The sequence below is a fragment of the Shewanella vesiculosa genome (genome assembly GCF_009994065.1).
Classification (GTDB): Bacteria; Pseudomonadota; Gammaproteobacteria; order Enterobacterales; family Shewanellaceae; genus Shewanella; species Shewanella vesiculosa.
The window spans coordinates 1-230,686 of record NZ_JAACSD010000006.1 but is presented as its reverse complement, the minus strand read 5'-3'; the positions used below and the strand labels follow the sequence as shown (position 1 = coordinate 230,686).

191 protein-coding genes, 2 pseudogenes and 2 riboswitches (1 of these 195 cut by a window edge) are annotated in these 230,686 nt (G+C 40.8%); of the genes and pseudogenes, 85 read left to right on the top strand and 108 right to left on the bottom strand.

The window, feature by feature from the left end:
- From nqrF to GW828_RS06990, 9 genes are all read right to left on the bottom strand, one after another.
- Nucleotides 1–777, bottom strand: the 5' portion of a protein-coding gene (nqrF, locus tag GW828_RS07030) for an NADH:ubiquinone reductase (Na(+)-transporting) subunit F (RefSeq protein ID WP_124015415.1). Its footprint begins 441 nt before the window's first position; only the first 777 of its 1,218 coding nucleotides appear in the window; its start codon is at nucleotides 775–777; its stop codon lies off the left edge, out of view.
- 24 nt (nucleotides 778–801) lie between these two features.
- Nucleotides 802–1,410, bottom strand: coding sequence for an NADH:ubiquinone reductase (Na(+)-transporting) subunit E (nqrE, locus tag GW828_RS07025; protein ID WP_124015414.1), 609 nt, complete (start codon nucleotides 1,408–1,410; stop codon nucleotides 802–804).
- A gap of 9 nt (nucleotides 1,411–1,419) precedes the next feature.
- Nucleotides 1,420–2,040, bottom strand: a complete 621-nt coding sequence (locus tag GW828_RS07020; RefSeq protein WP_124015413.1) for an NADH:ubiquinone reductase (Na(+)-transporting) subunit D — start codon at nucleotides 2,038–2,040, stop codon at nucleotides 1,420–1,422.
- Complete coding sequence (locus tag GW828_RS07015; RefSeq protein ID WP_182697599.1) at nucleotides 2,041–2,808, bottom strand: Na(+)-translocating NADH-quinone reductase subunit C; 768 nt, start codon at nucleotides 2,806–2,808, stop codon at nucleotides 2,041–2,043.
- Nucleotides 2,798–4,012 carry an NADH:ubiquinone reductase (Na(+)-transporting) subunit B gene (locus GW828_RS07010; RefSeq protein ID WP_182697600.1) on the bottom strand — a complete coding sequence of 405 codons (1,215 nt, stop codon included), beginning with the start codon at nucleotides 4,010–4,012 and terminating at the stop codon, nucleotides 2,798–2,800. Before GW828_RS07010 ends, GW828_RS07015 begins: the two co-directional genes overlap by 11 nt.
- Complete coding sequence (locus tag GW828_RS07005) at nucleotides 4,012–5,391, bottom strand: Na(+)-translocating NADH-quinone reductase subunit A (protein ID WP_124015410.1); 1,380 nt, start codon at nucleotides 5,389–5,391, stop codon at nucleotides 4,012–4,014. The genes GW828_RS07010 and GW828_RS07005 overlap by 1 nt, the downstream gene beginning before the upstream one ends.
- A 364-nt stretch (nucleotides 5,392–5,755) precedes the next feature.
- Nucleotides 5,756–7,450, bottom strand: a complete 1,695-nt coding sequence (gene cydC, locus GW828_RS07000; protein WP_273058393.1) for a heme ABC transporter ATP-binding protein/permease CydC — start codon at nucleotides 7,448–7,450, stop codon at nucleotides 5,756–5,758.
- Between the two features lie 35 nt (nucleotides 7,451–7,485).
- The gene (gene cydD / locus GW828_RS06995; RefSeq protein ID WP_273058230.1) at nucleotides 7,486–9,264 is read right to left on the bottom strand and encodes a heme ABC transporter permease/ATP-binding protein CydD; all 1,779 of its coding nucleotides are present in this window, start codon (nucleotides 9,262–9,264) and stop codon (nucleotides 7,486–7,488) included.
- A 325-nt stretch (nucleotides 9,265–9,589) separates the two neighbouring features.
- Complete coding sequence (locus GW828_RS06990; RefSeq protein ID WP_182697603.1) at nucleotides 9,590–10,648, bottom strand: DUF3626 domain-containing protein; 1,059 nt, start codon at nucleotides 10,646–10,648, stop codon at nucleotides 9,590–9,592.
- A 337-nt stretch (nucleotides 10,649–10,985) separates the two neighbouring features.
- Between GW828_RS06990 and GW828_RS06985 the strand changes: the two genes are divergently transcribed.
- Nucleotides 10,986–12,416 (top strand): DEAD/DEAH box helicase, encoded by a 1,431-nt coding sequence (locus GW828_RS06985; RefSeq protein ID WP_124015407.1) that lies wholly within the window; start codon nucleotides 10,986–10,988, stop codon nucleotides 12,414–12,416.
- Between the two features lie 161 nt (nucleotides 12,417–12,577).
- On the opposite strand, the gene dbpA is transcribed toward GW828_RS06985, so the two are convergent.
- The 4 genes from dbpA to GW828_RS06965 form a co-directional block, all read right to left on the bottom strand.
- A complete protein-coding gene (gene dbpA, locus GW828_RS06980; protein ID WP_182697604.1) occupies nucleotides 12,578–13,981 on the bottom strand; it encodes an ATP-dependent RNA helicase DbpA in 1,404 nt (467 codons plus the stop codon).
- Between the two features lie 324 nt (nucleotides 13,982–14,305).
- Complete coding sequence (locus GW828_RS06975) at nucleotides 14,306–15,172, bottom strand: pirin family protein (RefSeq protein ID WP_273058232.1); 867 nt, start codon at nucleotides 15,170–15,172, stop codon at nucleotides 14,306–14,308.
- A 393-nt stretch (nucleotides 15,173–15,565) separates the two neighbouring features.
- Complete coding sequence (locus GW828_RS06970; protein WP_273058234.1) at nucleotides 15,566–16,363, bottom strand: hypothetical protein; 798 nt, start codon at nucleotides 16,361–16,363, stop codon at nucleotides 15,566–15,568.
- A gap of 184 nt (nucleotides 16,364–16,547) precedes the next feature.
- On the bottom strand, nucleotides 16,548–16,763 hold the full coding sequence (locus GW828_RS06965; RefSeq protein ID WP_182722602.1) for a hypothetical protein: 216 nt from the start codon (nucleotides 16,761–16,763) through the stop codon (nucleotides 16,548–16,550).
- 589 nt (nucleotides 16,764–17,352) lie between these two features.
- Here GW828_RS06965 and GW828_RS06960 point away from each other — a divergent pair.
- On the top strand, nucleotides 17,353–18,183 hold the full coding sequence (locus tag GW828_RS06960; RefSeq protein ID WP_273058237.1) for a hypothetical protein: 831 nt from the start codon (nucleotides 17,353–17,355) through the stop codon (nucleotides 18,181–18,183).
- Between the two features lie 47 nt (nucleotides 18,184–18,230).
- On the opposite strand, the gene GW828_RS06955 is transcribed toward GW828_RS06960, so the two are convergent.
- From GW828_RS06955 to GW828_RS06940, 4 genes are all read right to left on the bottom strand, one after another.
- On the bottom strand, nucleotides 18,231–19,730 hold the full coding sequence (locus tag GW828_RS06955; RefSeq protein WP_273058239.1) for a methyl-accepting chemotaxis protein: 1,500 nt from the start codon (nucleotides 19,728–19,730) through the stop codon (nucleotides 18,231–18,233).
- Nucleotides 19,731–20,296: 566 nt separating this feature from the next.
- Nucleotides 20,297–20,539, bottom strand: a complete 243-nt coding sequence (locus GW828_RS06950; protein WP_182741114.1) for a hypothetical protein — start codon at nucleotides 20,537–20,539, stop codon at nucleotides 20,297–20,299.
- Nucleotides 20,505–20,987 carry a hypothetical protein gene (locus GW828_RS06945; RefSeq protein WP_182741115.1) on the bottom strand — a complete coding sequence of 161 codons (483 nt, stop codon included), beginning with the start codon at nucleotides 20,985–20,987 and terminating at the stop codon, nucleotides 20,505–20,507. The genes GW828_RS06950 and GW828_RS06945 overlap by 35 nt, the downstream gene beginning before the upstream one ends.
- Nucleotides 20,988–21,011: 24 nt before the next feature.
- Complete coding sequence (locus GW828_RS06940; protein WP_182697610.1) at nucleotides 21,012–21,260, bottom strand: hypothetical protein; 249 nt, start codon at nucleotides 21,258–21,260, stop codon at nucleotides 21,012–21,014.
- A 665-nt stretch (nucleotides 21,261–21,925) separates the two neighbouring features.
- On the opposite strand from GW828_RS06940, the gene GW828_RS06935 reads away from it, so the two are divergent.
- From GW828_RS06935 to GW828_RS06890, 10 genes are all read left to right on the top strand, one after another.
- On the top strand, nucleotides 21,926–22,300 hold the full coding sequence (locus GW828_RS06935; RefSeq protein WP_124015399.1) for a hypothetical protein: 375 nt from the start codon (nucleotides 21,926–21,928) through the stop codon (nucleotides 22,298–22,300).
- 658 nt (nucleotides 22,301–22,958) lie between these two features.
- Nucleotides 22,959–24,002, top strand: coding sequence for an extracellular solute-binding protein (locus GW828_RS06930; RefSeq protein WP_273058242.1), 1,044 nt, complete (start codon nucleotides 22,959–22,961; stop codon nucleotides 24,000–24,002).
- Nucleotides 24,002–25,942: a GAF domain-containing protein gene (locus GW828_RS06925; RefSeq protein ID WP_273058244.1), complete on the top strand. Its 1,941-nt coding sequence runs from the start codon at nucleotides 24,002–24,004 to the stop codon at nucleotides 25,940–25,942. The genes GW828_RS06930 and GW828_RS06925 overlap by 1 nt, the downstream gene beginning before the upstream one ends.
- Before the next feature lie 8 nt (nucleotides 25,943–25,950).
- Complete coding sequence (locus GW828_RS06920) at nucleotides 25,951–27,090, top strand: putative bifunctional diguanylate cyclase/phosphodiesterase (protein WP_273058246.1); 1,140 nt, start codon at nucleotides 25,951–25,953, stop codon at nucleotides 27,088–27,090.
- A 493-nt stretch (nucleotides 27,091–27,583) separates the two neighbouring features.
- Nucleotides 27,584–28,165, top strand: a complete 582-nt coding sequence (locus tag GW828_RS06915) for a cytochrome b/b6 domain-containing protein (protein WP_273058248.1) — start codon at nucleotides 27,584–27,586, stop codon at nucleotides 28,163–28,165.
- Nucleotides 28,166–28,259: 94 nt separating this feature from the next.
- Nucleotides 28,260–28,757, top strand: a complete 498-nt coding sequence (locus GW828_RS06910) for a DUF1924 domain-containing protein (protein WP_273058249.1) — start codon at nucleotides 28,260–28,262, stop codon at nucleotides 28,755–28,757.
- Between the two features lie 67 nt (nucleotides 28,758–28,824).
- On the top strand, nucleotides 28,825–29,388 hold the full coding sequence (locus GW828_RS06905) for a diheme cytochrome c (protein ID WP_182722594.1): 564 nt from the start codon (nucleotides 28,825–28,827) through the stop codon (nucleotides 29,386–29,388).
- Nucleotides 29,381–29,647: a PepSY domain-containing protein gene (locus tag GW828_RS06900; protein ID WP_124015687.1), complete on the top strand. Its 267-nt coding sequence runs from the start codon at nucleotides 29,381–29,383 to the stop codon at nucleotides 29,645–29,647. Before GW828_RS06905 ends, GW828_RS06900 begins: the two co-directional genes overlap by 8 nt.
- Nucleotides 29,647–30,309, top strand: a complete 663-nt coding sequence (locus GW828_RS06895; RefSeq protein ID WP_182742812.1) for a winged helix-turn-helix domain-containing protein — start codon at nucleotides 29,647–29,649, stop codon at nucleotides 30,307–30,309. The genes GW828_RS06900 and GW828_RS06895 overlap by 1 nt, the downstream gene beginning before the upstream one ends.
- A gap of 2 nt (nucleotides 30,310–30,311) precedes the next feature.
- Nucleotides 30,312–31,628 (top strand): sensor histidine kinase, encoded by a 1,317-nt coding sequence (locus GW828_RS06890; RefSeq protein ID WP_273058252.1) that lies wholly within the window; start codon nucleotides 30,312–30,314, stop codon nucleotides 31,626–31,628.
- 271 nt (nucleotides 31,629–31,899) lie between these two features.
- On the opposite strand, the gene GW828_RS06885 is transcribed toward GW828_RS06890, so the two are convergent.
- Complete coding sequence (locus GW828_RS06885; RefSeq protein ID WP_273058253.1) at nucleotides 31,900–32,961, bottom strand: oxidoreductase; 1,062 nt, start codon at nucleotides 32,959–32,961, stop codon at nucleotides 31,900–31,902.
- Between the two features lie 720 nt (nucleotides 32,962–33,681).
- On the opposite strand from GW828_RS06885, the gene GW828_RS06880 reads away from it, so the two are divergent.
- The 4 genes from GW828_RS06880 to GW828_RS06865 all read left to right on the top strand — a co-directional run bounded on the left by GW828_RS06880 (nucleotide 33,682) and on the right by GW828_RS06865 (nucleotide 37,738).
- Nucleotides 33,682–34,416 (top strand): substrate-binding periplasmic protein, encoded by a 735-nt coding sequence (locus GW828_RS06880; protein WP_124015391.1) that lies wholly within the window; start codon nucleotides 33,682–33,684, stop codon nucleotides 34,414–34,416.
- 139 nt (nucleotides 34,417–34,555) lie between these two features.
- A complete protein-coding gene (locus GW828_RS06875; protein WP_182722591.1) occupies nucleotides 34,556–36,049 on the top strand; it encodes a methyl-accepting chemotaxis protein in 1,494 nt (497 codons plus the stop codon).
- A 480-nt stretch (nucleotides 36,050–36,529) separates the two neighbouring features.
- Complete coding sequence (locus GW828_RS06870; RefSeq protein WP_124015389.1) at nucleotides 36,530–36,781, top strand: hypothetical protein; 252 nt, start codon at nucleotides 36,530–36,532, stop codon at nucleotides 36,779–36,781.
- Nucleotides 36,782–37,246: 465 nt separating this feature from the next.
- Nucleotides 37,247–37,738 carry a DUF1097 domain-containing protein gene (locus GW828_RS06865; RefSeq protein WP_124015388.1) on the top strand — a complete coding sequence of 164 codons (492 nt, stop codon included), beginning with the start codon at nucleotides 37,247–37,249 and terminating at the stop codon, nucleotides 37,736–37,738.
- Between the two features lie 120 nt (nucleotides 37,739–37,858).
- Here the strand turns inward: GW828_RS06865 and GW828_RS06860 are convergent, their stop codons facing one another.
- The 4 genes from GW828_RS06860 to GW828_RS06845 all read right to left on the bottom strand — a co-directional run bounded on the left by GW828_RS06860 (nucleotide 37,859) and on the right by GW828_RS06845 (nucleotide 41,168).
- Nucleotides 37,859–38,323 carry a DUF2846 domain-containing protein gene (locus GW828_RS06860; RefSeq protein ID WP_273058257.1) on the bottom strand — a complete coding sequence of 155 codons (465 nt, stop codon included), beginning with the start codon at nucleotides 38,321–38,323 and terminating at the stop codon, nucleotides 37,859–37,861.
- A 134-nt stretch (nucleotides 38,324–38,457) separates the two neighbouring features.
- Nucleotides 38,458–39,591 (bottom strand): nitroreductase family protein, encoded by a 1,134-nt coding sequence (locus GW828_RS06855; protein WP_273058259.1) that lies wholly within the window; start codon nucleotides 39,589–39,591, stop codon nucleotides 38,458–38,460.
- A 679-nt stretch (nucleotides 39,592–40,270) separates the two neighbouring features.
- On the bottom strand, nucleotides 40,271–40,723 hold the full coding sequence (locus GW828_RS06850) for a DMT family transporter (RefSeq protein WP_124015385.1): 453 nt from the start codon (nucleotides 40,721–40,723) through the stop codon (nucleotides 40,271–40,273).
- Between the two features lie 10 nt (nucleotides 40,724–40,733).
- Nucleotides 40,734–41,168, bottom strand: coding sequence for a DMT family transporter (locus GW828_RS06845; protein ID WP_182697620.1), 435 nt, complete (start codon nucleotides 41,166–41,168; stop codon nucleotides 40,734–40,736).
- 95 nt (nucleotides 41,169–41,263) lie between these two features.
- On the opposite strand from GW828_RS06845, the gene GW828_RS06840 reads away from it, so the two are divergent.
- Nucleotides 41,264–42,202, top strand: coding sequence for a LysR family transcriptional regulator (locus GW828_RS06840; protein ID WP_273058261.1), 939 nt, complete (start codon nucleotides 41,264–41,266; stop codon nucleotides 42,200–42,202).
- Nucleotides 42,168–42,437 (top strand): hypothetical protein, encoded by a 270-nt coding sequence (locus tag GW828_RS06835; protein WP_273693311.1) that lies wholly within the window; start codon nucleotides 42,168–42,170, stop codon nucleotides 42,435–42,437. The genes GW828_RS06840 and GW828_RS06835 overlap by 35 nt, the downstream gene beginning before the upstream one ends.
- 474 nt (nucleotides 42,438–42,911) lie before the next feature.
- On the opposite strand, the gene GW828_RS06830 is transcribed toward GW828_RS06835, so the two are convergent.
- From GW828_RS06830 to GW828_RS06800, 7 genes are all read right to left on the bottom strand, one after another.
- The gene (locus tag GW828_RS06830; RefSeq protein ID WP_124015381.1) at nucleotides 42,912–43,514 is read right to left on the bottom strand and encodes a class I SAM-dependent methyltransferase; all 603 of its coding nucleotides are present in this window, start codon (nucleotides 43,512–43,514) and stop codon (nucleotides 42,912–42,914) included.
- 110 nt (nucleotides 43,515–43,624) lie between these two features.
- Nucleotides 43,625–43,912 carry a hypothetical protein gene (locus GW828_RS06825; protein ID WP_273058263.1) on the bottom strand — a complete coding sequence of 96 codons (288 nt, stop codon included), beginning with the start codon at nucleotides 43,910–43,912 and terminating at the stop codon, nucleotides 43,625–43,627.
- Nucleotides 43,902–44,306 (bottom strand): DUF1801 domain-containing protein, encoded by a 405-nt coding sequence (locus GW828_RS06820; RefSeq protein ID WP_124015380.1) that lies wholly within the window; start codon nucleotides 44,304–44,306, stop codon nucleotides 43,902–43,904. Before GW828_RS06820 ends, GW828_RS06825 begins: the two co-directional genes overlap by 11 nt.
- A gap of 145 nt (nucleotides 44,307–44,451) precedes the next feature.
- Nucleotides 44,452–44,958: a GNAT family N-acetyltransferase gene (locus tag GW828_RS06815; RefSeq protein WP_273058266.1), complete on the bottom strand. Its 507-nt coding sequence runs from the start codon at nucleotides 44,956–44,958 to the stop codon at nucleotides 44,452–44,454.
- A gap of 242 nt (nucleotides 44,959–45,200) precedes the next feature.
- Nucleotides 45,201–46,631, bottom strand: coding sequence for an amidohydrolase family protein (locus tag GW828_RS06810; RefSeq protein ID WP_273058268.1), 1,431 nt, complete (start codon nucleotides 46,629–46,631; stop codon nucleotides 45,201–45,203).
- A 250-nt stretch (nucleotides 46,632–46,881) separates the two neighbouring features.
- On the bottom strand, nucleotides 46,882–47,871 hold the full coding sequence (locus GW828_RS06805; RefSeq protein WP_273058270.1) for an alpha/beta hydrolase: 990 nt from the start codon (nucleotides 47,869–47,871) through the stop codon (nucleotides 46,882–46,884).
- 346 nt (nucleotides 47,872–48,217) lie between these two features.
- Complete coding sequence (locus GW828_RS06800; RefSeq protein WP_273058272.1) at nucleotides 48,218–49,450, bottom strand: pepsin/retropepsin-like aspartic protease family protein; 1,233 nt, start codon at nucleotides 49,448–49,450, stop codon at nucleotides 48,218–48,220.
- Nucleotides 49,451–49,734: 284 nt separating this feature from the next.
- Here GW828_RS06800 and GW828_RS06795 point away from each other — a divergent pair, with 284 nt between their 5' ends.
- A complete protein-coding gene (locus GW828_RS06795; protein WP_273058274.1) occupies nucleotides 49,735–50,037 on the top strand; it encodes a cupin domain-containing protein in 303 nt (100 codons plus the stop codon).
- A 36-nt stretch (nucleotides 50,038–50,073) separates the two neighbouring features.
- On the top strand, nucleotides 50,074–50,883 hold the full coding sequence (locus tag GW828_RS06790) for a helix-turn-helix domain-containing protein (RefSeq protein ID WP_273058276.1): 810 nt from the start codon (nucleotides 50,074–50,076) through the stop codon (nucleotides 50,881–50,883).
- Nucleotides 50,884–51,302: 419 nt separating this feature from the next.
- Here GW828_RS06790 and GW828_RS06785 read toward each other — a convergent pair whose 3' ends face one another.
- The 3 genes from GW828_RS06785 to GW828_RS06775 all read right to left on the bottom strand — a co-directional run bounded on the left by GW828_RS06785 (nucleotide 51,303) and on the right by GW828_RS06775 (nucleotide 52,661).
- A complete protein-coding gene (locus GW828_RS06785) occupies nucleotides 51,303–51,599 on the bottom strand; it encodes a hypothetical protein (RefSeq protein ID WP_182697626.1) in 297 nt (98 codons plus the stop codon).
- Nucleotides 51,600–51,729: 130 nt separating this feature from the next.
- Nucleotides 51,730–52,095: a cupin domain-containing protein gene (locus tag GW828_RS06780; protein ID WP_182697627.1), complete on the bottom strand. Its 366-nt coding sequence runs from the start codon at nucleotides 52,093–52,095 to the stop codon at nucleotides 51,730–51,732.
- Between the two features lie 152 nt (nucleotides 52,096–52,247).
- Nucleotides 52,248–52,661: a DUF1090 domain-containing protein gene (locus tag GW828_RS06775; protein ID WP_220487668.1), complete on the bottom strand. Its 414-nt coding sequence runs from the start codon at nucleotides 52,659–52,661 to the stop codon at nucleotides 52,248–52,250.
- 458 nt (nucleotides 52,662–53,119) lie between these two features.
- Here GW828_RS06775 and GW828_RS06770 point away from each other — a divergent pair.
- Nucleotides 53,120–53,344 (top strand): annotated as a pseudogene (locus tag GW828_RS06770) (tyrosine-type recombinase/integrase); the annotation flags it as partial.
- A gap of 168 nt (nucleotides 53,345–53,512) precedes the next feature.
- On the opposite strand, the gene GW828_RS06765 reads toward GW828_RS06770, so the two are convergent.
- The 8 genes from GW828_RS06765 to GW828_RS06730 all read right to left on the bottom strand — a co-directional run bounded on the left by GW828_RS06765 (nucleotide 53,513) and on the right by GW828_RS06730 (nucleotide 61,206).
- The gene (locus GW828_RS06765) at nucleotides 53,513–54,283 is read right to left on the bottom strand and encodes an ABC transporter permease (RefSeq protein ID WP_124017379.1); all 771 of its coding nucleotides are present in this window, start codon (nucleotides 54,281–54,283) and stop codon (nucleotides 53,513–53,515) included.
- Entirely contained in the window at nucleotides 54,283–55,218 is a 936-nt protein-coding gene (locus GW828_RS06760; RefSeq protein WP_124017378.1) for an ABC transporter ATP-binding protein, read from the bottom strand. The genes GW828_RS06765 and GW828_RS06760 overlap by 1 nt, the downstream gene beginning before the upstream one ends.
- Nucleotides 55,219–55,285: 67 nt before the next feature.
- The gene (hpt, locus tag GW828_RS06755; RefSeq protein ID WP_124017377.1) at nucleotides 55,286–55,816 is read right to left on the bottom strand and encodes a hypoxanthine phosphoribosyltransferase; all 531 of its coding nucleotides are present in this window, start codon (nucleotides 55,814–55,816) and stop codon (nucleotides 55,286–55,288) included.
- A gap of 7 nt (nucleotides 55,817–55,823) precedes the next feature.
- Nucleotides 55,824–56,483, bottom strand: coding sequence for a flavin prenyltransferase UbiX (locus GW828_RS06750; RefSeq protein WP_124017376.1), 660 nt, complete (start codon nucleotides 56,481–56,483; stop codon nucleotides 55,824–55,826).
- A gap of 26 nt (nucleotides 56,484–56,509) precedes the next feature.
- Entirely contained in the window at nucleotides 56,510–57,949 is a 1,440-nt protein-coding gene (gene mpl / locus GW828_RS06745; RefSeq protein WP_273058283.1) for a UDP-N-acetylmuramate:L-alanyl-gamma-D-glutamyl-meso-diaminopimelate ligase, read from the bottom strand.
- A 97-nt stretch (nucleotides 57,950–58,046) separates the two neighbouring features.
- Nucleotides 58,047–58,349 carry an AzlD domain-containing protein gene (locus GW828_RS06740; RefSeq protein ID WP_273058285.1) on the bottom strand — a complete coding sequence of 101 codons (303 nt, stop codon included), beginning with the start codon at nucleotides 58,347–58,349 and terminating at the stop codon, nucleotides 58,047–58,049.
- Nucleotides 58,346–59,185: an AzlC family ABC transporter permease gene (locus GW828_RS06735; RefSeq protein ID WP_273058286.1), complete on the bottom strand. Its 840-nt coding sequence runs from the start codon at nucleotides 59,183–59,185 to the stop codon at nucleotides 58,346–58,348. Before GW828_RS06735 ends, GW828_RS06740 begins: the two co-directional genes overlap by 4 nt.
- A gap of 1,061 nt (nucleotides 59,186–60,246) precedes the next feature.
- Nucleotides 60,247–61,206, bottom strand: coding sequence for a LysR family transcriptional regulator (locus GW828_RS06730; protein WP_182723424.1), 960 nt, complete (start codon nucleotides 61,204–61,206; stop codon nucleotides 60,247–60,249).
- Between the two features lie 489 nt (nucleotides 61,207–61,695).
- Between GW828_RS06730 and GW828_RS06725 the strand changes: the two genes are divergently transcribed.
- The 4 genes from GW828_RS06725 (at nucleotide 61,696) to nrfD (ending at nucleotide 64,327) form a co-directional block, all read left to right on the top strand.
- Nucleotides 61,696–62,160 carry a hypothetical protein gene (locus GW828_RS06725; protein ID WP_182698618.1) on the top strand — a complete coding sequence of 155 codons (465 nt, stop codon included), beginning with the start codon at nucleotides 61,696–61,698 and terminating at the stop codon, nucleotides 62,158–62,160.
- A gap of 75 nt (nucleotides 62,161–62,235) precedes the next feature.
- Entirely contained in the window at nucleotides 62,236–62,700 is a 465-nt protein-coding gene (locus tag GW828_RS06720) for a cytochrome c3 family protein (protein ID WP_273058289.1), read from the top strand.
- Between the two features lie 2 nt (nucleotides 62,701–62,702).
- Nucleotides 62,703–63,389 carry a 4Fe-4S dicluster domain-containing protein gene (locus tag GW828_RS06715; protein WP_182723422.1) on the top strand — a complete coding sequence of 229 codons (687 nt, stop codon included), beginning with the start codon at nucleotides 62,703–62,705 and terminating at the stop codon, nucleotides 63,387–63,389.
- The gene (nrfD, locus tag GW828_RS06710) at nucleotides 63,386–64,327 is read left to right on the top strand and encodes an NrfD/PsrC family molybdoenzyme membrane anchor subunit (protein ID WP_182698616.1); all 942 of its coding nucleotides are present in this window, start codon (nucleotides 63,386–63,388) and stop codon (nucleotides 64,325–64,327) included. Before GW828_RS06715 ends, nrfD begins: the two co-directional genes overlap by 4 nt.
- A 252-nt stretch (nucleotides 64,328–64,579) precedes the next feature.
- Here the strand turns inward: nrfD and GW828_RS06705 are convergent, their stop codons facing one another.
- The 6 genes from GW828_RS06705 to GW828_RS06680 all read right to left on the bottom strand — a co-directional run bounded on the left by GW828_RS06705 (nucleotide 64,580) and on the right by GW828_RS06680 (nucleotide 72,895).
- A complete protein-coding gene (locus tag GW828_RS06705) occupies nucleotides 64,580–65,260 on the bottom strand; it encodes a Fe2+-dependent dioxygenase (protein WP_273058291.1) in 681 nt (226 codons plus the stop codon).
- Nucleotides 65,261–65,274: 14 nt separating this feature from the next.
- Nucleotides 65,275–67,596, bottom strand: a complete 2,322-nt coding sequence (locus GW828_RS06700; protein WP_182723420.1) for a TonB-dependent receptor — start codon at nucleotides 67,594–67,596, stop codon at nucleotides 65,275–65,277.
- 221 nt (nucleotides 67,597–67,817) lie between these two features.
- Nucleotides 67,818–68,204 (bottom strand): SMU1112c/YaeR family gloxylase I-like metalloprotein, encoded by a 387-nt coding sequence (gene gloA2, locus GW828_RS06695; protein ID WP_273058294.1) that lies wholly within the window; start codon nucleotides 68,202–68,204, stop codon nucleotides 67,818–67,820.
- 186 nt (nucleotides 68,205–68,390) lie between these two features.
- Nucleotides 68,391–70,460 carry a PhoX family protein gene (locus tag GW828_RS06690; RefSeq protein ID WP_124017365.1) on the bottom strand — a complete coding sequence of 690 codons (2,070 nt, stop codon included), beginning with the start codon at nucleotides 70,458–70,460 and terminating at the stop codon, nucleotides 68,391–68,393.
- 227 nt (nucleotides 70,461–70,687) lie between these two features.
- Nucleotides 70,688–71,944: a DEAD/DEAH box helicase gene (locus tag GW828_RS06685; RefSeq protein ID WP_182742787.1), complete on the bottom strand. Its 1,257-nt coding sequence runs from the start codon at nucleotides 71,942–71,944 to the stop codon at nucleotides 70,688–70,690.
- A gap of 465 nt (nucleotides 71,945–72,409) precedes the next feature.
- Nucleotides 72,410–72,895 carry a GNAT family N-acetyltransferase gene (locus tag GW828_RS06680; protein WP_182723418.1) on the bottom strand — a complete coding sequence of 162 codons (486 nt, stop codon included), beginning with the start codon at nucleotides 72,893–72,895 and terminating at the stop codon, nucleotides 72,410–72,412.
- A 313-nt stretch (nucleotides 72,896–73,208) separates the two neighbouring features.
- On the opposite strand from GW828_RS06680, the gene GW828_RS06675 reads away from it, so the two are divergent.
- The gene (locus GW828_RS06675; protein WP_273058297.1) at nucleotides 73,209–73,649 is read left to right on the top strand and encodes a DUF3429 domain-containing protein; all 441 of its coding nucleotides are present in this window, start codon (nucleotides 73,209–73,211) and stop codon (nucleotides 73,647–73,649) included.
- An 80-nt stretch (nucleotides 73,650–73,729) separates the two neighbouring features.
- Here the strand turns inward: GW828_RS06675 and GW828_RS06670 are convergent, their stop codons facing one another.
- The gene (locus GW828_RS06670; RefSeq protein ID WP_273058299.1) at nucleotides 73,730–76,777 is read right to left on the bottom strand and encodes a transglycosylase domain-containing protein; all 3,048 of its coding nucleotides are present in this window, start codon (nucleotides 76,775–76,777) and stop codon (nucleotides 73,730–73,732) included.
- A 267-nt stretch (nucleotides 76,778–77,044) separates the two neighbouring features.
- Here GW828_RS06670 and GW828_RS06665 point away from each other — a divergent pair, with 267 nt between their 5' ends.
- The 6 genes from GW828_RS06665 to GW828_RS06640 all read left to right on the top strand — a co-directional run bounded on the left by GW828_RS06665 (nucleotide 77,045) and on the right by GW828_RS06640 (nucleotide 87,203).
- Nucleotides 77,045–77,893: a DUF72 domain-containing protein gene (locus GW828_RS06665; protein WP_273058300.1), complete on the top strand. Its 849-nt coding sequence runs from the start codon at nucleotides 77,045–77,047 to the stop codon at nucleotides 77,891–77,893.
- Between the two features lie 132 nt (nucleotides 77,894–78,025).
- Nucleotides 78,026–78,907, top strand: coding sequence for a 23S rRNA pseudouridine(2604) synthase RluF (gene rluF, locus GW828_RS06660; RefSeq protein ID WP_124017359.1), 882 nt, complete (start codon nucleotides 78,026–78,028; stop codon nucleotides 78,905–78,907).
- Between the two features lie 356 nt (nucleotides 78,908–79,263).
- Nucleotides 79,264–79,896, top strand: coding sequence for a response regulator transcription factor (locus GW828_RS06655; protein WP_124017358.1), 633 nt, complete (start codon nucleotides 79,264–79,266; stop codon nucleotides 79,894–79,896).
- A gap of 148 nt (nucleotides 79,897–80,044) precedes the next feature.
- A complete protein-coding gene (locus GW828_RS06650; RefSeq protein ID WP_273058302.1) occupies nucleotides 80,045–81,859 on the top strand; it encodes a hypothetical protein in 1,815 nt (604 codons plus the stop codon).
- A 237-nt stretch (nucleotides 81,860–82,096) separates the two neighbouring features.
- A complete protein-coding gene (locus GW828_RS06645) occupies nucleotides 82,097–83,545 on the top strand; it encodes an OmpA family protein (RefSeq protein WP_273058304.1) in 1,449 nt (482 codons plus the stop codon).
- Between the two features lie 244 nt (nucleotides 83,546–83,789).
- Nucleotides 83,790–87,203 carry an EAL domain-containing protein gene (locus tag GW828_RS06640; protein ID WP_273058305.1) on the top strand — a complete coding sequence of 1,138 codons (3,414 nt, stop codon included), beginning with the start codon at nucleotides 83,790–83,792 and terminating at the stop codon, nucleotides 87,201–87,203.
- A gap of 139 nt (nucleotides 87,204–87,342) precedes the next feature.
- Here the strand turns inward: GW828_RS06640 and pyrC are convergent, their stop codons facing one another.
- A complete protein-coding gene (pyrC, locus tag GW828_RS06635; protein WP_273058306.1) occupies nucleotides 87,343–88,380 on the bottom strand; it encodes a dihydroorotase in 1,038 nt (345 codons plus the stop codon).
- Nucleotides 88,381–88,669: 289 nt separating this feature from the next.
- Here pyrC and GW828_RS06630 point away from each other — a divergent pair, with 289 nt between their 5' ends.
- The 5 genes from GW828_RS06630 to GW828_RS06610 all read left to right on the top strand — a co-directional run bounded on the left by GW828_RS06630 (nucleotide 88,670) and on the right by GW828_RS06610 (nucleotide 92,786).
- Entirely contained in the window at nucleotides 88,670–89,575 is a 906-nt protein-coding gene (locus GW828_RS06630) for a WD40 repeat domain-containing protein (RefSeq protein WP_259395311.1), read from the top strand.
- Between the two features lie 218 nt (nucleotides 89,576–89,793).
- Entirely contained in the window at nucleotides 89,794–90,078 is a 285-nt protein-coding gene (locus GW828_RS06625) for a DUF134 domain-containing protein (RefSeq protein WP_124017354.1), read from the top strand.
- Between the two features lie 41 nt (nucleotides 90,079–90,119).
- Nucleotides 90,120–90,560, top strand: a complete 441-nt coding sequence (locus GW828_RS06620; RefSeq protein ID WP_273058310.1) for a transcriptional repressor — start codon at nucleotides 90,120–90,122, stop codon at nucleotides 90,558–90,560.
- 45 nt (nucleotides 90,561–90,605) lie between these two features.
- Complete coding sequence (locus GW828_RS06615; RefSeq protein ID WP_273058311.1) at nucleotides 90,606–92,315, top strand: FAD-dependent oxidoreductase; 1,710 nt, start codon at nucleotides 90,606–90,608, stop codon at nucleotides 92,313–92,315.
- A gap of 42 nt (nucleotides 92,316–92,357) precedes the next feature.
- Nucleotides 92,358–92,786 (top strand): PaaI family thioesterase, encoded by a 429-nt coding sequence (locus GW828_RS06610; RefSeq protein WP_273058313.1) that lies wholly within the window; start codon nucleotides 92,358–92,360, stop codon nucleotides 92,784–92,786.
- A 124-nt stretch (nucleotides 92,787–92,910) separates the two neighbouring features.
- Here the strand turns inward: GW828_RS06610 and lysS are convergent, their stop codons facing one another.
- The 6 genes and pseudogenes from lysS to ohrR form a co-directional block, all read right to left on the bottom strand.
- Nucleotides 92,911–94,413, bottom strand: a complete 1,503-nt coding sequence (gene lysS, locus GW828_RS06605; protein WP_124017351.1) for a lysine--tRNA ligase — start codon at nucleotides 94,411–94,413, stop codon at nucleotides 92,911–92,913.
- 54 nt (nucleotides 94,414–94,467) lie between these two features.
- Nucleotides 94,468–95,566 (bottom strand): peptide chain release factor 2 gene (prfB, locus tag GW828_RS06600; protein ID WP_165870142.1). Its coding sequence is split into 2 segments (ribosomal slippage): nucleotides 94,468–95,490 and nucleotides 95,492–95,566, totalling 1,098 coding nucleotides; the frame shifts between segments, so codons are not numbered across the junction.
- Between the two features lie 351 nt (nucleotides 95,567–95,917).
- A pseudogene (locus tag GW828_RS06595) lies at nucleotides 95,918–97,582 on the bottom strand (methyl-accepting chemotaxis protein).
- A 138-nt stretch (nucleotides 97,583–97,720) separates the two neighbouring features.
- On the bottom strand, nucleotides 97,721–98,872 hold the full coding sequence (gene chrA, locus GW828_RS06590) for a chromate efflux transporter (RefSeq protein WP_182741941.1): 1,152 nt from the start codon (nucleotides 98,870–98,872) through the stop codon (nucleotides 97,721–97,723).
- 322 nt (nucleotides 98,873–99,194) lie between these two features.
- Nucleotides 99,195–100,331 carry a 23S rRNA (uracil(747)-C(5))-methyltransferase RlmC gene (gene rlmC / locus GW828_RS06585; RefSeq protein ID WP_273058316.1) on the bottom strand — a complete coding sequence of 379 codons (1,137 nt, stop codon included), beginning with the start codon at nucleotides 100,329–100,331 and terminating at the stop codon, nucleotides 99,195–99,197.
- Nucleotides 100,321–100,812, bottom strand: coding sequence for a transcriptional regulator OhrR (ohrR, locus tag GW828_RS06580; protein WP_273058318.1), 492 nt, complete (start codon nucleotides 100,810–100,812; stop codon nucleotides 100,321–100,323). The genes rlmC and ohrR overlap by 11 nt, the downstream gene beginning before the upstream one ends.
- Nucleotides 100,813–100,976: 164 nt before the next feature.
- Here ohrR and GW828_RS06575 point away from each other — a divergent pair, with 164 nt between their 5' ends.
- Nucleotides 100,977–101,171: a cytoplasmic protein gene (locus tag GW828_RS06575; protein ID WP_124017345.1), complete on the top strand. Its 195-nt coding sequence runs from the start codon at nucleotides 100,977–100,979 to the stop codon at nucleotides 101,169–101,171.
- A 131-nt stretch (nucleotides 101,172–101,302) separates the two neighbouring features.
- Here GW828_RS06575 and GW828_RS06570 read toward each other — a convergent pair whose 3' ends face one another.
- The 3 genes from GW828_RS06570 to GW828_RS06560 all read right to left on the bottom strand — a co-directional run bounded on the left by GW828_RS06570 (nucleotide 101,303) and on the right by GW828_RS06560 (nucleotide 103,949).
- Complete coding sequence (locus GW828_RS06570) at nucleotides 101,303–101,683, bottom strand: SpoIIAA family protein (protein WP_124017344.1); 381 nt, start codon at nucleotides 101,681–101,683, stop codon at nucleotides 101,303–101,305.
- Nucleotides 101,684–101,973: 290 nt separating this feature from the next.
- Nucleotides 101,974–103,383 carry a multidrug transporter subunit MdtD gene (gene mdtD, locus GW828_RS06565; RefSeq protein WP_273058321.1) on the bottom strand — a complete coding sequence of 470 codons (1,410 nt, stop codon included), beginning with the start codon at nucleotides 103,381–103,383 and terminating at the stop codon, nucleotides 101,974–101,976.
- Between the two features lie 11 nt (nucleotides 103,384–103,394).
- Complete coding sequence (locus GW828_RS06560) at nucleotides 103,395–103,949, bottom strand: TMEM165/GDT1 family protein (protein ID WP_124017342.1); 555 nt, start codon at nucleotides 103,947–103,949, stop codon at nucleotides 103,395–103,397.
- Nucleotides 103,950–104,047: 98 nt separating this feature from the next.
- A riboswitch (yybP-ykoY riboswitch) is annotated at nucleotides 104,048–104,157 on the bottom strand.
- A gap of 236 nt (nucleotides 104,158–104,393) precedes the next feature.
- On the opposite strand from GW828_RS06560, the gene GW828_RS06555 reads away from it, so the two are divergent.
- Both GW828_RS06555 and GW828_RS06550 read left to right on the top strand, forming a co-directional pair.
- Nucleotides 104,394–105,596, top strand: coding sequence for an aromatic amino acid transport family protein (locus tag GW828_RS06555; RefSeq protein ID WP_182698603.1), 1,203 nt, complete (start codon nucleotides 104,394–104,396; stop codon nucleotides 105,594–105,596).
- A 204-nt stretch (nucleotides 105,597–105,800) separates the two neighbouring features.
- A complete protein-coding gene (locus GW828_RS06550) occupies nucleotides 105,801–107,957 on the top strand; it encodes a S46 family peptidase (RefSeq protein WP_273058324.1) in 2,157 nt (718 codons plus the stop codon).
- Nucleotides 107,958–107,976: 19 nt separating this feature from the next.
- Here GW828_RS06550 and GW828_RS06545 read toward each other — a convergent pair whose 3' ends face one another.
- The 3 genes from GW828_RS06545 to GW828_RS06535 form a co-directional block, all read right to left on the bottom strand.
- Nucleotides 107,977–108,684 (bottom strand): 23S rRNA pseudouridine(2604) synthase RluF, encoded by a 708-nt coding sequence (locus tag GW828_RS06545; RefSeq protein ID WP_182741948.1) that lies wholly within the window; start codon nucleotides 108,682–108,684, stop codon nucleotides 107,977–107,979.
- Nucleotides 108,685–108,732: 48 nt separating this feature from the next.
- On the bottom strand, nucleotides 108,733–109,416 hold the full coding sequence (locus GW828_RS06540) for a hypothetical protein (RefSeq protein ID WP_182741936.1): 684 nt from the start codon (nucleotides 109,414–109,416) through the stop codon (nucleotides 108,733–108,735).
- A gap of 184 nt (nucleotides 109,417–109,600) precedes the next feature.
- Entirely contained in the window at nucleotides 109,601–110,944 is a 1,344-nt protein-coding gene (locus tag GW828_RS06535; protein WP_182723405.1) for a Na+/H+ antiporter NhaC family protein, read from the bottom strand.
- A 433-nt stretch (nucleotides 110,945–111,377) separates the two neighbouring features.
- Here GW828_RS06535 and GW828_RS06530 point away from each other — a divergent pair, with 433 nt between their 5' ends.
- Entirely contained in the window at nucleotides 111,378–111,662 is a 285-nt protein-coding gene (locus GW828_RS06530) for a hypothetical protein (protein ID WP_182723404.1), read from the top strand.
- Nucleotides 111,663–111,753: 91 nt separating this feature from the next.
- Here the strand turns inward: GW828_RS06530 and putA are convergent, their stop codons facing one another.
- The 4 genes from putA to GW828_RS06510 form a co-directional block, all read right to left on the bottom strand.
- Nucleotides 111,754–114,948: a bifunctional proline dehydrogenase/L-glutamate gamma-semialdehyde dehydrogenase PutA gene (gene putA, locus GW828_RS06525; RefSeq protein ID WP_182698598.1), complete on the bottom strand. Its 3,195-nt coding sequence runs from the start codon at nucleotides 114,946–114,948 to the stop codon at nucleotides 111,754–111,756.
- Nucleotides 114,949–115,340: 392 nt separating this feature from the next.
- Nucleotides 115,341–115,922, bottom strand: a complete 582-nt coding sequence (locus tag GW828_RS06520) for a TIGR04211 family SH3 domain-containing protein (RefSeq protein WP_182741934.1) — start codon at nucleotides 115,920–115,922, stop codon at nucleotides 115,341–115,343.
- 140 nt (nucleotides 115,923–116,062) lie between these two features.
- Nucleotides 116,063–117,331: an inorganic phosphate transporter gene (locus GW828_RS06515; RefSeq protein ID WP_124017334.1), complete on the bottom strand. Its 1,269-nt coding sequence runs from the start codon at nucleotides 117,329–117,331 to the stop codon at nucleotides 116,063–116,065.
- Between the two features lie 25 nt (nucleotides 117,332–117,356).
- A complete protein-coding gene (locus GW828_RS06510; protein WP_124017333.1) occupies nucleotides 117,357–118,037 on the bottom strand; it encodes a TIGR00153 family protein in 681 nt (226 codons plus the stop codon).
- Between the two features lie 236 nt (nucleotides 118,038–118,273).
- Between GW828_RS06510 and GW828_RS06505 the strand changes: the two genes are divergently transcribed.
- Nucleotides 118,274–119,758: a CYTH domain-containing protein gene (locus tag GW828_RS06505; protein ID WP_273058328.1), complete on the top strand. Its 1,485-nt coding sequence runs from the start codon at nucleotides 118,274–118,276 to the stop codon at nucleotides 119,756–119,758.
- A gap of 195 nt (nucleotides 119,759–119,953) precedes the next feature.
- Here GW828_RS06505 and GW828_RS06500 read toward each other — a convergent pair whose 3' ends face one another.
- The 5 genes from GW828_RS06500 to GW828_RS06480 form a co-directional block, all read right to left on the bottom strand.
- Nucleotides 119,954–120,196: a hypothetical protein gene (locus GW828_RS06500; RefSeq protein ID WP_273058330.1), complete on the bottom strand. Its 243-nt coding sequence runs from the start codon at nucleotides 120,194–120,196 to the stop codon at nucleotides 119,954–119,956.
- Nucleotides 120,197–120,380: 184 nt separating this feature from the next.
- Complete coding sequence (locus GW828_RS06495; RefSeq protein WP_124017330.1) at nucleotides 120,381–120,818, bottom strand: PaaI family thioesterase; 438 nt, start codon at nucleotides 120,816–120,818, stop codon at nucleotides 120,381–120,383.
- A 144-nt stretch (nucleotides 120,819–120,962) separates the two neighbouring features.
- On the bottom strand, nucleotides 120,963–121,631 hold the full coding sequence (locus tag GW828_RS06490) for a helix-turn-helix transcriptional regulator (protein WP_124017329.1): 669 nt from the start codon (nucleotides 121,629–121,631) through the stop codon (nucleotides 120,963–120,965).
- A gap of 259 nt (nucleotides 121,632–121,890) precedes the next feature.
- The gene (locus GW828_RS06485) at nucleotides 121,891–122,034 is read right to left on the bottom strand and encodes a hypothetical protein (protein ID WP_273058333.1); all 144 of its coding nucleotides are present in this window, start codon (nucleotides 122,032–122,034) and stop codon (nucleotides 121,891–121,893) included.
- A 79-nt stretch (nucleotides 122,035–122,113) separates the two neighbouring features.
- Nucleotides 122,114–122,734 carry a DUF2238 domain-containing protein gene (locus tag GW828_RS06480; protein WP_182698639.1) on the bottom strand — a complete coding sequence of 207 codons (621 nt, stop codon included), beginning with the start codon at nucleotides 122,732–122,734 and terminating at the stop codon, nucleotides 122,114–122,116.
- A gap of 180 nt (nucleotides 122,735–122,914) precedes the next feature.
- On the opposite strand from GW828_RS06480, the gene serA reads away from it, so the two are divergent.
- From serA to GW828_RS06455, 5 genes are all read left to right on the top strand, one after another.
- The gene (serA, locus tag GW828_RS06475) at nucleotides 122,915–124,144 is read left to right on the top strand and encodes a phosphoglycerate dehydrogenase (protein WP_124017328.1); all 1,230 of its coding nucleotides are present in this window, start codon (nucleotides 122,915–122,917) and stop codon (nucleotides 124,142–124,144) included.
- 165 nt (nucleotides 124,145–124,309) lie between these two features.
- Complete coding sequence (gene ygfZ, locus GW828_RS06470) at nucleotides 124,310–125,272, top strand: tRNA-modifying protein YgfZ (RefSeq protein WP_273058335.1); 963 nt, start codon at nucleotides 124,310–124,312, stop codon at nucleotides 125,270–125,272.
- Between the two features lie 147 nt (nucleotides 125,273–125,419).
- Nucleotides 125,420–126,124: an ABC transporter ATP-binding protein gene (locus GW828_RS06465; RefSeq protein ID WP_273058336.1), complete on the top strand. Its 705-nt coding sequence runs from the start codon at nucleotides 125,420–125,422 to the stop codon at nucleotides 126,122–126,124.
- 3 nt (nucleotides 126,125–126,127) lie between these two features.
- A complete protein-coding gene (locus GW828_RS06460) occupies nucleotides 126,128–128,707 on the top strand; it encodes an ABC transporter permease (protein ID WP_273058338.1) in 2,580 nt (859 codons plus the stop codon).
- Entirely contained in the window at nucleotides 128,704–129,870 is a 1,167-nt protein-coding gene (locus GW828_RS06455) for a lipocalin-like domain-containing protein (RefSeq protein ID WP_259396780.1), read from the top strand. The genes GW828_RS06460 and GW828_RS06455 overlap by 4 nt, the downstream gene beginning before the upstream one ends.
- A gap of 199 nt (nucleotides 129,871–130,069) precedes the next feature.
- Here GW828_RS06455 and GW828_RS06450 read toward each other — a convergent pair whose 3' ends face one another.
- Nucleotides 130,070–130,225 carry a hypothetical protein gene (locus tag GW828_RS06450; RefSeq protein WP_165870140.1) on the bottom strand — a complete coding sequence of 52 codons (156 nt, stop codon included), beginning with the start codon at nucleotides 130,223–130,225 and terminating at the stop codon, nucleotides 130,070–130,072.
- Nucleotides 130,226–130,319: 94 nt separating this feature from the next.
- On the opposite strand from GW828_RS06450, the gene GW828_RS06445 reads away from it, so the two are divergent.
- The gene (locus GW828_RS06445) at nucleotides 130,320–131,204 is read left to right on the top strand and encodes a LysR family transcriptional regulator (RefSeq protein WP_124017324.1); all 885 of its coding nucleotides are present in this window, start codon (nucleotides 130,320–130,322) and stop codon (nucleotides 131,202–131,204) included.
- Between the two features lie 105 nt (nucleotides 131,205–131,309).
- Here GW828_RS06445 and fusA read toward each other — a convergent pair whose 3' ends face one another.
- The 3 genes from fusA to GW828_RS06430 all read right to left on the bottom strand — a co-directional run bounded on the left by fusA (nucleotide 131,310) and on the right by GW828_RS06430 (nucleotide 139,958).
- Nucleotides 131,310–133,403, bottom strand: coding sequence for an elongation factor G (fusA, locus tag GW828_RS06440; RefSeq protein ID WP_124017323.1), 2,094 nt, complete (start codon nucleotides 133,401–133,403; stop codon nucleotides 131,310–131,312).
- A 392-nt stretch (nucleotides 133,404–133,795) separates the two neighbouring features.
- The gene (locus tag GW828_RS06435) at nucleotides 133,796–135,247 is read right to left on the bottom strand and encodes a diguanylate cyclase domain-containing protein (protein ID WP_259395310.1); all 1,452 of its coding nucleotides are present in this window, start codon (nucleotides 135,245–135,247) and stop codon (nucleotides 133,796–133,798) included.
- Between the two features lie 157 nt (nucleotides 135,248–135,404).
- Nucleotides 135,405–139,958, bottom strand: a complete 4,554-nt coding sequence (locus GW828_RS06430; protein WP_124017321.1) for an ATP-binding protein — start codon at nucleotides 139,956–139,958, stop codon at nucleotides 135,405–135,407.
- Between the two features lie 128 nt (nucleotides 139,959–140,086).
- Here GW828_RS06430 and GW828_RS06425 point away from each other — a divergent pair, with 128 nt between their 5' ends.
- The gene (locus GW828_RS06425) at nucleotides 140,087–140,998 is read left to right on the top strand and encodes a LysR family transcriptional regulator (protein ID WP_124017320.1); all 912 of its coding nucleotides are present in this window, start codon (nucleotides 140,087–140,089) and stop codon (nucleotides 140,996–140,998) included.
- A 166-nt stretch (nucleotides 140,999–141,164) separates the two neighbouring features.
- Here the strand turns inward: GW828_RS06425 and GW828_RS06420 are convergent, their stop codons facing one another.
- The 6 genes from GW828_RS06420 to GW828_RS06395 all read right to left on the bottom strand — a co-directional run bounded on the left by GW828_RS06420 (nucleotide 141,165) and on the right by GW828_RS06395 (nucleotide 147,313).
- Nucleotides 141,165–142,493, bottom strand: a complete 1,329-nt coding sequence (locus GW828_RS06420; protein ID WP_273058343.1) for a transporter — start codon at nucleotides 142,491–142,493, stop codon at nucleotides 141,165–141,167.
- Between the two features lie 29 nt (nucleotides 142,494–142,522).
- Nucleotides 142,523–143,236: a hypothetical protein gene (locus GW828_RS06415; protein ID WP_182698589.1), complete on the bottom strand. Its 714-nt coding sequence runs from the start codon at nucleotides 143,234–143,236 to the stop codon at nucleotides 142,523–142,525.
- A 10-nt stretch (nucleotides 143,237–143,246) separates the two neighbouring features.
- Nucleotides 143,247–143,945 carry a C39 family peptidase gene (locus GW828_RS06410; protein ID WP_182698588.1) on the bottom strand — a complete coding sequence of 233 codons (699 nt, stop codon included), beginning with the start codon at nucleotides 143,943–143,945 and terminating at the stop codon, nucleotides 143,247–143,249.
- Nucleotides 143,946–144,000: 55 nt separating this feature from the next.
- On the bottom strand, nucleotides 144,001–145,101 hold the full coding sequence (locus tag GW828_RS06405) for a hypothetical protein (RefSeq protein ID WP_182698587.1): 1,101 nt from the start codon (nucleotides 145,099–145,101) through the stop codon (nucleotides 144,001–144,003).
- Nucleotides 145,102–145,126: 25 nt separating this feature from the next.
- Nucleotides 145,127–145,744 carry a hypothetical protein gene (locus GW828_RS06400; protein WP_273058346.1) on the bottom strand — a complete coding sequence of 206 codons (618 nt, stop codon included), beginning with the start codon at nucleotides 145,742–145,744 and terminating at the stop codon, nucleotides 145,127–145,129.
- A gap of 252 nt (nucleotides 145,745–145,996) precedes the next feature.
- Nucleotides 145,997–147,313, bottom strand: coding sequence for a sigma-54 dependent transcriptional regulator (locus GW828_RS06395; RefSeq protein ID WP_182723394.1), 1,317 nt, complete (start codon nucleotides 147,311–147,313; stop codon nucleotides 145,997–145,999).
- Between the two features lie 590 nt (nucleotides 147,314–147,903).
- On the opposite strand from GW828_RS06395, the gene GW828_RS06390 reads away from it, so the two are divergent.
- From GW828_RS06390 to GW828_RS06345, 10 genes are all read left to right on the top strand, one after another.
- On the top strand, nucleotides 147,904–149,088 hold the full coding sequence (locus tag GW828_RS06390) for a hypothetical protein (protein WP_273058348.1): 1,185 nt from the start codon (nucleotides 147,904–147,906) through the stop codon (nucleotides 149,086–149,088).
- An 82-nt stretch (nucleotides 149,089–149,170) separates the two neighbouring features.
- Nucleotides 149,171–149,779, top strand: coding sequence for a SprT family zinc-dependent metalloprotease (locus GW828_RS06385; protein ID WP_273058350.1), 609 nt, complete (start codon nucleotides 149,171–149,173; stop codon nucleotides 149,777–149,779).
- A gap of 74 nt (nucleotides 149,780–149,853) precedes the next feature.
- The gene (locus tag GW828_RS06380) at nucleotides 149,854–150,618 is read left to right on the top strand and encodes an endonuclease (RefSeq protein WP_273058396.1); all 765 of its coding nucleotides are present in this window, start codon (nucleotides 149,854–149,856) and stop codon (nucleotides 150,616–150,618) included.
- A gap of 49 nt (nucleotides 150,619–150,667) precedes the next feature.
- Entirely contained in the window at nucleotides 150,668–151,408 is a 741-nt protein-coding gene (gene rsmE, locus GW828_RS06375) for a 16S rRNA (uracil(1498)-N(3))-methyltransferase (protein WP_182698385.1), read from the top strand.
- Nucleotides 151,409–151,447: 39 nt separating this feature from the next.
- A complete protein-coding gene (gene gshB, locus GW828_RS06370; RefSeq protein ID WP_124017316.1) occupies nucleotides 151,448–152,401 on the top strand; it encodes a glutathione synthase in 954 nt (317 codons plus the stop codon).
- An 83-nt stretch (nucleotides 152,402–152,484) separates the two neighbouring features.
- The gene (locus tag GW828_RS06365; protein WP_404948318.1) at nucleotides 152,485–153,762 is read left to right on the top strand and encodes an alkaline phosphatase; all 1,278 of its coding nucleotides are present in this window, start codon (nucleotides 152,485–152,487) and stop codon (nucleotides 153,760–153,762) included.
- Between the two features lie 118 nt (nucleotides 153,763–153,880).
- Complete coding sequence (locus tag GW828_RS06360; protein WP_124017314.1) at nucleotides 153,881–154,918, top strand: class I SAM-dependent methyltransferase; 1,038 nt, start codon at nucleotides 153,881–153,883, stop codon at nucleotides 154,916–154,918.
- 194 nt (nucleotides 154,919–155,112) lie between these two features.
- Complete coding sequence (locus tag GW828_RS06355; protein ID WP_273058354.1) at nucleotides 155,113–156,780, top strand: DUF342 domain-containing protein; 1,668 nt, start codon at nucleotides 155,113–155,115, stop codon at nucleotides 156,778–156,780.
- Nucleotides 156,781–156,818: 38 nt separating this feature from the next.
- A complete protein-coding gene (locus GW828_RS06350; protein ID WP_273058355.1) occupies nucleotides 156,819–157,193 on the top strand; it encodes a DUF4144 domain-containing protein in 375 nt (124 codons plus the stop codon).
- A 199-nt stretch (nucleotides 157,194–157,392) separates the two neighbouring features.
- Nucleotides 157,393–158,529, top strand: coding sequence for a site-2 protease family protein (locus GW828_RS06345; RefSeq protein WP_273058357.1), 1,137 nt, complete (start codon nucleotides 157,393–157,395; stop codon nucleotides 158,527–158,529).
- Nucleotides 158,530–158,625: 96 nt separating this feature from the next.
- On the opposite strand, the gene GW828_RS06340 is transcribed toward GW828_RS06345, so the two are convergent.
- The 3 genes from GW828_RS06340 to GW828_RS06330 all read right to left on the bottom strand — a co-directional run bounded on the left by GW828_RS06340 (nucleotide 158,626) and on the right by GW828_RS06330 (nucleotide 162,165).
- Nucleotides 158,626–159,744 (bottom strand): succinylglutamate desuccinylase/aspartoacylase family protein, encoded by a 1,119-nt coding sequence (locus GW828_RS06340; protein ID WP_273058359.1) that lies wholly within the window; start codon nucleotides 159,742–159,744, stop codon nucleotides 158,626–158,628.
- A gap of 1 nt (nucleotide 159,745) precedes the next feature.
- Nucleotides 159,746–161,140, bottom strand: coding sequence for a lysine-sensitive aspartokinase 3 (gene lysC / locus GW828_RS06335; protein WP_124017309.1), 1,395 nt, complete (start codon nucleotides 161,138–161,140; stop codon nucleotides 159,746–159,748).
- Nucleotides 161,141–161,274: 134 nt separating this feature from the next.
- A riboswitch (Lysine riboswitch) is annotated at nucleotides 161,275–161,449 on the bottom strand.
- 269 nt (nucleotides 161,450–161,718) lie between these two features.
- Nucleotides 161,719–162,165: a DUF3293 domain-containing protein gene (locus tag GW828_RS06330; RefSeq protein WP_273058361.1), complete on the bottom strand. Its 447-nt coding sequence runs from the start codon at nucleotides 162,163–162,165 to the stop codon at nucleotides 161,719–161,721.
- Nucleotides 162,166–162,843: 678 nt separating this feature from the next.
- Here GW828_RS06330 and arcA point away from each other — a divergent pair.
- On the top strand, nucleotides 162,844–163,560 hold the full coding sequence (gene arcA / locus GW828_RS06325) for a two-component system response regulator ArcA (RefSeq protein ID WP_124017307.1): 717 nt from the start codon (nucleotides 162,844–162,846) through the stop codon (nucleotides 163,558–163,560).
- Nucleotides 163,561–163,652: 92 nt separating this feature from the next.
- On the opposite strand, the gene GW828_RS06320 is transcribed toward arcA, so the two are convergent.
- Nucleotides 163,653–165,956 carry a S9 family peptidase gene (locus tag GW828_RS06320; protein ID WP_273058363.1) on the bottom strand — a complete coding sequence of 768 codons (2,304 nt, stop codon included), beginning with the start codon at nucleotides 165,954–165,956 and terminating at the stop codon, nucleotides 163,653–163,655.
- Between the two features lie 174 nt (nucleotides 165,957–166,130).
- On the opposite strand from GW828_RS06320, the gene GW828_RS06315 reads away from it, so the two are divergent.
- Complete coding sequence (locus GW828_RS06315) at nucleotides 166,131–167,123, top strand: class 1 fructose-bisphosphatase (protein ID WP_124017305.1); 993 nt, start codon at nucleotides 166,131–166,133, stop codon at nucleotides 167,121–167,123.
- Nucleotides 167,124–167,343: 220 nt separating this feature from the next.
- Nucleotides 167,344–168,519 carry a tetratricopeptide repeat protein gene (locus GW828_RS06310; RefSeq protein WP_182755698.1) on the top strand — a complete coding sequence of 392 codons (1,176 nt, stop codon included), beginning with the start codon at nucleotides 167,344–167,346 and terminating at the stop codon, nucleotides 168,517–168,519.
- A gap of 167 nt (nucleotides 168,520–168,686) precedes the next feature.
- On the opposite strand, the gene GW828_RS06305 is transcribed toward GW828_RS06310, so the two are convergent.
- From GW828_RS06305 to GW828_RS06265, 9 genes are all read right to left on the bottom strand, one after another.
- A complete protein-coding gene (locus GW828_RS06305; RefSeq protein ID WP_182755700.1) occupies nucleotides 168,687–169,943 on the bottom strand; it encodes a dicarboxylate/amino acid:cation symporter in 1,257 nt (418 codons plus the stop codon).
- 309 nt (nucleotides 169,944–170,252) lie between these two features.
- On the bottom strand, nucleotides 170,253–171,248 hold the full coding sequence (locus GW828_RS06300; protein WP_273058366.1) for a DUF7281 domain-containing protein: 996 nt from the start codon (nucleotides 171,246–171,248) through the stop codon (nucleotides 170,253–170,255).
- Between the two features lie 97 nt (nucleotides 171,249–171,345).
- Nucleotides 171,346–172,566: a phosphoenolpyruvate carboxylase gene (locus GW828_RS06295; RefSeq protein WP_124017301.1), complete on the bottom strand. Its 1,221-nt coding sequence runs from the start codon at nucleotides 172,564–172,566 to the stop codon at nucleotides 171,346–171,348.
- Complete coding sequence (locus GW828_RS06290; RefSeq protein ID WP_124017300.1) at nucleotides 172,563–173,216, bottom strand: hypothetical protein; 654 nt, start codon at nucleotides 173,214–173,216, stop codon at nucleotides 172,563–172,565. The genes GW828_RS06295 and GW828_RS06290 overlap by 4 nt, the downstream gene beginning before the upstream one ends.
- Nucleotides 173,216–176,929, bottom strand: coding sequence for an ATP-binding protein (locus GW828_RS06285; protein ID WP_273058368.1), 3,714 nt, complete (start codon nucleotides 176,927–176,929; stop codon nucleotides 173,216–173,218). The genes GW828_RS06290 and GW828_RS06285 overlap by 1 nt, the downstream gene beginning before the upstream one ends.
- Before the next feature lie 343 nt (nucleotides 176,930–177,272).
- Complete coding sequence (locus GW828_RS06280; protein ID WP_273058370.1) at nucleotides 177,273–178,892, bottom strand: methyl-accepting chemotaxis protein; 1,620 nt, start codon at nucleotides 178,890–178,892, stop codon at nucleotides 177,273–177,275.
- A 470-nt stretch (nucleotides 178,893–179,362) separates the two neighbouring features.
- Entirely contained in the window at nucleotides 179,363–180,928 is a 1,566-nt protein-coding gene (gene ahpF, locus GW828_RS06275) for an alkyl hydroperoxide reductase subunit F (RefSeq protein ID WP_273058372.1), read from the bottom strand.
- 112 nt (nucleotides 180,929–181,040) lie between these two features.
- Nucleotides 181,041–181,610, bottom strand: coding sequence for an alkyl hydroperoxide reductase subunit C (gene ahpC, locus GW828_RS06270; protein WP_124017296.1), 570 nt, complete (start codon nucleotides 181,608–181,610; stop codon nucleotides 181,041–181,043).
- Nucleotides 181,611–181,864: 254 nt separating this feature from the next.
- Nucleotides 181,865–182,608: a spermidine synthase gene (locus GW828_RS06265; RefSeq protein ID WP_124017295.1), complete on the bottom strand. Its 744-nt coding sequence runs from the start codon at nucleotides 182,606–182,608 to the stop codon at nucleotides 181,865–181,867.
- A 151-nt stretch (nucleotides 182,609–182,759) separates the two neighbouring features.
- On the opposite strand from GW828_RS06265, the gene GW828_RS06260 reads away from it, so the two are divergent.
- Nucleotides 182,760–183,323 carry a mechanosensitive ion channel family protein gene (locus tag GW828_RS06260; RefSeq protein ID WP_124017294.1) on the top strand — a complete coding sequence of 188 codons (564 nt, stop codon included), beginning with the start codon at nucleotides 182,760–182,762 and terminating at the stop codon, nucleotides 183,321–183,323.
- Between the two features lie 235 nt (nucleotides 183,324–183,558).
- Here the strand turns inward: GW828_RS06260 and GW828_RS06255 are convergent, their stop codons facing one another.
- Together GW828_RS06255 and GW828_RS06250 are read right to left on the bottom strand one after the other, a co-directional pair.
- Nucleotides 183,559–184,296 carry a dienelactone hydrolase family protein gene (locus GW828_RS06255; protein WP_273058376.1) on the bottom strand — a complete coding sequence of 246 codons (738 nt, stop codon included), beginning with the start codon at nucleotides 184,294–184,296 and terminating at the stop codon, nucleotides 183,559–183,561.
- A gap of 145 nt (nucleotides 184,297–184,441) precedes the next feature.
- Nucleotides 184,442–185,431, bottom strand: a complete 990-nt coding sequence (locus GW828_RS06250) for a 2-hydroxyacid dehydrogenase (RefSeq protein ID WP_124017292.1) — start codon at nucleotides 185,429–185,431, stop codon at nucleotides 184,442–184,444.
- Between the two features lie 404 nt (nucleotides 185,432–185,835).
- On the opposite strand from GW828_RS06250, the gene GW828_RS06245 reads away from it, so the two are divergent.
- The 5 genes from GW828_RS06245 (at nucleotide 185,836) to GW828_RS06225 (ending at nucleotide 192,059) form a co-directional block, all read left to right on the top strand.
- Nucleotides 185,836–186,255, top strand: a complete 420-nt coding sequence (locus tag GW828_RS06245; RefSeq protein ID WP_124017291.1) for a hypothetical protein — start codon at nucleotides 185,836–185,838, stop codon at nucleotides 186,253–186,255.
- 32 nt (nucleotides 186,256–186,287) lie between these two features.
- Nucleotides 186,288–186,578 (top strand): hypothetical protein, encoded by a 291-nt coding sequence (locus GW828_RS06240; protein ID WP_124017290.1) that lies wholly within the window; start codon nucleotides 186,288–186,290, stop codon nucleotides 186,576–186,578.
- Nucleotides 186,579–186,663: 85 nt separating this feature from the next.
- Nucleotides 186,664–187,341: a bifunctional tRNA pseudouridine(32) synthase/23S rRNA pseudouridine(746) synthase RluA gene (rluA, locus tag GW828_RS06235; RefSeq protein ID WP_182723374.1), complete on the top strand. Its 678-nt coding sequence runs from the start codon at nucleotides 186,664–186,666 to the stop codon at nucleotides 187,339–187,341.
- Between the two features lie 98 nt (nucleotides 187,342–187,439).
- Entirely contained in the window at nucleotides 187,440–187,901 is a 462-nt protein-coding gene (asnC, locus tag GW828_RS06230) for a transcriptional regulator AsnC (protein WP_124017288.1), read from the top strand.
- A 294-nt stretch (nucleotides 187,902–188,195) separates the two neighbouring features.
- Nucleotides 188,196–192,059 carry a S8 family serine peptidase gene (locus GW828_RS06225; protein ID WP_273058379.1) on the top strand — a complete coding sequence of 1,288 codons (3,864 nt, stop codon included), beginning with the start codon at nucleotides 188,196–188,198 and terminating at the stop codon, nucleotides 192,057–192,059.
- 288 nt (nucleotides 192,060–192,347) lie between these two features.
- On the opposite strand, the gene GW828_RS06220 is transcribed toward GW828_RS06225, so the two are convergent.
- On the bottom strand, nucleotides 192,348–193,046 hold the full coding sequence (locus tag GW828_RS06220) for a hypothetical protein (RefSeq protein WP_124017286.1): 699 nt from the start codon (nucleotides 193,044–193,046) through the stop codon (nucleotides 192,348–192,350).
- Between the two features lie 1,129 nt (nucleotides 193,047–194,175).
- Here GW828_RS06220 and GW828_RS06215 point away from each other — a divergent pair.
- On the top strand, nucleotides 194,176–197,082 hold the full coding sequence (locus GW828_RS06215; protein WP_182723371.1) for a TonB-dependent receptor domain-containing protein: 2,907 nt from the start codon (nucleotides 194,176–194,178) through the stop codon (nucleotides 197,080–197,082).
- A gap of 114 nt (nucleotides 197,083–197,196) precedes the next feature.
- Nucleotides 197,197–198,387, top strand: coding sequence for a cyclically-permuted mutarotase family protein (locus GW828_RS06210; RefSeq protein ID WP_273058382.1), 1,191 nt, complete (start codon nucleotides 197,197–197,199; stop codon nucleotides 198,385–198,387).
- A 395-nt stretch (nucleotides 198,388–198,782) separates the two neighbouring features.
- Here the strand turns inward: GW828_RS06210 and GW828_RS06205 are convergent, their stop codons facing one another.
- Entirely contained in the window at nucleotides 198,783–199,592 is an 810-nt protein-coding gene (locus GW828_RS06205) for an alpha/beta hydrolase (protein WP_273058384.1), read from the bottom strand.
- Nucleotides 199,593–199,793: 201 nt separating this feature from the next.
- Here GW828_RS06205 and GW828_RS06200 point away from each other — a divergent pair, with 201 nt between their 5' ends.
- The 5 genes from GW828_RS06200 to nagB all read left to right on the top strand — a co-directional run bounded on the left by GW828_RS06200 (nucleotide 199,794) and on the right by nagB (nucleotide 205,852).
- On the top strand, nucleotides 199,794–200,501 hold the full coding sequence (locus GW828_RS06200; protein ID WP_182698404.1) for a transcriptional regulator NanR: 708 nt from the start codon (nucleotides 199,794–199,796) through the stop codon (nucleotides 200,499–200,501).
- Between the two features lie 194 nt (nucleotides 200,502–200,695).
- Nucleotides 200,696–203,386 (top strand): sodium:solute symporter, encoded by a 2,691-nt coding sequence (locus GW828_RS06195; protein WP_273058386.1) that lies wholly within the window; start codon nucleotides 200,696–200,698, stop codon nucleotides 203,384–203,386.
- 31 nt (nucleotides 203,387–203,417) lie between these two features.
- Nucleotides 203,418–204,137: an N-acetylmannosamine-6-phosphate 2-epimerase gene (locus GW828_RS06190; RefSeq protein ID WP_182741780.1), complete on the top strand. Its 720-nt coding sequence runs from the start codon at nucleotides 203,418–203,420 to the stop codon at nucleotides 204,135–204,137.
- The gene (locus GW828_RS06185; protein WP_182741781.1) at nucleotides 204,134–205,018 is read left to right on the top strand and encodes an ROK family protein; all 885 of its coding nucleotides are present in this window, start codon (nucleotides 204,134–204,136) and stop codon (nucleotides 205,016–205,018) included. The genes GW828_RS06190 and GW828_RS06185 overlap by 4 nt, the downstream gene beginning before the upstream one ends.
- Before the next feature lie 33 nt (nucleotides 205,019–205,051).
- Nucleotides 205,052–205,852, top strand: coding sequence for a glucosamine-6-phosphate deaminase (nagB, locus tag GW828_RS06180; protein WP_182741782.1), 801 nt, complete (start codon nucleotides 205,052–205,054; stop codon nucleotides 205,850–205,852).
- A 458-nt stretch (nucleotides 205,853–206,310) separates the two neighbouring features.
- On the opposite strand, the gene GW828_RS06175 is transcribed toward nagB, so the two are convergent.
- Together GW828_RS06175 and nagA are read right to left on the bottom strand one after the other, a co-directional pair.
- Nucleotides 206,311–207,228 (bottom strand): dihydrodipicolinate synthase family protein, encoded by a 918-nt coding sequence (locus tag GW828_RS06175; protein WP_182698409.1) that lies wholly within the window; start codon nucleotides 207,226–207,228, stop codon nucleotides 206,311–206,313.
- 17 nt (nucleotides 207,229–207,245) lie between these two features.
- A complete protein-coding gene (nagA, locus tag GW828_RS06170; protein WP_182741783.1) occupies nucleotides 207,246–208,382 on the bottom strand; it encodes an N-acetylglucosamine-6-phosphate deacetylase in 1,137 nt (378 codons plus the stop codon).
- A 467-nt stretch (nucleotides 208,383–208,849) separates the two neighbouring features.
- Between nagA and GW828_RS06165 the strand changes: the two genes are divergently transcribed.
- From GW828_RS06165 to GW828_RS06150, 4 genes are all read left to right on the top strand, one after another.
- Nucleotides 208,850–209,821 carry a DUF4862 family protein gene (locus GW828_RS06165; RefSeq protein WP_182698411.1) on the top strand — a complete coding sequence of 324 codons (972 nt, stop codon included), beginning with the start codon at nucleotides 208,850–208,852 and terminating at the stop codon, nucleotides 209,819–209,821.
- Nucleotides 209,822–210,325: 504 nt separating this feature from the next.
- A complete protein-coding gene (locus tag GW828_RS06160; RefSeq protein WP_123884163.1) occupies nucleotides 210,326–211,648 on the top strand; it encodes a tyrosine-type recombinase/integrase in 1,323 nt (440 codons plus the stop codon).
- 69 nt (nucleotides 211,649–211,717) lie between these two features.
- The gene (locus GW828_RS06155; RefSeq protein ID WP_123884120.1) at nucleotides 211,718–212,050 is read left to right on the top strand and encodes a hypothetical protein; all 333 of its coding nucleotides are present in this window, start codon (nucleotides 211,718–211,720) and stop codon (nucleotides 212,048–212,050) included.
- 17 nt (nucleotides 212,051–212,067) lie between these two features.
- Complete coding sequence (locus GW828_RS06150; protein WP_123884119.1) at nucleotides 212,068–212,283, top strand: hypothetical protein; 216 nt, start codon at nucleotides 212,068–212,070, stop codon at nucleotides 212,281–212,283.
- Here the strand turns inward: GW828_RS06150 and GW828_RS06145 are convergent, their stop codons facing one another.
- The 3 genes from GW828_RS06145 to GW828_RS06135 all read right to left on the bottom strand — a co-directional run bounded on the left by GW828_RS06145 (nucleotide 212,284) and on the right by GW828_RS06135 (nucleotide 215,756).
- Nucleotides 212,284–212,523, bottom strand: coding sequence for a helix-turn-helix domain-containing protein (locus GW828_RS06145; RefSeq protein WP_207893004.1), 240 nt, complete (start codon nucleotides 212,521–212,523; stop codon nucleotides 212,284–212,286).
- 153 nt (nucleotides 212,524–212,676) lie between these two features.
- On the bottom strand, nucleotides 212,677–214,347 hold the full coding sequence (gene dcm, locus GW828_RS06140) for a DNA (cytosine-5-)-methyltransferase (protein WP_123884117.1): 1,671 nt from the start codon (nucleotides 214,345–214,347) through the stop codon (nucleotides 212,677–212,679).
- 83 nt (nucleotides 214,348–214,430) lie between these two features.
- Entirely contained in the window at nucleotides 214,431–215,756 is a 1,326-nt protein-coding gene (locus GW828_RS06135; RefSeq protein ID WP_273693312.1) for an MvaI/BcnI family restriction endonuclease, read from the bottom strand.
- Nucleotides 215,757–216,177: 421 nt separating this feature from the next.
- Here GW828_RS06135 and GW828_RS06130 point away from each other — a divergent pair, with 421 nt between their 5' ends.
- Nucleotides 216,178–217,230, top strand: a complete 1,053-nt coding sequence (locus GW828_RS06130) for a DNA cytosine methyltransferase (RefSeq protein WP_207893003.1) — start codon at nucleotides 216,178–216,180, stop codon at nucleotides 217,228–217,230.
- A 6-nt stretch (nucleotides 217,231–217,236) separates the two neighbouring features.
- Here the strand turns inward: GW828_RS06130 and GW828_RS06125 are convergent, their stop codons facing one another.
- The 3 genes from GW828_RS06125 to GW828_RS06115 all read right to left on the bottom strand — a co-directional run bounded on the left by GW828_RS06125 (nucleotide 217,237) and on the right by GW828_RS06115 (nucleotide 219,933).
- A complete protein-coding gene (locus GW828_RS06125) occupies nucleotides 217,237–217,956 on the bottom strand; it encodes an MAE_28990/MAE_18760 family HEPN-like nuclease (RefSeq protein WP_273693313.1) in 720 nt (239 codons plus the stop codon).
- Complete coding sequence (locus GW828_RS06120) at nucleotides 217,956–219,050, bottom strand: DUF262 domain-containing protein (RefSeq protein ID WP_123884212.1); 1,095 nt, start codon at nucleotides 219,048–219,050, stop codon at nucleotides 217,956–217,958. Before GW828_RS06120 ends, GW828_RS06125 begins: the two co-directional genes overlap by 1 nt.
- Before the next feature lie 577 nt (nucleotides 219,051–219,627).
- Nucleotides 219,628–219,933, bottom strand: coding sequence for a transposase (locus tag GW828_RS06115; RefSeq protein WP_165871070.1), 306 nt, complete (start codon nucleotides 219,931–219,933; stop codon nucleotides 219,628–219,630).
- 134 nt (nucleotides 219,934–220,067) lie between these two features.
- Here GW828_RS06115 and GW828_RS06110 point away from each other — a divergent pair, with 134 nt between their 5' ends.
- From GW828_RS06110 to GW828_RS06100, 3 genes are all read left to right on the top strand, one after another.
- Nucleotides 220,068–221,528: an AAA family ATPase gene (locus GW828_RS06110; RefSeq protein WP_123884214.1), complete on the top strand. Its 1,461-nt coding sequence runs from the start codon at nucleotides 220,068–220,070 to the stop codon at nucleotides 221,526–221,528.
- Nucleotides 221,521–222,366 carry an HNH endonuclease signature motif containing protein gene (locus GW828_RS06105; RefSeq protein WP_123884215.1) on the top strand — a complete coding sequence of 282 codons (846 nt, stop codon included), beginning with the start codon at nucleotides 221,521–221,523 and terminating at the stop codon, nucleotides 222,364–222,366. The genes GW828_RS06110 and GW828_RS06105 overlap by 8 nt, the downstream gene beginning before the upstream one ends.
- Before the next feature lie 641 nt (nucleotides 222,367–223,007).
- A complete protein-coding gene (locus GW828_RS06100) occupies nucleotides 223,008–223,823 on the top strand; it encodes a heavy metal-binding domain-containing protein (protein WP_165871071.1) in 816 nt (271 codons plus the stop codon).
- A 91-nt stretch (nucleotides 223,824–223,914) separates the two neighbouring features.
- On the opposite strand, the gene GW828_RS06095 is transcribed toward GW828_RS06100, so the two are convergent.
- From GW828_RS06095 to GW828_RS06080, 4 genes are all read right to left on the bottom strand, one after another.
- On the bottom strand, nucleotides 223,915–224,655 hold the full coding sequence (locus GW828_RS06095) for an endonuclease (protein ID WP_123884217.1): 741 nt from the start codon (nucleotides 224,653–224,655) through the stop codon (nucleotides 223,915–223,917).
- A gap of 100 nt (nucleotides 224,656–224,755) precedes the next feature.
- Nucleotides 224,756–226,012 (bottom strand): Y-family DNA polymerase, encoded by a 1,257-nt coding sequence (locus tag GW828_RS06090; RefSeq protein ID WP_123884218.1) that lies wholly within the window; start codon nucleotides 226,010–226,012, stop codon nucleotides 224,756–224,758.
- Nucleotides 226,013–226,420, bottom strand: coding sequence for a LexA family protein (locus GW828_RS06085; RefSeq protein WP_123884219.1), 408 nt, complete (start codon nucleotides 226,418–226,420; stop codon nucleotides 226,013–226,015).
- A 536-nt stretch (nucleotides 226,421–226,956) separates the two neighbouring features.
- A complete protein-coding gene (locus GW828_RS06080; protein ID WP_123884220.1) occupies nucleotides 226,957–227,808 on the bottom strand; it encodes a hypothetical protein in 852 nt (283 codons plus the stop codon).
- Nucleotides 227,809–228,091: 283 nt separating this feature from the next.
- Here GW828_RS06080 and GW828_RS06075 point away from each other — a divergent pair, with 283 nt between their 5' ends.
- A complete protein-coding gene (locus tag GW828_RS06075; protein ID WP_123884221.1) occupies nucleotides 228,092–228,967 on the top strand; it encodes a hypothetical protein in 876 nt (291 codons plus the stop codon).
- 97 nt (nucleotides 228,968–229,064) lie between these two features.
- Complete coding sequence (locus tag GW828_RS06070) at nucleotides 229,065–230,441, top strand: hypothetical protein (RefSeq protein WP_123884222.1); 1,377 nt, start codon at nucleotides 229,065–229,067, stop codon at nucleotides 230,439–230,441.
- Nucleotides 230,442–230,686 lie beyond the last annotated feature (245 nt).

Genomic DNA, 230,686 nt, shown 5'->3' with positions numbered 1-230,686 from the left:
GCCAGAAATGGTCACCTTATCGCCCGCTTTTAAATTAAAAATATACGACGACATTTTACCTGGTGCCATACCTGCTTTAGGCGGCGTTGCAATACGCACGTTTAGCATTATCATCCCCTTTTCATCGGGGTAATTGGCCATTGAATAAGCCCGTAATACGTCTTCATCAACGGTAGACACTAAATCAAACAAACCGTACTTAACCCAGTCACCACGATACTCCTCTGGAATATCAAAATCGGCATAACGTACTTCATGGGCCGGAGCTTCAATTTGAATGTAGCCACCTGCTTTAAATAATACCTCTTCACCGTCGGGGATTTTTAATAACAGTTCTTTAATAAATGTCGCTTGGTTATTATTTGAAATAACCTCACATTGCCATTTTTTAACCCCAAAAATTTCTTCATCAACTTCAAGATCCATGTCGGTTCGCACTGTGACTTGGCAAGCCAATCGGCAACCATCTTTGGCTTCTTTTTTAGTAATATGATCAAGTTCAGTCGCTAAAATATCACCACCGCCGGATTTCACTTTCACGCGGCATTGGCCACAAGTACCACCACCACCGCAAGCCGATGGAATAAAAATATTCTGCCCAGATAATGCGCCCAATAGCTTGTCACCCGCAGGAGTTCGTACACTTTTGCTGGCATCACCATTAATGCTGATTGTAATATCATCAGTGTTCACTAACTTACTTTTGGCAGCTAAAATTACCACCACTAGCAAACTTACCACTATGGTAAACATGCCAATACCTATTGCCATTTCCATTAAATAACCCTTCTCTTTACTGCGTTATAACGTAATGCCCGCAAATGACATAAAGCCCAGAGCCATCAAGCCGGTGGTAATAAAGGTGATACCAATACCTTGTAACCCATCAGGAATAGCATGAAACTTCATTCGCTCACGCAATCCCGCTAATAACACAATCGCCATCGCCCAACCCACAGCTGAACCCGCCGCAAATACCACAGACTCAGTAAAGTTATAGTCACGGTTAGCCATAAAAATGACCCCAGCGAAAATGGCACAATTCACCGTTAATAACGGCAAAAAGATCCCCAATGACTGATATAACGTTGGAATATAACGGTCTAAAAACATTTCTAAAATTTGCACCAACGCAGCGATTACCCCAATAAAGGTAATCAACTGTAAATAGCTTAAATTCAGCTCAGGAAACCCAGCCCAAGCTAATGCGCCTGGGGCTAAGATATTGACGTAGATAATTTGGTTTAATGGCACAGCCAGCACCATGACCACAATCACTGCAACGCCTAAACCAAATGCAGTAGAAACCTTTTTCGACACGGCTAAAAAAGTGCACATACCCAAGAAAAATGACAGCGCCATATTGTCGATAAACGCCGCTTGGATAAATAAATTAAGATAGTGTTCCATGCTGTTTCCTTATCCGCGCTTACGCTGAATGATTTTAATGACCCAAATCATCACGCCAATTAAAAAGAACGCGCTGGGTGGTAAAGTGAACATCTCATTGGCAAGATACCAACCGCCATTTTCAATAGTGGTAAATATGCTGTGACCAAACAAACTGCCACGCCCCAGAAGCTCACGAATAAACGCTACTCCCATTAAAATTAAGCCATAACCCAAGGCATTGCCCAAGGCATCAAATACGGCTAAGTGAGGAGGATGTTTCATGGCAAAGGCTTCTGCGCGGCCCATAATGATACAGTTAGTGATGATCAAACTGACAAACACCGACAGCTGTTTTGACAATTCATACGCCACATCTTGTAACACCATATCGACAATAATCACCAACGAGGCAATCACCGTCATTTGCGCAATGATCCGTACACTATTAGGAATAAAATTGCGGATACTGGAGATAATCAAGTTAGAAAATACCAACACAAAGGTCACAGCAAGTGTCATGACGAATGCGGTTTGCATCGAATTACTGACCGCTAAAGCCGAACAGACACCTAATACCTGCATTGCCACTGGATTATTAGCAAAAATAGGTGATGTCAGGATCTCGCGAGTTGAAGTGGTATTACTCATTTACTTACCCTCCGCAGCTAACGTGTGTAGATAGGTTTGGTATCCTTCTACGCCAAACCAAAACTCGACTAAGCGCTGAATGCCAACACCTGAACGAGTAGCACCACTTACGCCATCAATACCGTGAATGTCACCGTCTTTGGCGCCGCCTTTAATCACTTTAATGGCAATTTTACCTTTATCATCAAATAGCTTTTTACCTTGCCACAAAGCTAACCACTGTGGGTCGGTAATGAAATCTGCAATACCAGGGGTTTCACCATGTTCATAAAACACGATATTTTCGATAGTGTTTAAGTCGGGTTTTATCGCCATATAACCGTAAATAATCGACCATAAACCTTTGCCATAAATCGGCATAACAATGCTGGCAAGTTGACCATTAGTGTCATACACCTCAAAAATACGAATGTCAGTCGCCATGGTTTTAATTTTGGCGATATCCTTTTTCGGCTTGATAGACGTTTCTGGGTTAATCGATGCCATGCGTTCGTCAAAATCTAGTAAATTGGCTTTTTCAGTGACCTTGCCGGTCGCTAAGTTAACCATCTTAGGTTTCACTCGTTGAGCAAATAACTCACTAAAGTCACCTTGGCTAATGTCGATATCTGCTGCCTTTAACACAAACTGCTGCACTTCTTCACGCTTTTTAGCCAACTTACGCTCTTTTAAGATCTCAACGGTACCTGTGATCATAAATGAGCAAACTAGACTTAAAATGATAATAAAAACCATTGTTCCAGCGATGCTATCTTTCTTAATGGCCATGACGTTTTAGTCTCCGTTTAATATTGGCACGTGCGACTAAGTAGTCGAATAACGGTGCCCATAAATTAGTAAACAAAATAGCCAACATAATGCCCTCGGGCATTTTTGTATTCAGTAAGCGAATAATAATGGTCATAAAACCAATCATAAAACCATAAGCAAACTTGGCTTTACGGGTATATGATGCCGTTACTGGATCGGTGGCCATAAACATCATTCCCAATGCAAAACCACCAGTGACTAAGTGCCATGTCCACGGCATTGCCGCCATCGGATTTCGGCTAGAACCAAAGTAGTTAAACAGCACCACGGTAATGATCATTCCCAGCATCACACCAGCTACCACACGCCAATCAGCTACGCGAGTCAGTAATAAAATACCGCCACCAATTAAAATGGCTAAGGTGCTGGTTTCACCAACCGCGCCTGGGGTAAAGCCTAAAAAGGCATTCCACCAGCTAGTGTCGGTCAACACGCTAAACCAACTCACATCGATAAAGCTTAATTTTTTTGCCGCGGTAAGGGTTAATGTGGTGGCACCAGAAAAGCCATCAACGGCCACAAACTGACCTAACGCCACCACCTCTGTTGGATATGCAAAATAAATAAACGCATAGCCTGCTAACGCAGGGTTTAAAAAGTTATACCCCATGCCACCAAACATTTCTTTGGCCACGACCACCCCAAAACTAAGACCTAAAGCCACAATCCATAAAGGTGTCGATATCGGTAAAATGAGTGAGAACAGTAACGCAGTGATAAAGAAGCCTTCGTGCAGTTCTTGGCGGCGCACTTTGGCAAACACCACTTCCCACATCAAACTGACCACCAACGCCGTTAAGTAAAATGGCACATAAAAACTGGCACCATAGGCGAACAAACTGATCAAGCCTGCGCTTTCTGTGAGTGAGCCGAACAATAAATTATAAAAGGCAAGTTGCCATACATCCGGCTGTGTTGCCCCGGCAATAATAGCCATTTGAGCTTGCAGACCAATGTTGTACATACCCACTAACATGGCAGGGAATAAACACATGCCCACAATGTGCATAGTACGTTTAACATCAATAGCATCACGAATATGTACATCACCTTTGGTGCTGCGGCCATTGGCGATCCACAACGATCGTAAATAGCTGCGCATCGAGTCGCCATGAGCGTAATAGCTGTCTTGTTTGCTGGGCTTTTTCTGTTGCTGACTCATTAACCTTCCCTCTCGATAATATCTAGGCAAGCACGAAGTTCTTTGCCAAAGTCATATTTTCCTGGGCACACAAAGGTACACAAGGCTAAATCTTCTTCGTCGAGTTCTAATGCGCCAAGCAATTGCGCTTCATCGGTATCTCGCACCACTAAATCGCGTACTAATAAGATGGGTAAAATATCTAATGGCATTACGCGGGCGAGTTGGCCATAGGCCATCATTGCGCGCGGAGATCCACCAGCATGGGTGGTAAAATCGAAGAGTTTTTTGGTATGACTAAAACCTGACATCATGATGCCGGTAAGGGAAAACTTACTGCTATCGTGGCGAACCCAAGGCAACAATTCTTGACGTTCATTTTCAGTCAATACACTGATTTGATTATGGAATCGGCCAAGATAATCATAAACGTCTACCGCGGTATGGCCAGACAACACTGAACCCGACACTATCCGTGATTGTTGTTGATTAATTTCATCTGTAACCCATTCACTGAGTTTGGCGCCCATTTGGGTGCGCACTAGTCGTGGTTTTAACACGTTAGGGCCAGCTAATGCCACGATGCGATCGGTATACAGCTCGCCAGTTAAAAACAGTTTGCCAAAGGCGATCACGTCTTGATAACCCACATGCCATACTTGGCGTTCAATACTGGCGGGTAACAAATAATGAATGTGGGTGCCGACTAATCCGGCCGGATGCACGCCGTTAAAGCGGTGCACACTCACTTTTGATAAGTCGTATTCGCTAGCTGCATCAGCTAATAATGAGGCACCATCGTCTTGGCATAAATACACTTGACCGCTTGTCAAAAACGTTAAGGCAAATAATCCAGCTTGAAAAGCCTGTGCTTGAGTGGCAATGATGACCCGTGGGTCTGGCGCCAGAGGATTAGTATCAACAGCGGTAACAAATATACCAGCAGGAGCGACATCTAATTGAGGTACGCGAGAAAAAGGACGTGTCCGCAACGCGGTCCATAAACCACTGCGAACTAAACCGTCTTTAACGGTTTGATTTGATAGCGCATGAATATCGACTGATCCAAGAATAATGGCAGGATCTTGCTTAGCATCGCAATCAATCACCACCGACTGCAGTACGCGACGGTCTCCGCGATTAATCGCGCAAACAACTCCGCTTGCAGGCGCGGTAAATAATACGCCAGGGGTTTTCTTGTCTTCAAACAGCACTTGGCCTTTGACGACCTTATCGCCGACTTCAACCAACATCGTTGGTTTTAAACCCACATATTCCTCACCAATTAACGCAACTTGGGTCGTTTTAGGGGCGTCATCGATTTGCTGCAGCGGTTCTCCAGCAATCGGGATATCAAGTCCGCGCTTAATAGTTATTACTGGATTGGTAACACCAGCCATCACATTCACCATCTAAAAATATTCGATAGCTAATGTTATATGTTTGCAACTACTAATATAGTAACTAAGATCACACTCCGGGCGAGGACTGTAATTTTGAAACATAACTGAATAGCAAAAATGTGAACCCGGTCAATTTATCATTCAGGATAAAACAATTTATGTAATTTTAATGTCAAAATGGTTTGTACATTCAAACTTGGTCACGCGGCTTGGTGGCCACAATCCTAGGCACAAATACTCACCTTAAATCTATGGCCAATTAAGGTATTCCCCCTTAACATATCCGCGCAAAACACCAGTAAAATGAAAGAGTATAGTGAATGCCGGATAACATTTAAGCCCAACAATAACCTTACATGAATCAGTTAGATTGCCGTATCAATCGGCCTTGTTCTAACAGGTACACGGCATCCATTTGCTCTAAAGCCGTTAAACGGTGGCTGATCATTAATAGCGTTTTGTGCTGAGCAAAATCGAGTAACACTTTAAGAATCTCACGCTCAGTTCGTTTATCAAGTCCTTCTGTCGGCTCATCTAGCAGTAACAAAGGTGCATCACGTAATAGTGCTCGAGCTACGCCAATTCTGCGCTGTTCGCCACCGGATAATTGCCGGCCGCCTTCACCTATCCAGCAATCTAATGGTGTATCACCTTGCAACAAGGTTTGCAGGCCCACTTTATCTAATACTTCAATAAAACGTTGATCATGGGCTTTTTTGGTTTCGCCTTGTAAGTACGGCAACGCCAAAGCTAAATTGTCACGTAAGGTACCGGAAAACAGATAAATACGTTGGCTTACAACAGTCATTGCTGCCCGTAAATTAATATCGCTATAGCCACTTATTGGTTGACCATCAAGCGTAATCGCTCCCTGCTGCGCCGCCCAATCACGGGTAATCAATCCCAATAAACTTGATTTACCACACCCTGTAGGGCCCAAAATAGCAACTTTCTCACCGGCATGAATGCTCAAATCTAAGCCTTGCAACACCGGAGAATGGCTATGATAACCAAAGTGAATATCAGTGATCTGCAAGGCCCCATGATAGGCTTGCAAATCACTATTAAGATTAAATACTACACTCGGTGTTTGCTCGGTAATTTCAGTCACCCGTCGCGCGGCAAGTACTGTGCTTGATAAATGTTGAAATGCACCCGCTATCGGCATCATCATTTCAAGGCTGGCCATAGTGGCAAATACCATAAGCGCCATCAAAGGTCCTGGAGGCGAGAGCTCACCCACACCTTGACCGGCAAAATACAACATAAGCACAACGGCAGTGCCATTGATTAATATCAATAACGCTTGGCTTAAGCCAGTGATATTGGCCATCGTCGTTTGCTGGCTAAATAAACTGTGCTGTGCTTGCTCAAGCTTAGCCAAATAGCGCTGATTAGCGCCAAATATACTTAGCTCAGCTTGCCCCTGAATAACATCGAGCAACTCTATTCGATATTGCCTTTGTGCCTGCATCAGTACTTGTCCTGGTGCCTTACCTAAATAATAAAATACCAGTGGTAAGATAAGCCAAGCAGCCAGTAATAAAGCACATAAACTCAAGGCTAAATGGCTATCAAACCATCCAAGAAATACCAACAAAGTGCCAATCATCATCAAGGACGCGGCCATTGGAGTAAGCAGGCGTAAATAGAGGTGATCTAAGGTATCAATATCCGCCACTAAACGATTGAGTAAATCTCCGCTGCGTAAACCTTGTAAGTTAGCCGCACTCAAAGGCAACAATTTATTCCATGCCCAAACACGCAATTGGGTCAACAATTTAAAGGTTGCTTCATGGGTGGCTAAGCGCTCACCGTAACGGCTTGCCGTGCGGGCGATAGAGAAAAATCGCACCCCTCCGGCAGGAGTGAAAAAGTTAAACGTTTGCGCGGTTACTACCGTCAACCCCGCTACAGCACTGGCAGATAAAAACCAGCCAGATAATGACAATAAACCAATCCCTGTCAGTAAAGTGATAAATGTGAGTAACAGTCCGACTAACATCATCAACCACTGGCGGCGAAACAAAGCAACAAAAGGGCGTAATACTTGGATAATACTGCGCGGGGTGGCGTCAACGGGTTGCGACATTAGCACACCTCCTGTTGTTGATTAATCATTTGCGACAATAAGCCGTCAACCTGTTGTAAATCATTAACATGGCCTTGTTGCACTACGCATCCTTTCTCCATCACCAAAACACAATTCATACTGTGTAAATCGTCTAATTTATGGGTCACAGTTAATGCCGTTACCGACTGCATCGCGGTATTTAAGGCGGCCAGCACCGATTGCTCACTTTGAGTATCTAAACTGGCTGTCGGTTCATCTAATAAAAATAACTTTGCTGGTTGCGCTAACGCCCGAGCTAAAGCAAAACGCTGCGCTTGGCCTACCGATACGCCAGCACTTTGATCACTAATAACTAAATCGAGCCCTAATGGATGTTGGATAACAAACTCACTGATATTGGCCTGTTCAAGCAACGCCATAATCTGTTCATCGTTCAATTGTGGGTTGGCCAAAGCAACGTTTTCTCTCACAGTGCCATGAAATAATTGCGGGTCTTGGCCTAACCAAGCCAGATGTTGACGCCATTGCGCCACATTAAGCTGTGATAACTCATGACCATTAATCAGTAATGAGCCTTGATAAGGTAAAAAGCCTAGTAAGGCATTAAGCAAACTGGTTTTGCCTGCGCCACTGGGGCCAACTATCGCCCACTGCTCACCAGCTGGTAACGTAAAGGATATCGGCCCAGCTAAACGCTGGCCATCTAGGCTAAACACTTCAACGCCAATAGCTTGAATACTGATACTGCTAGCAGAAAAAGCCATAGTTTCTGAGGTAGATTCGACATTAGTAGGTGTACTGACTTGATAATCAAGCAACTCGACCAGCGCTTCAGCAGCACCTATGGCTTGAGCTTTGGCATGATAATGAGTACCTAAATCACGCAGTGGTTGATAAAACTCTGGCGCTAAAATGAGCACAAACATACCGGTAAATAAACTAATGGGTACGCCATAATGACCAAAATCTAAATGGTCTAAATAACTAAAGCCAAAATACACCGCCAATACCGCAATCGACACAGCAGCAAAGAACTCTAAAACCGCTGAACTAAGAAAAGCCAAGCGTAATACCGACATAGTTCTAGCTCGAAAATCTTCCGAGGCGTGTTCAATATTAACTAACTCAGCCTCACCACGATTAAACAGCTTTAAGGTTTGCAGCCCTTTTAATCGATCCATAAAGTAGCCACTTAAACGCGACAACGCCTGCATATTTTTACGATTTGCATCAGCCGCACCCATGCCAACTAAAATCATAAACAGCGGAATTAATGGCGCGGTAGCCAACAAAATGATCCCCGCGGCCCAATTTAGCGGAAACACGCACACTAATATCAATAAAGGAATAAACCCGGCTAACATCATCTGCGGTAGATATTTAGCATAAAAGTCATGTAAATCTTCAACCTGTTCAAATACTAAGGTTGCCCAAGCACCAGCAGGTTTTCCTTTAATAAATACTGGCCCTAAGGCAACTAACTTATTAAGTACGGCTTGGCGTATATCTTCACGTAAACGTTTACCGGCCTCAAAGCTTATCCGTTCACGTACTTGTGCTAACAATGCGCGTATCAATAACAAAGCGGTAAGCGCAAAGAACTCACGACTCAATGCAGCGGGAGCGACCATATCAATAATCACCCCCTGCAAAATTTGCGCAATAAATAAGGCTTGCCCCACTATTGCGATGCCATTTAGCACGCCACACAACACAGATAATTTGAGGAAAATACCACAAGAGGATTGCTGACTTTTGAGCCATTTGGCTAATGACTTTTCTAACGACTTGTCCATGAAACTCCGGTAGCGTTATCGATGACCACTTTAAGCACGCAGTATCGCAGTACTGGCGTTGAGTTAACACTTAAAGCAGTGTAAATGTTATCTGATTCACATTTTGCTAATAAAGGCTTATGTAAAGATTAAATTTAGCGACATTGTGGCTAAAACGTATTCCATTCAATAAAGTATATCGTTTAAAAAGAGTCCGATGGATTGCAAGTCAACATAACTATGCTCATCACAAGCATGAGCAATAACATGACACGGCTTACGAGCAAACAGAAGGACTAAATGGTGACGGTAAGTTACTGTGGGTAACCCCGTTTATTGAGCACGACTATTGATCACGACTCTGGCCATATTTTACTAATACGTGCCAAAGTAACTTTAGGTCTTGTCGCTTTTTTGAATGTGCTCCACGCTCACTCCACGAAGCTGGTTTTTTTTGCAATTGATAGGCCGCGCGACCAATAATTTCTGCATTAATTAACTCATCTTCAGCAATGCTTTGAGCCAAAATAGGCATAGCAGCACCACGGAAATCATCGGGTACTTGCGCAACATTGATTTGCCGCCCTTGATGCCAATACAATTCAATTTCGTATTCATGGCACAAAGCAATCAATGAATCACCAATAGCCGTCCCTTTAAAGGAGGGATCCGCCACTAGCATAGCAATATCTTGATCCAGCGATACAGTGCCGTGAATTTGAGCTTCAATATAATGGTCTAAATTCCCACTTGGCACCTTGTCAAAACGGTGGCTCATGTCATCAGTCAAATGCTGACTAAAATAGTCAATCAGCTTACTCGGCTTAAGTCCTGAAATCCCCAACGCATATTGACGCTCAAAACTTTCACTGAGTAATGCCGCTAGAATTGCGTCAAAGCACTTTATGGTGCCCTTTTCTTTAGGCAATCGATAAGAGTCCATGTAACTAAAAGTACATCGTGATAAGACTTGAGGATGAGTGACTAAATAGCAGCTGCCAAAGCGAGGTGCTGGGCCTAGCGGACATAAACCAAAATCTAACGCACCATATTTAGGTCGATGCTTAATGCCAGAATAACAGTGCCCAAATAATTGGTTTTCCCAATGGTCACGAGACCCACCTAACTCGGGTGATAAATGACCATTAGACACGTGGGTTTCAAACTGGCTTTTATACACGCCATCACGAAATAAACCATCAACTACAGTGAGACCTCGGTTATCTATTTGATCGGGATGAAAATGCAATGAGACTCGACTATGTTGCGCCAGCTCACGCATAGCTAGCTGGAGTGATAAGGTTGAAATATTAGACATTAACAGCACATTTTTGATCACGGCATGAGCATGATCTCGCAGCTCATATGCCATTTTCTCTATGTGGGTTTGAGCCGTTAATTTCATCAGTAAAAGACACCTTATGGTAAACCAGCTCAGCTAAGTCGCTGAATATATTTAATACAAAACGAGTGATGATTTTATTGTATGTAATAAGTCGACTTTTAGCACTGATCCAAGTGTGAAGATTAACACGATTTCATTAAATCGCTGTATTTCGACATCAAAATCGACGCGTTTTAACGATTAAATAGCCCATTATGAGTCGCTTTATGAGGGGATATATCGCTGGCCACGCAGGGATTTGATAGCACTTATAACGGTTTTCAGGTAAGCTTCACGGCCGCCGTTAATGGCTACCTTTTATTCAAAGCAACAATGCGTTGCCCAAAGAGATTTTTCTATGAGTTTTTCCTCACTTGGTCTGAATGCTGCTATTTTAAAAGCGGTTGAAAAACAAGGTTACGACACCCCCTCTCCAATTCAAGCACAAGCAATACCAGCAGTTTTAGCCGGCCAAGATGTTATGGCAGCAGCACAAACAGGGACAGGAAAAACAGCTGGTTTTACCCTGCCAATTTTAGAACTATTATCTAAAGGTGAACGCGCGCAACGTGGTCAAGTCCGTGCATTAGTGTTAACACCTACCCGCGAGCTTGCCGCACAAGTACAAGAAAGCGTCGCAACTTACGGCATCAACTTACCGCTCAAATCGGCGGTAGTATTTGGTGGTGTGTCTATCGTGCCACAATTAGCTGCGCTCAGAAACGGAGTTGACATTTTAGTGGCAACGCCAGGTCGTTTACTCGACTTATGCCAGCAAAAAGCCATTAGCTTCAGCAAATTAGAAATTTTGGTGTTAGACGAAGCAGACCGCATGCTCGACATGGGCTTTATTCGCGATATCAAAAAGGTATTGGCACTATTACCTGCCAAACGCCAAAACTTAATGTTTTCAGCTACATTTTCGAATGAAATTCGTGAGTTGGCGAAAGGTCTAGTTAACAATCCAGTCGAAATTTCAGTCACGCCGCGTAATGCCACGGCAAACACTGTGACTCAATGTGTGTATCCAGTAGATAAAACGCGTAAATCACTGGCACTAATTGAACTGATTAAAACCAATGATTGGAAACAAGTGTTAGTGTTTTCTCGTACCAAACATGGTGCTAACCGTTTAGCCAAAAGCCTGGACGCTGCGGGCATTAAAGCCGCTGCCATACATGGTAATAAAAGCCAAACAGCACGCACTAAAGCCTTGGCTGATTTTAAAGCCGGCGCGGTGCAAGTGATGGTCGCGACCGATATTGCTGCCCGTGGTATAGATATCGATCAACTGCCATTTGTGGTTAACTTTGACTTACCGAACGTACCTGAAGATTATGTGCATCGTATTGGCCGTACTGGCCGTGCAGGTTCAACAGGTCAAGCAGTATCATTAGTCGGCCTTGAAGAAGTTAAGCTACTGCATGATATCGAACGATTAATTAATCGTGTCATTGAGCGTAAGCAACTTGCTGGTTTTGAAGCGCCGTTTACTATCCCAGAAGCAGGTAGCAGATCTGGCGGCAGTGGAGCCAAAAAGCCCAACCCGAACCGCAGTAAGCATGCTCAACAACATGCCAATGACGGCACTCAAGCTGAAAAACCTGCACGTAACCACGATTCTCGCCAGCAATCTCGTGGACAAGATAAGCCTGTAGATCCTAAAGCTGCAGCAAGAGCCAATGGTAATAAGCCACCACAGCGTAATCGTCCACCACGTCGCAGTGGTACTGCACCAGTCACATCTGCAAGCAGTAATCCTTATGCCAACGCTAAAGTAAAAAGCTAATTCGTTAACCGCTAACTTGCGATAAACATAAAAAAACCGGTGAACATTGTTCACCGGTTTTTTATTATTCATTGATAACCCAATTGAATCTCACGGATAGCAATTAGACAAAATTGGGTTATCAGTTGTACGTTTTAAGCGATTCGTTTTAAGTGCAGCCGTTACATAAACCAAGCTCGGTAGCTACGGCCTTTTAACTTACCTTTACTGATAATGTTTAATGCTTGCTTAGACACATTACTTTTTACAGCAAAGTACGCACGAATGTCAGTCACTTTAATTTTACCGATATCGTTAAAATCTAACCCATTACCACCGGTTAATGCACCAACAATGTCACCTGGACGAATTTTTTGCTTTTTACCGGCTTCAATTTGAATTGTAACCATTTCAGCAGCAAGCGGTTGCTTGTTTAACGCACTCATTGGCGGTAAAGGCTCGCTGACCACGTCTTTATTCATGGCTTCTTCAATCATCGCCATTTTGTAACCATCTTCTTCACCAAAGAAAGTATAAGCGCTGCCCGAACTGCCTGCACGGCCAGTACGACCAATACGGTGAATATGCACTTCGGTATCGTAGGCAATATGATAATTAAATACCGCATCTAATTCATCAATGTCCAAACCACGTGCCGCGACGTCAGTGGCCACTAAAATGCGCGCACTACGATTAGCAAATTGGAGTAACATTTGATCACGATCCCGTTGCTCTAAGTCGCCATGCAATGCTAATACACTAAAGCCAAACTCATGCAATGAGTCAGCCACTTGTTGGGTTTCACGCTTGGTATTACAAAACACCACAGAGCTTTCTGGCTGCTTATCCAGTAACAATAAACGCAATGCTTCAAGACGACCTTGGCTATCTTCAATACGGTAGAAATGCTGATCAATCGTTAAGTTGTCGTGCTTAGCCTCAACTTTAACCATTACTGGGTTATACATAATTTGATCGGCAATCGACTTAATTTGATCAGGGAAAGTCGCGCTAAACAATAACGTTTGACGCTCACGCGGCGCGGCAGCAATAATTTGATCAATATGCTGTTGAAAACCCATTTCTAGCATGCGATCCGCTTCATCTAAAATCAGCGTATCCATGTTGCTTAAATCTAAACGGTTACGATCTAAATGATCGACAATCCGCCCCGGCGTGCCGACAATAATATGCGCGCCATGTTCTAGTGAACCCACTTGCGGCCCCATTGGAACACCACCACAAAGCGTAAGCACTTTTACGTTATGAATACCACGAGCTAAGGTACGGATTTCTTTAGCGACTTGATCGGCTAATTCGCGTGTTGGACACAACACCATAGTTTGGATACGAAAGCGTTTTACATCCAACTTATTCAAAAGCCCTAAACCAAAAGCGGCAGTTTTACCCGAGCCAGTCATCGCTTGACCAATAACATCTTCACCAGCCAAAATCGGCGGTAAGCTCTCGGCTTGGATCTGAGTCATTGATTCAAAACCCATAGTTTGGAGGTTTTCAAGCAATTCAGGTTTTAAATTAAGTGATGCGAAAGCCGGGTTAACGACTTGTTCTGTAGACTGACTCAAGGCAAATATCCTCTGATATCGAAAGGTAAAAAGCAGACAAAAGCTGCAAAAAAATATACCAATACCATTACATAAATGAGCCATTATCATGCAAAAAATCCGTTAATAGCGAAACAAAATGAACATATACAATGATGTATATGAAAAAATGCTTACTGCTATTTTTGAACGATTTATCTTGCCAGAAGGAACAGATAATAAATAAGATTGGTGTTAGCACAGGTATTAAAACAAACCCGAGCCAGATGTCAGCTATTGTAGCAATTTTATTGCTAGTTCGCAGACAAATATTTACCGAGAGCTCTACTTATGGTGCACCTAAGACTACACAATTTGGCCAAAATGACCTTGCTGATAATCGCGAACAGCTTGCTCTATCTCAGCTCGGGTATTCATTACGAACGGGCCCATCTGGACAATTTTTTCATTAATAGACTTGCCCGCTAATATTAACAGCCCAGCACCGGTAGCCTCAGTTTGAAAACAGCACACTTCTTGTGCGTCCAACACTAACAACTGCCCTGCTCCTGCGGTTTCACGTAGACCTTGTGAATCAATATAGTTAAGTTCACCTGCATACACATAAACGCATACGGTTTGGTGCTCAGCAAGGCTCAAGGTGCCATGACCATATGCAGTTAAGGTTAAATCGGCAATGGCCCCTTGACCAGCTAACCCCTGAATAGCTGACGTAATCTTATGTGGTTGATTAATAAATCCCCAACTCCCCGCCAAGGCAACAAGTGATGCACCGTGTTCGTTATCTAAACGTGGGTTAGCCTGTTGGCTGGTGTCTTGATAAATCGGCGGGCGCATTTTGTGTTTTGCTGGCATATTGATCCAAATTTGGAACCCATGCAGCCCTTCTTTGGCATCGGCTAATGGCATTTCAGAATGCACCACGCCACTGCCAGTACTCATCCACTGTACGTCACCAGCACGAATAGGTTTAACATTGCCCATTTGATCGCGATGTTCAAAGCCACCTTTACGAATATAAGTAAAGGTTTCTACACCTCTATGTGGATGCGGCGGAAAACCACCAATAAAATCTTGTTCATCATCAGACTTAATCTCATCAATCATTAAATATGGATCGAAACGAAGCTTGTCAAAGTCAGCAACACGATTGATGTTCACACCATCACCGTCCATTGCGGGCAAGGCGTTAATACGCTGTAATACTTTCATGAAAACCTCGGCGACTAAAAAATAATCTTTCAATCATAGCAGCCATCTAACTGAATAAATATTGCATAATAGTGTCGTTTCCTTTCGAAAAAATCGACTATACACACCATATGACTTGAAGAATAATCAACCAAAGTTATCTGTGATGACCACAGATATTCTGACTAACCACAACTTGAGTTAATAGATGAACAAGAGGGTTAAGTCGCTAAACTTGAGCTTATAATACTCACACATGAACATTGCTCTTATAGTAAGGCAACATTACGCATTAATAGCTAAGGTATTGTAAGTGAAGACATCTCAGTTAACGGTGCAAAAGAATATTTGATATACGCTTATTTAACCTCCTAATTGAGGTTAAATAATAATATGTTTTATATCTGCGGTACCTCACTGCATGATTGCATTCATGACAGGCATAAAATGAAGCCCACCACCCACGAACATAACCCGCTCATTATTATTGAGCGCGCTTTTCACTTTTTTAATGGCGCTATGGTCCCGAAATTCATTCACACGATGTTTAATCGCTTGAAACCTTGAAAATTCAAGGGTGCTTAGTTGCTGGTCAAAAATAGTCGCCGATGTAAACTCTACCCATGACATAGGCTTACCCACCATTGTGGACAACATAATGTCTAACTCAGCAATTGAATGTGGCTTCGCATGTAGTTGATATTCAGTTGCAGGAAAACCAGATTGACCGAGTAATATAGTCATCTTATTTGTAGCTTCAGCAAGGCTAGTATTATTGAGCAACTGTGGAGCTTGCCTTAATAAATAAAATACCTTTAGGCTTTCTTCATCAAACTGTTCTAAAACAAATTTAGCTTCACTTAGGCTATCACCCTCCCAAGTTGTTACTTTGACATTATTCTGCTTAGCTAAAAATTGTAAAAATGCCATTTCACCACAACACTTAACCGCTTCAGCTTTATTCATTTTATCGGGCCAATAACCACCTTCTAGCAACACTAAAGTGGGATTAAGCTCATTAAAAAGTCTTTCTATATCGACCAGCTGAAGATCATTAACATCATTTGTATGTGTAGTGCCAATAATCATATAGCCACGTTCTAATGAACGTAATAATGATAAATTAGATTGCGGCTTATATCTGTCACTCGCTTGAACATTTCCATACAAACCGAATACCAAAAATACAACAACAGTAATGATTTTTATCATCGTATTACTTCCCTGTACATCCAAATATAATTGACTATATTCCATTATCATTAACAGAAAACTATGCGATCAACACAACATAAAACGAGCTTAATAGTCTGTTGAAGTCGCCAATATTGTTATGACTATCATTGAATTCTTTTTAGCTTTTCAGCCCTTATTCAAAGCTATTTATTGTAAAAATCTAGTTACACGCACACGCTTTTTGGCCATTTTTTTGAATCCATTCTTCATATTGATCTTCAGGACATTGCCTTTTCATCGCGGGGCATTGAGCACTATTACGTGAATAGTCGCCACCCGTAATTTTCTCGATTAACGGATCATTAATCTGCGCACTAAAATCTTGAGAAGAACAGCCAAATAATACTGTAATAATGACAATTGATAGGTATTTCATGTCATGTCCTTTTGCATTTTATACCGTAAATCGACGCCTAAAATAGATACTTAAAGGTGTCATAAAGTGAGCTAAGAAAAAGTGCACGCAATGATTTTTCAGGCTAATAGAGAACGTATTTCACCTATAACCGTTTAATATTAAGCGTTAACTTTATTAGCATATTTATCAAAAACGTTACCTACAATAACCCCAAAAATTCCCCCACTAAGCAATAAAAAACCAGCGGTGATACAAGTAAATAGAATATAACGAAAGTGTTTTCGATGAAAAATAACGTAATAATCGCAGGAGAAACCAAACTATCAGCCTCTGATAGCGAATACAGCTAAAAAGTATAATTTTCACTTGCTACTATTTGGCTATACATTTCATTTATAGCATTATTCTAAACAGATAAGTCTCATGCCTCATACTAAAACATAAAGTCTAAATAACAAGCAAAAAGTAATCCTATTATAAAAATGCCATACTCGCACATTAACCGGTACCACTCACTTAACTGCCTAATTCGCCAATAGAACTGAACTTTACTTTCTATTAACAATCTAAAGTAACAAGCATAAAACCAAGGCGACACGCACGCTAAATGAATACGATCACCGCATATAAAGAAGGCAACAACTTACAAGCGAACACATTTGATAAATCGTACTTATTTAAGTCATTGGTCTGCGCATTAGTGATCCACAGCGTACTGGTATTGTTTATTAGTTGGTTTTGGCAACAAGACGCACAGCAAAGAATGACAGCACTCACAACGCCAACAAAATACTCAGCCATTAAAAGCTACCTCATAACCTCACAACAATACCAGTCACAAATCAATGACACCGAAAACGTGCCACAATCACAGGTTACAACAATACTCAAACCAGTAGAATCTGTAGCAGCAGAAACGACAGCACTCATTAACAGAGAGCCCGCTAAGATAACACCTATATTGATAAAAAAAACGACCATCTCGCCAGTTAAACTCAATAATCAACTTAGAGAAGCCAAGCCAAAAACAGACTCAACATCAAACTCATCTTCTGACACAGTTAACACTGCAGCATCCATTAAAGAAGCAGCAAGTCAATACATTAAGCAACATCATAACGACCAGCTTGAGCAACTCATAGGCACCCAAACAGCGCAACAAAATAAACCCCTTGGCACCATGAGCGAAATGGATCCTCAATTAGATTTCATTGAGTTAACCCCCAAAGTCGATACAAGCCAGCCCAACACCTTAAATCACCGATTAGACCCTAATAGAATTGTAAAACAAGGAGATTATTGCTACCGAGTAGTCGATCTCGCTACCCAGGTTAACCCCCATGGTTGGGGATTAGGTTTCGCAGAATATTGTGGCGAAGATGAATCTAAAAAGCAGCTAACAGAAGCGATTAACAACAGGATAAGCAAAGTAAAATGATCTCAGCCTTAGCTAAGTCATCAGATCCAAATCGATGATAGTACAATCTAATTAAATTGATTTACCAACTCAGTTTGACGGTTTCCCTGACCGCTAATTTCTTGACTATGTATTGCTGCATGATGACAATTCTGTTCGAATTGATTAATGCCATCTTGTAATATCATAGCATTAGTATAAATTTGATTAACAACAGCAGCTTGCTCTTCTGCAGCAACTGAAATTTGCTCGCCATTACTTTCGATAATTCCCATCACTTCGCTCACCGAAATCAGGCTTTGCTCGAGCATTTTACTGGAATCGATACTCCTATTGGTCAAAATATCACTTCGTTCCATTTGCGCAACCGCCTTTGCGGTTGTCTGACTCAGTGTATTGATAATAGCGTGTATTTCATGTGCAGAAGTTGCCGAGCGACTGGCCAAGTTACGTACCTCGTCTGCGACCACCGCAAATCCTCTGCCCGACTCTCCAGCTCTCGCAGCTTCAATAGCAGCATTGAGTGAAAGTAAGTTTGTTTGCTGCGCAATACTCTCGATCACATCGACCACTTGGTTTACGTTTTGACATTGCTGATCCAATGAAGAAATAGCAAGACGAGACTCCTCCAATAAGTTATTAATTTCCGTAGTCGCGATTTGGCTGCTAGCTAATGCCGCCTTAGTTGACTGTATTTGGTTAACTAAGTGATGAATTTCTGTTGTTGAATTTGTGGTATTTTTAGCGATATCGGTAACCGAAGAGCTCATTTGGCCGATGGCTGTGACAACTTGCTCCAGGTTTTGCGACTGCGTCACCAACTGGTTTTGATTTGCTTGATTTTGTTGTTGATGCTCTTCTAAACCTTGCTGCAATTCCTCGCCACTGTCTTTTATACGTCCAACCACCGCCAGCGTTTCAGCTTTTTGCATCCGTAGACTTAACTCGATATGGGAAAGCTCATCGGTATAACCTGTGTAAACAAATTGATTTAGCGGATTATCGTGTATTTTTTCACTCAACATCAGGATTTGGCTAAAACGCTGCTTAAGAACATAAAGCGGCCGACAAAAACAGATAATGGCCACAATAAATGCGAGTACCGTGAAAAAACCATTGGAGTAAGGTAAGGACATCAATAACCCTACTGATAACAACCAAGCCAATAAGAGTTTGGTAATAATACTGGCGCCAAACTTTGGCTTGGCGGCTTTTCCAGCATTAATGGCATCGTAACAGGCTTGGGCGCGTTCAGTCAGCTCTGCTTCAGGCTGAGTTCTTACCGACTGGTACTCGCAAATAATCCCATTACGTTTAATCGGGGTGACATAAGCATTAACCCAATAATATTGACCGTTTTTGCAGCGATTCTTCACCAATCCCATCCAGCTTTTCCCCTGCTTAATAGTGTCCCATAGGTCACTAAATGCAGCTTTAGGCATATCAGGATGACGAACTGTACAGTGGGGATGATTGATAAGTTCATCTTCTTTATAACCACTGACAGTCATAAAGTCATCGTTAACATGAGTAATAATACTGTCTAAATCGGTTGTCGAAAGAATCATATAATCCGACGGATAAGTGACTTCCTCATCGATGATATCTTTTATGGTCATGTTGATATATTAAACGTCATTAAGTAAATAAGTGAGCCGATTATTAAACAATCAGTATTACTTGTATGTGATGACTCACGACTTTAATCAGTAAATAATTAACATCTTTAAAATATATGCGATAAGTCACATTGATAACAACCAAAATCAATGTGGTATCAAAGTTTACGTTGCGAAGTATTGATTAATCATATAAATGATTATAGCGCTAGAGGTAGATTTTTGATGCCAGTCGCTACCATAAGACAATCAACAGTGACGCAATAACAGCTATTATGCCAATGAGTAGAATCACTCTTGATTATTTGATATCAAAGAAACAAGCAATATTAAAATACTGTGACACGCTTATTACCAACAGTGCCAAAAACAATACGCCTTGACACCTTATAGCACCAAGCGGAAACCTAGGTATAGGAGTAACCACTATTCAGACTCACTACAATGCAAACAATTAACTTGATAATATGATGAGCAAGATAATGACTATTATCATTATTTATTCGGTTTTAATTTTACTTAAAGTAATTAAAACCTAAAGATGCCATAGGATAAAGTGATTTAATATTGCGTCTATATTTAGCAAAGATAATAGTGGCTATGGTGACAACAATAGTGACCCCAAAAGGATGCTTTTGGGTTTGTTTTTTAACAGAGTAAAGTAATAAATTGATCGATAATTCACTCTGTCTAGCTGATACGTTACCTTGCATACGCTTTAGCTTAATCGAGTGATTGAGATGCTTTAGAGATGACATCCATACCCTCCTTTAATTGCGAGATAGTGTCTTTAAAGCCAAAAAACTGCATTAGGTATTTTTGCCAGTAAACTAAACCGACTAAAACCACACTCATTGTGAATAAAAATAGTCCTACTCCGATAAGCATGTTGTGAGTAATGCTATATGAAACAATTCCTACACTGACACATATACTGAAAATAAAAAGTACCAATAAAGGAATAAACAAAAGTTGGCAAACAAGAAATTTTTTCGCCACAACAACATTTCTAGAGACTTCCATAAAGAAAAGTTGGACAGTAGATTCTGACCACTGCCCAATATCTTGCGCGACTTTTGATACCTTATTAAAAATATCAGTTATTTCGTCAACATTAGCATTAACCTCATCTGAATTAGATAACGGATCGGCTTGCGTACCGTCAGAGATCTTATTGTTACTCGACACTGTCTTGGTGTTTTCCATAATAAAATCTCTCCGGTTACCTTTTTACTTTGTAATTTTCGAAATTGCCCAGCCAGCTAAAAATGCACACCCAACACTGAGTAAAGGATGTTCCTTTATCATGTTTCCAGCTTGATGGGTTGCAGACTTAACTTTTGCAGAGCCTTCATTGAGTGATTCTTTGGCGTGATCTTTTAAAGAACTAACGGCTTCTGATGTTGCCTCTTCAGCCAAATGATAAGCATCTTTGACTTTTTCTTGAGAGTCTTGATTTTTTTCTTTTGTTGTAGCCATTTTAATCTCCTTAAATAATCTTTCGAGTTCTATTATTACGAATAAATAGCAATAATAAATGATTACATCCAAACATTACTATCTAACATAAAATAGGTAAATCAATACAATATCAATTTAAAAACGATAAAGTATCGATTGTTATTAGTTATGATGCGAATGACATGCCACAATGATAATATTAACTATAAAAATCATAGATGAATGATATAAATAGCTTTTTATTACAACCACATTAAATTTAAATACCTAAATACATTTAACTTTGTATTTTTTACAGGTAATTATATTAAATCATGTAAAAATTACTCAAAAAACCATGTGAGTAGAATCAATTTTCATTATAAAAAATTTATTCGCTAGATGATTAAACACGCTGAAATATTCTTTGATAATAAAATATGTATGAGTAGTATTAGAGATGAACTCTATCCTCCATTACCCTATAATATATCCTCACGGTTTGGGAATTTCATCAATCTAATATACAAAAAAGAAAGCAGTAAAAAAATCAACTCAACAATGGTTATGCATAAATGCCATAGTGTCGATATACCAGCACTGTTAGCGTTTATATGGGTCACACAATTGATGTGTGCTAGATAACGGTAAATCAATCAAAACACGGTATAATCACGGTGAATTAATGATAAGAGGAAGATAACGTGCTGACAAAAATTCTAGTCACACTATTAGTCATTATTGGCGCTATTGTGTACTTACGTCGCGGTCGAGGTAATAAAGTCAGTCACAGCGCTGCAATGGCTGAAGCAGAAAAATATCCCTTTTTTAGTCGGGCAATTATTTACGCAATGATTGCTATGTCGATGTTAGCAACTGCAGGTTATTGGGGCTGGAGTTTGTATGACGACAACACTGTGGTTGATGTAACAATTTCATCCCCTATAGAAGCGATGACAGCAAGTTACAAAGTCCGTAAAAAAGATATTGAAGCAGAGAAGATTACCACTATTGACGGGATTCAAATCCGTTTATCGAATCAAGAAAGATTAACCATCAAAGCGACCAAGGGGCAATAATACCTCAAGCTTCAATGCTCATGCTTTGACTTAATCATGCCAAACATAATGCCATGTCTTTGATCTTTTATCCTAGTTCTGCCGATTTCAATCATCAAGGCGATTTATTCGCCAGCAACATGGCTTAGCCCCACCATAATATTGTGCTGCGCCTCTGTCCCATGGTGCAGATCATTACGATAAAATAATCACCAGCACTATAGATAAAACCTCAGAGCAATGGTGTTAAGGCTGGGCAAGATCAATGTCATACCTTTGGCCGAAAAACAACAGCCAGCAGCGGCCTCAGGATAAAATTAACGACTCCATCTTCATCGACACAATCCACAATACCATGATGAGTAACATTGATATCTCAGGGCAGAGACTGGCTTTAACTTAACATTAGGTTTACCGATCTCATCAACAATCTAGTTGCAGAATGAAAAAATTGTTTTCATCGCTTCACATGCTAAAGACCCGTTTGCTAAACACTTGATATAATACTTGTAAGTTATTTTTATTTATCGTGCTGCTAATTACCACTTTTCTACTATCCTAGGTCTATAGAATATAATTTTTATTCAATAGCATTATTTAAGCAAAAAATACTTTCTCTAAGTGCATCAAATCCTTGTATTATTAATGTTGAAATGCTTTAACATCAGGTGGTAGTTAGATGTCTAATACGTATAAACAAATGCGTTGCTTTATTATATTCCTGTCATCTGCTTGTTTTAGCCTTGCTGCCTATTCTGAAGATACATTAAGTGTATTGGCATGGCCTGGGTATGCAGATCCAGATTTAGTTACCATTTTTGAACAGCGTTATCAGGTTAAGGTTAATGTCACCTTGGTTGAATCTGATGACACTATGTGGAATCGGTTAAATGCAGGTATTGGGGATAAATTTGATGTATTTGCTGTCAATACTGCCCAATTACAACGTTATATTGATAAGGGTATTAGCGTCCCCTTAACATTATCTAATATCCCCAATAGTCAAAATCAATTGCCACGTTTTAGCGACCTTTCTTCAATACCGGGTCTGATCCGAAACGGCAAAGTATATGCCATTCCCTACACCTATTCAGAAATGGGTCTTATTTATGATCGAAATGAGTTTAGTCAGCCTCCTGATTCTTTTTCGATAATGTGGGATAAACGTTATCAAGGCCGAGTATTGATGTATGCGGGCAGTGAGCACAACTTTTCGTTTGCTGCGTTATCGCTTGGTTTAAAAAATCCTTTTCAAATTCCAAATTCAGAGTTTGGCCTGGTGACCCAGCAAGTTATTGCTTTGCGTAGAAATATTTTGACTTACTATGAAAAACCGGAAGAAGCGACGCTGCTATTTAACGAAAACCATATTGCATTAATGTTCGCAAATTATGGTTCTCAACAAGTCAAAATGCTCAAAGAAACTCAAGCTAATATTGGCTATGTTATCCCCAAGGAAGGCGCTTTAGCTTGGTTAGACTGTTGGTCTGTTACTCGAGATGCTAAAAATAAAACGTTAGCGGAGAATTGGATTAACTTCCTATTAGAACAAAAGGTGAGTCATGCTCTATCAGAAAGACAAGGCTTAGCAAATACGCTTGAAGAACCGGAAGGGTTAACAGCGTCGGATAAACTCATCTGGTTGGAGCGGGTCGAAAATATGGATAAACGTAAATTGCTATGGGATAGAATTATCTCTGGCGAAGTGCCGGAAGAATTTTAATGGCTGCAGTGTCATCAAATAATCAGCCTGTTAAATTTGGCATTGCGATTAAACTTACCATCTTGCTGTCCCTGTTTGGGATTTTAGCCAGTGCTTCTACAGGCTATTTCACCTTTAATGCCACCCGCGATATCTTATCGGATAAAGCGACGCAAGGAATGATTGATGCCACAAAACTTCTCGGCCGACGTTTTTATTCGATGGCTAATGAGGCGGCTAACCAAACCAGAGTTCTAGCAAATACTAAGTTAGTAGACGATTCATTTGGTCATGATAATGCCTCAGTGATTGCTCGAGAATCTTTGTCAGATAATTTCAAAAGTTTATTGTCGGTTTACCCTGAATATTTTCAAGTTAGATTAATTGGCGCGCAAGAGTATGGGCGCGAGATGGTTAGGGTTGATCGGGATGATGGCCAATTAGTTGTGATCCCTCAACCCCATCTACAAGAAAAACAACATTATCCTTATGTCTATAAAACCTTAAAACTGAATAAAGGCGAAGTATTCTTTTCTAAAATTTTTATTAATCATGAACGGGGGGCTCATGCTGGATTAGGCCAACCGACATTGCAGGTGGCATCGCCTGTTATTGATGATAAAGGCAAAGCCATTGGGGTGATTGTCATTAATGTCGACTTGAATTTGATGTTTAGCATATTGAAGTCAGATATGTCTGAAGAGTATCAACTGTATTTGACTAATGAGACAGGTGATTTTCTTATTCATCCAAATAGACTAGAAACCTTTGGTTTTGATCGTGGACGACAATTTTTAGTACAAGATACCTTTGAGGCGGTTGATCAAATTATTAATTCTGGCGTACAAGCCGTCACGATTCGACAAACGCTAGGTTTTGATAATATTGAAAGTATCGGTGGATTTACCAGTATTCCTTTTAGTCAATCTACCGGTAATCGTTTCGTGATTATCGGATTAACTGTGCCGATTGATTTTGCTTTATCTGAAACGAACATTTTGACTGAAACAGGCCTGCGGGTTGTTCTGGGATTGAGTTTTCTCGGTATTCTTATTTCGCTCATAGTGGCGAGAATATTTGTGCGCCCCTTGAAGAACTTGGTCGCGGTTGTGCGTCGGTTTAGTGAGACAAATCAGGTGACTCGACTCTCAAATTATAAGCAAGATGAACTAGGGCTGCTGGCAAATAGTATCGTCAGTATGCAAGAAGGTATTTTAACTCATTTAACGAGTCTTAATGACCAAAATACTCAACTCAATCACGAGATTCACGAGCGAGAAAAAATTGAAGCTTATGATAAATTCCATACACATACATTAGAGTTATTGGCCCAAAATAAAAATTTAGATGATATTCTTGAATCGATCGTCTTAGGGATCGAGGGGCTAAAAGAAAAATTTATTTGCAGCATTCTGTTGATTGATAAAAGCGGTAAAAAATTTGTTAAAGTGATCGCCCCTCACTTACCTGACTTTTATAATGAAGCACTTGAAGGGGTTGAAATTGGCATAGGTGTTGGCTCTTGCGGTACTGCGGCGTTCACTAAAGAACTGGTCATTGTTGAAGACATTCAGACACATCCTTTTTGGAGTAATTATAAAGCACTGGCAACACAGGCAAACTTAGCTTCATGCTGGTCTCAGCCTATTATCTCTTCATCAGGCTTAACATTAGGTACTTTTGCAATGTATTGCCGGGAAGTGGCGACACCTTCTGCAGATGATATCGAACTCATTAAGAGAACGGCTCGCTTAACCAGTGTCTCAATTGAACGAAAGTATGCAGAAGATGAAGTTAATAATCTGGCTTTTTTTGACTCACTGACCCTGCTTCCGAATAGGCGCTTATTACTCGACCGTTTAAATCAGGAGCTCGCTGCAAGAGTACATAGTAAAAAGCAAGCCGCTCTTTTATTTATTGATTTAGATAAATTCAAGGCGCTCAATGACTCATTTCATTAGGCCATGATATGGGTGACCTATTATTACAACAGGTTGCAAGTCGCATCAAAGCTTGTGTAAGAGAGAGTGATACCGTGTCTCGTTTAGGTGGTGATGAGTTCGTGGTCATGCTTAAAGGGCTCAGTGAACAAGCGATTGTCGCGGTGTCAGAAGCGGAAGTTGTCGGCAAAAAAATTCTCCACTCATTGTCAGAAACCTACCAACTTGCGTCTCATCAATATCTTATAACCCCTAGTATTGGTGTTACATTATTAAGTGCTGACCATCAAAATGCTGATGAAGTATTTAAGCAAGCTGATATTGCTATGTATCAGTCTAAAAAATCAGGTGGCTGTGCGCTATTTTTCTATGACCCCGACATGCAAGCCCATCTTATTTCGCGTATTCGTATTGAAACCGAATTACGCGAAGCCATTAGCAAGGGAAAACAATTTGAACTTTATTATCAGCCTCAGATTAACTCATTGGGTATTGTAACGGGAGCTGAAGCGCTAATTCGTTGGAATACTGCGGATCGAGGTATTGTTTCACCTTTAGAGTTTATTGCTATTGCGGAAGAATCAGGTTTGATTTTGCCCTTGGGAGATTGGGTTTTAGAAACAGCCTGTCAGCAACTTGCAACTTGGGCATTAGAACCGAAATCAGCTCATTTGACCTTGGCCGTGAATATTAGTGCAAGACAAATGGGCATTCCAGCATTTGTTGAGAATGTATTAACTATCGTGAGTCAGGCGAATATTAACCCAGAGAAACTTAAGCTAGAGCTTACAGAAAGTATTTTATTGGAAAATATGGAAGATACAATTACAAAAATGACCGCTCTTAAGGCACGGGGGATCAAATTTTCTATCGACGATTTTGGTACCGGATATTCGTCATTACAATACCTGAAACGCTTACCCTTGGATCAGCTTAAAATTGACCAATCATTTATTCAAGATATTGAAAATGACCCCAATGACAGGGCAATTGTGCGGACCATTATTGCCATGGCAAATAGTTTAAATCTAGAGGTGATCGCTGAAGGCGTTGAAACAGAAAAACAGAAAGAACTACTGACTAACAAAGGTTGTTTAAACTACCAAGGATATTTATTTAGTAAACCCTTGCCGTTAAAAATGTTTAACCAGTATCTGACAAAGCATTAAGTCTATTCTACAAAACCATGGGGCCAGAATCTTATAGCGTGGCTCCCATTATTGCCATTGCAACGGTTCATTTGCTTGATTGACAGCAAGCAGTTCTGCTTTGCTGAAATAACCTTGTTGGCCGAAAACTAGGCTATTGCTTTGAAGAAACCATCTTTTAAATCGATAAACAGTGATAACAATCTATCGCCATCGACATGAATACAAGCAGTGTTAGTCAATAATGATTCTGCCTTACTCTATTAATAGGGTGCTCAATATTTATGTTCCTCAAAGTGACAATCCCCACTCAACAAGTGTGTACACATCCTTGCTATTTCGTTGTTCGAAACCATAAAGCTCAACAGCAACGTTTTTGCTAATCAATCATAAAGCCCGCTGGGCTCATATCATTTCAGCTTAAAGCAACTCATTTGACCTTCTGAAAATTTAAGCGAGGTTTAAGTTTGGGTTCAGTAACCTACTCCTAGACCACAATTAGGAGAGTCACATTATGTCATCAAATACACTGCAAACCATTAAAGTCTGGGATGTGTTGATCCGCGTATTCCATTGGTCACTCGTTGGCTTTTTTACCTTAGCGTACCTCACAGAGGGCGAAGATGAATGGATGACGATCCACAGCTACGCAGGTTACAGCATTTTAACCCTGCTGGTGTTTCGCTTGTTATGGGGTGTAATTGGAACTCATCATGCGCGCTTCAGTAACTTTGTCACTCGGCCTAAAAACGCCTTAATTTATGTCAAGGCACTTGCCACTGGTAAAGCCAAAGATTATGTCGGCCATAACCCTGCTGGAGCCTTGATGATCATCACCTTGATAATCAGTATCGCCATCACCGGATTTTCAGGAATGGCCCTATACGCCACCGATGGGTATGGGCCATTAGCCACCAGCTTTTTTGCCACTTGGCCAGAAGGCGCAATAAAAGAAGTCCATGAGTTTTTTGCCAACTTTACCGTGTTCTTAGTGGTTATCCATGTCGGCGGCGTGTTAGTCAGCAGCTTGCTCCACAAAGAAAACTTAATCAGAGCCATGATTACCGGCAAAAAACACCGTCCACTAGAAAAGTAACACTGATTTAATCAATCTATTTTTGAGATAGAAAGCACTCATATAGTGAGCTTTCAGCGTCAACCTGACATTTTTAACCCAAAAGGAATGCCCTATGAACACAATGACTCAACCCACCATTAGCCAAAAGCTTAATCTAGTTAAGATATCGGTCTTAATGCTGAGTAATATAAGTTTAACCCTTGCTTGCCTTGCTATCACAAGCATTAGTTTCACCAGCTTTGGTGTAAATGCCGCTAACAGTAAAGTGGATAGCCTCCCCTTAAGTGCCGAGCGCATTGGCAGGCAACTGCAAAACTATCAATCCCTAGGCGCAGGGCCATTCTCTGCGGCAGCGGGACAAACATTATGGATGAAGGAAATGGATGGTCGTAGCTGCACTAGCTGCCACACGGCTAAAGTCAGCGAAATGGGCATGCACCAAAATACCCGTAAGATGATTGATCCTATGGCGCCATCTATCACACAAGCTCGTCTAACAGACACAGCAAAAATAGAAAAATGGTTTACTCGTAACTGTAATTGGACCTTCAAACGCGACTGTACCGCACAAGAAAAAGGCGATGCTTTACTCTGGTTAAGCCAGCAATAACAAAGATTAACCAGTGATAAACAATCATTATTTTTATTAAAGACAACAGCGAACAAAGGAACATATCATGACAAAGCAAACGCATCTGATAAGCTGGATTGCAGGTTCATCGATTACGGCAGCCGCACTAGCCATTGGTATTATCGGTATCAGCCTGACTCTAACAGGCACAGGATATGCCGACGATGACCATAACCGAGGGCGGGGAATTCCACAAAATGTGGAATATAGCGCCGAATGTGGCAGTTGCCACATGGCCTACCCTGCCAATTTATTACCTGCAGAAAAATGGCGCGCCATCACAGCTAATCTTGAGGATCATTTTGGTGATAACGCCAGCCTAGACCCTCAAGCAACGGCTAGAATTGAGGAGTATCTGCTTCTACATGCAGCTAAAAATGGTAAAGTGCTAAAAAACAGTAAGCCATTAATAGCAGGCATGGGGCCGCAAAAAATCACCGAGCAGGCATTTTTTATTCGTAAACACGATAAGATCCCTAAACGCATGGTACAAGATAACCCTAAAGTCGGCTCATTCAGTCAATGCAGTAATTGCCACAACCTCGCAGAGAAGGGCGTATTCAATGAAGATACCGTTAATATTCCTGGTTTTGGCCGTTGGGATGATTAGCAGCTCAAGCTGTGATGCTCACGATGATGATCTTTCAAGCAAAGTCGTAGAGTGGGTAAAAGAAGGCAAAGTGTTATCATTTGACAGCATAATGCAACGCTATGAATCAAGATTAAATGGCCGATTGCTCGACCTAGAGGTTGAGCAAAAACATGGACGTATCATCTACGAACTCGAAATTTTACGCGATGATGGCATAGTGTATGAGATCAAGATTGACGCCAAAACCGGCGAGTGGTTAAAAGAAAAGGTCGACTAATGCGTTTGCTATTTATTGAAGATGATACCGATCTAGTCGCTCGGCTCATTCCCGCCCTTAACAAGGCGGGATATGCAGTCGAACATGCAGATAATGGTATCGATGGGGCTTTTCTTGGAGAGGAGGAAAACTTCGAAGCCGTGATCCTCGATCTCGGCTTACCCGGCAAGCCAGGTTTAGAGGTTCTCAGTCAATGGCGACGACAAGGTTTAGCCATGCCAGTACTTATCCTCACCGCGCGTGATGCCTGGCACGAGCGTGTTGATGGTCTCAAAGCGGGAGCAGATGACTACCTAGGCAAACCTTTTCATGTCGAAGAATTACTCGCAAGGCTCGAAGTATTAATTCGCCGTCATTTTGGTCGTGCCGATAATGTATTACAACATGCAGGCGTCTCTCTTGATGTCGACAAACAAGCCGTGACTAATTGCGATGGTGAAGTGATAGAGCTAACTAAAATTGAATATCGCCTGCTGCATTATTTGATGGTCAATCCAAGCAAAATAGTCTCTAAAACAGAGCTAAGTGAGCGCATATATGAAGAGGAACACATCAAAGACAGTAATGTTATTGAGGTATATGTTAATCGCTTACGTCAACGTTTAGGCAAAGATTATATTGAAACTCGTCGTGGCCAAGGGTATCGGCTTAAGGAGCAATAAGCGTGTATTCACTCAAAGGATATCTTACCCGTAACTTACTGATCACTCTTACCTTTACTATGGTGTTATTACTGTATTTCCTGTATCAGGGTATCCAAATATTAACTCAAGACTTTGTCGCCTCACGCCTGCAACATGATGCCGACAGTCTGATCTCCGCACTTGAACAACATCCTGATACCACTTGGTCGCTCACCTCAGACCGTTTACCCAATGTCTACCATAGGGTAAATTCAGGACATTACTTTGCCATTCAGATTGGCACGCAAACTCTGCGATCGCGTTCCTTATTCGACCATGAAATAAGTATTCCCGCCCTAAAAGCAGGTCAGCAACAACAAGCCAGCCAATTTGTGGGCAAAGAACATTGGTTAATATTTAGTCAAGCGATTATCAAGAACGATCAATTAGTTATCCTTTGGATAACGGAAGACATCAGCGCACTTGAACAAACTCAAGTACACTTTTTAGCCTTTGCCAGCGCGGCGGTATTACTCACTATTATCATTCTATTACTTGCACAAAATCAGCTACTCAAACGCGGATTTAAACCCTTAGAACAGATGCCTGAAGCCATAAGGCAGATGCGTACCCAAGGGCAAGAAATTAATCCAGGCAACATGCCGAGTGAGATAGTTCCGCTGATTGAAGAGATAGATCGCTTAGTTAATCAGTTGGGGCAGCGAGTACAACGATCCCGCAATGCCCTTGGTAACTTAGCTCATGAAATGAAACGCCCTCTGCAAGGGTTGCAGTCCTATCTAGAAAGTCTGCCACCGGAACAAAGAGCGCAAGGCAGCAAGGTATTATCAAACCTGCACCACATTATAGAGCGGGAGCTTAAGCGCACTAAAATTGTTGGCCTCTCTATGCCAGGTCGCTTTACCGTTCTAGATGATGATCTCGCGCCACTTATCCAAGTGATGTTGCGCATCTACCCCCAGCAGATCATTCTAAGCCACTATGATAACGGTTTAGTCATGCCCTTTGATCGCGACGATTTACTCGAACTGCTGGGTAATTTGCTTGATAACGCCTGCAAACATGCCAGTAAAAATATTGAAATACAGATCAAGCAGCAAAGTATCCCTAAAGCTGGCTATCTCATTGAGGTAAGCGATGATGGTGAGGGAGTCTCAGATACGGCATTATCTATGATTATTAATCGTGGAGTCAGGCTAGATGAGAGTATCCAAGGCCACGGCTTGGGTCTGTCCATCTGTAAAGATATCGTCGATAGCTATCAAGGCGAACTCAACTTTAGCCATGCAAAACAAGGCGGATTAACCGTAAGCGTCTTTCTCCCCATTCACAGCTAAATGAGCCTAACCTGGTTAATGAATGATGAGAAAAAGGCTGACGGCTGACAAAAAACACTTGTCACCATAACAGTGATTATCGTTGCTATGGTGGCTTAATGCTGTGGTATCAGCAGCAATGTAAAATGCAGTACAGCAATCAACAATGACCAAAGATCACCTTTTCTAATGTGGATGATCATTGACACTGTGATGGCCAAATCGATGTTAACCTCGGTTTGAGGTAGAGCAAGCTATTACGCTCATCATAGACACAAGTGAATCCAAAAGATTAACGATTAACTTTAGGCATGAGCATTGTTTTACCGCTCATACTGCTTAATTCCGCTAACTCAAGTATCCGTAACACCTCGACGACATCATTTGGTTCAACAGGATTAGGACCACCTAAAGTGATAGCTTGTGCTATTTCTGCATAATATTGCTGATAACAACCATTGACTGTTTCGACTGTGGTTTCCCTAATTTGGCCACTAGTATCGCCCGAAATTTCACCGTAAAAACGGCCATAGTTGGCTGCCTTTTCCACACCATACAATGGACCATTTGGAGTAATACCGGTTTTTAATTGCTCTTCCTGAGGATCTAAACCGTATTTAACATATGTTCCCTGTGTACCCTCAATACGAAAACGCATATTGGGAGCTGCTGAAAATGAACTCGCGTGCAGCACGACTTCAAGATTTTCGTAATGGAGTATCACATGAAAGTAATCCGTCGTTTGCGATCCTTCTCTTAACGGTAAGCATCTTGCTGTCAGAGCTTCTGGCAAACCAAAAAGACAGATAGCTTGATCAACGATATGAGCACCAAGATCAAACCAAATACCTGTCCCCTCGCCTGGTTGTTCTCGCCATCTTGGCCGAACGGTGGGGCGAAAACGATCAAAATGAGATTCAAAGAATCGTACACAACCAAATCGATTCTGTTGCAAAAGGCTTTTAGCAGTTAAAAAATCGCCGTCCCAACGCCGATTATGAAAAACAGACAATAATAAACCGCTATCGTTAGCAAGCTGAATTAACTCTATAGCTTGTAAACTTGTGGTCACCATAGGTTTTTCGATAACAACATTAATGCCTTTTTCTAAACATAATTTTGCCAATGAAAAATGAACATTATTGGGCGCGGTAATAATGATTAAATCTAGGTCGGCACCCGCGATTAACGCTGGTGCATTATCATAAAGTGAAATAGCAGAATATTTCATCCTAAGTAATTCTGTTTGAGAACTACTGATTGCAACTAATTCAAAAGATGCTGAAGATTCAATCAATGGAATGTGAAATGTTTTCGCAGAATATCCGTAGCCTATTACACCAACTTTTATCATTTTATCGTTAACCTATTTTTTAACCGCATGAATCTAAATATCGCGCCAACTAACGAAAATGAAACGGTTCTATTGTCGTTTGTTAGATTGTCACTGAATGCAACTTATAACATCCCATGACTTAAATCGATACTCAAAATTCTCATCCATACTAGGGAGCTGTTGCAATGTTAACATCAGGTTGTCGTTGATCAGCATCCGATAACGCACAACAAAGAACTCATCCCCTTGAGCTAAAACTTGTGCCGCAGTGCTACATTTGTAAATAAAAAGAAATCGTTTATATCAGCCCCATTCCCACAAAGACTTAAAGCCCATATCACGCTGAACCACATCACATTAACGACTTAATTAACTCAAAATCAAAAGTCGATAAACATCAATTAATGAGGTTTATGGTTTAAATTCGATTGCTTGCTCTTGTTTTAAAATTTAAGTCTATACTAAAGGAGTCATTGTCTCGGTCAGACGTTGTATGCCATAAAGTGTCGTAACATATGAATAATCACAGGCATACAAGTTAGGTAAATCGACTTATTTAAATGCTCATGGATGATATTGGAAACATGATAACAACAAGACTATTGCTAAATAATAAGTTTATTTAACAATAAAAAAATTGAGGTTTTACCTTAGGTAAGCAAGAAAAACGCTTGATACCTCTCAAGGTACTAACGTGTTATTGACTCTGATTTACATCTTTCATTTCTAGGAGATTTTATGAAGTTTAACTATGCCATATTAGGATTATTATTCGCTATCGGTGGCAGTACAGCAAACGCTGAAACCGTGCACCTTACCTCATTAGATTGGGCGCCGTATTCAGGAAAAACCTTAGAAAATCAAGGTGCCAGTGTGGTTGTTGCCCAAGCTGCATTTACAGCCATGGGCCATGAGCTTGTGGTCGATTTTTTTCCTTGGAGCCGTGCGGTGAAATTAGCCTCAGAGTCAGGCTCTCAATATGTGGGGTATTTTCCAGAATACCTATATGAATCAAGCGAATTTACTTTTTCTGCCCCCATGGGACAAGGTCCACTAGGTTTAGTTGAAAAGAAATCGTCACCGATCAGCTGGGCTAAGGTAAGCGACCTTTCCAAGTATAAACTGGGCGTAGTTCAAGATTACGTCAATACAGAAGAACTTGATGCACTTATCGCCAGTAAAGAGATCAAACCTCAAGTGGTCACATCAGATGAAATTAACGTACAAAAAGTCCTCGGTGGTCGCATCGATGCAGCTGTAATTGACGCTAACGTTCTCAATTACATGCTCACCCACAGCAGCAAACTTGCTAAGGATAAAGATCAGGTTCAGATGAATGCTAAGCTATTGATGAATAAAGACCTTTATATTGCATTTCGCAATGATGCTGAGGGAAAGAAATGGCAAGATATCTATGACCAAGGTTTAAGTAAAATTGATATTAATGCACTCATGACAGAACATTTAAAGTAACAATGAAGCAGTACTGCACATTAAGTGTCGATGTGATCCGACTTTATTCGGACGCTGTTATCGATACCTATAATTTTAAAGTATCGTAATAAACTAGATTACGATGCGTTATTGAACTCAAGTTAAAATGAGTAATTTTATGACGCTATTCAAATCAATTTCTTTTAAGTTAATCATGGCAGCCTTAGTCGCAGTCACCTTTTTAGTAGTGATCTTTGGGGTGTATGACTATTTTGCTCAAAGTGAAAAATTACGACACAAACAAGATGTGCAACTAGATTTAGTCGCCTCAAGATTACAGTTAAGCCTTCCTAGCGCGGTTTGGAATTACGACGAGTCTCAAATGACTCGGATACTTGATTCAGAACAGCAGTCCGATGATGTTGCTTTTTTAACTTATCATAACGATAAAGGTGATCAGATAGCCCAATCCAAGGGGGAAATGAGTGCTAATTTTAGAACCATAAAATTGCAATATGTGGAAGATGAGACCGCTACTGAGATAGGTTCAGTCAAGTTATACATCGACGATACCAGTATTAAAGACGAGCTCGCAGAACTCGCCTTTAAAATAATTTTAAAAGGTCTATTGCTGGATATTTTTCTCGTCACCGCACTGTCTATTCTTTTTAGTAAGTTGATCACTCGGCCACTCACCCATGTCGCTAATGCCTTAGAAGATATCGCCAGTGGCGAAGGCAATTTAACCCGCAGGCTCAATGTCAGTCGTGAAGATGAAATTGGCAAGGTATCCAGTTCATTTAATCTATTTGTAGATAAAATTCAAATACTCGTGCAGTCAATTCAAGTCTCGGTTGATGATGTATTTCGAGCCGCGAGAAATGTACACACTGGTGCAGAAAGCAGTCGTGGTCATGTACACGACCAGCAATTAGAAACAGATCAAGTCGCAGCAGCAATCACACAAATGTCGGCCTCAGCCAAAGAAATCGCTACCAGCGTGCAACTATCAGCCGACTCTGCACTTCAAGCCAACATGGATGCTAAACAAGTATCTGACATTATTAATCATTCTATTGACTCTATTAATGATTTATCTAACCAATTGACGGAAGCCGCCGCTGTGGTCAACTCGCTAGATAAGGACGTAACAGACATAGTATCTATCTTAGATGTTATCCGCAGTATTGCAGAACAAACAAATTTACTGGCATTAAACGCCGCGATTGAAGCTGCGAGAGCTGGGGAACAAGGCCGTGGCTTTGCGGTTGTGGCCGATGAAGTACGCGCCCTTGCTAGCCGTACCCAACAAAGTACAGCTGAAATTCAAACTGGCATCAACAAGCTGCAATCCGGTGCTAAGTCAGCCGTTAAAGTCATGCTTGATAGTCAGAGTAAAAGTGAGGCTTCAGTTGTTAATGCCCAAAGTTCGGGAACAGCCATTAATAGAATCTTAACGTCCACTGAACAAATTACCGATATGGCGACTCATATCGCAACAGCAGTAGAGCAACAAAGTACCGTGGCAGAAGACTTAACCCACAATATCAATCGTATTGTCTCATCTGGTCAGGACAACCTTACGCTGCTCAGTGAAATGAATCAAAACTCTGAAGATTTAGAGTCGACATCACGGGACTTAAAACAACTCACTAACCAGTTTAAGGCATAATATTAAACCTTATCAATCAGCGATAATTATTGAGTCGATGCTGAGTGATAATGATGGTGTAATTAAGAGCATTTAGTGTTGCCGTAGGCAACTCAATTTAGACATCAATTGAGTTGGCTGCGTCATTTTTGCTTAATAAGCATTTGAGTTAACAACGATGCTTATCAAAAAATCAGCTGCGAATCTTAATATATTGTTGCTTCTACTTTATGGTTTACCCGCGAATTTTAGTTCCTACTCCACAGCGAATATACGAGGTAAACTTCGGTACTCCCTTTATATAGTCACTTTCAAACCAATCGCTATTGAAACCGCAGCGTTATTCATTTTCAATCATAGATCTATTTACATTACGACCACCAAAAGCGTTACCCCATATGCGATTTAAGCGGTTTTACCATTTTTCATGGAGTCAACTTTAGCCTAATCCTACGGTTTTCATTACAATGGGTCGAATACCGACTTTGAAGTAACCTAAAGATGGCAAAACCGAATAAAAAAGGCCCTTCACGTACCGTTGATATCTTCTGCGCTAAATGTAAAACCCAACTGTTTAAATATCGTAAGGGAGGTAAAGGTGCCTTAGTCAAATGCTTCAAAGAACGAATCGTTGAAGATAGCACTAAAGTTCCCTGCACTTGCCCAGAGTGCGGCCAGATATTTGCCCGTGATACCTTAATAAGAGGCGCGCCAGCATTTAAAATGATAGGCGGTAAAGTCACTTTCAAATAGCCTCATCGCACTCTCATCAATATCATAAGCATCAACAGCACTGATCCAGACGAATCCATAATGCATTAGGATCTTAGTATCAATTTTAATCACCCTTCATGCCAAAGGCTTATCTCTAAAGCTAAGCACAAGCCCGATGCGTACAATTAACACCTGTTGAACCTTAGGGTTTGTTACCCTCTAGATATTTGCAGTATTTGCCCCAACAATGAGTACAAGCATCTTATTTGTATCACTTTACTGATCGCTCAACCCAATCTTAATCATATAATAAGACTGCAATGAATCAGCTTTCCTGGCTACAAAATAAGTCATCCACTTACCTAGCCAATAATGTTTGGTTTTATTAGCCTTTGCGATTATTTGCGAACTGGATCGAGTTTTATAAGACAAAACTGCAACTACCTCACTTATTGTGCTAAATTTAGAATTCAGAGTTCTAAGTTTATCTTTTAAGAGGCGGCTATGGCCCATCGTTGGCAAATTGCAATTTCTGCGGGTTTATTAGCGGCTATTTGGGCTGGAGTTGCTGATGTGTTTCATCTGGTAACCTGGGTCGGGTTTCTCGGTTGCAGTACTTTCTTCGCTCAAACTGAATCGGGCGCTAAAGGCATGATAATGGCGATGATGACCAATCTTTCCGGCGTATTCTGGGGATGGTTAATTATTGCGGGTAGCGGTGTTTTGGGGTCGCCCGTAATAAGCTATGCATTAACGGGAATTGTTACTGCGCTTATGTGCTTACAAGCCAGTAATAAAAACTTTGCTTTTATTCCCGGCACATTTATTGGCTGTTGTATTACGTTTGCTCTAAATGCAGATATCGCAGCCATTATTCCACCGCTCGTTATAGGCGCTGTACTCGGTTACAGCATGAGCTTACTCACGAGCTTATTGATAACGTTAACGGATAAAACAGCTGAATCGTTAAAAGACAAAACCATAGAAGAAATCTAAATACAAAGTAGATTAATTATAAAATAGCTCGCCTGTTGACTCATATGTGCCAATTACAATGGCCAATATAATCAATGATTAGGAAGCAAAGCTCTGTCGTAAAAGCGACGCTACGCCTTGTTAGTTTGTCTTAGTCTCAAGTAACTCTTGTAATGCCGTTTCTTGATTAATAAGCCCAAGCGAGTAATTACCAGAAATACTTGATACGCCGCCCACATAAGCTGCATTGGCAAGCTCAGCAGTTAAGCGAACAAAATACGTTTTATTGGCGTGAGCATCAAAAGAGATTTGCAATCCACCGGCACGCCAATTGGACATAATCCCTCCTTCTTTAACTGCAATTATCACGCTACCAGGATTAAGATCCAAAACATGGTAGCCTCCGTTGCTGATATTGAAACTGTCGACACCATTTAGCTGTATTGTCGGAGCTGCTGCGCCATCCAACATGGCCCAAGGACGATAGAAATATACTTTAGCTTTATTTGCCTCGGGCGCTTGCGTTTGAGTAAATTTAGCGCCGGTGGCACTACAAGCGGTCAGCGATGCAATCATAACTAGCGAACAAATAAATTTATTCAACATCGACTACGCTCCTTCTCACCTCAAATTAACGCTCGTATCTGCGACACTGTGTGGCATGCATTTGTTAGCAATATTCACTATTTAAATTCTATAGGTATACTTACAAAGCTTAATAAAAATTGGTTTAGTTCATATCAATCTACAATCCAGCTTATGTCATAGTGTGGAAATTCAGGAACAGCTTCAGACGCTCTTTCTTTAGATGAAAGCACTGCAAAATGGCCACGTCTATTCAGAGCCGCACAACCAGTTTCCCAATTCGCACACCAGATGCCAAGAGCAACAGCGGCGTAATACCGTGAACTAATAGAAGTGCAGAAATCAAAGCGAATGAGTTTTTCTTCACCATTAATTTGCTCTGTTACGGCAGCAGAGCGGGTAGTCTGTCCATTGTATGAAGACGGTGACCACTGACAAACCTCATAGCAACGTCCATAATCACAATAGGGATTGGATTTAGTATCCAGCGGCGTCTCGAATGACGGATCGGCAAAAAACAATTCCGATAACGGTAAACGTTTATGCATTAACTTATTAAACAAACGAATAAATAATGGCTTATACATAGAATCATAGCCGATTGCACACACACAAATAACATGATCTTTTGTTGGGTCGATCTTATTACCGAGGTGCTGCAGAATGCTTTTATTATCAGCGCCAGGTCCTATCCAACAAGTTGCAATCCCCATACGTGTTGCTTGAATAACAATTTTTTGCAAACTACGACCGACATCTATTATTGATAAGCGATCATATTCGCGTGGGGCAATGGCAACTAAAAATTCGTGTGCACCAACCACTGGCCAAACCGTTAATGCGGCTTTAATATATTCAAACCGAATGGTTTTTTGCCCAAGTAATTGACTTGGTTGACTATGAAACTGAACCGTCTTAAGTAATTCAGCATGATGTTCCGCCGTTAAATTGCGAGACTGAAATGAACGGCATGATTTGCGAGATCGCATCAGATCAAATATATCAAGATGGTGTTTATTGGCAGGTACCTTTTCGGTAGGATGGAGTCCATATTTAACCATAACAATGGTGCCAAACAGCGCGATACTCAACAATGTCGCCAGACCAAGCGGCAGCCAAAACAACAAAGCTTGCCAATGCCCAATAATCCAGCCAATCCCAGCAATCAGTAGCAATACCAAGATCCATATTGCATGGATAATATATTGTAACCAACCACTAAATTGAAGCCTTAACTTTAGCTTCCATATCGCACTATCTTCAAAGGACCATTGTTTTTCTAATGGCATATAGCTCTCCCATACACTTAAAATGCGCTTGAACACATGTAGACATTAACTTAAGGAGCAACTATCGCTCTGTGTGACTGACTAACGCCTAACACATTACTCTGCCGCACAAAATAATTGGCAATTTTTGCCAATACGCTGGAGTACAAAAGGTAGCAACGGTTTTGTGTGAGTAGCAGTAACGTCTTATATGCCTAATTCTTGATAGAGGCTGTATTTTTAAAACCAACCGTCTTTCGAAGATATCTGTCCATTTAAACCACATTTTCACCGCGGGACAACATTTTTAATTCCTCACTTTGGTGCATTTCGAATAACAAATCATGAACGCCTGAGTAAACCACATTTGTTTCATTTGATATTTTTCTATGGGTTCAGATAATTTTTCATTTGAACTTTTTATAACGGCTCAATAACAATGACCAATTTCCATGTCCATGTCCAAGTCCAAGTCCAAGTCCAAGTATCGATTTAACGTCACTAACCGGTGGATAGATTAATTTGCTGAATATATCTAATTTATTCATAAGTGATTGGCTCTCTTTTACCTATAACGCCGCCAAAGCGCAAAGCGTTAACCGTCCGACTTGAGTCGCTTGTATCGCCAAACGACTCTCAACGTCACTTAAACACGCTTTAACACCCGATCAAATAACAATAAACTGCATGTCATCTAGCCTTATTCCACGTTGGCTTGGTTACTGGCATGGATATAGTACAGCGCGATAGCTAAGCAGATAACCGCCGCTATTCGACTTGGCGAAAACACTATCGCGTCATTGCCGAACCAGCCGAAATTATCGATTAACATGCTCATTAACAGTTGCCCAAAAATAACGGCTACGGTTGCTACCGCTGTACCAATTTTTTGCACCGCAAACACCATGATAACTATGTATGGTACGCCGCACATCGCGCCCAGCAACTGCCATTTAGGTACCTCTAGCAAAGTTAACGAATGCGCAGGTTCAAAATAAAAAATAAGCAGACCCGTCACCAAGGCGCCTAACGAAAAGGTTAAAAAGGCACAACGAAATACGCCGACTTTACTGCCAAGTTGTCCATTAATTGCCGCTTGAATACTCAATGTTGCGCCACCGATGACCGCCAACATAATCATAATAAATGTCATTACTCCCCCCTTAACCCTGTGCCATTAAAATAAGTGCTGCTACGATAAATCCCAGTGCGATAAGCCGTTTTCGATCAATTGGCCGCGGTTGACTGGCAAATAAGCCAAAGTGATCAATGATCAGACTCTTCGACACTTGGCCGGTTAAAATCCCTATCATAGTCATGGCGATACCGATTGCTGGCGCAGTAATCGTTAAAATCACAACGTATATTGGCCCTAATATTCCGCCAAGCAGTGTCCAAGAAGGCTGGGAAAAAAATGACGGACTATTTCTTGGGCTGAAAAAAAGCATCAAGATAAAGGTTAACGCCGCACCTACCCCAAATATGCTAAAGGTTGCCCATAGCTCACCCACCTCAGCCCCTAACGGACCTAACAACCCCGCTTCAACGGATAATCCCATCCCGCCGAGCACCACAAGTAAAATCAACATCAACTGCATAACTGAACCCCTAATCATAAAGCGCGCATCATAACCTAGTGCTTTATCGCGAAAAATGGGATAATCCAACAAACACCTTTGCAGGAATTGCACAGATGAACGATGCAAGCTCAATCAATATCAGAGCGTTAAAGTTTTTTATCGAAGTTTATGAAAGTAAGAGTTTCTCTATTGTTGCACGCCGTGAAGGTGTCTCGCCGTCTATGATATCAAGAGTGATTCAGCAGCTTGAAGAGTCACTAGGACAGCAGCTGTTTTACCGCAATACCCGCGCAATTATCCCAACTGAAGCAGGCAGGATTTTTAACGATTACGCCCGCTCGATGACTGAGCAATTAAATGAAGTTCGCAATGAGCTACAAGATAGGGCGACCGAGCCAAAAGGTTTAATAAGAATTAATGCACCCGTTTTCTTCGGCCAGAAACACATAGCCCCTTGGTTGGCAGGCTTTTTAACTCAATATCCAAAGGTGCAAGTTGAGCTCATTCAAACCGACGATTTCATCAATCCGCATATTGACGCCGCAGATGTCATCTTTCGAATCGGCTCACTTGCTGACTCAACACTTCATGCCCGAGTACTTGGAGTACAGCGCTACCATTTGGTCGCCTCTCCGGCATATTTAATCAAGCACGGCACCCCCGAAAAACCTAGCGATCTCACTCGCCATCACTGCCTAGTGTATAGCGGTTATTCTGGGCAAAATCGCTGGTTATTCAAAAGCAATACAACCACTTGGCTTCACCAAGCCGTAACGCCGACACTGGTATCGAACAATGCCGAGTCATTACTTATCTCAGCGTTAAATGATAGCGGGCTGGTATTATTCCCTAATTGGTTAATCGGCAACCATTTAAACAATGGCACACTGGTGTCACTGCTCAACGACTATCAACCGACAATTAAAACTGGACCACAGAATATTACCGCTATTTATCCTAATGCGCGTCGCCCACCGTTAAACGTTAGGGTGCTGATTGATTACTTTATTGATGTTTATGGCACACCAGCCTATTGGGAATATCAAACTTAAAGTTATTTTGATCAATTACTTCAAGCATGAGGCAACACAGTTGCTTGCTGTGAACATGTCAGTTCGCCATAGAATATTCAGGAATATTGGAAACAGTGAAACCATACTTGAGGAAGGTATAAGCACGATTTTCTTGCAGGTAAATTTCACAGCTGGGATGTTTGAAGATGATCTTAAGAGTTTGCTTTTATGTTTAGCAATCGCCTCCTCAGGATATGTGCAAGCACTTGATTAAATGTTTATTCGAGTGGGCTTTAATGATGTTCCTGATTAACGGTTAACTTATTTTGGAAAACATGTCAGGATTTGAAACAATTAGAATATGTAACCTGAACTAGTTATAACTGCATCCATAACCGGGCTATTGCAAGCTAATTCAACGCAGTTAACAAGGCAAAAGACTATTTAAGAGACGTTTGCGATACCGAGTTCAGGTTATGTAATATTCTTATTAGCAGTGCACTTACTTTTTACCTTTGCTACAACCATTACACCGATAACTTAACTTAACACTATAATATCTAGATAAAAATCGATTTTAAGTGTAGTGAAAACTGTACCGATAGCAGTTAGCATTAAACTCAATGAAAAATAGTGACTCTTTGATTTTTAAAATATGTTAAATCAAACACTTATAAGTTATAGGGTTTAAAAGCACACACTATAAAGCCTGCCAACGCCTTAAGAAGAACAATACTTTTGCAATTTGTTAGATTTTTTGTGCGATAACGGCATACCTATGCCAAGACTGATGCTCTCCATCAGGACCAACACCCAAACTTTTGTGTTCAGTATAAGACTCTATTCTATAGCCTCGAAACAAATTGATAATTTCACTTTCTGATACTACGAGCACATCCGGCCAATAGGCCTCCTTGTTATAATTAGGGCCAGCCATTGTATCTTCGCACCCGACAAACGAACCAACGAATATCCCACCAGGCAGTAATGAGCGAGTAATCTTGTGCCATACTTCATCGAACTTATTTTCAGGACAAAAACACAGACTTGAGTCAGCCACTATGAGTGAAGCTGAAGGGTATGTGAAAGCATCAAACGTACTTTGTGATAACCAAACGTTTTTGTCACTACCAAACCGCCTTTTACAGCGTTCAATAGCTTCTGATTCTATATCAAAAGCATGCACTTGAAACTGCTTAGATCGAAGGAACGCAATATCGCTTCCTGAACCACAGCCACAATCAATCGCTATCTTACGGTCACCAACTAATTCTATCGCTCGCTTAAGATCATCTCTAGTTTGCCGATTTTCTGTTGCTTTGAAGTACGTAGATATTTCTTTGGAAGGCATTCAATGGCTCCGAGTGTAATCTAACGCCCAATAATGGGCAGCTAATCGTTTGTTAACATGCTGTACGAAGTGAACCAAGCAAACTGTAACAGCCCCACTTGAATTACCTATTAGCGTGTATTTATCAGAATATTCAGTAACTCTTCAACATAGAAGTAATCTTTTTGCTGCTGAGTTAGCTTAATGAATGTTTTTGCCTTTGGCGCATACAAATGAACATCTACAGTGTCAGCACTATAATAGCCTCTAGAGTTCGTCATTTTACCTTTGTATTTGATGGAATAAACCATAAAGGTTCCAGCCTCTAGCGTTTCTTCTTTACAAGATAACACCTCAGCATCTTGGATAATTGCACCTTCAGTGCAATCGTCACCTTTCCAATGTCCCTCAAGCGCCAAGCAAAGGTCGATGTTTCAAACTATGGTACTTCAATGCCATTTGAAGACAATGGCCTAGAGGCCCTTCTTTAATAGCAGCATCCAGAGGAACCACAATCGCACGTTTACCCTCATATGCGAATTCATCTCGATATATCTCCCTGAAGGTTTCAATCAATCGAGTCTGGCAATGGAAATATACCTTTATAGAATCAGGATCTTTTGGCTTCCAGTCCATTCGAATCGTCGTGCCGCCTTTTACAAGATAGCTGGCCTCGCCCCACTTAAGCGTTTCTTCAACAGCACCCAAGTCATTTTCTTCCGCAACGGCAAGAATCAGATGACGAATGGCGTTAAGCAGTCTTTGCGCTTCAGCGGGGTAAGTCGCAAATTTTGCCTGTATTTCTGCTTTCACGGGGCCTCCAATTGCAACACACGTAACGCTGCGTTAAGCGGTGAGCAACGCGACGACCTAAACTAAACCATAGCACCTTAAACACCAAACTCAACTTGAGCTGAAACCACCAAGCATGGGGAATCAGTCTTGAACACTTTTTAAATTACAATAACTTGAAGAAGTAGACCGTTGCTTCCAACTCCCCTGTAGAGCTACGAGCAAATTGAGGGATTTGACCTGCCTCGGTGTAACCAATTGAACGATATAACGAAGAAGCTACGTCGCCTAACCGAGTATCTAACACAAGTAGTAACAAGCCCATTTCAGATGCGGTACTTTCCATTAGCGACATCAGCTTTTTGCTCACGCCTTTACCTCTAGCCCTCGTATCAACCATGAGTTTTTCAACTTCTCCTCTATGTGCACCATTAGCTTTAGCACAAAGAGATAATTGAACTGCGCCAATGACATTATCATTGTCATAGGCTAAAAACAGCTTTCGAGTACCCGACTCAAGTTCTGTTTCAACAGACTCCCAATATGATTTCACTTCTTGGTCATTGATTGGTGTTAAGAAACCGACAGAGGCACCACTCACGATACAATCAGCAAGTAACGAATGTAATTGCTCAACTAAACCCGATATCGAACTGACTTGTTTTATTTCCACAAAACTATCCTTGTATTTAACGCCCTAATAATGAGCACAAAATTGATGACTAAAATAAGCGAAGCACGATCAATAGTCAGCTGTTTTTAGTCCTTTGCAATGACTTAATATATGCTCGTTTCGATCGCTGTCAACGATTCGCATAATCATCCTTGAGCATATAACGCCAACGTAATTGGTGCGAGTTTACGAGCGTCCTAATTGATGCACCTGTTAAATTAAAATAATCACTGCCAATATTGCTAGGGCATTGCTCGTGAGATAATGTCTTCAAGCAACCTCCCCATACTTATGTATAGATTTGATGGTTTCTCTGCGGAGATTCTTAATGCCGATAATTCACTGCTGTTGATCCATTGCCCGGCCTTAATAACCGCAATGGGTGCAGCGAGTGCTTGCAAATCATCTAAAGGGTTATCTTTTAGCACAACCAAATCAGCTACCTTGCCAATCTCTATAGAGCCGTATTTATCGTCAACTCCCAATGCGGTTGCCGCATTGATAGTCGCAGCCCGTAAGACCTTTATTGGCGATATTCCCGCTTTCACCATCAGTTCAATTTCAAGGTGGGTTGATAACCCTGGTGGCATATATAAGGTTCCGCCATCAGAGCCTAACAATAATGTCACCTCTTGTTTATCCAGCTCCCTAACGATGTCAAAAAGAAACTGCTCCTCTTTGCTATTCCAGTCCGCTTGTTCCTGTGATGCTCCTAGCCATCTTTTAACGCCAAACTCAGTATTAATTATGCGATAAAGAGGATTTAAGGTGTTCAACGGCAGGCTATCGACGAACGCGGCTTTGTCTTGGCTTAATTTGGTCAAGTGATGGAATGTCGCCAACGTCGGAGTAACAGTCGGATTAATCGCCTTTAATTGGCTCACCCAAATAGCCATGCTGTTTTGATCAAATGAAAAATTAAGCGGGCCTTGAAAAATATCTTCCACATGCTCCAGAGATTGCAAGCCACTGTTAGATTGCAATCCAAGCCCATCTATCGGATTAGGGCCATGCTTGGCTATGGGGAAATCCAACCGTCTGGCTTCATCAGTAATGGCTTCAAAAACCTCCTTATCTAAGTAGCCATAGGCTTTGATAAAATCATATCCACCATCTTTATATTTTCTAACCAGTTCACGTGCTTTTGCTGGTGATATCACTACCTGCTGAAGAGCATGTGCATATCTTTCACCATCTAAAACGGGGGATGACGTATACAAATTGCTGCCAAGCCAATCACCTCTGTTTAACTCACTTTTCCATCTAAGGTGCATGGGTAACCCTCTCATATTCCTCACAGAGGTAACGCCATATGCGAGGTACAAGGCTAGGTATTTTCTGTCATGCAGATGAACGTGCATATCAAACAGGCCGGGCACGACGTATTCGCCGTGCAAATCGATCACCCGAGCATCTCGACTTTGGCTAGATGTTCTTTCTCCAATAGAGACGATCTGGCCTTTGGAAAGGTAAATTCGTTGATTTCTTATTGTTTTACCGGTTAATACATCAATGTAATTTGCATTGTCGAGCACAATATCTTCCGTATTATCAACGGCGTGCAAATCGTTAGGCATTTCATAAATTGATATTGGGATGGCGAGTAATATCAGAGCGAGTACACATAACAGCGATAGGATTGTATATTTCAGCAAGTTAATGAGAATCTTCATATTAATAAGCCAATTTGTAAACTTGGATTTAACGCCCACAGAAAATGGGCGAGTCTTTAATGGCGATGGTTAGCTGACCTTAGCATCTCACTGTAATACAACATCTTTCAATTGTGTTATTTCAATTTTTTATCTTTATATGAGCTCAAAGCTTTATTGACATAAGAGTTTGTCTTGGGTTGGTTTGCTGACTTTTCATCCAACAAACCAATTCTTAGGTACTAAGAGTTAGATGATGCAAAAATTGCCACTACTTAATCGCATTTCTTAACCATGGACCAATAAAGTTGGCAGCATTCAACATAATTGAAAAATGATTTTCTTTATCCACTATTTCAATTTCCTTGCGAGCGTCTTTACCACTGTATTTCTCTGCGAACATAGTGACTTTTAATGGATCAAACGCCTCATCTTGCCTTCCTATCCATAAACCAAATTCATGTATATCAGATAATTGAGAGTCAGGTGAATGAGGGGTCACAGCGTTCGACATATTAACAGTGTTAAACGGGACAATTTCAGGGTTATCTCTTAACACAGAATCTGGAAAATTGAATTTTACTGCTTTTGAATGACCGAAAAATAAACCACCGCTCATCGTATTGATGACAAAGTCAGAGGTTGTTACTGTAGAAAACTCGAAGCGTTTACTCTCACCAGCATCGTAATTAGTTTCTGAACGATAACCAAAATATGGCGCTAGAAATACATAGCCATCAATCTCTGCTCTTTGCTCCCAACTAGAATAATTTAGCGCTAAACCAGCACCACTTGAGTGACCACCAACAAATAGGGGAAGATTAGGGTATTTATCACGAGCAACGTTAACCATTGTATTAATGTCTAACCACACTTGTTCAACCTGTGGAGTATCACCCCGATTTCCGCCAGATCCTCCATGACCTCGTATGTCTGGCATATATACAGCGATATTAAAATTATCACGTAAACCCGTACCGATGTGATTGTAGCTAAGGCCGCTATGAGCCCCTGCGCCATGATAAAAGATTAACATTGCTTGGGGCTGTTTTGGCAGATAAGCACGATAGGCCAAGGAAACATCATCACTTGCCTGTACATAATTAATAGGCTGTAATGGCTTTTTAGGGGCATTTTTAATCTCAACAAGTGAGAAAAAGTCATTAGTACTTTGCTCATCAGAGCTAGCGTGCACATTATTTACAAGAAAAGTAAATAACAGTGTTATCAAAGCCTTCATCGCTATGGGGTTAAAGTTCATTAATTAATAGTTCCTTAAATAAAACCTTTTCAAAGTGAGAATTTTCTATTCGCTCAACCATAAAGTGCATAGCCGATTTGCACAACTAACGTCGCGATATAACGTCGCTGTAATTTGCGACTTAACACGCTGAGTAAAGCCGTCAATTATTTTGAGCTAATATATGCTCACAAAAATGACGACCTCATCGACTAAAAAGCCGTATGAATAAACCGTCTGGGCTTCAAATATAACCACCTGCATGATTATCGCCAGACTAATGAAAATGGTTACTCTTCGATACAGCGACCGGACCGGTTCTCCTGATAATGAGCTCCGGTCTGATTAATCGTGGCAATTTTTCGCCCTAAAAGCGATCCTGCAAAACCAAGGTGCCGCACATATCAACACCGCTAGACGTCCAACAGATTTCGACATGCTCTGCTTCGCTGCTGAGTAAGCCCCTAATTTCATCAAAGTTAATTTCATTGATTTTATTACCGTTTATGTTGGTAACCACATCGCCTAGGGCAATCTTGAGTGCCTTTAGGCCAGCGGTCTCCCCTAAACCCTTTACTAATCCGCCATTTCTATGCGGCTCTAGTTGCAAACCACTTCGGTCAATAAAAGTTTGAGGGTTAAACTGTATATTCTTTTTCAGAGCTAAGTAGCCATTTTCATAATTGAAAACCACATCAAAATTTCGCAGCAGACCACTACCAATTAAGCCAATACCATTGTCGTCTTCGAAGTCAGGTAGATCATGCACTGCGATATTTTCAAAACTTGTGCCTGCTATTTGAAAATAATTAATCCGGCTAGTTTTTACCGTATGTTCGCCATTAAAATTCTTGGTATTACTTTCAAAGTAGGAAGATGGAAAATTAAAGTCGGTCGCAAGTAACGAATTAATGTATAGATAATCGGGAGCGCCAGTATCTACAACTAAATCATAATGGGCTGGCTGCCCTTGCTGGTTGGGTATTGCACCAGAAATGTAAGGGATTCGGCCATGAATAGCCATGGGTAACTTTACCCACTCAGTTGATGTTAAAGCGGTCGAACTATCTTTAATAAAGGTAACCGTTTTGTCTGCATAATTGATACGAGTCATGTATCGATTGAGAATATCAAACCCAATAGCACCATCAAAGTAAGCTTCATCATAAGAGCCAAATAAAGGAGATTGATCGATGGGGACCTGAATAATTGTCATTTCCGATAACGTTATCTGACCGATAGTAATCTCCGCATCGTTAACTACATTAACTTTCCGACCTTGCAGATCTATTTGCATCTCAAATGACAGTGGCTGATCTTTGGTTTTTTCAGTTTCAAACAACACCGTCGCTGCGGCCCCTGAGTCGAGCGCAAAGCGCAAATCTTGCTGGCCGTTTAAGGCTATATTTATGATAACGTGACCGTCATGCCATTCAAATGGTACGGTGAAACTGCTATCTGCCCCATGCCAGTCTTGCTTGGCAAATTGATTACCGCTTTGCAAGTTAATCAGCCCAGTGACACCGCAACCGGCGAGTAAAATGATTACCAAGTGTAAGAAGGATAGCTTTGCAATGCGCTTTGAACCTTTAAATTTCATTTTGACGACTCTCTAATAAATACATATCAACTGTGATATCAAATATTACGAGAGGCCATGGGCATTTTATAGAACGATATTGCGGCGATTGAGGCTATAAATACGCCGGTAAAATCGCAATATCGTTCTATAAGTTCCAGGTTTATCAACTATGCTTGGCCTACACTAAACCAATACAAATTGAAGTCGTTATGAATCGAAAATTAAATGTCTCAGATTGCTTCGATATGTTTTCAGACACCTTTACCCCAAAAGTACTTTTAGATGTTAACGATTCTAGGATTATGCTGGTCAAAATTATAGGCGATAAGATACCTTGGCACTGCCACGCTAACGAAGACGAGTTACTTTGGGTAATGAAAGGAAATATCGTCGTGCACACTCGAACCGAGTCAGTGCATCTCTGCTCTGGAGAATTGTACATGGTAGCGAAAGGGATAGAGCACAAAGTGACTACAAATGAATTGGCCCAAGTGTTGTTGATTGAATCAAAGTCATTTAAGCATACTGGTGAGACTGAAAGCGATATAACTCAAGACGCTTTTGAATATTTGCTAGAAAATAATATCGCCACCTCCTCATCATGATATATTCAATTATCGGAACTAAAGTACGTTAACACTATGACGACCCCAAAATTGAGCACATGGTTCAACACTGCTGTAGGCGACAAACCTCGTATTGAGGTGAATTTGGTTGGCTTTACTTTTGCTCCGCATCGACATGATACTTATACTCTGGCATTAACCACCACTGGCGTACAGTGCTTTAATTACCGAGGAAGCCTGCGCTATTCTTTACCCGGTGAAGTCGTTGTTTTACATCCTGATGAATTACATGACGGGTTAGCGGGAACAGATGCTCCTTTCGGTTATCGAGCCATTAACATTGATCCTGTCGACGTACAAAATATTTTGCAAGGGCATCATTTGCCATTTTTACCTAATGGCGTGACAGGCAAACCCTGTTTAGTCGATATTGCACAGAGATTCTTGACTGAGTTCCAACGGCCTCTAGAGCCGTTAGAATACCAAGACCTTATCTATGATTTTGCCATGGCCTTACAAAAAGAAACCACAATACATCACAAGCATACGACAGCCAATTATCAGGCTATTCAGATGGCCAGGGAATATATCGATGACTCGCTAGATAATGACATAACATTGGATCAGTTAGCCACGATTACAGGCTACAGTAAATGGCAAATCACTCGAGATTTCAGATCATTGTTTGGCACTAGCCCTTATCGATACTTAACCTTAAGACGTCTTGAAAAAGCCAAGTCGCTTATGTCGCAAGGAATACCCATTGCGCAAGTTGCACAAGATTGTTTTTTTTCAGATCAAAGTCACTTTACTCGCCAATTCAAGAAAAGCTTTGGCACAACGCCAAATATGTGGAATAAGTTGAACGAAAGTCCCCAGCGATAAGCGAAGTTAACATAGCATTTTTGTAAGTAACGCCAATTTCTGCTTTATTTTTGCACCACCAAGTCCAAAATCGGGCTTTCACTGTGGCATGCTAAAGGCTGCACATTTTCAAACAAATGATGAAACGTTCACGGACCGAAATTGGGGCGTGAGTGTGAGATCAGCTATTGTTTAAAGTGCGACAATACATACAAGGCTGGATCAACGACTTTGCTATAGCCAATGCCTATCAAGGATGTATCGCCTATTTTTAGCAAAGTGACCATATTGCATGTTTTGATTTCTAAGAGCACGGCGATTTGACAGCTAAATGACAGACGAAGTAGATGAATTTGTTGATTGGTTTTAATTTGACGGCAAAAGCAGTCAAATAAGCTAGGCTCGCCGATTGACTGACGCCAGGCTCATATGTGTTAGCATTACTCTTTAATACGCCAACCTTTTGATTTTATACATGAAGCGTTTGCGCTAAAAAAAGATAAAAGTTGAACACTTGCAAAAGCTATTTCAGGCTCTTCTGAGTTTTTAGTTAATGTTGTACTCCTAATGCCTTGCCTAGCTTCTAACGCGCATTCACTAGCTTCTTTTCGAAACAGTTCGTTGTCAGCTGACATCTCACCGTATTCGTTATGAATGACAATTGGTGGAGTCGTTGAGCAAGAGCAAACCATAGACAGTATAAAAGCTAAAGATAGTATTCTTGTTTTTATAATCATAACTTTTCATCAAATCCTTGTAATGATAACGCCTATTTAAAGGACTAATAATTGTTTGCTAAAATGTACAGCAAAGCGGTATCGAGCAAAACGTTACGAGTCATGCTTTAAATTCTCGTTAGCTGTAACTTTACACCCATACATCATTTTCAGCTGTAAGTTCACTACCTGAATCACCAGTGTTAACAACACCTTTAGGTTCAACAATCATTATTTTACATTCACTGTTAGCAACTGGTTTATGTTCTACACCTTTAGGGATTACAAACATTTCTCCGGAGTTTAGAGTTACTAGACCATCACGGAACTCTATATTAAGGATACCTTCCAAAACGATGAATACTTCATCAGTATCAGGGTGATCATGCCAAATAAATTCGCCTTCAACTTTCACTAATTTGAATTGGTAATCATTCATTTCTGCAACAACACGAGGAGACCAGTGTTCAGTAAATTTAGAGAACTTATCTTTAAAATTTATAGCATCAAATTTCATTTTTACTCCATACATTCATTTACTGATAACGCACGCTTAAGGGGCAGACAACGCGACTACTGACCTTCCGCAAACACCGTAATCACAAAAACCAACGCATAATAAAAATGCCATGCGTTGGCTGCCCCTCTTGAAGCGTTTGTTAGCATTATCTAACCTAATTCGGATAACTCTTGTAGAAGCGACTCCAATTTACGCTCTTCTTCTTGAATCTTATTTTGGTATTTTCTGACTTTGTTATCCTTGCCACTTCCCTTTGCTTCTTGTAAATCTAAGTTATATTCGGCAATTTTATCTTTAGTTTCTTTAATTTCGTAAGCTAAATCTTGCTTAAGTTTTGTGTCACTACAATTGGACTTGGCTTCCGCTAGGGCAACTTTTAGTCCTTCTATCTTTTTTTGATTATTAGCTAACTGAGCACTTTCTATTTGCTGCTCAATCTCACAATACTTTCTTTCACACCCAGAAAAACCTGAACAGTTCAATGAAGCAAAACTATAAAATGACAATATAGACAGTACAACACCGGAAGATTTAAACATTAAATTTACATTTGCTCTTTTCATTAACACAACTAATTTTAATTAATTTTACAAGGGATAATTAAACTACAAAATGGTGAATTGTCACACAACTATTATACGCGATGATTGATTTCTATCATTTGAATATGACCATTTAAGTCCTCAGAATGCTAACAGCTTATTGAACGGCTCGACCGATAAAGCCGCACGTTTAAGTTATTGATTAATATCATCCTACATTTGCTATGTCTTTGAAGTAAAGCAATTCAATGACTCTTACATTCAAATATAAAACTTAAATTGCACGTTAAACGTGTCGATGGCAAATGTAAAAAATAAACCAATTAAGATCAATATATTAGAGCAGCCCTATTTTTCTCAACATAGTCCTTTAGACTGCTTTTTATTCATATATTATTGTTATTCCATCAAACCCATTATGACGATATATACATACTGTGTAGGTAACGTAAAGGGGGAAATAATGATGGGAACTGGATATTGAGAAGCAATTAGACAACAACGTTCAGAAAGCGACTATCACTAAACGCATTACCGCTCATACTTTTAGGCATTCTTTTGCGACCAACTTACTGAGGCGTGGTCACGATATGAGAACCGTGCAGGAATTGCTTGGCCATAATGATGTAAAAACAACTCCAATCTGTACCCATGTTGCAGGTTTGCACCAAATAGGTGTACAAAGCCCGATGGATTACAGTTAACTAGTTACAGCACGCAAACTAAAATATTGATATTCATTATTAATTCAAAGGTATAAATTCGTTTTCGGATTTATCTATGAAATAACGCCCATAAAAAAGGACTCATACGAGCCCTTTTACACTGAGATGATAACAACCGCTTTGGCTGCGGCTTACCGCCTATGAGACTTAGCTACGCAAACCAATTCCGCGCGAAATCAAATAGTAAGCTACTGCCCACAAGCTGACGCAAAAGCCAACCATGATGGCGATAGATAACGGTACACTAAGGTCGGCAAAACCTAAAAATCCGTAGCGGAACACGTTAATCATGTACACCACAGGGTTTAAACCCGATACACCTTGCCAAAAAGGTGGCAATAACGATAACGAGTAAAATACACCGCCTAAGTAGGTGAGTGGCGTAAGAATAAAGGTCGGGATAATACTGATATCGTCAAAGCTTTTGGCAAACACGGCATTAATCAAGCCACCGAGTGAGAATAACACTGAGGTTAAAAACATGGTGATAACAACCAAGCCAACATGATGTAAGGAGATATCAACAAACAACATCGCCACTGTGGTCACAATTAGGCCCACGCATAACCCACGGGCGACACCGCCGCCGACATAACCGGCTATCATCACGTAATGCGGTACTGGAGCCACCATGATTTCTTCAATGTTGCGTTGAAACTTGGCGCTGTAAAACGATGAGGCCACATTAGAGTATGAGCTGGTGATCACCGACATCATGATTAAACCAGGAGCAATAAACTCCATGTAGGTCACGCCGCCCATTTCACCGATGCGGCTACCAACTAAGTTACCAAAAATTAAAAAATATAACGTCATGGTAATGGCTGGCGGCACTAGTGTTTGGATCCAAATACGGGTGAAGCGATTAATTTCTTTGGTTAAAATACTTTTAAAAGCCACAAAATACAGACTTTTCATTATTTTGACTCCTTGGCTTTCTCTACCAGCTCTACAAACAATTCTTCTAGACGGTTGGCTTTATTGCGCATCGACAAGACTTCGATATTGGCTGAAGTAAACTGAGTAAATAACTCATTAATGTTATTCGATTTCGCCACATCGACTTCTAAAGTATGTGCATCAGTTAAGCGGCAGTTCATATTGGTTAACTGAGGGGCAACATCGAGATCATGACGTAAATCGAAAATAAAGGTTTCAACATCTAGCTTGCTCAATAATGCCTTCATGGTGGTGCATTCGACCAGCAAACCGGTATCGATAATACCAATGGTGCGACACAGCATTTCGGCTTCTTCAAGGTAGTGTGTGGTTAAAATAATCGTCACACCTTGTTTGTTAATTTGCTTTAAAAACTCCCACATTGAACGACGAAGTTCAATGTCGACGCCAGCTGTTGGCTCATCTAATATTAGTAATTTAGGTTCGTGCATTAACGCACGTGCAATCATTAAACGGCGTTTCATGCCACCAGACAGTTCGCGCGCTTGAGCATGACGTTTTTGCCATAAATCAAGTTGGGTGAGATATTTTTCAGCACGTTGTAATGCTACGGCTTTTGGCACGCCGTAGTAACCCGCTTGGTTAACCACAATTTGTTGCACGGTTTCAAACTGGTTAAAATTAAATTCTTGCGGTACTAACCCGATACATAACTTGGCATGTTCGAGATCTTTATCTATATCGAAACCAAATACCGAAACCGTGCCAGCGGTTTTCTGCACCAATGAGCTGATAATGCCGATGGTGGTAGATTTACCTGCACCATTGGGGCCAAGCAAAGCAAAGAAGTCACCTTGCTTTACCGTCAAACTAATTGACTTAACGGCTTCTACACCGCCTTTATAGGTTTTTTTAAGGTTATCGATCACCAATGCATTGGCGTTATCGGCCATATTGAAATCCTCAACTTACAATGAAAAAAAACTCCCACATCGGCGGGAGTTTATAAATTATGTTTGCTTAATCCAGTGGTACAACTTTAGCGATATAAGGCAAGTTGCGGTATTGCTCTGCGTAGTCGATACCGTAACCGACAATAAACTCGTCAGGAATTGTGATACCGATAAAGTCGACGTGTACATCAACCTCGCGGCGTTCTGGCTTATCTAATAAGGTACAAAGCGCTAAACTTTTTGGTTCGCGCAGTAGTAACATCTCGCGCACTTTATTTAAGGTGTTACCTGAGTCGATTAAGTCTTCAACAATTAACACGTCACGGCCAGAGATATCAGACTGCACGTCTTTAAGCACTTTAACGTCGCGTGAGCTAGTGGTTGAATTACCATAACTTGATACTGCCATAAAGTCGATTTCAACATGGCCTTTGATGCGGCGACATAAATCGGCCATAAACACTACAGAACCTTTTAATAGGCCAACCATTAATAAGCGTTCACTGTCAGCGTAATGAGCATTAATGCGTTCAGCTAACTGGTCTAAAGTTTTATTGATTTCTTGCTCAGAAATCATCATTTCAATGGTGTGCTTCATAAATCTCTCAATTGTCGATGTCGTGTGACTGAGTACGTCCGTATCCCCAGCGACTCGTTAAGTCGTGTTCAATACCCAAATGATCAAGTATTCGGGAAACCATGAAGTTTACCAGATCTTGAACCGATTTGGGATTATGATAAAAACCTGGTGCCGCTGGCATGATGGTCGCACCATTGCGTGTAAGGCTTAACATATGCTCTAAGTGTATGGCACTAAAAGGAGTTTCACGCGGAACAAGGATTAACTGCCCACGCTCTTTTAATACTACGTCTGCTGCTCTTTCGAGCAAATTATTACTCATTCCAGTAGCGACAGCAGCTAATGTGCCGGTTGAACACGGACAAATCACCATTTGTTTTGGTGCCGCACTGCCTGATGCTGGCGGCGAAAACCATTCATCTTTACCTAACACCACTAATTCGCCTTTTAATGGCTCATCGGAATTATGCAGTTGTTCAAGTAATTGAGCCTTGGCTTTATCTGGATTTGCGCTCAGTTGTAACCCATGCTCGGTGGCTAACACCACACGTGCTGCGCTGGATACCATTAAAAAAACTTGGTAATCAGCCGCGAGCAAGCATTCAAGCAACTTAATGCCATATGGTGCGCCAGATGCGCCGGTCCAGGCGAGACTAATTGCTTTGGCTTTTTTGGCATAGGCCATGTTGTACCCTCTATCGGCTAAAGCCGTTACGCTAGAGCCTTAATTATTTTCTGGTGAATACCATTAAAGCCACCATTACTCATAATGACCACGGTATCACCTTTATTGGCGGTGGTGGCTACTGTGTTAATAATGTCTTCTATATTGTTAAACACAGTCACAGGAAGTGGCGCATTAGCCATACTGGCATGAATGTCCCAACCAATATTGTCCGCTTGATATAAGTAGCCAACATCAGCCAACACCATCGAATTGGCCAGCGTATCTTTATGCACACCGCTTTTCATGGTGTTTGATCGCGGCTCTAGCACTACAATAATCTTGCCATTGACATGATCACTGGAAGCCACTTTGGCCCTTAGCCCTTGCAAGGTGGTGGCAATAGCGGTTGGATGATGAGCAAAATCGTCATACACAGACACCCCATTAACGGTAGCCAATAATTCTAAACGACGCTTAGGTGGACTGAACTGTGTCAATGCCTCTATAGCATGGCTTGGTGCTACGCCAACATGACGTGCCGCAGCGATAGCCATAATTGCGTTTTCGATATTGTGCTGACCTATCAATGCCCAGTGTAATATCCCTTGTGACTCGCCCTTAAACAGCACTTCAAACACATGGCCGTCGTCGGCAATAGTACGCGACTGCCAAGCACTTGGTTCACCTTGGCTTACTAAAGGACTGTCTGAATGATTAGCTATATCTGTGGCTAAGGTTGGCGATTTAGAATAAATTTCTTGTTCGCTCCAACAGCCCATATCAATCACTTGCTGCACAGCTTCAACATCGCTAGGCCAAATAACCTTACCTTCGCCCGGCACAGTGCGGATAACATGATTAAACTGACGTTGAATGGCTGCGAGATCGGCAAAAATATCGGCATGATCAAATTCAAGATTATTGATCACTAACGTGCGTGGATGGTAATGCACAAACTTAGAGCGTTTATCAAAAAAGGCACTGTCGTATTCGTCGGCTTCAACCACAAAAAACACTGAGTTACCTAAACGGGCTGACACGCCAAAGTTTTGCGGCACGCCACCAATTAAAAATCCCGGCTCGTAGCCGCAGTATTCTAAAACCCACGCGAGCATGCTGGAGGTAGAGGTTTTGCCGTGAGTACCCGCTACCGCCAACACCCAACGGTCTTGCAAAATATGTTCAGACAAAAACTGCGGCCCAGAAGTGTATTTAATACCACGGTTTAATACCGCTTCTACACATGGATTACCGCGACTCATGGCATTACCAATAACCACTAAATCTGGTTGATTATCGCCTTCTTTGCCTAATTGAATGGGATCAAAACCTTGGATTAGCTCAATACCTTGTTGCTCAAGCTGGGTGCTCATCGGCGGGTAAACGTTAGCATCACTGCCGGTTACTTTGTGGCCCATTGCGCGGGCTAGTAGGGCTAAACCACCCATAAAAGTGCCACAAATACCTAATATGTGTACGTGCATATTCAACTCTAATTGGTCCGTAATATGGCGGTTATTCTAATCTATTGCGCAACAGAATGTCAGTTAACAATGATTGAAATTAATCTAGGGTCTGTTGCTAATACAAAATAAAAAACAGTCCCATACTGAGTACGGTTGTGAGCAAAGTATTACGAGTGACGTAAGCCAGCACTGTGGCCACCAGGGCACACGTTAAATAGGGGTTATATACACTAATAGCAAGTTGGCCTTCGGGCACAAACACAATTGGCGCTAAGATAGCGGTTAATACCGATGGGGCTGAATAGCTTAAAAACGTTAAAGTATTTTTACTTAAGCGAATAGGCAATTTAGGTTCTAACAACAAGTGTCGACTGATAAACACCACTGCCGCCATGGAGAAAATAATCAGCCAGATCATAGCTTGTGATCCTTATTTGCGGTCACTGAAGAAGTAGATTCAGCGGTATTCGAATTAGCGATAGCAGAATCAATGTTACTCGAATCAACTCTAGCTGAAACCACAGCGTCTTCGTTAGTCAATTTGGCGTAAGTCATGCCTGCTGCCATGCCCGATATTGCCGCAATTAATAGCCCGGCTTGAATCGCAAATACTGCGCACACGACAGCTAAGGTAAGCGACACCAGGACACACACTAATATTGATGGCTTTTTTACTGTGGGGACTACGATGGCGATAAAGGTGGCAGCGATGGCAAAGTCGAGTCCGAGTTCGCCTAAGTTGTCGATAGACTGCCCTGCGACAATGCCAAGCAAAGTAGCAATATTCCAACCAAGATAAAAGGTTAAGCCGCCGCCCAAAGCATACCAGCGATCAAACTGATGTTGCGCTGGCGAGTCGCCTTTATGAGCTTGATTGGCGATAGCAAACAGTTCATCTGTGAGTAAAAAACCTAAGCCTAAACGCCATTTAAGGGGTAAAGGGCTTATATGAGTGCGCATCGCCATGGCATACAGCAAATGTCGAGAGGTGATCAGTAAGGTGGTGATCAAGATACTGCTAATACCAATACCGGCTTTTATCATACCGAGTGCAACCAACTGGGCACTACCCGCAAAGATAATTGCCGACATCGCTTGGCTTTCAACTGGCGTTAGGCCCACTTCCAGTGCAAACGATCCGGCAAGTATCCCCCAAGGGATCACCGCAATCGTCAGCGGCATAACGGCAAGCGCACCAGCTAAAAACGATTTAGTTTTGGTGGGGGTAACAGAAGTTAACTCAAGGGTGTCCACGTTATATCCTTATTGACTGATATTGTTATTCCCTCAAATACAGCTTGATAGGAAACAAGAAGATTAGCTTAACGTGAATAAGTTAGTAAAGCCCTTGAAATATGATCATGAATCTTACCAGGGTATCAGTTGATCTATAACGTTTTTAGCTGTGATTAATCGCTCGATGAAATATACAAGTATGAGCGTTATTCACTGGTTCAAAACATAGTATGTAGCATAGGTGTTAAATGCTAAATGCAGCAATACCCAACTCACTAACGCAGGCACTCATGTGCAACCACAAGCTTAACCACAACCAAGCAATAAAAAACCAATATTTAAATTAAAATCAATTACTTATAAAAACAAATGACGACAAAAGAAGATTGCTAACAAATTTCCAAGATTGGTGGCAAGTAATTGATGCTTTAATACTGATTTAACCTGTTTTTAAGCGGTAATTATCACACCACTACATTAGCTCAGCCTTAAGTAACGTTTATGATAAAATGACTCACCTCATATTTTTTACTATAAAAGACATTAAATATAGTATGTAGATTTTTATATTCATCATTTACATTTATCAAATAGTATTAGTCGCGACGATATTACCCAAAAACGTTTTGCACTTCTAAGTTGCAAAAAAACATATATTTTATATTCAAATTTAGTATCGAGAAAATCAAACGCCAAATTATACATTTATGCAATTAACTAAAAGTCTCGCATGAAGGACTTTTAAACAAGTAAAAAATATACACAAAAAGGAATTACATTAAATGTAATTCCGATACGGATTAAATTCGAGTATATAAATCGAAAAGTGAAAAACACATGTTGGATTAAATAACTAACAAAGCAACCTAGGCTATCGTGAACAATGTGATTGAAAATATCATTTATTAAAAAACACCAATAACCGCCTACACCAAAGCCAATTTTTACTCAATAAGCATTAAGAAGTAAAACTATCAAGAAAACTCATACTAAGGTCTAGATGCAACACCCAAGTTCATATCAAAACATATATTTATAATGCTCATATAGCTAAAACAACATCTGTATAGACTTTATTGTTAAACAAGCTCACTGGTTAACTCGCGTATCTGCTGTTTTAACCAAGTAGCATCTTCATTATCTGCATTGGGATGCGTCACCAATACTAACTTTAATGGTTCTACAACGTTAAAAAGACGATTCACTTCGTATTCAGATATCTGACAAGCATGTAAACCTGACTCCTCATCTACCATGTCGTAAACGGCCTTGTAAGGTGTTAATGCCAACGACTTACAATCAGAAAGGTAATCAAATAAAGAAGATACATTTGTAATAGTCATTTCAGTTTCAAGAGGTAGATTGTTGAGTTGACAATACTCTTGAAACGGATTGATTATTGGCGCTTGGGCTCCCATAAGCGTATTGATGTATGGATACTCGGCAATACTTTCTAAAGTGATTTCTTGCTTTAAAATGCGATGATTTTTACAACTTAACAAGTACTGTGACCCCATTTCGGCAAGCACTTCAACGTGTAACTTTTGATCAAAGCAATGAATTTCCTCAGGGCTTTTACAGCCACACAAGACAATACTATTAGGGTCGTTAGAGACACTTTCTAGAGCATGTTTATCCCAATTGTTCACATTGATATGAATATCTTTATGATGCTCTTTAATTGAATGCATTAATGCACGTGGGTAAGCATGAGCAATCATTCCTGGCATCACTAATTCAAAATGTCGACTATGTGGCAATGAGGTACTATTCAGCCGATTGAAATTTTTAGCACAGTCCACAATTTCTTTTGCAATAGGATAGATCCTCCCTGCATAATCGTTCGGTACCAATCCATATTTACGTCTAATAAAAAGCTCATCACCGAATAGCAATCTTGCTGAATGTAAACAACGACTAATCTTTGATGCTGGTACATCCAGTATTCTAGACACATGAGTAGCCGATTTGTTTTCGTACAAACTTACTAATATAGAAAGTGTTAATAAGTCTAATTTATCTAAGTCAATCTTCTTCATCACAGATACTCCCTTAGAGGTATTTAACATATCATATTATCGATTTATATAATATTTCATAACTTTATTTTAAGTATTTGATGATTACTTAATCCAGATCATAAAAATCAGTTATCAAAAACAACTCATTTTACAAAAACACTTTAAAGAGGAAATAGCTTAAGTATGATTACTACCGAGGTGACGATTAAGCCTGCACAAAAATTATAAAGAAAAATGTCAAAATGAGCATTTCAACTTCGGCAATATTCAATTCAGCATTTTAAAAAACTCTATTGTAAACTTAAATATTAATATAGTTAAATAAATACTTTTCTTAATTTAACATGCTAAAAATAACAATAAGATCCAAATCATAACTACAATCAAATAAATAATAATCACCTCATTTAATTGATTACGATCAATTAAAAATGAAAATACAAGGATAGTATTAATCGTACGTCGACGACGTACAGTTAATAAAACAATAAGTGTTTGGAGGTTGGTATGTTCACTTCAGTCTTTTTAAGTTATGTATTTATATACTCAGTTTTATTTATCGTTGTTCCATTTATATTAGTTGTTTTCATTATGACTTGTATAAAGTTCTTCAAAACTAATACAGAGGACCACACAGTAAAATTTAAAAAAATGCTTTTTGATACTCAAAGTTTTGACTTTTTAAAATCACTAAAAACCATGATTGGCGAAAAATATGACGTTTGTTGTAACGTTCCAATCGATACCGTGTTTGAAATGGATTCACAAACTGCTGCCGAAAATCATACACGACTCGATTATGTCGTCATTGACCATGATTCGTCAGAAGTGAAGTTAGTTATCTCTGATTTTAGTAATCAAGATGATGCTAACTCAAAAAGTTTGTTCGAAAAATTCAACATTAAATTAGTTGAAATGGCTCGAGGCAAACCTTGTGACATGCAAATGTTAAAACTATCCCTACCTGTATGAAGACCTTATCGGGTGACGACAAGCTGTTTTCACTCGATATTTTATCTTTTTAAATTCTGATCGCGAGGATTCATTATGTCCGTGAATAAATGGCTATTGCCACTCGGCATAGGATTGCTATCACTGTTTCTTAGCCAAGGCGCTCTCAGCGATGAACTTACTGGCAAAATTAACAATGATTCATGCATGAAATGCCATAAACGAAATGGAGCAATGCAGGGATATCATAGCCATGACTCATTAAAAATGAGTTGTAGCTCTTGCCATGGTGAAAAAGGCAATCATCCTAGAAAGCCTAATGATTTGATGGTGTTTTCTTCGGACAATGACATCCCTGTTACTGCTAAAAATGCTGTATGCCTTAAATGTCATACGCCAACAAAGTTAGCTGACGCAGAATGGACACATAACGTACATGCGCAAAAAACCAGCTGTACATCTTGTCATCAATTGCATCCTAAATTAGATCCGATGTTGGGGTTAAGTGACTCAGAACGCAGCAATAAATGCCAAAATTGTCACTCGGTGCGAGGTAAGTAATCATGGAAAACTCAAGAAGGCATTTTCTTAAAAGCACCTGTGCATTGGTTGCAGGCGTGTCGGTATATCCACTCAGTGGCAAAAATGCCAATGCAGAAATGGAAGCCGATATAAACAACATAAAGTACGCTTTGTTACATGATGAAACCAAATGCATTGGCTGTAATGCCTGTGTTGAAGCATGTCGAGAAGTGAATCATGTCCCCGAAGGCGTTACACGACTAAGCATTGAAAGAACTGGACCATTTGGAGAATACCCAAATCAATTTTATCACTTCTCTCGGCATTCTTGCGAACATTGCGAAGAGGCACCCTGCGTTTCTGTTTGTCCCACCGGTGCCGCCTTTATTAATAAAGAAACCGGTATTGTTGCAGTCAATGCAGATAAATGTGTCGGTTGCCAATACTGTATTGCAGCCTGCCCTTATGAAGTACGCTTTATTAATCCTGTGACTAAAGCTGCCGACAAATGTGATTTTTGCCGCGAAACGAATCTCAAACAGGGTAAACAACCTGCCTGTGTAGAAATATGTCCGACAAAAGCATTAGTGTTTGGCAATCTTAAAGATCCCGAGTCCGAACTGGTTGCACTATTGAAGGCTAATCCGACTGAGCGCTTTAAGCAACGTTTAGGTACCCGGCCTAAAATATTTCGCATTAAAGCGAAACTAGGGGAGATTATATTATGAGTGCTTTTCATTTTGATACCTTGGTTTGGCACTGGCCCATTGCAATATACCTCTTTTTAGCGGGGGTATCCGCAGGCGCCATGTTCTTCTCTGTTTTATTGAAACATTTTTGCCTAAAAGATAAAGCACATCAGTCTGGATTTATTATCGCTGCGTGTATTATTGCGGCAATTTCCGTGGTAGCAGGCTTGGGGGTGTTGGTATTAGATTTAACCAAACCTTTGGACTTTTGGAAGATCCTAGTGTTTTACAACCCTACATCGGTAATGTCGATGGGTGTGCTTATATTAATGCTTTATCAAGTGTTTATGTATGCCTGGATTGTAATTACATTCAGAAAAATCATTGATGATTTTTGTGAACAACGTTTTCCGATTGTTTGTAAGCTAACACGCATTATCGCGCATTATGAAGCAGGTATAACCGGCTTACTGGTTATCTTCTGTGTATCGTTAGGTGCCTATACCGGCTTTTTATTATCCGCTCAACCTCACTTCCCTATGTGGAATACTGGCGTGTTACCTTTGCTGTTTTTGGTTTCAGGCTTATCTTCAGGTGCTGCGGCAACGTTATTAGGTGGTGTGTTACTCAAAGGCAACCCCAATGGTGCAGAAGTTCGTTTCATTCATAAAATAGAGATCCCACTGATTTTAGGCGAGATACTACTTATGTTCACCTTCTTCCTGGGTTTAGTCTTCAGTGGTGGCCAAAGCAAGGTGGCGGCATTCAATGCTGTCGGAGTAGGTTTTTGGGGCTTTATATTTTGGTTTGGGATTATGGGATTAGGATTATCGGCCCCATTAGCGATGAACTTATTTATGACCGCCACTTCAAAACGCAAGTTTGCCTATGTTGCCGGAACCGCATGCTTAAGCTTATTGGGGGTTATATTGTTGCGTAACTTCATCCTTTACACTGGTCAAATGGTAGTAAACTAGTCGCACTTTTAACGGTGATAGCACGCATTAGCAACCGTACTGTCACCGTATATCTAATAGAGACTAACTCGCTTGGCGTTACACCTATTTCATCACTTGCCATTACCGCCTAACTATTTTCGACCAAGTGAACATCAGCAATCATTAGAACAGAGTGATTAAAACAGCGTCGTTCAAACTCAGTCATATAAGCTCAGTCATTTAAGCCTCGCAATACTCCCTAACCCTTAGATCCGATATGAGTATTTTCAATTACAGCTGAGTAAATTGTCTAATTAAATTATGATACACATTATGCAAGTTATCTAATTCAGCACGATCGGTATGTTCAGCTTTAATCAAATTTTGAATGCTTTGATCGAGCTGATACAAGGTTTGACGTAAAGTCACATCGGCAACCATACTTTGCATCCATGTAATAGCTGCAATCCGCTGCCCTCGAGTTACCGCAGTCACTTTATGCAAACTACTCGACGGATATACTACAGCGTATCCTGCCGGTAATTTAATGTGTTGCTGGCCAAATTCGGTGGCAATAACTAACTCACCACCGTCATACTCTTCGGGTTCACTCAAAAATACCGTCATTGATACATCACTGCGGATGACTTCTGCGGTATTAGGGATCCGCATAATGGCTGCATCAACATGATAGCCATACTCTTCGGTTTTGCTATAACGATTAAAGCACGGCGGAAATATCTTGTGCGGTAACGCCGCCGATACAATTTTAGGCGTTTCGCCAATACGCGCCAGTAGCTGATTAGCGAGTTGGCGCACATTAGCGTGTTGTGCATCTGCTTGATTGTTATTTTTAACCGACGCCGCCATCCCCATTGCGGTTTTACGACCGTCGCCCCACGGACATTCAGCCAATTGCTGACGATAAGCGCTGACGTCCTGTTTCGAGAGAATTTGTTCAATAACAATCATGCAAACACCTTTAATTAAAACTCATATGTCATCGATAATTTAGCATTACGGGCATCACCTAAGTACATAAATGAGCCCGAACGATAAGCTGCAGTCCAGTATTCTTCATTGAGTATGTTGCCCACGTTTATACGGAAAGTTAAATCCTCGGAGGCATTGTAACTGGCAAATAAATCAACTACTTGATAGTTAGGTACCACAATGCTGTAACGGCTATTGTCGCTATCATATCCTGCAGCAGTGTCTGGTTGTCCACCATACATTTCACTTTGATAAGTGTAACTACCACCAAATACGAATGACTCTGTTAGCTCATAACGCAGCTGTAAATAAGCGCTTTCGTCTGCAAAATTACTCAGTACTAAACCAATGTTAGCTGGATTGTAAGACTCTAAAATTTCTGAATCCATTTTAGCTGCCGAGAATTGTATGCTGAGTTTGTCAGTAATATTGCCGACCATACCAAACTCGATACCTTTAACGCGGTTTTTACCTGTATTAAGTGTCCCCAAAGTTGAGTAGCTGTCGCCAACACTTTCCATTACATCACTTTTCGTGATTTGGAAAATCGATGCCGAAAACATCATTTTGTCGTCGAACAACATCCACTTGGTACCAAGCTCCAAGTTTTCAACCAATTCAGCGTCAGCTTCAGTTGCCTGATCTGGCGTACCACAAATACCACCATAACCACAGTTAGCCCCTAAGTCAGACTCCCCGCCATTGATGTTTGTAGCAGTACTGTAATTAGCGTAAATATTAGCATCTTCAGATAAGTCATAAACTAAGCCAATATTACCGTTGTACATGGTATCTGAATAGGCATAATCCACTTCGCCACCACGACCCGTTGTGTCGTTACTGTAATCAAAGCTGTCTTGTCTAAAACCAAAGAACAAGGCTAGCTGATCGGTTAATTCGACCGTATCCATTACGTATGCCGATACGGTTTCGATGTCGTATACAGCATCTGAGCCACCATCAACATAGCTGCGATTCATTAATTGGCCAATATTATCGACAGCATTTCCGTTAGCATCAATAATACAATATGACTCTGATACGCCACCGCGACCATTGGTTAAACAATTACCCTGATTGTTGTTGGTGATGCTATATACGCCGTTGTCGACATTTTCATCTGTATATTCAAGGCCAAATACTAACTTGTGATTAAAACCAAGTGCTTGGGTATTCCAAAATAGATTGAACTGAGTACTGACATAATCAACATCTTGATTACCTTGATGAGTACTCAGCGTTAGAGTGCTAGCACCAGGTGCTGTTGGATCGGTAGCTGCACGCGTCGAGCCGCCCATACCTGTTGTAATGTAGCCGTTTTCGGTATGACCAACACGTGTCGCATTGTACAAAGTAATGCTGTCATTTAACTCATATTCGGTACGTAAGGTGAACGTGGATACTTTTGAATTTAAAAAGTCACCATCTTGAGCGTACACAGGAATATCTTTAATCGGTTCACGGGTTTCACGATCAAAATAACTGCCTAAATCTGGTACATCTTTCGCGTCTAGGTAGTAACCGTCGGCAGTAAATGACAATGCATCGGTGGCTTCGTACACACCTGATAACTGCACACCTTGACGTTCGCTCGTAATACCTTCGCGACCGGGCTTGTCTTCTTCAGCCGTTAATCCGTTAAGTCGCACTGCCACTTTTTCAGATATCGGTAAGTTATAGTCAACCGTTAAACGAGTATGATCGTCAGTGCCAACACCAAGATCGACGCGGCCAAAATCGTAAGCTACTGAGGCTTTTTTAGTCACACTGTTAATGGCACCGCCTGATGAACCACGGCCAGCAAATGTTGAACTAGGACCTTTGGTTATTTCAACACGCTCGGTAGCAAAACTTTCACGAGTGGTCATGCCAGGATCGCGAAGTCCATCAACAAACACGTCACTACGAGCTTCGTGGCCACGAATAATATAGCGATCACCGAACGCATTACCGTTTTCACCGGTACCAAGGGTCACACCGGCTTGGGCTGACAAAATGTCTTTTAAATCAGTATTACCTGACTCTTGAATTTGATCTTGAGTTAACACTGTAATCACTTGCGGCGTATCGACAAGTGCAGCCATCCGACGTTTATCGGCAGAGTTATTAAACATGTAAACCGAGTTTTGCACGCCATGAACACGAATTCGCTCTATAGATTCGTCCGTTTGCGCTGGTTTACATTTCGCCAATATATCCTTATCGCAAGTTTCATTTTTAGTATCTGCAGCGTATAGCGCTGGACTACTGAATACTAATGCTGCTGCTACCGCTTGAGCACCTAATGATAACTTACTGTAATTATTAGACTTCATGTTTAAAATCATCCTGTTATTAATAAGCATTAACTAAATTTCATTTATGTGCTGCACTTTACATAAATGAAACAAAGATCGCAAATACAAATCATTATCATTTATGTAAAGATTCGTGCGGAGTGCAATTTAATTAACAAAATATAGAAATAAACACACAGGTAGGCGTTATTAGTAACCGTTTGAATACCGCTCAGAAAGAGCGGCCTGGTCGAAATAAGTTAACTGACTTGATAAAGCTCTAACGGAAGTCCATCTGGATCGCTAAAAAAGGTATATTTTTTGCCGGTATATTCGTCAATACGTACAGGCTCAACCGAAATATTATTCTGTTGCAAATGAGTAACTACAACATCGATGTCATCAACTTTGAACGCTAAATGGCGCAAACCTTGAGCCTCTGGATAACTGGGTCTTGGCGGTGCGCCATTAAATGAAAACAACTCAATTTGACTGCCATCGGGCAAACTTAAATCGAGTTTGTAAGAATCACGTGCTTGGCGATAATGTTCCGCAATAACTTTTAAGCCTAATATTTGGCTGTAAAACGCTTTTGAGCGTGGGTAATCGGCACAAATAATCGCGACGTGATGAATTCCATTCAGCATGGTTGTCCTTATAAACCTATTCTTTAAAAAACCTTTTAAACTAAACACTTAATAAAATGAATTATCGATAGTATAAAGGTAAAAAAAATCCTGATAGCATAAGTCTATCAGGATTTTTATCTACTTGAAAAGTCGTCAGAAATCAGTCTAAATCTAATCGATTATCTTTAACGATAATCACTCAGACTAGATACCCACTTCACCACCATCGTTTTTACGGATCATCACAGTTGCCGCACGTGGACGTACTGTAATCCCTGCAGGTGTTATCTCGTCAGCTTTGTCTGAATATGGCCAGTTGCCAGGATGCTGAATATTAGCAAATACCGTTTTATAATCTGGCGTAATCGCAAAACCAGTAACCTCACAGCCGTTAGGACCAACAAAGAAACGCTTAAGCTGAGTTTGGTTGTCTGCGGTCAACACTTGTTGTTTACCATCGGCATCAAGCATGCTTGATGGAACAATTGCCAACATTTGATCGTTGGTTTCTTCGGTGACTTCCGAGGCTCCATTATCAGTTTGTACCCACAAAATACCGCGCTGGTCGAACGATAAACCATCTGGGCTAGCAAACTGGTTTAAATCCGTTAAGCCAGATAAGTTGGTCTCGGCATCACCATCAGCTGGTGAACCAAACACAAAGATATCCCAAGTAAACTCTGTTGCAGTCTCACCATCATCCCAACGGATAATATGACCAAAGTTGTTATTTAATCGTGGGTTAGCAGGGTTGGTGCTGTCGGTACGTTTACTGTTGTTCGTTAAGGTTAAATATACAGTACCAGTAAATGGATCTACGGTTGTCCACTCTGGACGATCCATTGGTGTTGCGCCCACTAAGTCAGCTGCGCCAGCTGTATTGATGATAATGGCTTCGAGTGAATCAAAGCTGTCTGCAAGAGTTTTGCCGTCAGTCGTCATGCCATCTAATGTCAATGGTAACCATTCACCGATGCCATCTTCACTGAACTTAGCTGCATATAAAGTCCCAGCATTCATGTATTTGTCGCCTACAGTTAGGCGATTAGTGCTATTTGCATCTGCAGGATCCCATGGAGCATCAGAAACAAACTTATACAAATATTCAAAACGTGAATCGTGGCCTGAATAAAATGAGATTGGTTTGCCTTCTTCAAGCTTACCAAACACACAACCTTCATGGCGGAAGCGACCTAATGCAGTGCGTTTAATCGCACGAGAATTGGGATTGTATGGATCAATTTCAACTATATAACCATAACCATTGGCTTCGTTACGATAATCGTTTGTGGCACTTGAACCTGTTGGCGTTATATCAAAACGAGAAAATTCATCTAAACGTTCCTCGTCATCACCAGCTAAATGGGTCCAACCATAACGAGTATCAGATGTTGAAATACCAATGCGGGTTTGATCTTCCGTTAAGGTGCCATTATTAACAAAGTAACCAGGCCAGTTTTCTTCACACGTTAAGTAAGTTCCCCAAGGCGTATAACCATTACCACAGTTATTTAACGTACCGCGCGTTTGGCTACCATCTGGTGAATAGCGGGTTTCAAGGTATGAGCTGTACGCTAATGGCCCTGCTATATCCATCACAGTTGCAGCTGTAAAACGGCGGTTGTGGCGGTCATTTTCAACCACTTGCCAAATACCACTAACTAATTTAATTCGTACAACAGAAACACCATGAGCATTGATTTCTTTACGTATTTCATCAATTACTGTGCGCTTGCCATCAGTGCTATACGTCGGACCATTTGGATGCAGAGCATCTTCATCTATGTATTCGTGGTTGATACACAATAAACCATCATCTGCGGCATCGTTAAGCGGAAAGAAATGCATGCCATCATGGTGCATCCCGACTGAGTTTTCTTGATCTACTGCGGTATTACTGCCATCGGCTTTCCAGGCTGCTGCTTTGGTATTTAACGGCGTTCCCCAAGGTGCTAATACATAAGCTGAATACCCTGCAGGAATTGCTACTGCATCAGTTTTAGAACCCGCAATAGACTCAAAACCTAATACTGCTGAGCTTTTAAGCGGTGGAGTTGGCGTAACTGGTGCGGTAGGCGTTGTTGGCGTTTCTGCTGCAGAATTATTATCAGAACCACAAGCACTTAACCCGAACCCACCAAACGCAGTCATCGCACTAAGGCCTAAACCACGCTTAACAAAATTACGACGCGATAAATGATTTTCCATCACTTCATTGAAAGGTGTATTTTTGCTGTTGTTAAAACGAGTTGGATCAAATGTCGCCTTGCTCATAAATAGTCCTTAGATATGCTCTGAAAATAACTGATTAAATGTAGGTATAATTATTTGTCAGTTAAGATAAGCGTCTAATGTGACAACAAGGTACAAACTGGATGACAAAAATGTGGCAATAAAAAGACAATCACCACACCGCCAAATGTGATGATTTTCAGATACTCATTTTAATATTAAATAGGCGGCTAAATAACACATCACGATTCAGCGAATAAAATAGATTTTTAACGCTTTTTACCGTGAGATGCTGCCAACGCCTTTTTACGCGCTTGTTGTTTTAATGAAGACTTAGTGGTTTTACGGGTTAGCGGAGCGATCACATCAAGATCAGGCTCAAATCCCGCCAACCATTGTTGTGGTAAACGTCGATCTAAAAAAACTTCAAGTTTGATCAATAACGGTTCGTCATCAACACTGAGTAAAGTAATGGCTTGCCCTGGCTTACCGGCCCTGCCTGTTCGGCCGATACGGTGGACATAATCTTCAACTTGAAACGGCAATTCCATATTAACTACATAATTTAATTCGTTAATATCGAGTCCTCTGGCCGCAACATCAGTGGCAACTAATGCGGTGACATCGCCGGCTTTAAAGGCGGCCAATACTTGCTCGCGCACTGCTTGTGATAAGTCTGCGTGAAATGCTTCTGCTGCAACTCCCGCTTGTTTCATTTGCTTTACCAGTGTGTCGGCGCCTTGTTTGGTGCGACAAAATATTAAACTTTGTTGCCAACCTTCTTGGGCAATTAAATGACACAAGATGGCGCACTTTCGTTTGGCATCAACATTAAATACCCGCTCAACAATACTGCTGGCTGTAACATTGCGTTGGGCCACTTCAATCACTTGTGGCGATCGTAATAAACGGCGACTAAAACTGAGCATACGGTCATCTAACGTGGCTGAAAACAACAGAGTTTGCCGGGCACTTGGTAAACGCTTAAGTACTTCGACTATTTCATCTTTAAAACCCATGTCCAACATGCGATCAGCTTCATCAAATACTAAATGAGTTAACTGCGACAACGACAATGCGCGCTTACGTAATAAGTCCAATAAACGCCCTGGTGTTGCCACTAAAATATCAGTACCTGCGGCTAACTGTTGTATTTGCGCACCAATACTCACCCCGCCATAAACCATCACACAGCCAATATCACTGCCTTTAGCATATTGCTCGATACTCGACTGAACCTGTTGGGCCAGTTCACGCGTTGGTACTAATACTAAACAGCTAATGACGGCCTTTGTATTGGGGGTTTCTGGTGTTGTTGGTACTGTGCGCTTGCTTAAAATGTGGTGCAGTAAAGGCAAAGCAAAAGCGGCCGTTTTTCCCGTGCCAGTTTGTGCCCCCGCCATCACATCTTTACCGCTTAAAATAATCGGAATAGCACGTAACTGGATCGGTGTAGGCTGCTGATAATTAAGCTCAACTAAACGATCGATCAAGATGGGATGTAGCGACAAATCTGCAAAAGACATAAAAACTCCAAACAGGTGGATGCGCAGTTTATCACGCTCATTCTGGTGAAAACAAAGGCTCTATGTTTTGATTATATGGATTGTGGTTAATGAAACTAGCCGTTTGATACGATGCTTAACACATCTTCAGTACGATGAACCTATTGTGACAGAAAATACTGAGTGAAATGAATCTGACATATACAGCTGAAGACATTAAAATAATCAGCAGCTTTATTCATTACAACGAGGTTTTCACTAAATGTTGCCATGAGCTTCCGAAACGGTGTCACAACATCTTGCTAATGAGCGGTATTTTCAAACCTGCCAAGCAAACTGAACTGGTTAACAATGTAGCATCTAAAATCAATGACACTGATGCAACAGAGACTAAAACATCTCAGGCTGAAAATACTGCCAAAAAGCACGCTAATAAGTGGCAGTTGAAGCGGTGGATCAGGTGGTAAGTATTAAACTGCTAGCATATTACACATTACCACGCCTAAATAAACGTAAATTATCTTTGCTAATTAGCTTGGGATATTGGGCGGTGACGTCGAAAAATCCATTTGAATACGCTAGTGCTAGTGACGCTTGGTTTTGCTTATCGATGTAAGCAAATACAGGAGTCGATATAAATTGCTTTAAAAACATTTCTAACGCTTTGGTAGCAATACCTTGGCCCCAATATTCACGGCCAATCCAATAGCCAACTAAACGCATTTGAGGATCAGATTTTGCTGCCGGGTCGGTATTAATCCATGATAGAACATTACCCACTAGCACATCATCTAGCCAAATACCTTGGGCTGTGGCTTTCTCATTGGCCAATATTTTTTGCTGCCAATGTGCATTAAAAGCCTTGCGTTTACGTGCTGGAAAATCAGCCATTTTATTCGCAATAGGGTCGTTCTCAAATTCAAACAATATATCTAAATCTGCTTCAGTAATAGGATGAAGAGAAATATTCATTTCGGGTTCGCCTTTTCTATGTTGTGTCACCAAGATCATTTATATTATAGATAACCTCAACTCTGCATAAGAGATGGGATAAATCGTTAAAAAACGGTTTTATTTCAAGTTTGTAATAACAAACTGGCCGCGTATTGCACTAACAAGGCATATTGACACATCAATAACTTGCCTATTATAAGTCGATACAGGGTAGATAGTGGCTCAAAGGGTAATTTGATAACCGTTTATTATCCAGCGCTGAGGTTATGTTTATTCATCGACGCACTATGACGATGAGTTGTCGTATCAACATGCATTTAAGGAACACAGGATGAACAGCATTAAAACATGGCAATGGTTAGGCTTTGCAGGCCTATTACCTTTTATTATTCTCAGTGTATTGGCATTCAATCATAGCCTATTAGCACCCGAAATGACTATGTTAGGGTTTGTTAGCTATAGTGCTGTAATTTTAAGCTTTGTTGCCGGTACACTTTGGGGCAAGGCAGTCATATTAACCTTAGATGACAATATAGCCAAATTACTGATTATTAGTAACATAATCGCTCTTGGATGCTGGATTGCACTATTAACCCCCTTTGTATTGTCCGCACTTATTCTGCTCGTCAGTGGTTATCTGTACATACTCTATGTTGAATTTAAAGCTAAACAATTATCAACGACCACCAGCTATATCACATTACGCACAATATTAACCAGTGTCGCGGTAGTATGTCATATTGTGGTGATGCTGAGCCTCTTTAGTGTTTAATGCCATTGAATTAATTAAAAAGCTCATGCTTAATCGCATGAGCTTTTTTCTAGCTGACTCAAAGACACCTAATAAACCCACTATAAGCCAGTTTGACACTGCTCAGTTTGATTTATCATTGGCGCTAAAATAGGCATCATACCTTTAAGCACTTGTAATGGCAGTGCGGAAGTAAAGCTGAAATCGTCGGCCTTCTCTCCTGGCACAAACGCCGTTAGAGTTCCGAAATGATGATCGCCCAAATAAAACACAAATGTCGCAGTACGGTTTATTGCCGTTGAAGACACTTTACGACCATTACGAATTTCAGTCGCAATACGGTTATCACCTGTCCCGGTTTTACCGCCCATAACTACAGGTTGGCCGTTGTTATCAAGCAAGCTGCCTTTAAGCCTTCTGGCAGTTCCATTTTCAACCACATTAGCCAACGCCCGTTTAAGGGCCCGAGCAACTTCTTGATGCATCACTCTGGATACTGTTTGCTTGTTATTAGCCAATGTCACTTCATAGGGCGTATTTTCTGCAAACTGTAATTGGTCAATTCTCACCGTGGGATAACGATAGCCGTCATTTTGAATAATACCCATTAGCTCCGCCAAGGCTGCAGGCCTATCACCGGAGCTCCCTAAAGCCGAGCCTAATGATGGCACCATATAATCAAATGGATAACCCATTCTCACCCAGCGCTGATGAATACTTAAAAATGCTTCGACTTCTAGCATCACTTGAATTCGAACATCACGTGCATTTTGATGACGAGTTCTAAACAACCAACGATACACTTCTTGTAATTGTGGCTGCGCGTCATCTAATACTTGGGTCAATTCGGTTTGTGGGTAGTCATTTAAATAACGTAACACCCACAGCTCCAATGGATGAACCCGAGCAATATAACCTTGATCTGCCAGATTAAACTTTTCTTCGCCGTACTTGCTGTATAACAGATTAATTTGTTTATCGGTAAACGTTTTGCTCGGTAAACGCTCAGTTAAAAAGGCTGTTAACTCACGGACCCCGTCATAGGGTTTTAAATAACGATAAACGGCTGTTAGCTTTTGTTCCTGTTGCTGAATACCATCAAAAAACATATCAAGACGCTGTTCTGGCGTTAAGTGACGATACTTACGATAAAAACGTTTTACAAACGAACTGCCTTCCCGTTTAGCAAATGCTTTGAGGTATTCTTCTCGACGAGGATCTTTATCATTACGCAGTAACTGTGACACACTGCCTTCACTGTTATAACTACTGCTGTAATTAACAATATCTTGCATTAAGCGCACAAAGGGTAAGTTTATCGACTCTTGTAACGCTTGATATAAGGTTGGTACGCGGCTGTCTTCTTTCTTATTAAAATTGTTAAATACATGCAAACCGCCGCCAGTGAAGAATCGTTCTTCTGGTGAGGCCGAATATTCGCGCTGAAGAGCGGCATCTAACATTCGGGTTAAATTACGGTCACGGGTGGTAATTAAATAATCGACCACCCAACGAGTAATTTTGTCTTTGCGCTCCACATCCACTTGGCGTAAATCAACCACTGTCATGGCTGAAAATCGCTGTTGTAACTCTGCAATAATATCTAAATATGTGGCTAGTACTCGCAGTTTCGCTGTCGAACCTAACTCTAATTTACTGCCCTCATTAATATCAAACGGCTGATCAATGCTGTCGGTTTGAATGCGGACGCGATTAGCACTATCGGTGCTTTCATATAAAGTAAAACTGTAGAGCACTTTGTCTAACTGCGGTACCGACAGTAGACGTTCTCCCAATAATCCTATGCGCTGTGCATTTGGCTCAAAAGCTAAGCTGCGTAAGTAATCACTAACTTGCTGCTGTAAGTCGCCATGAAATGTACTCTTAATCGATAAGTCGTAGCGATCAAGATCAAACAAACTTAAGTCGAGCATGCCCGCGGTGCGGATTCTTACTGCATTAACCCCTTTATTGCTAGGCAAGTTAGTGACTGCCAACTTACTATTATTAAATGTTAGTTTTTGCTCAAGAGCAGACACCATCAATTGCGTTTCAATCAAGCCATCGCCACCCAATAAACGCAAATAACTGTCTACAAGCGACTCTAAATCATCATGACCTTGGCGTAAGTAATATGATGGCCGACGTTGGGCGATCATCAGTGCCACAATTTGACGAAACACCTCGCCACGCTGAGCACCATTTTGTGGTGTATGACGGCTCAATAGTAATTGGTTGGCCTGATTAAAATCAGTTTTAAACCAAGCCCATAAACCATCCCCAATACCATGGACTTCACCAAAACCGGGAGCCGATGATAACGGTACTGTGTTGAGATAATCTTGTACTATGCGATGCCGAGCGCCAACGGTGCTCTCGCCTTGCTGATACACTCGTACAATGGCCGAACCAATTTGCAATAATTTGTCTTTAATACTTAAGGTTAAACCATGATTTGAATGCCTAAATTTTTCAATTTGGGTGGCTAAGGTACTACCACCAGCTTTAGACATATCCGCACCAAAAATATCCGCAACCTGGCTTGCTGCAGCCAACACAAATCGAGGCCAATCAACGACAGGATTATAGTTAGCTTCAGGGCTTAACATTTCTCGATTTTCAATAAACAACAAAGTGTTAACCACTTGATCTGGAATTTTATCTTGATCTCGATAAACACGTTTAGGGTACAAGAAGTCGAATACCGTCATGTCACGACAATCTTTTATACTTAACCCTGATTGGGCTTTTTCATGATACGGCGGGAAAAAACCTTTTTGGGTATAATCCATCAACATCGGCGAAAACGCGACTTGCTGAGTAATTTGGTAATTGCGCTCAATTAATCGAGCAATTTTCTTCGGTAATTGACTGTAACCATGGCGCTCATCAAACGGACCATATTGCGGATAGATGACCGCATCACTGCGATAATCTCGGGTTTTGTAGGTTAACTTACTGGCATATTGGTGCAAAAAATAAGATTGATAATACGATGTTCTTACCTCAAACTCGACCAAATACGCGGTTGCTAATAATAACACTATCAACAGCCACCCCGCTTTACTGCGACGAACCGGTAGCGGTTTGGCGGGAGACGTTTTAGGCCGATAATTGTCAAACTGACTGTCTGTATTTGGACTAGACACGAACTCTCCATCTAACGCATAAGATCACAATAACGCACCATTTTATTTGTCGTTGATATGTTAAACACATCGCGGATGTATATTGTGTTAATTTTATCAGATGGGTAAAGCCATTAGATATAGACAAAATAACTAAATATTGTTTTTTAAACGTTTATTACCACAATATCGCTGTTTTGGCACAAGAAGCATTTATCAAGTCTAAGGATTGTTTTGGATAACGACATATCGCACACACAGTATCCACCATTGCGACTAGGTTTGGCCATGTGGTCACAAAATCAGTGGCAACAAACTATCTACGGTAATAGCCAAGCTCACCGGCTAGCACGCTATGCAGAAATATTTAATAGTGTCGAAGGCAACACCACTTTTTATGCCATACCATCGTTACAAAACGTGCAAAATTGGTACGCAGCAACCCATGACAATTTTAGTTTTACCTTTAAACTGCCCAAGCAGATTACGCACGAATTACAGCTACAACATACAGGTCCTGCCTTGAAACATTTTTTCAACGTCATGGAACCTCTGATTACTCGCACTGGGATATGGAAAATCCAACTTCCCGCCAGCTTTGGGCCGCAATCGTTACCGCAATTAGCACAATTTTTAACTCAAGTTCCTCAAGGGTTAACTTATGGCGTAGAGGTACGTAACAGTGCTTTTTTTGCCAAAGGAGAAGCGGAACAAGCATTAAACCGTTTGCTTATCACCCAAAATTGTAATCGAATTATTATGGACACTCGGCCGGTTTTTGCCGCCGCACCAACTACACCTGCCGTCATTGATGCCCATAAAAAAAAGCCCCGAGTACCTGTACACGCTATTGCTACCGCCAACAATCCAGTGGTGCGCTTTATTGGTCACCCACAAGATGAAGCCAACGTACATTTTTTTCAAAACTGGCTTAAACAGTTACCACTTTGGATAGCTCAAGGTAAGCAGCCTTATTTATTTGTCCACACTCCAGATAATCATGCGGCACCGCAACTTGCGGTAGATTTATACCGCTTACTCCAACAGCAGCTAACACACAGTGCATCGCCGCTGCCAGATATTAATTTATTACCGCAACATCAGCACAGCACAACGCAAATGGGCTTTGATTTGTAACATTCACTTTTATCCAACACCAACAGCATACTAAGCCACAAATAGCGGTGAACAGAATACTGTATTTTATGATATTATTTGCGCCGATCTAGCTTAGCCATACCGCCCGTTTATATTGTTAAAGGAACCACTATGAGTGAATCTGCAACCCGTCTAAATAAGTACATTAGTGAGAGTGGTATTTGCTCACGTCGTGAAGCAGACCGCTATATTGAACAAGGTAATGTATTTATCAATGGTAAGCGTGCCAAAATTGGTGACGGTGTCGAATTCGGCGATAAAGTAAAAGTGAATGGCCATGATATCGCCCCTCGAGATGAAGCGGACTTAGTGTTTATTGCACTCAACAAACCTGTGGGTATTGTGAGCACTACTGAAAACTCCGAGCGTGATAACATTGTCGATTTTGTTAACCACAGCGAACGTGTATTTCCAATTGGTCGTTTAGACAAAGATTCGCAAGGATTAATTTTTCTTACCAGCAATGGTGATTTAGTTAATAAAATCCTCCGAGCCGGTAATAATCACGACAAAGAATATGTGGTCACCGTTAATAAACCTATCACAGAAGCCTTCTTACAAGGAATGCGAGCGGGTGTGCCCATGCTAGGGGTCATCACTAAAAAGTGCAAAGTTGAACAAGTTTCAACATTTGTATTTAAAATTATATTAGTCCAAGGCCTTAATCGTCAGATCCGCAGGATGTGTGAACACTTCAACTTTGAAGTCACTAAACTTGAACGCCAATCGATTATGAACGTGTCGCTTAAAGGGTTGCCAGTGGGAGAATGGCGCGATTTAGATGAGCAAGAGCTCAGTACCTTAATGAAATTAATTGAGCATTCCTCGTCAGAGGTCAAAAACGCCCCCAAAAAAGCCAAGAAAAAGCCCACCCAAAGCTTACGAGATAAAATTGAAGGCCCTGAGCATTTTATGCAAAATAGAGGAGCTAAGCCTAAAAAGCCGACAGCAAACAAAGGTAAAGTTAGCCACTCAAGAAAACCGAAACGCTAAACTCAAGGGCTTGCAAAACTCACATTTACTACAGCATAAATGACATATCACTTAAGATATCTTCAGTCTGTAAATTAATCATTTTACAGTATTCAAAGAGGTTGTAATGCTGTAGAATTGAGATTGTACCAAATTTAAAAAAGCCAGTTTTATATAAAAAACAATTAATATAAGCACTTAGTGTTTGATTATGTATTTATAGAGATAAACATTTGATATGCATAATGTTGATCAAAATTAATACAGAATGGTTTTTTTATTTATGTTAGATATGCTAGAATTTTACCCGCTTTATTACGATAAAGACTGATAGATGACAGCAACAGGACGCTGTGTTTTTAAACAAGGAATGTGACATGTTCAACAATAACCTTCTAATTGTAGATTTCCCTGTCCTTCTTCATGGGCAATTTCAGCACCTTGCGAACCTGATCCAATTTAACTTAATTCCGACTAGTGCTAGTGATGCATTATCAGAATTATCCAACGCGTCTAGTCTGGAAAATGACACCAATATTATGGTTCATTATCTTGAAAATCCATTACAAGATATTGGCTATTTATGCGTCGAATTATTTAAAAATGATTTGCATATCGCATTTTGTCCTGCATTAAATGCGGAATTAGAAGTCATTCTTATTTCATCAGGATTTCATGGTGCAATCAGTGTCGATGACGATATAGCCCACCAAATACAAAGTATCAAAAAAGTACAAGATGGAGAAATCAGCTTCCACCCCAAAGCGGTATCCAAATATATCTTGCAAAGAAAGCGTATTCCATCATCAGGTAATCGCGCCAAAATACTTGCGGTCACCACCAAAAAAGAACAACAAGTCTTGTCACTCATACTGCATGGATTAACCAACGAAGAAATGGCCAAAGAGCTCAACATTTCGGTTAACACAGTCAAAATGCACGTCCAAAATATTTATAAAAAGACCAAGATTAAAAACCGCGGCCAATTATTTGCCTTCGCTGCTGGCTGATTCCCCTATTTAATACTCCAGTTAATACTTAAAAAGTGCGCCTAACAATGTATCAATTAAACGATACATTGTTAGGCTCACTTAATATTTAACATTAGATATTTTCATTGTTTTAACAACACTTCATCCATAATGTAAGGACACATTAATGCACCATAAAAGCATATTAGCCATATTGATCTCTGGCGCACTCTTAATCGGTTGCGGTTCATCTGACGATGATACTAATACCGGAATAACTCAACCAGACTCTGGCACACCAACTACGCCGCCTGTATCAGAATACAATCACCAAGTAATCGGTCTCGCGGTATATCAAGGTGCATTATCTGGTGCGACTGTTTGTGCCGATTTAAACCAAAACTTGGCCTGTGATAATGATGAACCTTTTACGATTACAGATGTTGACGGTAACTACCAAATAGACTGGAAAAGTGAAGTCGAAACACCAGATTATTATTTAGTGGCTAATTGGGAAGCAGCAACGGCAACTCAAGCAATTCAAGCACGCTCTTTGGCGCTGAATATTAAAAATCCAACCAACCGTTCTGCGCCAAAAGCTATCGTTAGTGATGCAGGGAAAGGCACATTAATCGCTAGTCCACAATACAATGGTGCGATTAACAACCTGACACATATTAAACTCTCTCGTGTAATAGAGATGAAAAATCAAAGTTTGTCTGACAGCGAAATTGATCAGCTATCGACTGAGTTAGATGCTTTATTAGCAATCTTATATCAATTAGATGCAGCAAGCTTATATTCTGTTTCTGCTGATGCATCGGCTAAAACAAGCTTTACCCGCCTCGAGTACGCAATTGCCTATTTACAGCAAGTCATTGCAACCCAAATACCCAACTTAATTGCAGCAGAGAAAATTCTGGCAGCTACATATTTGGAACTTTGGCAAAAACTAAGCGCCAGCGGCCTTTCAGCAGAAGAGTTTTTCTCAACTGATATATATACTCTCGCAGCCAACATACTGTTTAGTGACGCTGCGATCGCATTAGGGTTTACAGAGTTACCTATTGATTCACGTATTTTGTCCCAAAACGATTGGGATATTGTGCTGGGTAATATCATCAACGAAAAAGGCTTTACCAATACATTATCACTGACCATGTCGGCTGATATGAATGCGTTTTCAATACAAAATGCCGACAATACCAAAACACTCTCTTGGGTTGCGGTTCAACCTAATCAGGCGCTAGCTTTTGAAGCTTCATTAGATGAGGGAAATGAAATAATAACAGAGTGCTGGAATAAAACAGATAAACGCTGGTATACCGAAGATAATGGTCCAATAATTGAACCCACAATTACTGGTAATACCTACAACACTGTATACTCTGGTACGTATGTACCTATTACTATTGATATCGATAAAGTGACTAACGCTAATACGAGTGATTATTGGCAATCGGTTTTAAATATGGCCCCAGAAATATTAAAGTTAGATACATTAACCTGGCCTGATACTCTATACCGATTAACCGTGACTCAATCCGCAGACGTAATGTGTCGTGTCGTTGATGATTATGAAACTTATGAGCTATCAAGCTTTGTGACTGAAGAAACGCTCTCTACTACTATTATGGCGGAAATCTTATTTAAGTTTTATTTTCCTGATAACATTCGCATCGATGAAGAAAATCAAACTATTGCACTACTTGATAGTGACGGCAGTATTGAACAACGTTTTCAAATGACTAAAAGCAATAGCCCAAGTGATCAGTTATTAATTGAAGTTGCAGAAATCGTCGAAGGCTCTGCACAACAATACGTGTATCCAGACTACTTTGTACTTGATAATCAACAACTGATTAAAGTTGAACTCAATAAAGCAATGCAAGCGTCTACAGCAAATAATGTCTCGGTAACGTTTGATAACAACGCAGGGTTTACCCAAACCTTGTATCAACACCTTTACGACCAAGTTAATCCATTGATTTTCGGTCAATAAAGGTAGCAGACTGATATTAATGAAAAATCCCCATAGCGTTAGCTTATGGGGATTTATTCATTCCGCAGAAAAACATCCTTTTGAATGTTTAATATAAAAACAAACATCAAAAATAATAATCAATCTGTAATTCTAATCGCAATTCATTTACACCCTGATGATGTTTGAATATCTTATGGGCACGTTTAAGGTTCTTTCTTAATATTATTGGATACTTTATTTCAACAGGGAGTTGATATGTTAAAACCCGTGCTTATATCATTTGCCGTCATCATGACGACTATGCCAGCGATGAATGCCTACTCGACGACAACACAAGAATTGTTTTCTGAGCCTAAAGACGTAAAAGAAGTAAAGAATGAACTTCGGCATTTCACACCAGTACAATTGATAACGTCAATTGAAGACAAAAAAATTCTTTCCAAAGAAGTGAAAGGTAAACTGATTAGAACTAACTATGAATTGCCGCCGTCTTATACACCTGCCCATTTAATCAATAACTATAAAAACCAGCTCAAGGCATTAAATGCCAGTATCCTCTTTGAATGCGAGCAAGAAAGTTGTGGTAGTGAGGAGAAATTAGCCAAATTTATAAAACCGCTATATACAATTTCAAAAAGTTCACCCTCGTTAATTACTGCCTATATCACCCTTCCTAAAAAACAAGTATATGTGTCCATATATGCGGCGGGTTGGCAGCGCGCCACCAGCGTAGAGATCGATATTATCGAAGTAATCGATGAGCCGCTAGATTTAGTCACCACTAATCAAGGTTATTTATCACAAGAGGTGAGTGAAATAGCAGTAACAGGCAATAGCAACAAAGATGAAAAAAACTCAGCTGATCACCCAATGTTGACTCGTATACCTGGCGCATATATCGATGAGTATACCACCCATTCCTTTGGGCAAATTGCCGTATTAGTGGGTAAGAATGGTAACAAACTTGAGACGCTAAAATTAGACGGTAAAATCACCGATATTGGCTATAACTTACCTCGAACTTATTCTGAATACGAGATTAATGCTAATTACCAAAACGCATTAACTAAGCTTGGCTTTAATGAAGTTTATGCTTGTACAGGTGAGCTATGTGGTCGAAAAACAGAAATGTATAACGCTTTAAAATTACTGATGTCCAATGGCCGTGACGACAGCCAATTTTATCGATTGTATAAGTTAGAAAGACCGGAAGGAAATGTGTACGTAATGGTGTATGTAATTGGCTTTGTTGGCAATCTTGCAGCAGAAGTCCGAATCATTGAAGAAACTACATTAAACAATAATCGTGTAGGTATTGATTTGCAGGGATTAACCGATGAAATAGCCAAAACAGGCCATGTGGCGCTAGACGGTTTGTTGTTTAAATATGACAGTGATGAACTATTACCAGAAGCTTATCCAATTGTAGAAGTGGTCGCTCAATACCTACAAACACACCCTAAACAACTGTTTTATGTGGTAGGACATTCAGACGATCAAGGCTCGCAAGCTTATAACCAAACCTTGTCAGAAAAACGTGCGACGGCGATTAAAACCCGGTTGATCAAACAGTTCTCTATTTCTGCACAACAAGTTGAAGCTAAAGGAGTGGGTGAGTACTCACCTATAGCAAATAACCTTGATGAAAATGGCCAAAAGCAAAATCGCCGCGTTGAGTTGGTGATACGCTCTGACAATAAATAACCGACATATAAACCTTACATAGTAAACAATTGTAAGTTCCCCCAAAAAGGTAGTCTTGGCTACCTTTTTGCTCTTTGCATTTCTCATTCATTGATACAAATACATTTATAGATATTATTACTCAGCATATTGATACGGTGCAGACGCACGTTAGGACAAGATAATCATATGAAGTAGATATTTTTTTTATTGGTAGATTTGGACTAAAGTAAAACAAGGCAATGCGATTTTGTGCGGAGAAGCAATGGATAGTTTTTTCAGTTTGATGAGCAACGCCGTGTTATTACTGGCTCTTGTGGTTATTTATGATGCAATTACGCTACAAAACATCGTTTCCCCAAAATATAAAGATGTCTTAAGTGGCATTTTTATCGGCATGATTACGGTGAGTTTAATGATCAATCCTTGGGAATTTCGTCAAGGAATTTTTTTTGATGCTCGCTGGATTTTATTGAGTTTGAGTGGTCTGTTTTTTGGTTTTATTCCGACATTGATTGGCTCTTTACTCGCTGCATGGTTTCGTATTTATCAAGGTGGTGCGGGGGTATTTGCTGGTACATTAATTATTTTCATCAGTTCTGCCATTGGCTTAGGTTGGCGATACTGGATTCAATCATCAAACAAGCAGATAAACTGGAAAAACTTACTACTAATGAGCCTGGTAGTAGAATTAGCCGCGTTACTCAATGTATTATTAATACCTGTTGCAGATAAATACGACATCATCCTCACTATCAGCCCTACCATACTTACAGTGTATACCTGTGGCTCCATGTTATTGGGATTACTGTTAAAACAACATCAGCAAAGACAGCAATTAGCACAAGAACTGCAGCATAATAAATCCCTTCTTGAAACCGAAAAAAACCTATTACAAAGTATCATTGATGGCATTCCCGATATTATTTTCTATAAATCGATCGATGGCATCTATTTAGGCTGTAATAAAGCATTCGCTGAACTATTAAAACTCAAACCGGAACAAATTAAATATCATAAAGATAGTGACCTCTTTGATGAGCAACAAACAAATAGGTTTATCGAAGCAGACCGTTTTGTTTTACAGAAAAAACAACCATGGAGAAATGAAGAATGGATTACAACATCTGATGGTATTGCACATATATTTAGCACCCAGAAAACACCTTTTACAGACTCATTAGGACACATTAACGGCATTGTTGGTGTTGGACGAGATCTCGCCTATCGAAAACACATTGAAAAGCAATTACGTCGCAGTGAAACAACTTACCGCAACATTATTAGTACTGCCCAAGATGGCTTTTTAATCACCTCACTTGAAGGCAATATCATCGAAGCAAATCAAAGCTTTGTAAATATGACGGGTTACAGCATGAAAGAGCTAATAAACATGCCCATTAACCAAATTGAAACCAGTAACCAGCATCAATTTTCTGATGAAAATATCGACAGAGCTAAGCGAAAAAAACGTTTACACTTCACTTCGCTTCATCGACATAAACAAGGCCATTTATTTCATGTTGAGGTGAATATTAGCTTTTGGGATAGTGATGAAGGAATGTTTTTCTGTTTTGTTAGAGACATTTCAGAACGCATTAATGCCGAACAAAAGCTATTACGCAGTGAATCTAAATTCAGACAAATTTTTGAAAAAATCCCCGCAATATCCGTCCAAGGTTATGATAAAGATCGCTCGGTCATTTTTTGGAATCATGCCAGTGAAAAACTGTATGGCTATACCAAAGAACAGGCCATGGGTAAAAAACTAGAAGATCTCATTATTCCTCTGCCATATCGGGAGCATGTGATAAATAATGTTAATGCGTGGATAAATGATGGTATCCCGATCCCAGCGGAAGAGTTACTTCTAAGGCATGCTGATGGCAGCAATGTTGCCGTTTATTCATCTCATGCATTAATGAACAATGCCGACAACGAAGCAGAAATGTACTGCATCGATATCGATTTAAGCGCTCAAAAAAAGGCAGAAGAACAAGCTCTCACTTTGTCACAAGCAATAGAACAAAGCCCCATATCAATGATATTAACTAATATCGACAGCAAAATTGAATATGTTAATAGTGCATTTGAAAGGATTTCAGGCTATAGCGCCAGTGACGTTATTGGTCAGGATGCCAGTATATTGAAGTCAGGATTAACCCCTAAGTCACTTTATAAGGAATTATGGGATACCATTTCTAGAGGGGATGCGTGGCAAGGTGAACTACAAAATAAAAAGAAAAATGGCGATATTTTTTGGGAACACGCACATATCGCACCTATTTTTGATAACGTTGGCGTCGCTAAACATTATTTAGCTCTAAAACAGGATGTGACTCAATATAAGCTGCAAGAAGAGCGAATAATTCAACAGGCTCACTACGATAGCTTAACAGGCTTGCCCAACAGACTACTCTCACTCGAGAGATTATCGCAAATGCTCAAAGATGCGTTTCGAAGCCAAAATAATGTCGCGGTATTATTTTTAGATTTAGACGATTTTAAAAAAGTGAATGATTCCTTGGGCCACTCTATTGGTGATGAACTATTAGTCCAAGCCGCTGCTCGATTAAAAAACACGATATCAAATAATGATCTCGTAGGTAGGTTAGGCGGCGATGAATTTATCATTATATTGGGCAATATTAACTCGCCCGCTGAAGTTGAAGTTATTGCCACTAAAATGCTCAAACGATTTTACCAACCTTTTGTGCTCAACAATCGTGAGTTAGTGTCTACGGTCAGTATTGGTATAGCTCTTTATCCGCATAACAGCGAAGACCCTAAAGAGTTACTTAGGCAGGCAGATTCTGCTATGTATTATTCAAAGGACCGCGGTAGAAATACCTATAATTTCTATACCCACCAAATGGACCAGGATATAAATCGACGTCTAAGAGTTGAAGAGCAATTACGTAATGCTTTGAAACGAAAAGAATTCGAGGTTTACTTTCAGCCACTTGTAGAAATAAAAAGTCGTAAAATTATTGGTGCTGAGGCGCTTTTACGCTGGAAAAATGCATTACTCGGCCAAGTAACACCAGATGAATTCATTCCTATTGCGGAACAAACCGGACTGATCATCCCTATCGGTCAATATGTTATTGATATTGCATTTAATGCCACGAAAAAATGGCAGCAACAGTTTCAGTCTCAATTTAAAATTGCTATCAATGTTTCCCCTAAGCAATTTAGGGAAAATACCTTTATTGATATGCTTAAAATGCAGCTTGAGAAACACCAGATCCACGTCAGTTCTGTAGAACTTGAAATCACCGAAGGGGTATTACTTAATGGTGACCCGATTATCAATAGTAACTTAACCAGCATAAATGATATTGGTGTCAGCATCTCGATGGATGATTTTGGTACTGGATATTCGTCACTCAGTTATCTGCGTAGTTATCCGTTTGACACCTTAAAAGTAGATAAAAGCTTTATTAATGATATTACCGTTGATCCCGGAGATCTGGAACTTGTCGGGGCAGCGATCGCCATGGGACATGGACTTAACTTAAAGGTTGTTGCTGAAGGTATAGAAACTGAAGAACAGTATCATCTGCTACGTTCATTAAAATGTGATTATGGTCAGGGCTACTTATTCAGTAAGCCATTACCTAGAGCTGAATTTAAGGAACTGCTACAAACACAGGTAAAATCAGCTGATCAATATTAATCATGCAAAAATCAAAAATGCCTGTCAGCTCACTGACAGGCATTAATAATTCGATTCGACAATTAAGCTATTTCCACTTAACTACTCACGATAATAAACAGCATGCTGCGTTAATTACCTGGCTAGCTTAGTGATTAAATTAAGCAGTTTTCACTTTCCAATTGACCGTTTGGCCAGCAAAAAATGGCACGATAGGGCTACCGTTAGGTAAAATAATCTCTTCTGGTACTGTCCATTCTTGTTTGACTAACGTTACGGTACCTGTATTACGTGGCAGACCATAAAAGTCTGCGCCATGTAAGCTGGCAAAACCTTCGAGCTTATCTAAGACACCCAAGTTATCAAATACTTGAGCATATAGTTCTAACGCACTCCAGGCACTGTAACAGCCTGCGCAGCCACAAGCTGACTCTTTGCGGTGTTTTTCATGTGGCGCTGAATCGGTACCTAAAAAGAATTTACTTGAACCAGTCGCCACTGCAGCTTGCAAAGCATGCTGGTGAATGTTGCGTTTTAATACGGGTAAGCAAAAGTTATGCGGACGAATACCACCTACTAACATATCGTTACGGTTTAACAATAAATGCTGTGGTGTAATGGTTGCGGCAACATTAGCAGAAGCACCGGCAACAAATTCAGCCGCCTCTTTTGTGGTGATATGCTCAAACACGACTTTAAGGCTAGGAATAGCTTCGACAATACGCGATAAGTAGCGATCGATAAATAACTTTTCACGATCAAAAATATCAATATGCGATTCGGTCACTTCACCATGCACCAGTAATAACATACCTTGCTGCGCCATCACCTCAAATATTGGGAATAACTCATCTAATGCTTTAACTGCGGCATCGGAGTTGGTTGTCGCCCCAGCAGGGTATAATTTGCAAGCAACAACACCTGCCGCTTTCGCATCAATAATGTCTTGAGCGCTGGTATTATTGGTTAAAAATAGCGTCATTAATGGCTTAAAGTCACTTCCAATTGGACGAGCGGCTAAAATACGCTCCTTATAAGCCATAGCCATAGCAGCTGTCGTCACTGGTGGAACTAAATTCGGCATCACAATGGCGCGTTTAAATAATCTAGCTGTAGCCGGAACCGTCTCACCTAACATGTCCCCATCTCGAAAATGAAGATGCCAATCATCGGGAGCGGTTAAGGTAATGTGCGTCATGTGGGTTCCTTGGCTTAAATAACATATTGTTAGCTGTTATTGTGCCTGAATTCGGATTTTCTTAATAGATGCATAATTTGAACGCAGACTTTTCTATATCAAAAAATCAGCCTATGTTGACGAATAGATCTAGGAATATGTCCCTATGCTATTATGTTAAAAGGACGTTTTTTATAAAGAGATGACATTGTTAACTAATATCGGATCAAAATTCCTGCTTAATACATGCCTTATTATCGCCAGTATCATGGCGATAATAGCGATTTCTGGCTGCGACAAAATGGTGGTAATGAAAACGCCTGATCATCTGCAGCGACTGGTTAATGAGACGCTCATTGATGGCGTACTATCAAGCGATGCCAGCATAGCAGTGACATTAAGCAGAAGCCGTACATTATCGATATGGCAAGTTGCGACTGGCAAATTATTACAGCAATGGTCTGACGATGACTTTGATGAAACCAATTACCTCGTGGCGTTGTCAGCGAATAAACATTACCTTGCGACGGCCAGTAAACACCAAATCTCTATTTTTAACCTTAACACAGGAAAGTTAGACATACGTTGGTTCGCTCAGGGTTTCAATCCTGATGCCAGTATTTCGAGCCTTGCTCTGAGCCAAACAGGCAGTACTATTTTGGTGGGGATGAATGATGGCTCAATTACTGTGATCCAAAGGAGCAGCATGACAATGTCATTATTTAAACAACATAGCGCTGCCGTTAATCATGTTGAGCTATCCAATTTTGAACAGCAAGTACTATCGACTGGGATTGATGGCGATGCACACATTTGGGCCACGTATAGCGGTGAATTAATAAGCAGCTTTTCTCGCCCGCAGCAGATCACTAGCGTGAGTTTTGATGAAGCCAATCGACGCTTGTTCATTGCCGATGCCCTCGACAATAATGTCATTATCGATACTCAAACCACGCAACCCATTAGCCAACTTGATTACCTTGAACGTTACCGCTATTTTCGACAGGCGTTATTCATTAACCATGGTAAAAACCTAATTACCGCAACCTCAAAACAAAGTGTTATCTATTGGGATGCCGACTCAGGAAAAGAGCTTTCTCATTGGGACATTACCGCTTATAACGCTGGTACAACCGTATTTTCAATGGTGCTACAAACCAATGGAAAATTATTAACCCTAAGCTCAGACGGCGCGCTTGAAACCTGGAGTTTATGAGTGAGTATTGACATGGAATTATCAATGATAAGTAGCAATCATAAGTAGCAATATTGTAGTTATTTTGGCTAGCACTATGATGCAATAAACCTCGTATAAAATTAAATTTTGCTGGTGAGTTCAAAGATCTGTTTATATGTTAAATCGACATAAACAATAATCTTGCATGTACAAACTAAACTCAGTATATATAGCATATGCTATAAATGAGGTGCTAAATGGCAAGACCCAAAATCCCCCGAACCATATGTGGTCAATTAGCCAATATTTGCTTTAAGCCTAATGGTATTCCTATGGTGCAATTAGAGCAGGTTCCACTTGCAGAAGATGAAATTGAAGCTTTGCGCTTAGTTGACTTGCTAGGAATGCAGCAGCAAGAAGCCGCTAAGTCGATGGGAATATCCCGCCAAACCTTGGCTAACTTAGTGAAAGGAGCTCGATATAAAGTGGTTGATAGCCTTATTTATGGCAAAGCGTTGATGACAAATATATCAACTAAATAGTACACACTGGTAACACGCATTGGCGTGTTTAGGTAAGTCTAATGCAAGCAGTATTAAAAGACTCTGGCCTCAAAATAACCACACAAAGATGTAAGTTACTTGAGTTTTTAACTCAAGTCGATGAGCAGCATTTCACAGTAGAAAATATCTATCAGGGGTTAAATGCTCGGGGAGAAGCAATTGGCCTCAATTCTGTATATCGAATTATGACCCATTTTGAGCGGGCTGGCCTCATTGTTAGACGACTATTTGAATCTGAAAGTGTAGTTTATGAACTCAATAATAAGCCCCGCCATGATCATTTACTTTGCTTAACTTGCGGTAAGTTAATTGATTTTATCGATCCCTTGATTGAGCTGCGCTTAGGGTTAGCGGCAGAGCATCACGGTATGAGTATTCATCACCATAGCCTCAATATGTATGGTTATTGCTTTAATTGCCAACATGCACTTGACAAAAAATCAGATAAACAGAAAACCTAATAAATAGTCACTTCATTATTAATCAATTTTTTCTTGGAGACAGCTATGACTAAAATAGTCATTATTGGTGGTGTTGCCGGTGGTGCATCTGCAGCAGCAAGAGCAAGACGGGTATCTGAAACGGCTGAAATCATCATGCTAGAGCGTGGCGAGTTTGTTTCATTTGCCAACTGCGGTTTGCCATACCATATAAGCGGCGAAATCGAATCGCGCGACTCACTATTACTGCAAACACCAGAAAGCTTCAAGTCACGTTTCAATATTGATGTGCGTGTATTTAACGAAGTAATTGCTATCGACAGACAAGCAAAGCAACTTAACGTACGTAACCTTATTACTAATGAAACATATCTAGAGTCTTACGATAAACTATTACTCAGTCCAGGTGCATCCCCCATTAAGCCTCCAATCAGTGGCATTAATCATCATTTTGTTCATAGCCTACGTAATATTCCTGATATGGATAAAGTGTTGTCTACCCTTTTACTGCATAAACCTAAACACGCTACCGTGGTGGGAGGAGGTTTTATTGGTTTAGAAATGGTAGAAGCGTTACGCCATCTCGGATTAGAAGTGAGCTTGATCGAACTTGCTGACCAGGTAATGGGGCCAGTAGATATTGAAATGGCCAATATGCTGCACCAAAAGCTTGTTGATAACGGGGTTGATTTACGCTTAAAAACAGGCTTGGCCGCTGTCAATGATTGCCCTATAAAACTCTCTGAAGCCGATAATACTGATGACTACGATAAACCTCTCTCTCCCCATTACCATTTGACATTAGACTTAACAGATAACAATAGCTTAGCAACAGATTTAGTCATTCTCGCCATTGGTGTAAAACCTGAAACTCGCTTGGCCTCTGAGTGCGGTTTAGTATTGGGGCCGCTGGGTGGTATTGCGGTTGATGCTGGGATGCAAACCTCTGATGCTGATATTTATGCTGTTGGTGATGCTATCGAAACAGCTGATTTTGTGACTGGTAAGCCGACACTGATCCCACTTGCAGGGCCAGCAAACCGCCAAGGCAGATTAGCCGCAGATAACATGCTCGGGGGGAAGAAATTATATCGTGCGACTCAAGGCACAGCTATCTGTAAGCTTTTTGATATGGCCATATCCTCTACTGGATTAAATGAAAAAAGTTTACTCAAGCAAGCTATTCCTTATGAAAAAATCTATGTGCACACTGCCAGTCATGCCAGTTATTATCCTGGGGCGCATCCTATTACCTTAAAATTATTATTTTGTCCTGATTCTGGCCGTATTTTAGGCGCTCAGGCCGCGGGAATTGATGGCGTAGATAAGCGTATAGACGTATTGGCCGTGGCACAACGTGCGGGCATGACAGTGTATGATTTAGCCGACCTTGAACTGACTTACGCGCCTCCTTTTGGTTCTGCACGAGATGTGGTCAATCAAGCAGGTATGGTCGCAGCCAATGTATTATTAGGTGATGAAGCCATTTGTCACAGTCAAGATTTACACGCTTTGACCGCAGAGCAAATCATTGTCGATATTCGAAACCCTGGGGAACTCACGGCCGTGGGATCAATTGCAGGCGCAATGAATATTCCATTACCAGAGCTTAGAGACCGGCTAAACGAACTCCCTAAAGACAAAGAGTTACTGGTATTTTGCCAGGTGGGTTTACGCGGACATGTCGCTTATAGCATGTTAATACAGCATGGTTTTAAAGTGCGTAACCTCACTGGTGGTTATAAAACCTACCAGATGGTTAATGCGCGCTTTTAAAGCATTGCTGGGATTTATACTCATCAATAAATAAGGTCTTGTGTGAACCGTTATCAAGAGAGCAAACAAAGCCACAGTCAATGTGTTGTCTGTGGCGACGCTAAACAAAATCCATTGTCGTTACAGTGTAAGTTTTTTGCTGACGGTGACAATCAAGTGGTTGGTTATCATAAAGTGAGTCCGCAGCTTCAAGGCTACAACAGCTTCTTGCATGGCGGCGTTGCCAGTGCCTTAGTCGATGCGGCTATGACACATTGTTTGCTGATGCAAGGTATTAAGGCCTTAACCGCCGAAATGACCATCCGCTTTGTTGCCCCTATAAAGGTTGGTGATGCCATCAAAATTGTCGGTCGATTGGTGAGCCAACGTTTAGGGATGTACCAATTAGAAGCTGCGCTCTTTGTTAACAATAAAGCTTTCGTGACAGCATCGGCAAAGTTTATCCAACCTAAAAGTGGCGTCATCGGCTAGCGTTTTTTGCAAGCAGCAAATTAACCAGTACGAGACAAATTTCCAGTTAATTTTAGTCAAAAAAAACCAGCCCGAAAGCTGGTTTTGATTATTCCTCAGTGTCAGCTACTGCCAACCTATGCCATTACGCTTGTGGGCGCATCGCTGGGAATAAAATCACGTCACGAATGGTATGCGTGTTAGTGAATAGCATCACTAAACGGTCGATACCAATACCTTGACCTGCTGTTGGTGGTAAACCGTGCTCTAGTGCGGTGATGTAGTCAGCGTCATAGAACATTGCTTCGTCATCGCCTGCATCTTTAGCATCAACTTGCGCTTTAAAGCGGTTGTCTTGATCTTCAGCATCGTTGAGCTCACTAAAGCCGTTAGCCACTTCGCGGCCACCGATAAAAAATTCAAAACGGTCGGTGATGAAGTCATTGTTATCATTACGGCGTGCTAAAGGCGAAATATCCGCAGGGTAACCAGTAATGAACGTTGGTTGCATCAGCTTAGTTTCAGCGGTTTCACCGAAAATCTCTTCTAATAACTGACCACAAGTCCAGAATTTCTCTAGCTTGATGCCTAGGCTCGATGCTAAGTCGCGCATAAACTCTACGTCTTTCACTTGTTCGTAAGTCATCGCTTGAATAGTCGCGTTGTCAGGGTTGTACTTTTGAATAGCTTCTAACATGCTTAAACGTGCATAGGGGCCACCAAAATCTACTGTGTGCTCGCCGTATGGCATTTGCGCACTACCCGTTAACTCAATGGCGATTGAACTGAGCATTTCTTCAGTTAAGTCCATTAAGTCTTTGTAATCAGCATACGCCATATAGAATTCCATCATAGTGAATTCTGGGTTATGACGTGGTGACAAACCTTCGTTACGGAAGTTACGGTTAATTTCGAATACGCGCTCAAAACCACCGACCACTAAACGCTTAAGGTATAGTTCTGGCGCAATACGTAAGTACATGGCCATGTCTAATGCATTGTGATGAGTCACAAATGGACGTGCAGAAGCACCACCAGGAATAACGTGCATCATTGGGGTTTCAACTTCCATGAACTCTTTTTTGATCATGAAGTTACGAATGGCAGAAACCACTTTAGAGCGCATAATGAACGCGTTGCGCGAGTCTTCGTTAACGATCAAGTCAACATAGCGCTGGCGATAGCGAGTTTCTTGGTCGGTTAAACCGTGGAATTTCTCAGGTAACGGACGCAATGCTTTGGTCAGTAATTGATACTCTTCCATATTAACGTACAAGTCGCCCTTGCCAGATAAATGCAGCTGACCTTTAACACCAACAATGTCACCGATGTCTAAACCTTGATAACGCTCTTTTAAATCGCCTTGGACTGGCTTACCAGCATAAGCTTGAATACGACCAGACACATCTTGAATCACTAAAAATGGACCACGCTTAGCCATAACACGGCCTGCAATGCTGGTTTGAAAAGCGAGTTCTTCTAACGCTTCTTTGGTCTGCTCACCATATTGCGCCTGTAACTCAGCCGCTTTATGGCTACGTTGCCATGTATTTGGATGCGCATTAGCAGGACAACTGGTGCGAATGTGCTCTAATTTAGCGCGACGTTCAGCAATCAGTTTGTTTTCATCTTGTACGTGTTCAGTCATGTTATATTCTCGCGTTTACTCGCCACACTTACATGGCGGAAAAAGTTAATTTAATTAAAGTCCTGATTTTAGGCTGGCTTCAATAAACTTATCTAAATCACCATCCAGCACTGATTGAGTGTTGCGGTTCTCAATCCCTGTACGTAAATCTTTAATACGGGCGTCGTCTAATACATAAGAACGAATTTGACTGCCCCAACCGATATCTGATTTTGCATCTTCAGCAGCTTGCTTATCGGCATTTTGTTTATGCATTTCTAACTCATACAACTTCGCCTTTAACTGTTTAAAGGCAGAATCGCGGTTTTTATGTTGCGAGCGATCGTTTTGACATTGCACCACAGTGTTGGTTGGCAAATGCGTAATACGTATCGCAGAATCTGTTTTGTTGACGTGTTGACCACCCGCGCCTGATGCACGATAAGTGTCGATACGTAAATCGGATGGATTAATATCGATCTCAATATCATCATCAATTTCTGGATAAACGAAAACAGAGCAAAAAGAAGTATGGCGTTTGCCAGATGAATCAAAAGGTGATTTACGCACTAAACGGTGGACACCCGTTTCAGTTCGCATCCATCCAAAAGCATACTCACCAGTGAACTTAATCGTAGCACCTTTAATACCGGCTACATCACCGTCGGTGACTTCCATTAACTCGGGGCTAAAACCATGTGCATCGCCCCAGCGTAAGTACATGCGCAGCACCATGTTGGCCCAGTCTTGCGCTTCAGTGCCGCCCGAACCAGATTGAATATCCAAGTAACAGTTTGACGCATCACTCTTACCAGAAAACATGCGGCGAAATTCGAGATCGGCTAGACGAGTGTCTAACACCTCAAGTTCTGCAGCTGCATCATTAAAGGTTTCTTCGTCATCTTCTTCAATGGCAAGTTCAAGTAACCCTTCGATATCTTCAAGACCTGAGTCCATATCATCAATGGTTTTGACCACGACAACCAACGCAGCGCGCTCTTTACCTAATGCTTGCGCACGTTCAGGCTCATTCCACACTTCTGGGCTTTCTAGCTCGCGGCTGACTTCTTCTAAGCGCTCACTTTTGGCAGCGTAGTCAAAGATACCCCCGAAGTAGCTCAGTACGTTCAGCGAGCTCTTTAATTTTGAATTTTACCGGATTAACTTCAAACATGAATATTCAACTTAAATTTAGCAGTTAACAAAAGGTGCAACGGCGCATTTTACCTCATGATAGGCGCTAAACCTAGACCGGAAGGATGATTATTAATAAACAAATGACGAATATATTTCACTGAATCAATATCAGAAAAAGCATAACCGTGGGTGTAACGACTAAATGTACGCCATATTGTTGCATAACAGCTTGTACAAAAGATTGAATAAGGATTCGGTTAAGAATTAAGCCTAGGAATGGCTGACTGATAATGCTAAAAAATACCCATAATAGTGAAAAAATACTTCAGATTATGACGAAAAAAAATGAACCCTTAAGGTTCATTTTCCAACCCAATAACAGTCACTATTATATTTTAAATTGACCGACTAACTTAGAAAGCGTCGAGCCTTCATTGGCCACCGTTTTGCTCATATCAGAAGCATCTTGACTGGCCGCTAATAGCGTATTCACAATCTCTTGCACTGAATTAATATTACGATTAATTTCTTCGGTTACTGAGCTTTGTTCGGTAGCTGCTGTAGCTATTTGGGTACTCATGTCATTAATGCTGGTCACTGATGAGGTAACAGCGCCTAAACTTTCAGAAATGGCCCTAGAAGACTCAACTGAACTTAAACAACTGGCTTGGCTCTGTTCCATGGCTTGTACCGCTTTGGTGACTAACTTATGCAGTTCAGACAGCATTTCATTAATTTCGACGGTACTGGTTTGAGTGCGACTGGCTAAATTTCTGACTTCATCAGCAACCACAGCAAAGCCTCGACCTTGCTCGCCAGCTCAGGCAGCTTCAATGGCCGCATTAAGTGCCAGTAAATTGGTTTGCTCTGCAATTCCACCGATCACACTCAGCACTGAGTTAATCTTTTTCGACTGCTCACTCAATGACTTTACATTGGCGGCGGCATTGTCAATTTGGGTCATCAAGTTAGACACTTCAGTTAATGATGTATCGACACAGTCTTGCGCTTTTCCGACGTTATCAGAAGCCGCATGTGTTGCTTCAGCGACCATATTAGTATTATGAGCCACATCATGAGCGGTCGCAGACATTTCAGTAATCGCGGTAACAACCTGATCAATTTCATTGTTATGGTTATAAAGCTGCTCAGTCATTGACACTGTTTGACCACTGATGCTTTGCGCTGCATGTTTAACCCTATCAGTCGCCCCCGCTACATCACCAATAATATTCTGTAACTTGTCAATGAACAGGTTAAAAGCACTGCCTAACTGACCGATCTCATCGATACTCGTTATCTCAAGACGTTTAGTTAAGTCACCCTCACCTTTGGCGATATCATTTAATGAGCCAGCCATATTTTGGATAGGCACCACCATTCTATGGGCCATAATGACTACAGCAAAAGCAGTTATCCCTGTTAAACCCAAAGCAATTAATAAAAATAAGAATGCTTTTTGATTCATCTCTTCAGTTTTATAGGTTTCATAAGCCGCAATAGACTCTTCAATATCATCAATGTAAGCGCCAGAGCCTAACATCCAATGGGTATTGGGGACCATTACCGCGAAACCGAGTTTTTCAACTAACTGTTCTCTACCAGGCTTTTTATAATAATAAGAAAAATTACCGCTCCCGGATTTAGCGGCATCTAATAGCCCAACAATAATTTTAGTGCCATTGGGATCGGCCATGTCAATTTTGTTTTGGCCTTCAAGTTCAGGCATAGTCGGATGAAAAATATTCATCCCCGCATCATCATAGATAAAAAAATACCCTGCTGTGCCAAAACGTAAGTCTCGTAATGCCGCATTAACATTACCTTTATCACCCAAAGAGAGTTCATATTCAACGACTCCCTGGGCAATCTGAACGGATTCTTTGAGTTGATTTTTGCGTTCTGAAATTAATTCACTGCGAAAATTATCAATATCTCTTTTCAGCGATGAGCCTTCATTAACATAAAAAATGCTCAGTAATACTGTGAGGATCAACGTTAGCGGAATTAACGATAAGCCCAATAGTTTATTGCGTAATGAAGATCTCAGCATAGTGGTAGCCTTTTGAAGGTCTTTTAAGATAATAGTCTACAAATATAATAGTCTATTTATTATAAATGGTTACATTAACAAACTATGACTACTCAAAAAAGTGCGGCCTATCGCAAAACGTACAATATAATAACCGCTTTACAACATAGACAACCCACTACCCATTGCTGCAAATCCTATGACTAACCATACAAGGCTTGGCTTAAAGACTTTTAATACACTAAAACCAATAATCACTAATGCCATGTCCTGCGGCATGATGACCGCACTTGTGAATACTGGCTGATAAAGTGCTGCCAGCAATAATCCCACAACGGCAGCATTGACACCTGCTAACGCACCCGCAATTGCAGGACGTTGACTAATGCTATGCCAGCTTTTTAACCCCACCAGCATCAGTAAAAATCCAGGAAGAAAAATTGCCAGCGTGGCAACTATCGCCCCTAAAATAGGTGACTCTAACCATAAATCAGCGCCTAAAAAAGTAGCCAGAGTAAACATGGGCCCAGGGATGGCTTGTGCAAGCGCATAACCGCTAAGAAAACGATCGGCAGTAATGTATTCGCCAACACTGGTTTCAAGTAAGGGTAAAACCACATGTCCGCCACCAAAGACTAAACTTCCAACTTGGAAGAATTGTGCAAAAATTTGTCCTAGGCTATCTGGTTGATTAATAAAATATAAAGATGCCACTATTACTGTAATAAATAGCCCTAACCAAACATAATTAAGCTCTATCGGAGGGTTGTCTGGCGTAATACTGTCGCCTCGAGTCATCAACATGACTCCAACAATCGCTGCCACAATTAACACCCCAATTTGCATTAATAATGACGGCATTAAAATGATGGCAACAGCTGTTGCTGCCATAAGTATTTTAGCGGTTTTTCGTTGACAGAATTGGGTGAACATTGACAAAGTTGCTTCAGCAACAACCACGACAGCGAGTAGTTTTAAACCATGGATGGCACCCGCAACAGCAGTCAACTCGAGCCATTGTGCACTGGTAACGGCAAATAAAAACATCAATAAAAAAGACGGTAAGGTAAAACCTAAAAAGGCAGCAAGACCACCTAATAGACCACCACGATGATAACCAATTGCAAAACCAACCTGACTGGAACCTGGCCCCGGCATAAACTGACTTAGGGCAACAAAGCTTGAGTACTGTTTACTGTCTAACCATTGCTGATCGTCAACAAAGACTTTTCTGAAGTAGCCTATATGCGCTGCAGGGCCGCCAAAACTGATTAGACCTAATGCTAAAAAGCGAGTAAATATTTGCCACATTGTCCGAATACCTTTTTATAGTGATTAACAATGCTATGACAATGAGATGGCATTTTTATGACAATAAAAAAATGCCCCCATCACCATACATAATACTAATATTTATCAGCAACTTATATTTTCTCGTTAGGTAGAGTCATCGTGTAGTGCCACAAAGCTTAGTTGGAGAAAATAAACATTTATCAAATAATCCATTATTCGGCTAAATCGTATTACCTCAACTTGTCAGAAATAAAAACCACCAGCTTGCGATGAAATGCCTCAAATATTCTGAGCGTGGCTTACATGCTTTATATCAACTCAACGTTGAGATTAACTCGGCCTATTGCAGCAGCTCTAACATAACCAATACCTCAAAATGATCCGTATGAGGAAACATATCAAACATTTGTACTTTGGTAATTTCGTAACCCGTAATACAGGCTAAATCTGTCATTAAGGTGTGTGGATTACAGCTAGAATACACAATGGCTTTGGGCGCAAACTCGCTCAATGAATCGCATAAGGTTTTACCTAATCCTCGCCGCGGTGGGTTAACAATAATAAGATCGGGTTTGACTTCAGCTGATTGCCCTTGTGCAAAATGGGTTGAATCAAGAGCACTAAAATCCACTTGTGTCAGCCCAAGTTTGCTGGCTGACAAGATGGCACATTCTATTGCTTCTGATTCAATCTCTATACCCGTTAAGCGAATTTGATGATCAGCACAATGCAACCCAAAACCGCCGACACCACAGAATAAGTCCCAAATATAGTTAGGTTTAAACTCAGTAACCCACTCCCTTGCAATCTGATACAACTGCGCCGCAACGTCAGGATTTGTTTGAAAAAAGCTTTTTGGCCGAATAAATAACGGCACATGATTCAGTTGTTCTTCTAAGCGCGTAGTTTCGGTTAAAAAGATTTCTCTTTCACCTTCTAAAATAGCCATATGAATCGGCTGAATATTAGCCGACACTAAGGTAATTTGAGGAAATTCTTGCAGTAACTGCGGTAATTCTCGTTCAATTCGCGCGATCGCGTTATCGCTACGCAAAACAAAACGCAGCATAAACTGGCCACTACTTTGACTACGAGTCAGCAAAATAAATTTGAGCTCACCTTTGGCCTTATCGACTCGATAAGGAGGCACACCCGCTTGCTGCACAAATCGCTCTAAACGGTGTAATAACAATTGCATATCTTTAGGGTATAACGAACAATCACATAAGCTGATCGGCTCCCCTTGTGGATTAACCAATCCTAAAATAGGCTCATGAGCGGCACCTAATACCACCATTTTGGCTTTATTACGAAAGCCAGATTCTGCACTTAATATCGGTGAAAACCATTGTTTAACCGACATGTCACGAAACAAATCCATTAATTTTTGCTGTTTTACATTTACTTGCTCAACCATTGGCAGTTGAATATTGCGGCATGACAAACAATCGCCACGCTCAAAATAGTCACATTTCACAGCTGTTTGCCTCTCCAGAATTTAACATCATAAAAGCGTGATCACACAGTTGTTTGAGTTGCTGTAAGTCATCAATAGTGCCACCCACTTTACAGCGCATTTGCTCAGGAATACTCAAGGCTTGTTGATATAATTGTTGGCCTTGCTCAGTAACATGCAGCACTCGCACACGTTCATCTAATTCACTGCGACCACGGCTCACTATACCTTTGCTTTCTAGGCGTTTTAACAAGGGCGTTAAGGTTCCAGAATCAAGGTGTAATTTTTCACCTAAGGTTTTGACACTAATTCCTGGCTCTTTCCACAATACCATCATCACTAAATATTGCGGATAAGTTAGTGATAACTCATCTAACAATGGCCGATAGGCGCGGATCATTGCATTAGTCGCACTATACAACGAAAAACACACTTGGTTTTCAAGTGCTAGCGGGTTTTGCACTGAAGGTAATTGAGATTCATTAAGCACTTTGCTAGACATAGGTCAAACTCCACTAACCACTAATATGGGTTAATCATAACATTGGTTGTGCACAACCTATAATCAAAAAAAGCATCTCGCGTTATTTTTGATAAAAAATAATCAAGTCTTTGGGTTTTCGGCCGTTATACTTATACCATTGGTTTTTTATATTAAGGTTAATCATGTCACTTAGCATTAACTCACCTTCTTCAATGCCTACAACGATTGATTCAGGCAACAGCTTAAAAGTTGCCGTTATGGCTAAAGATCAGCAAAAAGCTGAAGGACAAATGGCATTGCAACTCATCGAAGCTGCACTAGCACCAGCGCCGCAACCCGTAGGCAACAGTGGCCATAATATTAATACAACTGCATAATTTATTTGTAGCGTCCTAAAAACCCTAGTGAATATTTTTTATATTCCTAGGGCTTTTTTACGAACGACACACTGCACAAGAAGCCAATCAATAGTCGCGACTAAAGATTGGCTTATACCTGCTATGCGAATTTAGTAACGCAGCCATTTCAATGCGTCATCTTCATCTTCGAAATATTTAATCTCGCCCGCGATAAACCAACTACCGATTTTGGCCGCCCATTCTTGCCAATTTTTATTGCCCCAAATAGCCACTCTTTCAAACTCAGATTTGTGCTTTAATCCCAGTGATAAATCATCCCAAGCAGCGCGTAAATCCCAGCCCTCAAGTTCAGTGGCGTCGAGAAATAAACTCACTTTAGGTTGATTAACTTGGCTTAAAGCCCCTTCTAACATAGGGGTAATGACGAGATAGTCTTCGTGGGTTAGTGTGCCCGTTGCTTTTAATGTCACAAAAAACACATTTTCAATTCGGTTTATGCCTATTGATAAACCATGTTTCTTCATATCCATATCGTGGCTCCTTTAACATGCGATTACACATTTAACTGCACACGCCTATCAACAACGCTTATGCATGCTTACATTTTAAGCAATTATAAAATTAAGTATGTGCAGGGCTGCACAAAAAACAAACAGAGTGATTGTAATTAATGTCAAACAGCATCATGTATAGAGCATGATTGGGGTGACAAAACCACGTTATAAATAACAAATTCAATGCGAATCACAGGACGATTTAATTAAACAGCAATAGATTGAAAATAAAGACTTTTATCAGAAAATAGCAAGATGATGTACCATTATGAATCGCTTATCAAACGGCCATCGTCTTTAGATAACTGCGAAAAAATCACGGCGGCTAACATAGTCATCACCCCGACTGTCACAAAAGTGAGCTGGAACGCCCCAAGTACTGTCGCGGCGTTATCGCTACCAATATTGGCACTAAAACCACCGAGTAAAGCACCAGCACAGGCAACTCCCAAACTTAATGATAATTGCCCGACTACCGACAATAGGCTGTTACCGCTACTGGCACTAGCATCATCAAGATCGATTAAAGTCACGGCATTCATTGCGGTAAACTGCAATGAGTTAATCGCGCCCATGAAGGCCAACACGCCCAGTAACAACCAATAAGGGGTGTGCTCGTTAACTAAGCCTATGCTCGCCAGCATCAATCCCAGAGCCAGTGTATTAGCGGTTAATACAAATCGATAACCTAAACGTTCAATAATGGGACGAGCCACTGATTTGGCCATTATTGCCGCAGCAGCCAATGGCAGCATACTCATTCCCGCCTGAGATGGTGAATAACCCAAAGCGACTTGCAGCAACAATGGCACCAAAAAAGGCAATGCACCACTGCCCAAACGAGCAAACAGATTACCAAACAGACCTATAGCAAATGTTCTGGTTTGGAACAATAATGGTGAAAACAGTGGCTGATCAATTCGCCCAGCTCGAAGCCAATAGGCAATTAAGCATGCCATGCCACCAAACAACAGCAACATCACTCGCAAGTGTGGCAGATGCAGTTCACCTAATCCTTCCATAGCAACGGTAATCAACAACATCGCCGCACCAAACAACAAAAAGCCTAGGGTATCGAAACGCGATCTTTCCTTACCACGAAGGTCAGGAATAAACCTCCAAACCGCATAACACCCCACAATGCCGACAGGTAAGTTAATCAAAAAGATCCAATGCCAAGTGAGATATTGCACCATCCAACCGCCCATCACAGGACCAATTAAAGGACCGAGTAAACCGGGGATGGTGATAAAGCCCATGATCCGCACCAACTCAGAACGCGGGTACGCCCGCAGCACAACTAGCCGACCAACGGGCAGCATTAATGCACCACCCAAGCCCTGAATGACTCTAGCGCCAATTAACATGTCCAACGAATGCGACAATGCACAAAGCAATGAACCAAAACTAAACAATAGGATGGCACCAAAGAAGATTTTCTTAGTACCAAAACGATCTGCAATCCAACCGGAAGCGGGGATCAACAGAGCAACCGTGAGCATGTAAGCGATAATGACGCCTTGCATGCGCAGCGGATCTTCGTTTAAGTCATTGGCCATTGCGGGTAAAGCGGTATTGAGGATTGTCCCGTCAAGCGACTGCATAAAAAAAGCAATGGCAACCACCCAAGGTAATCCTCGAGCAGTTTGTGCATCAAGCAGTCGGCTATCGGGCATTGAACCTCCATTTACCACATGAGTGTCGCGACACCAAGCAGTGCAAATAGCACGGCACAACCGCGATGAATAAGCTTCATTGGTAGTTTGTTCGCACTAAAATGACCTGCCAATACCACAGGGACATTAGCAATCAGCATACCCAATGTGGTGCCGATAACAACCCAGGTTAATGATTGATATTTTGCCGCTAAGACAACAGTAGCAATTTGTGTCTTGTCACCAATTTCGGCGATAAAAAACAAAATAAACGTCGCAGTAAAAGCACCTAATTTATAAAAACGGTTATCATCGTCATCCATTTTATCGGGTATGAGCACCCATAAAGCAATGGCAAAAAATGAACCGGCTACCAAATAGGTGGCCCATTGAGGATCAATCCAAGCAATGGCCCATTGACCAATCCATGCAGCAAGAAAATGGTTTAATAACGTGGCAAGTAGAATGCCTAATATGATAGCCGTTTTATTGCTGAATCTGACAGCGAGTAGTAAAGCCAATAATTGAGTTTTGTCGCCGATTTCAGCAATAGCAACAGTAAAGGTTGAGGCAAATAAAGCTTCCAATGTGATAATCCTAGGGGTAAATGACGACTAAGCACAGACCGCCGCATACCCCTTGATGCAGTGACAGTGCTTAGGTCTTGCATGGCGAAATCATTAACATCAATAATTTTGCCGTAAGTACCATGGCATGAGGCCAAGTATGTTGACACTTACTCCTAATCATATCGTGTCGATATGCTTAGGTTAGCTACTCCCCTAAAACGATGGGCATTATAGCTTATGATTAGATTTAATCAACGCATTGATACAGTAAAGAGCTTAACGCAGTACTGACGTAATGATACGCTATTGCAAAATCATAGTGTAAAACCGTTTAGCTAAATGTTGAGTAATTGTTTATAAACGCAGCTGTTAGCCTATAACCATCAAAGATCCTTGCCTGCTCTGTCACCCTTCTGCTAATGTCCGACACAAATAAAATAATAATTAGACAGGACGTTTTCGGTGAATTTTAAAACTTTAGGCTCTATTTCGATTGTAGCAGGGACTGCAATTGGGGGTGGCATGCTTGCGCTGCCATTAGCAACAGCGGCATTAGGCATAATCCCAGCATTAATTTTACTCGTGGTCATTTGGGGCCTATCCGCTTATACCTCATTATTGATGCTAGAAATTAATCTTCACTCTGGTATCGGCGATAATGTTCATGCCATTACCGGTAAAACCCTGGGTAAAGTCGGCCAGCTAATCCAAGGAGGTTCTTTTCTCAGCTTATTGTTCGCTCTGACTATGGTGTATTTGATGGGAGGGTCGTCGCTATTAGAAACCCGCTTACAGCCCATTGGCATAAACATGAGCAACCAAGTGGCAGTCATACTGTTTACGGTTATTTTTGGCGGATTAATTGCCATTGGCGTAAAATGGATTGATAAAGTATCACGTATTTTGTTTACTTCTATGGTGGTGTTACTGGTCATTGTGGTGGCATTTCTATTACCCGACGTTAACCTAATAAGTGCATTAAACAATTATTCAACCGAAGTCGCTTCAGGCACTGCGCTGCAGCAATTATGGTTAGCGGCTATTCCTGTGGTGTTCACCTCATTTGGTTTCCATGTGTGTATTGCTACCATTGTGCGCTACTTAGAAGGTAATGCCGTTTCTCTTAGAAAAGTGCTATTAATTGGCTCAACCATTCCGCTGATTTGTTACATTCTATGGTTATTAGTGACCTTAGGCTCTTTAGGTGGTGAAACAGTACATAGCTTTGGAGGTTCATTACCTAAACTTGTTACCGCCTTACAAAGCTTAGCCCAATCACAAATTATCAGCCAAGCTATTGATTTATTTGCTAACCTCGCATTAATTACTTCATTTTTAGGTGTCACCATGAGCTTGTTCGATTACATAGCCGAGCTCACGCGAGCCAACGACGATGCTGCTGGACGTGCAAAAACCTGGTTAATGACCTTTATACCACCTCTATTGTGCGCGCTTTATTACCCCGACGGCTTTTTTAAAGTCCTTGGTTTTGCTGCTATCCCATTGGTAGTGATGATCATCTTCTTACCCATTGCAATGGCATTAAAACAACGCTCACAGCAATTGGGCGGTTATCAAGTATCTGGTGGTACTTTAGGGCTTGTTGTCGCAGGTTTACTCGGTATATTAATTGTTATTGCTCAGTTAATAGTGGCATTAACCTAAATGAACTAACTGATTAACCGGATTTGTAAGCGAGTTTTTCAAACGCTTTTAAGATGGTTAAACATTTGTTAAAGTCAGGCTTAGCCTGACTTTTTTGTTTTATGGACTACTAACATTAGCCATGATGAAACAAGAATTAAGCAAAAAATTAGAGACAACAGCAATAATATTCATCGCACGCTAAACCCTAAACGGAATTATATAATGAAAAAATGGTTATTAACTGTCGCTATTGCAGCCAGCTTTGGCGCGTCGGCAGATGAAGGGATGTGGCAGCCACATCAACTTCCCGCAATGGCTGATGAGCTTAAAGCAAAAGGCTTAGAGATCAGCGCTGATTCAATTTCTAAATTGACTGAGTTTCCAATGAATGCCGTGATCAGCCTTGGTGGTTGCACCGCTTCATTTGTATCGCCTAAGGGCTTAGTGGTCACCAACCACCACTGTGCTTATGGCGCAATTCAGTACAATTCAACTCCTGAAAAAAACTTGCTTAAAGATGGCTTCTTAGCAAAAACCTATGCCGAAGAATTACCTGCTACACCGGGGTCTCGTATTTTCGTTACCGAAGCCGTAACTAAGGTAACCGATAAAATTACCGCTGGCCAAATGGATAAAGTAGGCAATGACTTTTATAAAGGTATTGAGCTACAAGAAAAAACCTTAGTTGCTGAATGTGAAAAAGAAGATGGTTACCGTTGCCAAGTTTATAGTTTCCATGGTGGCCTAGAATATTATTTAGTTAAACAGTTAGAAATACGCGATGTGCGTTTAGCCTACAACCCAGCCGCTAGCGTAGGTAAATACGGTGGCGATATCGACAACTGGATGTGGCCACGTCATACCGGTGACTTTTCGTTTTATCGTGCTTACGTATCAAAAGATGGTAAGCCTGCTGATTTCAGTAAAGATAACGTTCCCTATGAGCCAAAAAGCTTTTTAAAAGTATCAGCTAAAGGCGTTAGTAATGGCGATTTCGTCATGGTTGCGGGCTACCCTGGCCGTACAAATCGATATCGCACTGCAGATGAAGTTAAAAATCAATTTGGCTGGGCTTATCCGCAAGGTAAAGAGCTGCAAGAAAGCATGATTGATATCATCAAACAGACTGCAGCAGAGGGCAGCGATGAGCGAATTAAATACGAAAGCTTAATTGCTGGCTTAGCAAATTATGCTAAAAACTTTACCTCTATGATTGAGTTTTATGGTAAATCATCCATGCTTGCTGAGCGCGTAAAAGTTGAAACTGATTTAGCTAACTGGATTAACCAAGACAAAAAACGCCAGCAACAATATGGCAAAACCTTATCAAGCTTAGAAAAACTGGTCGCTAAGAGTCAACAAGATCAGCAGCGTGATATGTTGCTAGGCTATATTGGTTACACCACTATGGTGACCACTGCGCGTAATTTATATCGCTTAGCCCATGAAAAAACCTTAGCGGATATGGAACGTGAACCAGGTTATCAAGACCGCGACATGACTAACTTTACCTCAAGCATGGAGCGAATTGATCGCCGTTATGCAGCCAATGTAGATAAAGCACTTCTCGCAGACTTACTTACCCGCTATGCGGCATTACCTGCAAAACAACGTTTAGCATCGTTAGACAAAGCCTTTGGTATTAGCGATAAGTTTGATGCTAAAGCATTGGCCACAACACTCGACAATATGTACGCCAATACCAAGCTGAATGACAAAGCGACTCGCTTAGCATGGATGAATAAATCGGTTGCAGACTTTACCGCCTCAAATGACCCATTCATTCAGTATGCGGTACAAACCTTTGACGCCGATATGGCGCGAGAAAAACAGCAAAAGCAGTTAGAAGGTGAATTAATGAAAGTGCGTCCACAGTATATGGATGCGATCATTGCCTATAACCGCGAGCAAGGTAAACCTGTGTATGCTGATGCGAACTCAAGCCTACGTGTGACTGTCGGCAATGTGAAAGGTTACTCACCACAGGATGGATTAGTTGCGGTGCCGTTTACGCGTTTAGAAGGTATTTTGGCTAAAGACACGGGTATAGATCCATTTGATGCGCCAGCTAAAGAGCTTGAGCTAATTAAGCAAAAACAATACGGCGACTATTATGTTAAAGCGATTGACTCTGTGCCGGTTAATTTCTTATCAACCTTAGACACTACTGGCGGTAATTCAGGTTCTCCGACCTTAAATGGCCGCGCCGAATTGGTCGGTTTACTGTTTGACGGCGTGTACGAGAGTATCATTGGTGACTGGGGATATGATCCACAAACCAACCGTTCAATCCAAGTAGATAGTCGTTATATGCTTTGGGTCATGCAGTATTTAGATAATGCTGACAACTTATTAGCTGAAATGGACATTGTTAAATAATGACCATTTAACCCTATGCTCAGTTTACTGAGCGTTGAAGACTCAATAACTCTGCGGCCGTTAATGGCCGCATTGTTTTTTCTGCTAGATCATCAAGACACACATCCAGTAACTGGGTGCGAATTAAATCTACTACCTTATAGCCTTGTGCCTGACACATACGGCGTATTTGTCGATTTAACCCTTGAGTTAAGACTATGTTAAATCTGTCTTCATCCGCCGCAGGGCTCAATGCTCTAATATCACAAGGTCGTGTGTGCACATCGCCATATTGCACCCCTTGAGCCATCATCAGTAAAAATTCTGGCTTAATAGGTTTATTCACTTGAACAACATAGGTCTTCGGATGATAAAAATCAGGATGCATTAATGCTTGAGTTAATTGACCATCATTGGTGAGTAATAATAATCCGCGAGAATCTTTATCCAAACGCCCAGCAGGATATAACCTTGGCGATTCGGGCAACACATGCAGTAAGCTATGGGGATCATCGGCTAATAAGCGGCAATCAATCCCAACAGGTTTATGATAGATAAAATACTGTTTGGGTTGCACCGGCAAAATCGGTTGGCCATCAACCAAAACCGTTACCGCTTCAGACAGTTTGACTCGATCGCTATGCTGGGCTAATTGATGATTAACGCTCACTCGACCACTGTCAATCAGTCGTGCGGCTTGGCGTCTTGAAGCCACACCACACACAGCTAAATAGTGGCTTAGTCGCATTGATGTCATAAACGATGCTCAAGTAATAATACCCAGTAACAAACGGGATTAGATTAATTTATACAGGTTATTTTGTTGTGTTCTAATGGTTTTTAGCAAGCTTAATCCTAAGCAAACACACCATAAAATATTTGCCTGGGTTAATGACCACATGGATAAGGACACCACACAATATTGAGGAAAATCGGCTGAACACTCGCTAAAATCAAGCTGACTCCAATCAAGCAGCATCAGCAATACAAAGCCACTACATAAGGAAATAATGCTCAAGGTAAGCATTCGTTTGGTCATCGTGCTGCCTGGTTTGAAATAATCCACTAAGCAAATACTGTGCAATACCAGAGAGCTGAGTAAATAAAGCGTCGACACCTTGCGATGTAACTCTAAAAAGTTAATCGGAAATACACCCATTAATACAATACTGATCCCCACCACACCACCAAGAACAGCGATATAACGGCTGATTAAATCAGGGAAAATATTAAACACAGCGACCATCGCCAGTAAGAAACATGAACCACTGGCTAGCAGTGATAAATTAAACACTACAGCAAACGAGGAATTCATATAGTTTCCAAGGGCGTCAGGGCGGATCATTAACATCTCTATGCTGATGCTATCCACTTTAGCAATGAGCGCACTTGCGACACCAAAAGAGCCGATAACTGCCGCCGCCAATGACATAAATACAATCACTAGATGTAAATCATAATTACGGACTCTACTTGTCACTGTTCGATACTTATACAAAAAATGGGTGCGGGATATTAACGCGTAAAGTACAAAAGTAAAAGCCGATAATCAATAGCCCCATAAAACAATGCCCAATCGTTTAAGATTGGGCATTGTCGACTCCATAGCTGACGTTTACTTGCTTGAGCCAATGAAACCAGTGGATTATTGAGCGTATAGCCGATTAGACTCGTTTACGAAAAATCACGATAATCACAGCAATAACGGCCAAAATCATACAGTACCAAGCATTAGATACTGCCACTAATGGACTAATGGTAAACACCGAGGCAATTAATAATGCTTGGGCACCATGGGGGATTAATCCCTGAATGATACAAGCAAAAATATCTAAAATACTCGCCGCGCGTTTTGGCGAAACGCCATGTTTTTCAGCAAGCTCTTTAGCAATATCACCCGTTACCACAATCGACACGGTATTGTTAGCCACGCAAGTGTTCGTCGCGGCAACAATAGCGGCCATTCCTAGCTCTGCCGCTCGGCTTGATGCTTCACCATTAGCTTTAGAAAAACGACGGATTAAGGCTTCAATTTGGTTACTGACAAAGATTAATCCACCTTGTTGCTGCATTAATGCCGCTAAGCCACCCACTAGCATCGACAGAATAAAAATTTCCTGCATATTAGTAAAGCCAGTGTAAATATCATTACCAAATTGGATAACACTATAATCAGAGCTCAGCACGCCTGTCACGCCGGCTAATACTATTCCGAGGGACAAGACAACAAATACGTTTAACCCGGCCACAGCCAACACCAGAATGGTTAAATACGGTAATACTTTTAAGATTTCAATGTCCTGAGCTGCAATATCTGCTTGGCCCTGACCAACAAACGAAAAAGCAATCAAGGTGAGGATCGACGCTGGGATCGAAAACACTAAATTCTCACGGAACTTGTCTTTCATTTCACAACCTTGAGTACGCGTTGCCGCAATCGTGGTATCAGAAATAATCGATAAATTGTCACCAAATAATGCGCCCGACATGACTGCCCCCGCCATTAAGGCATAATCAATTTGCGCTTGATCAGCCACGCCTAATGCCACAGGAGCAACCGCAGCAATCGTGCCCATCGATGTGCCCATCGAGGTTGCAATAAAAGCGGCAATAACGAAAAAGCCCGGTAGCAATAGATTAGATGGAATAAACGATAAGCCAAGTGCAACAGTAGCATCAACACCGCCAGTGGCTTTAGCCACTGCAGCAAAAGCCCCCGCTAATAAATAAATTAAACACATAGCAATAATATTGCTGTGGCCAATCCCTTCAATAAAGGTTTCTATCGCATTATTGATGCGCTGTTTTGATAACAATATTGCCAATACAATGGCAGGTAAAATAGCAATCACACTGGGTAATTGGTAGAACGCATAATCAATACCCTGACTTTGAAAATATAAGCCAGCGCCAATGAATAATCCTAAAAACAAAAATAATGGTAATAATGCCACAAACGATGCGGGGCTATTTGGCTCCGTGGTGGCTGATGAAGTAGCTTTAGTCAAAGTGATCTCTCTTTATCTTAACGAATTGGGATTGTCGGATGAGAAAAGCGAGTACGACTCAATCTCGGTCATCGGTGATTATTTAACAACACAGTGAATGCTGCTAAATATTGCAGTCGCATCATAACAAGTTGTGCCAAGAATAAGAGAACTCTTCACCACTGTCAATCTAGACGTCTAGACTTCTTTGCTTCCAGAGCGTTTTTTATTCTAAACCTCAAAAAATGCTACAAATATTTTACATAAACATAATCAATTTATCGATTAATCGCTATTTTTACAGCAAAAAATTGATTTACGTTAATATTGCCCTTTGGCTGATTTGTTATTGTGAAAGTTCTCACTGAACGATTAATTGACCTATTCCATGACTGTAAATCATCAAGTTACCGGCTAGCGATAACAGCCGCGACTTCATCATCATAGGTGAAATATGCAGCACAAACCCGATAGGATCAGCGCGATGAAGCAACTCATTGCCCAAGTAAAACAGACTTTTCCATTAGATTCAGCTGATATCTTTCGTTGTGGTCCAGCCAATACCTGTGTTGGTTGCCCAAAAAAACTATTGGAGCTTGTTGATGCGGAACTCACCTACTGGGAATCAGCGATTAACCAAGGCATAACGCCTTCATTTGGTGATATCAGTCGCTTTGGTAAATTGTGTAGCAATGTCAGTCGTGGTTTAAAACGCAATAACATTCCAATCCAAGAGTAAATAACCGCAAACAAGTAAACAAAACCTGAGGCGGCATAATAACAAAAAGCCCACGAGAAGTGGGCTTAGTCAACTTGAGTTACTCACTCCGTTATTCGTCAGTATCACCTAATGATAATAACGTCGCATTGCCGCCAATTGCGGTAATGTTATTGGTACGAGTTTTTTCAGTTACAAAACGGGTTAAGTAATGTGGACCACCGGCTTTAGGGCCTGTACCCGATAATCCTTGACCACCAAATGGCTGCACACCAACAACGGCGCCAATTTGGTTGCGGTTAATATACACATTACCCACATTGACTTTATCAGCAAGGTTTAACGCATGGCCTTCGTTACGGCTATGGATCCCCAAGGTTAAGCCAAATCCGGTACTATTGATTTCATCAATCACTTTGCCTAAATCAGCCGCTTTATAACGGATAACATGCAAAATCGGTCCAAAATGCTCTTTTTCAAGCATTTTTATCGAATTGATTTCAACTGCTGTCGGCGCAACAAAATGGCCCTTTTCAGTACCAGCAGGTAACTCAAGTTTATTTATCAACTTACCTACTTGGCTAATATGATCAATATGAGCATCCAAGTTAGCTTTGGCAGTTGCGTCAATCACTGGGCCTACGTCTGTTTTCACAGAACTTGGGTTGCCAATGACTAACTGCTCCATCGCACCTTTCATCACTTCAATGACGCGATCGGCAATATCTTCTTGCAAAAACAATACTCGTAATGCCGAACAACGCTGACCTGCACTGGTAAATGATGACGATACAACATCATTTACCACTTGCTCTGGTTGTGAGGTTGAATCAACTACCATGGCATTTTGACCGCCAGTTTCAGCGATCAATGGAATAATTGCACCATCGCGATTAGCCAATGTACGGTTAATCAATTTAGCCGTGCCAGTGGAACCGGTAAAACACACACCGCCAATACGTTCATCAGCAGTGATTGCAGAACCAACCACAGCGCCAGTTCCTGGAAGGAATTGCAACACATCGGTAGGAATACCGGCTTGATGTGCCAGTTGCACAGCGCGATAACCGATTAAACAGGTTTGCTCTGCAGGCTTGGCAATAACCGTATTACCTGCAGCAAGGGCTGCAGAGACTTGGCCTAAGAAAATAGCGAGTGGGAAGTTCCATGGGCTGATACACACAAAAATCCCGCGACCTTGTAAAAACAGTTCGTTTAACTCACCTGTTGGGCCTGGAAGCAATTCTGGCTGGGCCATCATTTTCTTAGCTTGGACAGCGTAGTAACGACAAAAATCGACGGCTTCGCGAACTTCATCAATGCCGTCTTGAATGCTCTTACCCGCTTCACGAGTACATAACACAATCAGTTCTTCACGATTCTCTTCGAGTAAATCGGCCAACTTTTGCAGTGCATTGGCACGCGTTTCAACCGCAGTACGAGCCCAACCACCAAAAGCAGCATCTGCACTCGCAATGGCTTGTTCAATGGCATTAGCATCAGCAAAAGCAACAGTACCTACCGTTAATGAGGTGTCGTATGGGCTGACCACAGTTTGCACTTCGCCGGTTAAGGTTTTGCCATTGACCAGCGGGCCTGCGGTCCACTGGGTATCGCTAAATGTATCTAGTGCAGCAAAAAATGGCTCTGACTCAGAAATAATATTCATGTTTAATCCTTTAGAGTTTTTACGTTCTGCACCAAAAATATCAGCTGGTTGAACAATTTTACGATTCGCTAAGCTCTTGTAGCCCAATAATGTCACCAGTGGATGAACCACTAAACTCTCAATTGGCGTATTAGGGTCAACAAGTTTATGCACAAATGAGGTATTGGCACCATTTTCCAGTAAGCGACGGACTAAATACGGCAGTAAATCTTTATGAGCGCCAATGGGGGCATAAATACGCACAGCCTTAGCACCGCTTTCAGCTAACATAGTGTCGTATAGCTCTTGGCCCATACCGTGTAAACGTTGAAATTCGTATAAGCGATCGCCCGCCATAGCATCAATGCTAGCGACGGTTTGCGCATTATGGGTGGCAAATTGTGGATAAATAGCACCGCGAGTGGCATCAGACAACAAATAGCGTGCACAAGCTAAATAAGACACATCAGTGCCCGCTTTACGGGTGTACAGTGGGTAACCAGCTTCGCCAGCTTGTTGGGCCCATTTAAGCTCGCTATCCCAGTAAGCACCTTTAACCAAGCGAAGTGGAATTTCATCACCTTGATCTTTAGCAAGACGTGTTAACCAGCACAACACAGGTAAACAACGCTTAGAATACGCTTGAACCACAATGCCCAGTAACCCCCAACCTTTGGCAGCTTCTGACTGATAAAGTTGCTTAAACAACTTTAACGACAGCTCAAGGCGGTCAACTTCTTCTGCATCAATAGAAATACCGATATTCAAGGCGCGGGCTTGGACAATTAATTTAACTACCGAGTCGTATAGTTCTGTTAATACGCGGTCTTCATTAGCAACTTCATAACGAGGATGCAATGCTGACAATTTAATAGAAATTGTCGGTCTTGGAGCGTTGCCAACATCATATTGCTGTGCACCTAAATCATCAATAGCGTTGCTATAATCCATAAAGTACTTGAGCGCATCAGTGGCCGTTAACGCAGCTTCACCAAGCATGTCATAACTGTGGGTATAACCTAACTTACGTTTAGCTTCGCTGTTTTTAAGGGCTTCTTTAACATCGCGCCCTAACACAAACTGCTTACCCATGATCTTCATCGCCGCTAGCATAGCTTGACGGATCATTGGCTCACCAACACGATTAACGAGACGTTTGAGTATGTGACTTGGCGAACCATCAGTATTGCGATCTAACTTAACCAGTTTACCGGTTAACATTAAGCCCCATGTTGAAGCGTTAACCAATAACGAATCACTTCGATTAAGATGTTCATCCCACTTGGCACCAGATAACTTGTCTTGAATAAGCGCATCAGCAGTTTCTGCATCAGGAATACGCAGCAAGGCTTCTGCCAAGCACATTAAGATAATGCCTTCTTTCGTTTCTAAGCTGTATTGCTGCAAAAATGCATCAATACCAACCATAAGGCCTTTCTTCTCAAACTGACGAACTTTACTGACGAGTTCATGGGCACGGCGTGTGACTTGTTCAATATCTTGTTCAGACGAAGGCACAAGCTTAATTAATTCAGACAGGTATTGCTCTTCATCGACAATATAGTTGTTGGTCACTGCAGTAAACAGTTCCTCAAGAGTGGCATTGTCATAGCAACCGCCCAGTACTTCACTCGCTTTGAACATAGTATTCGCTTCCATCTAGGTCAGGTTAAGGATGGTTATTATCGTTATTGAATGGACACTGTATTCACGAATTATTTATTTTGTATACAATGTACGATCTAATTTTCGGCGATTATACATTCAAAATGTGAACTTGGACACTCTAGTTAAATACTTGCTAATGATTGTTTGATTACGCTCACTGAAATGAATGAAAAAAATGTGTTATAGAAACAACAAAAACTAAATAAGTATTTGTTAAACAATCACTAAATAAAAATAAACCTAACTAAATATGAATAAATTTTATCAACAAAAAACACCATAAAAAAAGGCCAACGTTTGAATCATTGGCCTTTTTTAGCAATAAAATTTATCACACAAGTGTTGTCATCTTATCCATGACAATCTGATGATTGTTGGAGACATTACATCCAGCGACTTTTTTGACGGCGCTGCGGACGAGGCAAATATACCAATACAATACCGATTAAAGCCCCGATACCTGCTATTAATCCACCTTGTTGCCACATGTAGTAACGTTGATTATCAGCTACTTGCTTTACTTCTGACTTAGCTACATCCCGCTCTTCAATCGCTTTGGCTAACTCAGCACTTAACTCAGTCACCTTTGCGTTCGCCAGCGTTAAATACTCTTCGGTACTTTCAGTATTTTGCGTAATATTATTTAATTGCTCACTAGCTTGTTTTAGTTGCGCTTCCATCTCAGGAAAACGTTCACGAAAACTAGGCTGATCGGTTACTAAACTGCTTAATACCCAACCTTCACGACCTTTATGGTCGATAATTTGAGTGAAGTCACCTTGGGTATCACCTAATAAAGTAATAGGTTGACCCGCTTCAACACTGCCTATGATACGAAATTCAGTACCCGGTCCACCGTGGATATAGGTAAACACATCATCAGAAATGAAGCGCGTTGGCCCTTGGGCTGCAAATACGCCATTTGGCGCCAGTAAAAATATAAGAATTGAAAGTACTCTTAACACGGTATTTATCCAAACTCAGAAAACTTATCGTCATGCTATTTATTAAATGCTCTGAATGCAAGAAGGAAGTCATACGACTTCCTTCTTAAATACATTCAGCATTCACATTTTTGCTAATACTGCATGGCGTCTTCGTTATATTAACTAAAGATATTTTTAATAATAAAGAAGAACACAATAGACAGCGCTGCACCTGCTGGAAGGGTAATAACCCAAGACACCACGATGTTACGCACCACACCAATATTGATGGCTGCGATACCACGAGCCATACCCACACCCAACACGGCACCCACTAAAGTTTGCGTTGTTGAAATAGGTAAACCAGTACCAGAAGCAATCACAACCGTCGATGCTGCCGCTAATTCAGCAGCAAAACCACGACTTGGAGTTAAATGAGTAATATTTTTACCTATGGTTTGCATTACACGTTGACCAAAAATCGCCAAGCCCATAACAATACCAACAGCACCCAGTGGTAAAATCCACCATGCTAGAACAGCTTTAGCACCAATAACACCGCCACTTTCAACCACAGAAACAACCGCAGCTAAAGGACCAATCGCATTGGCAACATCGTTAGAACCATGAGCAAATGCCATACAACATGCAGTCACTACCATTAAAATAGCGAACACTTTTTCAACATTACCATACTGGGTTTTTAGGTCAGCTTTGTCGCTCATTTTTAAACGACTAATCGCTATTTTACCTAGAAAACCCACTAATGCTGCAACAGCTGTTGCTAGCACATACGCTTCAATTGTTGAAAAGTTTATCCCTACATGCGACAAGCCTTTAGTGATAGTCACAAGTGACATCACAAAACCTGCAAGGGCCATGTAAAAAGGCACATAACGCTTAGCACTCGCTAACGGATCATCGGTGTTAAAAATCAGCTTTTGTACACTTTGGAAAATAATAAAAGCAATAAAACCCGAAATGGCCGGAGTCACAACCCAAGAGCCAACGATACCGACAACTTTACCCCATTCAACAGCATCAGCACTGACGCCTACCGCGGCGAAACCGACAATAGCACCAATAATTGAGTGAGTTGTAGAAACAGGCCAGCCTAACGCTGACGCTACGACTAACCAAATACCCGCAGCAAGTAATGAGGCAATCATGCCGTATACCAATAATTCAGGTACATCAGTAAAATAACTTGCGTCGATAATACCTTTTCGAATTGTACTCGTGACTTCACCACCGGCTAAAAAAGCACCGGCGAACTCAAAGATCATTGCAATAATGATCGCTTGTTTAATAGTAATGGCATTAGAACCTACAGAGGTTCCCATTGCATTGGCTACGTCGTTTGCACCAATACCCCATGCCATCAAAAATCCAAATGCCGCCGCTATCATAATGAGCATAGGGCCGTTGGTGACTAATACATCAACCATGTTGTTTCCTTGATAACCTTTGTGATTAGTTACGAGCTAGCATTAGCTCTAGGCGGGAACCGACACGCTCAGCAATATCTGCTAAACCTCCTACCCATTCGATAATTTTATACATGAACATCACATCGATAGGATTCAATTCAGATTCTAATGCATATAACTGACGACGCACTTGAATTTGTAAATCATCTGAATCTTCTTCGATAAGATCTAATTCATTAATCATTTTGGCAACTAACTCAACTTCACGACCACGGAAACCGGTTTCGAGTAAGTCATCGAGCTCGTTAATAGCACGTTTTGCAAGCGATACTGCATCTAAACAACGCTTTAGATAAGCGCCAAAGGCAGCTTGCATTGGCTGAGGAAGGACTAATTCACGACCGATAATACGGCCAGAGATATCTTTTGCTTTGTTAGCGATTTTGTCCTGTTGAGTTAATAACTCAAGCAAGTCGGTACGCTCAACAGGCATGAACAATCCACCAGGAAGTGTTAGGCGAATTTCACGTTTAAGTGAGTCAGCATCTTTTTCCAACAAACTAATTTGTTTGCGTATCTTTACCGCTTCATCCCAGTCACCTGAGTTGGTTGCGTCAAAGAAAGGAACAAGAAGTGATGCACACTCATGTACTTTGTCGATATGCTGTTCTAAAGGCTTAAGAGGTGATTTTGCAAACACACCTAAAATAGAGTTTACTGGCATTGCCGTTTACCTATTTAATAAATTCCAGTTTGGAAAAAGCGGGCGCATGTTAACCCAAGCGTCCACATAATGAAACTGTGTTTTTTAATTTCGTACAACAGTTTCTCTGTTATCGTTGCTTAGTATATATGATGCGAGCAACGCTATCCTAAGAGATTTTTATTACAGCAATGTGACATTATGAAGATAACATGACGCATTAGTGAATATTTAATGACAAGGCAAATATAAAGTCAATGGACGCAGAAATAGAGTTAAAACTATTCATTCAATCACAACACCATGATTTTTTGAAAAAAATATTGAATGAATATCCAAATTCAACCCCACAAGGGCAGAAGAAACTCACCAACGGATATTTTGATACCGACGATTTACAACTGCGTCGTTGGGATATGGGTTTACGAGTAAGAGGGTTTGACAACCAACTCGAACAGACTATAAAAACAGCAGGCAGAGTGGTAGGAGGGATCCATTCTCGTCCTGAATATAATGTCAGCATAAATCAAAAAATGCCGGTTCTGTCACTTTTCCCAGCAGAAATATGGCCAGTAGGAAATGATCTCGACAGTGTATCAAGATCACTAAAATGCATTTTTGAAACTAATTTTGAACGCCAAACTTGGCATATCTATCTCAATGACAGTTTGATTGAAGTTGCTTTAGATGTGGGTGAGATTATTACGCAACATAAAATTGACCCCATTTGCGAACTCGAATTCGAATTACTTGCTGGTGATACTTCAGCCTTAATCCAATTGGCACGTGAAGTGGCTAAGTCAGTTCCGTTTCGTCTTGGCAAAGCCAGTAAAGCTCAGCGTGGCTATCAACTCGCGGGTAAGTCAAAACCTTTCTCAATCGAATCGATTGATCACGTCTGTTTGCCAAAAAACAATAATGTCCCCCAAGCCTTAAGCGCTATATTAGAAACAGCCCTAGAGCGCTGGCAACTTATTGAAAATGTATTAGTAACTGTCACTGATGATGTGGAGCAACAGTCAGTATTGTGGGGGGAATTACGCCGCTGCGTGCGCTTACTCAGACTCACCTTAAATCAATTTGGATTACTGGAAAAGCACATTAGTCCATTATTTGATCACCTTGAACGTGCGCTAGAATTTGTGGGTCCATTGCAAAGCTGTTGTTTATTGCTGCAAGATGATGCCAATATGCTTGCCAATATCAGCAATAAAGCTGTTGTTTGCCAGCAACTCGAAAACCATATTAACGCAATGTCAATTTCAACCCAGCTAGCCTCGATATGGCAACATGCCGAGTATGGTCAATTACAATTAGCGCTAGTCGATTTGTTATTAACCACTGAAAATGGTCAACATCAATTCAGTCAAGAGCCAGAATTAGACCTATTTGCCAACAAATTGCAGCAAGCCTCATGGAAACGTATTGGCAAATTAATGCCTATAACATCAGCAATGAGTAGCGAAGACTATCAAGATGTGGCAGATGCTCTTGATGAAAGCATCTTAGTGGGATTTGCTTATGGCGAAATATACCCAGCGAAAAAACGCGAAGCATTTCGCTTGCCTTGGCAAGACTTAGCATTAGGAATTAGTACTCTGTCTGCATACAAAATATTAAGGCTGCTTAGTGAGCTGCATCAACTTGATATTGACACCTGGCTAGACAATAAAGAAACCAGTTTATTGTTTGCAATGGAGCAGTCACGTAAAAGCGCCTTAAAAGTACCTATCTACTGGTAAGCTAAAACCTTATAACAACGGCTAACATCAATCATCGATTAAGCATTATTGATGATTGAAGATTGATGAAATAAGCCAAAATTCAAGTCAGAACCCATTCAACAAAAAAGCCAAAATATTCATTTTGGCTTTAGTAGTAAACAGATTAATGACCCCCATGAAATTAACTAAATGAGGTTAACTAAATGAGGTTAACTATTCAGCCGGAGGTGTCGGCTCGCGGTATAACTTAACCAAATAATATGCATCAATGAGTACAATAAAAAAGTTCACTAACGCCACTGGAATTGCGTCTATCGCTAACCCATAAGCCACAAATAGACCAGCACCAATCAAGTTCCACCAGCGGAGTTTTTTAATGTTGGCCATCATCAGCGAAATCGCCACAACGATCGAGGCTAGGTAACCGACCCATTCCCAGATATTGATACTGTCCATGGATTTTCCTTATGGTAATATTCTGCATTACCTCATATGACCACTAACACGCTTAAGCAACAAAATAGATCCGATTTTAGCGCAGTAAATTATGGGGGATCGCTTAATATTTAACTCAATATCTCATCAGCGCAACTCGGGAGCATCAAGGCTAATCAAATAATCATCTTTAACCTATTATAGTCTATCGCTCGACCACAGCAGCTGTCATTCTTGAAATACAGCACAGTTGACCCGCGCTATTGTGGATCAATATTTCCCATACAGAACTGCGCTTGCCTATGTGTATTGGTTTTGTTGTTGCGGTTAACTCACCATTGCGTGATGCTTTTAAATGATTAGCGTTAATTTCTTGGCCAACACAATAGTAACGGGTAAAGTCGACCACAAAATTAGCTGCATAGCTGGCAACCGTTTCTGCTAACGCTACATTCGCGCCACCATGAACAATGCCTAATGGATTATGCACTGCTGGATTAGCGGGCATAGTCGCAACCATGTAATCATCGCCAATCTCAGTAATTTTAATGCCTAATGTTTGCATTAAGGTGCCCTTTTCATGCATCCCAGCATCTAAACGAGCACAATCTTCTAAAGTAACAGCCTTAAACCAAATACTCATTGTTAACATCCATTATTATTGTTATCAGAAAACCCAGTGTACTTATTAGCGTAAGCTTTTAAAAGATAACACTATCGATAAACCTGACCGATAAAATAGGAGCCTAAGCTCCTATTTTAATCACTCTATGAATACATCAGCATATTAGCTGACTAATTCACTATGACTTTGATAGGTTTGTGCCCAACGTAATAATTCAACTCGGTTGCGAGATTCTGTTTTACGGAAAATAGACGAAATATGTGCTTTAACGGTATGTTCACTAATACACAAACGCTGGGCGATTTCTTTATTGCGAGCACCACTGGAAACAAGCTGAATAATGGTTCTTTCTCGATTGGTTAATCTTTGTAGAATGGCAACGGTATCGGAAGGGATTTCAGCACTGGTATCAAGTTTCTGAACTAAACGTCTAAAGATTTTACTGATCAATGGCCGGTCATACCATAATTCATCTGCCACCATTTTACGTAACCCCGTCAGCATTAAATCCATGCGCTGGTCACTGTACAATAAACCACGAACGCCGAGGAGTAATGCCGCTTCTTGATCGAGCGAGCCACGTTCAACTTGATATAACGCAACAGGAACATGCTCCACTAAGCGCGACACCAACAAAGGAATACCTTTGCTGTCTAATGCGGCACCTTTTTGTGAAACAAGATAAAATTTATTGGATTTTTTTTCTAACTCAAGCTCTGCGGCATGTTTGACTATTCGAGTTTTCAACCCGATAGACTCAGCCAAAATAGCTAAATGGCAAGGTGCTGCGATTTGGTGTAAAAACACCAATTCATCGATATTTGAACTCATCACTCTTCTCCCTGAAAAGTATGTTATTGCTCAACATACCTTGAGCACATCCTGAGATTATATACTATACGTAAATGAAGCTGGTTTACTAGCCTTAAGTACTAGGCAAAGCCTATTGTTTACTTTTATTTCACTCTATTAGCACATTTTTATAAGTGACTATTTATTGAATTTAAAGTGAAAAACTGCTCACTTAACACTGAACCAATCACGGTTAATCGCTTATTGTTAATCAAAGATTACTCTCATCAAAGACCTGTTATATGGCAAGGATAGTCAGTATTCCCTCGTATTTATGGTCATGGCGTAAGTCTAAGGTATGAATAATTAATTTGCCTGATGCTGTATCGCTTTGAACACTGATGTAACCCGGATAAGCAGATACGTTATATTGGCTTAACATCTGGAATTACCCCTAAGCACAGCGAACTAATCGACTTATTGCAATCACTGCACTTAGGTACCTAAATCAGCTAACTCACTTATATCGACTTATTATTAAGGGCCATTTTGGCGGCTATTTGTTTATTATGAAGCGGTGAAAGCAGTAAGACACCACAAATACCACCAATTAAGGCTAAGAACATATCTGATTGGGTATCCCAGACATACCCTTGAGTACCTAAAAAGGCTTCAGCATTTTCACCTGAAGCTGCGGCGACCCACCACTCGATTAGCTCGTAAAATGCCGAAAAAGCCAATACAAAACAAACGGCCAAAAACTGACACCATGCGCCTATTTGCATGACCTGCTTGCGGATAAATATTTCTCGCGCCAATATCACAGGGATAAAACCTTGGGCAAAATGGCCAACTTTATCGTAGTTATTGCGTTCGCTATCCATAATTTGGGCTAACCAGTCAAATAATGGCACTTCGGCATAGGTATAACGCGCACCCACAAATAATACACAGCAATGCACTAAAATAAGGGCATAAGCTAACGTGGTCAGCGGAAAGCTCTTACGACTAAAAAATAAAATAGGTAAGGCAATTAATGCGGGGATAGCCTCTAGCCACCAAGTGAACATATCCTTGGGATTACTGACAGACCAAAACAATACCAATAGGTAGATTGCCATCCAAATCACGCGTTTTTGCATCCTCAATTCCTCATCTGCGATATTGTTCTCAATTAAAGATATTACTTCAGCCATCTAGCCCTCCACAAGCCTTAAAAAAAGTGCTACTTTGGCATTGCGTCGGAAGTCCGCATTTATAGCATAACTATTGGCTAATTCATTAGCATAAGCATCATTTAATGATAAGAGGGTACCCATATCATGGCGAAACACTCGCTTGACAAGGATAAGATCAAAATCCTGCTGTTGGAAGGCGTCCACCAAACTGCGGTTGATGTTCTAGAACGAGCAGGTTATTCCAACATTGAATACCATAAAGCGTCGCTCGGCGAAGAGGCTTTACTTGAATCGATCAAAGATGCTCACTTTGTTGGATTACGTTCCCGCACTCAGCTTACCGCTGAAGTATTGCACCATGCAGAAAAGCTGGTTGCGATTGGCTGTTTTTGTATTGGCACCAATCAAGTCGATTTAGCCGCCGCCGAAAAATTGGGTATCCCGGTATTCAACGCCCCATTCTCTAACACTCGTAGTGTTGCAGAACTGGTCATTGGCGAAATCATCATGCTCATGCGCGGCATTCCACAGCGCAATGCTATGTCGCATCGTGGCGGTTGGTTAAAGAGTGCTAATGGTAGTGTTGAAGTCCGTGGCAAAACCTTAGGTGTAATTGGTTACGGTCATATTGGTACTCAGCTAGGTATTTTGGCTGAAACCCTTGGCATGAGAGTAATTTTCTTTGATATTGAAGACAAATTACCACTGGGTAATGCCTCACAAGTTCACTCCATGGAACAGTTATTGGCCCAAGCTGATGTTGTCAGCCTGCATGTACCTGAAACGCCGCAAACCAAAGACATGTTCGCTAAAGCTGAATTTGCCCAAATGCGTCAAGGCAGTTTCTTTATTAACGCCTCACGCGGTACCGTGGTTGATATTGACGATTTAGCCCAAGCGCTAAAATCGGAGCAGATTGCAGGTGCCGCAATTGACGTGTTCCCGGTAGAGCCAAAATCAAATGATGATGAGTTTGTGTCACCGTTACGTGGTTTAGACAATGTATTACTGACACCACACATTGGCGGCAGTACCGCTGAAGCACAAGAGAATATTGGTATTGAAGTGGCTGGTAAGTTAGTGAAATACTCAGATAACGGTTCGACGTTATCTGCAGTTAATTTCCCTGAAGTATCTTTGGCACAGCATAGCGGTACTTCACGCTTATTGCACATTCACCAAAATCGTCCTGGCGTGTTGATCAAAATCAACCAAGCCTTTTCTGAAAAAGGCATTAACATTGCCGCACAGTACTTACAAACCACTGCTGAAATCGGCTATGTGGTAATGGAAGTCGATTCAGATCAAGCTGAAGAAGCATTAGTAGAACTTAAATCAATTGAAGGCACTATTCGTGCAAGAGTATTGTTTTAACCTTACTTAGAAAGCGATTAGCTTAGGTTAATGAGCTTCTAAAAAGCTATCTTGGTAACAAGGTAGCTTTTTTTTATTGGTTTTTAAAACCTTGCCCCCTGTTGAGCATTGTATTATTCCGTTACACTCCAACCATACCGTCTTATTCTCAGCTTAGGGATAGTTATGACCATTTCAGTAAATCAACCCGATTGGGATTTCATCGCCACTTCTCCTGCATTAATGCTATCAAGTTTGACTCATATGGGATTAATCGAAATCACCGGCGAGCAAGGGCGCAGCTTTATTCACGGCCAAGTTACCACTGACATCACTTCACTAGGTGAAAATGAATGGAAATGGGGCGCACATTGTGACCCTAAAGGCAAAATGCTTGCTAGCTTTCGTACGTTTGCAATAGCCGACAGCTTGTTTATGTTACTGCCAAAAAGCGCACTATTGTTAGATTTACCCCACTTACAAAAATACGCGGTATTCAGTAAAGCTGAGTTGGCTAATGTGAGCGATGATTACCACATAATCGGTATTGCTGGCGCAGAAGCACAAGCCTTTGTTACGCAATATTTTGGTGAGGCGTCGCAAGCGCTTAATCTCGTCGACCAAGGGGCGATCATTCGTGATGGCGAACGTTTTATTGCCATTGTAAAACGCGCTACCGCAGAGACTATCATTAGCCAATCAGGCCAAACATTATTTGATGCCACTGCATGGCAAGCGTTAGAGATAAAAGCTGGTTACCCCAACATAGATGCCGCCCACTCAGGCCAGTACGTAGCGCAAATGTGTAATCTACAAGCCATCAATGGCATCAGCTTTACCAAAGGCTGTTACATGGGCCAAGAAACCATTGCCAGAATGAAATACCGCGGTGGTAATAAGCGTGCATTGTATATTCTATCTGGCACCAGTAGCCTAAACATCACTACTGACACCCAGTTAGAAATCGCCCTTGAAGACGGTTTTCGCCGGGGAGGCAATATCATTGAGTGTGTCCAATATGGCGACAAAGTACTTCTGACGGCTGTACTGCCCAATGATACTGAAAACAATGCTCAACTGCGTATTGCTAACGATGAAAGCTCACAGTTATCCATTATTGAATTACCATATTCATTAGTCGATGCTTAACTAATTCAATGTTTTATTGTCACTAAGCGAGCCATTGGCTCGCTTTTTTTATGTTTAGACATAAACAGATTTTATCGCGTATATTGGTCATCATATGACACAGTCAATGCATTACGTTTATCAAAGCTAATTCGTTATGGAGCAATTATGACAAGCATCGTTACCTTAGAAAATATTAGTAAAGGGTTTCGCGATGGCGAGTCATTTCATCCCGTATTGCAGCAAGTGAGCCTGACACTGCAACAAGGTCAAACAATTGCACTAACAGGCCCTAGTGGTAGCGGTAAAAGCACTTTACTGAATATCATTGGTGGCTTTGAAACTATCGACAATGGCGACATGTTAATTCGTCAAGGCGATAACATGCACTCAGTAACACAATGGCAAGATAAGCAATGGAGCCAGTATCGACGTCGATCGCTTGGAGTGATATTTCAGCATTTTAACTTACTGACACCATTAAATGTCCGTGACAATATTCAATTCTCACTGGCGCTCAACCAATTAACTTGGAGCCCTTGGTGTGATGAGTTATGCCATCAACTCGGCTTAACCCCATTACTGGAGCGTAATATTGAAAATCTCTCTGGTGGGCAACAACAACGGGTCGCCATTGCGAGAGCATTAGCTCACAAACCACAATTGATTTTAGCTGATGAGCCGACAGGTAACCTCGATCAACACGCTGGAATGCAGGTAATGCAACTACTCACTGAATTAGCTCAACAAGCAAACTGCTGCATTTTGATGGTTACCCACAGCGAGGAGTGTGCAGCGTTTATGCAACACCGTTGGCATGTTGAAAATCAGCAAATAGTAGTTAACCCTACAAATAAAAAGCTGCAGGGATAGACAATGATGACCGACTCCTCATCAATTAGTCGCTTAAGATTATGTTTGCGCTTATTTGTTAGTCATTATCGTCATGCGCCACTGCAAGCAAGTGCCATTTTACTGGGCATTATGCTGGCAGTGACTTTGCTTATTGGGGTTTATGCCACCAATGAAAACGCTAAACAAAGCTACGGCAATGTCTCCGAGCTACTCAGCCAACAAGCACGCTTATCCATTAGCCACCGCACAGAAAGCAGCATTGATGAGTCGGTATACTTTGCATTGGCTAATGGCGGATTCAATACCATCGCGAGTATTGAAGGTATAGCAACAGATGAACAAGGCCGGCTTTGGCGCGTCAACAGTAGCGATATTATTGCGGCAATCAGCAGCCGCAAACAGCAAAATACTGACTCTCACTCCTCTGCCGCGATAACGTCAACCAATATTCCCCTTGCCGAATTGCTCAGCGGCCAAGCCAAGGTATTAATGTCGCTAAGCCAGCGTGATCGCCTTGACAATCTCAGCCGCAAAACTGACCGCTTAGTACTGAATAAGGTCCCTGTTGAGATCATCGCCATTGATGATAACTGGGGACTTGGAACCGCTATTCTTGCCGATATATCTTTAGCCCAACCGTTACTGAATATGCAAGGAAAGCTCAGTTATATTGCGGTATTTGACTCAAAGCCAGCAGATCCTAATGCAACAGCGCCTGAGTCAGATGAGCAACTCATCGCTCGGTTAACCGACACCCTAACTCAAGCAGGTATTGACACCAGTAAGCTAACTTTCACCACTCGAACCAGTGAAGGTGAATCGCTTACCGCCCTCACGGCGAGTTTTCACCTTAATCTTGATGCCATGAGCATGCTAGCATTTGTGGTCGGATTATTTATTGCTTACAACGGCGTGCGCTACAGTTTAATGAAGCGTCAAAAACTGCTGGTGCAAATCATGCAGCAAGGTATAGATAGGCGTACTGTGATGTTTGCCTTAAGCCTTGAAATAATATGTTTAGTGTTTGTCGGCTGTATATTAGGCTTTATTGGTGGCTTACAGTTGTCGCAGTGGTTGCAACCTATGGTTGCGATAACCCTTGAACAGCTTTATGGCGCAAAGTTATTACCCGGAATTTGGCAATGGCAATGGTTTGTACAAGCATTGATACTAACCTTGTCTGCGGCATTTGCAGCCTGTATCCCAATGCTAATTAGCCTTATCAAAACACCATTAGCCCAAGGGGCCCAAAAACAGCCACAAAACCAACAATTCAATATTATTCATTGGCGCCAATTTGTCATCGCAGTGTTGCTGTTACTCATTTGTACTGTCGGATTTGCCTTTACCGAGCAGTATCGCCATAGCTTGGTATTATTAGGTATTATCTCAGTGGCTATTCCATTGCTATTACCACAATGCCTGCATTGGGCGGTTAACTTACTCAGCCCATTTATGCCTAAAGGACTTTGGCAATATGTGATTGCAGAAACCAAAGAGATAATTGCCCCGCTTGCCTTGGCAATGATGGCAATGTTGTTAGCACTGTGCGCCAACATTGCCATGAACACTTTAGTTGGTAGCTTTGAAATCACCCTAAAAAAATGGCTCGATGCCCGCTTACATGCCGACTTATACATAAGACCAAATCCAAATCAGATAGATGCTTTAATCTTATTATTAAATAACGATCCCAAAGTTGAAGCCATTTATGATCAATGGACTATCGATAGCAATCTTAATCGGATTGAAACACCACAAACACAAGTGCCTATCGATCTAGTCAGTCGCGATCATCTGTCGTTGACAGAAACAACCGTGTTTAAAATCACTGCGGATGACTTTTGGCCTGAGTTCACCCAAGGCCATTATGTGATGATCAGTGAACCCTTATCGATAAAATATCAACTCGATATCGGTGATAAAATTCAGTTATCACAACTTAATCAGCACACATTAACCGTTGGTGGAATTTATTACGATTATGGTAATCCTCAAGGCGAGGCGATTATTACCCAGTCTTTATGGCAACAATCTCAATTACCAGCTAAACCGATTAGCCTAGCAGTATCGTACCAAGGCGATATTACTCCACTACAAGATAGCATTAGCCAGAAAATCAATCTGTCTTCCGCTTATATGTACAGCCAGCAGCGGATAAAAACCGAAGCGATTACCATATTCAATAAAACATTCTCTATTACTGTGGTACTGAATAGTTTGACCTTACTGGTGGCGGCTATCGGCTTATTCAGTGCCTGCATGATGCTAACACAAGCAAGGCAAGCACCATTAGCACGCTTGTATGCCCTAGGTGTTAGCCGCAATCAATTGCGTATAATGGTATTAGTGCAAATGTTATTCATTGTGCTATTGACCTGCTTGGTTGCATTACCCACAGGCGCATTACTGGGTTATTTGTTAATTCACAAGGTGACCTTGCAAGCATTTGGCTGGAGTATTGCTATGGTATGGGATTGGGCGGCTTATTTTCAAGTGGTGGTCATTGCGATAGTGAGTTGTTTATTCGCGGTATGTTTACCCTTGTATTGGCAGACTCGAAGACCACTCATATCGAGCCTACAACAGGAAGCATTATGATCTCTTTTATATCAACTATAGTGCCCAAAGCAGCCTTTAAAATGCCACACAGTATGGCTATATTAACGATTTTTGTAATCGGCCTAGTGTTAACGGCTTGTTCACCAGCACAAGACACCGCAGAAAAAGAGTCAACCATTAGCAGCATGTCATCAACATCTGCTGAAGGGTATAGCGACGTTGTTAAAGGTAAAGTATTACAATTTCCACAAGACCATTTAGCTCACAATGACTTTAAAATTGAGTGGTGGTATTTAACCGCTAACCTCACTACCACAACCGGTGAAGACATTGGCGTACAGTGGACTCAATTTCGCATCGGCCTGAGACCACAGACAAGTACGATTACACTTAAAGAAAATGACTGGATAACTAATCAGCTTTACATGGCCCATGCCGCAGTGACCACCAAAAGTGAACACTTAATCGCCGAAAAATGGTCTCGCGGCCATCCTCAACTTGCAGGTGTGGAGCCACAACCATTTGAGGTTCATTTGCAAAACTGGCAATGGTTAAGTCAATCAGAACAACTATTGCCAGCTACATTAACCGTCGCAGGTGAGCAATTTAAGTATCAATTACAACTCAGTAGTCAACAACCGCTGCAATTACAAGGTGAGCAAGGTTATAGCAGTAAAAGCGCCGATAAAAGTGTGGCATCTTACTACTATAGTCAGCCTTTTATTGACGTCACTGGAGAGATAACCCGCCATGGAGTGACTGAGCAAGTAACTGGTAAAGCCTGGCTTGATCGAGAGTGGAGTTCGCAATTTCTAACTAAGGCTCAGCAAGGTTGGGACTGGTTTTCACTGCGTTTAGATGATGACTCAACGCTAATGATGTTTAGGCTTCGCGGGCAAGATGATACGGATCACTTCTACAGTGGCAGAAGAATGTTTGCCGATGGCAGTGGGCGTAATATCAACAGCCAAGATAATCCCGGTGACATCTCAATGGAGCCAACGCAGTGGCAACAAACTGCATTAGGCAAACACCCTATTGCTTGGCATCTTCGGATTGACAGTGAGGGCATTGATGTCACCACTGACGCATTAAATCCTAACAGTGACATGCTGGTATCAACCTCATATTGGGAAGGACCCATCACCATTAGCGGCAGTCACAAGGGTAAAGGCTATATGGAGTTGACCGGCTATCGCTAATACTGTGAGCATTTATAGCAAAAATAATGTCACTACTATCTGCATAAGTTGTGTATCAGTTATCTTGCCATTTGGTTAGCTGCATGGGTCATAAAACCGTAACTGACAATATTGACTAACAATATAGAGCTAATTAAAACAGTAATATTCACATCTGATAGAGTAATACTCTAAGGCCTGATTAAAAAATAAACCCAGCTTAAGCTGGGATTATTGGTTGAGATCTTTGCTGAACAACTTGCTCGTTGTTTACGGCTGTTGCTTTTGATGTCTTCGATGATTCAATCTCATCATGCTCTACTGGCATCGCTGCTTGCCATAATGCGCTAACCCATAAACTTGAAGTAGATTTCATTGTTATTCCTCCGTTTTTGCTAAGGAGTTCAAAGTAATCCTTTAAGGTTCATAGGTAAAATGAATAATTACCATGAAGTGGATTCCATTTAAGCATGAACATCCCAATCAAGAGCTTACAGATTTTTCTCACCATAGTTGAAACCGAAAACTTTACCCGTGCGGCACAAAAGTGCTTTATGACCCAACCGACACTGACCAAAACCATTCAACGTTTAGAGGAAAATATTGGTGAGCAGTTGCTTATAAGAAATAATCAAACAGTAGAATTAACCCAAGCAGGACAATTGTTTGAACAAAGTGCGCGGGAGATTTTGGGTCACTGGCATCGACTTCAAGAAGGGATTAGCAACCTTAGCGGCTTAAAGTCTGGACGATTACGACTTGGAGTCTGCCCGATGATGAGCAGTTTAATCACGCCTTTGTTGACCGAGTATCGACAAAAATACCCCGGAATCGAATTACAAATGAACGAGTATGGCGGATTTGGTTGTGAGCAAGCACTGCTGAACAACAGTCTAGATATTGCCTTCACGGCGCTGCCTACAACGCATAAGATAGAGTTAGCGAACCAAGCGCTAACTAAATACCCTTTACTTGCCTGCTTACCAGAAGGGCACCCTCTGGCTAGCAAAGCGGAAATACGCTGGCAAGACTTTGAATCTTACCCCTTCATTCTTTACAACGAAGATTTTTCATTAGCCAAGTTAATTAATCGTTTAAGCCGTAAAGTTGGTGTACAACTTAATATTGCTTTTAGAACGGGTCAGTGGGATTTTTTAGCGGCAATGGTTGAAGCTAACTTGGGCGTCGCAATTTTACCCGAACCCATTTGCCAACGGCTAACCAGTAGCAAACTGATATTTAAACCAATGCAACCTGCCATGACCTGGGATTTAGCCTTGATATGGCGAGAGAACCTGCCATTAACTCCGCCGGCTCAAGCACTCTTAACCCTCAGTAGAGATGGCCATCAATAATGTGGTAAATGCTGTCAGGGTTTTTATATGCTGTTAACAGCATAAAACAAGCATAAAAAAACCGCTGCCTAGGCAACGGTTTTTATGGGCAAATCGAAACTAGAATTACTTCTTAGCTTCAGCAGCCTTACGCTCTTTAACTTGAGCAACAACTTTCTCAGAAACACTGTTTGGACATGGGCTGTAATGAGCAAATTCCATAGAGAATTGACCACGGCCTGAAGTCATTGTACGTAGTGAACCGATATAACCGAACATTTCTGATAACGGTACTTCAGCTTTAATACGAACACCTGTAACACCAGCGTTTTGATCTTTGATCATACCGCGACGACGGTTAAGGTCACCAATTACGTCACCAACGTTGTCATCTGGGCTGAATACGTCAACGTTCATGATAGGCTCAAGAAGTTGTGCACCGGCTTTAGGCATAGATTGACGGAATGCGCCTTTAGCAGCGATTTCGAACGCGATAGCTGACGAGTCAACTGCGTGGAAAGCACCGTCTTGAAGCACAAGTTCAACGTCTAACACAGGGAAACCTGCGATAGTACCTGTGTTCATCATGCTCTTGAAACCTTTCTCAACAGCAGGCCAGAATTCTTTAGGTACGTTACCACCAACCACTTTAGAAGTGAAAGTGAAACCAGTGTTTTGCTCGCCAGGGCGAATAGTGTAATCAATTTTACCAAACTGACCAGAACCACCAGACTGTTTCTTGTGCGTGTAGCTATCTTCAATTTCTTTAGTGATAGTTTCACGGTAAGCAACTTGAGGCTCGCCTACAATTAGGTCAACGCCGTAAGTACGCTTAAGAATATCAACCTTAATGTCTAAGTGAAGTTCACCCATACCTTTAAGGATGGTTTCACCAGAATCAATGTCAGTCTCTACACGGAAAGATGGATCTTCTGCAATCATTTTACCGATAGCGATACCCATTTTCTCGCTGCCGCCTTTATCTTTTGGCGTTACAGAGATAGAGATAACTGGCTCAGGGAATACCATGGCTTCTAGTGTACAAGGGTGCTTAGGATCACATAAAGTGTGACCAGTTTGCACGTTCTTCATACCAACGATAGCGATAATATCACCGGCTTGGGCTGATTCAATTTCGATACGTTCGTTAGCATACATTTCAACCATGCGGCCAACACGCTCAGATTTACCAGTGAATGAGTTAAGGATGGTGTCACCCTTTTTCAAACGGCCAGAATAAACACGTACGAATGTTAATGCACCAAAACGGTCATCCATAATCTTGAACGCTAATGCTTTAAACGGAGCATCAACATCAACGATTGCGAATTCGCCATTTTCGTTACCTTCTTCGTCAGTTAGCGGTTGTGGATCAACTTCAACTGGATCTGGTAAGAAATCAACAACGGCATCAAGTAATAACTGCATACCTTTGTTTTTGAATGCGCTACCACAATATGTTGGGAACACAGCCATTGTACGAGTACCCGCACGGATACAACGCTTAACGTCTTCTATAGATGGTTGAACACCTTCCATATAAGCTTCTAGTAGGTCATCGTCTTGCTCAAGAGCAGTTTCGATTAGCATTTCACGGTATTCTTCAACTAAGTCAACCATGTCAGCTGGCACATCAGTAATTTCGAAGTTTTCTGGTAAACCAGAATCATCCCAAATGTGCGCTTTACGAGTTAGTAGGTCAACAACACCACAGAATTCGTCTTCGATACCGATTGGTAAAACCATTACCAATGGGTTAGCTGCTAAAACGTCTTTAGTTTGCTTAACAACACGTAAGAAGTCAGCACCCATACGGTCTAACTTGTTTACGAAGATGATACGCGCAACTTCAGAATCGTTAGCATAACGCCAGTTTGTTTCTGACTGAGGCTCTACACCGCCTGAACCACAGAATACACCGATACCGCCGTCAAGTACTTTAAGCGAACGATATACTTCAACAGTGAAGTCAACGTGGCCTGGAGTATCAATAACGTTGAAACGGTGATCATTCCAGAAACAGCTTACTGCTGCTGACTGAATGGTAATACCGCGCTCAGCTTCCTGTTCCATGAAGTCAGTGGTTGATTCACCATCATGTACTTCACCGATCTTGTGGATCTTACCGGTTAGCTTAAGGATACGCTCGGTGGTCGTGGTTTTACCCGCGTCAACGTGAGCGAAGATACCAATGTTTCTGTATTTGGATAATTCGGTCATGATTCAACTTTAATGATTAGTTTAAGAAGTAGACGGAGCATGCGAAAAAAAACCGACACACCGCACATCAGGTTATTAAGGCGCATATTGTAAATTGGAACCTTGCTGGGCGCAAATAGCTGTTGCAATATTTATTTACTTTTAGCAAAAAAAACCGCATTAAAAGCCATTAATACCATATAAAACAAAAGACTAAAAAATAATAGTTTATTTTTTAGTCTTTAGGCTTATTTCACCTTAAAATGTTAAATTTTAGCTTAAATGGGTAAATTAGCCTTTTTAGCCCCCAATAATGTCGCTATTGAACATTGTGCCATATCGAGCAAGCATTTATTAATCTACATAATGAATTGGTTTAGAGGCGTAAACATCAATCAAGATGAGGTTTTTATCTACGCACTACAATATTGATTACGTCCTGACTGTTTAGCTTTGAACAACGCAGCATCGGCACGTTCAAAGCACGCCTCTATGGGTTCACCCTCACCCAGCAGAGCAATCCCGTAGCTGCAAGTCACTTTGATATCGTTGTAAAAATGAAAATGAGTGAGTTCATCGGTAATTCTTTGGCATAGCTCTTGGGCATTGATCAACTGCACATGCTGGCAAACGATGACAAACTCTTCACCGCCCCATCTGGCGACAACGTCACGCTCTCTCACTGAAGTTTGCAGCACTTGGGCAACCTGGACCAATATTTTGTCACCAATAGCGTGTCCATGCTTGTCGTTTATTGCTTTGAAAAAGTCGATATCTATAATGATTAAGCCAATATTATTATGGTGATTTTGCTCAGTAGGAGCTTGTCTAGTATCGAGAAATGTTTGGTTGAAGTATTGACGATTATACAATTTTGTTAGTGGATCGTGTTGAGCCAAAAAGTCTAAATCACTATTTTTTTGCTCAAGTTGTAATTGTAATTGCTGTAACTGTTTATTGTTTGCCTCTAAATGAACATTGTACTTACCGATTGATATTGTGCGGTACAGGAGAAATAAAATAAATGTCCCTAATGCCGTTAGCACAGGGATCACTAGGCTATAATCAATGTCTTCGATCACGGTAATATTGTGCCATTTCTTATAAATTGCAATATGATCGGCTTGGGTGATTTTTGCCAATCCTGCATTAATCTGTGGCAATAAATCTTGCTTTGCGTGAATAACCCCCATGCGTAATTCATCTTCAGGCCCTCCCCAACCCGCTATTTTAAGCGAGGTTAAACCCTGTTGTTGAATATATGCATTAACAGAAAACATTGATCCAACAAATACATCAGCCTCACCATTCGCGACTTTTTCCAACCCTTGGCGCTCACTATTAGTCAATATAGTATTGATATTGGGGTAATACTGTTGGATGTACTCGACTAAGCGATAATCTTTGGGGATGGCCAATAAGCGGTCGCCGATATTTTCAAAACCTTGTAGAAAGGGTTGCGACTTCAACGACACCAGTACATTTGGCGATTTAAAAAAGACCTCACTAAAGTAGAGATATTGGTCGCGCTTTGGCGTTTGATTTAAAATAGGGGTTAACTCACATCGACCTTGTTTGAGTAATTCTAAACTCTGCCTCCAAGAGGTTGTCGGGACTAACATAAAAGTTAAACCGGTATACTTTGTTAATAAGGCTAAATAGTCAGAGGAAACACCAGTATGACGACCATCGACGATAGCTTCGTAAGGTAACCAATCGGGATCAACACAATAGCGGACGATATTACGGCTTTGTGAGTCGATTAAAGGCTGCACTTCGAGCACAGAAGCGCTGGCATGCTTAGTGTTGAACAGATTAATCAATATCAACAGCATGACCAATAACACGCTAGATATTTCAGGCAAACTCAACCTTCTCAATAGTATGCTCCACCCATTATGACTCAAGAAAATGGTCGAAAAAGAAGTGTATACGCTATTGAGTGTATGACAACATACCCAAATATGACAAAAAAATACCCGCCAAATGGCGGGTATTTCATTTACTGAACAATTATAGGTATTAAGCTTCGACTGGTGAGATCACAAATAGTAAGTCGCCTTGTGAAACTTGCTGGCCATTGCTATTGAGAATACGTTCAATGCGATACTGTTGGTCTTCAGGATATAACACACCCGTTTGACGATTAAAGCCCGCTAACGTCAGTTGCGAGAACATCTTCATTGCTTCCATCAATGCCAATGTCTGTTCAACAGTAACAATGTCACCTTCTTTTACAAAGTCAGCTTCACCCGGTGCTGGAGAGGTATAGAAAATACCAGCCCCCTGAGCCATAACCTTCAGCTCGTTACTTTCACCAACACGTAATGATTCAGTATCAACCTCAATCGCTTCTGCTGCCGCTTCCATTTCTGCAATCAGTGCAGGTATATCTAACTCAGCCATTAAACGTGGCAAGTAGTTAGTGTCATATACCCCTTCGTTGAAGGTTGGATCTTTAAGGATAAGCTTTAACAATGGAATGTTAGTCGCAATACCTTTAATCACTACGCTATCGAGGTACGCATACATTTTAGATACAACGTCGGCACGGTCAGTACCACGTATAATGATCTGGGCGATCAAACTATCATAGTATGGCGATACTTCTTTGCCAGCAGCGGCAATCGAAATAATTTCAACATCATCACGCTGAGGCAATACACATTCAGTGATTTTACCTGGATTCGGAATAAGCTGCAGAATACCATGGCTATCAAGCGCTGCTTTTTCCGCCGTTACGCGCACTTCCATGGCGTAACCTTGGTCAACAGGCTCAAGCTTTTCAATTGAACGGCCAGCAGCAATATCAAACTGCGCGCTAACAATATCGATACCTGATGTCGCTTCTGTCACCGGATGCTCAACTTGCAGACGTGTATTCATTTCCATGAAGTACACTTCGTTAGCATCTAGGTTATAGATAAACTCAACAGTCCCTGCGCCCATATAATCGGTTACTTCGCCTAACGCACGTGTATATTCCATTACGCGTTGCTTAAGCTCTTCAGGCAACATAGTTGAACCTGATTCTTCGATTACTTTTTGGTTATTGCGCTGTACTGAACAGTCACGAATACCCAATACTTTGGTATTACCAAACTTGTCACGCAGTAACTGCACTTCAATATGACGTAATGAGGTAACGTATTTTTCTAAATACAAATCACCATTGCCAAATGCAGCAGCAGCTTCGGTGGCGGTTTTTTGGAACAAACCAATCATGTCTTCAGGACGTTTCACAACCTGAATACCTTTACCACCACCACCTTGTACCGCTTTTAGCAGCACAGGATAACCAATCTCAGATGCTACGTTTACGGCTTGCTCTGCGTTAGTCAAAATACCATGACTACCAGGCACAACTGGCACATTTTGCGATTGAGAAGTATGGATAGCATTAGACTTGTTACCCATTGTGGTCATTGAATGCACACTAGGACCAACAAAGTTAACCCCATTGTTGACACACAATGCTGCAAACTGCGGACTTTCTGATAAGAAACCGATACCAGGATGTAACGCGTCAACATTTTCATATTCAGCGACTTTCAAGACTGAGTAAGCATTAAGGTAACTTTCATCTGAAGTATTACCACCAATACATACAAGCTTATCTGTATCTTTCAGCATATCTGCTGGAACAGATGTCATGTCAGGATCTGAAGCCACCAACACCACATTAATATTGTTGTCGTGAGCTTTACGGATCAATTTAACAGCCGTACAACCACGAGCATGTACCAACACTTTATGAATAGGCTTCATCAGTGCACGAGGATCATTTTGGACAATGACGTCCTCTAACTCAATCACTTCAGGCACTAGCGTCGACAATGCTTTACTGATCACGTCTTCGATCTTCATTGTCGGTAATGGCATGAGTGGATCAATACCCGACAACTGAGTGTCTAAGGTGTCACTAAATGGATTATGAACTAACCCAGTCATGGCACCTGGCACTTTAGACAAATAGTTAGACAGTGTTGCTGTTGATGGTAAGTACGCAGGTACCACCATTTGGCCAGCAAACGGCATGTTGGTGCCAGACAAATAGTAAGTCTGTACTAACGGATGAGTCACGAAACTGGCTTGAGCACCACCCGTACAATCACCAAAACCAAACATTAATACCGGTAATTCGTTATCACGAATAAAGCGTGTAATACGGTCATTCACAACCGCCATTGAAAACAATGCCGCCGCGCCTTCTTTGGTTTGCATGCCACCAGAACTGATGAAACAAATAACCGGAAGTTTGCGCTTAGCACATTCGATGAGTAGCGAACTGAATTTTTCAGCACTGGCCATATCAAATGCACCGGCTTGGAATGCGGTATTTGAAACCGCAACACCAACACGTAACTTACTGCCGTTATTATTAAAATCAGCTAGACCAGTAATTAAACCGCAAGGACGGATCTTTTTATCAATAGCGTCTTCAATTGATAAACGGAAACCAGGGAAGTTAAGCATGTTAGCTGACATTTTGTCGGCATCAATTTCATCAAACTTATTAAAGAATTGTTTGATGATATTTTCCCATGCCATCTTGCCTTGTTTTTTCTCTTCACGAAGCACTTTTAGGATCAGTAAGTCTTGGTAACCCATGGTTAAGCGGTTCCAGAAATCCTTACGACGGCCAATACGCACAGGGTTAATGGTGCCGGTATATTTGTCATGATCGTCTTCACTGTCGAAATATTCAGGCAATAAACGTTCGAAGAAGTACGTCAAAATAACAAATAAAGAATCGTTTAACTGAGGGAAACCGACACTCTTCCATTGCTCTACACGCGTTAACAATTCTGCACGATTCGATTGATCCATGAAGTATTTTAACCACTTATAGAACTTACTCTTGTCGTTAGCTTTGTCACTTGTCGATAATGCGTTATCAATAGATTTATGCAGTAACTTATCCACCGACTCGCGAGATAAGCTTTTTGACATCATGGCTTCTTTCGAAATTGACGCCAAGCTACCTACAACATTGTCATATAGGGCATTAAAAATAAGCACGTTATGACACTGCCAAATAAAGTCTGCACGTAATTCATCATTAACCACAATATCTAACACAGTAAGTTGGCTAAGCTCAGGCCACGGCGCTTGTGTTGTAGACTTAGGCAATGACTCTAAATGTTTAATTAAGCCATTGAAGTTGTTAGCAGCATTACTTTTCCAACGATGGTATAACGACCAACCAATGTTAAATAACAATGCTTTACGCGCTTTTTTATAGTTCTCTTTTGGTTCACCCAAAATAAAACGAGTAATGACGTTACGCTCGGCAGAAATATCTTTACGTTTAGCGCTAAAGGTACCCCAAAGCTTATTCAGTTCTTCATCATAAACTAACTTATCTGGGTTGGTTAACCACGCTTGGAACACACGTTCCTGCTCTTGCTTAATGCGCGCTAACAAGTCACCTTCTGGCACGCTCACTTTTGATAAGCGACCATACTGTTCTTGTGAGATTGAATGAATACGGCTACGCAAGGTCAAATAACGTAAATAACGATATGCACTACCAAAAATATTGTGGTACATGGTCGGGTTATTGGCGACAGACAAGCGAGTATTATTTTCAAGCGTCAGTAAATTAGCTGACGGCGCTAAAAAACGCTGCAAACTACGATCGTAATGATCTTTTAAATCGGTAGATTCACGCACAAAATTCATTGCTGCACGTTCAACAGCTTCAATAGCACTGATAATCGCACGACGGAAATTATGCTGACGCTCATCTTTATCTGATGGAGTGAAATCGATAATGCCGTCAATACAGCCTGCGGTATATAACTCTTCTGGAGAAACGCCAACAGACTTAGCACATTCCTGCCATGACAAGTTGTACTTACGCGCAATGCTTTGCAAACCTTGTGGCTGAATGGTGTTAAAAATACCGTCTCGAACAGACAATAAAATATTAGCTGCCGCTAATGGAATAGCACCACCTGAGTAACCTGCACCAATCACAATACCGACTGTCGGCACATCAACATTGGCACTTTCAGCAATCGCTTTAGAAATGGTATGCGCTTGGTTTTGACTATTGGCAATTTCGCCAGCATCAGCACCAGGAGTATCAATAAGATATACAATAGGCATAGACAATTCGGCGAAATGGCGAATCGCTTTACAGGCTGCAAGATGATGCTCTGGCATCCATGCGCCATTGGCGGTAGTTCGTTCCTGCGCGATAAAACCAATACGGCGAGTACGCGTGCCGAAGTTAAGTTCCACTTCAGCACGATAAAACGGTCCGATGTGACTTTCGGCAATAATCTTGCCTTTTAAGTCAGCGATCATACGCTTCGCACCCGGGCGGGTTTTATCCAAGGTTGGTTGGATAACTTTATTGACGTAACCGTCAACGTCTAGAGATGCCAAACTTTTCAAGTTTGATTGAATCGCATCTTCTGTTAATAGCCCTTTCACTTCTTCAGATAAACTCTGCTTGTTATGAGCAGGAAATAATGAAAAGTCTTTAGCCAAGTGTTCAGCTTGTAAAAAAAGTGGGTCAGCCGATAGTGCTTGAGTCTTGTTAGCGGGCTGCTTTTTGCTGGTCATCCTTAGATCCTCTGCTTATATAGCCTCTGAAAATTTTTTTAGCTTGTAAATATAACTTTGTTAATGGGTAAATTACCATATAAACTAGCTTGGACGCTTTGTTCCATAAATGAGACAGTGAGGTTTGAATGCCCGATTTGAACGGTATGATGCTGTTTGCAGCCGTTGTTAGAGCAAAAGGATTCTCTCAGGCAGCACGAGAGATCGGACAACCTAAATCAACCATTAGTCGTAAAGTTGCGCAATTAGAAGAACAACTCGGAGTGCGGTTACTGCAACGAGACACCCGAAATTTAAGCCTGACTCAAGTTGGAGCATTATTTTTTCAGCACTGTGATTCTATTAGTCATGAAATTGAAGCGGCTAAAGCAACAATAGAAAACACCCATAATGATATTTCGGGCGCATTACGCATCGCCATTCCTGTGTCATTTTCACAAGATGTCATTGGTCATTTATGCTCAAGTTTTATGCGACTTTATCCTAATATAGAACTGGATATTCAATTTACTGACAACGATGTTGGTCTAGTCGGTGAAGGTTACGATATCGCCATAAAATATGGGCCGCTGCAGTCATCAGATCTTGTGGCCAGGTTATTATTTGAACGCCAGCCTATTTTGGTCGCAAGTCCGGGTTACATTAAAAAATTCAGTAGCCCTGCCACGCCACAAGAATTAACTCAGCACAATGGTATTTTACTCGGCACCACCTTGTCGGCACCGATTTGGGCATTAGGCAAAGGCAGTCGTAAGATAATGGCGACCTTCAAACGTAAAGTGCGAGTGAACAGCGCCAGCATGGTAAAACGTTTAGCGTTAGATGATTATGGTATTGCTATGCTGTCGAACACGAGTTGTAAACAAGAGCTTGCAACCGGAAGCTTAGTGCCAATTTTACAAGAATGGCCAATGGAACCCTTTAAAGTCTATGGAGTCTATTCAAGTCGCCGTCAGCTAGCCAGTAACATTAGTGCTTTTTTAGACTTCTTCACCAAACGATATACCAGCCAAGAATCATTACATTCAATGATGAGTTAAAGTTATATATTTAAAAACATGTCGCCAGCAACTCTTGATTATTATTGATATGATTTAGCCTCAACAGCAGGACGATTAACTGAATAAATAACCTCAAATGGCCTAAACTAGCCGTTTGAGGTTATCTCGTTTTAGAGACGCATAATGCGAAACTTTGTGACTAACACTAAAATCGATAAGGGAATCGCAAACTAATTTGATAGTCTGGTGAGTCTTCTGTTAATCCGCTACCAATTGATGTCACCATTGACAAATTAGGTGATAAGGCTAACGTAGCCCCAATGCCCAAGCTTGCAGTATTGGTGTCAGTACGAGGTATTTTCTCCCATTCTCCACCTTCTGGTCTTTGTTTTGTTTTACTGTAGAAGCGCTGATTAAAGCTCATGCTCAAACTCATGCGCTCAGAAACAGCAAAAGCCAATCCCACGCTATAATCCAGATAATTACCTAAATCAATTTCACCAGGGCTTAATCCTGGCGAACCAGATAGGTCATCAAACGCCTCTGTAAAGCTAACACCGTAATTTAAATTGAAAAATACAATCGCTGGATCAAAGGTTTTTGCTAAACTAAACCCTGTAGATGCTCCCCAAACACCAGAGCCCGTTGCCATTTCAGTCGGATACGTCAAATTACCGGTATCAGATGTTTCGAGTGGGATCCCAAAAGGATCTTTTCCCGTTGGCGCGCGAACTCTGACATTCCACACCCAGTCAGGCCAATCAACTGATTCTGCATTTATTCGGTAATAAACCGCGCCACTGACATCACCAATTTGACCACCACTAATGTCGGCAGTTTCATATCGTTGACTAGAGTTGCCTTCACCCACCGAATCATACTGAGTCCAACGATACAGATACGGCAAACTGAGCTCGAATTGCCAGTTGTCATTTAGCGTATAGCGAGTGGTGAGATCCAATCGTGTTGTATTAGTGCGAATACGATCTAGGTTTAAGTTACCCAAAAAAATAGCATCAAGGGCTAAAAAACCTCTAAGAATAAGATCTTTTCGACTGTAGTAACTATAGGTAAATGAGGGCTCTACGGTAAATTTCCGAGAAAAGACATTATGTGCTTCTTGCAATACATCGTCAGTACTTCTTGCTCTGTCTGGCGCTTTTTTTCGCTCTGAAGCGTCACTGGCGATTGCAGCTTGCTGGCTTGATTGAGCTTTTTGTCGCTCGACTGATGGTGGTGCAGATGACGGTGTTGATGCAGAGACTGGTTGCTGTGTTGAGGTAACATCTTTCGTGCTGGCTTGTCTGTTTAAAGCCTCTTGTTTGAGCACCTGTTGAGCCATCTGATTAATGGTCTGTTGTTGTAATTTAATTTGTTGATTCAACTGAATCAGTTTTTGTTTAAGTACTGCAATATCTTGTTCAGATAAGGGTGATTCTGAGGCTGGTTGAGGATCTGTATCTGCAGAATACGCAGGTACTGCCAATATTCCTGGCAGTATCACTGCAACAGCTGAGGTCCATTTATTATTCATAAATACATCCTTGGCTTGTACAAAATGAATTAAAATCCTAGTGTGGTTAAATCACTGATTTGCCTACCAAGTATATTTGACTCAATTGGTCCAACAGGCATACCCTCATATCTTAGTGTAGACTGGTTTATTACTCCATGACTAAGCCCATCAATAAAAATGCTCTGAACTAACTGTCCATTGCCATTTTGATAGCTAATTCCTTGACTTGCTCTGCCCGAAGCCAGTTCGACCTGATAGCCAACTGTGTTACCATTAGCCGAAAACGTGGTATTGCCATTATTGCTTACAAGCGTTGTACCGACGGTAACATTAATTCCTTGCACTAGCGGTGTTAATCGCCCCTGAGCCATATCCAATTCATTTATCGCTAAATTTTCACTCCCAGCGATTTGAATTCGTTGTTGTAATCCTGCTGTTTGCCCTAAAGCATCCAACTGAAACCCATTATTACTACTAATGGCATTAGGATCACTGATAGTAATATTAACAGAAGGCTGATTGTTGACTTGAGTAAACTCAATTTGCATTCCCACTTGCTGTTGGACGCCATTATCTTGAATAAACTGTGTTTGCATCTGCAAGCCAAAGTAATAATCCTGTCCGTTATTAGTGTATTTACCTTTCATTGATTCCAATTCAAAGTCTGTCAGAACTTGGCTGTGCTGAAATACCGTCAATGAAGGCGAGCTGGCCATCACAGGTGCTGCGATAGCCAGTAATAGCATCATGCTTAGTTTCATATCTTCCTCCTTAAAGCATATCTGAATATGAAAAACCAAATTCAAGTAACTCAGCATCCGTCATAGGTGAGAGCGGATCGAGTGTCTTAAACGTTAGTTTTGCTCTTGGATGCAGTAATGGATTATCGCGTCGATAATCTTGCCCAATAACCACAAATACAACCCCATTCCACTTTTGAGTAAATTCAGCCATTGTCATAATCCGATTACCTAGTGCTGGATCGCCTAAATAGACGTTTCCACCATCCTGGCGACGAAACACCACAAAATGGCTATAACCACCATCATTGAGTAACACAATGGCAGGTATTTTGAGCAAGGATATTTCAGCTTCACCGATTTTATATCCCCGCCCTCTTAATTCTTGAGATTGCAGATACCGTTTCATATTAAGCAGTGAAAATCCTTGCTCTTGAACCAGAGTCAAATCAGCATGCTCTAACATGCCAATCAACACTTTTTGTTCACTAATATCTTGACGGTCATAGGCATATTTCAACAGACTAGCTAAACTAGCCGCACCGCACGAAAAGTCGGTTTTTTGCTCTATAACATGTTCAAATTTTCGCTCACGTATACTCTGAATAGATTTTGTATAAGTTCCCATGCCAGGCACAACACCCGTTAATGGGATCTCGGCGGCATAATTGTAGTGAGTAAAGCTGAAAATGATCAATACAGAGATAATCAATTGGCTAATGTTGCGCATAAGATGAATCAGGGGGGCTTACCCCCCTGCCTTATTCATAATGATCAATTTAGTTTTATTCACCAGAGATAATTTCTGCTGCTCCGGTAATACTGGTCAAGGCTAAATTGTTTGACTGTAAGTTACCTGTGCCACTTGCCAAGTTAACCCCAATATTACCCGAGGCATTTTGGAAGGCTGTTCCAGCTAATAATGAAGAGTTATTAGACTTCTGCAGTACAGTTTGCACGAAGAAAGGTAATTGACCACTCACAGTACCATTAAGCGCTAAATCACCTTCTTCATCAAAGGTCATCACTTCGGCACCAGTTGGATTCTCAGTATCAAAGTCAATGTGTCCCACAACGGTTCCAGGTGGGACATCGTGAGAACCATTACCTTCAAGAATAACTTCTGGATAGTAAGCATCATTAAGTGCTGATGTACCTTCATATCCGCCATTGGCGTTTAACGCTAGATTAACATCAACATATTCAACGTTATCCTGAACAACCCCAATATTCATCGTGCCGTTATGTCCAGTATTTTGCACATTAGACACGCTTGCTTCACCTAGACGACCATTGTATGAAGACGCGGCCATATTATTCGCCTGAATATTATTGTTACCAGCAGCAACGTTGACACCAATATTACCCGTGGCATTCATGAATGACGCGCCATTAATGGTTGATGTGTTAGTTGATGCTTCATTCCACACACCATTGAAGCCACCCACCTGAGTACTAAAGATTTCAGCATCACCAGAACCAAAGGCAAAACCGGCATCAATAGAGGCTAACGCAGCAGAATTACTTTGAGCATTAAAATCACCTGCTGCTTGGTTAACACCAATGTTACCGCTGGCATTTTCAAATGCACTGCCAGATATCTTAGCGTCATTATCGTGATAGTAATTTTCAACCATATTCGCGCTAGTTTCCTGCACGTTTTCAACTACAGCCATGCCTAACCCATTAGCAGTTATAGTGCCTTCAATGGCTACTTTACCTTTATATTCAAGGTCTTTAGATACATCTACTTTTTTAGTTAATTCAACACTACTGTCTGAATCATTCATTCCATTTCCATTTCCTGGTCCATTTCCTGGTCCATTTGCATATGCAGAACTACTCATTATTGCTGCAATACTTAGCACTAGAGTGAGTTTTTTCATCTTCCATTCCTCCGATCGATGATTATTAATTCCCGCTTGGTAACTGCAACGAGAACTGGTTAATGGCAACATTATTGTCACCAGAAATCTGATTTACCTGCATCACGCCCTGCGCATCCAAAAAACTGTCTGGCGCGATGTCGGCTTGATAGTATGATAATTGATAAGATGACGGTGCCATTTGGCTCGTCACTTGAGTTAACGTCTCATCATTCAATCCCTGACCCACTATGGTTGCTAGGCTCGAATCGATGGCAATGCTGCCGATGTTAGCTTGTATGTTTTGCTCACCGCTGACTTGATTAATACTTGCTAAGCCTTGAAACTGAGCGAAAGCTTGGCTGTCTATTCTTGCAGTAAGTTGTTTATTGGATTCTGACAATGATGTTGGTTGAGGTAATAAACTGTAATTAATCGTTTGGATCGATGTACGCTGGCCTAATACATGACTGTTAGACTGAATATTAAAATCGCCAGCCGCTTGATTGATACTTGCTCGACCAGCACCTTGCATCACATGCGAACCAATAACAGTGGAATCATCAGCGTAAGAGGGGGCAACCAGCAATAATACACTGAGCTGTATTCCTCTTATTAATGACAATTGCAATATGTCGTAATGTGATTTGCTAATGATATCCATAAGATGTTCCTTCCATACCTGATATAAGGATATAGCAACCCTTATGCCAAATTTGAAAGTTAATAATTTTCAAATAGATAGTGTTTTTTTAATGCAGAGATATTCTTAAAGTTAAGAATGAAAATAGCTAGGTTATTGATATAAAAATTAATTATATTTTTAGACTTAATCTTAATGTTAAGACTCGATAAGCAAACTATACGGATGGCTAAATTAAACCAAATTAAACCAAATTAAACCAAATTAAATCAGCTATAAATCATGTTTGTCCATGAGTCTATAAAAGGTTGCCCTTGAAATATCTAAATAACTTGCTGCAAGCTCAACTTGGCCATCAGCAATTAGAATGGCCTGTTGTAAGGCTTGTTTTTCGGCATTGTCTTTTAAGGTTTTAAGCGAGAGCGCGATGTGACGCTTTTTGTCAATATTAGCTAACTCTAGGTTTTGTGCACTGATCTGCGGCATGTCGCACAGTACCACAGCACGACGAACACGATTAATTAACTCGCGGACATTGCCTGGCCATGAATAGTTTAATAATGCGTGGCATGCAGATTGCGATAATGGCTTCGCCACCAGTCCATATTCATTCGAATACATTCGAATGAATCGATTAGCTAGACCGATGATATCATCACGCCTTTCTTCTAATCTTGGGGTGTTAATGGTTATGCCATTCAAGCGATAATAGAGATCTAACCTAAAACGACCTTTATCAATAGCACTTTCTAAATCAACATGAGTCGCCGCTAAAATACGCACGTCAGCCGATTGAGATTTACCGCCACCCACAGAGTCGTACAAACCCTCTTGTAAAAAACGCAATAAATTGACTTGTAATTCCGCGGGTAAATCACCTATTTCATCTAATAATAATGTACCGCCATCAGCCAATGCAATTTTGCCTTTCCGGTTACTTGTTGCTCCTGTAAAAGCACCTTTTTCATGACCAAATAAGTCTGACTGAATTAAACCTGCCGCCATAGCACCACAATTAACGGTAATAAGAGGTCTATCTTTTCTGGAAGATAATTGATGTAACTTAGTGGCGACTAATTCTTTACCTGTGCCTGATTCACCACGAATAAGCACTGGAATATCTGTTGGTGCAACTCGCTCAACTTGACGAAATAACTGTTGCATGACGTCTGATTGGTACACTGATGGCTCAGTTTCTTTGCCAGTTTGCTCAAGCTTTGGCGCATGATGCTGCTGTTTTAATTTAGACAAGCCGATGCCATGACCTAGACACTTTTCTAACCTTTCTGGATCGATTGGACTCGTGCAAAAATCCCAGGCATATTGCGCAATGAAGGTAGTAATATTTTTTATTTCGAGTTGTGATTTATTGATCAGTACAATAATATGGATCTTGGGGACCAAACTTTTAACTAAGTGGCTGATTTCATTTTCAATATTTCCTTTTCGAAGATCGATTAAGCATAGGGCACAATTATTAGGTATATTATTTTGATCATACTTATCAATGTAATGCAGCTTAAAATCTAATCGAGAAAGTACTTCATTTAGCTCCTTACACTGAAAACCTGCTATGAGTAACGTTTTCATGTTGATATCCTTTCGATAAAGAAATCACAAAAGGGCTAACACAAGGCTAGCCCGTGCATCTTATCTATAGATATAACCGGACAATATTACTTGAATATAAACCCTGCTGACATGTTAATCGTTTATATCATCGGTAACTTAATACATAAGTTAAGTAATGTAGTTACTCATGAGCAGTATCATTATTGGATTCAATATGGATACCCACTCAGAACCACACTTTGTACGTTTTAATCATCTTTTTATCGACTAATCACCCCAGATTGATCGTAATGATGACTAACTTTAATGTATCTGTTATCTCAGCTACATCTTTCTTATGACCATAGTATGGTACATAAGTGTTAATAGTATACAAAAAGCAGTAATTAAATTGACATATATGCAACATTTAACTATTACCCCAAATATCCACATAAATCGGCGCTCAAAAACAGCTTACTCGTGCACAAGAGTTAACCGTGCTCTTAAACCACCTAAACAACTGTGTTATAAATATAACCTAGACTAATCGTTAGTCCGTCTCACGGGCAGTAAAGTCGTTAAACGCAACCTAAAGATAGATATCTAGGAGTCCTAAAGGAACCGTCATGATTAAATACAATGCTTGTATAATGTTAAGTTCATTGGCACTAGTCACCTTATCTGCTGCAGTTAACGCAGGACAACTCCCCAAAAATGTTGAAGAAATTCGCGTATTAAAGGCGGAACAAACCCTACCTCAGGTGGTTAATCGTTATCAAGCCATTAGTGATACCTTGGAGGTCAAGTTAGCTCAATCCACCGATGAATTAGCGGTGACAGAAATGGCAGCCCATCAAGGACATAGATTATGGCAACAAGCTGTTAGGGATGTTCAGTCTGGACACAGTGATGATCGCTCCTTGTACTGGAGTCGATTAAGCATGCGTAAGGTCTTAAAACAAGACAAAGCAGGATTTAATCTTGCCGACTGGCAACGCGAGATTTTGGTCAAAGCGGTGGAGAAATCCTCCCGAGGCTTTAGTGATATTGAATTTTCTTCCGACAGCCAAATTAATATCTTGGTCACTGGTTTTGATCCTTTTTTCCTTGATAAGGATATCGGCCAAAGTAATCCGTCAGGTTTAGCTGCTTTAGCTCTCGACGGTTATCATTTTGAAGTTAATGGAAAAAAAGTACAGATTGAAACTGTGATGATCCCAGTGAGATTTAGTGATTTTGATAATGGTATTATCGAATCGTTACTGACACCGTTTTATCGAGAGAACAGTGTTGACATGGTATTTACCATTAGCATGGGTCGTGATAATTTTGATATTGAACGCTTTCCTGGACGTAACCGCAGTGCAGAGGCACCAGATAATTTAAATGTATTAACTGGAGCAAGTCGCACCAATCCAAAAGCGCCGCTATTTAACGGTGGCACTTCAAACGATGGGATATTAAATGGTCCTGAGTTTGTGCAATTCTCATTACCTGTAGAGGCGATGGCAGCGGTAAAAGGTCACTGGAGTGTTAATGATAACAATCAAGTTAGCAGCTTATCTCGGGGCCAATTTAAAGCATCATCACTGGCTGAATTACAAAATGAAATTTCTGTAGAAGGATCTGGTGGTGGCTATTTATCTAACGAAATATCCTATCGCAGTATTTTACTTCGAGATCAATTTAACTTGAATTTACCGGTAGGACACATTCATACTCCACGCATTAAAGGTTACGACTCGCAAGTAGAATCAGACATTGTTGAGCAAATACGTGCCATGATAGCTGCGGCAGCGAGCACACTATAATATCGATACACTAAATTAACAGGTCAATACTTTACTTGCCTGAATCTTTCGTTAATCATTCAAGCAAGTGAAGCTACCCAAAATGTTTAAAAGTATTTTTAATTTCAGCCAACGCGCGCACCAAGCGTTAACGCAAGATATCCATACTAAGGAATCTTCATTATCAGCGCGCCCTCGCACCAAGCAACCACTAAACACGAGCGTTAGTAACCCCTTACAACTGCAGATCTTAGCCAAAGTCGAAGCCGATTACCAGTTAGCCGAGCTGCATTTCAAACGCCAATTCCCCCGTCCTTGTGTGCATTTCAGCTTACGTGGAAAAAGCGCCGGCACAGCGCATTTACAAGCGAATAAATTACGCTTTAACCCGGTGTTACTGGCTGAAAACCCCGATATTTTTATTAACGAAGTTGTGCCACATGAAATTAGCCATTTAGTGTGTTTTCATCTGTTTGGTAAAGTAAAACCTCATGGTAAAGAATGGCAAAGCGTTATGCTGACAACATTTAATATTGCCCCCAAGACCACTCACCAACTCAATACTCAGTCTGTCAGTGGCCAACAGTTCGAATATTTTTGCGCCTGTGGCAGCATCCACTTAACCATAAGACGTCATAACAGAATTGTCCGCGGCCAAACTCAATATCGCTGTCGCCGTTGCCAACAAACATTAAGCCCTTTTTCTCCTTAAATATTATCAATTGCGTCATCGCATTCGATGGCTTAACATCTGCCCAAATGACAGGCTAAGCCTGCGCTGTAATGATGTTTTTGTTAATTTTAGGGTTTATTTTGCGCTTATCATCCACTCATTCTTGGTCATTTGGGGTGTCGCTACTGTGCGGCATTTTTTCATCAACACTTATTGCGGCAGAACACCCCAGTAGTTTCGGTAAAGCCAAAGCCATTGCCAAAAAGATCTATCAGCAACACTTGCCACTCAACACCTTCTATTGCGGCTGTGATATCGCCATAGCAGGTAAATTATGGCAAGCGGATCATGCTAGCTGTGGCTATCTGGTTAGAAAACAAATTATTAGAGCCAACCGTATCGAATGGGAACACGTCGTCCCCGCCTGGGAATTTGGTCATCAACTGCAATGTTGGCAAGATGGCGGACGTAAAAATTGTGGTAAAAACAACCCGCAATTTAAAAAAATGGAAGCCGATTTACATAACCTTGTACCTGCTGTCGGTGAGGTCAATGGCGACCGCAGTAACTTTAGGTTTAGTGATTGGGGCGGCAAAGCAGATCAGTACGGACAATGCGAGATGATTGTCGACTTTAAAGGCCGTAAAGTGCAGCCACCAAAAGGTGCAAGAGGGCCGATCGCTCGAACTTACCTTTATATGCAACAAACCTATGGTCTACAAATCAGCAGTAGCCAACAAAAATTGTTTAATGCATGGAACAAAATGCAACCGGTTAGTACCACAGAATGTCAACGCGACAGCTTAATCGCAGCTAACCAAGGTAATCATAATGATTTTGTATTCAAACAATGCCAAAATAACGGCTTAGTTCGATAATTGGCGATCAAGCTACCCTTGAACAATTGATTAAATAAGGTCAACACTGATGAGAGTCCCACGCATTTTTCAGCCCCAAGACAATTTACAGCAAGGGCAAACGCTTCAATTAGATGAAGATGGTGTTGCTCATATCGGCCGAGTATTGCGAATGGGAATGGGCGATCACATCAGTTTGTTTAATGGTGACGGTAATGATTACTTAGCCGAGATTATTGAAACCAGCAAGAAATCTATCACTGTCACACTATTGAGTTGTGAAAAAAACCACAGTGAATCGCCATTAAACTTACACTTAGGCCAGGTGATTTCACGTGGTGACCGCATGGAATTTACCGTTCAAAAATCGGTTGAGCTTGGCGTAACCACTATTACGCCGTTATTTTCCGATCGTTGTGGTGTCAAACTGAGTGGTGAGCGTTTAGAGAAAAAACTGCAGCAATGGCAAAAAATTGTGGTCAGTGCTTGTGAACAATCTGGCCGCAGTATCGTACCTATTGTTCGCCCGGCAATGACATTGGCACAGTGGTGTGCAGAACCCACTGAAGCATTAAAACTGAATTTGCATCCAAGGGCTTCACATGGCATTAATGGCTTACAGTTAAACGGCCAACATCAAAGAGTAAGATTACTCATTGGCCCAGAAGGCGGTTTATCTGACGAAGAAATTGCCATGACAGAAACCCAGCATTTTACCGATATTTTATTAGGCCCTAGGGTGCTGCGTACAGAAACTGCATCATTGACTGCCATTACGGCATTACAAGTTAAATTTGGCGATATTGGTTAACATACCGATACCTCTCTGCATATTATTAAGGATACACACATGATTAAGCTCGGCATTGTTATGGACCCTATTAGCGACATTAATATCAAAAAAGACTCGAGCTTCGCGATGTTATTAGAAGCGCAAGCAAGAGGCTACCAATTGTTCTACATGGAAATGCATGATCTTGCTATGGTCAACGGCAAAGCCATGGCCAACATGCGTGAATTATCAGTTAAGCAAGATGCTAGTCAATGGTTTACCTTAGGCGAGTCCGTCGATACTCCGCTAGCAGAACTTGATGTTATTTTAATGCGTAAAGATCCACCGTTCGATACTGAATTTATCTATGCCACTTATATGCTTGAACGTGCAGAAGAAGAAGGCGTATTAATCGTTAACAAACCACAAAGCTTACGCGATGCCAATGAAAAATTGTTTACCGCATGGTTTTCTGAGTTTACCCCAGACACTATTGTGACTCGTGATGCTAAACGTATCCGAGCCTTCCACCAGCTAAAACAAGACATCATTTTAAAACCATTAGATGGCATGGGTGGCACCTCGATTTTCCGTGTGAAAAAAGATGATCCTAACGTGGGAGTGATTATCGAAACCTTAACCAGTTATGGTCAACAATACGCAATGGCTCAGGCATTTATCCCAGAAATCACTCAAGGCGATAAGCGTATTTTAGTGGTTGACGGTGAACCAGTACCTTATGCACTAGCGCGTATTCCGATGAAAGGTGAAACTCGTGGCAACCTAGCAGCTGGCGGCAGTGGCGTGGCTCAACCATTATCTGAAAGTGATTGGAAAATTGCTCGGGCAATCGGTCCAGAATTGAAAAAACGTGGCCTTATTTTTGTCGGCTTAGACGTCATCGGCGATAAATTAACTGAAATCAATGTGACCAGCCCAACCTGCATTAAAGAAATCGAAGCAGCATTTGACGTTAGCATTACTGGTATGCTCATGGATGCCATCGAAGCCCGTATAAGCCAGCAAAAATAGGATTATTCATGCATTATTTATCTATCTACACAAAAATAGTCAGTAGATTAATATTGGCATCTAGTTTGATTATAACTGGAGCTATGGCTGATGAAGTCATAGTGTCGCCTACTGTAGACAGCGCCGTAAGCAATAATGTGCCAACGGTCGGTCCATCAAGACCGAAAAATATTATCATTATGATTGGCGATGGTATGGGACCGGCGTACACCACAGCCTACCGTTATTACAAAGATAATCCTGAGACCGAAGAGATTGAACAAACGGTTTTTGATCGTTTACTTGTGGGGATGGCAAGCACCTACCCAGCCTCTGTAAGCGGTTATGTTACCGATTCAGCAGCATCAGCAACTGCGTTATCAACTGGGGTTAAAAGTTATAATGGAGCCATTGCCGTTGATATCGAAAAACGTCCGCTGACCACCTTAATGGAAAAAGCCAAAACATTAGGTTTATCAACTGGCGTAGCTGTCACCTCGCAAGTCAACCATGCAACACCAGCGGCATTTCTGGCTCATAATGAAAGCCGTCGAAATTATATTGATATTGCAGAGGCTTATTTAAGCTCAGATGCAGATGTGATTCTTGGTGGGGGCCAGCAATATTTCACCCCAACACTACTTGAGCAGTTTAGCGCTAAAGGTTATCAACACATTACTGAATTCGCCCAGCTTGAATCGGTTACTAAACCAAAAGTATTAGGGCTATTTGCTGATGTCCAGTTACCTTGGGTAATTAACGATAACCAAGCGCATAACCTGAGTCATATGACCCAGAAAGCCCTAGATTTACTGTCACAAAATAACCAAGGGTTTGTGTTATTAGTAGAGGGTAGCTTAATTGATTGGGCTGGCCACAGTAACGATATTGCTACGGCCATGGGTGAAATGGATGAATTTGCTTCAGCAATTGAAGTGGTTGAACAATTTGTTCGTCAAAGTAAAGACACGCTTATGGTGGTAACAGCCGATCATAATACCGGTGGGTTATCTATTGGCGCAAATGACAAATATGAGTGGAATCCACAGGTGCTACATAAGGTTAAAGCCAGCCCAGATGCAATTGCTACGCGCGCGATTGCTGAAGATAATTGGCAGCCTTTAACCGCAACACTTTTGGGTTTTACTCCAAGCGACGCACAATACAGCCAATTACAAGCAGCTCGTATGCAAGGTAACGAACCACTGTCTGTCGCACTGCGTAAATTAATTGATATTCAGTCTAATACCGGTTGGACAACTGGCGGACATACCGCGATGGATGTTCAAGTATTCGCTGCAGGCCCTGGCGCAAGGTTGTTTAGCGGCCATCAAGACAACATTGATATCGCGACTAAAATGTTTAGCCTATTACCACAATAGAGATAAATACCTTAATCAATGCCGAACGACGATGACCCACACAATCCCCGCCCTTATCAGCGGGGATTGTGTTAGTATCAGCGTGTTTACCTTATCACTAGCATTATGAGCAACTGACGTGTTAACAAATCCTTCTCAAGCCTTAATCAGAAACAGCCACTATTTTGAAAAGCAAAATGTGTTAGTGCTTAATTATGAAGCTGATACTTTTGCACATCAATGTCTTGAGTTTGCTCATCATGTTACCGCCCTAGCGTTGGATTTTAATCATCACCTGATATTGTCCTCTTGTACCAATGACAAATTACAGTGCTATTTTGGTCACCAATTACCTGATTCACTCGCAAGTTCAAAATTTGATAGTGTGATTATTTATTTTCCCAAAGCTAAACCGTTAATGGGCTATTTACTGCAACTAGCTGCGCAGCATTTATCTATTGATGGCCAGCTGATCATTGTCGGTGAAAATAAAGGGGGAATAAAGTCGATTGCTAAGCTCACACCTGATTATTACTCACCACCAATCAAACAAGATAATGCCCGCCATTGCCTGGTGTATGTCAGTTATTTAACCCAAGCAGCGCCAGCATTAACCCTTAGTGATTGGGTAAGCCAGTACTCACTCGAGACTCCGCAAGGGCAATTACAAATTTGTAATCTTGTTGGTGTATTTAGCGAAAAACGTCTCGATCAGGGCACTGAATTATTACTGTCGCATTTACCAGAAAATTTACACGGCAGAGTTCTCGACTTTGGTTGTGGTGCAGGGGTCATTACAGCGGCGTTACTCAAAGCTAACCCGACGCTAACTATTGAATGTATTGATATCAATGCGATGGCACTACTCTCATGCGAATTAACCCTTGCAGCCAATAATATGCGCGCAAAAATTTACCCTTCAGACGGATTCAATCAAATTGTCGGTAAATTTGACGGTATTATCTCCAACCCACCGTTTCATGATGGGTTAACCAACACTACAGATATCGCCACACAATTTGTCCAACAAAGCGCAACTCGACTAACCAGCAAAGGCATATGGCAAATTGTCGCTAATCGCCACTTACCTTATTCAGAGACTATTGCGACTCATTTTGGCAAAGTAGAAGTGTTAGCTGAAAACAATAAATATAAGCTATATTCCCATCAAGGTTAATCCCTCCTAAAAGCCCGCCAAATCTCACCTCAACTGGCTTAGTTCATGGGCAGCAAAGCTCATTACGGCTGGAATTACAGCTAAATATCAGCTAAATTAACGAAAAGGCAAAATAACGCACATTTTCGGCTTTGTTTCGTTGGTATGGTACTGGCGTCTAATGACCGAATATAAAAATAAAAATAAAGGATGTTATGTTAACGCCATCACTCGTCACATTAAGTGCAGATAAAAGCAAAGCGGAATTACGTATAATTCCCAATACCCATGGCCCCGTGTCGGAGGATGATATTAATGCCTTGCTGACACAGGCTGATTTTACGATGTTATTTCCGATTATCCCCGCGATTAATAAAGCCGTATCTGAAGTCAATGCACTTTGTGGCCAAACGCCTGGCGGACACGAACTCTTTTTTACGATTGCCGAGCGCAAAGATGGCTCTGTGAGCATCAGTGTCAGTGACGATAAAATGCAAGCAAGCATGAAAATCACTTCAGCTTGGGGCGGCAAAGATATCACCCTACCAGACATACTGAATACCCTGAAAACTCAAAAAATCAAAATGGGACTCAGCAAACCTAAGATTATGGCATTGATACAGCGTTTATCGATATTGCCCCCAGGTGAAACCTGTGAGGGGATCATAGCCTCAGGTAAGGTAGCCGTTAACGGTGAAGATGCAATATTAACCCGTAAAGTTGCCTTAGCTCGCGAGCGTCTATTGCAACCACAAGAACGCGAAGACGGCTCTGTTGATATGCGTGATTTAGGCTCACTGATTACCGTCAAACCCAACGATGTATTAATGATTAAAACGCCATTAACGACAGGGACTCCGGGGTTTAATATCCACGGTGATGTACTGCAACAAATTCCAGGTAAAGATAAATCGATGGAGCCCGGCACTGGCGCGAGCTTTCATCCTCAAGACCCCAATCAACTCATCGCCACCGTTCCTGGTCAGCCAGTGGAAAACCGTACTGGCATGCAAGTTGACGATATTCTGCAAATTAAAGATGTTGATGTTCGCTGTGGCCACGTTAATTTTAAAGGCAGTATATTAATTACCGGTGATGTGCACGAAGGTATGGAAGTTAAAGCCAGCGGTGATGTCACCGTGATGGGCTTTGTTGAGTCTGCCACTATTGAAGCTCAAGGTGATGTGATTGTCAGTAAGGGTGTTATTGGTCGCTTGATTAAAGAGCATGAACTGAGTACTAAAATTAAAGCTACCGGACAGATTTGTGCCCAATTTGTACAATATTCACAACTAGAAGCGCTGGGTAATATTTTAGTCACTAAGCAGTTGCTTCACAGTCATTCGACATCTGGTGACACTATAACGGTCAGCGATGCTCAAGGAAAACGTGGTGACTTGGTCGGCGGCATTGCCACTGCTGCTAAAGGGATTAGGGCTATTGCATTTGGCGCTACGGCCAGTACTAAAACCGAACTGTTTTGTGCTATGCATCAAGGTGAGTTAAAGCAAGAGCTTAAAGAATTAGATGACAGTATCAAAGGCATGGTTGTCGCGAGCTTAGAGTTAGAGGCGAGATTGCGTAAACTACCGCCTAAAGCGGAATGGCAAAGTGATGCTGGCATGATTGAACAAGTTAAAATGATGCTCGAGCAAAAAAATCAGATAGATGCAGAACGTATTAAAGAAGAAGTTGAATATACACAACACCTTAATGAAGTTGAAAACTATTACAATAATTATGTTATTCAAGCTGAAAAACACATATTCATCAACGTCGAGATCCACATTGGCAATGCATTTAATCGCACCCAACGTGAACATGGTCCGTGCATTGCCAAAAATGTCAATCAAGAAATATCATTCGATTACAGCAATCGCTAGCGAATTCAACACAGCAAATATAGGTAGAAATATACACTATGCAACAAGTACATTGGCCTGCAATACTCAAGTTTGATCAAGATGATGAGTTAATGTACCTAGTTAATCATCAAGATTGGTTAAGCTTTATTTGTGCAAATCAATTTACCCTTGATGCTAACGATAAACTTATCGATAGTGTAGGTCATGTCTATGGTATTCAAACACAATCGCAACAGCTCGCATCAGTGAATAGCTGCGTGGCAGAGCTGCCTTCGTTGCTCAAGCTCGGTGATGATATGAGTGTATTACAACTATTGCCTCTTGTTCGTCAGTATGGCCAATTTCAAGGCCATTGCTGCAGCTCAAAAATTATCTTTACCACCATTGAACAAGGTATCGCGACTGTAGCTGAGTTAGAGCAGCTCTATTAAACCCGCTCTCCTAAATAAGACCTTTACCACCTACTCATTGACGCCATCATGGTTAAGTTAAACACTTATCCTTGATGGCCTTTGTTAAATAAGTCAAAACTAAAATTAACCAATATAATGGCCTCCCCCATTGAGCAACACCCATCGCTCTGGCAAAATGCCCTCTATGCTCACAGCTCTTAACCCCTGAGAATCCTTAATGGAATTACTAAATATTGAATGTCTAGGTAAACGTTTGCGACTAGAAGGCTCGATTGCGGGTTGGCAGCAACTTTATTGGGACAATCAGCTAGTATCACAAAAGTCTGCCAGTGCCGCCGACCAAGCCTTTCACATCCATTCATTTGAACTGACCAGGCAAACATCTATCGCGACTGAAACCGAAAATAGCGAAAATATAAGCGCTAATCTAAGTGTCACACCACTCCCAGTACGATTAGAAATCGATGTTAACTGGCAACCATTTCAACTTGATTATTGTTTGTTAATTGATGATGAGCCCATTACTCAAGGACAACGTACAGTTAAAGATATTGAGCGTCAAACACCTGAAGTTGCCGTGGTAAAAAACCAAAAAATCAGTGTTGTAGGCCTTGCCTCACTAGGTTTTAAACTGCTAAAAAGCGCTAAGGTAGTTAAGGTTCTTTTTGCAGGAGCCAGTGTTGCCGCCTATTCTTGGCTATTTTCATTTCAATTTGCCTTAGCCCTTATCGGTTGCTTAGTGTTTCATGAATATGGTCATATTCGAGCGATGAAACATTTCGGCATGAAAACCAAAGGGATCTATTTAATCCCTTTTGTTGGCGGTTTAGCCTTGAGCGATGAGCGGATCAACACCCGTTGGCAAGACGTGTATATTTCAATAATGGGCCCCACTTTTGGGCTGATTTTATCGATTATCTGTGTCGGACTTTATTGGATAACAGGTAACGTATTCTTTGCCGGATTAGCGGCATTTAATGCTCTGCTGAACCTGTTTAATTTATTGCCTATTTTACCTCTCGATGGCGGACATATATTAAAAAGCATTAGCTTTTCGATGAACAGCTTGATTGGCCTCATCGCCTGCATTTTAGGCGCGGCCATAGGCGTCTTCATTAGCTACAGCTTAGGCTTGGCTTTACTCGGTTTTTTATTGCTGATTGGCAGTGTCGAGATTATCTTTGAGTGGCGCGGACGACATCAGAGCCACTTATTACCTTTAGATCGCTATGGACAGATTTTCTCTACTGTATGGTATTTGCTCACAGTGGCAGGTTTAGTGGGCATTATTTGGTACTTTGCAGGCTCTGGCGATGAAATGTTAGCTATTCCATTGCAAATTCTGGGTAGTTAGCTTGAATGCCTGAATGCCAATAAAACCTAGTCAGATGACTGACCACATAAAAACGCCTGCATATTGCAGGCGTTTTTATTTAAATCTCTCTGTTTATTATACTGAGGGTAAAGCAAATACCTTGGTCATGACTTTATACAACTCAGTACCTTGGTGAACTGAGGCGGAGGCAAAATGTAAAATCGGTACGCAATCCATAGGCAAACTAATCGCTTGAAAAGCCTGATCAGTGCCATAAAGGTCAATACGTAAAATGTTGACCAATGGCTGCCCTGCAGCTAGTGGCTCACCGACTACAGCACAATATTCAATCAAGCCCGCTTTAGGTGCATGACACTTTTTATAATCTCGTAAATAACAAGCAAATCGCGCCATTTTCGCTGGGCTAACGTTCTCAGCTATCACCCCGCGATAGCTTAAATAAGCCAATATACCTTTAGCATCCACGAGTGCGTCATCAAGATCAATGCGTTCTTGGCTGGCAAGCTCTAAGGTAAATGCCGACACGGGTACCGAAAAATCTCGGCCCTGGCTCGCTGCATATTGAGTTAATTGCCACCATGGACAAAATGTTGCTTCATCCATCGCGCCACCAAAACTATTGGGGATAACGAGGGTATAGGGTATTGAAAAATATCTCGCGGCGTCGATATCATACTCAGGACAATAAAGATGTTTACACGACTTAGGGCCGGTATGTAAATCAAGCACTATGTCGGCTTGGTGCGCCATGGTCTGTAAATTTACCGCGAGACGATGACCTGTTGAGATCCCAAAAGGTTGCGCTAAGCGCTTTTGGCATGCTTCCACTAACATCGAGCGATAAGCCTGAAACAAAGCGTTATCGGTTAAATGTTGGTGTTCGCGATACCAAGCTTGAACATCCACTTGGTGATCAAAATACTCTCGATTCCAATTAACACCTGTAATAGGGTCAAATCGTCCTAAGGTAAACTCGCCACTCTTCTGATTAATTCCTAGCGGATTAGCTAATGGCGCAAAGGTAATATTACCTAACACCTGATAACCTTCCAACAAGGTCATCAGTTGATAAATTACCGCATTGCCCTGCACTTCTGCACCATGAACATTGGCCTGAATATAGACACTAGGCGCAGAACTCTCACTACCAATGAATGAATATAGAGGTACTGTCAATGCTTGCCCTGTCGCCAACTCCCCGACCTGTACAGACGATTGGATTGCTTTAGTCATCTCAACACTCAAACAGATTTTGATGTAAGGCATTAACCACTTGCGCCGCCTCAGATTCAGCCACCAACACACATAAATTATGTGGGCTAGCACCTTGACAAATCATCCGCACATTATGGTTTTCAAGCACTTTAAACACCCGGCTACAAATACCTGCCGTCGAGGCGATACGATTACCAATAATGGCGATTAAGGCTAAATTTTCTTCAACTCTGACACGACAATGCTGCGATAGCTCTTGTAATAACGATTCGCTTAATAATCCTTGCCCACTAGAATCAGAACCCGTTTTATCCAGCGTTAGCGATACGTTTACTTCAGAAGTGGTGATTAAATCAACCGATATTTTATGCCTTGCTAAGGTTGCAAACGTTTCTGCTAAAAAGCCTTGAGCATGCAACATTTGTAAACTATGAAGATTCAATAAAGTTTGATCGCGGCGCAATGCAACGGCTCTAAAAACAGGGGTATCTTCCACTTGATGACGGATCCAAGTTCCCCCCATTTCAGGTGCTTTACTGGATCCTACAAACACCTGAATTTTTTGTCTAACTGCCGGTAAAATGGTCGCAGGATGCAATACTTTAGCGCCGAAGGTGGCCATCTCAGCCGCTTCATTAAAACTAATTTCTGCAATAGGGCGAGCATTAGGCGCAAGTCGAGGGTCAGTGGTATAAATCCCGGCAACATCAGTCCAAATTTCAACCGCTGTAGCACAGAGGGCTTCAGCAAGTAGAGCTGCAGAATAATCACTGCCTCCACGGCCTAATGTCGTGGTTTTACCACTGTCATCTGCGCCAATGAAACCTTGAGTGACAATGACATAACGGGCAAGTAACGGCTGTAAAAAATCACCTGACAATGTTGCTATAGCTTCAATTTGTGGTTCTGCACGGCCAAAATGACTGTCGGTACGTAACACTTGACGTACATCAAAATGATCGGATGCGGTGCCTTTTTCACGGATAACGGCTGAAAATAAAATCGAGGAACATTGCTCGCCCGTCGACAGTAATTCGTCCATCACCGCTTTGCTACGATCCAGCTCTAGCGATTCACTTAATACCGACATCCGGCTGAGAATTTTATCAATGCTGGCGGCCACGTCTTGAGGACGTCCTAATTCGTCTAGGATCGCATATTGAATTTTGGCGATTTGCTTAAGCAATATCAAACGACGTTCATCATTAACATTCGCTTGGGTTAGCTCTACTAATAAGTTAGTCACACCGCTGGAGGCGCTCACCACCACCAGACGAGTAGCAGGATTCGCCAAAACGATATCGGCACAACGACTCATAGAGGCATAGTCAGCCACTGACGTGCCACCAAATTTGGCAACCACTAATTCTGAGCGATGGCTCTCAGGCGCAACATTATCTGGGGCAAGGTTCATACAGACGCCTCCGCAGTTTGCGAAAGACAACAAAATAAGATGTGATTTACTAACATGATATACGCTCCGAACACACTACGTTCGAAGAGCCTGGTGCTAAGATAACGCACCCTTATAGAAGGGAAACAGCAATCATCACCAGAAGCTCTCCACCAAAAAAATAGGTGACAATCGTTAGGATTCAGCCTAAACGACCGATATCAATGTTTGCCAAACAAACTGATACCTCGGCGCTAATCTCCATCATAAGTGGTCATTGGACTGGCATCCTCTCACTTACTACCTAGTTAACGCTCCTCTTCTGTTCCTCCCTAAGGAGGGAGTTGAAAATAGCAACAAATACCCTATCAAGTCAATCAGCAAAAACAGTAAAAAACACAGTTCTGCTAAAAATCGTGAATATTCGATAATTCAGGCACAGCAATTGCGGTTATATGATTGTTCTAGATTACGAAATAAAAGCCAATATCAAGCTAAAAAAACATCATGAACGCAATATATCGAGACAATTATCACTGTATTGTATCTTTTTATGGTGCAATGTGTTATTTAACCGTTTAATTGCTTGAATAAACTTATCACTCATCACGGATATGACCGCACTCTGGCAGTTCATACACCAAACGCAGTCGGTGATTGAACGCCCCCATAGCCACTTCCGGTTTAATGGTATCAAGACATGCAATCAAGGATATTAAACCTCTATTAACGTAATAAATGGCATATTGATTAAACTCGCGACCAAGCTCAACAGCCTGTTCTTTATCAATAAAAACAGCCCAGCTCTTTTCCATATGCGACAAATCAGGTGCCGCACCGACTAGTGCGCGATAGGGACGATTATATTGTTGGATTTTAGATTGAAGCTGGCGATCAAGTAAGCGATTTTGACTAGGAGAGAGCCTAGTGCCGAGGGGGTTATGAGCAGTAACAATTGCAAATGGGAAATCATCAGAAAGACGCTGAGTGAACAAAAAATGAGTTGTTTGATAGTCATCCCACAATGAATCTATAACATTTTTCATAGTAAATTTTCGTCAATTAAGCCAAAAATAGTCTATCAGATAGCTTAAATATCTAAAAGGTTTGAGATCTAGATCACAAGAATAATATTTAAAAATCATTAACTATTATAATGTTATCAACATTAATCTTTTATGTACTTCATTGGTATATTAATTTTTTAACATTTAATTTGTTAACAAATACCTAAAACGAGTACAATACCCCCTACTCATTAATAAATCACTTTAGCGAAGTTGGCTACATACACCTCAAAAGCTCAGCAAATATTGTTGAGAGTGTGATGATTTATTGATGTAAAGTTTACAGTCGTACTAAATTTGTTCTACATTTGATAAAACATTCATACGATTAAATAAGTTTGCGATAGAAGGAACTATCTTTCTAAATGGCATTCATAGTAAGTAAGCTTAGTTACAACAAATTTACACCACTTTTTACATCATCATGCTTTAAGTGCAAACGCACATCATAGTGTCATGATAATAAATAGACGTAAGCAGACTCAGTAACCAGCATTAACCGTTACGTAATAGAGTTTATAGAGAGTGTTTAATTCAGGGTAGACATAGATAAACACCAAAGAAATATCGGAATATTAGTGCATTAGCCCAAGCGCTTTTTGCAACCTATTAGCACAAAGTGGCTAGAATCGAATTTTATAAAATCAGGTAAATATCATGCAAAATCCGCACATTTTAATTGTTGAAGATGAAGCTGTAACTCGTAATACATTGCGCAGTATTTTTGAAGCTGAAGGTTACGTTGTTACCGAAGCCAATGACGGTGCAGAAATGCATAAAGCGATGCAAGACAATAAGATAAATCTTGTTGTTATGGATATTAACTTACCCGGTAAAAATGGCTTGTTATTAGCACGTGAATTACGTGAAATTAATAACATCGGCCTTATTTTCTTAACGGGTCGTGACAACGAAGTTGATAAAATTCTTGGACTTGAAATTGGTGCTGATGACTACATCACTAAACCATTCAATCCTCGCGAATTAACCATCCGTGCTCGCAACTTATTAACCCGCGTAAATAATGCTGCAGCAGAAACCGAAGAAAAAGGTTCTGTTGAGTTTTATCGCTTTAATGGCTGGAGCTTAGAAATCAACAGCCGTTCTTTGGTTAACCCACAAGGTGAAGCTTACAAGTTACCACGCAGTGAATTCCGTGCAATGCTTCACTTTGTTGAAAACCCAGGTAAGATTTTAACCCGTGCTGACTTATTGTTAAAAATGACTGGCCGTGAATTAAAGCCACATGACCGCACTGTTGACGTGACAATCCGTCGTATCCGTAAGCATTTTGAAAGCTTACCTGATACGCCAGAAATCATCGCAACAATCCACGGTGAAGGCTATCGTTTTTGTGGTGACTTAGAAGCGTAATATTGTTAAGTTTACACAATAAAAAACCAGGTTAATCACCTGGTTTTTTTATGTTTATTTTTTAGTAAATGAAATAATAGTCAGCGAAACGATTATTTCAACTGTTGATCTAAAAACGCTGCTAATGTTTTATATAAATGATTTCGGACTTTCTCGCCGCGCATAGAGTGCTTAGACCCAGGATAATCCATCATTTGGAACAATTTACCTTCATCCTGTAATGCTTTATAGACTCGGGTACTATTTTCAAACAAGACGTTGTCATCTGCCATGCCGTGATACATCAATAAACCCGACTGATAGTTTTTCACATAAGGTAGAATACTACTGGCATCGTAACCGTGTTGGTTAGTTTCAGGGTTGCCCATATAACGCTCGGTATAATGAGTGTCATACAAACGCCAATCAGTTACTGGCGCACCCGATATCGCCGCTTTAAAATAACCTGGTGCCTTAAACTGACTCATTAACGCCATGTAACCACCGTAGCTGTGACCATAAATAGCCACATTGTCCCCATCAATAAAGGGTAAGCTACGCAGATAATCAACACCTACCTTTTGATCGTTCACTTCGGCATCACCCATGTTTTGATAAATCACATGTTCAAATTGAGTACCTCGGTGCGCTGAACCACGGTTATCTAATTGAAATACTGCATAACCTTGCTGCAGTAAATATTGAGTAAAATAATCGGCTTCGCTCCAACTGTTGACCACTAACTGAGCATGCGGTCCACCATATACGCGCACCACAACCGGATACTGTTTAGCGGCATCAAAAGGCACTGGTTTAAACAATCGGTACTCGAGTGCTTGACCATCTTCAGCTCTTAGTTGGCCAAACTCAGGCATTTGCCATAATCCGGCATAATCATAAAGCGGATGATTTTTATCAATCTCATTTTGCTCAACCCAAGCGAGTTGTTTGCCACTATCGTTGTGTAAACTAATTTGTGGTGGTTGCTGCAAGCTACTAAAGTAATCTAAATAAACGGGTTTTTTATCCGCAAAGACCGCCTCATGCATACCCGATGCTTGGCTAATTCGCTCAATTGAATCCATGCCTTCATTAAGATTAACGCGGTATAAGTGACGCTCAACCACACTGTCTTTACGACCAGAAAAATACACCCACCCAGTAGCTTCATCAACAAACTCAAGTGCATCTACAGCCCAATCACCTTGGGTTAATTGTTTAAGCTGCTTACCGTGCAAGTCAAATAAGTACAGATGATTAAAACCATCACGTTCAGATCCCCAAATAAAGGCAGCTTGTTGCTTTAGAAAGTGCAGATCATTGTTTAAGTTAATCCACGCTTTACTGCGCTCTTCAATCACGGTTTCAGCTTGTTTCGGTGTACTTATCGAAGCAATGCGAAGATCGAGCGTTTGTTGATCGCGACTTTGCCATTGAAATGACACATGTTGGCTATCTGGCAACCAATCGACACGAGGTAAATACATGTCTTTTTGTTTGCCTAAATCGATCCAGTTAATACTACGATCTTTTAAGGTCACGACGCCAAGTGCTATCTCAACATTGGCTTTACCTGCATAAGGATAACGCTGTTCAGTTAATTTAATCCCTTCGGCATATATTTCATTACGAGTGACTAACTCGACACCTGATTCATCAATGCGAGTAAAAGCAATCGCCGACTCGTCTGGCGCCCACCAATAACCAGTCATGCGATCCATTTCTTCCTGGGCGACAAACTCTGCCATGGCATTTTTTATCGGCCCTTTGCCGTCGGTGGTTAAAGCGATCACTTTTTGCGTCTGTAACGACAACACATATAAATTTTGATCGCGCACAAACGACACGAAGTGACCTTTTGGAGATAAACGAGCATCGGTAACAAAGCCTTCTCCGGTAGCTAATTCAGCGACTTTATTATTGGCAACATGATATAAATACAACTTACCTGCGGCAGGAATTAAAATACTTGCACTGTCTTGCGACCAAAAATACTCCATGATCCCTTGACCATAAATACGTTGACGCTCACGGCGGGCTTTTTCCTCATCAGACAGTTCTCCCCCTTCTAATTGGTCTGCATTAATCAAGATGCTACGTCTGCCGCTAGCAATATCCATTTGCCACAAATCATAAAAATGCTGATTATCTGCTCGGCTCGATAAATAGGTAACTCGCTTGCCGTCTGGGGATAGTGCTAATCCACGAGGGCTTGAACCCGCCAATGCGGGAGAGGCATGAATACGCTCAATAGTGAGTGGCGTAGTGTTACCTTGTATCGCCGTCAATGTTGCGGTAGTCGATGAGTTCATGATGCTGCCTTTAGCGGTTGCTGTTGCGGAAAAAACCGCGCTGGTCAAAAGGAATGGTACGGCAGACACTGCCGCTAAAGCATGATGCTTCCATGTTATTGTCATTATTATTAATCCTTGGGCAATTCAATCCGCCCACATTCTGCCTTAATTTACAGCAAAACCAAAACCCCAGATAACAATCGCTGAAATTAGCGTCATTGTGGGGTATGATTTGCATATAACTGATAAGAATGAATTACCTCGACCTTAACTTCGCAAAATCTCATAGGAAAAATCATGCAGACTTTGGCACAAACCCTTAGCGCACAAGCCGTAAATACGTCTTTAGCACAATTACTGTTAACCTTAGCTGACACTTCAAAAGCCATTAGTGTTGCTGTTCGTCACGGTGCATTAGCCGGTGTTTTAGGCGCGACAGAACAAGAAAATATTCAAGGCGAAACTCAGAAAAAACTCGATGTCATCACTAATGACATGCTTAAAGATGCGCTAAAAACCGACGGTCACGTTCGTGGTTTAGCCTCTGAAGAAGAAGATTATGTGGTTGAAGTGAGTGCTAATGGAGAATATTTGGTGTGTTTTGATCCACTCGATGGCTCATCAAATATTGATATAAACTCATTGGTCGGTACCATTTTCTCTGTATTACCAGCACCAGACGGAGCCTTAAACGAGCAAAGTTTTTTACAGGCTGGTCGCAAGCAAGTGGCAGCCGGTTATGTATTATATGGACCATCAACCATGATGGCACTCACGACGGGTAATGGTACGCAGTTTTATACTTTAGCTCCCGACAGCCAAGAGTTTTTACTGACCGACGATAACGTACAAATCACCCCAGACACTGCGGAGTTTGCCATTAATATGTCAAACCAACGTTTTTGGGAAGCCCCAATGCAAACCTATATAGCCGACTTATTACTCGGTTCAATTGGTCCACGCGAGCAATCATTTAACATGCGTTGGATTGCCGCCATGGTAGGTGATGTGCATCGCGTATTATGCCGTGGTGGTATTTTTACTTACCCAACAGACAATAAAAACCCTGAAAAACCTTTTAAGTTACGCTTAATGTACGAGGCGAACCCAATGGCATTGCTCGTTGAGCAAGCGGGCGGCAAGGCTTCAACAGGCTACGAAACCATATTGGATATTGAGCCAACAGCCATTCATCAGCGTGTTGCGGTGATTTTAGGTAGCGCCAACGAAGTCGATACTTGCTTGAGCTACCACGGTATTGATTACAGCGAAGAGCCATCAATCGACTAAATTGAGCCATTAAAAAAACCGCCTTTGGGCGGTTTTTTAGTCTGGGGCGCTAAGTAAACAAAGTCCATCAGCATCAATCTTCTAAGTCTGAGTATTAGATACTTACCATCGATAAAACCTTAAGTTCACCCCCTAAGTACGGAGAGAAAGAAGCATTTCTTTACAATAACTTAAATAACCTCTAAGTTAATTTATTCAATATTGATAATGGACTATAGCGATGCAGCAAGTCAGCTCATCGAATAAAAAGACATATATTGCAGCTATTGTAGTATTACTGCTTATCAGCCTAGGATGTTATGTCTATCTCACGTTAACTAAACCAGCATATTTACAAAATGGTACGGTTTTAGTGCTCCCGGTAAACCTCACATCAGACAAGATTGAACCACAATGGAATCGCTATGCTGCGATGGATATGCTTATCCATCAACTCAATCTAGGGGTTAATTACCCCTTGCTGCAAACTGAGGATATTATCAATATCATCTCGCTTATCTCTAGAAAGCACTCAGATAAAGCTGCCGATATTCAGCAAATTATGGCGATTTCTGGCGCAGTCTTGGTGATTGAATCAAGTATTAAAGGCACTAATAATCAATACCAATTAGCCTTTACACTACACCAACAACACAGTAGTGAAAGTGATGTCGTTAATGTAGCGAGCATAGAGCAAGCATTGCTCACTGCAGCCGAGTTAATTAATCAACAGGTCCATCCACAGCACAGTAAAATCACAGAGCAATTCGCTTCACGTTTTAGCCCGCCACAACTAATTCACGCAATAGCTCTGATGCAAGGTGGTGATAGCGTCGCAGCAGAGGAGCAATTATCTGCGCTGATAGATACTGCGCCCGATAACTTAGTCGCTCAGCGCCTACTTGCCATGATTCAATTACAGCGACATCAATATCAACGACTGAATAGCACATTGACTACCGCAATCATTGAAGCTTCTCGCCAAAAAGATGAACGAGAGCTGGCCAGGTTCAGATTACTCTTAGCCCAAAGTTACACTGAAACCAATAAGATAGAACACGCACTAAGCGTGCTTAGTATCGCCAAAACTAATGCTGCAAAAGTGCAAGACTGGCTAACGCTGGGTTATATATCACAGCTTGCTGGTGTGATAAATCAGCGCATCGGCCGTAATGCTGATGCCAGAGAGCAATTTAAAAAAGCCATTGAATATCATAAAATGATGGGCTACCCCGTAGGGCAAACACAAGCGCTCAACGATTTAGCGGAATTAGAAATGGTTGAACATAACTACCCGCAAGCTTATCGATATATTAATCGCTCTTATGAACTGGTTGCGCATCGCCGTTTAGATGATTTAGAAACATCTACATTAAAGATTATGTCTAAAATTGAAAATAAAATGCAGCATAGATAAGGTCTTATAGTATCGCTAACCATTCTAGCCATAGGTTTGAATAGAAAATCCCAACGATACAATCCTCAGCACATCGTTTGCGTAAAAACATTAAACATAAAAATGGCCTGCTTGTGCAGGCCATGTTTATCAACAACTAAATCACCATGATGATCACTCGATTATGGCTATGCTTCTTCAGCAGCTTTTGCCGCCTCAAGCTGATGTACTTGCTCAGTTTGATCGACAATAGTTAATACCGCAGTATCACCCACCACGTTACATGATGTCAGCACCATATCAATAATACGATCCAATGCAGCCACAATAACAAATGCCTCTGTTGGTAAACCTAATTGATAAATCAACACCCCAATCATCACCATGCCGCCGCCAGGAACGCCACCCGCACCTACTGACAATAAAAACACGCTAAACAGTAACGACGGGATTTGCTCATTGCTGATAGGCATCCCAAAGGCATTAGCAACGAAGAAAATCGCAATAGTGATATAAATCGATACCCCACCCATATTCATGGTTGCACCAAGCGGTACACCAAAACCAGCAACCGCTTTACTCACCCCTAACTTGTCTGTCAGTGTGCGCATAGTGACTGGAATTGTCGCATTTGAACTGGCTGTTGATAGCGAAAATAAAATTTGCTCTTGGGTTTTCTCGCGAAAGGTTTTCGCTGAAACTGGGGTAAATAAACTGACAGAATATGGATATACGATAAAAATCCATATCAACAACAATGCCAAAATAAGCACTAAATACTCGACAACACTGACAAAAATTTCAGGCTCTAAGGTTGCACCTAATTTAAACATCAGGGCAAACACACCGTACGGCGCTAAACTCATAACCACTGAAATTAAACGCATCATGATTTTATTGGCAGTTTGAAATCCTTTCACCGCACCTTCAACAGATGCGCCCATTGACTTGATCACGCCGCCCATTAATAGCGCCATAAATATCACTTGCAGCATATTGCCAGAGGTAAAAGCTGAAAAAGGATTATTTGGCACAATACTCACAATTAACGACATTAAATCTGGCAGTTCAGTCGCAGTAATATCCAGCGAGCCATTGCTCGACATATCCACGCCTTTACCAGGTTCAAATATCATAGCAACGGTAAAGGCAGCTAAAATAGCAATCACGGTATTAATAATATAAAAACCAAAGGTTTTACCGCCTAAACGACCAAAACTTTTTAAATCTTGTAATTCACACACACCACAAACAATACTCACAAACACCAGTGGCACGACTAGCATCATGATCATATTAACAAACATGGTGCCAACACCACTTGCCAGAGTCACTAATGTGCCACCAAAAAAAGCATTATCGGCTAATAAAAACTGCACAATACTGCCCAGCACAACCCCGAGAAATAGACCAATAAAGATCCGTGCAGAAAGTGATTTTGTCATATTTTTTCCCATTCGAAATGCAACATTAGTTGCTAATTATTATTAATATACCCAATCCTAGGCATTTTTTTTATTCGAGCGCAGTGATACTGAGACATAGACAAAGATAATTCAATCATCATCTGAACAAAGCTGACCACTTTTTACAGACTTCATATCGAAATAATTATAAATGCCATAATAAACATACGATTAGACAATCAAAACATTAGTAAGTAAGGACATATTTATCGCAGAAAACCATTTATCATAACTTCAACACTGATTTATGCTGGCTCAAATGCCATAAATGGACAGTGCTTATAACCTCTAAAAGCGCAATAACGACAAGATGAGCTTTTTTGCCAGCATATGTTGTTGCTTAATACTGACATGATAGCGTGCCACCCAAGCCACTAATTGATCCCAATCTACTGCTAAGCCTTTGCTGCCATCAATGACATCAGAGGTCGATGAACTCGGCATAAGTCGATTGACTAAAGGCGATGGCTGTAACCCAAGGTATTCACCAGGGTTATTTTTAGCCGCGATAGTTTCATTGATATAAGCTAACTGACGCTGCTGCTTATAAAAATCTGTCGCTGAATTGATTTGCGGCAATGCCAGTAATGTTGCGGGTGCACTGAGGGCTAATTGAGGAACAACGAGGTGTTGGCAATGATCTAGGCTATGGGCAATCATTAACCCGGCGGGATCTAAATCGGTAAACGCAATCACTTGCACCTTGGCAGGATCAATCAAACCTAAGAAATGTTTGCGTCCAGCGGGGGAATAATGATGACTGCCGCGATACACCACCATGCACCGTTCCATAAGCTTAGTCATAGATTGATCAAACTGATACTGGAAAACGTTATCAAAACTGTCTAAGTTTTCCACCACCATAATGCAGTTAATGGCGAGCTGTTCGCAAAGGTTAACGGCACGATCAACCTTAAGTCTTAGTGCGCAATCATGCTCGGCCAATAGGCCTTGGCATAACGGTGGGGCTAACTTTAGCAGCAGATAGTCGGCTTCTGGCGCAATATTGGCGTATTTCTCATTCGCGCTTTGCTGCGACATTTGTTGGCGTGTCACATCAAAGTCTAGCGCTAGAATATCTAGGCCGGTATCGATTTGTGCCATTTGTCGCAGTAACTGATGATCGTTAACGCTTAAGTACAATTGCTTTTGGGCGCCGTCGGTTTCACCTATTTGCCATAGACGATAAATATGTTGCCAACCGGCATTAAATGGCACTCGCGGCAATCGTTGTTTTGCTGCGCGAGCCAACATTTGCAAGTGATGTTTACTGATACTCGCCATCTAGACTCTTCATCTTTTATATTGATCGTTTCAGTTTATTACACGTTAACAATATTGATCGCCGACAAGCTTAATGGCCAACGAAATGACGGCAAAGTTACGCTAACCAAAGTTCAACATCGTGAATGACAAAGTTGCCACTATATACCGGGTCAGGCTTTCCTATAGGTTCAAGCTCAAAGTAATTCTTATGCTCATCAGCTAAGCCTTCATAGCCACCAATCACCTGATATAGCCAACTTTCTGCATCCCACTGCAATTGTTTCTCTGTAAGGTAACTGAGCGCCGATTGACGCAGACCTGAATCAATCACTTCACAGAAATACTCATCAACAGCAATTTTCAGTGGGTTTTCAGGGATATCAAAATCTTCACTGTCACCCATTTCAAAGGTCACGTTGTGTTCACGCAGCATGGCCGGTAATGAATCACGGCTGATGGCTTTCACTTGCGCGACCAAACTCATTAGCTCAAGTTCATGATGCGGATTAGCAACATCAACACTCGCGGGGGCTATCAAGGCTTCAGCGCAGTTGAACAATACAGGTACTGTTTTATGCACCACATGGTTTTCAGGTTGATAATCTGGATGCATGCTGGTGTGTAATAACCAGCCTTTTAGTAATCTGGTGCGTCCTTGTATTTGTCTAAACCGGCCCAATAACTCGTACAATCGCGCTTGCACAATGCTTAATTCCTGAGTGCATTGACTTAAGGTTTCTTGCAAGCTCGTCATTAATAAGCGGCGCAGTTCGCGGATATCACCAGCAATTTCACCTAGCTCGCTAAATTGGAACATGTCTAAACCGTTGAGCAGTTCTGATACTTGGCTTTGAGCTAATTCGTTTTCGCGAATTTTCGCGCTTATGGTGCCTACATAGCCAAATTCATTATTAATGCGGCTCCACAACACTCGGATTGAATAACGTAAACTGTCTGTAAAACTGTACACATGCTCATTTAGATCAGCTAAATAGGCTTCCGCTGCGCTAAAATCAACATCGCGGCGCGCTTCTTTATAGTGATCGGCTAAGGTTTTTATCGTAGCGAGCGCCGAACCGACGTTAGCATCAATTTGTCTGTTGCGCTCATCGCTTAAGGCTTCTTCCAATAATGCCCGCACTGAACGCTTTAAGCGCAGTTCTTGATCGGGCTCAGGGCGCCATAAAATGCCACTTTTTCTTAATTTTTCAATAACGCCGCTATCATGGGCAGTATCGCTAATCGACCCCGCTAAATAGGCATCCATAATGACGTCGGCATGCCGCCCAAGTTGTTTGAGCAGCTTTACCCCAGCTTGGTGTAAGTTGCTGCTCATATAAGATCCCTTTGGGTCGCGGTTTCGGCTTGAGCCTCAAGACTTAGCCCTTCGGTTTCATCAATAAAACGGATCACTTCGTACAAATAATCGAGTTTACCCGTGGCGATATAAATCTGTTTTTCACTATTGGGTTTGGTTAAATAACCCAGCTCCACTAACCGCTTAAACACCAACTTAATTTGGCCATCAACGTTAGTACTGCTTGAACCAAATAATCGATAATGGCTCAACTTAGTCAGCTGTTCTCTGAAAGCTGGCGTGTCTTCAATCCGTGCTTGTAAGTCGGTTAAGCGAATAGGGGCACCTTCGCTTAAAGGCGCATCTTGACCACTGGCTTCTTGCACCAGAACTAACCATTCCACCAGTGGGATAAGCGCGGCGCAAATATCTTTAAACTGCGACGAAATCACTTTACGTTCCACTTCGCCCAGCTGCAAATAGCCGCAAAAAAACACTTCGCCTTCACCAGCGCTGGCAACGGTACGATTAATTTGATTCAGATAGGTTTCAACTCGGTCACGAGTACTATTATTCTTTAGGGCGCGCCAGCCGTCTTCGTTAGTCACACGGCAAACAAATTCACCACGCAGCAGTTGCTCAATTAACGCACCAGTACCTACTAAGGTTGTTTCAGTCGAATCTGACATTAGATGTGCTCCTTAGCAGTTTCAGTCATGCTGGTGTCGGTATGGGTCATTTCAGCATTCCGTTGTGATAAACGTGCCGCTAATGGGTTGGTTTTTGGCTTCACCACTTGCAATTTTTTAGTTTGTTTATTAATGATATAACGGTTAGCAAATAGATTTAACACTTCAGATTCTGGGTTCGGAAATGCGCCTAATACACTAATATTATTGTTTTCACAGGCATCGAAAATTTTCTTCACGTTGGTGTGATGCAAAGTGCCTAACTCATCGATGGGCCAATGAATGGTCACATTGGCTTTGCCACGTAATAAACGAGTAAACGCTAATAAGAATTTACATAAAATTAGGTAGGCCATACCATGACTAGACGATTCGTTTAATTGGCGATCGGTACGAATAATTAAGTCGCTGTTACCTTCTTTTAATCGCAGCTCAATTTCGAGCAGTTTGGCTATGCCGCCAGTTAATGCTGCGCGACCAATAATGTCTAAAGCACGGCGCATTGAGTTAGTGTAGTGCTCGTCTGGTAGCTGACTAAAACCATCTGCTTTCCAAGCCTTAAAGGCTTTAACAAACACTTCAAGTTCGGGCCAAAATTCAAGTTCACTAATGCGCGAGCGAATACGGACCGCAGATTCTGATACGCCATCAAGAAATAACTCCTCGCCCACTTCACGGGTAATGCGCGCGCTTTGGCTGGCAATACGGCGATCGATATCAGTTAATACATCATAAAACGCGGTTAAGTCGATACCAAAAATTCGTCCTTGCTCACGAATCGCCATTAACGATTGCGGCACCATCACATTCAGTAGCTGTTCAAGCTGAGGCACCAACTTACGGTAGTCAAGTAAACGAATGCCTTTATCGTTGACAAAGCTCGACTCATCGCGGGCTCGTTCCCAAAACTCGGCTAAACTTGAACCTGATTTACTGGCAATAACCGAATCAAAGTGCTCAACATATTGCTTCACTGAACCCATTAAATAGTCGCGTTTTAGCAATAAATCTTCGCCTTGACGCAAACGTTCACCAATACCGCCGGTCGCTTCATCATTGTTGCCGGGCAGTTTAAGCTCTGCGAGTTTGCGCATCACTGCACGCAGTTTAGTGAGGTTTTCAGAGGCCTCAACTTGGGCAGCATCACAAGCTTTACGGTCGGTTTCTAGGCTGTCACGACGTTGCTTAATTTCTGTGGTTTTCGCTTTTAATTGTTGCTCTAATTCCAGCGTAGCACGCTTAACATCGGCTAATTGAGTTTGCAATTTTGGCTTACGCACCAACCAAGTATGCTGATACCAATCATCAAAACGCAGCACATCACTGCGACGTTGTTCGGCATGACTAATTTTGGCTTCAAGATCGCGTATTTGCTTTTTAAGCGCCAAAATAGTGCCTTCATCAACACCTCGTGACTTAAGCTCATTTTTGTACCAGGTTTCACCGGCCTTTTGTTCGGTTTTAGCATTAGCGCGGCGTTGTTCAATATTGGCTTTAATTTGCCCCAATTGATTATCAATGACGCCGACCACTTCTTGCCAATAAGCATTTTTTTCCATGCGCGCTTCCAGCGCCTGCTCTTTTTGCTCTGTTAACCAACCAAGATGCTGATTATGAAGTTGCTTAAGCTCATGCTCAAGCTGCACTAATCTTTTGCTCGAATCTGCTTTGCGATCGGTTACTGCTTGATTAATTTTTTGTTGTTCGTTACGTTTTTCATCAAATAAACGGCGCAAGTCTTCACGACTATTTTTATAGGCTGTGCGAGCAAAGGTCAGCTCACGGGTAATACTATCGAGCGCTGCATTCATGGCAACCAGCTGATCTTCCGCTTCTGCATGCATTTCTTGAGCGCTTTGCAATGCGTCTTCTGCTTTGGCTAAGCGAATACGCAAATCTTGCTCTGTTGCGGCATACTCGGGAACATCAATCGCTTTAAGGTCGAGATTCACCCCGAAGAGGGCTTCACTGCTGTCTTGGGTTAGGCTTGGGTGTAAGTCACTGCGATGCAACAACTCTGGAGCGATAACCTTACCAAAGGTGTGCTCCCAACCGTGGGCTTCTTTTCGCAAAAATTCCAATAGTGTATGCGACTGCGGGAACAGCATATGGTGCAGTTCTTCTTTGGCATTTTCTCTGTCGCTGACACGAATCGTGGCAATGCGCAGCGCTTCATTCGCTTGATCGCGTTTGGCCCGTTGTTTACGTTCTTCAGTGGTTAAGCGATCGACCTTTTGATTGCAGGTTTCTTGCTCTTCGTCGGCCAAACTAATACGCTCATCAAAAATGGCTAGGCGCATTTTTTCATCTTCGGTATAAGTCACACCATCCACTTGATGTTTGAGCTCGGCAGCAGTTAATTTGAGTTGATATTCTTGTTCGCTGAATGTTGCTTTACCCACATCGGTTTGTTCACGCCATTGCAGTTCTAACTTAGCAAGGTCGTCATTGGCGAGTTCGCGCTGCTTATCGCGGGCTTCACGTTGAGCGTCTTGTTCAAGATGTAAGACTTCAAGTTCACGATGTAATTGCTCAGCAATTTTACTGCGACGTGCATTAAAAGCCGCTTCGATGTCTTGGTGTTTTTCGGTTTGTAATTTATGACGTTCGTTAAGATTTTCAACATCACTGCGCCAATTCGGCAAATTATCAAGGTCTGCTTTGGCTTGTTCAATATCGGCATCTAAAAAAGCGGCGTGCTGATCTTCAATGGCATTGAGTTCATCTTCAAACTTACCAGAATCGCCTTTTGCTGCTGATAATTCTTGGTTTAGCTCATCACGAACATCTTTCCACTCTTCATCTAACAAGCGCAATTTGAGGTTTAACTCTTTGCCATGAGTTTGATTACGGTCTTGGCGCTCAGACTCTAAGGTTTCATCAGCGCGATAACCGCGCGATAAACTGGCCAAGCGTAGCTCGGCACTTAATAACTGATTAAATTCTTGTTCGAGCTTGTCATATTCTGGGCGGATTTGCTCAAAACCTTGCACCAGCTGGCTTTCACGGATCCAGGTTTCTACTCGTTGCGGATTGAGTCTAGAAGTCGGCGGGTTAACACCATCTTCCTCTAAAATGGCTGCGATCATTGATTTAACCGTTTCCATTTTGCCCTCTTTCGAGTGCACTGCTTTGGCGAGTTTTTCGATATGACGCAAGCTATGGTCGCCGTCACACAAGGAGAACTGACGCGCATAAGTGCGCAACTCATTGCGGTTACTGCCGGTATTCAGCAAGCTGCGATCGTTTTGAATGATCGCGCGAAACTCGCGGGTATTTAACAAGTTAGTATGAGCAACTCCATCACGTTTTACTTCACGGCCAAGCTCTGCCATTGAATGACAAATAATGGTGTCGCCATTACGTGACTTAATGTAATGCTCTAACTCAAAACCGCGGGCTATAAAGCGGTAGTTAACCCCTTTACCGTCACCTGCTGAGGCTAAAACAGCTTGATAAAGTAATCCATCATCTTTTTGATATTCATAGATAATGTAGCTTGAATCATGGGGTAAATACCAACGTTCAAAACTGTCACGTGTTGAAGGCACCACTCGGCTTGGATATTCGCCATAAAATACCGGCACCAGACGTTGTAAGGTTGTTTTACCCGAGGCATTGGTACCGCAAATATTAGTGTGACCACTTAATAACAGTTCGACCACACCCGGTAGGTGGGTATTAATTAACACGATTCTAATCAAGCTTGGCATGATAATCCTTTTCCAAACAGCTCACATTACAGTGACTAAAAAGCAAAATACGGATGAAAAAATAACGTCTGTTTTTTCAATGTCAATAAAGTAAAACAAACGCGGCCTAGAGGCAATTTTCACCCACAAAAATTGGCTTTATAATACGCTAAATAATTCAAAAATGGCGGCTAACAATGCAGCAAACAAGCAGAAACGGTTTATGTCGCATAAATGTGCTCAAGTTTGGGGGTAAATAAGATCTTTTTTCGCTGCAATAAAGCAAAAAACGCAGAGATTTCTCTCTGCGTTTTTTGTTATGCGGTACTAAAATTTAGCTGAGCATTTTATATTAAGATTAACGTTACAATTTAAATTGTGAGGTCGCATGGCTAAGCTCATTAGCAAACCCATCTAATCCTTCTGAAATCCCCTGCACTTGTGCAAGAATACCCAGTGTTTGATCAAATGAAGCATTCATTTCAACTACGTTATTGGCAACATGTGCAGCAACTAAAGACTGCTGTTCTGTGGCTGCTGCTATATGAGTATTCATACTGTTAATACTGACAATTTTAGATTGAATTGAACTTAATGCTGCACCGGTATCTTTGGCATAACGCTCGTTTTCTGAAGACTTAGCAATGGCCACATCCATGGTGCTAACCGATGATTCAGCCGCTACTTTAAGCTTTTCTAATACGCCACGGATCTCTTTAGTCGCGTCGGCAGTTTTAGACGCCAGTGCACGAACTTCATCAGCAACCACGGCAAAGCCTCGTCCATGTTCTCCCGCTCTGGCGGCTTCAATGGCAGCGTTTAACGCGAGCAAGTTGGTCTGTTCTGCAATAGAGGTAATCACGTTCAAAATAGAGCCAACACTTTCGGTATCTTTGGCTAACTCATTGATAGAATTTGATGCGAGTTCAATACCTGAATTAAGTTCTTGTGAAATTCTCACCGTGCGCTGTACTACTGCTAAACCTTCCGTTGCCTCACGTTCAGCAACTTGTGCAGCTTCAGCCGCTTGTTGGGCACTGTGTGAAATATCATTGACTGAATGACGCATTTCTTCCATCGACATATGCACAGTTTTAGCATCGTGACTTTGTTGCTTAGTCGCTTTAGTTGCAACCGCCATGCGCTCTTTTAGCGATGATGCGCTGTCTAACAATGGTTTAGTCACACTCACAACGCTTTGAATTGACTCAGCAAGTAAGCGTAAAAATCGATTAAAGTTGCTTGATACCTGCCCTAATTCATCAGTCCCGACAACCGTCAGTTGGTGACGTAAATTGCCTTTACCGTCAGCTAATTCACCTAATGAGTTGGCCACATCACCCGCAGCGCCGCTAATGGCACGCGCAATTGAAATAGTTGAAAGAGCCATAAAGACCAATAATGCGACCCCTATGCCCAATGACAGGTATAAACTCTGTTCAGAGCGGTCACCCGCTTCTTTAATAGTAGAGCTAAACTCTGCCACTTTATCGGCCTTATAAGCCGTGATCCCATTCGTTAAGCTTTCGAATATTTTGGCTTTTTTCTGACTAATTTGCCCTACATCAGCCATATCAATATTACCGTCTAGCATTCCCCTTGCCAGTGACAGTGTCATGGTATTGTATTCGTCTAGGCTGTTAGATAATTGCGATAACAATGCACTTTCGGGCTGATCAATAGTTGATAGATTGGTTAAGTTATCTTTGAGTGAAGAAAAGGTTTTCATGGCGTTCCCGAGCAAATCTTCATCGGCAAAGGATACTGATTGGGTATACAACTCATCTAATCGTTGGACAAATATGACATTTTGATTTGCAAGCTCAACACGCTGTGCAACTTTGGTCTCCATGAAAGATAATGTGTCACGGTTTTTATTAATCGCAACTGTGCTGATGCCAAGGTTAACGGCAAAAATAATCACTGATAAGACAAAAATCAGTCCTACCTTTTTAAAGATCGACATGTTACTAAACCAATTCATATTTCGCCCCTAAGCGATAATCAAATGAAGATAAAGCAAACGTAAAACTTCTTAATGCAGCGACCAAAATATCGTTATTAAGGCTATTGATGCCTGTGCTCGCTCCTTGAGTTTGTATGTGCTGTAAAAATACCGCTTAACGCTATTCTTTAGTCAATTAACTATATGTTTTATTGTTATAAGCATCTTTGATAATAAGAGCATAATTTTATTTAATCTTAACCAAGTATAAATTTTTGTTGCTGTAAATCACGAAGTTTTCAATGTATATCGGTGTAAATCAATATCGGCCTAACATCAATATACTTGAAATTTTTCTAATGTATCAACTTGTTTGTGCTTATTTATAGACGGTAAATCCACTCACTTAAAGACTATAAATCAATATAACAACAAAAAACCCGCAAAAGCGGGCTGTTTTGGTTCATTGAGGCGATTACAGCACCTCATTAAATGGCTGTTGCAACATTTTATGCGGCTTGAACATCAGCTTCTTCTGAATGTCTTATTAAATAATCAAATGCTCCCAATGATGCTGTGGCGCCGCTACCCATAGCAATAATGATTTGCTTAAAGGGGATATTAGTGACATCACCCGCAGCAAAGACACCAGGAATTGATGTTTGACCACGCTCATCGACAATAATTTCACCGCGAGGAGTCATATCAACCACACCTTTTAACCACTCGGTATTAGGCACTAAACCAATTTGTACAAAGATACCGGCTAAGGTTACGGTATGACTTTCACCACTGGCGCGATCGGTGTAAACCAAACTGGTTACACGAGTACCATCACCTTTAACTTCCGTGGTCATGGCTTGGGTAATTATCGTAATATTGCCCATTGATTTAGCTTTACGCTGTAGCACTTCATCGGCACGTAATTTACTGTCAAACTCAAGTACAGTGACGTGTTCGACAATGTTTGCTAGATCAATAGCCGCTTCAATACCTGAGTTACCGCCGCCAATAACCGCAACTCGCTTACCTTTAAATAACGGACCGTCACAGTGTGGGCAATACGCTACGCCTTTATTACGATACTCTTGTTCACCAGGGACATTCATTTCTCTCCAACGCGCACCGGTTGCTAAGATAATCGTTTTACTGCTTAAGGTGGCGCCACTTTCAAGCGTCACATTAAGCAGACCGTTTTTAGCTAAACTCAACGCACGTTGGTTTTGCATAATATCGACGTCATAATCTTTAACATGAGCTTCAAGGTTCGCCACCAGTTTTGGACCTTCGGTTTTAGACACTGAAATAAAGTTTTCAATACCGACCGTCTCGGCCACTTGGCCACCAAACTTTTCAGCAACTATGCCGGTATTTAACCCTTTACGAGCTGAATAAATGGCCGCTGCGGCACCTGCTGGACCACCGCCGACAACTAACATATCAAAAACCGACTTTTTATTAAGCTGCTCGGCTTGTCTGCTTGCGGCATTTTTATCTAACTTATTCAGTACTTCAACAACGCTAATGGCGCCCACAGAGAAGGCTTCGCCGTTCAAAAATACTGATGGCACTGACATGATATTGCGATCGCTCACTTCCTGTTGGAATAACGCACCGTCAATCATCACGTTAGTAATGTTTGGGTTAATTGCTGCCATCATATTAAGTGCTTGGATCACTTCAGGACAAGTTTGGCAACTTAACGAAATATAGGTTTCAAAATGGAATTCACCTGGTAGCTGACGGATTTGCTCAATGATATCCGCATCCAACTTAATCGGATGGCCGCCGCTGTGTAATAGTGCTAGCACCAGTGAGGTAAATTCATGGCCCATTGGCAAACCTGCAAAGGTGATATTAGTTGCAGCTTGCGGGTTAATCACACTCATACTTGGTGTACGTTGACCTTGCTGATAAGTCACAGAGACTAGATCTGATGAGTCAAGAATGTCCTGGGCTAGGCTGGTGAGTTCTTTGCCTTTGTTTGAGTCATCTGCAGATACGACAAGTTCAACTGGGCGCTTGAGGTTTTGCAGATAGGTTTTCAGTTGATTTTTTACATTCGCATCTAACATAACAACTCCTAAAAATGGGAAATAATCGATGAATTTACAAGATGCTAGTCAGTGCCGGGGGAACACCGACTAGCTGGAGATGATATTCCTAACCTAAGGGTTATCTTAGTGGTTAGATTTTACCGACTAGGTCAATTGAAGGAGCTAATGTTTCTTCACCTGGCTGCCATTTTGCAGGACATACTTCGCCATCGTGAGTTGCAACATATTGTGCAGCTTGAATTTTACGAACTAGTTCAGAAGCGCTACGGCCAATACCTAGGTCATGAATTTCAGCTACTTTAACTTGGCCTTCTGGGTTAATCACAAAAGTACCACGTAGTGCTAAGCCGTCTTCCTCAATCATCACACCAAAGTTGCGAGTGATTGCGCCAGTTGGGTCACCTATCATTGGGTAAGTAATTTTACCTATAGTGTCTGAACTTGAATGCCAAGCTTTGTGAGTGAAGTGAGTGTCAGTTGATACTGAGTAAACTTCAACGCCCATTGCCTGTAGCTTCTCATAATGATCAGCCATGTCGCCTAATTCAGTTGGACATACGAAAGTGAAGTCAGCTGGGTAGAAAAACACTACTGCCCATTTACCTAATAAATCTTGTTCAGTAACGTCAACGAAAGCACCATTATGGAATGCAGTTGCTTTGAACGGTTTGATAGTGCTATTGATGATAGATTGTGTCATGTCATGCTCCATTTAGATTTACAGTAAACCCGATACCAATATGGTTTCGGTGATGATAAACAAACTGTGCTCGTCATCTGATGTAGCTATAATAGCGATGGAGGCTAACTAAGTATAACGGATAAAAACTATCACCCTAATCGGTTTTTTATATTGAACTATCTTTGAGAGTGTATTTGTATGAAGGGTATAAATCATCAACACCGAGTACGCTTTAAAGCTGGTACTCGATTAATGATGTTTATTGGTGGATGTTATTCCCAAGGACCAAATCGTGTCAGCACGCGGCTAACGTTAATATCGAGCTTTTGTGAAAGGGCTTGTAAATCTTGCTTATTATTTGCGGCAGAAAAACAATTGGCTTTATTGGTGGCAAATACCACCCAATTCCCACCACCGGTTAAACAAGCAAAGACTTGATTAAAATGCTCATGAAGCGTGTCACGTAACTGTAAGTCTCGACTGTGTTCTTTCCAACAATTTAATACTAAAAAGCCATCCGTTTTAAGCAGCTGTTTTGTTTGCTGAATAAATTGGTTAGACAACTGTTGTTTATCTACACCTTTGTCGCTGTAGATATCAGCAAAAATAACATCGACTTTTTTATGCTCTGCTTGGGCTAAAAAGACATAGGCATCTTGGTGCACTATGGTCAGTTTTTTACCTAAAGGTAATTGAAAAAAGCGTTTAGCCACTTCAATAACTTGTTGGCGTAATTCAACTGCAGTAATTTTAATCGCTGCATCAAAATGCCTAAGGGAATGCACGAGTGCACCACCACCTAAGCCTAAAATAATCACACTTTTGGGTTGGCTGAATAACAGCACTGCTAACATGGCCTGAACATAAGTATGTTGCGGTACATGAGGTTGACTCTTATCCATCTTACTTTGCTCATCATTATCACCAAATGATAAGACCCGATAGTCGCCATCGTCGAGCACACAAAAATCACCAAACCGATCACCGTCGACGTGCAATACTTTATAATCAGACATACTTCACTCTGTGAGGAGTCTCGCCAATACGTGACAGCAAGATTTTTCTACTTTAAAACCTTATTATACCCCAGAATACAGTATAAAGTTGGCGACAAGTGATACAGATAACTCGCAGAATTAAATTAATACGACCAGATAGGAAATCGACATGTTTAACCATTTATTGATGATAATTTTGTATTTGGCGGTGTTCTTTCTAGCCCAGCGACAGGTCAAAAAATGGATCCGTCAGCAAGCACAAAAGAAACAAGTCAGCGAGGTTCGTAGCCGTTTAATTACTCGTTTAATTTCTTATTTGTTGTTTTTTGTGACGATATCCGTCATGGCGGTGTCATTAGGTTTAGGTTATCAAGAGGTGTCGCTATTTGTGTCTTCAGCCTTTGCGGTATTAGGCGTGGCCCTATTTGCTCAATGGTCGATATTGAGCAACATCACTGCTGGTGTATTGATCTTTTTTGCATTTCCTTATCGAATTGGCGATCGCATAAAAATTGTCGATAAAGAAGAGGATATGAGTGGCATTATTGTCGAAATCAGTTTGTTTCACGTATTGATCAAACGGGATATCGGCGATGTGATGACTTACCCTAACAGCTTGATGCTCCAAAAAGCGGTGATTAAGTTACCCGAACCACGCCACCCTAGTTCACTTGCAACAAGCAACAAAACCAAGGCGAAGATTAATGCAAGTAGAGCAAAATGGCTTAAGTAATCTTTAGCTATACCCAGTGGTGTGATTCATATCTGACTGATAGCAACTCATGCTCTGCTGGCTTAGCCATGTTGACAATAATTTCAGCTTAATAATGCCGATGCCGTATAAGTAGAGAATCGATACATAATCTTATTAACATTAACTGGGCTTATGTATCGAATAGAGTAATGCCTGCTTTATTTAAGCCCATATTTATACTCAGACTTAAGCTCTGCGCAGACATATTGCGGTGCTAGTTTAATACTCGATGGAAAAACGCTACGGCTTGCAAGTACATCTGCAACGCTAAAGCGGCATCAAAACGCTCACCTTCATCGCGCATAAAAGCGTGTTGAGCATTGACTTCAAGCCAAGTAAAGTTTGCATTCACTTGTTCAAGCTTTTGATAAATAAGCTTACGACCTTCTTTAGTCACATGTGGATCTTGTTTACCAAAGACCATCACTAACTCGCCTTTTATGCTGCCAGTACGAGCCAATGAATCATTGCCCTCTTTACAAGGTAATGTATTGGAATGAATATCTGTAGGATACAAACAAAAAGCCCCGCTAATATCAGGATTAAGCGCTGCTCGATAGGCTAAATGACCACCAATACATACTCCCATAGCGCCAACTTTATCACTGCAAAATGACTGTGCACGCGCAAAATCGACAAGCGCCTGAGTGTCACTGTCATGTTGTTCTAACGGCTTAGCCCACTTGTCTGCATTACCTTTATCTTTACCTGCGTCGTCATACGCCAACACAGTTCCGATAGGGTTGAGCTCATGAAACACTTCGGGTACTAACACCACAAACCCATGCCCAGCCAAGATAGCAGCAGATCGAGCTATCGGAGCAGTTTGCTGGAATATTTCTGAGTAGAAAATGATAGTCGCAAATTGGCCTTTAGTATCCGGACGATAAAGCGTGGTACGCATCAAGCCCGTGGCCGTTTTAATATCGTGAATTTCAGTTGTTGTAATCATAATATTCCATTTATTTCACACTATACCCAACACAAGGCTCTACCCAACATAATGGCAATTGCCAGCGTATGTCCTATGCATTAGTAAGCTGATGTTTGTCGTGAGTTGGTATTAATGAGCTGCTATTACTGCTCACTATAACAAATTAAAACAGCTCATTATTACAAACTTGCCCTGTGATCAACTGAGTCACATTGGTTAATGTTGTTGAGGCGATCGAGTTCAGCGCTTCTTCAGTTAAGAAAGCTTGGTGACCGGTAAAAATAACATTGTGGCAAGCCGATAAGCGGCGGAAGATATCATCTTGAATAATTTCATTTGATTTATCTTCAAAAAACAGCCCTTTTTCATTTTCGTATACATCAAGCCCTAATGAACCAATTTTGCCATCTTTTAACGCTTCCATGGCATCCAATGCATCTAATAGTCCACCGCGGCTGGTATTAATCACCATCACGCCTTGCTTCATTTGATTAAAGCTAACGTTGTTGAGTAAATGATGATTATCTTTGGTCAATGGACAATGCAAACTGATGATATCGCATTGAGGATAGAGGGTTTCTAATGAAACATATTCGACACCAAGATCAATAACAGCTTGGTTTGGATAAGGGTCAAATGCTAATACTTTACAGCCAAAACCTAATAAGATTTTAATGGTGGCTAGGCCAATTTTACCCGTACCTATCACGCCAACGGTTTTGCCAAACATATTAAAACCGACAAGCCCCGATAAAGCAAAGTTAGCGTCACGAGTGCGCTGATAAGCTTTGTGGATTTTACGATTTAACGTCAACATGAGTGCCACTGAATGCTCAGCAACAGATTCTGGTGAATACGCGGGCACATTGACCACTTTCATGCCTAAACGCTCAGCAGCCACTAAGTCAACGTTATTAAAGCCAGCACAACGCATAGCAATAATTTTTGTGCCACCTTTGGCCAACTCAACTAATACTTCTTCACATAAGGAGTCATTGACGAAAGCACAAACAACTTCATAGCCTTCCGCTAGTTTGACGTTTTGCATGCAAAGTCGGTAATCAAAAAATTCAATATCAACCTTAAAGGTTTGGTTAATACTGGTGAAATGGCGAATGTCGTAAGGCTTGGCGCTAAAAAATCCAATTTTCATAGGTATCCAAATTTACTAATAGCGAATTGATGAGCAAATCATCAATATGATCAGCCCCTAGATATGAATTAATTGTATGTGAATTTACGGTTATTGTCGTCAATATCACACTGAATAACGATGAAGTTGTGATCTAGATTCTCTCTGGTGAAGAGCCTTTAAGGATAGTGACTGGCAATTCAGTGGATTTGGTCATACCGATAATAAATCTGTCCCGTTCGCCACACTAATATTCCATGACCATAATTAATATTAGAGTCAAATACTAACCATATTGAAGGAAATAAAATTTGATCCACCAGCAATATAATCACATTGATAATAAAAAGAACTGCTGCGTATATCACTGTTTTTACATATTGAAATTGCTAATATTAGCGCAATGTTATTAAGCCCACGACACTATGAATCATAAAAAAAAACTACCAGTCTCAAACCGTCGTTTTTGGATCGAACGGATCAGTAAAACGTCATTAAGAGCACTGCATATTATCGGTATAGTGGGCAGTGGCGGCGGTATTATCTTTAATCTTGAATTATCTCTATGGCTTAATTATTGGATTATAGCGATTACATCTGGCGTACTGCTAATGAGTTGGGAAATCATTAGAGATTGGCGCTGGTTAATCCAACTCAAAGGAGTATTAACCTTATTTAAAATCATATTGTTAGGATTTTTTATTCAAATAAGCCAATGCCATTCTGAATTAATCATCTTTATTATTTTATTATCTGTTATTGTATCTCATGGACCCGCCGGATTGCGGCATTATTCGATAGTGCACCGGAAGGTGATTCAGAGTAAAAAAGAAATAAAAGGCTAATACCCAACTATAAATGACTTTAAGGACATGGGATGTTCCCTTACCCAGATCAATATCGCATAGCAATGCCGCCAATGACGACCGCTTTTATGGTGGCTTGGGCAATAGTGACTCACGCCATTTTTGCTGATGCTAGTCCATTTTCGCTTTATCCTCTGCTGGTGCTATTTCCCGCAGTGATCGCCACACACCTGTATTTAATTTGGTTAGCAAAAGGCATGAGTCGACTTGATCAATGTTTTTATGCATTAGTGCATATCCCGCTCGCATTTGTCGTGTGGACGTTTACCATAATGCACGTTAACGGCAATGCATTCTCTTAAGTCGCCACTTCTCAGTACCATTCTATACTTGCACATCATAAGCCCTAACGGTATCTTTGCCGCGAATTGACTCACGAGAGCAACTATGGCTGATTTCATATACAACCCACCCACCAGCCCTTGGCTGGATATTTTGTATCAAGATAAAGATATTCTGGTCGCAAACAAACCCTCTGGACTGTTATCGGTACCGGGAAGAGAAGCCATTTATCATGACAGTATTTATGCGCGGGTTTTAGCTGAACACCCTAATGCCCAAATTGTACATCGCCTAGATATGGCAACCTCTGGGGTGATTGTCGTCGCACTTAGACGCAGTGCAGAGCGCGAATTAAAACGTCAATTTCGTGATAGAGAAACGGCCAAAACTTATTATGCTCGGGTTGCCGGCCACATGAAGCCTAGTATCACTCAGGTTGATTTACCACTCATTTGCGATTGGCCTAATAGACCCAAGCAAAAAGTCGACCACGCCATTGGCAAACCTTCGGTAACACTTGTCGAGGTTGTCAGTTACGGTGCTAAATCAACGTTAGTAAAACTCACCCCAATTACGGGACGTTCTCATCAACTGAGAGTTCATATGATGGCGTTAGGGCACCCGATCCTTGGCGATGGATTCTATGCCGATCCTTTAGCAAAAAGCTTATCACCTAGGTTACTGCTGCATGCGGCAGCATTATCGATAACTCATCCGTACTCACGACAAGCAATGCATTTTGAAGCAGCCGTCACGTTCATGACGCCAACCGATGAACAGTAAAAATTAAACATTATTAATAAATATGTGGATTGTAGTAGCTATTACGCAATGAAAGTCGTAGATTTATGGCCAATTAATGGTTTGTTAGGCTTAATATCGTGGATAGCTCATTTCATCGTGATGAATTAGACAATCATATTCTTACCGCACTGATGCAAGATGCCAGAACACCTTTTGCGGAACTGGCGAAACGTTTCAATGTCAGTGCAGGGACAATTCATGTTCGCGTTGAAAAAATGAAACAAGCTGGCATTATCACCGGCGCGCAAATTACCGTTAACCCCAAAGCACTAGGTTATGATGTTTGCTGCTTTATTGGCATCAATTTAAAGAGTGCTGGCGATTATCCAGCAGCGATTGCCAAGCTAAATGAATTAGAAGAAGTGGTAGAAGCATATTATACCACTGGTAATTACTCGGTATTTGTAAAGGTAATGTGCCAATCTATCGATGGATTACAGCATGTGCTGATTAACCGTATCCAATCAATTGATGAAATCCAGTCTACTGAAACACTTATTAGCCTTCAAAACCCTATTGTCCGATCGGTAAAGCCCTAAATCATTGAGGGCTTAATCTCTTTCCACGTCTGTATTACCTTCAGAATTGTCAAACGCTACAAGTGCATTTCATAACCTAAATCACAAACCTACACATACTTATTAACAATTAATTGCCTTTTTTTTAAATCGGAGTGTTACTTTTGTTAATTCTTTGTGCTACAAATGCTGTTGATGCACCACAGAGTGCAACACATAAGCAGAAATTAATATAAACACCATCACTTAATATACATCGTCTTAAAACGATATCCTCCCCCCACATTGAGTGATGTATAAAACAAGGAAGAAGTTGTGAAGACAAAATTAGCTCTAGCCATTTCGGCTGCACTGATATCAAGTGCGACTTATGCAAATACACAATATAGCTCTGACCAAACAGGCATTGAACTGCTGTCCGTTAAAAATAACAACAAACCAACAGTAAGACAAAACAACGTAGTAGCTCCTCAACGTTATATTGTTGAATTAGAGTCGCCTGCCATTGCAAAGTACCAAGGTGGCATTTCTACTTTAGCCTCTACAGCTATTAAAGATAAAAATAGCAAGCTAGATATTCAATCAGCTCCAGTTAAAAGTTATGCATCTCATTTGCAAGCAGAGCAAGCAGCATTTACAAAAGCACTTTCAAAAGTGGCTGCAAATGCCAAAGTTGAACGTCAGTTTAAGACATTATTTAACGGTGTAACCATTGTTAGCCAAGGGTTAACTGTTGAACAGATCATGGCTATTCCAGGGGTTATCTCGGTATACCCTGAAGCAATGTACGAAACAAACATGGATGCTTCACTTGGCATTATTAATAGTCAAGCGATGTGGAATGCTGTTGATGGTATGGAAAATGCGGGTAAAGGTATCCGTGTTGCAATTATTGATGGTGGTATTCGTCCTGAAAACCCAATGTTCTCAGGAGAAGGTTTTACCGCTCCAACTTCTATGATGCCAACCGATGACTATTGTTCAACGGTAGATAGCTCATTCTGTAACGATAAACTGATTGTTGCACGTTGGTCACAACCAACGTTTGCGGTATGTCCAGATGAATACATGAGCCCATTAGGCTACGGTGGTCATGGTACTCACGTTGCTGGTACCGCTGTAGGTAACAAAGTAGATACCACTTTCCAAGGTGTTGACGTTACTTTATCAGGTGTTGCTCCAGCCGCATATTTAATGGCTTATAAAGCACTGTATTCTAAAGAAGATTGTTCTGGTGGCAGCGGTTCTAACATTATGCTGATGGAAGCATTAGAACATGCTGTTAATGATGGTGCAGACGTAATCAATAACTCATGGGGTGGTGGAGCCGGTGCCGATCCAGCAAGCAGCCCATATAAAACAATGTTTGAAGCTGCTGAAGCTGCTGGTGTTGTTGTTGTAAGTGCTGCTGGTAACGATGGTAACGCAGCTAAATCAGTTGGTTGTCCTGGTTGTATTGAATCTGGTATCACTGTAGCTAACAGTACTACTGGCCGTTATTTTGCTAACAGCTTCAATGTTGGTGGTGATGATTTATTAGCGGTTCCAGGATCTGATACCATCATTGAGATGGATATTACTGCTCCTGTTATTTTAGCTCTAAACATCGATGCTGAAAACACTGAAGGCTGTGATGCATTTGCCGCTGATTCGTTTAAAGATGGCATTGCGTTGATTTCACGTGGTACTTGTAACTTTAGTGATAAAGTGACTAATGCTCAAAACGCAGGTGCTAAAGCGGTTGTGGTATACAATAACCGTGCTGGTGCTCCAATCACCATGTCAGTTCCAGGCATTACATTCCCTTCAGCTATGATCTCACAAGATGATGGCATGGCAATTGTTGATTCAATGGGTGACACTACGATTCAAGGTACTATAGGTTCTGAAATTAAACGTATTATCGCAAGCAACCTTGCTGATACGATTAATCAGTCTAGCTCTCGTGGTCCAAATGGTAATGAAAACATTCTCAAGCCTGATCTAGCTGCTCCAGGAACAGATATTTTATCTGCTTTCTCACCAGACGATGGTGGAGAAAACTTTAACATGATTACTGGTACCAGTATGGCCAGCCCACACGTGGCGGGTGCTGCTGCTTTATTAAGCCAGTTACATCCAGATTGGTCATCTATTGATATTAAAACAGCATTAACATCAACATCTAAAATGGATGGTATTTTAGATGATGACGCGTCAACACCTGCAACTCCTTTTGATATGGGTGCTGGTCGTATGGATCTTGATGCTGCAGCAAAAGCAGTATTAACATTTGATAAGCCTTCAATTGCAGCAGACTCTTGTGTCGGTATCTGTACATTTACTCGTACTGTTTACAACAAAGGTGATGAAAAATCATCTTGGGCACTTTCAGCAAATTCTGATACTGCTGGCCTAATGATTTCTCCATCAACACTTGAACTTGAAGCGGGTGCATCTGCAACGTTTACCGTTACTGTTGATTCAACATTCAGTGAATATGGCGATTGGATCTTTGGTAACGTAATGATCACCAGCACTGAAGGTAAGCAAAATGCTCATCTTCCATTAGCGGTATTAGCTAAAGAGTCTAGTGATTCATCTTTAATCTCTACTTATACAACTGATACTGATATTACTGTTGCAGATCCTTTCACTGTAAAATCTGTTGTTAATAATACCATGTTCGAAAATACTGTTACTGTGACAGCTTCAGCTCCTAAGGGCACTAAGCTTACATCGAAAGATGATGTATCTGTTGTCCTGAACGGCGCTTCGCAAAATGGTCTATCTGTTGATGAGAATACTGGCGTTATCACTTGGGTTGGTTCAATGGACTTGCCTGAAATGGTTACTTCAAGTGGCTCTGGTTCATACCCAAATATTACAGACCTTGGTTTAAGCCAAACACCAGCTTGCCTAGATGGTTGTGATGAAACGACATTTGTATTTAACGTACCAGCCTACAAATACAATGGCCAAACTTATACTCAAATCACAATTTCTGATAACGGTATAGTTATCCCTGGCAATAGTTCAACTGCTGGTACTTATGCTAATAAAGAACTACCTGACAGCTCAAATCCAAATAATATCCTTGCACCATTCTGGTCAGATTTTGATTTAAGTGATGGTACGGTTGGCGACACTGGTGGTGGAGCTATCTCTATTGGTGTCGTGAGCACTGGAAGCGCTTCATTCTTAGTTGTTGAATGGAATGATGCACAGCTTTATGCTGATTCATCAGGTGACAAGTACAGCTTCAGCGTTTGGTTAAAAACTGGCGATACTGAAGAAGTGACGTTTAACTACTTCGACATTCCTGGTATGCCAGCTAACGTAACCATAGGTGCAGAAAACATCAGTGGTACTATCGGAACGACTTATTACTACAACGGTGTAGGTTCAGCTGTTACTAACGATGATTATGTTGAAGTTAGAGCATCAAACTCTGGTAGTGTTGAAATCGGCTATAAAGCTATGGTCACTGAGTTTAGCTTCGGCCAAGCTGATGCGCCGTCACTTGATGAAGACACTTCCATGGAAGGTAATGTATTAGATAATGATACTAAACCAGACCAAAAAGTAGCTCGTACTCAAGTAACGGGCGATGGCATGACAGCTAAAGCTCAACGCTTAATTGACGTATCTCCAGCAGGAAAACTAAGTACTGTTGCTCTTGTTGATAACGTGACTAATGGTGAGCTTACTTTGGCCGCTGACGGTTCATTTACTTATACACCAAAAGCAGACTTCACAGGTACAGACACATTCACTTATACATCTACTGATGAAGAAGGGAATCTGAGCACTCCTGCACAAGTTGTTATTACTGTGACTAACGTAAATGACGCTCCTACTGTTGCACCTTCAGGAATGAATAGTGCCGGTGGTTTCGTTGTAACAGCCAAGGCTAATGGTAAAGATATCGATGGCGATGCTTTAACGTATAATTGGGTCCAAACTGGTGGTAAGAGTGTTAACTTTACTAACGGTGGTCCAACAATTAACTTTACGGCTCCTATAGGTAATGACACCTTCACTTTCACTGTAACCGCATCTGACGGCGAACTGACAAGTGCACCTGGTACTGCAACCATTAATGTCACCAAGGAAGAAGAGAAATCTTCTGGTGGTTCTATGGGTTGGTTAACCGCACTATTACTACCATTAGCTGCATTACGTCGTCGTAAGCACTAATTATTAGTCATCATTAATTTGGCATTGCCAAAATGATATAAAAAAACCAGCTGTATTATTCAGCTGGTTTTTTATTAGTTAAAGAAATTAATCAGATAATATTCTTCACCTTAGCTTGGCTAACATAAGCGACAAGTGAGATAACAACATTTACCTTATATCATATCAAACGGATGATTTTTACTTACAAGGTCTCTTATCCATCGATTAGCAACCGATGCAAGTCAATGATAGCGAGCAAGGCTAAAAGTTATTAAATAAACGCTCACTATCCCTAACTCCGATCAACTATTCCTCTTCATCTGATTCATCAGCATGAGCTGAAGCCTCAAACATCTCAATATTGGCTAATTGTCCAAACCAGAAATCTGAACTGACCATCTTAAACTGACGTGATAAGCCTTCGCTTGTAACAGATTCTAACTGCCATAATATGCCAGTAGCTTCTGGAAATTGTGTGCCGGTAATTTGATCTTCAAACAATCGATGTAATAACACATCGGGTGATAACCCTGATGCTAAAAGACGTACCATAGATGCATGCAACGACTGATCAAATATGCTTAAATCGTCTGCATCTGTTGCGGTCACATTAACCGTAAACTCAACGCCGGTAGGCTCAGCAAAAACACCATTAAAAGCTTCTCTCAATAATGCATAAGCACTAAAAAAGCCTTCATGAAGCAAGCAATCAGAATATTCTTCCCACATCCTGTCACCAATCATGTCATTACTTAACTGGTCAATTTTACCTTCTGCTAATTCAGTGAATAAATGAGTTAAGACAATTTTAGCGGCTTCGGTGGCCTCTAAATCATTTAAAGACATCATGCACATTTCTCTAAGTTCAGACTCCTCCATATCATCTAAGCCATCATTTAAGCCCATAATAGCCATCAATTGAAGGTAATCTTTATTTGACCAGGCGTTAGGGATCTTGTTGATTTTACGAAAAGAACCAATTTGAACATTAAATTGTGCTGTCATGGAAACTCCTTCAGGTGAGCATCAAAAATTGACGCACATTAGCCAAACTAAAGCCCTGCATGTAAGAGCGCAACACTAGATCGATTTAAAAACAAAAAATGTGAGATAATAATTTACCGATAAAAACCTAAGATACTGATAGTAAATGCTTTGTTTTATATAAATAACACATTAAGCGTTATATTAAACTTTGTTTATATGGTATTAATTTAGTTAACAATTAAACATCATATTGTGAGTTATTTCTTTGGATTAAATATGAAACAGCCAGAAAGTACGTCATTGCTAGCGATGACAATTAGATGAACAATGAACATTATCAATGAACAACTGACCTACCCGAACCAGATATATCACTGCTACGCTTGCCTTTAATGGATCATCCCAACAGTTAGCGTCGTTATGCTCAGCTCAATTTGAAGTCGCCATCATAATTATCTGAACTCTGAATAGGCAAATGTGAACCTTAGTCGCTATAAAGCAATAATACTCAGGCTTTACAATGATCTCATAAGCCAGCAATAAGCATCAGGAGCGTACTTAAGCTTCAGACAACGTCTTACCTTCAACAGATATTCCACTCGGCAGCAACTCATGTGACTCAAAGTCGAGCACCTCCCAATCTTATATAACATATCGAGCGTAACACTCAGCTTTAGTCTTTCAAAACAACCGATATAGTTACATTCAATCTCAACACACAATACAAATTCACCTTGAGATAGCCCTACCTTTTGATGACATGAGTCAACAGATAACCACCCGAATCACCAGTCTAAGTAGCTTTTTAAATACATGGCATAGAACTCTGTTTATTTAAACATACATCCATAATCAAAAAAGCCATGCCAATGCCTAATGTATAAAGCCTACATAAAAACATAACAAATTGAATTAACGATATTTATATAACTAAAAATGCAGTTACGGGAATAATCAGAGCCTAAGTTACCAAAGTGTAAACCGCAAGTTTACATTTAGAGTAATTTATGTTGCCGACTGGGTGATGGTATGATAGGTTAACTGCATGACACAGAAGCGAGCATTATCTGTTCAATAATTAAAAACGTTAACGACATCAGAAACAGTTGAACATGAAATTAAAACTATAAAACTCAGAGAGGGAAGTATGAACACCATCCACAGAACATTTAGTCGCACTGCGTTGTCGGTATGTATTGCTGCTTTACTTAGTCCAGCAGTTTTGGCAGTAGAAGGCGTTAAGGAAGTTGAACAAACCCCAAAAAATGTTGAACGTATTGCTGTTACTGGTTCAAACATTTTTAAAGGTAGCGCTAACACTTCATCATCCGCCCCTATTACCGAAGTGGGTAAAGAGATGATTGAAGGTATAGCAGCAATTTCTATTGGGGATGTGCTCAACAATATACCTTCGGTAACTTCCGCGATAAATGGGTCAAGTGATAACGTTTCTCTTGGTGGTGCAGGCAGTAATGTCGGCGTGTCAACAACATCACTTCGTAATTTGGGTTCTGCACGAACTTTAGTCTTAGTTAACGGTCGTCGTTATGTATCTGGTGTTTCAGCAAACACGGGATATGGTGTTGATTTAAATTCAATTCCAACCGCAATTATAGAACGCGTTGATGTATTAACGGGCGGTCAATCCGCAATTTACGGTTCCGATGCGATTGCTGGTGTGATTAACATCATCACAAAAAAGAATTTTGATGGCGCAGAAATAAACGCTTTTGCAGCAGAATCCAGCGAAGGTGGCGCAGAAAGACAAAATTTTGATTTTACCTATGGCAAAAACTTTGACTCTGGTAATGCTTGGATTTCCGCCGGTTATGCTAATCAAGAGGTATTGAATTCTTCTGAAAGAGACTTTTCTCGATATGAAATGAGATTTGTTGATACCAACGGCGATGGCATTAGAGATACGATTGCAAGGCGAGATGGACCTGGTCATGTGGATGGCGCTTTATTGGGTTATGGCGATTTAAAAATCTTTGGTAATGGCGATCAATTTAATGCAAACCAACCCTTACTGGACAGTAATTATCAGCCAACTAGTGACTCAGACTGGGACAATCAACATTCTAATCGTACATTAGTCTTGCCATATCAACGCTTTAATATTGCTTCTGGAGTCACTTTCGACATTTCTGAGAAATCAACATTAGAGGTTGAATTAAACTATGCACAAACACAGGCTCGGGTTGATTTAGAAGAAGCACCAATCGATGTTGTCAATAATGTCTTCAGAAAAGGCAATGGCGGCACAACCGGTATCGACGTCGCCACGAGCCCATACTTTGTCGGTAGTAGCGCAGGACAGCAACTTTTAGCTGTGATGGGAGATAACACCTCTCTTGATGGTGTAACCACCAATAGGCGTACTTTTGAATTTGGCAATCGTCTCACAGAAAACCAACGCGATACTTTCCGCGTGGCAGGTAACTATACCTACTACTTAGACAATGGTATGGATTGGCAAACAGGCGCAACGTACGGCATAACTTCACAAACACAACAGAACAGTGGTGACTTCAGCATACCTAATTTGCAACAAGCACTCACTATCGAAGAAGACGGCAATGGTGGATACCAATGTGCTGATGTTATCGCCAGGACTTATGGCTGTGTACCAGTGAATCCATTTGGAACGACTGATAGTTTGGCTGGTCAAGCTGGTATCACTGGTTTTTCCGATGAAGCAATGAAGTATCTTGCTGTTAACACAGGGCAAACAGGTAAAGTTGAACAGTTTGTGGTGAACAGTGTTATGTCTGGTGAATTAGATTTTGCTATCGGAGATGACAACATAGGCTTTGCTGCTGGTGTTGAATACCGAAAAGAATCCGCCGTTGAAAACCCTGATAGTTTCCGTCAACTAGGCATCACCCGTGAAGGCCCTGTTCAACCAATCGACGGCAGCTTTGACGTTGCGGAAGTTTTTGGTGAGCTTTACGTCCCTGTTACAGATTGGCTTAACCTAAGTCTTGCCGCTCGATTCGGTGATTATTCAACAATAGGTACTACTTCAACTTACCGTTTAGGTATCGATGCACCTATCCATGAGATGTTCCGAATTCGCGCGAGCCAGTCGAGCTCAGTTAGAGCACCGAATATCAATGACATATTCTCTACGGGAACAACCAGTGTTGCAAACCCAACGATAGATGTCTGTAATGGTGCCTCCAAGACAGGCACATCTAATATCGACGTGAATTGCACTTCTATCTCGGCAATTTCAAATCGAATGGATACAGATCCAAACGGCCAATATATATTAGTGGGTTCAGAGACAAATAATACCTTAGTGTCTCAAAGTGGTTCACCTAACTTAAAAGCAGAAACGGCAGACTCATTAACATTAGGTTTTGTAATGACTCCGCTAGACAACCTCTCGATTTCGGTGGATTACTACGGTATCGAAATTGAAGATGGTATTACGACCATCACTCCCGATACTATGGTTAAACGTTGTTATGATGTCGATCCATCACAATTTGATAAGACCTGTGGTGGCCGAATCGTGAGAGATGTGCAAGATGGTCCGATTCTAAATATTTATTCGACATCAATAAATGCTAATACTATTTCAACCAGTGGCGTTGATTTGGAAGTAGCATATTCACTGGATAACCTGACAGTAAACTTTATTGCTAACTACCTAGCCGAATATGAAATAGATACTCTTACAGGTAAAATTGACAATTTAGGAACGACATTATTCCCTGAATATCGCTACACTATGAATGCCTCATATAACATCACAGATGATTTTAACCTGTTTGCCCAGATGACATATCGTGCTGAAACTAAAGGTGTTCTAGGAGAAACGACCTTATCGGATGATCTTAACACTATGGATGCTGTTTACTATGTAGATGTTCGAGCAAGCTACCAAATTAATGATGCGGTAAATGTGTATATTGGTTCGAATAACTTACTCGATCAACAACCAGATATCCAAGCAACAAGTTCAGCAGTTGGTACCAATACAACACCTCAAGCTTATGATGTTATTGGTCGCCAACTCTTCGCCGGTGTTAAGTTGACATTCTAATAACTAAAACGGCATGCAGCATATTTTATAAAGCATGCCTTACACGCAATTTGAGAGCCTTAAAACCTAATCAGTGCTGATTAGGTTTTATTTTTAATAACCACTAAGGAGGGGATGTTGAAGCTTATTAACTTACTAAATTTGTTAATAGCATCATTATTGTTAACAGTTGATGCTAATGCTGCAGATAAAATGACCCATTATCCCCAACAAAATGAGTCATTCGACAACACGCCACAGATTTCATGGATAAAGGCTGGTCAGCTACCCGTACCCGATGGATTTTCTGAATCGATTGGTATTTCTGGAGCCTATAGCGGTTTTTTAGGTAATTACCTCATTGTCGCAGGCGGCGCCAATTTCCCTAATGGCCACCCATTTTTTGAACAGGGGGAAAAAGAATTCTATTCGGATATTTTTGTCTTCGATACTACAAATAAATTCGCTAACTTGGTTGCACATGGCCACTTACCTATCAAAGCAGGGCATGGAGCAACCTTAGTCGTCGATAACAGCCTTTATCTTGTTGGAGGTAAAAATAATCAACAAGCCTTCGATTCCATTATAAAATTAACTTTAGATTCAGATTATAAACTGACCACTGAATTGATCGATCATTTACCTTTCACATGGCATTCAGGTGGCGCTGCTTGGCAAGATGGCGACTTGTATATCTTTGCTGGTGAGCAAAATGGCAAAGTAAACAATCGTGTCTGTCAGTACTCTCTCATCAGTAAGTCATGCATTAATAGTGAGAATGTTCCTGCTGTTCCTGGTGCTGAACGTTCAGATTTTCCAGCGATCAATCATAAAGGTCAGTTTTACATTTTCGGCGGTTTGAGTTTTCTGACTGATAACGCTGTGCTAACTGATGCCTATGCTTTTGATTTTAAAAAGTCGCATTGGACAACATTAGCGCCTATCACTTTGGACAAACAGCCTTTTTCGGTAACCGGTGGTGGTGTGGCTACCATTAATGATGATCAATTAGTATTACTGGGTGGTGTAAATCGCGCTATTTTTAATGATGCTATCTTTCAATTGACCACACAAAAAAATGAAGGTTTGACGGCTTTTAAACAATATTACTTCAGCTTGAGTGAACAAGAGATCAATTTTAGTCGTCGCCAGATTATTTATAATATCGACAAAGATGATTGGTCTGCACTGACTAATAACGTGCCATTTACTGGCGGAGCTGGGCCACTCACTATCACTCAGCAAGGAAATAAAATCTATTGGATTTCAGGTGAGATTAAACCCGTAGTACGAAGCCCAAACATCTATCAAGGTACAGTCTTATAACCCAATAACATGGCGATAAGCTAAATGTATAGGGTGACACTCTGAATGCATTCTTGCTCCGACTATCTATACTTTACTCAGCCTAAAATCAGGTTGTCATTACTGTTAGCCCCCAAGCACTGATCAAATGTCGAACACTAGGATTACTGATCAAGGACAGATATTTGGAGTGCCCTATTAGCGCGTTTATGGCGTGAACGACTACACAGATATCGTGTGACTACATAGTGATTCAATCGGAATTATCTATGAAGCAACTAGCAGTACTTTATTGAAATGTCGAGCTAGCTAACATTCAGCCGCTATAACAAGGTGTTTAATTCCACAAATAAAGAATGGTTAGCAATAAAACAACCGATAAGTCTTTTACCCATTAGCCGCGCTGGGATGACGAACTAGCCTAAAGCCACAATTTCCTCTGCAATTAATTGCTGTATTTGCTGCCACTGCGTCTCAACCCAATGACCATTATGAGGTAGCATCGAAAAATGATCGGCGGTGGGTAACATAATTTGCCTCACTCTAGCTCGAGTTTGTTCACAAAATTGCGATACTTGTGAAACGTTTACGCAAGTATCTCGCCCACCATGTATCACAGTTAACACCATTTGCGGGTGGCATAAACGACTCGGATTACAGGCAAGGTATCGCTCAGGGTGGCTGTGTGGCGTCCCGCCCATCAGTCGATATATTTGCTCTGGTTGGTCTACATCGTTCACTGACACTAAGTCTAAAATACCCGCAATAGTCACCACTCTTTGTATTTTCAAAGGATCGTTATAATAAAGCTCACTGTCAGCGGCTATACCTTCTCTTGATGCTGCCCAAGTCGCCAAGTGCCCACCAGCAGAGTGGCCAATGATCAAAACTCGTCTTAAATCTAAGCTTTCGCTATGCTGGATATGACGCAGATAATCGATGGCATCAGCAACGTCCTTAAAGGTTGTAGGCCATGGCGCATTGATATTTTCACCTTCGGTATTCATGCGCCGGTATTCTACATTCCATATCGCAACCTCAAAGGTTTGCAAGTAATCAACGATGGCGCGAGTGGCATAAGTCTCAAGGCTGTGATTATCTTTCCAATAGCCACCATGAACCACAATGACCACTGGCGTATTGTTTGCGTGGGTCGGCGTATAAAGATGTGCAAACTGCTGACCTTCACTCCCATAACTGACCGTCTTTTTCTGATGAGTGTTCATAGGCAGGTACTCTAAAAGATACTAACTACCGTTATGGTACAATAGGTACACCACAAGCTCAACGATTTTAAATATCAAACTAAACTGCATCTTTGTGATTAAAAATTAATCACAAAGATAATTTCATATACATTCTTTAACACATTGGTACAATAGCCAGATAGGTGATACATAATCGCTCGCGTACTAAAGGAATTCCCAATGCCAATTACGATTAAACGTCCTGTTGAACGAAAAAAACTATCAGAAACAGTTGAAGAAGAATTGGAAATGATGATACGTCAAGGTGAAATAGCCGAAGGAGATGCGCTTCCCTCTGAGAGAGAGCTCATGGCTGCGTTTGGTGTTGGTAGGCCTTCTATTCGTGATGCGCTATCTGCGCTAGCCCGCAAAGGCTTGGTTAAAATTAGTAGCGGTGAAAGAACCCGCGTCACTAGACCTTCTCCAGATGCCATTATTTCTGAATTGTCAGGCATGTCGAAAGACTTTTTATCACAGCCAAACGGTTTACAGTACTTTGATCAATTAAGAAGTTTTTTTGAATCAAGCTTAGTACGTCATGCTGCTGAATTTGCAACAAGTGAGCAAATTCAGGAGTTAGAAAAGGCGGTTGAGCTAAACGGCAAAGCGATAAATAATGAAAACCAATTTAAAAAGACCGATATTTACTTTCACCGAGTCATCGCGTCAATTCCCGGTAACCCTATTTTTTTAGCTATACATCAAGCCCTTGTCGATTGGGTAATAGATGCACGTCCTGCAAAAACTAATGTGCAAGAACTCAACGCTAGAAGCCACCAAGATCACGTTGAAATTTTAGCCTGCATTAAAAATCGTGATGTGGAAGGTGCGGATAAAAAGCTGACACAACATATACAATATGTATTCGACAAATATTACGCTGAGTAATAGAGCGTCATAACTAAAACAGCACAACTGAGAAAAGCTATCGATAGATAGCTTTTTTGCTAACTGCAGCGCAATAACATCACTTCAATAGCGGTTCGCTAAAAATTCTCAAATCGAATGGTATATTTTCATAGCATTAGCCTAAAACAGGTGGTATAACAGGTATACAGTAAAACAACACTATTTGAGTACATATGATTAACAAGATATTAAAGTCAGCGTTTACTTTGATGTTGATGATGCCGTTGCTAACCCATGCTCAAACATCAATCCAGTGGCAGGAATTAAACACGACTTCAATAGACAAAGTTAACATTAATCACGGTGCGTTTATCGACCATCAAGGTACTGGTCTAGTGATATCATCAGGTATAGTAGATTTAACTGCTAAACCATATCTCTTTATCGCAGAGCAGGTAACAGACAGCAGCGTTGAATCAGAAGCAATATATCTCGTTGATGGTAGTAATGTTATTGTGACGAACTTGTCGGCAGAACAAGGTAATAGATCTTTTGCCGCGGCAACCAGTTTCCTTGGTGCCACCCTTGTAACCGGGGGTATAGCCAAACAAAAAACGACAAATTTAGTCAATCTCATTATATGGCGCCCTGAATCGAAAACACTTTATAGCTATCCACTGCCAGTATTACCTAGCACAGCAAAATCCCCATCAGCAGTCGTCATTAACAATATCCTCTATGTGTTAACCGGTTCAGATGCGAACAACCAATTCTTTGCTTTGGATCTCAATGGGCTGATAAACGCAGAAGGGAAATTATCTTATAGTAAACGTGCTCTTGACCATTTTATCGATAGTAACTCATGGCAGCGCTTACCTTCATTGCCTTTAGCCAATCAAAATATGCCTTACCAAAATGGGATTAAATTGGCAGTTCAAAATGATGGTACTGGAGCCAAAATATTTGCCATAGGTGGTTATCAACTTGCACATGACAAGCTCAATCCAGCTGAATATCTCAACTCACAAGAAAAGGTTTTCGCTTTAACTAGACATTGGAAATTTGATCCCAATACTAAAAACGCTGAAAATCAGTGGCAAAATCTTGGTGATATCTCTGTTGCCAAGCAAAAACTTAATCAACGAATTAATAGCCTAAGTTCTATTGGTCAATCACATATCTTAGCGTTTACCGATCAAGGCAATACCTTATCATTTAATGCCATTACTAATAGTTGGACACATTACTTAACCAACAATATCGATAAAACCCAGGTTATCAATGGCGCTAAAACGACTGAATATATTAGTGAAAATGTCACAACATCTGACGGGGTCATCTACTCATTAAATCGCAGCAATAATAATCCTAGCGCATTACGACTATGGCAAGCATCACTCAAACAGCCGGAAAATAATTTTGGTTTAGTTAATATGACCGTTTTAGTGGTGTATTTAATTTGTGTGGTATTGCTCGGACTGTTTTTTGTCTTCAAAAACAGAAATACCGATGATTATTTCCGTGGGGGTCAATCTATCCCTTGGTGGGCAGCAGCCTGCTCAATATATGCCACTATGTTAAGCTCATTAACTTACGTCGCACTGCCTGCTGTCGTTTACCAAAGTAACTGGGTATTACTTATTGGCATATGGATGATTGTTGCTGTTGCGCCTCTGGCCATTTATGTTGCTATGCCCTTTTTTCGCCAAATTGACGCCACTAGCGCTTACGAATATCTATCAAAACGTTTCAATATGAGTGTAAGGCTATTTGCCAGTGGCTTATTTACCCTATTTCATGTGGGTCGAATGGGTATAGTTATGGCATTAACAGCATTATCCCTCTCGGCAGTAACGCCACTATCAGCTAGTGACAGTGTGTTGATTATGGGCGTCTTATGTTTGATTTATTGCACCATGGGTGGCATTGAAGCTGTCATTTGGACTGACACCTTACAAACCGTTGTGTTAATTCTTGGTGCGATAGCCTGCTTTATCATCATAGTTACAGGTTTAGATGGCGGCTTAACTGACTTTATAAACATTGGCTTACGTGATGATAAATTTACTATGGTCAATGCTGATTTCAGTTTAGATAGCATAACAACACTGTCTATATGGGTGATTGTTATTGGTGGTATTGGCCAAAATTTATCGAGCTACACTGCCGATCAAGCCGTAGTACAACGCTATATGGTGACAAAAAATCCGAGTGATGCCAGAAAATCAATTTGGGCAAATGCAATAATTGCAGCCCCAGGAGCATTATTATTCTTCTGTATTGGTACCGCGCTATACGCCTTTTATCAAACACATCCAGAAAAATTAGACCCTACCATCCAGATTGATCAAATATTTCCCACCTTTATTGCGACTGAACTGCCAATTGGTGTTGCGGGTCTTATTGTTGCGGGAATTTTTGCGGCCGCCCAATCAACAGTATCGACCAGTATGAACTCTATCGCGACGACGTTAGTAACTGACTTCATAAGGCCTTTTAATTTAGTGAAAACTGAAAAAGGTTATATGAGTGCTGCGCGCTGGCTAACTTTTATCATGGGAATACTCGGCACACTTGCTGGACTGATCTTTATCGATCCAGAAATCCGCTCACTTATGGAAGCTTATTTTAAAGTGATCGGCATGTTTATGGGCGCATTGGGTGGTCTATTTGTATTAGGCGCCTTAACCAAAAAAGCCAACTCGTTTGGCGCGATAACAGGTATTTTAGCCGGTGTATCCACCATGATATCTGCATGGCAGTTTGGCTGGGCCGACGGTTACCTATATGCAACCATAGGTATAATGTCATGTTTAGTCGTTGGCTATATTGCCAGTTTATTAACACAAACGTCCAAGACAACGAACAAAGACTTAACTGGGCTAACCTTATATACCATGCATCCAACCCCTATTAAATCGTGATTAATATTCAAATAGCCTTTAGGAAATAAGTATGACAATAGTAAATAAAATTTTAGAAAAGCAACTATTAACTTTATTAAAACAGTCGTTAATTGTCTCTTGCCAACCGGTTGATCACGGCCCTATGGATAAGGTTGAGCATGTTGTTGCTATGGCGTTGGCCGCCGTAGATGGCGGCGCAAAAGGGTTAAGAATCGAAGGCGTCGAAAATGTTAAAGCTGTAGCCAAGGCAACCAGCACACCGATCGTTGGCATTATTAAAAGAGATTTAATAGATAGTCCAGTTCGCATCACCCCGTTTATTGAAGATGTAAAAGCCTTGGCACAAGCCGGAGCCAGTATTATCGCGTTTGACGGTACACAAAGACAAAGACCAGTACCAATGTTAGCGCTACTTGAAGCTATTCATAATGCAGGCTGTATTGCCATGGCAGATTGCGCAGACTATGAAACTGGCCTCATGCTGGCACAACATGGCTGCACTTTTATTGGCAGTACCATGTCTGGTTATACTGATTTGAATCCCCCGCCCCATGATCCCGATTATGCCCTCGTCGCTCATTGGGTTAGCCAAGGGTTAAATGTTATCGCAGAAGGTCGCTATCACTCTCCAGAAAGAGCAGCTAAAGCGATTAAACTTGGCGCCTTTTCTGTCACTGTCGGCTCGGCAATCACCCGCGTAGAACATATTACCAAATGGTTCGCTACTAGCATAACAGAGGCGTTGCCTTCAATGGAAACAACAATATGATCATCGCAATCGATATTGGTGGTACAAAAATATCTGCTGCACTGATGGATAATAATGAAATCATTGAATCAAAAAAGACTGATTCGATTGTTCATCACGATCTCGATAATTTAGCGAGTTATGTGGTTCATTTATGCCAAGACTGGATTGAAAAAGCACAAATAGTCGCCGTAGCCTGCACCGGACAAGTTGGTAAACATCAAGTTAACTTTCTGTCAGCCAAACAAGCCCTACCCTTACAGCAGCAGCTCAAGACAGGATTTGGGCTGCCCGTAGTTATTTTAAATGATGCTGCAGCGGCTGCATGGGCAGAATATTGTTTAGGTCCCAAAAGACAAGACAGCACCTTAGTTTATATTACGGTGTCGACCGGAATTGGCGGCGGCATTATCCAAAATGGTCAGTTGGTCACTGCTAGTGATGGTTTTTGTGCTCATATCGGTCATATGTCAGTTAATTGCCCCACGGCTCTTAGTGTTCAATGCCATTGTGGCCGAATCAATTGCGTCGAAGCTATTTCATCGGGCACATCAATCGCCAGGCAAGCATCAACAATTTTAAAGACTGCTGTTAGCTGCAAAAACGTGTTCGAACAGCATCTGTCTCACCCAGAAATAACCACGCTACTGGACCAATGTGCTGATGCGCTCGTTGATTTAATTGCGAATATTAAGGCTCTTACAGGTACGACTGTGGTTGTCTTAGGAGGAAGCGTCGGGGATGCATCAGCTTTTAAAGAAAGAGTGGCAGCTAAAATAGCCAAGTTACCGATGATATATCAAGTTAGCTTGGTCTCGCCTATAACAGGAGAGCATGCGGATCTTATCGGCGCAGCCATGTATGCTCAAACGATAAATGGCTTCAATGATGGTACTCAATAGCCGCGACTGAAATGCTATTTTATTGGAACAAACATGCAAATTATTATTTTAGATAATCCCGACCAAGTTGCAACTCATGCTGAACAATGGGTTACAGAAGTTATTAAACAAAAATCAACTCCAGTTTTAGGCCTAGCCACAGGCACCACCCCTATTCAACTTTATAAACGGCTAGTACAACGCCATCAAACAGCACAGTTAAGCTTTGCTAATGTCACGACATTTAACCTTGATGAGTACCATAATATTGCCGCAGATAATGCACAAAGCTACCGCAAGTTTATGAAAGATAATTTATTTGATCATATAGACATTGACCAAAATAAAACATTTTTACCTATCTGTCAGCAAGATCAAAACCCACGTATTCAAGGCCTTGCTTACGAGAAAAAAATTCGCAATGCGGGTGGGATTGATTTGCAAATATTAGGCATAGGCGCAAACGGACATATCGGCTTTAATGAACCGACTTCGAGCTTAGCATCTCGCACAAGAATTAAAACCTTAACCAAGCAAACGTTACAAGATAACAGCCGCTTATTTGATAAAGATGAATACCAACCTACGATGGCGATGACAATGGGCATTGCCACCATTCTTGACGCTCGTTATGTGTTACTGATGGCGACAGGAACAAATAAAGCAGCAGCAGTAAAGCAAATGATCATGGGACCTGTAACCGCTATGTGTCCCGCATCCGCTTTACAAATGCATGAAAATGCGATCATTCTGCTAGACAAAGAGGCTGCATGTGAATTAAGCGATCAAGAGTATTTTATTTGGGCAAACCAAGAACACCAAAAAATTAATCAAGCCTATGGACTATTCATCTAGATAACTTATTTATAGTTCACTCATAGTTCATTAATATTTAGTCGACTAAATATTAATGAACTTGGCTATACAGGCACATGTTTTCATAGCAAAGCACATCTAATCTCTCATCACATACCAAATAAATACCAAGCTCTCCACTAATTGCCACTCGGAATCTATAGATCGCTCAATTGGACCTGCAAGGTAATATTAAGCAAACCCTGTTCGCCATGATGAACTGTCTACAGAGCACATCACTGAACAGTAATTATTACCGCCCAGATTTACCTACCCGACTATCTTGCATAAAAAAACCACCAATAATATATTGATGGTTAGATATGACGCACTAACAACAACTTCACTTTAAAAACACTACAATATAAAAATCTTCGCGTTCAAACTTTTTTATATATTCCTAAAACCTCATGCTAAATAATTAATATTATCTTCTAATACCAAAAAGATAATTATTATTAGTTATTTTTGTCATGCGGCATGTGTTCCATAAAGCCAGCCGCTGTCATTTTAGCAACAACATCCTCTTTCTCTTGGTTAGAAAGCGCACTAATTGGCAAGCGAGGATCACCAACATCGATACCATGTAACAACATAGCAGCTTTACCGGCAGCAACTCCCCCGTATTGTACCAGTGGACGAATGAGAGCAATAACCTTATCCATGAGGGCAGCGACAGCCAGCTGATCACCCTTGTTAAAAGCAGCAATAATATCCAAATAGAGTGGCGCAGCATAATTATAGGTACTTCCTACTGCACCTATCGCGCCAACAGCAAGGCCACCCGGGAGAAACTCATCAATCCCAAATGGAATATCAAATTTACCATCACACACTCGTACACATCGTTGATACTCATAAAGATCAACATGGTTAAACTTAATACCAGCCAAGTTTGGAATCACCTTATCAGCTTTGATAAGAAACTGTTCCATATCAAACATCACCCCAGACATACCTGAATGGTAATAATAAAATGCTTTTGTCGGTGCTGCTGCTGCAATAGTGGCACAGTAATCAACAAGGCTATCAAGAGAACTCGGTTTGAAAAAACAAGGCGCAATAATCGAAGTGCCAAAAATATCGAGGGTTTCAGCATGTCTTGTTAATTCAAGTGTATCTACAATGGATAAGGCACCAGTATGAACTGTAATACTGAGCTTTCCTTGTGATGCCAAAACCCAACGCTCAACAATCGCTTTACGTTCAGCAACAGAACAGTTAAGGCCTTCACCTGTTGTGCCACAAATATAAACACCTTTCACGCCTTGACGAATAAGAAGTTCAGCAATGCGATCGATGACAGGAAGATTAACTTCACCGTTGCTATCAAATGGCGTATGAGGGGCGGAAATTAATCCAGTCAGTTTTTGCATTATAAATCTCCATAAATTTAAAATATTTTTTTGCCGCCAATCCAGGTGTGGCTAACGTGCAAGGCAGAGTTATTACCGCATTCAAGCACGGTAAAATCTGCATTAGCACCTATGGCAAATTGCTGTATGTTGTCATTTATTCCAAGAAAATTAGCAGGGTATATACTCGCCATTCTTAGCGCCTCCTCAAGAGGTATATCAAGCATAACTTGAGCATTATTGACTGCCGTGATCATATCTAATGCTGAACCCGCTAATTGACCTGTTTGGCTCATCAACTTATCGCCTTCAAGCACAATTTTATGACCATCGAACTCAAACACCTTTTGACTACTGCCAATGGTTGACATCGCATCAGTGACTAACATCATTTTGCCAGAGCATTTAAGCCTATTTGCCAACTTTGCCGTTGCCGGATGAACATGATGACCATCAAGTATCAGCCCACACCAACTGTGCTCATCGAGTAGTGCCGCACCAACCATGTTCGGCTCACGAGATGTCAGTGGTGACATCGCATTAAATAAATGAGTAAAACCAACAGCCCCAGCAGCTAGTGCTGCTTGGGTTAATTCAAAACTGGCATTAGAGTGGCCTAAGCACACTTTTACATTGTGCTGAGTTAATCGCTGTATTTGCTCACTTGTCACATGCTCAGGTGCCAAGGTGACCACTTTTATTCCTAAATCATCGCGACAATAAATCGCTAATTCCTGCTCACTTAGGGGCCTTATATGCTTGCTGCTATGTATGCCTTTCTTGGGCTCACTGATATGCGGTCCCTCAAAATGTACACCTATAACACCATGGATCTCTTGCTTGATTGCTAGTGCGATCGTATCAGCGGCAGCACTTATAGTTTCAAGATTACTAGTGATCAGCGTCGGTAATAATCCTGTGGTCCCATACTTACTATGTGCCTCAACCATTGCTTTAAGCGTTGATAAACTCGTGTCATGGTTAAATAAAAAACCTCCTCCACCGTTGACCTGTACATCAATAAAACCCGGAGTTAGTAAGCCTGAAACCTTAATAAGCTTGGCGTTATTAACCACATCAAAAGCGATAACCTTGCCATTTTCAAAACTTATCGGTTGGTTATTAGTGATGCTTTTTCCATCAAATAATTGTTCGGCAATTACAGTTGTTATCATGACTTCTCGACTTTACGTTGCTTCATACAAAGTGTTTTGCGAACTCAACAAGGCTTTTAAAAAGTAGCCCTACTATTGGCAGAACAAATCACAGGTACGCCATCAACCTGTTATACCAATATACCTTTTGATTTATTTTTGTCAAAATAAAAATCTGTCAGCAACTAAGCCGCATGATGAAGCTGTTTGAAAAGCAGTATGTTGAGCAACAGTTAAGTGTCTAAAATCCTTCCCCTACCAGTTACTTGATTGGAAAAATATATTTCTTAAAAATCTTACGTAAACATTGCTGTTAGATGTTCATAGAGATACTTCTGCTTTGGCCATGAACGATTTTCATTCGATATTAATGAGATATTTACCATCCAACTCATCAGAAAAATCCAAAAGCTGGATTGCATTACACCAACTCAAGTGGTGTAATAGGTATACCTACAGCGTGATCTGCTTATTAAGGCTAATATTTAATGGAATATATTATTGGTGCGTATGCCGCAGCACCTTCGACCCAGCAATGGGATCAAGAATTAGAAGCGAGTTACTACCAGGGGCTAAAATTACAAAGTAATATCATTGGCTTAGAACACCCCTTTGTGGGAAAGCTGCATCCTTATGATGATGAATGGTTTCTTAAGAATATTGATGAGAATTGGCAATTCATTTTTACATCAATTCCAGGGGTGATGGGGCAGATTGCTAAAAACCCGCATTTTGGCATAGCCTCCACCAATGAAACAGGTAGACAAGCTGCACTGGCTTTTTACCAACAAGCACAGCAAGCTATATTTAAATTAAACAATCACTTAAAAAGAGAGGCTGTAAGCTTTTTAAAAATACATACAGCACCAAAGATAACTGAAAACACACAATCATCTATTCAAGCTTTGCAAACATCGCTTGAAGCCATGCAATCATGGAACTGGTACGGCGCAAAACTGGTCATTGAACATTGCGATGCACATATCGCAGGGCAAGAAGCTGAAAAGGGCTTCATGCTATTACAAGATGAAATGACGGCGATTACGCACGTTAACAGTAAACTGAATAGTGATATTGGTATCAGTATCAATTGGGGGCGTTCAGCTATTGAAACACGTAATACCGATGGCCCCTTGCAACATACTAAACAAGCTTATCTCAGCGGCTTGTTAAAAGGGATCATCTTTTCTGGTACCTCAGATATAGACGGCCCTTATGGGCAGTGGAAAGACACTCACATGCCTCCAGCACAAGCCGTATACATTCCCAGCTTTGCAGAAAACTCTTTATTAACGATGGAGCAAATAGAAAAAACCATGCAACAGTGTGATTACAAGCAACTGAAGTTTATTGGTGGAAAAATTTCATTAAGCCCAAATGAGGCAAATGTTGACCAACGAATTTCTTATTTAAAAAGCCTAACAACATTGCTCGATCACGTACTCGAAATAAAATCATGAGCAATCTATCAATCATTTTGGCCAGCCAAATATAATCTATATGAGATATGCCACATGTATTTCTGATTAAAAATTTACTTTAATGGTTTGTATAGTGCATTTTACCCATTCTAGCGCTTAGTATTTGAGTGTATTGCGCAACATAGTGACAAGTAAATGTTTAACTCAGTTTATACCGGAAATGGTGTATAAATAGATAACATGTCAATTTACCGACTAAAGAATGCAATGGCTTGCTAACGTATTAAAGTGATGAACTTATCACTGTCACCTTAAATTATAAGCATAAAAAAAGCCCCGTTCGATTAAGAACAGGGCTTTAAATAATGGTACCTGAGGTCGGACTCGAACCGACACGCCGCGAAGCAGGGGATTTTGAATAAAGAGCGTGACAAATATCACTCTCAATGTAATTTTTTATTATTATTTTTTAATAACTTAAGATATATTGAATATCATAAAAATAACTTTGCAAATTCTTTGCAAAAAAATCAGACATTTCTTATGAGTAAACAGACCGAAAGACACGACATTTCCGACGATTTATATATCTATAAACAAGACAACAGTAAGCGTTGGTATGCCCGTATCAAAACAGGTAATAAGTGGTACTCCAGAGCGACTAAGCAGAAGGAGAAAGAGCAAGCTATCGCTATGACCTATCGACTCCAAATAGAATTAGATGTCATGGCAAAAAGTAACACACTCGCAGTGTCCAAACGCTTTAGCGACGTTGCTGAGCAAGCAATAAATACCATACTAGTTTCAATTGATATAGAAAAATCGAAGCGTCGAAATGATAATGAGGATAAAGAAGAAGAACGCCGTCGAGATAAATACACAACCTATATCCAGATTTTAAGAAAATACCATATCCCATTTTTCAACCGCAATTACATTACTTCAATTGATAGCGATAAGCTAACCGAATTTAATGAATGGCGTGAGCAGAAGCTTGGCCGTAAACCCGCTAAGTCTACGTTAATGAATCATAATGCTGCCATGCAATTGGTATTTAGAGAAGCTATACAACGCAAATGGATGTTACCTGTCCAAGTCCCTTCACTTTCAACAAAAGGTGTTGGACCGCAACGACGTTCGCATTTATCTCCTGAAGAATATGAAAGGGTTTTTGATGCAGTCATACATTTAGAAGAAAACAGTGTAAGAGAGAAAACCCGCCAAATTCGTGAACTACTGCTCGATTATATGGAATTTGCCGTTTATACAGGGATTAGACCCGGTACTGAAATGGAAGGCCTCACATGGAATGATATACATATTGATACTAATGCCCACAACATAATTTTTTATATCACTGTAAGAAAAGGGAAAACTATCAAGCATACCGGTACAAGAGAAGTTGTTTGCCGCGATGAAATCTTTTCGAGTATACAGACATTGAGAGAGCGATTCCCGAATAGAAAGCCTACTGACAAATTGTTTTGTTTACTTGATGGTAACCAAACTAAAGCACTTACCAAAACCTTTGATAGAGCATTAATAAAAGCGAACTTAAAGGAGTCTCCACATGGCCTTAGAACACTTTACTCACTGCGTCATACATATATCACTTGGCAATTATTGGCTGGCGTAAGCATGGAGGTATTGGCTAAACAATGTGGAACAAGCATTGCCATGATTGAACAGCATTACAGTCATGTAACGCCTAAGATGTACAGTAAAGAGCTATCAGGTGTTGACTTAGGCAAAGCAAAGTCCAAAGTAAAAGGCAAAAAAACATCTGGCAGTAAGCAAAATGAAGCGAGGCTTTCTGAATTGTTTAAAGAATGGCAAGCCAGCTATAAGCAGCGTGGCTGTATTTAGATTCAGCAGGACACTTCTGGTGTTCAGTATCTCAATGATAAGATGTGTAACTACGTTCAGGAGTTAAAAATGACACTATATAAACGCGAGTTTGGTGAAGGCTTTAATTTAGGGTTTAATTTGGCAGACTACCCTTGGCTAACAGACAAGAGCTGGCACAACGATATGAGTCCTAGCTTTTTCTTTAAAGTGGGTATTCAGTACCTTGTCCTGTGGGTAGACTATGAAACTCCTGATGACCGCGAGCAATCAGAAGAACGTTATGTTGTGATGACAGCTATAAACGAAGGCACCGATAGTGAACCAGAAATTAACACTGGTGAAGATAGTGAAGTCGTGTTCACAACAGAAAGCTCCTCTGAACTAACGGCGTATCTAAAAAAATTAGCCTCTGCACACTAAACCCTAAGGATGACATCATGGATAACGACTCAAGCACATCTCTACCTTTTGAAGATGTATATAAAGGTTATGAAATATATGTTGAACCCAATCCAGACCAACACAACGAAGGTTTTAGCTGGTCTATAAGCAAGAATGATGAATGCCTAGACTCAGGCTTAGAGTTTGATATTAAGATGGCAATTGATACTGCCCATAACGCTATCAATGTTTTAGAAAACGAATCACGCTAATCAACTAGACTTATTATTAACCAGCTCAACTTGTAACCTACGGATAAACTCTTCTGAAGTAATCCCCAACGCATCAATCAACCCTTCGAGTGAATCAAGGGTTATGTTACGAACAGAGCGCTCTACTCCTGAAATGTAAGTGCGATCAATGCCAGACTTTCTAGCCAATTGTTCTTGGCTTAGCCCAGCTTCATTTCGTATTTGTTTCAACGTTAAAGCTGTAGCATATTTGAGCTTCACGATGTTTGTCCGAACAGAATAATGATGCCAAGTGTGACTCATAGTAGATTTAGTATCTATAGACTATGAGTCACACTCGATAAACTTTATATATCTAATGCCTTATTCCTTCACAATTACAAAAAACTGCCGTCTAATATTTTCCTCATTGGCCTACAAACTTTTCTTCAACAAATCAGCTACACCACTAAATACTGGTACAACTACAGAATTACCAAATTGCTTATATGCTGAAGTGTCAGCACACACAATTCTGAAATCAGTATCGGCTTCGTTTCTGTCTTGTTCTGGCTTTTCAAAGCCCATTAAACGCGCGCATTCACGAGGCATTAAACGGCGGGGAGTGCGGTACAGGGAGTCAAATTCTTCAGCATAACGACCGTACTTGTCGTCATACATCTTCTCGCCTTCTTTAATCTCTTCATTAAAGGTTTTCTCAGTCGATTCTGGGTTACCTTCCTTCCACTTATTCGCAAACTCTAAAGCGAATTGTTCTCTATCTTGGTTTTTGCGAATAGCGAACTCTTTTTTACTCTCAAGGAACTCATCAGTTAAGCCATTTTGGTTTATCAGAATTTCCGAACCGTCTTTGTAATAGCGAGCAGATAGAGTTCGAGTTACTGCTTGTTCATTTTTAGGATTAACTAACCCAAAACCGAAACCATTGCCCTTGCTCTGATGTTTGAGAGCATAGTGGTATAGGTAATTCCATAAGTTAGGCGTTAGCGTATATTTACCTTGCTCGGCTTTATTGAGTGGAAGAAGAATATCAGCTAATGAATACCGGCTCTTTGGTTTAGCTATATCTTTCAAACTTAACCTAGCGAGTTCAGGTTTAGCAGCTAATACATCTTTTCTCACACCAACTAAAACGATACGTTCGCGGTGTTGCGGCGTAAATAAAGCCCCATCAATGATTGTAGGTTCTGGCTTACGCTTACGTACAATTTTAATTGCTTCTTCGATATCTTCATGCTGGTTACTTATATCTGCAATCCAGTAACCAGCTCTATCTAACGCTCGAATTATCGTCGCAAACGTATTCCCTTTGTCGTGGCTTTTAAGGTTTTTTACGTTTTCAAGTACGAAGTATTTTGGCTGTCTTACTATAAGTATTTGTTCCACATCAAAAAATAGCGTTCCCTGAGTATCGCAGTCAAAACCGTGGGCGCGCCCCAGTGAGTTTTTCTTAGAAACTCCGGCTAAAGAAAACGGCTGACAAGGGAAGCCAGCAAGCAATATATCATGCTCTGGAATATGTGACAGGATGCTTTGCTTTCTCTCTTCTCCACTTGCTATATCATCACTACTTCTTGTTACTTTTGTAATATCCATAAATGATTTGTTTTTATGTGGGTTATCTTCCTCACTATTTAAGAAGTAAGGTAATTCACTGTCATCCACATAGTGGTTTGCAAGATATGTTCTGCGAGCATTCGCATCATACTCACTTGTAAACACACACTTACCACCTACTGCTTCAAAGCCTTTTCTTATTCCACCAATACCTGCGAATAAGTCGATAAATGTGAAATCAGGATTATCCCAGTGCGCAGGTTTGCGAGGCAGTAAGTTTTCTCTAAGATGCTCAATCGCTCTTTCATGGAAAATGATTGGATGCTTTTCTGCTGAAGCTTTCCACTTATTAAGCTTCTCTCTTGTCACCGAGGCAAAATCGCCACCAAGCGATTGAAATTGAATAGCAAGATTTTTCTGGTCATAAATCACGATAAGAAGATGAAGTAGCTTATCGCTTTCTTTTCTATTCGTTTCAATTCTTAGTTTGTCTAACTGATCGCCTGTAAGTATTTCGCTATATAACATAATTTAATCTACTGGGAGTTATGAGTGAAGTTTAACACACAAAATTCCCAGATGGTTAGTTTATGTTGTATAGATATTCAATTCTAAGCTTTGCTTAAATCGAGTACTCGTAGCGAATGATACAGCTGATTAATATCTTTCCACTTTACCCTAAACTGGCTTCGTTTCTTCGGTTTCCATTTATCTCCTTCTAACTTCATGTTGATACCTGGATCATAATAGATAGCACAGCTATGAAGCGCTTTTAGGAAGTGTTCTAAAGATGTGCCCTGCCCCAATGTCACTTTAGGACCATACAAATAGCGTGGAAGAGTATTATTCTTGTTTGCTGTATAAGTTACATAGCATGTGTTTGAGTGCTTTCTCTTCCAGTGTTCAATGACTTTATCAAAGCTCCAGCCTGCTGCTAATTTTCCGAATTGATCTCTAAGCATTAAGCCGCCATCGGGGTCAGTTATTTTGCCTAATCTGGAATCGTATCCTTCCAAATACATGGTTAGGTTAGTTTTGAGGTTTGCTTTGTTTACATCGTGACGGCTTGCAAAGTCTAAGCGTTCTTTTTGCTTCCTAGTTGCATAGAAATCAAGAAACGTTTTTAAACCATCTTGGATATAAATCCCGGTATTGGGTTCGGGTGTCATTAATGTAACCACTGAACCAGAATGCGCCTTTAGCTCCCAATCCATGAAATCAGGATCAGCGAATCCGTTAGGGGTGATATTAAACTGTGCTTCTAGTGTATAACCACCGCCGTTCTGAGCTTTATAAGGGATTTTAGTACCGTCAGCTTGTAATCGACATGATTCAATTGGACCGTCTTCATATATGGCTCGCAATTTGTCTAGCAGTTTCTCTTCGCTAGTTTTTCCAACAGCCATAGATTCATAAAAAACAGAAGCCACTAAATTTGCTTTGTTCTCAGTGACGAGTTGTTTTAATTCCAATGCAAGTTCATCTTCCCATGATGTGCAATATGCCCATGTGGTTGTTTTATTTACACCTAATACTAGATAACGATGTATTCCAATCCTTTCGGCTCGTTCTTCTAGTGTTGGAGGTTGCATCAAATGGCGAGGTGTTATGTCTAACTTTCGGTTAGTACCAGATAAAAAGCCCGACATACGAATTTCAGGATATTTGGGGTATAAAATGATTTGGCTTTTTGGCGCTCGGTCAACATTTCCGCCTTCGTCCATCCAATAGAAATCCAATGGAGCCTTAAAAATAGGGCCTTTTTTACTAATACCATCAGCATAAATCTCACCAGAAGGAATAGAGCGGATCACATCAAATTCTGACCCCAAGTAGATCTGTTGTTTAGTGTTATCATTGTTAGCTAACGACTTAAAAAATATTCGTGAAGCTCCAAGCTTACGCATCTGTCCTGAAATAGCTTTAAAACTAGTCATCATCCCTCTAGGAGCTCACAGATTGAGCGGTTGAGTTGTATCAAAAATAACAAGAACACGCTAAGTTGTTCATTTGTAATGATAGTAACTACAAACAGTACAAAATCCGAAAGGAAAATACACTTTAATAAATTTTAAAGTGTATATTTAGTCATATTTTTATCAATTTACAACAAAATCACATCTATCTCTGTCAAGTCAGTATATTCACTCTTATCGCTTTAAACAGCGCTTCATACGACTTCAGGTCACATAGATATAAATGAGTTAATCGCCTAGGAAATATTAGTCATATTGACTATTTCTTATTATTCATTTTAGTTGCTCACTAGAGGTTTACACTATCGAAATCGCTAAGTGGAGTGACTACAGATATAATAATCTGTATCATTAAACACAATTTACTTTTTACATTTGAGCTATGCAAACTACTATTGAAAATGCTGTAATTGACCTGTTTTGCGGTACTGGCGGACTTACGCATGGTTTACTGCAATCAGGTTTAAATGTAATAGCTGGCTTTGACATTGAAAAAAAATGTGAGTATTCATATGTCGCAAACAATCACCCTGCTAAATTTTTTGCTTCAGACGTATCACAAGTAACAGCAGAAAAATTAAACTCCCTTTTTGGTAACGCACAAGTAAAGATTTTAGCTGGTTGTGCTCCCTGCCAACCTTTTTCAACCTACACACAAGCTAAAGATAAAAAGACTGACAAAAAATGGCCCTTGATGTACGAGTTCTCAAGATTGATTAGAGAATGTCGGCCAGAGATAATTACAATGGAAAATGTTCCAGATGTTATTAAACATTCAGTTTATACAGATTTTGTTTCTGAACTTGAAGGTTTGGGTTATTTTGTTTCTGCCCAAAAAGTACCATGTAAATCATATGGTATTCCTCAAGATAGAATTAGGCATGTGCTTTTAGCTAGTCTATTTGGGCCAATTGAACTAATTGAACCCACCCACAAGGAACCAGTCACCGTAAGGCAAGTAATCGGTGACCTTCCAAAACTAAAAGCAGGTGGGCAAGACTTACAAGACAAACTGCATAAAGCAAGTAAGCTATCTGACTTAAACATGCGACGTATTCAACACTCTAAGCAAGGGGGCACTTGGAAAGATTGGCCTGAAAACTTATTAGCAGAATGTCACAAGAAGAATTCAGGCAAAGGTTATAGTAGCGTTTATGGCCGTATGCTTTGGGATCAACCATCACCAACAATGACAACTCTTTGTTATGGTTTTGGCAATGGTAGGTTTGGTCACCCAGAACAAGACCGTGGGATTAGTTTAAGAGAAGCTGCTATCTTACAGAGCTTCCCTAAAAACTACTCATTTGTCGCAGGAAATGAGAACCCAAGCATGAAGCACGTTGGGAAGCTAATTGGAAATGCTGTGCCTGTTCGCTTGGGTGAGGTCATAGGATTGTCAATAAATAGACATATATCTCGATATTCTACAGTCTAAATAGGTCTATGCCCCTTCTCTGAACTCTTCTCGATAATATAACTGACTATTTATATAGTTTTCAATATTTGTAAGCATTTGGTCTAAGTAAGCAATAACTTCATTCTTAATGGTTCTAAGTTCATCTACAGAAGTCTCTTGACCACGGTTCTTAAATGAGTCACTACCGTGTGCTAGATTGTTCCTTGTTTGCTTAATTTTAGCTAGGGCTTGTCCATTGCGAGTAACTGTTCGATTTGTCTCTGATGAAAAGCCATACAATGCAGCAATCTCTCTTAGCTTCTTTGCATCGACATTACCGGAAAACAGAGGGTTCTTGTTCGACAGAATAACTTTATCGTGATCATTCAGCCATTCTTCTACTATAAAAGCACCTACTGTTTTATTACTCAAATTAGCTTGAGAAATGGTCTGTTCATTAACTTTCTTAAATGCTCGCTTTGCTAGTTCTATGTTTAATTTGTCTGCACACAAAGCTGTTTCAGTTTTTATTTTTGTATGTATATCCTCAATAGCATTACATACTGTTGACTCAATTAAATTATAAATAATTAAATAAGCATTCGCTTTTAAGATATGTATCAAGTCTCTATCAAACGCTTTTTCTTGGTCAACGAATTTTAGCTTTGGCCGTAAGTCCAATAAATCAAATAAAAAATCAAAATATATATTTATTTCACTTGCTCTTTCATCGTACAAATGTCGACTGTCCATAATAAAAGCCATTAAATGTCCTCACCTTCTGGCAGACCCAATAGCATATTTCTTACATATTCGATCCTCGCTTTGACTTTAGGTTTGGAATTACTTGCGTCAGATCTTGTATGGAAGATAAACCGATCTGAGTTCAACCAATTAGCTACATTCTCAGGAACAAGATTAGAGTTGTTCTGCAAAGCTAACATTGTTCCAACAGAGATAGCCTCGAAACGAATTCGAGGGACAGTGGCATGCTTAGCTTCTTTGCGAAAACCATTAGGAAAATAGACGTCAACAAATTTACACATATCATGGAAGTTTTTTTGTAACTCATTTTCATCGAAATCTTCATTTTTAGCTTGAAGATAATTCGTCAAAAATTCATCTACGCTTTTTACAAATTCTTTATAGTTGTCTTTATATGCAAAAAAACGTAAAACTAACTCTGGATACTCAGCTCGTTTGATTCTTGCTTCTGTTAGAGGGCAAATACTTCTAAAGATAGGATCTTTAGACAACTTCTCAACAAAAGTCAAAAATGGTCCATCTTCGCTACCGCGTCTCTGTTCCATTTTAACCAAGTTCTTACCACCAGTATTAAGTCGATCAAAAATTTCTCTTCTTGTTTCTTCATTTGCAAACTGGGTTAGTTCAATCATACGGATAGTTTTTCTTGCAAATCTCAGTTGAGTTGGTCGACTTAATTGAGAAAATGTAAAACCATTGGCTTCAGAGATCTGCTTTAGCTCTTCCAGCCTCAAATCATCAGTCAAGAAGGAAACTATCGTTCGAATTCGTTGACTTCCATCTATTATTTCCAAACGTCCTTCATTGTCCCCCTCTCCAACATCAGCGACAAAAATATAAGGAATTGGAAGGTTTAACAATAAAGATTCGATAAATCGTGACCGTTGCTTCTCACTCCAAACAAATTCACGTTGATAATCAGGTACGAACAATTCAGCTTCATCACTCTCCAAGCCCTTAGTAAACTTGTCTTTGATTACACTAAGGGGGTACTCTCGAATATCCGAATCAGTAACTCTACTTTGAATTTTTATAGCTTCATCTAAGCGTTGTTGAGCGTCTTCATTCTGCATATCTAATTGTTTATTTGCCACTATAATTTCCCATCAGATCAAAGATGTTATATACAACATAGTGTATGACAGATAATCAAATACACAAAATGCTCTATCGATTAATGAATGTTTAAAAGTAAAACTCAAGTATAACTTGCGATTATGGGCCGCCGATTCTTACTAAAGAAACACCAGATTCAGGTGTGGTGGTCTACAAAAATTGGTCAGAAGCAGAAGGTTACGACGACTCTTAAGCAAATGTACATCCTTAGGGTTTGTATTGTGCTTTTATTTTTTGCATGAGCAGATTATTGCGCAACTTTACCAAAGCAACATATTCGTTAAATAACATATTGACAGAAGACACAGCACTTGCAACTGTAGTCATGGTCATTTTGATCAGGATGAAATATAAACTACTATGGAGCGTACATTATGGCTGTAAAACATTCCCCACCAGATGGAGCGAGTATCGTACATAAGGGACAAAAAGGTGGAACCACAGGATGCGGAATCGACACTACAAAAAAACCTTCTCATTGGACAAGCACCAGCAGCAACATTACGTGTAATAAAAATGGCTGTAAAAATTAGTTAGACGCTTTAGGGCTGATATTCAGCCCTTTCTTGAACCATATAGCAGCTCAAAAAACTTGATGATTAAACCCATTTTTATAACCATTGTGGTTGAAAGTTTCTCTGTCGATGTAGCCCGCATTTTAAGCTGAGCAAATTTAGTTTGTAGATTTTGCTCATTTTCACGTTGCTTAGGGAGTTTTGAGAAGGTTTTACTCCAAGCATATAAGGTTTTAGAACTGAAGCCTAAACGCTCTGAGACATCGTTGACAGAATAGCCTTGCTTAATAGCTTGATTGACGGCTTCTTGCTTAAATTCAGTTATATGACGAGTACCTTTAATCATAATTGGTCTCTTGTGGTTTAAGTTACAATTTTTTACCATATAAAAAGTGTCTATAGGTCTCAGGCCTTACCACACTGCTACCCTACACATTGTAGTTCTTTTGTGGATAGGGCAGATAAAAGATAGGATTCTGGATGAAAGGTTTAAATGTATATGTTGGCGATGTTGCTCCAGCCAAAATGGATAGGCTTGAGGAGTCATTTTTCCTCAAAAATTATACTTGGGACGATTATTCTTATCAAACAACGTATAAGTTGTTTTACATTAATACAAAAAAAGTACTTTTTGAAATTGGTTCTGTAAAAATTGCTACGTCAGACCTTAAACACTACGAACGCCCTTTTGCGAATGGCTATATTAAAGATATATCAGATAAATATTTTTCTCTAGGTCAAGATAAATCATATTATTCATTTTTAAGGGATTTACCAAATAAAGGCGGTAAAAGGCTTTTGGCAATGCTCAATGATATCGCGTTGAATAGGGAGGTCTGGGTTAAAAATAAAACCTCGGATGCGCTTCGTGATTCTTTGCAAAGAAACGTGACTAATTTAGATATTATTAGTTACCAAATGGTATTTGAAGGTAAAAAAGAAATACTCGATTACTGCTTAACTATTAATAAAGAAAACCCTGTTAGTTTTAAAGTAAATCATAATCTACCATTTAAAAACTCAAATATTCATGCAGTAATAGGTAACAATGGCGTAGGTAAGACTACTTACCTAAAAGAAATTACAAAGAAAATAGTAGATGGTGACTTCTATTGTAATATCTTAAGTAAAGTCAATACGGATGATCTTGATGATGGAATTGAAATTGATTACATCGAGAGAGTACTTTTTATTAGTTTTTCAGCTTTCGATAACAACATCCCAGATATTGAAAGCAGGTATAGATTTGAATACTTAGGCTTACATGATAATAAGGGCGGATTTAAAAGCCCTGATACATTAAGTAAAGAATTTAGTGAGTCATTAAAGAACTTAGTTAATGGTAAGCAATTAGATTATATAAAGGTGGTACTAAAACCACTAGAAAATGTTGATTATCTTGGTGAACACGTAGATTACTTTTTTGAGCATATTGAAGAGCTACCAAAAATTGTAAAAATGTATACTGAACTAAGTTCCGGCCACCGAATTGTCTTACATACGCTCGTATTATTAATGGATAGTTTACATCAAGGTGTTGTTACATTATTTGATGAACCTGAAACGCATTTACATCCACCTCTATTGGGCGCATTCCTTCAATCTCTTCAAATAATATGTGATACGTATAATGGTTTATTGATATTTGCCACGCATTCTCCAATTATCCTTCAAGAAATACTGACAGAAAACGTTCTAGTTCTTAGACGATTAGATAAGGATGTCACATATACCCGTCCTGATATCGTTACTTACGGTCAGAATGTGTCAAAATTAACGAGAACTGTATTTGGCTATCAGAATGTAGGGTTTCATAACACAATCAGCGAGCTAGTTGATAATAAAACAATAACGAAAGAAAATATCTCTACTTACAACCAAATAGGCTCAGAAGCAACAACAATAGCATGGAGTCTACTTTATGGGAGTGACGATGTTTAAGAATATTCACTCTTTAAAACCTGATGTTGTAATTGAATTCTATTTGGCAAAAAAAGGAGTTTCAAAAAAGCATAGAAAGAATATTAATAGGATTAAATCAGCTCTACTTAATGACACCGAAATTTATAAACAACTCGCTACTAAGGGTGATTTTCATAAGGTTAGTGGAAAAATATCTACTATCGACGATGATAGTATAAAGAGCCTAAAGATATTGTATGACAAGTATGTAAAAGAAAGTGGGGTCACAAAATTAATATTTGATCAGAGCCTATATTGTGTCGGTTGTCAAAAAGGCTATGCTACAGACAGAGCAACAAAAGATCATTTCTTACCCTCTTCTACCTATCCTAACTTTTTTGTGCTTCCATGGAATCTTGTTCCGACATGTGGTGACTGCAATAGAGCTAAAAGCAACGTCAGTCCAAGAAGTAATATAGAAAACTTACCGCACCCTTATTATAATGCTCCCCTTTTCAAGAAGAATTGGTTAAAGGTTGTGGTAGAAAAACGTAAGCCATTAAAGTATGAGCTTACTTTTGACGACTTACTTAGCCCGTCGGAAAAACAAATGGTAAAAAATCATTTAGTAGCATATAAACTTGAAGGAGTGTTTAAACGTCATATGTCTGTACTATTTGATGAATTGGAAGATGGACTTCGTGAAACTTTTGTTAATAATGGTTCGGCTAACCTAAGATTGTTTTTAGAGGGAGAGAGACAAAAAGCATTCGTTTCTCCATTGAAACTTAAAACTTACTGGCCTATCAATATTGATTATGTATTTATATCAGGCTTGTATGATTCTGATTGGTTCTGTGACAATTACTATCGTTGATCAAATCATGCTTAGTGTACTGGTCAAGTTAAATTGGTCACGATTTTAGATTAATTCCAATATAGAGTTGGGAAGGCCTGAGACTTATAAACACTTTTTATTTACCATCAGCAGCATAAGCTGAGGTTTACATCAGTTCATCACGATAATGTGCAATCTTATCGATTAAGCTCTATAAGTGCACTTTAATATAGATTAAAGTGCACTTTTAGCGTGTTTTAGCGCTTTATTAGCTCGTTCTGCATGTAATCGTGAGAGAAATACATAAAACGTAGAATATGCAGCGTTAACTGCATATTTAGTCATATTTTTATCAGTTTACAACGAAAATACATTTATTTATCTCAAGTCAGTAAAAGCACAACAATAAAATTAAATTCAACAGTCTACTCAACAAAAGTTGATTCGATATTGAATAGATTCACAGCGACTATCTACAATCTTATTTGCTTGTTCGTGTAACCCTGCTCGACCATCAGTTTGGCATATTTGGTCACTATAACGATAGGATTCAAAAGGGTTGCGCAAACATATTTAACGGCTAGTCGTCTGTAGAATTGTGAATGGACAACTTCAATGCTATTTTTAGCTAATAAGGGATTTCTATATAAAAGGATGGATGATTGATGGGAAAGGAGTGCATGAATTGCGGTCATATTTCTGATGACACGCAAGAGGATTCTACAAAGTGTGCAAACTGTGAGGTATATTTTCATAAGTTTGAAGCAAGATCGCAAAAGCTTGCTACCAAGGAAGGTTTAACGTTAGCAGAGTACTTTGCTCAGTCCAAAGCTAGCAGGCTAGAGAAGCAACGAGAATTAGAGGCTAACAAGAAAGCAAAAGATAAGCTTGCTCGTTTAACCCTAGAAAAGCAGAAATTGAACGAAACAGTAAAACGATTGCAGTGTTCAAATGGACTATCAGACATTCCAAATGATGAACTTATCGATGTAATTAATTCAACTTTCATAACCTCGACGGACTCTATACCTGGGTATGTTACTCGTACCCTCATAGGGATAGTCTCATCCGAATCTTTGTTGAATAAAGAAGCGCTTACTAATTGTCTAATGGAACCTAGCCCATTAGCACACCATTGTTCGAACGTAAAAAAATTGCTGGCTGACGCTAGGGATGAAGCGATAAAAGAGCTTAAACTAGAAGCTGTTCGTGCAAACGGAAATGCTGTTGTTGGTGTGAAATTTGAACACCTAGAGATATCGTCAGCCAATACAATGTTAGTTATTGCCACAGGAACAGCGTTATTTGTTGAAGAAACAACCGAAGTCTTCGATGCAGATCCTGTTTTGAGCGTAGCTAATATATCAAACGTGAGCCGAAGCGACTATGACCTCATCGGTAGGGCTGCAGATTTAGCTTATCTTTCAGAGATAATGGGAGAAGAGTCGGATGTTGTAATGGACGAAGCTGTGGATATTTCAATTTTTGATTTGTGATTGTCGGTGGTTTGCATTAAGAGCTACTAGTTAATAGTTCACCTTTAAAATTTACATTGATAAACAGCAGCCTACTAATACAGTTGATTAGCTATTGAATAGATTCACAGCGACTATCTACAATCTTATTTGCATTGCCTTGAAGCTTTTCAATACGTTTAGAACGTTTACACTCCCATCGAGTAACAGGATCTTGTTTGTCCCAAACTTGCATTAATTGACTTTGTTGCTTACTCATTTTGTATTTAGGATAAGTCTGTTCCATATACATGTATGTTCGAGCAATAGTGCCACGAGCTGCTATGGGAGGCTGTGCCTTACGATCATCTATACGCATATCACAACTACCGAAATCAGACTTAGCAGCAGGCAGCATAGTGAAGTTGTAGTTACTACGTAGCGCATTGACGGCACCAATAGCAGGGAAAAGATTGTGCATATCGGCCTGCATGTATCTATACTCTTTATTCATCTTCTCAGCACATTTTCTTCCCTTAAATGGCTTTCCTTTGCTATCAACACATTCGTTATGACCATCACGCCATTCACTAAAAGCACGACCAAAGTTCTCGGCAGGAACCACGTGTTCCCATTCGACTTTTTTAGCTCTTTTTAAATGAGTAGTAGTAACAAAACCTTCAGGTGATTCAATGTTCTTTTTAGCATCAAATTTAGCACCACAGTAGATTGTTACGCGGTGATCTTGATACACCTCTCGTTCAAGCATCTTCTTTGCTTTGTTGAATGAATCATTAGATGTATTTCCAGCTGCAATAGCTGTTGAGCTAAGAGCCAGTAGAAAGAGAGGTAGACTAATTTTAAGTAGGTTCATTGAAAGCTTTAAGCTAAGGAACAGTAACTAGATAATGCCTGATTTATCTAGTCAGACCAAGCATATGAGTGATACGAACAGTGAAAACATTAATATCTGCTTAGCACTTAATGCGCGGCACACTAAGCCATTTAGTTGTGTATTGCGGTGTCAGTAAATCCCTTCTCATTGCCCACTTATGCTCTATACCTTGTGCAGCGAGAAACACTGTATCACTGCCATAACGTTGATTGATGTGATCTAGTGCCAGCATTAATGCTGGCTTAGCTGTCGGGGGATTAAACAAATCAAATTGGCTGTTCTGTTCGCTAGCTAAATCGATTAGGCCAATTCCTATCTTGTAATAGTGCACACCATCACGAAATAGCTTGGGCGCAGCTTCACTCATAGCTTTGGTTAGCTCGACGGTGCAGTTAGTAGGACAAGGGAAATGCACTATAGCTTTGTAACTAACAGGACGTTCATCAAAGGGTGAGTTGCTTGCAAAAAGTAGCATGGTCTTACAGCTTGAGCCTTGCTTACGCGCTTTACTGGCTGCAATACCGACATGTTTGCTCAAAGCTTGTAATAATGAGTCAAAGTCGGCGATCCGCTCCCCTACACTCCGCGTTGAAAATATCTGCTTTTTATCTGCCCTCGCTTCATCCCATACTTTACACGCTTGGCCATTAAGCTCACGAACGGTTCGTTCTATTTCAATACTAAATTGTTTTCTTGCCAGTGTCGGCGGCATAGAGGCGAGTTGAAACGCAGTATGAATATTCATTAGTTCAAGTTTCTTACTGATTCGGCTTCCGATCCCCCACACATCCCCTACAGCAAGCTGCTTTAAAATAGCAATACGCTCTAGCTCATTACTAATGAAACAAACCCCTTGGTAGCCCTCAATCTTCTTAGCTGCATGGTTGGCGATTTTAGCTAGAGTAAGTGTTTCACCAATACCCACACAGACTGCTAATCGCGCTTCTTTCCACACTGCACGGCGGATTAACTGGCCTTGAGTAAGGAGGCATTTGATAGCGGGATAGCAGTTCTTAAAGGAGAGGAAGCTTTCATCAATAGAGTAGACATGTTGCTCTGGGGCAAAGCGGCCAATGATGTCCATCATTTTGCTAGATAAATCAGCATAAAGTTCATAGTTTGAGGAACAGACAATAACACCACGTTTGGCGCATAAGGCTTTAACTTGAAAGTAAGGTAGAAACTTCCCGATTCCAGCTTCTTTAGCTTGACGATTAGCAGCAACAATCATCCCATCGTTGTTACTTAGCACAATAACAGGCTTACCACGCCAATCAGGGCGAAAGACTTGTTCTGCACTGCAATAGAAGCTATTAGCGTCGACTAGGGCAAACATCTAATGCTCACACAGTAATGGGCTTTGACGGTGGCAACGAATAGAGCGAGTCACTACCCCCTCAATGCTAAATTCATCATGTTCATGAATGGTTACTGGCTGGAATTGCTGATTTGAAGAAAGGAGTAAACGGCGTTGAGAATCAAGGATTTTGCAAACAAACTCACCGTTAAAATTGGCGACGATCACATCTCCGTTTCGTGCTGTTTCATAGCGATCAACAATGAGCACATCACCATCAAAGATACCGACGTCCTGCATTGAATCGCCTTGAGCGAGCCCTATGAATGTCTCGCTAGGATGTTCGATAAGAAGATCATCTAAGCTCAGGCCTAACTGACTGTATTCAGCTGCTGGGCTCTCAAAACCTGTGATGCCTGCATGAGCAGGTATAGGGATAACACGCATATCAATACCACTGTATATAATTACAGTAATTCTAGCAGCTAATTCTAGAGGTGCAAGAACAAATCACAGTATCAATGAACGGCCTCTTTTGAATATATTTTTGAGAAGTTCCCACCTTAAAAAGGTTTGATTCTTAGACCAGTCTTTGTTCAGGGCTACCGAATGAACGCTTATCACTCAAAAGCTATTCGAAAAACACTCATGGTCTATACGGATGTCAAGCTGGCGACAGATATTGATGAGTGCGATTGAGTGTACCATTATTGTTAAGGTCAATTATTGAACACTCATGCGCTCGCCCTGAGTCTTTGTTACAACTTCAGAGTTAAACAATTTACAAGATAGGGATTCGGCGATATCAATTCACGTGCATAAACCGCTATAGTGCATGGAAGGCGATCTTAAAAAATCCAGTAATAAATTGCGAGATCGCAATTATGGACATGCACAAAACAATTAAAATCCTTGACGTAAAATAGTCAAGTCAAAATGGTTATAGTACTATTCGTAACAGTATTGATAAATGTTGAAAGCTGTTAGTTCTTGCTTTCATTATTTTGCTTTCTTTTGACATCAAGGTATCGTCGATAAAAAATAGAGTATTTAATTATGTTACAAGAAAAATATTCCCAGAACAGAATGTGGCTATCCTTATCAAACTTATTTTTTGGATTAAGATTTTTTGGATTAAGATTTTTTATCATAAACGTACATTCTATTATAAAATGCTTAAACCGATGCCTTAAATCACTCTCACCTCTCATCTTTAACTCGTAAGCCTTTAAGTCATAAATCGTATTTAAACAGACATCCGCTCTCCTACTGTCAAAATATTCTATCTTTGAAGTTTTCATTAAAGGTTCAACTATTAGGTAATAATTTCTCATTTTAAACCTTAGCTCACCGACTTCAATTACTTCATCTTTAGTTATGTTTACTTCAACATTGCTTTTAAGTAGAGCACTTTCCAAATTAGTGTTTTGTTTAACGGCATTTACTTTTGAATTGTGAACACAAACCCTTTCATAATTAAGGAATCGTTTAAACGTGATAGGAAAACGATCAATTAAAACATACAAATCAACCCATAACCCAAAGTATTCATCACTATTTTTAAATTGACTGTCTTTATGAGTTTTTTTTAGAAGTTTATATGTAGAAGAATAATCCTCAATGAACAAAATCTCTTTTTCAACAATTTTTTTGCTATTTTTCGTTAAATAGTCATGAAGCCTCTTTTGCAACTTAAATATTAACAATGGTCTTCTTTCATCTATACAACCTAAGATAAACTCATTAGTTAGCAAGCATCTGTAAATAGCAAATTCATCTTCATCAAACCCATCAAAGATGTTTTCATTTACACTCAACTTCTCGTATCCGCCCATTTATTAACCACTCAAGCAAATGCACCATAAGGCACTGTTATAAAACACATTTAAAAAAATTAATGCTTTATCCGGCTAAAAATTCAGTTTACACGCTTCTATTGTACCTATCCAGCCAAAAAATCAAAAAAAACAAAGCAAACAAGGTTAAACACGCTATTTTTCATGTGCTTATGAAAAACTTGTGACTACGTTAAAGTACGACTAGTTCGAAAGATTGTTCAAATACTTAGGTTTCTTTAAAGAGCCTATAGATAGTTTCAAGACAAAACAGAAGGTAAATATGAAAAATTATCACAGTACAAGCGTTAGTTCAGAACCTGATTTTAAATTTGTTAAAACAATCACCAGTAACAAAAAAGCATTCAAAGGAGGTTTGACTTTAAACTCAAAGAAAATGAAAAAATTATGCAAGGCTTTAACTAGCTCTTCTAAACTAACAAAATCAATACTTTACATAATCTACACCAACAATGGCTATAAAAATCTTGGCTATTCATCTTTCAAAGCATTTGTAGAAAATGAACTGACCATTACATACGATGCCGCATGGAAACAAGCCCGCTCAGCGAAGATTGCCTATTCCATATGTGGGCAAGCAGGCATAGATTTATTTAGTGATAGCTCCATGCTTGCAATGACAGACCTGAATAATGAGGAAATTAATGAAGTTAAATTATTGATTGAAAGCAAGCATGGCAAGGAAATGACTACCGAGGGTAAATATACTCAAAAAATTGTTGAAGAGGCAATTGACACTTTCCGAGAGAAAAATTCATTAAATGAACATCCCATCGACAGCAGTGCAAATGAATCGCAAGATATGGTTGAGATGGAATGTCAGCCAACGGAAGGCTGTGATTTAGAAATATCAGACATTGAATGTTCACAATCCGAGGATAGCAGTATGGAAGTGCTAGTAACCGAACCTAAGCTGATTTCCTCTCCAATAATAAAAAGCCTCTTTAACAATGTATCGAAGGAGAATTTTAGCATCTCACTTAACCAATTTATAGATTTTTTCACTGATGAAGTCCGTGAAAAAAACAATGTAAAAGCAATTTTCACTGCTTTTTTAAAAACCGAGGCAGGAAGCAAGAAAAAAACATTAAAGCAAGCAATAAAGATGTTGGAAAAGCAATTAAAGAAATGTAATTAACAATACTCATCCTATTAACTGGCTCATATTGGTATTCAAAAATATGAGCCATTCTTAACTTAAAGTCGTAATTTTTATAGTCCAGCAAGGTATTACCATGAAAACAAAATCATCTAAATCAGCTATTAATAGTACTAGTTTTAATTGTTTTAATTGTTTTAATGAGAAAGTAATTAATAAAGCATCTGACTCCAACTTATCTTTTGAATTAAAAAAGATTGAGACTGATATTAAAATTGATATCTATGGCATGCCAGAAAACATCATTCCATATCGCTTAGCACACAACCGTTTTGTACCTGAAAAGGTATACTTGAAAATGGTCAAAAACACAGCTTTTAACGCCATAGAATTAAATGCGTTGCACATCCTTTTTGATTCCGCCATTCCCGGCAATGTTAGCCTTGAATTATCACAACTACATGCATACAGTGCGATCATTAGCTCGCAATTAGCGAACCCTGAAAAATGGGCGAATTATCCTATTTTGGATAAGTTGCATTTGACGGTAAATATCACACGTCAAGAGATGAATGCGCTAATAGTTGATGCCACAGTTATTGCAGCGAAAGCAGGCTTTTATTTAATTGCTAAGCCTCCTAAACGTAAAGAAAACCAATATCACGAGAAAGTACTGACTTTCTGCTCTAAAGAGCGTAAAGATGCAAAAATCTACTTTTTCTTAGGTGATAATGCTAAATCACGAGAATTTCCTGCAAACCTACTTCGTATTGAAGTAAACCCAGCCCGACATAGCCATGCAGAATTTAAATGCTTTTTTTTAGCACTCAAACAGTCTGGTAATATCAAACAATACAAGCAGAAGATGAAAAAAGCTAATGTTACTCAGAATGATCTCGCAATTGACCTGCTGTTTTGCCCGATAGTGGTATTAATTGTAGACAAGTCTAATATTAAGGACAAATACTCCAATCACAGCAAGCATGATGTGAAGAACTGTACTCTCGTACAGACAGTTACAATCGGAAACATTGAGCGCTCTTACACCACCCTTTATTCAAAGACTGAGAAAATTCTTGAAGCTAGGATGGAGAATAAAAAATCATCTCTTCCACTTCTTCTGAACGGAGATTGTAACCCTATTCCGGTTGGTCGTACTGAACATAGCAAACGGATACAGCAAGATGGTGGCAAATTAATGATGAAAGATTTAGATAAGAAATCTAATCAGAGTCTGGTTAAGTCGCTACGTGTATATCGCCCAGAGTTGTTAGCAACTGTTCATGAGACTCAGCAAGCGCAAGTCTTGAAGGACGGGTATATGGTTACGATGAAACAGCACGATGAAGCGGTGTTTGCATGCCGAGAGGACTTCCTTAAGCCTTTTCAAATGTATATCAATAATAAGGCTTTCCAAAAGATGCAAGCACGTATTCTTAGAAAAGCTAAAAATTACATTATCAATCCTGACAAGAAGCCTGTAACCGTGTCAAAAACAGCTACTGAAATATAGGCTCCAAAGTGATATTATTAACGTGTTTCTAGTATCACTTTTCCCTTCTAGCTCAACCCTCTAAATACAATTCAACTAATACACTTACTGGAGTTTTCAATGACTACAGCGACCCCGTTCGCGCTGTATTTGAGCCGCCTGTCTTCTAATAGTCAGCGCTCTATCAGCTCACAGATGCGCAGTATTGCGCGATTAATGCAATGGCAAGAAGACTGCCTCAACGACAAGCTATGCCAGATTGACTA

Excerpts from the sequence above, each read along its gene's own strand:
- nqrE (WP_124015414.1), bottom strand. The coding sequence starts at position 1,410 with ATGGAACACTATCTTAATTTATTTATCCAAGCGGCGTTTATCGACAAT.
- GW828_RS07020 (WP_124015413.1), bottom strand. The coding sequence starts at position 2,040 with ATGAGTAATACCACTTCAACTCGCGAGATCCTGACATCACCTATTTTT.
- GW828_RS07015 (WP_182697599.1), bottom strand. The coding sequence starts at position 2,808 with ATGGCCATTAAGAAAGATAGCATCGCTGGAACAATGGTTTTTATTATC.
- GW828_RS07010 (WP_182697600.1), bottom strand. The coding sequence starts at position 4,012 with ATGAGTCAGCAACAGAAAAAGCCCAGCAAACAAGACAGCTATTACGCT.
- GW828_RS07005 (WP_124015410.1), bottom strand. The coding sequence starts at position 5,391 with ATGGCTGGTGTTACCAATCCAGTAATAACTATTAAGCGCGGACTTGAT.
- cydD (WP_273058230.1), bottom strand. The coding sequence starts at position 9,264 with ATGGACAAGTCGTTAGAAAAGTCATTAGCCAAATGGCTCAAAAGTCAG.
- GW828_RS06990 (WP_182697603.1), bottom strand. The coding sequence starts at position 10,648 with ATGAAATTAACGGCTCAAACCCACATAGAGAAAATGGCATATGAGCTG.
- GW828_RS06985 (WP_124015407.1), top strand. The coding sequence starts at position 10,986 with ATGAGTTTTTCCTCACTTGGTCTGAATGCTGCTATTTTAAAAGCGGTT.
- GW828_RS06975 (WP_273058232.1), bottom strand. The coding sequence starts at position 15,172 with ATGAAAGTATTACAGCGTATTAACGCCTTGCCCGCAATGGACGGTGAT.
- GW828_RS06970 (WP_273058234.1), bottom strand. The coding sequence starts at position 16,363 with ATGATAAAAATCATTACTGTTGTTGTATTTTTGGTATTCGGTTTGTAT.
- GW828_RS06965 (WP_182722602.1), bottom strand. The coding sequence starts at position 16,763 with ATGAAATACCTATCAATTGTCATTATTACAGTATTATTTGGCTGTTCT.
- GW828_RS06960 (WP_273058237.1), top strand. The coding sequence starts at position 17,353 with ATGAATACGATCACCGCATATAAAGAAGGCAACAACTTACAAGCGAAC.
- GW828_RS06955 (WP_273058239.1), bottom strand. The coding sequence starts at position 19,730 with ATGATTCTTTCGACAACCGATTTAGACAGTATTATTACTCATGTTAAC.
- GW828_RS06950 (WP_182741114.1), bottom strand. The coding sequence starts at position 20,539 with ATGTCATCTCTAAAGCATCTCAATCACTCGATTAAGCTAAAGCGTATG.
- GW828_RS06945 (WP_182741115.1), bottom strand. The coding sequence starts at position 20,987 with ATGGAAAACACCAAGACAGTGTCGAGTAACAATAAGATCTCTGACGGT.
- GW828_RS06940 (WP_182697610.1), bottom strand. The coding sequence starts at position 21,260 with ATGGCTACAACAAAAGAAAAAAATCAAGACTCTCAAGAAAAAGTCAAA.
- GW828_RS06930 (WP_273058242.1), top strand. The coding sequence starts at position 22,959 with ATGTCTAATACGTATAAACAAATGCGTTGCTTTATTATATTCCTGTCA.
- GW828_RS06925 (WP_273058244.1), top strand. The coding sequence starts at position 24,002 with ATGGCTGCAGTGTCATCAAATAATCAGCCTGTTAAATTTGGCATTGCG.
- GW828_RS06920 (WP_273058246.1), top strand. The coding sequence starts at position 25,951 with ATGGGTGACCTATTATTACAACAGGTTGCAAGTCGCATCAAAGCTTGT.
- GW828_RS06915 (WP_273058248.1), top strand. The coding sequence starts at position 27,584 with ATGTCATCAAATACACTGCAAACCATTAAAGTCTGGGATGTGTTGATC.
- GW828_RS06910 (WP_273058249.1), top strand. The coding sequence starts at position 28,260 with ATGAACACAATGACTCAACCCACCATTAGCCAAAAGCTTAATCTAGTT.
- GW828_RS06905 (WP_182722594.1), top strand. The coding sequence starts at position 28,825 with ATGACAAAGCAAACGCATCTGATAAGCTGGATTGCAGGTTCATCGATT.
- GW828_RS06900 (WP_124015687.1), top strand. The coding sequence starts at position 29,381 with ATGATTAGCAGCTCAAGCTGTGATGCTCACGATGATGATCTTTCAAGC.
- GW828_RS06895 (WP_182742812.1), top strand. The coding sequence starts at position 29,647 with ATGCGTTTGCTATTTATTGAAGATGATACCGATCTAGTCGCTCGGCTC.
- GW828_RS06885 (WP_273058253.1), bottom strand. The coding sequence starts at position 32,961 with ATGATAAAAGTTGGTGTAATAGGCTACGGATATTCTGCGAAAACATTT.
- GW828_RS06880 (WP_124015391.1), top strand. The coding sequence starts at position 33,682 with ATGAAGTTTAACTATGCCATATTAGGATTATTATTCGCTATCGGTGGC.
- GW828_RS06875 (WP_182722591.1), top strand. The coding sequence starts at position 34,556 with ATGACGCTATTCAAATCAATTTCTTTTAAGTTAATCATGGCAGCCTTA.
- GW828_RS06870 (WP_124015389.1), top strand. The coding sequence starts at position 36,530 with ATGGCAAAACCGAATAAAAAAGGCCCTTCACGTACCGTTGATATCTTC.
- GW828_RS06865 (WP_124015388.1), top strand. The coding sequence starts at position 37,247 with ATGGCCCATCGTTGGCAAATTGCAATTTCTGCGGGTTTATTAGCGGCT.
- GW828_RS06860 (WP_273058257.1), bottom strand. The coding sequence starts at position 38,323 with ATGTTGAATAAATTTATTTGTTCGCTAGTTATGATTGCATCGCTGACC.
- GW828_RS06855 (WP_273058259.1), bottom strand. The coding sequence starts at position 39,591 with ATGCCATTAGAAAAACAATGGTCCTTTGAAGATAGTGCGATATGGAAG.
- GW828_RS06850 (WP_124015385.1), bottom strand. The coding sequence starts at position 40,723 with ATGACATTTATTATGATTATGTTGGCGGTCATCGGTGGCGCAACATTG.
- GW828_RS06845 (WP_182697620.1), bottom strand. The coding sequence starts at position 41,168 with ATGCAGTTGATGTTGATTTTACTTGTGGTGCTCGGCGGGATGGGATTA.
- GW828_RS06840 (WP_273058261.1), top strand. The coding sequence starts at position 41,264 with ATGAACGATGCAAGCTCAATCAATATCAGAGCGTTAAAGTTTTTTATC.
- GW828_RS06835 (WP_273693311.1), top strand. The coding sequence starts at position 42,168 with ATGGCACACCAGCCTATTGGGAATATCAAACTTAAAGTTATTTTGATC.
- GW828_RS06830 (WP_124015381.1), bottom strand. The coding sequence starts at position 43,514 with ATGCCTTCCAAAGAAATATCTACGTACTTCAAAGCAACAGAAAATCGG.
- GW828_RS06810 (WP_273058268.1), bottom strand. The coding sequence starts at position 46,631 with ATGAAGATTCTCATTAACTTGCTGAAATATACAATCCTATCGCTGTTA.
- GW828_RS06805 (WP_273058270.1), bottom strand. The coding sequence starts at position 47,871 with ATGAACTTTAACCCCATAGCGATGAAGGCTTTGATAACACTGTTATTT.
- GW828_RS06800 (WP_273058272.1), bottom strand. The coding sequence starts at position 49,450 with ATGAAATTTAAAGGTTCAAAGCGCATTGCAAAGCTATCCTTCTTACAC.
- GW828_RS06795 (WP_273058274.1), top strand. The coding sequence starts at position 49,735 with ATGCTGGTCAAAATTATAGGCGATAAGATACCTTGGCACTGCCACGCT.
- GW828_RS06790 (WP_273058276.1), top strand. The coding sequence starts at position 50,074 with ATGACGACCCCAAAATTGAGCACATGGTTCAACACTGCTGTAGGCGAC.
- GW828_RS06785 (WP_182697626.1), bottom strand. The coding sequence starts at position 51,599 with ATGATTATAAAAACAAGAATACTATCTTTAGCTTTTATACTGTCTATG.
- GW828_RS06780 (WP_182697627.1), bottom strand. The coding sequence starts at position 52,095 with ATGAAATTTGATGCTATAAATTTTAAAGATAAGTTCTCTAAATTTACT.
- GW828_RS06775 (WP_220487668.1), bottom strand. The coding sequence starts at position 52,661 with ATGAAAAGAGCAAATGTAAATTTAATGTTTAAATCTTCCGGTGTTGTA.
- GW828_RS06765 (WP_124017379.1), bottom strand. The coding sequence starts at position 54,283 with ATGAAAAGTCTGTATTTTGTGGCTTTTAAAAGTATTTTAACCAAAGAA.
- GW828_RS06760 (WP_124017378.1), bottom strand. The coding sequence starts at position 55,218 with ATGGCCGATAACGCCAATGCATTGGTGATCGATAACCTTAAAAAAACC.
- hpt (WP_124017377.1), bottom strand. The coding sequence starts at position 55,816 with ATGAAGCACACCATTGAAATGATGATTTCTGAGCAAGAAATCAATAAA.
- GW828_RS06750 (WP_124017376.1), bottom strand. The coding sequence starts at position 56,483 with ATGGCCTATGCCAAAAAAGCCAAAGCAATTAGTCTCGCCTGGACCGGC.
- mpl (WP_273058283.1), bottom strand. The coding sequence starts at position 57,949 with ATGCACGTACACATATTAGGTATTTGTGGCACTTTTATGGGTGGTTTA.
- GW828_RS06740 (WP_273058285.1), bottom strand. The coding sequence starts at position 58,349 with ATGATCTGGCTGATTATTTTCTCCATGGCGGCAGTGGTGTTTATCAGT.
- GW828_RS06730 (WP_182723424.1), bottom strand. The coding sequence starts at position 61,206 with ATGAAGAAGATTGACTTAGATAAATTAGACTTATTAACACTTTCTATA.
- GW828_RS06725 (WP_182698618.1), top strand. The coding sequence starts at position 61,696 with ATGTTCACTTCAGTCTTTTTAAGTTATGTATTTATATACTCAGTTTTA.
- GW828_RS06720 (WP_273058289.1), top strand. The coding sequence starts at position 62,236 with ATGTCCGTGAATAAATGGCTATTGCCACTCGGCATAGGATTGCTATCA.
- GW828_RS06715 (WP_182723422.1), top strand. The coding sequence starts at position 62,703 with ATGGAAAACTCAAGAAGGCATTTTCTTAAAAGCACCTGTGCATTGGTT.
- nrfD (WP_182698616.1), top strand. The coding sequence starts at position 63,386 with ATGAGTGCTTTTCATTTTGATACCTTGGTTTGGCACTGGCCCATTGCA.
- GW828_RS06705 (WP_273058291.1), bottom strand. The coding sequence starts at position 65,260 with ATGATTGTTATTGAACAAATTCTCTCGAAACAGGACGTCAGCGCTTAT.
- GW828_RS06700 (WP_182723420.1), bottom strand. The coding sequence starts at position 67,596 with ATGAAGTCTAATAATTACAGTAAGTTATCATTAGGTGCTCAAGCGGTA.
- gloA2 (WP_273058294.1), bottom strand. The coding sequence starts at position 68,204 with ATGCTGAATGGAATTCATCACGTCGCGATTATTTGTGCCGATTACCCA.
- GW828_RS06690 (WP_124017365.1), bottom strand. The coding sequence starts at position 70,460 with ATGAGCAAGGCGACATTTGATCCAACTCGTTTTAACAACAGCAAAAAT.
- GW828_RS06685 (WP_182742787.1), bottom strand. The coding sequence starts at position 71,944 with ATGTCTTTTGCAGATTTGTCGCTACATCCCATCTTGATCGATCGTTTA.
- GW828_RS06680 (WP_182723418.1), bottom strand. The coding sequence starts at position 72,895 with ATGAATATTTCTCTTCATCCTATTACTGAAGCAGATTTAGATATATTG.
- GW828_RS06675 (WP_273058297.1), top strand. The coding sequence starts at position 73,209 with ATGAACAGCATTAAAACATGGCAATGGTTAGGCTTTGCAGGCCTATTA.
- GW828_RS06665 (WP_273058300.1), top strand. The coding sequence starts at position 77,045 with ATGTGGTCACAAAATCAGTGGCAACAAACTATCTACGGTAATAGCCAA.
- rluF (WP_124017359.1), top strand. The coding sequence starts at position 78,026 with ATGAGTGAATCTGCAACCCGTCTAAATAAGTACATTAGTGAGAGTGGT.
- GW828_RS06655 (WP_124017358.1), top strand. The coding sequence starts at position 79,264 with ATGTTCAACAATAACCTTCTAATTGTAGATTTCCCTGTCCTTCTTCAT.
- GW828_RS06650 (WP_273058302.1), top strand. The coding sequence starts at position 80,045 with ATGCACCATAAAAGCATATTAGCCATATTGATCTCTGGCGCACTCTTA.
- GW828_RS06645 (WP_273058304.1), top strand. The coding sequence starts at position 82,097 with ATGTTAAAACCCGTGCTTATATCATTTGCCGTCATCATGACGACTATG.
- GW828_RS06640 (WP_273058305.1), top strand. The coding sequence starts at position 83,790 with ATGGATAGTTTTTTCAGTTTGATGAGCAACGCCGTGTTATTACTGGCT.
- pyrC (WP_273058306.1), bottom strand. The coding sequence starts at position 88,380 with ATGACGCACATTACCTTAACCGCTCCCGATGATTGGCATCTTCATTTT.
- GW828_RS06630 (WP_259395311.1), top strand. The coding sequence starts at position 88,670 with ATGAAAACGCCTGATCATCTGCAGCGACTGGTTAATGAGACGCTCATT.
- GW828_RS06625 (WP_124017354.1), top strand. The coding sequence starts at position 89,794 with ATGGCAAGACCCAAAATCCCCCGAACCATATGTGGTCAATTAGCCAAT.
- GW828_RS06620 (WP_273058310.1), top strand. The coding sequence starts at position 90,120 with ATGCAAGCAGTATTAAAAGACTCTGGCCTCAAAATAACCACACAAAGA.
- GW828_RS06615 (WP_273058311.1), top strand. The coding sequence starts at position 90,606 with ATGACTAAAATAGTCATTATTGGTGGTGTTGCCGGTGGTGCATCTGCA.
- lysS (WP_124017351.1), bottom strand. The coding sequence starts at position 94,413 with ATGACTGAACACGTACAAGATGAAAACAAACTGATTGCTGAACGTCGC.
- chrA (WP_182741941.1), bottom strand. The coding sequence starts at position 98,872 with ATGTGGCAAATATTTACTCGCTTTTTAGCATTAGGTCTAATCAGTTTT.
- ohrR (WP_273058318.1), bottom strand. The coding sequence starts at position 100,812 with ATGTCTAGCAAAGTGCTTAATGAATCTCAATTACCTTCAGTGCAAAAC.
- GW828_RS06575 (WP_124017345.1), top strand. The coding sequence starts at position 100,977 with ATGTCACTTAGCATTAACTCACCTTCTTCAATGCCTACAACGATTGAT.
- GW828_RS06570 (WP_124017344.1), bottom strand. The coding sequence starts at position 101,683 with ATGGATATGAAGAAACATGGTTTATCAATAGGCATAAACCGAATTGAA.
- mdtD (WP_273058321.1), bottom strand. The coding sequence starts at position 103,383 with ATGCCCGATAGCCGACTGCTTGATGCACAAACTGCTCGAGGATTACCT.
- GW828_RS06550 (WP_273058324.1), top strand. The coding sequence starts at position 105,801 with ATGAAAAAATGGTTATTAACTGTCGCTATTGCAGCCAGCTTTGGCGCG.
- GW828_RS06545 (WP_182741948.1), bottom strand. The coding sequence starts at position 108,684 with ATGCGACTAAGCCACTATTTAGCTGTGTGTGGTGTGGCTTCAAGACGC.
- GW828_RS06530 (WP_182723404.1), top strand. The coding sequence starts at position 111,378 with ATGCAGCACAAACCCGATAGGATCAGCGCGATGAAGCAACTCATTGCC.
- putA (WP_182698598.1), bottom strand. The coding sequence starts at position 114,948 with ATGGAAGCGAATACTATGTTCAAAGCGAGTGAAGTACTGGGCGGTTGC.
- GW828_RS06515 (WP_124017334.1), bottom strand. The coding sequence starts at position 117,331 with ATGGTTGATGTATTAGTCACCAACGGCCCTATGCTCATTATGATAGCG.
- GW828_RS06510 (WP_124017333.1), bottom strand. The coding sequence starts at position 118,037 with ATGCCAGTAAACTCTATTTTAGGTGTGTTTGCAAAATCACCTCTTAAG.
- GW828_RS06505 (WP_273058328.1), top strand. The coding sequence starts at position 118,274 with ATGGACGCAGAAATAGAGTTAAAACTATTCATTCAATCACAACACCAT.
- GW828_RS06500 (WP_273058330.1), bottom strand. The coding sequence starts at position 120,196 with ATGGACAGTATCAATATCTGGGAATGGGTCGGTTACCTAGCCTCGATC.
- GW828_RS06495 (WP_124017330.1), bottom strand. The coding sequence starts at position 120,818 with ATGAGTATTTGGTTTAAGGCTGTTACTTTAGAAGATTGTGCTCGTTTA.
- GW828_RS06490 (WP_124017329.1), bottom strand. The coding sequence starts at position 121,631 with ATGAGTTCAAATATCGATGAATTGGTGTTTTTACACCAAATCGCAGCA.
- GW828_RS06485 (WP_273058333.1), bottom strand. The coding sequence starts at position 122,034 with ATGTTAAGCCAATATAACGTATCTGCTTATCCGGGTTACATCAGTGTT.
- GW828_RS06480 (WP_182698639.1), bottom strand. The coding sequence starts at position 122,734 with ATGCAAAAACGCGTGATTTGGATGGCAATCTACCTATTGGTATTGTTT.
- serA (WP_124017328.1), top strand. The coding sequence starts at position 122,915 with ATGGCGAAACACTCGCTTGACAAGGATAAGATCAAAATCCTGCTGTTG.
- ygfZ (WP_273058335.1), top strand. The coding sequence starts at position 124,310 with ATGACCATTTCAGTAAATCAACCCGATTGGGATTTCATCGCCACTTCT.
- GW828_RS06465 (WP_273058336.1), top strand. The coding sequence starts at position 125,420 with ATGACAAGCATCGTTACCTTAGAAAATATTAGTAAAGGGTTTCGCGAT.
- GW828_RS06460 (WP_273058338.1), top strand. The coding sequence starts at position 126,128 with ATGATGACCGACTCCTCATCAATTAGTCGCTTAAGATTATGTTTGCGC.
- GW828_RS06455 (WP_259396780.1), top strand. The coding sequence starts at position 128,704 with ATGATCTCTTTTATATCAACTATAGTGCCCAAAGCAGCCTTTAAAATG.
- GW828_RS06450 (WP_165870140.1), bottom strand. The coding sequence starts at position 130,225 with ATGAAATCTACTTCAAGTTTATGGGTTAGCGCATTATGGCAAGCAGCG.
- GW828_RS06445 (WP_124017324.1), top strand. The coding sequence starts at position 130,320 with ATGAACATCCCAATCAAGAGCTTACAGATTTTTCTCACCATAGTTGAA.
- fusA (WP_124017323.1), bottom strand. The coding sequence starts at position 133,403 with ATGACCGAATTATCCAAATACAGAAACATTGGTATCTTCGCTCACGTT.
- GW828_RS06430 (WP_124017321.1), bottom strand. The coding sequence starts at position 139,958 with ATGACCAGCAAAAAGCAGCCCGCTAACAAGACTCAAGCACTATCGGCT.
- GW828_RS06425 (WP_124017320.1), top strand. The coding sequence starts at position 140,087 with ATGCCCGATTTGAACGGTATGATGCTGTTTGCAGCCGTTGTTAGAGCA.
- GW828_RS06420 (WP_273058343.1), bottom strand. The coding sequence starts at position 142,493 with ATGAATAATAAATGGACCTCAGCTGTTGCAGTGATACTGCCAGGAATA.
- GW828_RS06415 (WP_182698589.1), bottom strand. The coding sequence starts at position 143,236 with ATGAAACTAAGCATGATGCTATTACTGGCTATCGCAGCACCTGTGATG.
- GW828_RS06410 (WP_182698588.1), bottom strand. The coding sequence starts at position 143,945 with ATGCGCAACATTAGCCAATTGATTATCTCTGTATTGATCATTTTCAGC.
- GW828_RS06405 (WP_182698587.1), bottom strand. The coding sequence starts at position 145,101 with ATGAAAAAACTCACTCTAGTGCTAAGTATTGCAGCAATAATGAGTAGT.
- GW828_RS06400 (WP_273058346.1), bottom strand. The coding sequence starts at position 145,744 with ATGGATATCATTAGCAAATCACATTACGACATATTGCAATTGTCATTA.
- GW828_RS06395 (WP_182723394.1), bottom strand. The coding sequence starts at position 147,313 with ATGAAAACGTTACTCATAGCAGGTTTTCAGTGTAAGGAGCTAAATGAA.
- GW828_RS06390 (WP_273058348.1), top strand. The coding sequence starts at position 147,904 with ATGATTAAATACAATGCTTGTATAATGTTAAGTTCATTGGCACTAGTC.
- GW828_RS06385 (WP_273058350.1), top strand. The coding sequence starts at position 149,171 with ATGTTTAAAAGTATTTTTAATTTCAGCCAACGCGCGCACCAAGCGTTA.
- GW828_RS06380 (WP_273058396.1), top strand. The coding sequence starts at position 149,854 with ATGTTTTTGTTAATTTTAGGGTTTATTTTGCGCTTATCATCCACTCAT.
- rsmE (WP_182698385.1), top strand. The coding sequence starts at position 150,668 with ATGAGAGTCCCACGCATTTTTCAGCCCCAAGACAATTTACAGCAAGGG.
- gshB (WP_124017316.1), top strand. The coding sequence starts at position 151,448 with ATGATTAAGCTCGGCATTGTTATGGACCCTATTAGCGACATTAATATC.
- GW828_RS06365 (WP_404948318.1), top strand. The coding sequence starts at position 152,485 with ATGGCTGATGAAGTCATAGTGTCGCCTACTGTAGACAGCGCCGTAAGC.
- GW828_RS06355 (WP_273058354.1), top strand. The coding sequence starts at position 155,113 with ATGTTAACGCCATCACTCGTCACATTAAGTGCAGATAAAAGCAAAGCG.
- GW828_RS06350 (WP_273058355.1), top strand. The coding sequence starts at position 156,819 with ATGCAACAAGTACATTGGCCTGCAATACTCAAGTTTGATCAAGATGAT.
- GW828_RS06345 (WP_273058357.1), top strand. The coding sequence starts at position 157,393 with ATGGAATTACTAAATATTGAATGTCTAGGTAAACGTTTGCGACTAGAA.
- GW828_RS06340 (WP_273058359.1), bottom strand. The coding sequence starts at position 159,744 with ATGACTAAAGCAATCCAATCGTCTGTACAGGTCGGGGAGTTGGCGACA.
- lysC (WP_124017309.1), bottom strand. The coding sequence starts at position 161,140 with ATGAACCTTGCCCCAGATAATGTTGCGCCTGAGAGCCATCGCTCAGAA.
- GW828_RS06330 (WP_273058361.1), bottom strand. The coding sequence starts at position 162,165 with ATGAAAAATGTTATAGATTCATTGTGGGATGACTATCAAACAACTCAT.
- arcA (WP_124017307.1), top strand. The coding sequence starts at position 162,844 with ATGCAAAATCCGCACATTTTAATTGTTGAAGATGAAGCTGTAACTCGT.
- GW828_RS06320 (WP_273058363.1), bottom strand. The coding sequence starts at position 165,956 with ATGACAATAACATGGAAGCATCATGCTTTAGCGGCAGTGTCTGCCGTA.
- GW828_RS06315 (WP_124017305.1), top strand. The coding sequence starts at position 166,131 with ATGCAGACTTTGGCACAAACCCTTAGCGCACAAGCCGTAAATACGTCT.
- GW828_RS06310 (WP_182755698.1), top strand. The coding sequence starts at position 167,344 with ATGCAGCAAGTCAGCTCATCGAATAAAAAGACATATATTGCAGCTATT.
- GW828_RS06305 (WP_182755700.1), bottom strand. The coding sequence starts at position 169,943 with ATGACAAAATCACTTTCTGCACGGATCTTTATTGGTCTATTTCTCGGG.
- GW828_RS06300 (WP_273058366.1), bottom strand. The coding sequence starts at position 171,248 with ATGGCGAGTATCAGTAAACATCACTTGCAAATGTTGGCTCGCGCAGCA.
- GW828_RS06295 (WP_124017301.1), bottom strand. The coding sequence starts at position 172,566 with ATGAGCAGCAACTTACACCAAGCTGGGGTAAAGCTGCTCAAACAACTT.
- GW828_RS06290 (WP_124017300.1), bottom strand. The coding sequence starts at position 173,216 with ATGTCAGATTCGACTGAAACAACCTTAGTAGGTACTGGTGCGTTAATT.
- GW828_RS06285 (WP_273058368.1), bottom strand. The coding sequence starts at position 176,929 with ATGCCAAGCTTGATTAGAATCGTGTTAATTAATACCCACCTACCGGGT.
- GW828_RS06280 (WP_273058370.1), bottom strand. The coding sequence starts at position 178,892 with ATGAATTGGTTTAGTAACATGTCGATCTTTAAAAAGGTAGGACTGATT.
- ahpF (WP_273058372.1), bottom strand. The coding sequence starts at position 180,928 with ATGTTAGATGCGAATGTAAAAAATCAACTGAAAACCTATCTGCAAAAC.
- ahpC (WP_124017296.1), bottom strand. The coding sequence starts at position 181,610 with ATGACACAATCTATCATCAATAGCACTATCAAACCGTTCAAAGCAACT.
- GW828_RS06265 (WP_124017295.1), bottom strand. The coding sequence starts at position 182,608 with ATGTCTGATTATAAAGTATTGCACGTCGACGGTGATCGGTTTGGTGAT.
- GW828_RS06260 (WP_124017294.1), top strand. The coding sequence starts at position 182,760 with ATGTTTAACCATTTATTGATGATAATTTTGTATTTGGCGGTGTTCTTT.
- GW828_RS06255 (WP_273058376.1), bottom strand. The coding sequence starts at position 184,296 with ATGATTACAACAACTGAAATTCACGATATTAAAACGGCCACGGGCTTG.
- GW828_RS06250 (WP_124017292.1), bottom strand. The coding sequence starts at position 185,431 with ATGAAAATTGGATTTTTTAGCGCCAAGCCTTACGACATTCGCCATTTC.
- GW828_RS06245 (WP_124017291.1), top strand. The coding sequence starts at position 185,836 with ATGAATCATAAAAAAAAACTACCAGTCTCAAACCGTCGTTTTTGGATC.
- GW828_RS06240 (WP_124017290.1), top strand. The coding sequence starts at position 186,288 with ATGTTCCCTTACCCAGATCAATATCGCATAGCAATGCCGCCAATGACG.
- rluA (WP_182723374.1), top strand. The coding sequence starts at position 186,664 with ATGGCTGATTTCATATACAACCCACCCACCAGCCCTTGGCTGGATATT.
- GW828_RS06220 (WP_124017286.1), bottom strand. The coding sequence starts at position 193,046 with ATGACAGCACAATTTAATGTTCAAATTGGTTCTTTTCGTAAAATCAAC.
- GW828_RS06215 (WP_182723371.1), top strand. The coding sequence starts at position 194,176 with ATGAACACCATCCACAGAACATTTAGTCGCACTGCGTTGTCGGTATGT.
- GW828_RS06210 (WP_273058382.1), top strand. The coding sequence starts at position 197,197 with ATGTTGAAGCTTATTAACTTACTAAATTTGTTAATAGCATCATTATTG.
- GW828_RS06205 (WP_273058384.1), bottom strand. The coding sequence starts at position 199,592 with ATGAACACTCATCAGAAAAAGACGGTCAGTTATGGGAGTGAAGGTCAG.
- GW828_RS06200 (WP_182698404.1), top strand. The coding sequence starts at position 199,794 with ATGCCAATTACGATTAAACGTCCTGTTGAACGAAAAAAACTATCAGAA.
- GW828_RS06195 (WP_273058386.1), top strand. The coding sequence starts at position 200,696 with ATGATTAACAAGATATTAAAGTCAGCGTTTACTTTGATGTTGATGATG.
- GW828_RS06190 (WP_182741780.1), top strand. The coding sequence starts at position 203,418 with ATGACAATAGTAAATAAAATTTTAGAAAAGCAACTATTAACTTTATTA.
- GW828_RS06185 (WP_182741781.1), top strand. The coding sequence starts at position 204,134 with ATGATCATCGCAATCGATATTGGTGGTACAAAAATATCTGCTGCACTG.
- nagB (WP_182741782.1), top strand. The coding sequence starts at position 205,052 with ATGCAAATTATTATTTTAGATAATCCCGACCAAGTTGCAACTCATGCT.
- GW828_RS06175 (WP_182698409.1), bottom strand. The coding sequence starts at position 207,228 with ATGCAAAAACTGACTGGATTAATTTCCGCCCCTCATACGCCATTTGAT.
- nagA (WP_182741783.1), bottom strand. The coding sequence starts at position 208,382 with ATGATAACAACTGTAATTGCCGAACAATTATTTGATGGAAAAAGCATC.
- GW828_RS06165 (WP_182698411.1), top strand. The coding sequence starts at position 208,850 with ATGGAATATATTATTGGTGCGTATGCCGCAGCACCTTCGACCCAGCAA.
- GW828_RS06160 (WP_123884163.1), top strand. The coding sequence starts at position 210,326 with ATGAGTAAACAGACCGAAAGACACGACATTTCCGACGATTTATATATC.
- GW828_RS06155 (WP_123884120.1), top strand. The coding sequence starts at position 211,718 with ATGACACTATATAAACGCGAGTTTGGTGAAGGCTTTAATTTAGGGTTT.
- GW828_RS06150 (WP_123884119.1), top strand. The coding sequence starts at position 212,068 with ATGGATAACGACTCAAGCACATCTCTACCTTTTGAAGATGTATATAAA.
- dcm (WP_123884117.1), bottom strand. The coding sequence starts at position 214,347 with ATGTTATATAGCGAAATACTTACAGGCGATCAGTTAGACAAACTAAGA.
- GW828_RS06135 (WP_273693312.1), bottom strand. The coding sequence starts at position 215,756 with ATGACTAGTTTTAAAGCTATTTCAGGACAGATGCGTAAGCTTGGAGCT.
- GW828_RS06130 (WP_207893003.1), top strand. The coding sequence starts at position 216,178 with ATGCAAACTACTATTGAAAATGCTGTAATTGACCTGTTTTGCGGTACT.
- GW828_RS06125 (WP_273693313.1), bottom strand. The coding sequence starts at position 217,956 with ATGGCTTTTATTATGGACAGTCGACATTTGTACGATGAAAGAGCAAGT.
- GW828_RS06115 (WP_165871070.1), bottom strand. The coding sequence starts at position 219,933 with ATGATTAAAGGTACTCGTCATATAACTGAATTTAAGCAAGAAGCCGTC.
- GW828_RS06110 (WP_123884214.1), top strand. The coding sequence starts at position 220,068 with ATGAAAGGTTTAAATGTATATGTTGGCGATGTTGCTCCAGCCAAAATG.
- GW828_RS06105 (WP_123884215.1), top strand. The coding sequence starts at position 221,521 with ATGTTTAAGAATATTCACTCTTTAAAACCTGATGTTGTAATTGAATTC.
- GW828_RS06100 (WP_165871071.1), top strand. The coding sequence starts at position 223,008 with ATGAATTGCGGTCATATTTCTGATGACACGCAAGAGGATTCTACAAAG.
- GW828_RS06095 (WP_123884217.1), bottom strand. The coding sequence starts at position 224,655 with ATGAACCTACTTAAAATTAGTCTACCTCTCTTTCTACTGGCTCTTAGC.
- GW828_RS06090 (WP_123884218.1), bottom strand. The coding sequence starts at position 226,012 with ATGTTTGCCCTAGTCGACGCTAATAGCTTCTATTGCAGTGCAGAACAA.
- GW828_RS06085 (WP_123884219.1), bottom strand. The coding sequence starts at position 226,420 with ATGCGTGTTATCCCTATACCTGCTCATGCAGGCATCACAGGTTTTGAG.
- GW828_RS06080 (WP_123884220.1), bottom strand. The coding sequence starts at position 227,808 with ATGGGCGGATACGAGAAGTTGAGTGTAAATGAAAACATCTTTGATGGG.
- GW828_RS06075 (WP_123884221.1), top strand. The coding sequence starts at position 228,092 with ATGAAAAATTATCACAGTACAAGCGTTAGTTCAGAACCTGATTTTAAA.
- GW828_RS06070 (WP_123884222.1), top strand. The coding sequence starts at position 229,065 with ATGAAAACAAAATCATCTAAATCAGCTATTAATAGTACTAGTTTTAAT.